The following is a 230,686-nucleotide window of genomic DNA, read 5'->3' on the forward strand; positions in this document are numbered from 1 at the left end:
ATGCTGGTGATCCTCAACGCCCGCAAACGGGATGCGGAGGCCCAGATGGCCTCCGCCTGACAAGACAGTTGCTACAGTACGCCCACGCCGCCCATGGATGCCTTTCAGAAATCCATCGTGGCCGACAACAACACCGTTCTCGGTGCCCCCAGCGCCAGGCTGGAAAGCAACGGCATGCCCCAATACGCCTTGTTGGTCACGTTGTTCACGCTCGCTCTCAGGGCAAGCGGTCGTCCGGCCACGGTGGTGCTGTAGCGCGCACCCACATCGAACAAAGTGCGCCCAGGTACCGACAGGCTATTGTCTGCGCTGATGTACTGCTTCGACATGGCGGTGGCATTGCCGGTCAGGGTAAAGCCCTCCAGTGCAGGCACATCCCATTCCACGCCCAGCTTGGCCTGCCGCTGCGCAACCGCCGTGGCCATGCGGCCTTCATTCACGCCACCGGCCGTGCGGGTCAGCTTGGGCTGCACATAGGCCATGCCACCCAGCAGGCGCACGCCATCCAGCGGTGAGCCGAAGAAACCCCATTCCACGCCGCGGTTCCGTTGTTCACCACCGAACGAGAAGACATTCGTGACCGGGTCGGTGTAGCTGCTCGGGCGCTTGATCTCGTACACGCTGAAGGTGTGCGTGAAGCTGCCAAGGTCCAGTTTCAGGCCGAGCTCCTTCTGCTTGGTGCGGAAAGGCGCGAACACATCGCCGGCGTTGGCAGCAGTCATCGGCGCGGTGGCGCCCTGGCTGAGGCCTTCGATGTAGTTGGTGTAGATCGAAAGCTTATCGGTGGCCTTCACCAGCAACGCGGCGGCAGGGGTGGTGGCGCTCTCGTCATAGCGTGAGGTGCGCGCACCGCTGGCCACGTTGAAGGTCTCGCTGACCACCTGCTGGCGACGCACGCCCAGCGTCAGTTGCGCGCGGTCATCGGCGAAGGACAAGGTGTCGGCGAAGCCGAGGCTGTCCAGCCGCAGCTCGGTGTGCGAGATATGCGGCGCCACGAACGGCGCGGCCGGGCCCCACACCGGGTTGTACAGGTTGGTGGTCCAGTCCCAGCCCGGCACGCTGCGGCGGCCGTAGTCGTTCTGGGTGTGCTGGTAATGGGTCACGTTGGCAGCCCACTGGTGGCCGACGCTGCCGGTACGGAAGCTGCCGCGCAGGCCAGCATCACCGGACTGCTTCTTGATGTCGAACGCCAGCTGGCCGATCACGGTAGTGAAGTCACCGGCTGGGTTGAGGATCTGCGCGCTGATCGATCCGTTGTAGCGGTAGTCGGTCTTGCTGGTGCCGTAGGCCAGGTAGGCCATCAGGTTGTCGATGATATCCAGCTCGCCACGCAGCATCGCGCCCTTGTCCTGGCTGTCCACGTAGGCCCAGTCCGGGTTGATCAGTGTGTCGCCTCGCGGCGGGCGGGGAATGGCGACGCCCGGTGCCAGGCCGACACCACGGGCCGGGCCGTCGACGCGGTCGTCGGCGCTGTACAGATCGGCCGACAGGCGGGCGCGCTCGCCGCGCCAATCCAGCGCCAGCGAGCCCAGCTGCACCTTCTTGCTCTGCTTGCCCACTGCACCGTCGCCATCACGGTAAGCGCCGTTGAAGCGGATGCCGAACTGCTTGTCGGCGCCCAGACGGCGGCCCACATCCACATGGGTGCCGAACTGCGCATCGGAGGCGAAGTTGGCGCTGATCCGCAGCAATGGCTGGTCATCCGCACGCTTGGGCACCAGGTTGACGCTGCCACCGACCGAGCCGCCCGGCGGCATGCCGTTGAGCAGGGCGGACGGGCCCTTCAACACCTCGATGCGCTCGAACATTTCCGGTGAGGTGCGGTAGTACGGCGCGATGCCGCTGAGGCCGTTGAAGGTGGTGTCGCTGCTGCTGGAGGCGAAGCCGCGGATGGCGTAGTTCTCGCTCCAGGAACCGGTGACGCCGTTACTGAACACCGTGGGGTCGGTGGCGGCGATGACGTCGGTGAGGTCCTTGGCTTGGCGGTCGCGGATGAAGGCTTCGGTGTAGCTGACCGTACTGAACGGCGTATCCATGAAGTCCTTGTCGCCGAGCAGGCCGACGCGGCTGCCAGAGGCCACCTGTCCGCCGGCATAGTCGCCGGTCACCCGGCGCTGTTCCTGCACCTGCACCGAAGGCAGGGTGGACGGCGTCGACTCGGCCAGCGCGGCGAACGAGGCCAGCAGGCCCAGTGCCAGGGCCGACACCCGGTAGCGCTGGGCCATGCCCGGCGGATGCATCAGAACGCGGGTTGCGTCTGCCGCTGCGCGCCGCAGCGGGGAGGGAAGGTGGTACACGGTCATGCCAGATTCCTGTGAATCGCAGGTGCGAACGCGCCTGGCGCGCTGCAGATGGCAAGCACGGGGGTGGGCGCAGCGCAGGGTTGTCGGCTGGGTGGGAACCTGGCGGGAAGTGAGCCATGGGCTCGATTGCGGACGGCGGCGGGGTTGCGAACCAGACGCATTCCGAATTAGTTGAGTAAGTTAAACTAAATTACATGAAGCGGACAAGAGGGTCCCTTTGCTGGCACCCTCGCTACGGTATGAGCATGCAACCTGAGATCCCGGCGCCGGCCCGTGGCCGCCCGCCTACCATCACCCCCGATCGGCTGGCCGACATCGGCATCACGCTGGGCCTGCCGAACCTGACCATGGCCAATGTGGCCGCCGAGCTGGCGGTGACCCAGGCCGCGCTCTACAAGCGCGTGGCCAATCTGGAGGCCTTGAAGCGGCTGGTTGCCGATACGGTGTTCCAGCGCTGGCAGATTCCGCGTGCGTCTGCCGATGCGCCGGGTGGGTTGCAGGCCTACCTGCTGGGGTTCGTGGAATCACTGTGCGAGGTGGTGAAAGCGCACCCGGGGTTGCCGCCTTACCTGCTGCGCCGTTCGGTGGCGACCACGCCGATGCTGGAGAAGATCGCCTCGCACCAGGCGCATGTGGCCGAGGTGTTCGGCCTGCCGCTGGACAAGGCGCGCTGGTTGCTGGCCACGATAGCGTTCTACTGCATTGCCGGTGCGGATACGGTGTACGGGCTGGTGGATGACGAAACCGAAGTGTTGACCGGCCGCCGCGTGCAGGACGAGGAAGTGATCGCCGAATTCAAGCAGGGTATGCGTGCGCTGGTGATAGGTTCGCTGGAGGTATTGGAGCTTCGGTAGATCCACTCCATGCGTGGATGCCGTCGCACGGTTGGCCAAGGCAGCATCCAGGCATGGCGTGGATCTACAATGCGGCCATGCCTGCCACGCCCACTCTCGATGATCTGCGCCGCCATGCGGTGGCGCGCACGCTGTTCAAACCCACCACGCTGATGACCGCGATCCGGCGCCTGGGCTTCGTGCAGGCCGACCCGATCCGCGCGCCGGCACGTGCGCAGGACCTGACCCTGCGCCACCGGGTGAAGGACTATCGCGCCGGTGATCTGGAGCGCCGTTATACGCGCCTGCCGGTGGAAGAAGATTGCCTGGTGAACTACGGCTTCCTGCCACGCGAGCATTTGGCGCTGATGCACCCGCGCGTGTCCAAGCGCGAGTGGGACGCCGAGACCCATCGCCGCGCGGCCGACGTGCTGGCCTTCGTGCGCGAGCGCGGCAGCGTGCACCCGCGGGAGGTGGATCAGGCGTTCGCGCATGGGCGGGTGACCAACTACTGGGGCGGCACCAGCAATGCCAGCACGCACCTGCTGGATGGCATGCATTACCGTGGCCTGCTGCGCGTGCAGCGGCGCGACAGCGGCACCCGCATCTACGCCGTGGCCGACCACGCCGAGGCAGATGCCAGCGAGCAGGCGCAGATTGAACGCGCCGCCGCCCTGATCGATCTGGTGGTGCGCAAGTACGCGCCACTGCCGTCGGCCAGCCTGACCTATCTGGTGCGCCTACTGGGCTATGGCGCACCGCATCTGGCCGAGCAGACCCGGCAGGCGTTGATGCTGGCCAAGCACCAGCTGGCCAGCTGCACGCTGGACGGCACCACCTGGTACTGGCCGGCGGACGAGAACCCGCGCTCGCACCGGCATGCGCCGGACGAACAGGTGCGCCTGCTGGCGCCGTTCGACCCGGTGGTGTGGGACCGCCGCCGCTTCGAGCTGCTTTGGGGCTGGGTGTACAAGTTCGAGGCCTACACGCCTGCGCCGAAGCGCCAATACGGCTACTACGCGTTGCCGATGCTGTGGCACGACCAGGTGGTGGGCTGGGCCAATCTCAGCGTGCGCGACGGTGAACTGGCGTCCAGCGTGGGCTATGCCGGCAAGTCGCTGGCTCGCGACCGCGTGTTTCGTTCCGCGCTTGAAGACGAACTGCAGCGCATGGCGGCTTTTCTGTAGAGCCGAGCGACGCATTGATGCCTGTCGGTCTAGGTAGTCGCCAACCTTGGTTGGCGTCGCTTTCACCGGTGCCCACCAAGGTGGGCATCTACCGATCCCGCCGCCCATGCGCCACCATCGCCACCACCACAACACCTGCGGCCACGCTGGTGTGCCCGGACAACGCGGCCAGACCGAAACCCACTCCCAGCCCGCGCATGGCGAACACGGCACTGAACACCAGCAGCGCCCAGCCGACCGCGCGCAGTTTCTCGGTCGCCTGCGCGCTCAACACACGGCGCAGCACATCGCGCTGATGGCGCTCCATCGCCAGCGCCAGACAACCGAACGCGGCCAGTGACAGCACGAACAGAATGACGTGGATCATGCGCTGGCCTCGGAAACCGCATTGCGTGACGCTGCAGACGGCCGTGTGCGCTTCACCTTCGGTGCATGCCGCCAGGTGCGCCAGGCCAGCAGCGTGTGCAGGGCGGCCAATGCCAGCAGGGTCAGGTCGGTCCCGGCAAAGGCCCAATCGCCTGCGGCCAGCGTGCGCCACAACGGATGTGCCGTAGTCATCGCCGTCAGCACCGGCAGCAGTGCAAGCAGCAACGCCGCCAGCAGGAACTGTTCGATCCACGCTCGCTTGGGTGTCCGCAGCGTGGCGTGCACGAACATGGCCGCCCAAGCCAGGAAGAACACATGCACCTCCCACGCCGCGCGACCGTCCATGGCAGTGGGCAACAGGCGGTTCGCCCACAGATAGGCCGCCATCGCCACCGACAGGCCGGCGACGGTGGCGATGTTGAGACGCTCGACCAGGCGGAAGCCGAAGTAGGGGCGCTGCGGATCGGGCAGCTGCGCACGGCGCTTGACCGTCCATAGCACCAGCCCGGTGCCGACCATGGCGGTGCCGGCCAGGCTGACGATGAAGTACAGCCAGCGCAGGGCGGCATCGGCGAAGCGGCCCAGGTGCAGACCATACAGCACGCCCTGTGTATCGGCGGCGACGCCCGAGTGCTCCTTGACCTGCAGCAACTGCCCGCCGCTGCCGTCGAACAGCAGATAGTTCGGTGTGGTGGAAACACGGCTGGACTGCGCACGCACCACGGCCACGAGTGCGTTCTGGTCGCCGGGGTTCTGCACCTGCACGCTGCCCACCGATCCGGTTCCCCAGCGCTGCTCGGCCTGTTGCACCAGTGCGCCGACGTCGGTGAGCGGGGCAGGCTGGCCAGCGGCTTTCTGCGGTGGCAGGAACAGGCGCATCTCGCTGACCACCTCGGCCTGCTGGCGCTTGTCAGGCAGTTTGGCCAGGCCCCACGGCATGTACAGCACCGCCAGCATCACCAGTCCGCTCCAGGTGATCATGAAGTGGAACGGCAGGCCGAGCACCGAGAGTGCCGCGTGACCATCCAGCCACGAGCGCTGGCCCTTGCCCCAGCGGAAGGTGAAGAAGTCAGCGAAGATCTTCTTGTGGGTGATCACGCCGCTGACGATGGCCACCAGCATGAACATCGCGCACAGGCCGACGATCCAGCGACCCCACATCGCAGGCATGTAATGCAGGTTGAAATGGAAGGCATAGAAGAAGTCGCCGCCGCCGGTGTCGCGTGCCTGCAGCGGCGCGCCGGTGTTGGCATCGAACAGGCCCGAGTCGAAGCCATGCCGGCCACGCCCACCCGGGCTGGCCCACATCGCCGACACCCATGGCATGCGCGTGCTCGGCAGGCCGAGGTTGATCTGGCTGGCCGCTGGCGTGTCGGCCATGATCGTGGCGACGGTGCGCTGCGTGACGATAGCGGCATCCGGCAATATAGACGGCGTGGCGATTTCCGGGCGGGTATAGCGCGAGAGCTCGTCGCGGAAGTAGCTGGCGGTGCCGGTGAGGAACATCGCGTACAGGATCCAGCCGGCCAGCAGCCCGACCCAGATATGCAGGTCGGACATGGTCTGGCGGATGCCGCGTGGCTTCGGGGTGCGATCGACCTTGCTCATGCAGTGCCTCCGTTGCCGACCGTCTGTGCAACCAGCCACAGTGGCAACGCGGCGACGATCAGGCCCAGCCATGCGCGCCAGGCCGAGCGCACCGCGAACACCCAGACTACGGCGCCCGCATACAACAGGAAGCTGGCCAGCATGCCGGTGAACACGGCCTGGCGGCCATCGATGGGCAGCGCCAGTGCGGCGATGCTGCACAGCGCGGCCAGCACATAGCCGCCGAACAACGCGGCGAGGATGCGTGAGACCAGCGGCAGCCAGGCCAGCACGACGGTGGTACGGAAAACGCTCACATCACTTCTCCGGGGCGCCACGCGCGATGGCGTGGCGCCCGTGCATCAGGCATCAGAAATCGACGGTGGCCGACAGCACGGCGGTGCGCGGCGTGCCCAGCCCGGAGCCGAGGCTGCCTGCCCAGTACGCCTTGTTGGTGAGGTTCTGCACGGTGGCGCGCAGCACCAACGGGTGACCGGCGGCCTGCAGTGCATAGCGGGCACCGAGGTCGAACACGGTGCGGCCGGCCACCCATTGGCTGTTGTCGGCATTGATGTAGCCCTTGGACAGGCTGACTGCATTGCCGGTGAGGGTGAGGCCCGGCACGGCCTGCACATCCCACTCCAGGCCCAGCTTGCCCTGCCACTGCGGGGTGGCGGTGGCCAGGCGACCCTGGTTGATGCCGCCCTGGGTACGGGTCTGCTTCGGCTGCAGCCAGCCGATTCCGCCCAGCACACGCAGCTGTCCGGTGGCCTGGCCGAACACGGTCCATTCCACGCCACGGTTGCGCTGCTGGCCGCCGAACGAGAACACGTTGGTGGCCGGGTCGGTGTAGGAGCCGGGCTTCTCGATCTCGTACACGCTCAGCGCACTGGCCAGGCGACCGAAGTCGAACTTGGCGCCGACCTCGCGCTGGCGGGTCTTGTACGGTGGGAACACTTCGCCGGCGTTGGCTGCGCTGACCGGGGCGGTGCTGCCCTGGCTGAGCCCTTCGATGTAGTTGGCGTACAGCGACAGGCGATCACTGGCCTTGAACAGCAGCGCGCCGGCCGGAGTGTTGGCGCTGGTGTCGTAGCGCGACGTGCGCTTGCCAGTGCTGCCGTCGATGGTATCGCTGAGCACGGTCTGACGGCGGATGCCAAGGGTCAGCTGCACGCGGTCATCGATGAAGGACAGCGTGTCGGCGATACCGAAACTGGTGGTGCGGACTTCGCCGGTCTTCGGCAGCGACGCATTGCTGAAGCTGCGGTCGATGGCCGGACCCCACTGCGGATTGTAGATATTGGTCACCCAGTCCCGGGCCAGCAGGTTGCGTTGGAAGCCGAACTTGTAATCGTGGTGGTACCAGGCGGCGCTGATGGCCAGTGCATGATCGACCGGGCCGGTGCGGAAGCTTGCCGACAGCCCTGCTTCGGCGGTGTCCTTGCTGTAGATGAAACGCTGGTGGGCGAAGTTGTTGCGGAAGTCGCCGGCGGCATTGGTGATCAGCGTGGTGCCGCTGGCGACGGAATCGAAATCGGTATGGCCGTGGCCGTAGCTGGCGTGCGCCTGCAGGTGATCATTGATGTCGAACGACCAGCGCAGCGCGGCGGCCTGGTCCTTGACGGTGCTGAAGGTCCAGCCCGGTGCGAACAGCGTGCTGGCCTTCGGCGGGCGCGGCACGGCCAGGCCAGGTGCCAGCGAGACACCACGGTTGAGACCATCCACGTGGTCGCGGCTGCTGAACAGGTCCAGCGATACCTGCGAGCGCTCGCCGCGCCAGTCCAGGCCGAGCGATGCCAGCTGCGCCTTGTGCTGCTGGTGGTCGGTGGCGGTGTCGCCATCGCGGTGCACGGCATTGAGGCGCATGCCGAACTGCTTGTCCGCGCCGAAGCGGCGGCCGATATCCAGATGGCCACCGAACTGTGCGTCGCTGCCGTAGCTGGCGGTGAAGCGGGTCAACGGCGTGTCGCCGGCACGCTTCGGTACAAGGTTGACGCTGCCGCCGACCGAGCCGCCCGGCGGCATGCCGTTGAGCAGCGCGGACGGACCCTTCAGCACCTCGATGTTCTCGGCCAGTTCCGGGGTGACCCGGTAGTAGGGAATCAGCCCGTACAGGCCGCCGAAGCCGATGTCCGAGGAGGCCACGCCGAAGCCACGGATGTTGAAGTAATCGGTGATGCCGCCACTGGAACCGCTGTTGTAGACGCTCGGGTCGGTCAGCGCGATGACCCGTACCAGATCCGGTGCCTGGATGTTCTCGATGAATTCGGCGGTGTAGCGGGTGGTGTTGAACGGTGTGTCCATGAAATCGAGGTCGCCGAGCAGGCCGACACGGCTGCCGCGCGTCACCTGACCACCGGCGTAGGCATCGGTAGGCGCGGTCTTGTCGGCGCGTACGTTCACCGTGGGCAGCTGGCGGGCGCCATCGGGCGCGTCGTTGGCGTGGGCGGCAGTGGCGATCAGCAGCGCAGGCAGCATTGCCGCGCGCGCGGCCAGGGACAGCGCGGTACGGCGCGGGAGGGGCAGGGTTCGGGCGGGGAGGGACATGGCGGTTCTCGTCGTGGTGGGTCGTGCGATCGGCCAGCACGGCGCCGTCGATGACCTGCACGGGCAGGACGACGCGGGCTGTGGAGTGGCTGGCAGAGGGCACGGCGCTGCCGCTGGGGCAGTGCTGCACGCGAGGTGCGTGGGCGATCTGTGGCTGGGTGGAGCGAAGCGCGGAGCGCGGGTGCTGCGGGGTGGATCAGATATCGTCGGCGAGGTCGTCGAGGTCCTGCAGGCCACCGCCGCGGGCCAGCACGCGCTCGTAGTTGCGGCGGCGGCGCTGGTCGGTGTCGGTGGTGGTCTCGCCACGTTTCCAGTAGCCGGCAACGGCGACGTCGGTGCGTGCCAGGCCGACCGCTTCGATGAAGTGGCGGCGCAGGGCGCGCATTTCCTCGCGTTCGCCGGCCGCCCAGACGGTGTTGTTGGCGTCCGGGTGCAGTCTGCGTGCCTGCTGCAGCAAGGGCGCATCACCGGTGGCCAGGCGCTGCACGCAGACACCATCGATGCGGGGCAGCTCGTCTACCGGGAAGGGATCATTCGAGGCGATCCAGGCCTGCGCATGCAGACCGGCCGGCCATTGCTGCAGCAACGCAGACAGGGCTGGGATGGCGCTCTGATCAGCGAACAGGAGAGCGCTGGCACCTTCACGCTGCGGCACCTGCAGATGCGGGCGCGGCCCGGTCAGATCGAAGGCATCACCGGGGCGCAGCGCACGTACCCAGGCCAGCATCGGTCCTGGTGCTTCGTGCAGCACCACATCCAGCGTGAATCGGCGCGTGTGCGCGTCGACGCAGCGCACGGTGTAGATCCGTGACACATCGCCGAAGGCGGCGCCGAGCTGGATGCGCACGGCAGTGTTTGCGCGCTGCCACGGCGCGAGGGCTGCCAGCTCCGGCAACTGGACCACGAGGCGCAGCAGGCTGGCGCATGGCTGTGCAACCGCGACCACCTGGACCTGCAGCGCCTGCAGGCCGCGATCATGGTCGGCACTGCGTAGCGGTCCGGCCGGGGGGATTGAAGTGGGAGACGCGGACATCGACAACGATCCTGGGCACTGCGAATGCGAATTAGTTACATCATAGTAAACTAAATTGATCAAGTCGCAACCCAGGCCTGTCCAGCGGCCACGGGATGCGTTGACCATCGCGTCGCCGCGGACCACCATGGCAGCCCTTGCCCGCGCATCGCGCAGGAGCCGTTACCGCATGGCTGCACCGAAAAAGACCGCCACCCGTGGGCGACCGCCCACCATCACCCGCGACCGCATCGCCGACGCCGGCATTGCAATGACGCTGCCGGGGCTGAGCTTCGTGGGCGTGGCGGCGGCGCTCGGGGTGAGCCACATCGCGCTGTACAAGCATGTGGCGAATCTGGCGGCGCTGCGCGAGCTGGTGGCCGAGGCGATCTTCGAGCGTTGGCAGGCGCCGGCGCTGGATGCCGCTGGCCGGCGCAGCATCGAGGAGGACCTGCGCGCATTCCAGCGCTCACTGCGGGCGCTGGTGGATGCCAATCCGGGCCTGGCGCCATTCCTGGTCAGCCACGGCGCGAAGACGCCGGAGATGCTGGCCCGCATCCAGCGCCACCATGCCGAGTTCAGTCGTGCACATGGCCTGCCGCTGGAGCAGGCAGCGTGGTTGCTGTCGACCGTGGCGTATCACGCCGTGGCGTTGGCCGACACCGTGTACTCGCGGAATGCGGTGGTCGATACGTCGCGGCGGCCACTGGATAGGAAGGCACAGCAGGCCGAGTTCGACCGCAGCATGGAGGCATTGATCATCGGTGCGTTGGCGATGTGCGGACGCACGGCAGCCTCTGGGTAACCCCTCAATCCTGGTTGGCACCGTTGCCCCGGTAGTCGCCAACCTTGGTTGGCGCCGCGATACATCGTTGCCCACCAAGGTGGGCATTTACCGGTCAAGCGGCATCTTTGCGCTCCGCATCGTTCATCCCCGGGCTGACGCGGCGGCCGATGTCCTTCAAGCGCGCCAGCTGATCCACCATCGACGGTGCATCGTCCAGGCTGCCGACGAACGTCCACAGGTAGGTCATCACCGCGTACACATGACCCGGCGTCACACCGTCGGTGGTGGCGAGTCGGCCGATGGTCACCGCGAACAACACCGCCGCCGCCGCGCCAACCACCACGAAGGCCCCAGCTTCGCGATCAGATAGCAGGATACGCAGCCGCGACAGCGTGGTGTAGTGGCGACGCAGCACCGAGGGGCTGACCCGGTCAACCAGTCGGATTTCATGTTCCAGCCGGTTGTTCAGGCGCCCATGCAGCTGCTCGTTGCGGCGTGCGAACGACGGCATCAGCAACACTGCGCCAAGCAGTGCGATCAGGCTCGCGGCGCCCACCAGCGGTTCGATCACCAGCAGCATCACCGCCGCACCGAACATCGATACCAGCGCGGTGGCGATGATCGGCACGTGCTTCTCGAAGAAGTCGACGAACTCGCGGGCCAGCACCACGCGTGCGGCCGAGGTGGAGGTGGCGTGGCCCAGCCTGCGCTGTGCCTGCACCACATTCACCGCCAGGTCGGCATAGATGCGGGTGAAGGTACGGGTATCGACCGCACGGCGGGCGGCACCGACCAGCCAGAACAACAGCACGACGCCGGCGTACGAGATGGCGTGGCCGATGTCGCCGCGGATGATCGCGTCCACCGCGAAGCCGGCAAACAGCGGATACGCCAGCAGCAGCGCGTTCTCCAGCGCCACCAGCGAGAACGTGCCGGTGAGCTGCCACGGGTAGGTGCGCAGGATGGCCTTGAGGGTGGCGGCCGCGTTCTGCTGGCCGATGCTACCGGCGGCGGCCGCCGGATCGTGAGGGTGTTTCATGGGGATGCCTGGGCAAGGTGGAGACAGGGCAGGGGGCTGGATACCTGCCGCCTCCCTGGTCACGCCCAGTATCGGCAGCCCTTTGGAGCGGGCATGGAGGGACGATGGAGATTGCGTGGAGAAATCGGCGCCGTTCAGTGATGCGAATGCCCACCAAGGTGGGCCGCTACCAGAGCAGCGTCTGCCGCAACGTTGCGCCCTCAACGACGTGCATGCACCGGCCAGCGGATCTCGAACGAACTGCCGCCACGTTCGGTGGCCCGGCACTGCGCGGTTCCGTGATGGGCCACGGCAATCGCACGTACTACCGCCAGGCCAAGCCCGGAGCCACCGCTCTGCCGGGAACGCGAGACATCGGTGCGCTGGAAGGCCTCGAAGATGCTGTCGCGCAGCTCGTCCGGCACGCCGGGGCCGCCGTCCTCCACCGCTACGGTGCAATGGCCTTCGGCCAGGGTGACGGCCACCCGCAGCGGACACGGAATGGCATGCCGCCGCGCGTTCTCCAGCAGTGCCAGCACGGCCTGGCGGATGCGTGCGGGATCGCAGTCGGCCAGTGACGGGCGCGCATCCAGGGTTACCGAGAAGCCACTTTCGGTCAGCGCTTCGGACATCGCTTCCACCACTGCCGCCACCTGTACGCTGACATCGCTGCGCTGCAGACGAAGATCCAGATGACCACTCTCGGCCAGGCTGACCACGCGCAGGTCCTCGATGATCCGGGTCAGGCCTTCCAGCTGGGTGAGCATGCTGTTGAACTGTTCCGGGCCCGGCTCGAATACCCCTTCGGCAATGCCCTGCAGGCGGCCGCGCAGGATGGTCATCGGCGTGCGCAGTTCGTGCGCGATCGCGGCGTTCCAGAACACCCGGTTCTCGGACATCCGGCTGAGCCGCTCGGCCATGGAGTTGAAATCGCTGACCAGCGTGGCCGCTTCGGTCATCGAGGTGTCGCCGCCGCGTGCACGTGCCTCCAGATCACCGCTGGCGACCCGGCGCAGGCTTTCGGCCACCGAGTTCAATGGCGTAATGATGCGGCGGGTCAGGCGCGAGGCGACCAGCGTGGCGAAGATGACGACAACGGAGGCGGTCAAGCCGATCCACAGCCACTCCAGCCCCGATGGCATGATGGTTTCCGGCTCGTCGTACCAACGCGGATAGAACACTTCCATCAGGTAGTAGAACAGGTAGAAGCCGCTGATCGACAGCACCGTCGAGCACAGCGAGGCGACCGTGATGGACAGCGTGATCTGGCGGCCGATGCTCTTGCCTTTGGGGTTCATCATTCAGTCCAGGAAACGGTAGCCAACGCCACGGATGGTGGCCGGAATGCCGATGACGCCGACGTCTTCCAGCTTGCGGCGCAGTTTGCTGACGTGGCTGTCCACCGTCCGTTCCTGCGCATCGCCCTCGGGCAGGCAGTTGTGCAGCAGATCCAGCCGGCTGTGCACCTGGCGCGGTGCGCGCGCCATGTGTACCAGCAGGCGGAACTCGGTGAGCGTGAAGGTCAGTGCGTGCAGTTGCTCATCTGTGCGCACGGTCACCTCATGGCTGCGCAGGTCGATCTCGAACGGTCCCTGGCGGATCACCCCGCTGGGCGCATCGCTGGGTTCTCTGGCACTCCGCCGCAGCACCGCCTGGATACGGGCGACGATCTCGGCCGGATTGAATGGCTTGGCTACATAGTCGTCGGCGCCGACGCGCAGGCCGGTCAACTTGTCCACGTCCTGGTCGAGTGCGGTGAGCATGATCACCGGCGTATTGCCACGCCTGCGCAGTTCGCTCAGCACCTGCCATCCATCCATTCTCGGCATCTGCACATCCAGCAGCACCAGATCCGGGCGTAGCTGGCGATGACTGGCCAGGGCTGCCTCGCCATCGACCGCGCGGACGCTGCGCAGGCCGGAACGCGCCAGGTACGCACCAAGGATGTCGGCGATCTCGCCTTCGTCTTCGGCAATCAGGACCAGGGGCGCCTGGCGCATGCGGGTATCGGGTTTCATTGCGTGATGCGGCTTTGGAAAGTGAGCAGGTGAGGGCGATGTCAGTGGAGAGGTCATCGTCGGCGTTCCATGGCCTGTGCTTCCTCGTTGGCGGCCCAGGCCAGCGTGGCCAGCACCAGCGTGCGACGCAGCGACGGCGCCAGCGGCCGCCCTTCGCGCAGATCCCGCGCAGCCAGGGCGGATACCGCTGCCGACAAACGGGCCCAGCGTGATGCCATGTCGGCCGCATCCACCCGTGCCTGCAGGCGGGTTGCCATGCGCAGGATGGCGCGCAGGCGGAGCGTCATCTGGGTGGCGACCAGCAGGGTGGCGAGGGCGAGCAGCAGATGCAGCGTGGCACCGGCGGCGGTTGGCTTCGGCTCCGACCAGATTGCCAGGCCGATCAGCGCCAGCGAAGCGGGCGATCCGAGGCGGCTCGCGTGGCCTGGCCCATCGCTGCGGAACCACAGCAGGGCGGTAGCACCGAAGCCTGCCAGCAGGGGCGCTAGCACATGGGGACTGGCCAGCATCCAGGCCGTGGTCGATGCCAGCACCAGGGCGAGCAGCCACAGCGAAGGTGCGCACCAGGCCAGGTAGGCGCGGCGCACATCGATCGACGGCAGGTCTGGATGGGGACGGAGCACGGTGGGCAGGCAGTCGGCAAGTTGCCGAGGCTAGCCGCCATTGATGGAGACTCGGTCGAGATTGTGTCGAGATTGCGTGGACACGGATCGCCTGGTTCAGCCGGCGGCGGCGTGCCTGAACGGCTGCCGGATCTCCATGCAATCTCCACAGTGGCTCCAAGAAACGTCCACCCCTGGCTTGCAGACTGCGGCCTCAGCGGTCGCACTGGGTGGCCGCCCGCAGCCGGGCGTTTCGATGAACAACCGCAGGATCTGGACCATCGCCGCAGCCGTGGCTCTCATTGCGGGTGCCGCAGGCTGGTGGGCCTTCGCAGACAGCGATGATGCCGCGTTGATCACCGCGCCGGCAAGAGTGGCGGATCTGGAAAAGACCGTGCAGGCGGTGGGCCGGGTCAACCCGAAGGAGCTGGTGGCGGTGGGCGCGCAGGTGTCCGGCCAGGTCAAGCGCCTGCATGTGGTGCTGGGCCAGCGCGTACAGGCCGGCGACCTGATTGCCGAGGTCGACTCGCAGCCGCAGCGCATCGCCCTGCGCAGCGCTGAAGCGGCCACCAACACGTTGCGTGCCCAGCATGCGGCCAGCCAGGCCCGTTACGCCCAGTCCAGCCGTGTCTACGAGCGGCAGTCGCAGCTGGTGGCGTCACGCCTGGTGTCACAGGAAGGTTTCGAGGCCGCGCGGGTGGCACGTGATACGGCGCGCTCGGAGATGGCCGCGCTGCAGGCGCAGATCGACCAGGCCGTGACCCAGGTCGAAACCGCACGTATCAACCTCGGCTATTCCCGCATCGTCTCGCCCAGCGACGGGTACATCGTCGCTATCGTGACCAAGGCCGGGCAGACGTTGAACTCGATGCAGACCACGCCGACCATCGTGATGCTGGCGCAGATGGATACGATGACCGTGCGCGCCGAGATCGCGGAGGCCGATGTGGAGCTGGTCGCGCCCGGCCAGCCGCTGTGGTTTTCGACACTGGGCCCGAGTGGCCGCCGCTACGAATCCCATCTGCAGCAGCTGGAGCCTGCGCCGTCGACGATTGCCGATATGGCCGGCAGCAGTGCGGGTGGCTCGGCGCAGACGCCCAAGGCGGTGTACTACGCCGGCCTGTTCGATGTGGCCAATCCGGGCCTGAAGCTGAAACCGTCGATGACGGTGAAGGTCACCCTGCAACTGGCACGCGCTGCCAACGCACTGCAGGTGCCGTTGACCGCATTGACCGAATCCGAAGGCAAGGACAGCAACCGCGGCACGGTGCAGGTGGTCGATGCAAAGGGCCGCGTCACCGAGCGTGAGGTCAGCACGGGTTTGCGCACCGCGACGGCGGTGCAGATCCTGTCCGGGCTGAAGGCAGGCGAGAACGTGGTGGTCGGCCAGGCGCCAAGCGGCGCTGAGCCGGAAGCTGCCAGCCTGTTGGGGATCTGAGCATGGCCGATGCTCTGCTGGAACTGCATGGCGTATCGCGCGCCTATCGCTCGGCCGCCGGTGAAGTGGTGGTGCTGAAGGATGTCTCGCTGCGTATCGACGCCGGTGAGTTCATCGCCATCATCGGCCCGTCCGGTTCGGGAAAATCAACGTTGATGAACATCCTCGGCTGCCTGGACCGGCCAACCGAAGGCAGCTATCGCGTGAACGGCGAGGCCACCGAGCAGATGGCGCCGGATGCGATGGCCCGGCTGCGCCGCGAGCACTTCGGCTTCATCTTCCAGCGCTACAACCTGATGGAGAACCTGAGCGCCACCGAGAACGTGGCATTGCCGGCGGTCTATGCGGGCGTGGATGCAGAGACGCGTACCGCGCGTGCCCGCGGGCTGCTGGAAACGCTGGGCCTGGGCGAACGCACCGCAAACCGACCGAGCCAGCTGTCCGGCGGCCAGCAGCAGCGCGTGTCGATCGCGCGTTCGCTGATGAACGGCGGCGCCATCGTACTGGCCGACGAGCCGACCGGCGCGCTCGATCACGCCAGTGGCCAGCAGGTGATGGCCGAACTGAAGCGCCTGCATGGACAAGGCCATACGGTGATCCTGGTGACCCATGACGCTGCAATTGCCGCGCATGCCGGCCGGGTGATCGAGATTGCCGACGGACGTGTGGTCGCCGATCGTGGTGACAGGGCGCCGGTGTTGACGCCCGCTGCGTCCATCGCCGAACGCGGTCCGTCCCTGACTGCCGAGCGCCGGGCGCGCCTGGACGCGGTACGCGAGGCCGCCCGGATGGCGGTGCGTTCGATGCTGGCCCATCGACTGCGGACCTTGTTGACGATGCTCGGCATCATCATCGGCGTGGCCGCCGTGGTGACCGTGGTCGCGCTAGGCAAGGGCGCGCAGGCGCAGGTGGAATCACAGATCAATGAACTGGGCGCCAGCACACTGGAGATATTCCCCGGCGCCGATTTCGGTGACCCGCGCTCGGCGGAGATCGAAACGCTGGTGGTGGGGGATGCCGACCATCTGGCCGCGCTCAGCTACGTGGACAGCGTCAGCCCCAATCTGACGGGTTCGGTGGCAGCACTGCAGGGCAGCCGTCGTGCCAACACCCAGGTGCAGGGCGTGGGCGCGGACTTGCCGCGCGTGCGCGGGCTGCAGCTGAAGGCTGGGCGCTTCTTCACCGATGCTGAAGTAGATGCGCATCGTGCCGTGGGCGTGGTCGATCAGAAGGCGGCCAAGGCGCTGTTCACCGGCAACCCGATCGGCAGTACGGTGCTGTTGGGCGGCATGCCGGTGGAGGTGATCGGTGTGGTCGGCGCCAGCGCCTTTGCCGGCGGTGCGACGCCCACGGTCTACGTGCCGTATACCTCGGCGGCCTCGCGGCTGCTGGGCAGCCAACGGCTGGAGAGCATCACCGTGCGGGTGCGCGACAACGTGCCGACCACCGCCGCCGAAGCCTCGCTGGCTGCCGAACTGCAACGGTTGCATGGGCGGCGGGATTTCTTCATCTACAACGCCGATCAGATTCGCAAGGCGGTGATGAAGTCCAGCCAGACCATGGCGGCCCTGGTCTCCGCCATTGCCGCGGTGGCGCTGGTGGTGGGTGGAGTTGGGGTGATGAACATCATGCTGGTGTCGGTTAAGGAGCGCGTGCGCGAGATCGGCGTGCGTCTGGCAGTGGGTGCGCGGCAGGGTGACATCCTGCGCCAGTTCCTGATCGAAGCGGTGCTGATCTGCCTGCTCGGTGGTGTGCTGGGCGTACTGTTCGCGTTCGGTGCGGGAGCGCTGTCCAGCCTGCTGTCGCTGGGCGTGCCGTTCCTGTTCACGCCGGGGCCGGTGCTGGCTGCATTGGCGTGTTCGTCGGCGATCGGGCTTGGCTTCGGCTACTTCCCGGCACGCAGCGCCGCGCAGCTGGACCCGATCCAGGCACTGGCGGCGGAGTAGGGCCGCACCCGCTGCAGGACATTGTAGAGCCGAGCCTACGCTCGGCTGTTCTCCGGCCAGACCAGGATGAACCCTGCGCTGCGCGCAGCAAGCCGAGCGTGGGCAGGAGCATTCCCGGCAGCAGAGTGGGTGTGTCAGCGCGGCGGAAAGGCAATGACGATGTCGTTCAGCGGCAACTGGTTGTCGCGCGGCACGGTCACGCCGGGTTTCCAGGCGTCACCTTGGCCGAACAGTTGTGCCTCGCTTTCAGGGCCGAAATCGTCGAAGGACTGGAAGACATAGGGAATGCCTTCGGACCCTTCGAACGTGGGCTTGTTGGAAAGCTGGAAATGCAGGTGTGGCGCAGCGGAATTGCCCGACTGTCCCAGCTGCGCCAGCACCTGTCCCCGTTGGATGCGTTGCCCGGGTCTGACCTTGACGCTGCCTGCGCGCAGGTGGGCGTAGCTGGCGAAGACATCCGGCGCGATTTCCACCACCACGTAGTTGCCGAACAAGCCGTCGGCGGTCAGTGACGATGGCTCCGGTTGTGCGGTCAGTGGGGCATGCTCCGGCTGTCCGTCGCGGGTGGCGCGGACGATGCCATCGGCCACGGCCAGCACCGGTGCCGCATAGCCCACCCAGTCCGAGTGGCGGGTGTGCTGCAGATCCTTTGTACCGGGCCGCAACGCGCGGCCTTGTGCGTTCACGCCGACCAGATCGAGGGCGAAGCGCTGTGGAATGGTCAGCTCACCATTGACCGCAACCAGGCTGCCCCAATGGTGCGACTGCGCCGCGCCCGGTCCTTCATGCGCGAGCCAGCGGCCACCCTGCAGCGGCGGTCCCACGGCCAGCACTGGCGCAGGATTGACCTGCACGCTGGCGCCATCCAGCAGCACGTTGCCGTGGTGCTCGGTGCCCAGCAGCATGTGGTGACGGAGGGTGTGTGGAACGGGCGCGCCGGGTGGCAATGACAGCCACAGGAAAACCACCAGCCGCTTGCCGGGCGCAATGCTGAGGGCCACATCCTCGGCCGGCATCGGCCGAACCCAGCCGCGCAGGGCGGGGCCGTCCAGCGTCAGCAGCGATGTTGCAGCGTTGTCGGCGAACACCTGCAGCGACTGCGGCTGCAGCGCGCCGGTATCGCCGTAGAAATTGGTGATGTGCAGTTCATAGGCCAGATGGCGCAGGCCGTCGCTGCCGATGAAGGGCGCTGGCGCGAAGGGCACCCTCGCTTCGACCGGTGCAGGGGCTGGCGCCGCCAGTGCGAGCGAAGGAAGCAGCAACAGCAGTAGCAGGACGAAGCGGATGCTGCGGGTCATGCGGGTTCCCCCAGGGGGCCGTTGGTGCCCGCTGACGAGCATAGCGCTACACCGGGGCCACAGACGTACGGGCAGGTTCGGCAAGCCGGCAGCTGCGGCCGATATCAGGCCGACGGCCGGGGATGCCTGCGCACACGTGCCCGCTCGCGGTACAGCCGGCTGTCGGCGCGCTGCAGGGTGTCGGCCACCGTCTCGCCAGGTGCATGGTGGGTCGCGCCCAGCGAGAAGGGCGTGGGTGACTGCCCGGCGTGCTCCGCATACCACTGTTCCAGTGCGGTCAGCCTCCCCGGTTCCGGGCCGGTCAGCACCACCATGAACTCGTCGCCCCCCATCCGTACCACGTTCTCCGCCGCACCCAGCGGAGAGCGCAGGAAGGCGGCGAACTCCACCAGCACCGTGTCACCTCGCGCATGGCCCTGGCTGTCGTTGATCTGCTTGAAATGATCAAGATCGAACATCAGGCAGGCCCATGGCCGCTCGCCCAGTTCGTCCAGGCGGGGCAGGAAGCGGCGGTTGTAGCTCTGGGTGAGCGGGTCCTTGAAGGACATTTCACGCAACTGCTGTTCCTGCATCCGCAATGCGGTGACGTCCTGTGCATGGCCGAGCACGTAGGGTGGATTGGCTTCGCTGTCGAGCACGTTGTGGTAGGCCCAATAGTGCCGGGTTCCATCGGCAGCGATCAGTTCGATGACGCCGGCATCGGTGTGGTTGACCGTGATGCGCTCGAGATAGGCCTTGAAGGCGGCGCGCTTCTCCGGCGGCATCAGGTCACACAGGCTGCGCCCGATCATCTGGCCTTCGTCGAAACCCAACGACTGCACTGCCGCCGGGTTCACCGACGTCAGCGTGCCATCCAGCGTATGCGTACAGATCAAACCCAGGCTGTAGTGGAACAGACGCCGGTAGCGGGTTTCGCTAGCTTCCAGCGCATCCAGTGCGGCGCGCTCCTCGGTGATGTCCTGGATGGCGCCGACCAGCCGAGGGTGACCATCAACCTGCTGCCGGCCACCGACGACCCTCGTCCAGATGGCGCGTCCATCGGCGGTCGTCATCGGCAATTGAACCTCCCACGACGTGCCTTCCTCGATGCAGCGCTGTACCGCTGTGCGGATGATGCTGCGGCTGTCCTCGCGGTAGAACGAAAGCGCGGTGTCGAGCGTGGGCTCGAAGTTGCTGCGCACGCCATGGATCTGTTTGGTTTCGCGCGTCCAGCGCACTTCGTTATTGACCAGGTCCATCTCCCAGCCGCCTACCCGCGCTGCGCGGTTGGTGCGTTCCAGGAAATCCTCACTGCGTTTCAACTCGCGGTGCAGAGCCTTGGCCTGGCCGACCTGGGCCATCAAGGTGCTGCGCTGTTCCAGTACCTGGGTGGTGACCCGCGCCAGATGCACCATCAGTTCGCGCTGTGAGGGCGACAGTACGCCCGGCATCGGATCGAGCAGGCACAGTGTTCCAATGCGAGCGCCGTGCGCCGAGCCCAGCGAGATGCCGGCGTAGTGGCGGATGCGTGGGCCGCCGGTCACCAGCGGGTTGGTGGAGAATCGCGGATCCTGGCGCGCGTCCGGAACTTCGAACAGCTCATCCTGCTGGATCGCATGCGTGCAGAAAGAAATCTCGCGTGCGGTCTCACTGACACCTTCCAGCCCGATGTTGGCCTTGAACCACTGGCGCTCGTCGGCTACCACCGAGATCAGTGCCATGGTCATGCCGGTGGCGGCACGCGCGGCGGCGACGATCGCATCGAAAACCGGCTCTGGCGGAGTGTCGAGCAGATGCAGACGGTCGAGTTCAAGCAGTCGTTCGGCTTCGTCCATGGCGCGTTTCAGGGCTGGGGTGGCGAGGGCGGCTTCGGCGGCTGTCAGGCACTACGCTAGTGCGTAGCGCGTTATGTATCGCCAGCGTCGGGTGATGCCGATGTGACGCGCCTCGGTCAGCGTTTGCGAAGCGCGCGCGAGGGGCGTACCGAAACGTGACGGTGGTCGCGAACGTGCCAGCGCCAGGGAAAGTCCACCGCACGTGTGATACCGATGCGGGGCCCGACGACCGGGTCGAGCGGCGGTGCGGTGCCGTCGCTGGCAATGATGATCCCTTGGTTCCCGGTCACCAGATCCGCGCCATCGAAGCCGCGGTCCAGTCCGAAAGCCTGCGAGAGCTTGCCGGGGCCGCTGGCCAGATCGTGATCACGCCTGGCCGCCGGGCGCAGTTCGTGCATCCGCTCCAGCCCCGCCAATGGCTCGGCGGCGCGCAGCAGGACGGCGACACCTTCGCCGATTTCACCGCAGACAACGTTGCTGCCCCAGTGCATGCCGTAGGTGAAGTAGACATAGAGATGGCCGGCCTCACCAAACATGCTGGCCGTGCGTGGGGTCTGCCCACGATAGGAGTGCGCGGCTGGATCCACACTGCCGGCATAGGCCTCGACCTCGACGATGCGCGCCGCGCGGCCATCGTCGCGGACCAGCAGCTTGTTGAGCAGCTCAGGGGCAACGTCGGTGGACGGGCGCTGGTAGAAGCGGCGGGGAAGGATCTTCCAGTGATCGGGCAACCAGTCCAGCACGGCGGTGGCAAGCTCTGCAGGAGGAGTCTGCAGTGTGGCGGCGATCAGGTGAAGCCGTTGCGGACGCTGCGTCAATCCTGCCGGGGAGATGCTGCCAACGCCGCACTACGGGCGGCATGAACCTCCGGTGTCTGCGGCTTGATGAACAGAGCTACCAGCTCCGGGTACTCGCGCTTCACGGCGGTCTCGATACGGGTGATGCAGGCCTCGATCTGCGGCGTACGGCGGTCATCCTCGAACTCTGCACTGAGCATGGCCACGACCTGCTCTGGTCCCATCTGCATGGTGGTCACGCCGTTGGCACGGCGCAGGTCCGGATCGGCTTCGGCCACGGCCATGATCCGCTCCGCGACCGCGGGATGGGCAGGCTCACCTACCAGCAGCCCTTTGGTTTCGCGTGCGAGTAGGAAGGCCGTAGCCGCCAGCACGCCAGCAATACACAGGGACGCCACACCATCGAGAACGGGCAGGTCCAGCAACTGGGCGGCGACCAGACCGATCAGCGCAAAGCCAAGGCCGAGCAGCGCGGCGCTGTCCTCCAGCAGCACGGTGAATGTGGAAGGATCCTTGCTGCGGCGGAAGGCTTCGAAGTACCCGAGCGTGCCCTTGGTCCGGCGGAACTCACGCAGCGCCACCCACCACGATGCACCTTCGAACAGCATGGAAATGCCGAGAACGCTGTAGCTCAGCGCATGGTTGGTGGCGGGTTCCGGTCGGCGGATATGCTGGATGCCCTCGTAGGCGGAGACGCCAGCGCCGGCAGCGAACACCAGCAGGGCAACGATGAAGCTCCAGAAGTACAGTTCGCGCCCGTAGCCGAACGGGTGCACCGGGTCCGGCGACTTGCTGGCGCGATGCAGGCCATAGAGCAGCAGCAGCTCATTGGCGGTGTCGACCAGCGAATGCACACCCTCGCTGAGCATGGCCGAGCTGCCGGAGATGCCCGCAGCGATGAACTTGGCTACAGCGATAGCCAGGTTGCCGGCCAGGGCGGCGTAGATGACAAGACGGGAACCGGTGGGGGCGGACATCGCGCAGGCGGTAACGGGCGGTGCGGATCATCTTCCGCGCCCACCCGTGCCCACGGTGTGCAGGGCTGGCGCGTCAGCGTCCTGTGGGGTGGAGATACAGCCGCGTGCCGTCCGATTTCAGCGCGCCCGACCAGCGGCCGCCACCTGATGTGTGAAAGCGGCCGAACACAGTATTGCTGGTGTCGGTCAGCAGCAGCTCATCGCCGGACAGCACCCATCGATTGGCCGGGAAGAAGCCATCCCGACAGCCAGCCGGAACATAGGCGCTGTAGCCGCCGAACCATTCACTGTTCCGCAGTTCGATGGTACAGGTGCTGCCGTTTTCCTGGCCCAGGGTCCAGCGGCCGAACAGGTCGTCGTCGCGGACGTCGCGATTGCGATGGCGGCGGTTCTCTCGCCACCACTGGTCGCTATCGTCGTGGGAACTGAACGAGACCTCTGTCTGCGAGCGTTGCCGACGAGGTGAGGGATCGTGTGAGGATCGGCGGTACGCCTCAATCCCCCATCACCCGCCCGATGGCGTCGGCCAACAGGGTGCGAACCCGTGCCGCAGGCAAGTCCGGATCGCGCACGGCACGCATCGCCAGTCCTTCCACCAGAAGCCGCAGCAGCAGGGTTCGGCTGGCAATCCGCTCTTCGTCCACGACGCGGCCCAGGCTGACGTCGCGCTGCCGCAACCACGCGTGGATGGCAGCGCTGGTCTGCCTGTCATGGGTACGCAGTACCTCGGCCAGCATCGGGTCGCGATGCGCCTCGGCATTGATCTCCGCATACAGTGCCACGCTGGCGATGGCGTTGCCGTGGATCGGCAGCACTTCGCCGCGTGCCCATTGCTGGTAGCACTCCAGCAGGCCGTCCACCAGGTCCGATGCTGCCGGCATCTCGCTGATCGAGGCCTGGTCGTGGCGCAGCTGGCGCTCGATCAGCGCCAGGATCAAGGCCCGCTTGTTGGCGAAGTAGCGGTACATCAGCCCTTGGCTGATCTCAGCTTCGGCGGCGATGTCGCCGATCGAGCCGGCATGGAATCCGCGGGTGATGAAGCACTTCTGGGCGGCATCGAGGATGCGCCGGCGCTGGGCTTCGGCATGGGCGACAGCAGGGTCGTTGGCGGATACGGCTACGGCGGCTTTCGGCGTCATTGCGAGAGGTAGGAGCGTCCAGGGGCGGGATAGTACGTCATAAAAGGTGTGAATGAACGGTCATTCATTTGTAATTGCCGCCTTCCAGACTGCGCCGGCCTCCTCCTTCCGCGAATGAGTCCGATGCGCTACCTCCCGCTGCACCGTCCGTTGCTCACCCTCGCCATCGCCGCCGCGCTGCCGGTGCTGGCCCATGCAGAAGACAATCCCAGCGCCGATGCTGCCGCCTCCGCCGAGGTCGCGCGTACTGTCGCCCTCGACCAGGTGATGGTGACCGCGCAGAAACGCGCCACCAACCTGCAGGAGACGCCGATCTCGGTGTCGGTGGTCGATGCTGAAACGCTGAAGGACCGCAGCGCGATTTCGCTGGGCAGCCTGTCTGATGGTTCCATTCCTTCGCTGCGGGTCACGCCGTTTGCCACCCGCAGTTCGGCGCTGAACATCGGTATCCGTGGCATTGGCGCCTCCGGTGACGCAAACCAGCCGGCCCGCGACGCCGGCGTCGGTATCTATGTCGATGGAGTGTTCATGGGCCGTGCGCAGGGCCTGGGCAGCATGCTCTACGACGTGGAGCGCATCGAAGTGCTGAAGGGGCCGCAGGGCACGCTGTTCGGCCGCAACACCGAAGGCGGCGCAGTGAGCATCGTGACCAAGCAACCGACCGGCGAATTCGGCGGCAGCGTCAGTGCCGGTGTGTCCAACTTCAGCGGCTACAACAGCGCGCTGCACCTGGACCTGCCCAAGGTGGGCGATGTCAGCTTCAAGGTCGATGCAGTGCAGGCCAGGCGTGGCGGCACCACCGACAATCCGATGCGTGGCGAGCGTGACTTCAACAGCTACGACAAGCGTGGCGCGCGCTTGAGTGCGCTGTGGCAGCCGAGTGATGACTTCTCGCTGCTGTACGCGTTCGATCGTTCCTACGATGCCACCACGCCGTACCACACCCAGGTGCTGGTGCCGGGCGCCTACCTGAGCCCACTGCAGAAGGCCGGCGCCAGCCAGGATCGCCGCGACAGCGCCATCCTCGGCGGCCCGCAGGAAGACAACATCGGGCGGACCAGTGGCCATCTGTTGAACCTGTCGTGGACGCTGAACGACAACCTGGAACTGAAGTCGATCAGTTCATACCGCGAACTCACCCAGGGCCAGTTCGACATGGGCCTGGTCGATGCAATCTCGGCCTATGGTGGCGCAGGCACACCCTTCGGGCGTTACAGCCTGGCGCAGGTCTACCAGCACCAGTACAGCCAGGAGTTCCAGCTGATCGGCAATACCTCGCAGGTGCAGTTCCTCGGCGGTGCGTTCTACTACCACGAGACCGCCGGTGACAATGCGCAGACCCCGAACATGCTGGTCTGGGGCCCAGGCGGCAACAGCTACACGGTGAATGCGGCGACCAACCCGTTGGATCTCTCGCGGGTACGCATCGACCGCGCCAGCAAAGCGTGGACCGACAGTCTGGGTGTGTTCGGCCAAGCCACGTGGACCCCGGAGGCGCTGCAGCGCCTGCACCTGACCGCCGGTGGCCGCTATACCCGCGATGACAAGAAGGGCAGCCTGTACATCGTCAATGGTGCGGCGACCAACCTCGCGTTCAAGGACCGCTGGAGCCGCTTCGACCCGATGGTCAACATCGCCTACGACATTGGCGGGCACGCGATGCTTTATGCCAAGTACAGCACGGGATTCAAGGCCGGCGGTGCCAACTCGCGCTCGACCAACTACAGCGCGTTCGGTCCTGAAGAAGTGACGGCCTATGAGCTGGGCTTCAAATCGCAGTTCTGGGACAACCGCGCCCGCCTGAACCTCGCCGTGTTCGATTCGACCATCGCCCACAAGCAGATGGACTTCTCGCTGCCGTTCGACCCGAACAGTGGCGAGACCCGCACTACCATGGTCACCACCAATGCATTGAGCGATGGCAAATCGCGCGGCGCGGAGCTGGAGTTCAATGTGATGCCGGTGGACAACCTGACGCTCGGCCTCAACTACGCCTATACGAAGATCGACGCGCAGACCGCGACGGACCCATTCGGTGCGGGGGTGCAGGTAACGGTCCAGCCGCTGCTGGCGCCGAAGAACGCCGGCAGCCTGTCTGCCGACTACCTGGTGCCGTTCGCCAATTTCTCGGCACTGAAGTTCCATGTGGACGGCAACTGGTCCGATGGCTACTACACCAGCGAGTACGACCAGATGCTCACCGACAGCTCGTTCGTGGTGAACGCTCGGGTGGCGCTGGTGGATGTACCGGTCAACAGCACCGGCACCACGATGTCGTTCTCGCTGTGGGCGCGCAATCTTCTGGATGAACAGCATCTGTTCTACAAGATCAACAGCGCAGCGCTGGGCCAGAGCGGCATCTTCAACGACCCGCGCACCTTCGGCCTGGATGTGGCCGTCAACTTCTGATTCGACTGGAGATTCCAATGAAGATCGCTCGTACCGAACTTGCTCTGGCCCTGATGCTGGCTCTTCCGATGGCTGCCGCAGCGGTTGCCGCTGATACGCCGCAGGCCGTCGCTGCCAAACAGGTAGCTACCGCCAACACAAAGCCCGCCGCCGCCGATGCGCAGCGGGTGATCCCGCTGCAGGGTGCCTGGAATGTGCGTACCTTCGCTGGCCTGCAGGGCAGCAAAGGGCCGATTCCAGCCGATGCCTTCGTGCGCACCGCCGACCTTGGCCGCCTGACCGATGCCGACCGTGATGCCCTCGCCGCCGCCGGTGTGAAGCTCGACATCGATCTGCGCACCGCCGATGAGGAAGCACAGTCACCGGATCTGCTGGCCCGCGACGATCGCTTCGACTATCAGCGCATTTCGCTGATGGGCACGGAGAAGATGGACCTGCAGAAGATGATGACCAGCTTCCCGGATACGCTGGGCGAGGCCTATGTGCAGTGGTTGGGCCATAGCCAGCCGCAGTTCAAGCAGGTGTTCCAGCGTATCGCCGCGCAGCAGGATGGCGCGGTGCTGTTCCATTGCACCGCAGGCAAGGACCGCACCGGTATCATCGCCGGCCTGCTGCTGGACCTGGCGGGCGTGCCCAAGGCCGAGATCGTGCACAACTATGCGATCTCGGCGCACTACCTGGAAGGGCAGCCGAAGGACAGCGCGATGAACGCGCAGATCATGGCGTTGATCAAGCAGAATCCGGAGATCGGTCGCAGGATGGCCGGCATGTCCGGTACCGCGCCGGACAACATGGTGCAGTTCCTGGCGGCACTGCACAGCCAGTATGGTGGAGCAGAGGGTTACCTGAAGTCGATCGGGGTCAGCGAACAGGAGATCCAGCAGTTGAAGGTACGGCTGGGGCAGGCAGGCTGAAAACTGCATGCCCAAGGCAGGTGCCGGACAGTGCCGGCACCTGCAGTGCGTCATCACGGCTGCAGCGGCGCAACCAGAATGGCGGCGTCGAGCACCGGGAACGTCTGCGGTGCCTGGCCGGACGATGCAACCAGACGGATCTCCAGCGTGGTCGTTCCACCATCGGCTGCATTGAGTGCCTGCAGGGCCCCCAGTTTCTGAGGCAGCGGCACCGCGAACGTGGTGGGATGGCTGTGATCCATCCCGGCCATGGTGGGCCCGAAGAACGATACGGTGCCGGCGTAGTACGGGCTGTCGGCATCCACGGACGAGGTACCGGCCGGTGCGTTGATCAGCACGTCGAACTCGCGGGTGTTGTTCAGGCCGCGTGGTCGCTCCAGAGTCACTTCCGCAATCAACTGTCGTGGGCCCGATGCGGCCAGGTGCGCGCGCACCGCCTCATTGGGGACAGCCACGCGGACAGTGCCATCGGAACGTGTGCCGCGCACCAGCCGCACCGCACCGGCAGCTGCGGGCAGTGCGGCCGCCGTCAGCAGGTCGTTGCGGCCCCCATAGACGTAGTCGTAGTCGAAGGCCGTGGTGGAGAAGAAGGCGCTGGCAGGACGCTCGCCAACGGGCTTGCCCTGTGAATTGACGAAGAACCGGAACGGTTCGTTCATGAACTGACGCCGCTGGTCGACGTTGATGGGCATGATCGGCTTGCCGCGGGATTGCTGCAGCTGGTTCCACACGTCCCACAGGCGGTCCATGTTGGCGTGGTGCAGGTAGAAGATCGGATCGAGCGGCGACAGGAAGTTGGTCATGTTGCCATAGGGGCCGGGATCGACCGCGCCGACGCCACCGATGCAGTTGTGCACCTTGTTGTGCGGGAAGCCTTCGAGTACCGAGAATTTCGTGGCGCCGTCGGGTTGCACCACGTGTGAGGCCGTACGCGAGCTGGTGAAGCTGCGACTCACATCATCGTTGTAGAACTCGACCGGCGAAAGCCCCGCGTGAATGGTATCGGGAGACACGGCCGAAGCGGTCTTTGCATCGAAGCCGGGATTCTCGCGCCAGAGATAACGGGCGCCGCAGGTGATCGCATAGGCCGCATTGCCCGAGATACCGGTCTTCTCCGCGGCGCTGTAGCCGGTCACATCGTTCCAAACATCGTCCGCAGTGAGATAGCCACGGAGCTTGAGCTGATCGCGTTGGCCTGCATCCAGCGTTTCCCAGTAACGCTGCAGGGCTGGCCGCATGAACCGGGTGAAGACCGCCAGGTTGCGTGTATACGGCGCATAGGCGCTGTCAGTGGGTGTCAGCACGCCGTCGAACATCGCCGGGGGAATCCGTGGCAGCTCGGTCCAGTCCCAGTAGGGCATGGCGAACTGCGGATCGCCGCTGAGCGTGCGGATGGTCTGCTCGAAGTAGCCGACATAGCCACGGTGCCAGACGTAGAACCACCAGTTGCCGTGCGGGCAGTCCATCAGGTGCACGAAGGCGTTGCGGAACCAGTTGCGTGGATCATCCGCCGGCAATGCCAGCATGGCCTTGATGCCGCGTGCGTAGCTGGCCAGCATGCGCTGGCCTTCGGGGCTGGTGACGTTGTAGCGGTGGTAGCGTGCCTGCGCGGCCTTGTCGGCCGGTGCGGCGCCGCTGGCCCAGGCACCGGACGCGACCAGTGACGCCAATGAAGCGCTGGCGGTGGTGGCAAGAAAATCACGACGTGTGTAGCGCATAGCCTTCCCCCTGGTGATTGGTTGAACCGCATTGGGTTACAAATCACTGGCAGGACCGGCGGCAGCGTGGCGGCCGGTCCGACGGGGACATCCAGCCCCGCCGCTTCCACCGGCAGGTGCAACGATGGCCGGGGTGGAAGCGGCGGTAGTATAGGCATGGCAAACAGAGCTGATCTGCGAAGCAGGCCACAGTCGCAGGCGCGTACACATCTGCCCGGCTGAAGCTGTTCACCGTCGTCGTCGCTGCGTTGTCGATCAGCCAGGCATGGCCTGGCTCTACTGATCGGGCTTCACTCTTACCACCCGTTTCCGGTACTCGTACACGTTGTCACCGCGGATGCGCTTCTCCTCGGTGCCGGTGACCCGGCCCACCTGCTGGTCCGAGCCGGTCACCGGCTGGGCTTCGATCTCGGTTTCGTGTTCGAAGGAATGCGATTTGTCGGTGTTGCGGTAATAGCGGTACAGCGCCCAGTACAGCGCGGTTGCGCCGGCCGGGCCAGCCGCCAACAGCCAGAGACCACTGTCATCACTCATGTCGATGCCACCAGGAAGGCAATTGCGAGGGCTTCAATGACGGTGCCGGTGGCCAGTGCCGCCAACAGCATCTTCCACTGTTGCACGGGCACGCTGCCCATGGTTTCGCCGGTGCGGCCGTTCACTGCGATGTAGTGCAGCATGCCGCCGTTCTTGCCGGGCTGGTGGTACGAATACAGCCACACCGGCAGGTACATCGACACCCAGCGGGTGCCATGCACCTCCAGCTGCTCCTGCTCCCAGCGTACGCCGCGGTTGTAGCGCTTCACCGAGCCCTCCACCTGCGCGCGCGCGATCGACAGCAGCTGATCTTCCAGGCGTGGGCGTAGCTTCTCCACGTCCAGGTTGCGCTTCTCCGAGGTGAAGCCGGCCAGGTACGAGGCGTTCCACTTGACCGCGTTCTTGGTATCGAACGGCAGGATGGTGTTGATGATGTTGTTGGTGTTGGCGCGGGTGTCCAGGTTGCCGCGTTCGGCCGAGGATTCCAGCGGCAGGTCATCGACGGTGAAATCCACCTGGCGCTCGACCTGGTAGACGTCGGCGTCGTAGAGGGTGCGCTTGTTCTTCTCGCTGCCGACCGTGTATTCGCGGGTCTTGATCTCGCCCTTGCCGGTCACGGCAGCGCTGACATTGCTGTCGACGATCATGTACGGAAGGAACACGCCCACCACGTTCTCCGGGGTGAACTGATCCTTGAACGCCTTCAGCGCGAACATCCGGCGCTTGTCGACGAACTGGCGGATGCGTGCGACCGCATCGTCCTTCTTGATGTGGAAGGGCAGGACGGCATCGGGCACCGCGCCGTTGGCGATCTGCTCGTTGACACCGAACACATGGCGGCACCAGTGGCAGCGCGCCGTCATCGTACTCTCGGTGTTGACCGTGACTTCAGCGCCGCAGCCGGTGCACTTGAACGTCATCAACGCCGAGGTGTCGGCATCGATGTCACGGGCGCCTGAGGCGATGACGGTACCGCGCAGCTGGTCGATGGCTTCGCCCAGCCCGAATTCCTCCTCGACCCGCGCGCCATGCCATTCGTGACGGCAGTAGAGGCAGACCAGGATATCGGTACCGGCCTTGGGCCGGATGTCGGTGGCGCCGCACCTGGGGCAGCGGTTGAGGCCGTCCTTCAGCTCGCTGGCCGAGGTGTCGATGGCCACAGGATCGGGTGCTTCCACTTCATCACGGATCGCCTGCGGCAGTTTCGAGGTGTCCAGCGGGAAGCTGCCGGGCAGGGGAGGGACGTCCTGCGGCGAACCCGGCCCATCCAACGCCGCCGCCGGCAAGGGCGGCGGCGTCGAGGGCGCGGATCCGGGCAGCGGCGGTGGGCCGTTTCGGGGATCGGACATGGTGGTTGTACGTCCTGCCGGTTACAGGCCCAGTGCCTTGGCCTTGAGCGCGTCGTAGTCGCTCTGGGTGATCAGGCCCAGGTCGAGCATTTCCTTGGCCTTCTTCAGCTTGGCCACCGGATCATCGGCAGCCGGCGCGGTCGGCTGCTGCATGCCACCGACACCAAACATGCCCGAAGCCATGCCGACACCGACCAGGCCTGCCGCGCCGCCGTTCTCGCCGGCCGACTGGATGCCCTGGGCAACGCTGGCCTGCAGGTTGGAATTGCCGCGCGAACCGGACAGCGCATCGGCGCGCTGCACGGTCTTCAGCAGCTCGCGGGTGTTGGCGTCGTACTCGATGGAGACGATGGCGGTCTTGACGATGGCCAGGCCGCGATCGGACTTCCACTGGTAACCCTGCTCAACTGCCGCCGACAGGCTTTGCGCGAAGCCCAGCGAATCCTGCTGCAGCTTGGTGATGCGGTTGCCCTTGCTCGGATCGTTCGTGTACAGGCTGAAGGCGGGAGCCAGCGAACCGACCACTTCATTGAACAGCTGGCTGGCGGCGGCGTTGTCCAGATCGGTGAAGTCGAACACCTGGCCCGGCTGCAGATAGCTGGCGGGCACGAAGTTCTTCACGAACAGGATCGGATCGACGATCTTCAGCGTGTACGAGCCACGCGTGACCGCACCCACCTGGGTGTTGAGGAAGCCGTCGTCCCAGTAGATTTCCGACTGGGTGCCGAAGCGGTTGTCCGGCAGTTCCTTCAGCGACACGAAGTAAGCCGCCTGCTGCGAGCCCGGCTGGCCGCCGAACTTGAAGCGCTCCCAGCTCTGCTTGATGAAGGTGCTGACCAGGCCGTCGCCGGCGAAGATCGACTGCGAGTTCAGATCGTCCGAGCGCCATTCGTAGCCACCGGGCTCGGCGACGAAGGCGGTGATCGCGCCGTCCTGGAACAGCAGCAGGCCGTAGCCTTCCGGCACCACGATCTTCGAGCCGTTGCTGATGATGTTGGACGAGCCGCTGGTGTTGGAGCCGCGGCCGGCATTGGTGCCCTGCGGCACCGCCGCGAACAGGGCCGCCGTGGACGGCAGGCCCGCCGGCACGGTGTAGAAGTCCTTCCACTGGTCGGCCAGCACACCGCCTACCGCACCCTTGACCGCCTGTATAAGACCCATGTCCAACTCCCTGTGATTCGAGGACAGGCACCATGCCTGCCGAGCTGGACTGAATATAGCAGCGGGCAGGGACTGCTGTGGTGCCGGAAGATGATTCCAGTTCAGGCTCCGCTGGTGGCCTGTGGGCCGCCCCGGATCGCCTGGAGTACCGCGGCCATGTCCAGCCCTCCCAGCCCCATCCGCTGCGCCCGCGCGAACAGTGCATCGCTGGCGTCGATCAGGGGCGCCTGCATGCCCGCCTCGTGCGCGGCACCGGCCACCAGGCCGCTGTTTTTCAGAACATCGGTGATCGAGGCCTGGACCGCGAAGTCCTCGCGGATCATCTTGTCCAGCTTGATCCTCGATACCTCGCTGGCCATCGGCCCGGCGTTGAGTACTTCGGCGAAGCGCTCCAGGGCAATGCCGTGGACCTTGGCGAAGTGGACGGCCTCGCCCAGTGCGGTGACCAGCGTGATCAGATACAGGTTCACTGCCAGCTTCATGCGTAACGCCGCTGGCACCTGACCGCACGCGACGCACTGCCGGCCGAGGGGCGCAAGCAGGTGCGAGGCTTCTGCCACGTCAGCGGCGTCGCCGGCCAGCATGATGACCAGTTGCGCGGCTTCCGCCTGCACCCGCGAGCCGGAGACCGGCGCTTCCACGTAGCGCCCGCCTGCCGCGCGGATCTGTTCGCCCAACGCTTGGGAATAGGCTGCCGAGCTGGTGCCCATGTTGATCACCAGGCGGCCTTTGACGCGGGCAGGAAAGGTCGGCGTGTTCCGATCCAGCACGCTGTCGATGGCCTCGTCGTTGGCCAGCATGAGCAGGATCGTCCCGCACGCGTCGAACACGTCCTGCCGTTGCGTGATGGGCTGCACGCCGGCGGTGCGTGCAGCCTCGTGGTTTCGGCCGGAGCGGGACCAGCCCAGCACGGCGTGCCCGGCCCGCGCGAGGTGGCCCGCCATCGGCGTGCCCATCACGCCCAGGCCGATGAATCCCAATGGCATGGGAGGCTCCCGATCATGGCAAGGCGTCGATCATGCCGCAGATCGGCAAAGGGCGCGCAGGCCGTGCAGGTCGACATTCCCCCGCGTTGCATTGCTGGCAAAGATAATCACCGATATTCACGTGATTATCATCACGATTTTCTCGAAACTCGCTTTCGATAATCCCGGGGCCGAATGCGCGTATCTTCGTTTGAGGCGCCGGGATCCGTCCGACGTCCGCATCGTCGACCTACCGACGGCAACCTCCTGGGGGCATGGGGGCGGACAGTGTGCAGGTTCACCTGCGTGTGCTGCGGCTGGCGCGAGGCGCGGCGGGGGCGTCGCAGCATCACGCAATGAAGCCGCACGGTACCCATTGCGCGATCACCCGCTGCAACGGCAGCGGGTTGCCATTCGAAAGGGGAGTTTCAATGCACAGGCAAGTCAGTGAGATGTTGCAGCGCGCCTATCGACCCCACCGGTCCTTGCCAGACCTGTTGGGCGCGTTCGTGAAGGAGTTCTCGCAACACCATGCATTGCGTGGCGGCAGCGTCCATCTGCGCGGTTCCAGTGCTGGCCATACGGACGTGACTGCGGTGGCGGTAACGGACGACAACACCGCTGCCCGCCAGCGCTTGCCGATCCGCTATGGCAGCGAGGTACTGGGTGAGCTGCATCTGGAAGGTGAAGAGGGCCGGCTGGACGGTAGTGCCCTGGCGCTGGGTGAACAGTTTGCCCAGCGCTGTGCACACCTGATCAAGCGCTACGAGGCCAAGGCCTGGGCCGAACAGGCGCTGAGCCGACCGCTGCTGCTGGTCGGCGCCGGTGAGGCGCTGAAGCAGATGGACGAGTTCGTCGAACGCGCGGCGGCCAGTCCGCTGCCGGTACTGCTGCGTGGCGAGTTCGGTACCGAGAAAATGGAACTGGCCGCCGCCCTGCACAGTGGTGGCCGATACCGGCAAGGCCCGTTTGTCGAGGTGAACTGTGTCCATCCACAGGGCGAAGCCTGCGACTGGTTCGCGCGCGCGCAGGGCGGAACGCTGTACTTCCATGAAGTCGACGAACTGCCGGTGTCGCTGCAGGGCCAGCTGTCACATCGCATGCGTGGGCTGCCCGCCGCGCATGCCGATGCGCAGGCGACCGGTCCGACACGGGTGATCGCCTCGACCAGCGCGGACCTTGAACAACGGGTGAGGGAGAAGCAGTTCTCGCGCGCCCTGCTGGCCGGACTGGAGTTCCTGACCGTGGATATTCCGCCGCTGCGCGAACGGGTGGAGGACATCGCCGCGCTGGCGGCACGTTCGCTGGAGCTGCACGGGTTCAATCCCCATGTGCTGGGTGACGATGTGCTGGAAGCTTTGTGTGCGCATGACTGGCCCGGCAACCTGCTGGAGATGGAGCGGGTGGTGGTGCGGTTGGCGGTGATGACCGGTGGCCGCTGCATCCGTCGCGACGATCTGGCACGCCACGCGCCGGATCTGGCAGCGGGCAATGTCGCCATCGATGCCGGGCGCGCGCCGCAACTACCGCCCGGGGTTGAGGAAGCTGCCGCTCCCGAGCCTGGGCAGCAGGACGCGCCGAGGGCTGCGCATGAAGGCCTGCACGATGGCCTGAAGCGTGCCCTGGCCTATCTGAAGGACCACGCTGCCGAGCCGCTCACACTGGGTGACCTCGCCCGCCAGGCCCATGTCAGCCAGTCTCACCTGGGATTCCTGTTTCGCAGCGAGCTGGGTACGACGTTCAAGCTGCTTCTGCAGCAACTGCGCATCGAGCATGCCAAGCAGCTGCTGCGGGATGGGCAACGCCTGCGCATTACCGATGTCGCACTGCAGGTTGGCTTCGGTGACCTGAGCCACTTCGAAAAGAGCTTCCGACGCGCGGTGGGGGTCAGCCCGCGCAGCTACCGTCGAACGCCGGATCAGTAAAGCAAACGCCCCGGTGCAGGCGCGGGCCTGCCCGGGGTGCTGGGATGGCAGATCAGGCGTTACCGTGCGTTTGCTTCAGCAGCGCGCTGCACGGCCTGCTCGGCGGCTTCGTCCGCGCGGCGTGCCGCTTCGGCGGCGGCCTCGACCGCGCGTTGCGAAACCTCCATCGCGGCGCGGATGCCTTCTTCACTGGCAGCCATCGCGGCGTCCGCCAGCTCCTGGGCGATTTCCATCGGGGTTTTGCCCGCCGGATGGGCGGGAGTAGGCTTACCGGGAAGCGGGGTCGGGAAGGTCATCGTCGGTGCTCCTGCTGGGGATGAGGGGAGAACACCGTCGCTGCGTTCCCCCAGGATGTGGCGCAATGCCGCCTGGGCATCGGCCAGGATCTTCTGCGCTTGTTGTCGGGCCGCCATGCGTCCGGCAGCAACGGCCGTGCCTGCCGCCGAAGCGAGGGCCTCCGTCGCTGCCTGCACGCCATCGCCACCCGGCGCCGGAAGCGGGTTCACACCGTATCCGCCTGATAGCCAACCTGTGCTTCATCGCCCAGGTAGCGGCGGGTTCGGCGGTAGTCCTGCAGGGTGATCACATTGTCCTCCACCTGCACCAGCGCCTGCGCCCTGGAGCCATCGATCGCGAACTGCACGCTGGCACCATCCTGGCCGAGCTGGCCACGGGAGACCGGATGCTCGTTGAGGAACTCCTGCGCATCGCGCAACTGCCAACGCGCGGCCTCGCGCAGCCGGCTGTCGTCCAGCAGCAAGTCGGGATCGTTGTCGAAGCATGCGGCCATCTGCTGGGCGGCCAGCGAGATGCGGGCGTAGCCGATCTGCCGGTTCGCGGCCAGGCTTGCGGCGATTGCCTCGCGCACCTGCTCCGGCGACGGCAGCTGTGGCAGCTGCGGCCCGTCCAGGAAGCCGAACAGGATCGGCAGCACCTGCTGCAACGCCCGGGTGGCACGCGTCAGCCGATGCTCGCGGCCGCCGCCACCTGCGCTCACCCGCTGGTAGAAGCGGAAGTAGTCGGCAAACTCGATGGGCCTGCGCGCGTGCAGCAGCGCGAAGCTGGCGGCGTCGGCCAGGTCTTCGCGCCCTGCGGCGGACATTCCCACCTCACCGGCTAGCTGGTGGAGCGCCACCGATTCACGAAAATCCAGTTGCTGCAGCAGCGGAGCGTCGGCTGCGCCAATCGAGGCCAGGAACGCACGCGAGGCGCCGAGTTCGGTATTGGTCAGCAGCCGATGTCTTGCCAGTACTCCCTGTGCCTCGCTATGCGACAGGCGCGTCTCATCGCCAAACTCGATGTCGCGCAGGGCACCGAGTTCACTGGTACCCAGACTGAGCAGCTTGATCGGGCCGATCTGCAACCCGATGCGCGGCAACCATGTCATGCGCGAACCGTGCAGACCCTGCTGCACCCCATCGAGCATCGTACCCTCGTCGGAGAAGGCGTAACGGTGCTCATGCGATTCCATGGCCCACTTCAGCCAGTGCTCGCCGCCGTCGATGAACTGAAGGACATGCCTGCAGGATTGACTGATCTGGTTGGCCTGGGGGATGGAACGACCGGCAATGAAAACGCTCATGCGTGGCTCTCCTGGCGGCCTCACTGGGCCGGAAAATCCTTGAGGACGGTCGCAGCGGCACTGCCGACCCGGGTGAAGTCGTCGGTGGCCCCCTGCATCATGGTCTGCGCCTGCGTGAGCACCCTCGCATACTTTTCGTCCCCCGTCGCCAGGTACTGGGCCATTGCCACGCCGGCTGCGGTGGTCGCGATGGTTGAGACATTGCGCAGGGCGTCGGCGGCATCCTGCACGGCGATCGCCGCAGACTGGGCCACAGACTGGTAGGCCTTGCCGGCGCCACTGGTCTTCACCACGGTCGCGGACATGGTGGCCGTCTGCACCTGGTTGATCACATCGATGACCTGGGCGTTGACGTTGCTCGGGTCCATACGGGCTCCTTGGTGGGCGGGTGCGGCCGCAGGCGGCCTGTGTGGTGTCAGGCCCCGGCGTCAGTGTTGCCTGTGGCCGGGGAAGAGGGGGAGTCTGGCGCGGAATCCTGGGCGGGACCTGCGGCCGGATCCGGACCGGACGAGGGGTCGGGCGCAGGACCGGGCGCGGGCGCTGCCGCATTGCCTGCGAGCGTTTCGAGTGCATGCAGGCTGCTGGTAGCGGCCGCAGCGTCGGCAGTGGCACCGTGTGTCTGTGCCTGCAGGACGCTGATGGCGGTCTTTCCTTCTGCGGTGGCCGCGGCGATCACTGCCGCAGGCGAAGGGGGCGCCGGCACCGGGCCGGGCAGGGGGATGACCTGCGGCGGTGGCGGCGGGGGAGATTCCGGAGCGGGCGGTGGCACCGGCCAGGGGGCATTGATCATCTTCGCGCAGGTCGCGGTGACCGCTGCGTTGCTGACCATGCCCGCACCCTGCTGGCGCGCGACGGCGTTGTGCATGGCGGTGCCCAACGTCTCCAGCATCACCATGTCCAGCATGCTGAAGGACTGCGCCGGCCCCTGGGCCACCAGCAGGGTCGAGGCGGCGCTGACGCTGTCGACGATCTGGCTGTTGACGGTGTTCTCACTGCTCATGACGGAACGGCTCCCTTCTGGATGATCAGGGCCAGGACCTGGGCCAGGCTTGCCCCGGCGGTCACCTGGCCGCGTTGCTGGTTGGCCACCGCGTTCTGCATTGCCAGGCCAAGACTGTCGGCCATCGCCAGGTACGTGGCGGACATCGCGAACGAGGGGGCGAGGGCGATCGCCATCCCGGAGCCAGTGCTGGTTGCAGCCAGCAGGTAGCCGGTGGCAGGCGATCCGGCCATCGATCAGGGGCCCGACGTGACGCCGCCCTGAGCGGGGGCGCGGCGGTTGGCGTCACGCCGGGCCGACACGTCAGCGCAGACCCAGGATTTCGCGGGTGGCCACGCCGTTGGAGGCGGTGTCGATCGCATACAGCGTGGACACCCCCTGGGTGGTCGACGCCTGCATGGTCACGTAGGACTGCTGCTGGTTGTTGGTGGCGTTGTGCGCCGCGTTGGACAGTGCCTGGCTGGTGGCCACGAACAGGTTGCCCATTGCGATGGCCGGCGCATCACCAAGCACCTTGGTGTTGACCTGCGAGACCGAATCGGTGATCTGGCTGTTGACGGCGGTGGGAAATGCCATGGTGGAAGCTCCTAGGGTGGACAGCACTACAGGAACGGAGATTGCCGGCACTCAATGGAATCAGCCGAGAATCTTCCGGGTGGCGGCGCCGGTGGCGCCGGTATCGACGGCGTAGAGCAGCGCGACGCCCATCGTGGTTGCGGCCTGTGCCGTGACATACATCTGCTGCTGGGCGAGCGTCGCGTTGTGGGCGGCATTGGCCAGCGCCTGCGCGGTGGCCTGGTACAGCGTGCCCATTGCCGTGGCAGGCGCCACGCCCAGCACCTGCAGGTTGGCCTGGCTGACCGAGTCGGTGATCTGGTCGTTGACGGCCGTGGGAAATGCCATGGCTCAGCTCCTTGCCTTCCGGCGCATTACGCGCCGAGGATCTGCTTGGTGGCCACGCCGGTGGTGGCAGTATCGATCGCGTACAGGGTGGCCACGCCCATGGTGGTGGCTGCCTGCGCCGTCACATAGGACTGCTGTTGGGCGTTGGTGGCGTTGTGGGCGGCGTTGGCCAGCGCCTGCGCGGTGGCCTGGTAGAGGTTGCCCATGGCCACGGCGGGGCCGTCGCCCAGCACTTTGGTATTGACCTGGGTGACTGAATCGGTGATCTGGTCGTTTACAGCGGTTGGGAATGCCATGTCTATCTCCTTGAGGTTGGCGGGTCAGCTACGGAACGACAGATCAGGAACCCAGGCCGCGGACGCGGGTGCTGAGGATTTCCTTGCTCGCTACCGCCGTGGTGGCGGTATCGATCGAGTACAGCGTGGCCACACCCATGGTGGTGGCCGACTGCGCGGTCACGTAGGACTGCTGCTGTGCGTTGGTGGCGTTGTGCGCGGCGTTGGCCAGTGCCTGGGCGGTGGCCTGGTACAGATTGCCCACCGCCACGGCGGGCGCGTCGCCCAGCACCTTGGTGTTGGCCTGGGTGACCGAATCGGTGATCTGGTCGTTTACCGCGGTTGGAAATGCCATGTCCTGCTCCTGCGAAAAGGTGGAAGTGCGTGGTATCCAGTGTCACGGTGCGTTGCCTGCAGCGGCCTGGGCTTCACCGTGGGGCCAGAGTAGGAAATGGCGTCGCCGCCGGATTGGCGGAATCGACGGAGAATGCGGGCGGATCACCGTGAAGGTGCGGCGGGAATACGGCGGAATCGATGATCAACGCCGTCATCGCTAGCGCTGGCGCGTTGCCCGGGAGGACACACAGGGCAACGCACGCGGCTGCCGCGATTCGGCGGCGACGGGCAGCGGCCACGTCGTCGCCGAATCGGGCGGGTCAGAGCATGTACGGGATCTTGAACGCCAGGGTGAAGTCCGGCGCATCCGGGGTCAGGCCGATGCCAAGCAGAGTCACCAGGGTGGTGTGCTGGTTCAGCGCATAGGTCACGCCCAGATTCAGTGACGCTGCGTTGGCGTCACTGCCGATCACCTTCATCCACTTGCCGCCCTCGAATCGGGTGGAGGCACGGGCGCTGATGCGGTCACTGAAGGACAGGCTGAGACTGGTGCGCTCGTTGAACGCGAACGCCACGCCCGCGCCGAAGTACACCGAGCCACCCAGCTTCACGTCGCCGGGATTGACCGTGTCCGGATTGCTGTCGATGTCGTTGAACCCGCGCGGAATCGAGTGCACGTAGCCGATGTTGGCGAACAGGATCGCTGGATCGGCGGTCTTGACCATCGACAGGCCGACATTGGCCTGCCACACGCCATTGCCGGTGGGCTGCTCGCGTGGCACGGCGAAACGGATGTAGTCATCGTCGTCGCGCTCGATCACCTTCCAGTCCAGGCCGTAGGGCGCGCGCCCGGTCGGCGCGGTCACGCCGGCAGTGAGCACGGTTTCCGGGCGCCAGCCGCGCTCGCCGAACAGGCGGTAGTTCGCACTCAGACCGACATCACCCAGGCCGTTGCCGTTGGTTTCCTCCTGCGCGATGGCCGCTGCTGCGCCACCGGCACCGCCCTTCTGGTAGACGGTGCGCCGCGCCAGGTAAGGCACATCCAGGTTCAGCGTCAGGTTGGGGCTGACGCCCCAGCGAGCCGCAACGTTGTAGGTCAACGAATCGGATTCGACGTTCTCGATGGCGATGTTGCCGAGGAAGATCGCGTCCAATGCAAGGAAGCCGTTCAGGGTGAGCTGCTTGCGGTCGTAGCGGGCGTAGGTAAGGCTGTTCTCGATGGTGAAGCGCCGCGAGAACAGCGCGGATTGCTGCTGCTTGACGTCATCCACGCTGCGCCTCGACTCCTGCTTGGCCTGCTGCGCCTCGGCGGCGGTGCTGGCGTAGCCTTCGCTGCTGGGTGGAACGGCTGCGGCGGCTGCCGCGGCCAGCGGCGCGGCGGGCGTCGCTGTGGCTGGGCCCACCCGGCCACTCAATCGTGCCTGCATCGCCTGCACCTGCATATCCAGTTCGCGCAGCCGCCGCACTTCCTGTGCGTAGTTGGCCTTCAGCTGTTCCAACTGGTTGGCCAGCGCCTGCACGTCGGCGCCGTCGTCCCCTGTGGGCGGTGCGGCGAGCGCGGTGCCCGCCAGCGCCGCCAGCGCCAGCGGGGTGATCCTCAGAAGGGTGTGCATGTTCGTGTCCTGCGTTGTGAAGCGCTTCCCCCAATGCCGCGCCGCGCTACTGGCCCGGCCCCATGCCGCGGTTCAACGCAATCGCCTGGGCCACGTTCTGGCTCAACGGCAGGTTGCCGCCCACGGTGTTGCGAACCAGCTCCAGCCGCAGTTGGTTGCTGGCGATCTGGCCATCACCGGCCAGGGCAATGCCCTGGCCGACGCTGCCATTGCGGATCCACTGTTGCACCAGGCCCTGGCCATCCACCTGCAGGAGCAGGCGGGCCTGGTTGCCATCGAGCACCGCGGTCGCGGTTGCGCCGGACTGCTGCGCGCTGACCGAACGCGCACCCTCGCTCGCTGCAGAAGGCACCTCGCCATCACGCACGCTCAGCGTGGTGACATTGCGAGCGACGTTGCCATCGCCGGCCACCTGTACGCTCTGCACCAGGCCGCTGGCGTTGGCCAGGCCGCTGCTGTCGATGCTGCGGCCGCGGGTGTCCGGCAGTGGCGCATCAGCAGCGGTCACATGCACGCTGGGCTGGAAGCTCAGCTTCGGCGCACCGCCGCCGCGGAAGTCCATGGCCAGGGTCAATGCGCCCTGCAGGGTGGCGCCGTTGCCGGCCTGCCACTGCGAAACCATGGTCACCCCGAACCAGGCCACGTTGTTGCCGCCCACGGTGTAGCGGCCTCGCATCAGGCTCAGTTCCGGGTCCGGAATTTCCTTCAGGCCGCGACCGGGCGTGCCCTCTGCCGCCTGCAGGGACAGGGCAGGGAAGGCCAGCAGCAGGGCCATCATCAGCGGTTGACGGAACATGGTCGAACCTCCTTCAGAACAGGTCGGCATGGCTGAAGCCGAAGTCGACCAGTTCGGCATCGGTGATGGGCCCCTGCCGCGCATACAGCGCGCGCGCACTGGGCCGTTCGCTGGGTTGCAGCAGGGCGGTGTTGCGGTCGAAGTCGCTGCCGATCACCACGAACACTGCGCGTGATGGCCAGGCCGCAAGGAATTCAGGCAGCGCCAGGCTGCGGTTGCCAAGGATCGGGTCGGCCACCTCGACGATGCCGTTGCGGACCTGCTTGAGCACCACGAAATGGCGGAAGCCGCGCACGTCCATCAGCACCAGGCCGGGGACGCGCAAGGTGCGCAGACGGGATTCGTCGATACGGTAGCCGCGGCCGCGCATGCCCAGCGATTCCACGTAGCGCTTGATGTCGAGCAGCGAAAAACCGCGCTCGGCCACCAGTGCGGGATCGGAGACCCCCATCATCCCCTCGATCACCGTCGCCTCGTCGGTATCCAGGTGGTAGGCGTGGCGCAGGATGGTGGCCAGTGCGGCAGCCCCGCAGCTGTAATCGGTGTGCTGGCGCACCACGTTGCGGTAGCGCCGCTCCTGCATGCTCTCCACCTTCTGCTGCAGCAACGCGCCATTGGGCAGTACGCCGCTGAAGCGCACCTCGCCCGCCCACGCGGAGGCCGTACCCAGCAGCAACAGCATCGCCAGCAGGCGCATCGAGAGGCGGCAACGGATCATCACGTTCTCCGGCAGCAGGGGGGAGCCCCTGTCCCAAGGGGGAGGAGGAACAGGGGCTCCCGGGAACCCGGCCATTGGCGGACGGCCGGGGTGTTGCGCTTACTCGCCGCTGCCACCACCGCCGCCGGTGCTGGGCTGGGCGACAGCCAGGGCCAGGCTGTTGGCCTGCAGGTTGCCGGTGCCCGCCGCCACGTTCACGCCGATGTTGCCGGAGGCGCCAGAGAAGGCACTGCCGGACAACGCCGAGGTGTTGGTCGCGTTGACGTTCACCCAGCGCGTGGTGCTGACCGTGCCGCTGAGGCTGGCGTACAGATCGGCCACGCCCAGTTCGACGAACTGGCTGGTACCGCTCTCACGCGTATCGAAGCCCAGGCCGCCCACCCCCGGCCGGTTGGGGTTCATCGTGGCGTTCTGGATCTCGTTGTCCAGGTCGATGTGGCCGGTGCTGTTGCCACCCGGGTGCGGCAGCTCGCCATTCCACGTATCCAGGTAGTAGTTGGCCATCTGGTAGGCGTTGCCGGTGCCGCGGTAGGTGCCCGCGCCATAGGCCAGGGTCAGGCCGCTGACGCCGCCACGCATGCCGACCTGCACGGTGTCCGTGTAGGACTGCACGAAGCCGGCGTTGCTGACCGTGTTGCCGGTGGAGACCTGGTTGGAGCTGATGCTCGACTGCGCCACAGCGGTGGTCGCCACCGAGGCCGCGAGCGCGTTCTTCTGCTCGTTGTTGTTGCCCGAGGCGATGTTCACGCCGATGTTGCCCGAAGCACCACCGAAGGCGTTGCCGCCGAGGCCCGCGGCGTTGGTGACGCCGGAGTTCATGGTGGCGTTGCCGAAACCGGCCTGGTTCACGAACACTTCGGCATCGGCCATGCCGAAGCTGAAGGATGCATCGGCCGCGGACAGCGACGCGGCGTTGTCCTGGGCGTTGTTGTCGCCGGACACCACGTTGAAGCCGAGGTTGCCCGAAGCGCCGGCACCGACACTGTCGCCGATGGAGGCACTATTGGTGACCAGGCTGTTGCTGGTGGCGTTGTTGCTGATCGACTGCCGGTTGTCGATCACCGCGATGGCGGCGGAGTCTAGATCGATGTCGCCGGTGATGTTCGGGTCACCGGAGAAGTTGATGTCGGTGCTCAGGCGCAGGTCCTTCTCCAGGTTCACGTCGACGCCGTGGTTGTTCTTTTCCTTGCGTTCGTCGGCCTGGATGTTGCTGTGCTTCTGCACATTGACGTTGACGGTGCGGTTGCGTACGTCGTTGTCGGTATGGTTGTGGGTGTCGTTGCGGGTTTCGCTGACGGTGTGGTTGTGGTTGATGTTCGCATTGGCGTTCTGGTTGTCCCAGCCATTGGCCGCAGCGGCGGTCGAGGCAGTGGCAATCGCCATGGCGAGCATGGTCTGTTTGACGGTCGCTTTCATGGTGCCCTCTCTCTCATCAGGTGGTGCATCGGTTGGGTGGTTGTCACGGGCGGTCCTGCACGACCAGGCCAAGCACGTTGGCTGTCTCGTTGCCGCTGCCCGCGATCTGATTGAGTTGCAGGACCCCGTCGAATCCCCGCAGTGCGGTGCTGGCTACACCGGCGCTGCGGGTCCCCGTCGCAACGCCGCGACCGGCGTCGTCCCGCCCCCCTGCCAACGCGGAACCTTCGGCGGCCAGGGCCGTGTCGTCGGATTCGCGTATGCCCTGTCGAGCCAACGTCGCGCTGACGACGTTGAGCGTCGTGTTGGCGATGCCGCTGGCCTGGTTGATCGAAGCGATGCCGCTGGCACCGGCCAACGCGTTGCCGCCGATGAGCGCGGACGCCTCCATCGGCGCCGACAGCACCCGGTTGCCGCGCTGCAGCTGCTGGGCGCTGATGGCTACGTCGGCGAGTCCGCCGTGGGCAATGCCGCGCAGATTGGCCTGCAGGTTGAGGTCGCCGGCGGCCTGGTTCACGGCGATGGCACCGCTGGCGCTGGCCAGTGCGTTGCCGTCGATGCGGGCGACGTCGAGGTAGGCGAGCATGCCGCTGTAGTCATCGGCCAGTGCGCCCAGCGGCGTCGCGCCGAGCAACAGCAGCAGCCAGCGCAGGCGTTTCATTTTCCACCTGCCGGGGCAGTGCCCTGCAGCGGGAACTGGGCCAGTGCGCCGCGCACGGTATCGGCGATACCGCGGGTACTGCTGCCGACCGCGCCCAGCGGGCCGCTCATGGCACCGCCCAGGCTGCTGCCGACCATGCCATCGCCGCCTCGCCCCAGGGTGCCGCCCAGGGCCTGTTGGGTCACGCGCTCTACCGTTGTGCCGCCAGGCGCCGCGACCATGACCGTGTGGCCTGCACCCATCCCGGCATAGTCGTCGTCGCTGAGTTCGTCCATGCCAGGCGAGGAGCCACCGCTGCCGAGCGCTGCGGCAATCTCGCGCTGCGGCTTCGGGTCGGCAATCAACGCCATCCCCGGTGGCGCCATGCGATAGGCCGGACGTGCCGATACGTCGCGCAACAGGACGATTTCGCCCGGTTGCGGCTTCACCCCTTGGCGGGCGCCCGATGCTGCCGCAACTCCCGGCAGCAGCAACAGCAGGACGGCAACTGAAGGGGCGAGTCTGCGAAGAACTGGGGTGACACCGTCCATGCCGATCTCCCGCGATGGGTGCGGCGGAACCACGCATCAACCGTGCCAACTGCAGAACGCCCACCAGGCAACACGGGGTGGACCCGGTGCCAGGCTTCGCTGCTGCCAGGGTGTTACAGGCACGTCGAAGAAATGCTGCGATTGCGCCGTGCCAAGCGCCGCAGGGCAAGGCGCCCGGTGGACTGTCGCATTGTTGTTACAGGTGTCGGTGCGGACTGCAACGGTACGGCTTCAGCCGAGCATTCCTTGACGCGGCGCTCATTGCGCTGCCGTTTAGCGAAGCGCTAGGATCCGCCTAACAAAGGCCGCCGCGGTGGCCGTAGAGGTCTCGGCGGAGGGTGGCACGCCGGTGATTGGCTGACAGTCCGCCGACGGTGTCCGGATGCTGGGGGAAGCATGGCAGCGGTCCCGGAAGCTTCTACATCACGTTGCGTGCTGTGGTTTGGTGAGCCGTCGGCCAGCGAGCGCAGTGCGCTGGCTGCGGCAGGCTGGTATGTGCGCAGCATCCATCCTGATCCGGCCATGGCGATCGGCCTGCGCGGACGCGATCGTCTGCTCGCCGTGCTTGATCTACGGCACCTGGATGCAGCCGCGCTGCAACTGCTGCTGCCCTGGATCGAGCAACATCAGCACCTGCCCTGGCTGGCGGTAATGCCGCCGAGTCCAGGTGCCGTTCCGCCCGCGTGGTTGCCGTTGCTGCAGCGCTGCCTGGCACGTTTTACGTTGCCGTTCGGGTTGCAGGACATGGTCAGCGCAATGCGCCAGCAGTTCGATGCTGACGACCCGCCGCCGGATGAAGCGTGCAATGGCAGCACGCCACGTGCACTGATCGGCGAGAGCCCGGCACTGCACGCGGTGCGTACCGTCCTGCACAAGTTCGCACCGGTGGAGTTGCCGGTGCTGGTCACCGGCGAGACCGGCACCGGCAAGGAGCTGGCAGCGCATGCACTGCACGCGCTGTCAGGTCGCGCCGGCAAGCGGTTCATTGCGGTCAACTGCGGTGCGATCCCGGCCAACCTGGTGCAATCGGAACTGTTCGGGCACGAGCGCGGTTCCTTCACCGGTGCCGACAAGCGCCAGATTGGCGTGTTCGAGTCGGCCCATGGTGGCACCGTCTTCCTCGATGAGGTGGGCGACCTGCCCGCCGAAGCACAGACCAGCCTGCTGCGGGTGCTGCAGGAGGGCACCTTCGAGCGTGTCGGCAGCAGCCAGCCCCTGCGCGCCGATGTGCGGGTGCTTGCCGCGACCCATGTCGAGCTGGAGCAGGCGGTGGCGCAGGGGCGGTTCCGCAGTGATCTTTACTACCGGCTCAACGTGTTGCGGCTGCCGATGCCGCCGCTGCGCGAGCGCGGAGGCGACGTGCAGCTGTTGGCCGAGCACTTCCTGCGCTGCTTCCGCCTGCGCCATGCGGTGCGCGCACGTGGCTTCGCCCCGGCAGCGTTGCAGGCCCTGCGGCGCTTCGACTGGCCCGGCAACGTACGCGAACTGCTCAATCGCGTGCAGCGGGCGGCGATCATGGCCGAGGGCGAGCTGATCAGCGAGCGCGATCTGGAACTGGGCGCACCGGCCCCGAGCTTGCCGGGTGCAATGCTGCACGACGCACGCGGCCAGGCCGAGCGCGATGTGCTGCTGCAGACCCTGCGCCAGACCGGCTACAACGTCTCCGAGTGCGCGCGGCAGATGCAGATCTCGCGGGTCACGGTGTATCGGCTGTGCCGCAAGCACCGGCTGGAACTGCCTGCGCAGCGCTGAGCCGGTCGATTGACGTGGCGAGGGTGGCAGCACAGGCTGGGCACCCGGAACCCGCTTCGCAGGCGTGCGTGTGAAATGAATCAGAGCCCCGAACTACTGCGACGCCTGCTGCGTGCCAAGGATCGGATGGACCGCGCCAGCCACGAAGAGTGGTCGGTCGCGCGCCTGGCCGAGGTCAGTGCGGTATCGCCGGCGCACTTCGCGCGCTCGTTCAAGCAGGCCTTCGGGCTGCCGCCACACCGCTACCTGCTCAGCCGCCGGATCGAACGGGCGGTGGCCCTGCTGCGCGACACCAATCTGCCGGTGACCGAGATCGCCGCCCGGACCGGCTGGTCCAGCCTGGGTACGTTCGGCCGCATCTTCCGTGACATCACCGGCGATAGTCCGGGCAATGTGCGGGAGCGCGAGCGCGCCGGCCAATCGATACCCGCCACTGTGCCGGAATGCCACGCACGTGCCGCGCAGCGCCCGGACCTGAACATCGCGGTGCTGGAAAAGCGCCGTCGTGCCGAAGTTGCCGGCGAAGGGCCCGCGTGAGCGACCTCCCGCGATGCGCCTGCGGGAGTGCCCTCGCAGAGCATCAGGCTGGCACTGTGCCGGCCATCAGCAGGTCCGCCTTTGCCGCTGGCGTCTCCTCTGCCGGGTCCTCCAACCAGGAGACATCAGTATCCAGCAGGCAGCTGGCGAACAGGCAGAAGCGGTAGGCGTCGGCGAAATTGGATCCGAGCCCGAATGAAATCCTGACCGCACCGCAATCTCCCTTCTCGAGGATTTTCTCGTCGAAGGTCTTGCAGTCGAGGATCTTCCCGGTCTTGTCCAGCTCGCAGTGTTCGGCGCCTGCCGTCGCGTAGGTCGCCTGCTGCACGGCACCGAGGTTGCAGAAACAGCCGTTGCGCAGGGTTATGCCGAAACGCTCTGCGGCGCGCTTGATGCGTGCGTGCGGCATGATCGAGCCATAGCAGTCGAAGAAGTTCAGCATTAGTGTTGCGCCCTTGAGCGCGGGAGGCGGCCCATAGATCCGGCACAGCGGCAGGTCACCCTTGATGCGGTGGCGAAGTGATGACAATCGCGCGTCTGTCCACGCCGCCAGGGCGCTTGAGCGCTGGGCCAGCGCTTCTACGCCGCCCATCTCGGCGATGAACTCGAAGCCTCTGGCGATCGCCGGGAAGGCCGCATAGTTGGGCGTGCCCACTTCGAAACGCTGGCCGGCGTCGCGGTAGAGCAGGCGGTCAGTGGGCGACCACGGTCCCGAGTAGTAGCAGACGCCTCCGCCCGCGAAGGAGGGTGGCTTTAGCATGCCGAGGGCGGCCCGCCGGGCAAGCAGGCAACCTGCGCCGGTGGGGTAGCCGAAGATCTTGTAGAAGGACGCTACGACAAAGTCGGGACGATGGATCGTGCAGTCCAGCCGTGATTGCGGAACCCAGGCAGCCGCATCACACAGCACCCACGCGCCCTGCTGCTGGGCCTTCCCGATCCACGCCAGATCGTGGCGGACGCCGGTCGCATTGGACTGCGCCGGGAATGCCAGCAGGTGCGGCGCACCGCGCTGGAGCCGTTGCAACGCACGCTCCATCAGCCCGTCATGCAGCAGCAGGTCATCGTCCAGGGGGATGTACTTCACCATCGCCCCCTTCGAGGTGGCGTACTCGCGCAAGCCATGCACCGATGTGTGGTTGTCCTTGGTCAGCAGTAGCTGCGAACCCTGCTGGAAGGGGAATGATTCGGCCACCAGCCGGATCGCACTGCTGGCATTGGCGGTAAAGATGATCTCGTACTCCTCCGACGTGCATCCGAAGAAGGCGTAGATCTCATCGCAGGCCTTCTGGTAGGCAGCATGGGACGCCTTCGATCCACTGTGCGGATTACCGAGAATGGTCTTCTTGAGCGCCTGGTAGTCCTGCTCAAGCAGGCTGTCAGGTGGCAGCGTTCCGCCCACATGATCCAGGTAGGTCACTTGTTGCTCATCTAGCCGCGCGTACTCCTGCTGGCGCATTGCCTCGACCTGGTGCTCGGGATAAGCGGGATGGTCGGCGAGGAACTGCACCTTGGCATCGTGGAAGGCCGCCGCGGCCTGCGCGCAGGATGGAGCTTGCGAGCCCGTGGGGCACGGCGACGTCGTCAGGCGCGAGAGGTTGCGGAACTCGAGCAAGGGCCGGAAATCAACGGGCGGAATGACCGTTGGCAGGGCCACGCCCGTCGGATCCACCCTACCGCGTATCAGCCAGGCCTCCACCCGATAGCACTGGTCGGGGACCTGTACATGGATCGCCTCCATCATCGCATCGAGGTAGCGTTCCCGGCTGGGGGTATCGCACTGATTGAACTCCTCCAGCAGGATGCACGCGTTGAAGAGGAACTCGCGGGCATCAGCTTCGCCAAGCGAGAAGGCGAGCGGGCGCAGAGCGGCGCATTCGCCGTCGCTGCGGTCCAGCCCCTCGATCGCGAAGGCGCGCGTGATGGGGGACGGATCGGTCAGGCTCAGGGCCGCATCCATCAGTCGCGATGGCATGCCGAAGTGCCTCTGCGACTGCTGGCGTGCAAGTTCAAACAACTGGTTGTAGTGGAACGCCGTAGCGTAGACCCTGCCTCCTGGGCGAAGTACGCGCCTGAACTCGCGGGCAACCCGGGCCTTGTCGGGAGGGAACATCAAGCCGAAACCACACACGATGATGTCGAAGCTGTTGTCCGCGAAGGGCAGCTCGGCCATGTCGACGTCGGAAAGCAGTGGGACGTCATGTTGAAGTTCGGCGCTCAATACGTTCCGGGCCACGTCCACCGCGATCGCCGACAGGTCCGTGGCGACCAGGTTGAGGCCCAGCGGCTTGGCCAGGTTCTGGTACAGGTTGGCCGTTATTACCCCTGTTCCGCAGGCGACCTCCAGGATGTCGGTGGCACCCGGTGCGGCACGGATGTCCGCAGCGATCTCCTGCGCCAGCAGTTTTCCGTAAGGACGGAATATTCGTGGGCTCAGCACGCGCTCATAGAATTCCATGAAGGTGCTGAGCGACCAGTTTCGTTCGGATACCACCTTGCATTGGTGCGGCGAGACATCCTGCATGGCGCGCTCCAGGGAGGTGCAGACGTGCAGCGGGGTGGGGAGTCGCGGCCCTTATCGCACGTCTGCTGAAACGCTTTGAGTGATTGATATCACATAATGCGCACTTAATAATTCTGGAAAATGAGAACTATCACGAATTCCCGCATTCATGGGGACGGTCGCCGGCCAATACCGCAGTTTTGGAGAAGCGCCGCCGGCAACGGGTTGCTAACGTGGATCCCACCTGAGGGAGGTCCCATGACAAACACTGTGAACACGGTCGGCCTGTATGTGCGCGACCAGGACGAAGCGCTTGCGTTCTACGTCGACACGCTTGGCTTTGAGGTGCACACCGACGTACGCAATGGCAGCTATCGCTGGCTTACCATACGCAGCCCCGGCCAGGACGGTTTCCAGCTGGGTCTGTTCGTGCCGGGTCCGCCTACCCATGACGCGGCCACGGCTCTGGCGCTGCAGCAGCTGGTGGCCAAGGGCGCGATGCCGCCGCTGGTGCTGGCGGTTGAGGACTGCCGGGCACGCCATGTGGAATGGCAGGCGAAGGGTGTCGAGTTCACCCAGGAGCCTATTGAACGCTATGGTGCGGTGGATGCGGGATTCCGTGATCCATCCGGCAATGGCTGGAAAATGATCGAAGCGCACTCCGAGGCGAGGCGCCAGCAATGAATCGCGGCCACTGGGCACGGCCTGTGCACCGCTGGACATCGATCGTTTTCACGCTGGCGGTGATCGCCAATTTCGTGGCGCGCGCGATGGGGCAGGGCGAGCCACCGGCGTGGATTACCTATGCGCCGCTGCCACCCTTGTTCCTGCAGCTGTTGACCGGCCTGTATCTGTTTGCCCTGCATTACGCAGGCAAGCGCCGCAGCGCCTCGCTGGGCGCTGCGGGCTGAGAACGGATCAGGCGACTGCGTCGACCGCGTGGGCGGCAAGCAGGGCGGGCAGGTCTTCCATGCGCTGGAAGATCACCTGCGCACCCGCGGCACGCAGGGCCTCCGGCGTACTGTGGTGCGGACCGCCTTCGCTGAAGCCGAACACGGTGGCGCCGGCGGCCACACCGGCCGTTGCACCGGTAACGGTGTCCTCGATCACCGCGCAGCGTTTCGGGTCCACGCCCAGCGCAGCGGCGGCGGCCAGATAGACATCCGGATGGGGTTTGGTGTGCGGCATGTCCTGGCCGCTGAACACGTGGGCACCGAAGGCGTCGAGGATGCCAACCTTGCCCAGTTGCAGCTTCACCTTGTGCAGGTCCGCACCGGACGCACAGGCAATCCTTCCGCCGGTGGCGACGGCGATCGCACGCACCGCCTCGGGTGCACCCTGGATTGCAACCAGGTCGCGTTCCAGTGCCCGGTTGCGCTGCTGGCGGAATGCTTCCAGCCATTCTTCGGTGAACGGCTTGCCGGTGCGTTCTTCGATCAGTCCGGCCAGGTGGGCCACGGACTGGCCCAGGAACACCTCACCGGCCTGCGCCGGGGTCAGCGGCCAGCCGCGCTCGGTCAGCATCTCCGAGAGCACGCGGGCTACCAGCGGCTCGGAATCAACCAGTACGCCATCGCAGTCGAACAGCACGGCATCGAAGGGGAAACGGGACATCTACAACTCCTGGGGCAATGCAGCGGGGCAATCACCCGTCATTTTCCCACAGCCGCGCAAGCGGGGCACCCGTGGCCATGCCGAGCACCCCGCGTCCTTCCAACAGGATGATCAGCCCAGATCACAGCCCGTCGGCTGCGGCCAGGTGGTGGCCGGCAGCATGTTCTTGAGCGAAGCCGGCGCATTGATTGCCACGTAGCTGGCGCCGAGCAGCTCTTCCAGGTCGGCGATGGTCACCAGATAGTTGTCCAGGCTGCCGAGGTTGGCCTCATTGGGGATGATCCAGCTGATCGCCTTGGCGGTACCGGTGTTCGGGTCACGGGTGATGACGGTCTTCCAGAAGAACTCCGGCGTGGGAATACCGTGGCTGGCCAGGAAGTAGTCATTGGAGGCATCGCCATAGACCACGCCGCCATAGACATCCACCGGCGCGATGTCGCGGTAGCATTCGGCCACGTTCTCGGCCTTCACCCAGATGCCCTGGTTGAAGCTGGACACCTGCGGGACGATGTTGGTCATGTAGTTGGCGCGTCGGATGTAGGTCGCGTCGTAGTCCATGTGGTTGGAGGTCACCAGATGGCCGCGGTCATAGCCGCTGCGGATGCTGGCATACGACGCAGTGCTGTTCTGGCCGAGGCAACCGGCCGGCAGGTCCGGGTCCTTGTAGAAACTGGAAGGGCGCGCGGCGGAGCCGGTGTCGGCGGTGAGCGTGTACTCGTAGCGGGTTGCGCTGTGGATGCTGCAGTCGTAGGTCAGCACGAAGCCGCCCTTGTTGAGAGTAACGACCTGGGCCTGGGCAGCGCCGGCGAAGGCGCTGAGGATGAACACGAAGAAGAAGCTTGCAAGGCGCATTGCGGTTCTCCAGCAGAAGTTCAGGGCGCAGCCGTCCGCCACGACCGTGCCGGGGCGAGGTCATGTGAGGACACTGCGGAGTCGGGTAGTGCGGAATGCGTGGGGCGTAACCGCGATGACAGGGCCGCAGAGGCCGTGCGGTGTCGTAAGCGTCACAAGCTGTCGCCTTTCGGTCAACGACGAAAGGGCGAAGCTGTGACCGCGCGCATGCACCGGACCTGTGTCAGATTTCGTGGCACGTGGATGAAACGCGCGCGTGCTAGGGCATTTCAGCGGTGCAGCGCCGCACTGCTGCTCATGGCATCACCCATACCAGTGCGTATCGAAGGGCGTCATCGCCGTGCCATCAAAAACTGTGCACCACGTCAAATTTTAAGGTAGTGTCGATTCCGCTACCGGGGGGTAGCGGGGTGCACGGCGTCGGGGACTACGCGTCGCACCTGCAATTGAAGCACCAGACATCACAGCGCCGGCGCTGACGCCGGCGTGCATCTCGGGCTTTCAATGGAAGGGGTATTCGATGCGCAATGCATGGATCAAACGAAACAAGTGGATCGCACTAGGCCTGGTCGCAGGTGCGGCATTGGCTGCGGCGGCGGTGAGTGTAGGCGGCATGGCCCCGTCCACGCCGTCAAAGACGGGCAACCCCTCGCTGGATGCGCGCGCCGGTGGTCCTGCTGCGCCCGCTGCCGCCGGGCCAGGAAGCGGACTGGGCGAGCTCTCGCACCGCTACATCGTGGTGTACCGCGAAGAGCCATTGGCCACCTACAAGGGTGACATCCAGGGTCTTCCCGCACCGGAACGCAAACGTCCCTCCGCCAGTGCCGCGCGCGCAGCGGCAGCCACCGGCAGCGTTGCCACCGACCGTATCGCGGTGCAGGGTGCCCGCTCACGTGACTACGTACGGTTTCTGGCTGACCGCCAGAGCCAGCACGAAGCGCGCATCAACTCGGCACTCGGTCGCAGCGTGAAGGTGGAGCGCCGCATGCAGCACGCGATCAATGCATCGGTGCTGCAGATGAATCCGCAGGAAGCCGAGCGCGTACGTGCATTGCCGGACGTGCAGTTGGTGGAAGAGTACCGCGAGTATGAGCAGGACACCGACGTCGGACCGGGCCTGATCGGCGCGTCGGCACTGTGGAGCGCCTCACCCACGCCATTCCGTGGCGAGGGCATCGTCATCGGCGTCATCGATTCGGGTATCAATTTCGGTAGTCCTGCGTTCACTGCCCGCGCCGAAGACGGCTACGAGCACATCAACCCGCTGGGCGCGGGCAATTACCTGGGCACCTGTGCGCCTGGTGGCGCCGATGAGGGCCGCTGCAACAGCAAGCTGATCGGCGGCTACGACTTTGTCTGCGCCGCACCGGGTAACCAGTGCGGCGTGGCCGATGTCCGCGAGGAACCCGGTTTCGGCGATACCAATGGTCATGGCAGCCACACCGCATCGACTGCGGCTGGCAATCCGCACATGGCGTCGTACCGCGGCAACCAGATCCATATTTCCGGTGTTGCGCCGCGCGCCAACATCATCGCCTACGACACCTGCTACACCGAGATCTCCACAGGCCGCGGCCTGTGCCCGAATACGTCGACACTGGCGGCGGTGAACCAGGCGCTGGCCGATGGCGTGGTCGATGTCATCAACTACTCCATTGCCGGCGGCACTGCACCGTGGGGTGAAGCGGTGTCGCTGGCGTTCCTCAACGCGTCGGACGCAGGCATCTACGTCGCGACCTCGGCCGGCAACTCCGGTCCGGGCCCGAACACGATGGGCCATCTGGAACCGTGGACCGGCAGCACGGCCGCCGCCACCCATGGCCGTGGTGACATCGAACTGTATGCGGCGGTCAGTGGCCCGGGCAGCGTACCGCCCGCACTGGGCGTCATTCTGCTGACCGAAGGTTCGGGTGGCGTACCGTTCAGTACGCCGATTGCAGCGACCACGCCGCTACGCGTCAGTGCCGGCATCGACAGCGCCAACGATGGTTGTACGGCCTTCCCGGCCAGCACCTTCCAGGGTGCGATTGCGGTGATCCGTCGCGGCTCGTGCAACTTCAGCGACAAGGTCAACAATGCCGCCGCCGCGGGTGCGATCGCGGTACTGATCGGCAACAACCAGCCGACGCCGATCCTGCCGAACGTTGCCGGGGCCTCGATTCCGGCCTTCGCCATCGATCAGGCCGACGCCGACGCGCTGCGGACCTTTGCCAGCAGCGTCGGCAACACCGCCACCGCTGGCATCGCCTATCCGGCGACCAAGGTCAGCAACACGCCGGACGTACTGGGCGATTTCAGCTCGCGTGGTCCCGCCGGCATCTTCGATCTGGTGAAGCCAGACGTCACTGCGCCGGGCGTGCGCGTGCTCGCCGTGGTCGCTGGCAATGAAGTGACCGGTTCGGAAAATGCCGTTGGCCTGATGGACGGAACCTCGATGGCCTCGCCGCACCATGCCGGCGCCGCTGCCCTGTTGCGCCAGGCCCGTCCGGGCTGGACCGTGCAGGAAGTACGTTCGGCATTGATGATGACCGCACGCCAGGAAGTGCTGAAGGAGGACGGCGTGACACCGGCCGATGCGTTTGCGATGGGTGCCGGTCGTATCCAGGTCGACCAGGCGCTGCGCGCGGGGTTAGTGCTGAATGAAACCAAGGCCAACTTCTTCGCTGCCGATCCAGGCAACGGTGGCAACGTGGCTTCGCTCAACATCGCCAGCATGGGCAAGCGCACCTGCACCGACAGTTGCACCTTCACCCGCGTGTTCCGCAACGTGCTGCCGACCCGGCAGACCTGGACGGCGAAGGTGCAGGGCTTGACCGCCGTTGTCTCGCCGTCGGTCTTCACCCTTGCGCCGGGCGAGAGCAAGGCGGTGCGGGTGATCGTTACCACCGGATCGGTACCCAACGATGGCAGCTGGCGCTTCGCCAGGCTGACTCTGGCACCGCAGGGCGGCGATACCAGTCAGCCGCTGCTGCGCTTGCCGATTGCGGTTTCGGTACCGCCGCCGCAGATCGCAGCCACGCCGCCGTCGAACACGCTGAGCCTGCCGGCCGGTGGCAACGGCCTGTTGAACCTGCAGATCGCCAACACGGGAGGCTCGCCGCTGGAATGGCAGATCGACAACACCGGGTTGGGTACGCGCACCCTGGTCGCACAGGCACCGAACAATGCCAATGGCCGCCGCTCCACGCGTTTCACCGACGCTGCCACGGTCGGCGCACGCGCGCAGCTGTCTGCAGATGACTTCACCCTCGGCGAGGCAACCGGCATCAGGCGCATCGTCGCCGATGGTTTCGTCAACGGTGGCAGCCTGGCCACTTCGACCAACATCAACTGGTCGATCTACCGCGATGTCGCCGGCAATCCGGAAGGCAATCCGGAATCCAGCCCGCAACTGGCGGTGTGGTCATACACCTCATCGGCAACCGGTGTTGGTGTAAGCACGTCCGGCTTTGCCAGCATCAACCTGGACCTGGCGGCAGCGGGACAGAACGTGAACCTGGCGGCAGGGCGCTACTGGTTGGTGGTTTCGGTGCGTGCGCCGCTGGCAACCAGCTGGTTCTGGTTCAATGCCACCAGCGGCGACAACGTCTACCGAAGCGCGATCATCAACCCTGATGGCAGCGGTGCGTGGTCGGCCACCAGTGGTGCACCTGGCCTGGCGTTCGGCCTCGGCGGCAGCAATTCCTGCGGTGCCACCTGGATCGGCGCACCGACCCGTGCCCTGGGCCGCATCGTGGCCGGTGGCAACCAGGCCACGCAGGTATCGATCAGCGCCGCCGGGCTTGCACCCGGCAGCTACTCCGGCTTCGTCTGCGTGGGCAGCAACGACCCGATCACGCCGAAGACCGCCGTACGCGTGGCGTTGACCGTGACGCCGTAGGGCGACGCGGGCACCCGGACCGGCCCTGCGCAGGGGCCGGCCCGGATCCAACTGTTTCCGGCGCTGGCCGGGAACCTTCCTTGATGGACCTTGGGGGTACCGTGAAGACGATGCACAAGCACATCCTTGCCGTGGCGCTGGCCATGGCAACCGCGCCGGCGTGGGCCGGCGATACCTGCCAGCTGGACGATGGTTTCGGCGGCGTGTCCAACGGCGGCGCCAGTGCCGGCGGTGCCGCCTCGATGGCCTGCGGCAATGGTGCCGATGCCAGCGGCGATCTCTCGGCCGCTGTGGGTACCGGTGCCAGTGCCAGCGGCACCGGAAGCACCGCCATCGGCGCTGCCAGCAGTGCCTCGGGCAACCAGAGCGCTGCAGTGGGCGTAGGCGCATCGGCCACGGGTGCCAACAGCAGTGCGATCGGCGACAGTTCGACCGCCAGCGGCGACTTCAGCAGCGCCAGCGGCTCGGGCAGCTCCGCCACCGGCTCGTTCGCCACGGCATCGGGTGCCGGCAGCAATGCCACCGGCGAGAACAGCACGGCCGTGGGCAGCCTGTCCGAAGCCAGCGGCGCCAACAGCAGCGCCGTTGGCAACGGCGCGGTGGCCACCGCCAACGACAGCGTCGCACTCGGTAATGGATCAGTGGCTGACCGTGCCAATTCCGTATCCGTTGGCAGTGCCGGCAACGAACGCCAGTTGACCAACGTTGCTGCCGCCACCCAGGGCACCGATGCGGTCAACCTCAACCAGATGAACACCGCCAACGCCAGTACGCTGTCGTCGGCCAACAGCTATGCCGATGCCCGCGCCACCGCCACGGTCAATTCGGTCAACGCGTATACCGATGCGAGCAGCGCGGCAACGCTCTCTTCAGCCAATGGCTACGCAGATACGAAGGCTGCAGCTGCGGTGACCACCTCCAAGGCCTACACGGACGCCAGCAGCGCCAGCACGCTTTCATCGGCCAACACCTACACCGATACCAAGTCCGCGCAGGCGGTAACCACTGCCAATGCCTACACCGATCAGCGCCTGGCCCAGTTCTCGCTGGACAACAACGGCCTGCGGCAGGAGATGGAGCGTCGCCTGCGCCACCAGGACCAGCGCATCGACCGCATGGGTGCGATGAGTTCGGCGATGTTGAACATGGCCATCAACGCCGCTGGTTCGCAGAGTCCGCGCGGCCGCATCGCCGTCGGCGCCGGCTTCCAGGGCGGTGAGCAGGCGCTGTCGGTCGGTTACGGCAAGCGCATCGGCGAGCGCGCCTCGTTCTCCCTGGGCGGTGCCTTCAGCAACGGCGAGAAGTCGGCCGGCATGGGCTTCGGCGTGGATCTGTAAGCGCACGGTCGGGCAGGGGGCAGGTATCGCCCCCTGTTCAGCCTGCAACCGCGCGCAACATGCCGCGAACGTCATGTTGCGTCGCAAGGTGCCAGTCACCATTCGCACTGGTACGGTCCGACCCGTTGCACCACCAACGACGGGGACAGACGACGATGCGCAAGATATTGCTGCTGTTGATCCTGCTGACAGGGCTGGCGCCCACCGCCTGGGCGGCCACGGTCAAGACTACCCACCGCACCATTCCCAGCTGGGATGGAACGCCTCTCGGGGCCTTCGTCATCGAACCGCAGGACGCGGGCAGCGGCCGCTATCCGCTGCTGGTGATGCCCAGCAGCTGGGCAGTTCCGAGCGTGGAATATGTGGGCGTGGCCCAGTCATTGGCGCGACGTGGCTACGTGGTCATCAGCTACAGTTCGCGCGGCTTCTGGGAATCGGGCGGCGCCATCGACATTGCCGGACCGGCCACGGTCGAAGATGTCAGCGCCCTGATCGACTGGGCGCTGGACAACACCCAGGCTGATCCGGCGCGGATCGGCGTCTCCGGCATCTCCTACGGCGCCGGCACCAGCCTGCTGGCGGCGGCGCGCGACCCGCGGATCAAGGCGGTAGCGGCCCTGAGCGGTTGGGCTGACCTGCAGGCGTCGCTGTACAGCAACGACACCCCCAGCGCACAGGGCATCGCCCTGCTGGTGGCGGCCGGGCTGGCCACGGGGCGCCCAGGTGCGGAGCTGGCCACCATCAACCGCAGCGTGCTGCTCGGCAACTACCAGGGTGCGGTGGATTCGCTGTTGCCGGTTGCGGCGCAGCGCAGCCCCGGCGCCAGCATCGACGAGATCAACGCAAACCAGCCAGCCATTTTCCTGGCCAACGCGTTCAACGACAGCCTGTTCCCGCCGGGCCAGCTGGTGGATTTCTTCAATCGCCTGAAGGGGCCCAAGCAGCTGCAGCTGCGCCACGGCGACCACGCACTCAACGAGGCCTTCGGTGCGCTGGGAATTCCCAATGAGGTCTATGACCAGGTGGGGGCGTGGTTCGATCACTACCTGAAAGGCACGCCCAATGGGATCGAGCGCCAGGCGGCGGTGCAACTGAAGTCGCAGAAGGGCAGCTGGAGCCGCTATCCGGACTGGCAGGCCACCAACAGTGGCGCCGTCAGCTACGGACTGACCGCACCGGGCGGGCTGCTGCTGCCCACCGGTGGCCTGGCAGAGAACGGGCGTACCACGGGCTGGAACTATCGCATCGGCAGTGGCCTGCTGACGGCCGCCAACTCCGGCATCGTGATGGCGTCTGGCGCGCTGCAGATGATCAATCTGCCACCGGGGGCCTACGTGCCGTTCGTCGGACGCAATGCCGCCGGTGTCTGGCAGGGGCCGATCTACTGGAGCGCGCAGCGCCTGGATGGTGCCCCCGAAGTGCGCGTAACCGTCACCCCCAGCCGCGCCAACACCACGCTGTATGCGTACCTGTACGCGGAAGATGTGCTGGGCAATGGCCAGCTGATCAGCCACAAGCCCTACACGCTACGCGGTGCCACGCCGGGCCAGCCGAAGACGCTCGACCTGCGCCTGGAGGCGAGCAGCTGGAACATTCCGGCCGGCAGCCGCCTGACCCTGGTGGTCGATACGGTGGATCTGCGCTATGCGGGCATCAGCCAGCTCGGTGGTGCGGTGACCTTCAGTTCGCCGGCCAATGCACCTTCGGTACTGAAGGTGCCGTTGCATTGATGGGGTGCCGCGCCCGTTGCGGCGGGCTCGGCATAGCAGGCCGGAAAGCTGCCAGACTGCAGATTGATCCAGGGCAGGGTTGAATCGATGACGATCACGGGGCTGCTGATGGGTGCGCTGCTTGCCGCTCCGGGCGCGCAGGATGCACCGACCGACTGGTCGGCCACACTGATGAAGGATCTGGATGCCGCCGACGCGGCCATGCGCGGCAGTCATCCAGGCATGGTTGACCGGCAGAATCCCGGTTTCGTTGCACAGCTGGACGATGCGTTGGCGCTTGCACGCTCACGTACGGGCCGTGTCGGCAGTTTCGCCGGGTACTGGTGGGCGATGAAGGGCTATGCGGCGGCGTTCAATGATGGCCATGTCAGCCTCAATGCACTTGCCGGTGCGCCCGAGCTGCCGACACGTTGGCCCGGCTTCCTGACCGGCTTCGACGGCGACAGGCAGGTGGTCATGACCGTGGAGGGTGGCCCGGGCCATCCGCCACTGGGCGCGCGATTGCTGTCGTGTGATGGCATTGATGCACAGACACTGGCTGCACGCCGGGTGGGTGACTTCAGCGGGCGCTGGAATCTGCAGGCCAGCCGCATCCTGACCGGCGGCGAAGTGATGCTGGACCAGGGCAATCCGTTCGTGACTACGCTGCACTCCTGCATTTTCGGAGCGGGTGGGCATGAGAAGGCCTATGCGCTGCAGTGGAAGCCGCTTGACCTGGAAACCCGCAAGCAGCGCCTGGCCGACACCCGCCGCAGTTTCCGCCCGGCCAATGATTGGCACACGATGCCCGATGGCGGCTACTGGATCACTACCAGCAGCTTCAACGCCGACCCGACCGAGCAGAACTTCAGGGAACTGACCGGCCTGCTTGAGCAGCTTTCGCTGAAAACCGAAGCGCTTCAGCAGGCGCCGCTGGTGGTGCTCGACGTACGTGGCAACAGTGGCGGTGCTTCGCAATGGAGCATTGAACTGTCACGATTGATCTGGGGGCGTACCGCCGTGGATGTGCTGCCTGACCACAGCTGGGTCGAATGGCGGACGTCCGATGCCAACATCGCCCAGCTCCGCGGGTTCCTGCAGAAGTTGAAGCAGGCGCCCGACGCATCGCCCGAGCTGCTGCGCATGCTGGAAACCGTGACGGCGGGAATGACGCAGGCGGCTGAGAGAGGGGAGGCGCTGTGGCATGACCCTTCCAGCATCCCGGCGGGTGAGGCATCGAAGCCGGTCCGTGCCGGATCAACGCGCAGCGGCAGGGTGGTGGTGCTGGCCGACGCCTCCTGTGGCTCGGCCTGCCTGGATGCACTGGACCTGTGGAAGCAGCTGGGTGCAGAGCAGGTAGGCGTGGAGACCTCGGCCGACAGCCTTTACATGGATGTACGGCCGGAACGGTTGCCCAGCGGGCTGGCCAGGATCTCGGTGCCGATGAAGGTTTTTCGGGGACGGGTGCGTGGTTCGAATCAACCGCATGTTCCCCATCGCCGGTATGAGGGCGACATGAGAGACACTGCGGCACTGGAAGCATGGATATCGGGCAAATGATCCGGGCCTGGCGACTCGGCAATCAATTGCACCAGAGCGTTAAACCTTTTCATCGGCATCTGCATCCAAGTCGCGATGAGCACAGCGCCCGCTGCGCCACGCTTTGGGAAGGAGCCTTTCAATGCATGCAATTCCCCGCGCAGCATTCCGATGCATGGTGATGATCCTGCTGGGGCCGCTCACGGCCAGCGCTGCGGTCACCGAGATCCCCTTCGAGCTGGGCAAAGACCATCGGATCTACGTCGAAGGCGCAATCAACGGTTCGCGCCCGCTTCGCCTCCTCGTCGATACCGGCGCATCGGCGCTGGCGGTTGCCAGGCACGTTCAACAGGATGCAAAGCTGGTCATTGACGACCAGAGCGAGAATACCGGCTCCGACGGAGTGACTTTTCTCGACTACAGCACGCATAACTCCGTCCAGATCGGCGCCATGCGGCGACCGATGGGGGCCGTAGTGATCGACTACCAGGGGAGACCCTTCGATGCGGTGCTGGGCTGGACCTTCTTCCTGGGAAGGGTTCTGGAGATCGACTACGACCGCAGCGTGCTGCGCGTGCATGACGATCTACCCGAACTCGTCGGGTATGTCAGGGCCAACGTGCGCTGGATCGACAATACCCCGGCCATCCAGGTCGCGCTCAGCAACGGCAGTCGTACCTTCATGCCCTGGCTTGCACTGGACACGGGCAGCAATGGCAGCATCGATCTGGCCTATGCATTCGGTGCTACCCATGATCTGCAGGCGGCGTTCCCGGAGCGGTTGGGAACATCACAGTTCAGCGGCAGCGCGGGCCGCAAGATCAGGGCGGTGGACGTGCGCGTGCCTGTGGCGACCATTTCAAGCCTGCAGCTGAAAGATGCCAAGGCCTCGATCACCCTTGATGACGATGGCTCCGGCGGTGAAGGAATCCTTGGCAGTGAGGCGCTGCAGCAGTTCAATCTCCTGCTCGATACCCGCACCGGCAGCGTCTACCTTCGGCTCAATCAGGGCACTGCGGCGCGGACTGCAGAGTAATCGGGCAACCGGTCCGATCAGCGCCGGACGTCGAACTGCTCGCTTTCCAGCAGCGCCCAGACCTCGGCCTCGCGCACGGGACTGAAGTCCCCGGGAATGGAGTGCTTCAATGCGCCTGCGGCCAGACCGAAACGGACGGTGTTCTCTGCATCAAACCCGGACACCAGGCCATGCAGGATGCCGGCCGCAAATGCATCGCCGCCACCAATCCGGTCAACGATGCCGGGCAGTGGTCGCGAGGGTGCCTGTGCGCGGGTGCCGTCGCGCCCGAGCAGCAGCGCACCCAGTACGTGATGATCGGCGCTGACCACCTCGCGCTGGGTACAGGCCAGCCACTGCAGTTGCGGGAAGCTGGCGAAGGCGGCAGCTGCGGCGGCTTCAACGCGGGCAACTACATCGTCCTGGGCAAAGCGCAGCCCAAGCACCAGTTCGATATCGCGATGATCGGCAAAGATGATATCCGCTTCGGCGAACAGCTCCCGCAGGATGGCGGCAGCGTTGCCACCCCAGCGCTGCCAGAGCGAAGGGCGGTAGTTGCCGTCGAAAGACACACGCACGCCTGCCTTGCGTGCGGCCCGTGCAGCGCTCAATACGGATTCTGCAACATTGGCGCCCAGGGCCGGACTGACGCCGGAAAGGTGCAGCCACTGCGTATCACGCAGCAGCGTCGGCCAGTCATGGTCGGCAAGGGTACCGTTGGCGAATGCCGAACCCGCCCGGTCATAGACCACCTCACTGGCGCGCTGCAGTGCGCCGGTGGCCAGGAAATACAGGCCCATGCGGTCGTGGTCGACTTCGCGCACACCTGCCACGCCCACGCCATGCCGTCGCAGCTCGGCCACCGCATGCCGGCCCAGCGCGTTGCCGGGTACCGCACTGACCATCTGCACATCGTGGCCGAGACAGGCCAGTGAGACAGCTACATTGGCCTCGGCGCCCCCCACGTGGACCTGCAGCTGCGGTGTCTGCAGCAGCAGTTCACGACCGGGTGCGCCCAGGCGCAGCAGCAATTCACCGAAACAAACGACGCGGCTCATCGGTTCTCTCTCACTCGGTAGGGGTGCAGCCCAGCATGCGCAGATCGATGGCATCGGCCATGCGCCGGTAGCCCTCGTCATTGGGGTGCAGGTGGTCGCGGGTGATGTCGGCCGGCAGTGATTCGGGCGACTTCGTATCGCGCAGTGCGGCATCGAAATCGATGATGCCATCGAACCCGGTCTTCCCGCCGCGTGCCCACTGGTTGATCGCGTTCCGGGTCGCTGCGGAGACCGGCTCATAGCGCTCGGAGCCGCCGAATGGCGTCAACGTACCCAACCAGGCGCGGATGCCATGTGCCTGCAATCGCGTCGCCGCCTGCTGGTAACCCAGCAGCATGTCTGCCGCAGTGCGGCCCGGCACCGGCTGCGCACCGCCGCCATGGCGGATATCGTTGATGCCTTCGAACAGGATTACCTGGTCGGCGTCGGCCACCGCGATCACATCGCGGTCCAAACGTGACAGGGCGCTGTGGCTGCGGCCATGGTCGAGCAGTTTGTTGCCGCTGATGCCTTGGTTGAGCACCACGAAGCGGTCCGGGCAGGCCTGCTGCAGGCGCTGCGCCAGGCGCTCCGGCCACTGGTTGAAGGTGCCACGGCGGGCGGTGGCACCTTCCGTGATGGAATCACCTAGTGCCACGATCACCTGGGGACGATCAGCGCGCTGCACCATCACTGCCGAGAACACGTTCTGCTGGTAGCTCAGCCGCACGCTGTCAGCAACCGATGTCTGCCTGCCGTCCGCTACCCGCACTTCGGTGCGGCGCACGGCGGGATGGGTAGGCTGCGGGAAGTAGGCCGTCACGCTGATCTCCTGCAGCGGCGCCACCGGCATCGGTACCGGGTCGCTCAGCAGCGCGGCACCCACCGGCACCTCGATGACCGCGCGGCCATCCACCGTTACCGGCAGAGGAGCGGACTTGCCGTTCTTCACTCCTACGCGCAGGTCCTCGACCCGTAACGGCGCAGTGCCGAGTTCGTTGCTGATGCGCAGCCGCAACGCGTCGCCACGGCTGCCGATCCGCATGTCCTGGCGCACGGTCTGCGCGGCGAACTGTACCGGTGCCTCGGGCATTCCGTCCTTGCGGTCGGGTGCCGGTGACGCGGTCCATGCGGTGACCCAGACCGGCGCCGCCCATGCGGCGGGGGCGGTCATGGCGGAACAGAGTGTCAATGAAAGTAGAAGTGTCCAGCGCTGCATGGGCAGGAGTCCGGTCAGGTATCAGGAGAAGTAGGTGCCGCCGTTGACGTCCAGGTTCGCGCCGGTGATGAAGGCCGCCGCATCCGAGGCCAGGTAGACCGCCGCATCCGCCGCTTCTTCCGGCAGGCCCTGCCGGCGCAGCGGAGTGGCGCCCGCCACCGCAGTGCGCACTTCCGGCTTGGTGAACTGGTCATGGAAGCGGGTGGCGATCATGCCGCAGCACAGCGCGTTCACGCGGATGCCCTTCGGACCCAGCTCCTTGGCCATGGCGCGAGTGAACGTCATCACCGCCGCCTTGGCGGTGGCATAGATCGACGCGCCAGGGCCACCACCATCACGGCCGGCCTGCGAGGCGAAATTGACGATGGCCGCGCCTTCGCGCATGTGCGGCACCACCGCGTGCGTGGTCAGGTAGGTCGAGGTCAGGTTCAGGTCCATCACGGTGTGGAAGAACGCCGGGTCGATCTCGGCCAGCGGTCGACGCTGCACCATGCCACCGGCCACGTTCACCAGCAGGTCAATGCGCTCGCCGAACGCGGCCTGTGCCGAAGCGACCAGGCCGGCCACGGCAGCGGCATCGGTGACGTCGGCGCGATGGGCGATAGCCTGGCCGCCGGCCGCCTCGATGATCGCCAGCGTCTCCAGTGCACTGGCTTCGTCATTGGCGTAATTGAGGCAGACACGGGCGCCTGCAGCGGCCAGCTTGATCGAGACGGCGCGGCCGATATCGCGGCCACCGCCGGTGACAATGGCCACCTTGTCCTGGAACGACATGCGGAAAACTCCTTGGTTTGCGGGGGAATGGATGTACTTGGAAGAGAAGGAGACCCAGGCTCAGCCGCCGCGACGGTCGAGCTTGTGGATCGGCCCGGTCCACCACCACAGTGCAGCCAGCGACAGCGGCACCAGCGCGGCGACGAGGATGAAGATCGGGGCATAGGAGTGGCGGGTCAGCACCGGTACCAGCCAGGTGGTGATCAAGGTGCCGGCGACCGCCGCCAGGCCACCCAGGCCGGCCAGCGTGCCAACCGAGCGACCGTCGAACAGATCGCCGGGCAGGGTCTGGATGTTGCCGATGGCCACCTGGAATCCGAACAGCACCGCAGCGATCGCCAGCACGGCCAGCAGTGGCTGGTTGGCCAGCACCGCGCCCAGCAGGGCGGGGGCCATGATCACGCAGCCCACCGTGATGGCCAGCTTGCGTGCACGGTCCACGCTGTGCCCGGCGCGGATCATGCGACCCGACAGCCAGCCGCCGCTGAGGCTGCCCAGCATTGCGCCGACAAACGGCACCCAGGCGAACAGGCCGATCTGCTTGATGTCGAAGCCGAAGGTTTCAGCCAGGTAGATCGGCAGCCAGGACACGAACAACCACCAGATAGGGTCCAGCAGGAACCGACAGGCGAGCATGCCCCAGCTCTGGCGATGGGCCAGCAGCTCGCGCACGCTGGCCTTCGGCGCCGCCTCTGTCTGTTGCCCGGCCTGGTCTTCCATGATCAAGCGGCGTTCGGCATCGCTCACCCACGGATGCTTGTCTGGCCCGGCTCGGTACACGAACAGCCACGGCAGCAACCACAGGAAGCCGATCGCACCAACCAGCACGAAGGTGCCGCGCCAACCCAGCCACAGGTACAGGCCGGCGATGGCCGGTGCGGAGACGATCGCGCCGATCGACGCACCTGCGTTGAACACGCCTTGCGCCAACGCGCGTTCGCGCGCCGGGAACCACTCGGCATTGGCCTTCACCGCGCCGGGCCACGCGCCTGCCTCGCTGATGCCGAGCATTGCCCTCACCAGGCTGAAGGACAGCATCGAATGGGTGATCGAGTGCAGAGCGATGGAGATCGACCACACGCTGATCGACAGGGCGAAACCCAGCCGAGTGCCGATCATGTCGAACAGGCGCCCGAACAGGAACTGGCCGGCGGCGTAGAACAGCATGAACACCGTTACCAGCAGGGCATAGTCGTCCTTGGTCGCGCCTACTTCCTTGGCGATTTCCGGCCACATCACCGCCAGCGCGTTGCGGTCGATGTAGTTGATGACCGTAGCCACGGCGATCAGGCCAACGATCAGCCAGCGTACGGCCGACCGCACCGGCACCTTGCGCAGATTGGCCACCACCGCAGGGCCGTTCATTTTCCATCACCCTTGCTGCGGTCGATGCGCGCGTGGCTGCCGCTCCAGCGGTAGGCATGGCCGTCCACGGTCACGCTGTGCTCGCCCTTGGCGCTGCTGTCGTCGGCCACGCCCAGCGCGATGCGTGCACCGCTGGCCAGGCGCAGCTCGATCACTTCTGCGTCGCTGCCACGGGTGCGCACCACCTCGCGGATGCGGCTGTCGGCACCGTGCACGTACTCGGCGGTGCCGTTGTACTCGCCGTGGGGTTCCAGCACGCTGAAGAAAGTCACATCCTTCTGTCCTTCCACGCGCTGCAGCAGTGCAGGTTCACGGCGCAGGTTGAATTCGGGATCGTTGGCGCCGCTTTCCACCAGCAGTGCCTGCGACGGTGCGCTGCTGCCGAAACGATAGGTGTAGAAGCGACCATCCAGCAGCCAAGCCAGCGAGCGCGGTTCGCTGCCAGGCTTGCTGCGGGCATCCAGCCACAGGTGCTGGTAACCGTTGTCCGCACCCAGCACCGGGCGCTGTGCGGGGAAATGTTCGGCCTCGAAGCCGGTGCTGACGATATGCCCGTTGAAGTGCAGCGGCAGGTCGTAGCGCGCGGTCTTGTCACCGTGTACCTGCATCAGGTCCAGCACCACCGGAAGGGCAAGGTCCGGGTGGCGCAGCAGTGCCTGGGTACGGGTGAAGACCACGCCAGGGTAGGCGTCGCGCATCATTGCCGAGGCTATCTGGGTATCGGCATCGGCCTGGAAGAAACGCACCTGCGGCGCATGTTCCTCGCCGCGCTTCCAGTCGCCCTTGAAGTGGCTCTGCTCGTCCACCACCAGGGTGTTGTGGGCCACGGTCTGCTTGGCCCAGCTGCGGTTCTCGGCCAGGTAGATGCCGCCGCGCTTGGCTTCCACGTTGAGGAAGCGGGCGGCGCCGTAGTCGGTCACCACCGGGTTGCCTTTGTCGTAGAACAGCCAGTTGAGCTTGTCGAAGTGGCCATGGCCCATGCCCTGCATGGTGTCCTTCTGCACCAGCGCCTGGCCGCGTTCGCCGTTCATGCGCAGGATCGCCAGGCCGCCGCGATCGCCGTCGGGCCCGTCGCGCAGCAGCATCGGTCGATAATCGAAGGGCTTGGCCTTGTTGGCGGCCAGTGCCTGCGCCACTTGCAGGCCTTCGGGCGACAGCAGCAGGCGCTTCTGCTGCTGTGCCACCGACAGCAGGCGATCGTCGCCGGTGCGTGCATAGGCGATGCCGATGCCAGCCACCAGCTCCTCGGTATCGATGCCTTTGTCGAGGATGGCGTCGTTGATCGGGAAGAACAGGCCGCCGTAGCTGGTCTGCACCAACACGTCCACTGCCTTCAGCAGTACGCCATCGCGACGCTGGAAGATCTTCCGCTGCGGCTCGTTGCGCTCGATGGCGTTGGCGAACAGCAGGAACGGCGCCAACGCATAGCGCTGGTAGTAGGGGCCTTCCTCGTAATAGCCATCGGGCGAGAACAGTAGGTCGATCTGGCGCAGGAAGCCAAACTGGTCGTTCTTCTGGCTGCCACGCAGGGATTTCTCCACCAGCTCCGGGTCGCGCAGCACGTAGCCGGTCATGCCGGTCGCAGCCACCGCCCAGGTCGCATGGTTGTGGATCTGGTCGTAGTTCTTCGGCTCGCTCACCAGGAACTCCGCCATCGGTCGCAACACCTTCGATTCGATGGTGTTGCGATCCTCGGTGGACAATGCATCACGGATCGCGTCGTAACCCTGGATGGCGTTGACCAGCCACACCGAATCGTTCAGTACCTGCCAGAACACGCGGCCGGGAATCTGCCCGCGGCCTTCCGGGTGCGGCCCAAGCGTGGGGTAGAGCTTCGCGTACTGCAGCAGCATGTCGCGCGCGTAATCAACATAGGCCTTGTCGCCGGTCAGCCGGTACAGCGTGCCGGCCGCAAGCAGCGCCTGGTAGTTGCGCTTGTGCTGTTCATGGGTGCGGCCACCGCCTTTGTCCCTGGGCACCGGCACGTCGATACCGGCTTTCATCATCTGCTGCAGAGTCTTCTGCGAGCGTGCCTGTTCCTTGGCAAACCACGGGTAACGGCTGCCTTCGCTGGCCATCTGCTGCCATTGCGCGGCAGTCACCAGCACTGGTGAGGCATCGGCCTGGCGCGCTGATGCCGAAGGTGCCGCCAGCAGCGGCGCAGCGGGAAGCAGGGCGAACGGAACGGTCAAGGCCAGGACCAGGGAAACGGACAACGGTTGCAACCTCATCGATCAACTCCGGTGCTGGTGCGTGACAGGGCAACCTCGCCCACCTTGGGATACCAGTCCACCCCGGTTGCTGTGCGCGCCGTCATCGCCAGGCCGGGATCGGCGCCGGCAGTGGGCAGGGCGGGCGCGGGTACCCATAAATCGTTGGCGGACTGCTGCAGGGTGATCGTGCGGCCTTCGACACCGCCGGGAAACACCGGGCTGGCCTGCGGTGACTGCAGGTTGCCGCTGAAGCTGATGCCGGCCAGCGAACTGGCGGCGTTGGGCGGGTTCCTGCTGGTGCGGTTGACGATCAGGTTGCCGGTGAAGCGGCTGTTGCTGGCGGCGACCACGATGCCCTTGGCGTCATCATGGCCGACGCCGAAACTGATCTTCGCCACATCCACGAAGGTGTTGCGGCTGATCGCGGCGTTGACCACCGGCGCATAACCGGACAGCGGCGGATCGGCCTGCGCATCCATCACCGCCAGCGCGGAACGGTTGCTGGAACCGGCCAGCCGTTCGAAGTAGTTGTTGCTGACGGTCTGGTCGGCATTGATGATGCGCACGCCGCCGGTGCCGGCCTTGTCGTCGCCCAGGAACACGTTGTCGATCACGCGGTTGCCGTTGCCATGGCGTAGCGTGAGCGCGCCGGCCGAGCGGTAGAACACGTTGCCACGATAGGTGTTGCCCCCCGACTTGTTGCTGATGATTTCAGTCTCGCCGTCGCAGCCTTCGAACCAGTTGTTCTCCACCGTGCTGTTGGAATCGCTCAACGAGGTATCGCTGGTGCCGACGCGGATCGTTTCGCCACCGTTGACGCCCAGCGCCGGGCGCGGCCCGAACCAGTTGTGATCGATACGGTGCTGGTTGTCCAGGCCCTGGGTGGCATCGCGCACCACCACCACGGTGGGGCCGGCATTGGTCTTGCCGCGCAGCTGGCTGTGGTCGAGGCGGTTGTGGCTGCCATAGAAGGAAATCCAGTAGTCCTGGTCGCTGGCATCGGGGTTGGTGTAGTCGTCGATCACCAGGCCGGTGACGCGGCTGTTGCTGGCGACCGCCTTGCTGGATTCGCGGAACGCCACCACCGCGTCGCCGGGTGCGTAGCCGTTGCGGAACACCAGATTGGACACCTGCAGGTAGCTACCCGCCAGGCGCAGGTCCGAGCGTCCGCTGAGGACGACCTTGCCGGCCGTCTGCGCGCGCAACACGATCGGTGCTGCGTCCGTTCCTTGGCCTTTCAGCAGGAGGCGGGCGTCGGTCCAGGTGCCATCCGCCAGCACGATTTCATCCCCTGGCTGCAGGGATGCCGAAGCCGTCGCAAATTCGGCCATGTCGTGAACCAGCCAGCTTGCCGCAGACGCTGTCTGAGTGGTCAGGCAAAGTGCCAGGCCAGTGGTCAGGCACTTTGCGATGAAATAACTGGATCCTGGCTGGTGAGTCGAGCGAATGCGCATGAAATCCTTCCAGAGGCGGCCTTGCCGTCGTTTCAGGGTGGGCTTGCATACCACTTCGGGGTCCTTTGTAAGCCGGATTTGGCGCAAAGTCATGCTGCACAAGCACATTAAATGGCGGCCAAGTGGTATGAAACAAAGGCATTTGAATAATTGCATACCAGTTGGTTGACATTTTCATGTCGCCATGCCGAAGCTGCATCCCACGCCTGCCGTGCAGGCGATCCTTTGGGAGGAGGAAACCATGCGGCGACCCGCCGGAGCAGTGCACAGCATCTCGTTGTCCCCCACACCGCTGATCGTGGCGCTGCTCGCCGCATTGGCGGGCATACCCACTGCCCAGGCGCAGTCTGGCAAGGACGCGGCGGGGCAGGATCCCACCACGCTGGACCAGGTGCAGGTCACCGGCATCCGCGAGTCCATGCAGAGTTCGATCAACAAGAAGCGCGACGATACGGTCATTGCCGATGTGCTCTCCGCCGACGACATCGGCGACCTGCCGGCGCCGTCGCTGGCTGATGCCATCGAGACCCTGACCGGTGCCGCCTCGACCCGCGACAAGACCGGTGCCTCGGAGATCTCGATCCGTGGCCTGGGCGCCTTCCTCAGCAGCACCAACTTCAACGGTCGCGAGATCACCAACGGCAGTGGCGACCGCTCGGTCAACTTCAACATGTTCCCGGCCGAGCTGATCAACACGGTGGCCATCTACAAGACCCAGCGCGCCGACATCATCGAAGGTGGCGTGGCCGGCACCATCGGCCTGGAAACGGTACGGCCATTGGAGTACGGCAAGCGCTCGGCGCAGATCGATATGCGTGGCAGCTGGGCCGAGTATGACAAGAAGTACCGCGACGACGACGGCATCGGCTACCGCGGCACCGCCAGCTACATCGACCAGTTCGAGTTCGGCAATGGGCAGAAGCTGGGTATATCGCTGGGCTTCCAGCGCCTGGAAGGTTCCGATCCGGAAGAGAGCATCACCAGCGGTTCCACCTGGTATGCCTGCGATGGCATGCAGAACGTGGCCAATGCCAACTGTGGCGAAGTCAGTGCGCAGGCCATCGCCAACGGCGCGCCGTATTACCTGGTGCCGAGCAGCCGCATCTATCGCCTCAAGCAGGAGCGCAACGATCGGCAGAGCGAGTTTGCCGCACTGCAGTGGCGGCCCAATGACGTGGTCGAATTGAATGTCGACTTCGAACACACCCAGCGCAACTGGTACGAGAACCGCAGCGACCTGAGCCTGTCCAATGCGCGCCGCGGCATCACCCAGCGCGAGGTGGACGACGAGGGTATCGTGAGACACCTGCATGGCAGCACTTCGATCGATTCCACCTCCAATCGCTATTGGCGCGGAGAGGAATACACCGGCGGCGGCCTGAATCTGATCCTGCGGCCAAGCGCGGCGTGGGAACTGTCCACCGATCTTTCCTACTCGCACACCAATCGTCTCGACAGCGAGCGCATGACCCGGCTGCGCGCGAACCAGCGCGACGTCAACAACGCTATCGTGCCCGGCATCAGCAGTGGCGCCACCGGGTACGTGGACTACGACTGGGACTGGCATGGCGAAGTGCCCAGTGTTGCCCTGGCGCCGAACTTCGACCCCAACAACTGGGACGCCTACACCGGCGCGGCGCGCGTCACCTCCAGCGCAACGGAGAACGACCACAAGATCAAGGCCGGCCGCTTCGATGCCAGCTTCATGCCGGAATCGGGCTTCTTCACCCGCATCAAGGGCGGCGTGCGCGCCAGCCAGGCCGACTACCGCCTGCGAGACAACACCCTGGTGACCGACTACGACCAGCGCGTGGCGGCCGACAAGGCGAAGATCATCGCCGCCAGCCAGGCCTGCCGCGCGCCGTTCCCGCAGGATGACTTCATGGATGCCGCCAGCGGCAACACGATTTCGTCCTGGGCCTACTTCGATCCGAACTGCCTGTACCAGTCGTTCCGTGGCAGCCTGGACAGCGGCCTCGATCCGGGCTTCCAGGATCCGAACAATGTCGATATCACCGAGAAGACCCGCGCGCTCTACCTGATGGGCGAGTTCAGCAGCTCGTTGTTCGGGCTGCCGGTGACCGGCAACCTGGGCCTGCGCTGGGTGAAGACCGATGTGCGTTCCGAAGGGGTACGTACCGGCCTGCGCATTGAAGACAACGGAGACGGTACGATCCGTCTGCAGCCCACCGGCGACTACAGCACCCAGGTGTTCAAGGCGGGCAACGATAAGCTGCTGCCCAGCCTGAACGCGGCTTTCGAACTGCGGCCGGACCTGTTGCTGCGGGTCGGCGCCTACCGCGCGATGTCGCGGCCGGATATCGCCGCGCTGGGCGCAGGGCGCACCATCAACGTCAGCAGCGATGCCACCTACGGCAATCTGGCCGATGCGCTGGACGACATCAGCGCCAGTGGCAACCCGGCTGCACAACCCCTGATGTCCTGGAACGGGGACCTGTCGCTGGAGTGGTACCCGAACCCGGACACCCTGCTGGCCGGTGCGGTGTACTGGAAAAAGTTCAACGGCGGCACCGCCACGGCGCTGGTGCCGGAGACCTACACCATCGATGGACAGAGCGTGACCGTGCCGGTGCGGCAGCAGGTGACCACCGACGAAGACAGCACGCTGACCGGCTTCGAGCTGAGCGCTACCCATCGACTGTCGTACCTGCCCAAGCCTTTCGACGGGCTGGGCTTCAAGGTCAGCTACAACTACGCCGATGCCGACTACCAGACCCAGGATTCGCGGCTGGGCGAGCAGCTGGCCAGTGATGGCACGATCATTCCGGCCATCGTGCCACCGGCGGGTCTGAGCGGTTTCTCGCGGCACGTGCTGTCCGGTTCGATCTACTGGGACGTTGGGCGCTTCAACATCCAGGCCATCGGCAAGTTCCGCTCGCACTATTACCAGGACTTCACTGGCAATACCGCTCAGCAGAACCGCTACTACGACGACAACACCAGCGTCGACCTGCGCCTGCGCTACCGGGTAAACAAGCAGTTGTCGCTGTCGCTGGAACTGATGAACCTGACCAACGAGCCGCGCGTGGCCTACCAGCCGCTTTATGGGAACTTCCGCGAAGTGGTGACCTACGGGCGGCGTGCGTATTTCGGTGTACGATACAAGTTCTGAACAGGGCGGCGCGGCCAGTGGTCGCGCCGTCGCTCCAACCGGACCCTTGCCGGCCGCGGTGGCAGGGCAGGGACCCGGAAGGAATCGCCAAGGGTCAGCCGCATGTCCGCCAACCGCCTTTACCAGACCATCGCCGCCAAGCTACGCAAGCTGATCGAGGACGGCGAATTTCCGCCGGGCTCGCGCCTGCCGGGCGAACGTGAGCTGGCCGAACGGTTCGGCGTCAGCCGGGTGACCATCCGCGAGGCCGAGATCGCACTGGAAGCACAGGGTTGGATCGCCATCCGCATCGGCTCCGGCGTGCATGTGAAGCCGCGGCCGACGCAGGTCCCGGGTGGGTTGCCGGATGTCAGTGCCTTCGACCTCACCGCTGCCCGCGCGGTATTCGAGGCCGAGGCTGCCGCGCTGGCCGCCAGCAACCTGGATGATGCCGGTATCGCCGAACTGCAGGTGTTGGCCGAAGCGCTGTGCCGTCGCGACCTGAGTGACGAGGAAGCCGGCGAGTACGATCGCCGTTTCCATCTGACCATTGCGCGCCTGTCAGGCAATCCGGTGGTGGAGTACTTCGTGCAGCAGATCTGGCGCATGCGCAGTGAGCTGCCGCGGGTGACCGAGGTCTATTCGCGGGTCTGCCATGACGATGGCGCCAGCCGAGCCGACGAGCACATGGCCATCTTCGAAGCGCTGCGCGCCCGTGATCCGGTGGCGGCACGCAATGCGATGCGCCATCACTTCCAGCGCCTGTTCGAAGCGATGCTGCAGGCCACCGAGAGCCAGGCGCTGGAAGAGATCCGCCGCCGCACGCAGCAGGATCGCGAGCGGTTCATGGCGACGACGCGGATTTGATTCCGGGAAAGATCCTGGCCCGCCCCCACCACGCCCGTTGCCCCAGAACGGGGCTGCCACAACATTTGCTGGCCAATTGATGTCGCCGGGAGTGCCAATAGCGGTAGCTAGGAGCCAGCTCGTGCGCGCTTCCGCTTGAAATCCAGCGGCCTTTCATGACTCTTTTGAGCAGTCCCTATCAGATACTCGACGTATTTTAAGTACTCCGCACAATCTTCAGGACTCATCTGGAGTATGTAAGTAGGGCGTTTGCCAACTCCGCCGCGAGAAGTGCCCACCGCGCACGCGTGCCAGCGTGCGCGATCGTCCCGCTTCATCCAGACGCGATCGTGTAGATCGTCGACGACGCAGAACGTAGGCTTCATTCTAAATTCGCCCATACGAGCAGCAAATCGGTTCGCGACGCCTTGGGTTACTTTGATTGGCCCTCCGTCGGATCTGCCCGGATTTCCTTTGTAGATGAAATTAGTCTTCTTGTTCTTACCGATCACCTGCAGCAGATCATCGGCATACTTCACCTCAGCCGCAGCCCGTTCGTCTGCTGTCTCGGGCGTATCACTCCAAGGTGCTTCGCGCTTGAACAGGAATGGATCAAGGATTGTGATCTCGACAGCGTCTAGTAACCAGCTTTTCAGGAAGTCGTCAGCTACGGCTCGGCCTTGCGCCACCGCCTTCGATGATGGCCCTCCTGCAACGATGAGCTGAGAGAAATCCCCCATTGGCGGCCCATCTCTGAATCGGCAAACTGCCGTTTCACTCGAACGTATCGACTCGATGCTCCTAAGAATGGACGCAGTTTCTTTGGAAACATGCTGTTCCAATCTCTGCTGCTGTTCTTCGAAAATGTCCAGCATTCTGTGTTCCAGACGGTATTCCCACAGTCGTTCCTCACGCAGGCTCCAAAGCAGCCGTTCATCGGAAACGATGCTTCGCACAAAGCAATACAGATCCTGTTCTTCCCCGGGCCATGGGCGCCCCGCTAGTTCGAGGTAGTCTCCGATGCGGCGAGCAATGTGCTCGGCCAACCTATCGCGCATATTCATCCTTGAGTTGCCCTTCGGAAAGTCGGTTTACACAAATGTATACGAATTCCACAATAGAATTGGCAGTCAAATGTCGTTGTTACGCTTGGCCGACGATGCGCCGTTGCCAGTAGCCTGGGGCTCGAACATCGATCACCAAGGCTTGACGCCCACATCATGCAGCCCCCGCAGCTTCTTCTTATTGATCTTGCCCACGCTGGTGCGCTCGATCGAATCCACGAAACTGACCCGCTCCGGAATCGCATAACGTGAGATATCCCCGGCGCGGCTACGGGCTGCGATCAGTTCGATGATCTCTGTCTCGCTTACTTCACTGCCCGGCTGCCTGACCACCAGCGGCAACGGCCGCTCGCCCCATTTCGTGTCGGCGATACCGATCACCGCGACCTCGCTGACCGCCGGATGCAGCGCGATGATGTCCTCCAGCGCAAGCGATGAGATCCACTCGCCACCGGTCTTGATCACATCCTTGATGCGGTCGGTCACGCGCAGGTAGCCGCCGCTGTCGATGTTGCCGATGTCCCCGGTGTGCAGGTAGCCGCCTGCCCACAATGCCGCCGATGCATCCGGATTGTGCAGGTAGCCCTGGGTGAGCCAGGGCGCCCGCACCACGACCTCGCCGGTGGCGATGCCATCGTGGGCGACATCGTTCATGTCCGGATCGACAATGCGCAGGTCCACCAGCGGCACCGGAATGCCGGCCTTGGTTCGCAGCGACAGAACCTCATCCATATCAATCACGGCATCCGCATCGATCTGCGCCAGGGTCAGCAGCGGGCAGGTCTCGGACATGCCGTAGCCACCGAAGATGTCGATGCCGCGTGCCAGTGCCCGCTGCGCCAATGCCCGCGGCAGGGCCGCGCCGCCGATGATCACCTTCCAGTTGCCCAGGTCCGTCTCCGCCGCGAGCGGGTGTTCCAGCAGCATGTGCAGGATGGTTGGTACGCAGTGCGAGAAGGTCACTTTCTCGCGGGCAATCAATGCCAGCAGGTTGGCTGGCAGATAACGGCCGGGGTAGACCTGCTTGATGCCCAGCAGTGTCGCCACATACGGCAGGCCCCAAGCGTGCACGTGGAACATGGGGGTGATCGGCATGTAGACATCGCCGCGGTGCAGGCGTCCCTGGTTGGCCGCGCTGCCCAGCGCCGCCATCCCCGTCAGCGAGTGCAGGACCAGCTGCCGATGGCTGAAGTAGACACCTTTTGGCAGGCCGGTGGTGCCGGTCGTGTAGAACACCGTTGCGCGGGTGTTTTCGTCGAAGTCCGGGAAATGGGTGGTCGCAGTGGCAGCCCGCAGACCGGCCTCGTACTCGGTCACGAAACCGTCTGGCAACGGGCCGCCGGCATCGTCCAGCAGGATGCGCGTGCGCAGGTCCGGCAATTGTCCGTCGATGCCTTCCAGTATCGCCAGGAACTCACGGTTGGCGAGGATAACCCGTGCACCGCTGTGGTTCAGCGTATAGGCGATCTGCTCGGGCGCCAGGCGCACGTTCACCATCATCAGCACCGCGCCGATCATCGGCACGGCGAAGTACGCTTCCAGGTAGCGGTTGCTGTCCCAGTCCATCACCGCAACTGTATCGCCGTGCTTCACCCCCAGCGAAGTCAGCAATCCGGCCAACTGGCCGATGCGCGCCTGCAGGGTGCGGTAGTCGAAGCGGACCGAATCGCCATAGACGATCTCCTGGTCAGGATTCACCGCAAGCGGCGTGTGCAGCAGTTGCTTGATCAGCAGCGGATAGGCAGAGGCATCGGGAGCGAATGGCATGGGGTGACCTCGTGGGCGGCCTGTCAGTGGCCGGTCTTCATTCGTCCACACTAGCAATCCCGCCTGAGCGCGCCAGCGTACCTAGGTACCCCTGTCCAACGGCAGACGATTTGCTACTCTCGCCTTGCCATGCCGACCCTGCTCATCGCCGATGACCATCCCTTGTTCCGCGCGGCACTGCATCGCGCGGCCGAAGAGGCGGTCGCCGATCTGCAGATCAGCGAGGCCGACTCGCTGGACAGCGTGCTCGAGGTCCTGGAACACCAGCAGATCGACCTGATGCTGCTGGACCTGCACATGCCCGGCAACCATGGGCTTGCCGGCCTTGCGACCATCCGTGCATTGCAGCCGGGACTGGCGATCATCATCGTCTCGGCCAACGAAGAGCCGCAGGTGATCCGCCGCGCAGTTGACCTGGGCGCGGCCGGCTACCTGCCCAAAAGTTCCGGACTGAACGAGCTGCAGTCCGCGCTGCGGTCGGTACTGGAGGGCGAACGCTGGATTCCTGCACTGCTGCGTGAGCCAGTGGCGCGGGTGGCGCCCTTCAGCAAGGATGCCGACCTGGCCGCGCGCCTGGCCAGCCTGTCCGCACATCAGTACAAGGTGCTGAGCCTGGTGGCCGAAGGACTGCTCAACAAGCAGATCGCCGACCGGTTGGGTGTACAGCTGCGCACCGTCAAGGCGCACATGACGCGTATCATGGAGCGACTGGGAGTCCGCAACCGTGCACAGGCGATCCGCGTGCTGCACGAAATGGGACTGGCCGATCCGTCCCGGCAGATTGAAGGTACCCAGGACACCTGATCTCTCAGGATGTTGCTGTGCCAGGTGCTGCCAGCAGATGGTTGATCGCCCAGCGCAGCGCCAGTGGCTTGAAGGGCTTGTTCAACAGTGAAAGTCCTGCCGCACGCACCGCCTCGCGCGTGTCGCTGCCGGTATCGGCGCTGAGAATGACCGTTGGCCGCTGCCCATGCTCGGCTTGCAGCCGCTGCCAGAGCGCCACGCCGGTATCGCCATCATCCAGGTGGTAGTCGAACAGCCACAACGCGGCCGCATGCGCTGACGCGCCGACCTCGCTGGCGGCACGCACCGCGACCACTTCGCAGCCCCAGGCCAGCAGCATCTGCCGCATCGCCTCCAGCGCGTCCGCGTCGTTGTCGACCACCAGCACGCGGATGCCCTTGACGGTGCTGGTACCCGCTGCGGCGGGCTCCGTGGGCGGGGCAGCCGGCGGTGCTGCCCGCACCACGCTGATCGAAAACGTCGAGCCGTGATCGAGCACGCTGCGCAACTGCAGCGGCGCATGGAGCAGCTCGGCGATGCGCTGCGCGATGGTCAGGCCCAGTCCCAGCCCCTGGCCGTTGCTGCGGTCGCCGCGATGGAATTCCTCGAACACGATCGCCTGCTGCTCGGGCGCGATGCCGGGGCCACTGTCATGCACGCCAACCAACAGTGCATGGCCATGGCGGCGCACGCCCAGCAGCACGCCACCATGGCGCGTGTAACGGATGGCATTGGCCAGGAAATTCTGCAGCACCCGGCGCAGCAGCAGCGGATCGGTGTGGACCCAGGCACGGGTCCGCAGGTAGCGGAACTGCAGCCCGCGCGCCGCCGCCAGCACCGCGAACTCCTGCGCGAGCGGATCGAGCACGGTCGACAGCGCGAACGCGCGTGGATCGGCCACCAGACCACCGGCTTCCAGCCGGGAGATATCCAGAAGTCCGGATAGCAGGTCATCGGTGGAATCCAGCGCACCGCGGATCTGGCGCAGGAAGCTGTCGAGGAACTCCGATTCGATGTGCTGCGACATCGCATCGGTCAGCAGCTGCGCCGCATGCAGTGGCTGGATAAGGTCGTGACCGACCGCAGTCAGGAAGCGGGTCTTGGCAACGTTCGCGCGCTCGGCTTCGTGCACCGCCTGTTCCAGCCGTGCGGTGCGGTCCTGCACGCGGCGCTCCAGGGTTTCGTTGCTGCGCTTGAGTGCTTCCTCGGCCCGGCGGAACGCAGTGACGTCGGTGAAGGTGGCCACGTAACCGCCGCCCGGCATTGGATTGCCACGGATCTCGACGATGGTGTTGTCGGGGAAAATCCGTTCGGACAGATGCGGCGTGCCGCGCTGCATGTGTGCCACGCGGCGCTGCAAGGCCTTGTCGCGGGAGTCACCGGGGCCTTCGCCGATCTTCAGTTCGTCCAGCGCCCAAGCCGTAAGGTTGACCACTGGCTGTCCTACTTGTAGCAGCTCGGGCGGAAACTTGAACAACGCAGCGTACTGACTGTTCCAAGCCACCAACTGCAGCTGCGCGTCGACCACGCTGATGCCCTGGCTCATGTTCTCCAGCGCCGCCTCCAGCAGGCGCTGGTTGAAGCGCAGCACCTGTGTGGCTTCGCCGACTGCACGGGTCACCGCATCCAGTGGCGCTGCACCGCCGTCGCGAGCGGCCTCCACCAGCAGCCTCGCCATGCCCGCACCGACCACAGCGGTCAGTTCGCGTTCGATGGTGATGACCCGGTCGTCATCCAGCAGCTGTCCGGCATGCCCGTCCATCAGTTGCCGGGCCCGCTCCTGGCCGAGGAAGCGTCCGGCCGTCTTGCGCAGCGAGGCGGCTGCCACCGCATCCCGTCGTCGCGGCAACGAAGGGCGCACCGCGCGCGACACCAGCGCAACCGTCAGCAGGTTCACCGCCAGGCTGGCGCCCATGCTGATGGCGATATGGCCCGGCTGCATGCGCAGCGAGACCACGGCCAGCCAATGCAGTCCGTCGCGGGCGGCCGACGCCGGCGCGGCGGGGATCAGCATCGGCAACAGCACCAGCCACAACCAGGCCAGCGAACCCAGCACGATGCCGGCAATGATGGCCGGGGAGGGCGTGCGTGGGCGATACACCGCAAGCAGCACCGCCGGTGCCAGCTGCGAGAGAGCGGTGAATGACATCAGGCCGAAATCGCTGAGTGCCTCGGTGTCGCTCATCGCGCGGCTGTACAGCCACGACATCAGGAACACGGCAAGGATGCCGGCACGGCGGAAGGCGAGCACGCGCGGACGCAGGTCAGCTGCCGCCGCGCCGCCGGCGATGCCGTCCAGCAGCCTCGAACCGAAGCCATGGTTGCCGAGCATGATCGACAGGGTCAGCCCGGACAGGATCATCATGCCGGTGGCGGCGCTCAGGCTGCCCAGGTAGGCCAGCAAGGCCAGCAGGTGGTGTCCACCGGCCTGCGGCAGCGCCAGCACGTACAGGTCGGGCGACACCGATGCGGGCAGCTGCGCGGCACCGGCCAGCGCCATCGGCACCGACGGCAGCCCGATCAGCAACAGGTAGACCGGGAACATCCAGCGCGCCGTCTTCAGGTCCGAGGTCTGGCGCAGCTCGACCACGCCGACATGGAACTGGTGAGGCAGGGTGAACGCGGAGATCGCTCCCAACGCGACCATGGTGAGGTAGTCCGGCATGATGGCCGGTGGTGGAAGCTGTGCCATCTTTTCCAGCAGTGGCGTGCCCGCCTGGCGCACCGACAGCGCCGCGTAGAGGCCAATGGCCAGCAGCGCCACCAGCTTTAATAGCGACTCCAGCCCCAGCGCGACCACGATGCCACGATTGGGTTCGGTGGCCGACGCCTTGCGTGCGCCGAACAGCAGCGTGAACGCGGCCATGGTCAACGCGAACCAGAACGACATGTCCAGCTGCGTGCCAGCAGGCGCGAAGCGATCACCGAGCAGGGCGCCCAGGCCCTGGCTGACAGCCTTCAGCTGCAGGGCGATGTAGGGAATGATGCCGAACAGCGCGACCAGAGTGATGGTGAACCCGAGTCCCCGATCCGCACGCAGCCGCGCGACCACCAGGTCGGCGATGGTGGCGCTGTTATGCTGCTTGGCCAGCCTCCCCAGGCGGAGCAGGAACGGCAGGCCGAAGGCAAATATCAGCGCCATGCCCGCCAGGGTCGGAGGAATCGGGAAGCCCCATTGCAGGCCCTGTGACGCCGCGCCGTAATAGGTCCACGCGGTGCAGTGCACTGCCAGCGACAGCGCATAGATGAGCGGCCACACCTTCGAAAGCCGATGCCCCCGGCGCTCGCCCCAGAGGGCCACGCCAAACAGCAGTACGGTCCACGCAATACAGGCGAACAGGACGACGGAGGGCGTCAACATCGCTCCAGTGTAGGCAGAGGACCGGGCAGGGTGGTGCTAGGGGGCGAGCACGATCAGTGACAGATGCTCAGCGACCAGTGCCAGCTCGCCATCGGCAACGCGTTCGACAGCCTTGCGCTGGGTAAGCAACCATTGCCCGGGCTGCCGTGCCTCCAGTGCCACCAGCTGCGAGCGCACCCGCACCTCGGAGCCGCTGGGCACTGGCGCCAGGAAGCGGACCTTGTTCAAGCCGTAGTTGAGCACGTGGGCGATGCCGGAAAAGCCGGCCAGGGCTGCAACATCGTCTTCCACGGTGAGCGAAAGCAGCAGGAAGCCATGCGCGATGGTCTGCCCGCCGGGCAGCTCGGCCTGTGCCCGCAGCGGATCGACGTGGATCCAGTTGTGGTCACCGGTGGCGTCGGCGAAAGTGTCGATGCGCGATTGCGTGATGGGTGTGCCGGCGCCCAGGCGCTCGCTGGCTGCCCATTGCCGCAGCGCCCGCAAGGCAGTGGGTAGCGCGTCGATCGGAGCGCCGGCACTCACCGCAGACGCTCCAGCAGCGCCAGGATCGCGTCTCGCGCCTCGGGTTCGGACAGCATCGGCGCATGACCGACATCCGGCACTTCGACCAGGCGGGCGCTTTCCGAGGTCGCGGCCATCTGCCGCGCGACATCGGCCGGCAGGATGTCCGACAGCGCACCCCGGACTACCAGTACCGGCACCCGTGCGGTCAGCCCGCGAACCGCACGCCACAGCACCGGCCGCAGCAACCAGAGCAGCCACGGCCGCGTGGTACGGATCACCGCCGGGTCATAGTCCAGCTCCAGCAGGCCATCGCTGCGTGGGCGGAAGGTGCGCACCGCCATTGCCCGCCAGTCATCACTGCTGAAACGCGGGAAGGCGGCCTTGCCGATCGACGCTACGTACGCCGTGGCCTGCTCCAGATCCATCGGCGGCACCGGCTTGCCTGCGTATTTGCCAATCCGTGCCAGCGCCTCGCGCGGCACCTTGGGGCCGGCATCGTTGAGCACTGCACCAGCGATCCGCTCGGGCGCGCGCGAGGCGAGGGTGATGGTGACCAGCACGCCGAGTGAGGTGCCGATGAACACTGCCTTGTCGATGTTCTGCGCGCGCAGCAGCGCGACCATGTCGTCGGCATAGGTGCGCGGGTTGTAGCTGGACGGATCATGCGCACGCTCCGAACCGGCGCGACCGCGGAGATCGACTGCGATCACCCGCCAGCCCACGGCGGCAAGCGAACCGGCAAGCACGTCGAAGTCGGCGCCATTGCGTGTCAGGCCGGGAATGCACACCACCGTGCCGCGGGGCGCCTGCCCTGCATCGGGTGCATGGTCACGCGCGTGCAGGCGCAGGCCATCGTCGCTGTTCCAATACAGATCTACGTAAGACTGCATCATGCAGGGGCTTCCTGGAAATCGAATCGGATGCTCTAGAAATCGTAACGGACGCTGAGGCTATATTGGCGCGGCGGACCGTAGAAACCAATCAGCGTGCCCACTGCTGGAATGTTGTAGCCAGTGGTGCGGTATTCCTTGTCGGCCAGGTTGGTGCCCTGCAGCGAGAAGGTCCACGCATCATCCAGCCGCCAGATCACGCCGGCATTGACCAGCCCGTAGCCCTGCTGGCGGATCACCGGGCTCAGGTCGGTGGTCGGCCAGACTTCGCTCTGGTAGCTGTAGCTCACCCGTGCCGACAGGTTGCTGCCCTTGGCCAGCTCGGTGCGGTACTCCACGTTGAACGCGCCCGAGAACTCCGGCGCATTGGTGAACTTCATCTGCTTGGCCACATTCATGCCACGGTCCATGTACTCGTCGTACTTGGTGTCCAGCCAGGCGAGGTTGCCGGAGATCAGCCAGTGCTGGCTGGGCAGGTACTGGTACTCGACCTCCAGGCCCTTGACGGTACCCGCGCCGGCATTGGTGAAATCGCCGAAGAAGGAATCGTCGATGCCATCACCATTGGTATCCAGGCCGGTGAACACCGACAGCTGGATGTCCTTGTACTTGTTGTAGAAGGCCGAAAGATTCAGGAACAGGCGCTGGTCAAGGAAGGCCATCTTGCTGCCAACCTCGTAGCTGTCCACGGTCTCGTCGTCGAAGGGCTCAGCTGAGCGCGGCACCGCCACGGCGTTGGCACGGATGTTGTAGCCGCCGGACTTGAAGCCACGCGTGGCCAGACCGTAGACCATGATGTCCGGGGTGATCTGGTAGTCCAGCGAGACCTTGGGCGAGACGTTCTTGAAGTTGGTCTTCTTGTCGAAGTCCGCGGTCACCGCCACCGGCCGGCTGAAGCCGGGATCGGCGTAGAGGCGGTTCAGCACGATCGCGCGCTTGTCCTCGTCGGTGTAGCGAGCGCCCACATCCAGTTTCAGCTTGCTGGTCAGGTCGAAGGTCCAGTCCGCATACAGCGCGATGCTGTCGGTCAGCACCTTGCCCTGGTTGTCGGCGAACTGCGCGCTGAAGTAGTTGTTCTGGATCTGCCCACCGGCTTCGCCGCTGAACTGGTACAGGCCGACCACACCGCGCACGCGGCCGCCGGCATCGTAGTTCAGCTGCACCTCGTTGCTGACCTGGTTGTCGCTGTAGGTGCCGCCGACGTCGGCCAGCTTGACCGGGGTGGTGTCGAAGTCGATGTTGGCCTCGCTGTCCGATTCGCGCTTGGCCACCACGTACTTCACGGCGATGTCTTCGTTGGGACGCCAGTTGACCGTGGCCGAGGCACCCTTGGTTTCCACACTGTTGAGGTTGCGCATGCCCGAGCGGATATCGTAGCGGCTGTCCATCGGCGGGTAGGCGCGCAGGAACGGGTTGGGCGCCAGCATCTTCGAACCGCGCATGCCGGACTGGTCATCGATCCAGTCCAGCGCGAACTGCACGTCGAAATCATCGCCCGCATACGCGCCCAGGTTCAGGCGCGCCGCATTGATCTGCTTGTCGCTGACCGGCTGGCCATTGAAGGTGTTCTCGCCGAAGCCATCGTTGTTCATGCTGGCAACTGCCACGCGGGCACGCAGGCCGCTGTCGGCACCGCCGATCGGGCCACCGATGGCCGCCTTGGCATCGAGCTGGCTGTAGTTTCCCACGGTGATCTGGGCGAACCCTTCGGTCTGGGTCGGCAGGCCGCGCGAGATGTACTTGATCGCACCGCCGATGGTGTTCTTGCCGTACAGCGTGCCCTGCGGGCCGCGCAGCACCTCGATGCGCGAGACGTCGAACACATCCAGCAGCGCACCCTGCGGACGTGCGATGTAGACATCGTCCAGATAGATGCCGACGCCCGGATCCGCGCCCCAGGTGGGATCGGACTGGCCGACGCCACGGATGTAGGCGGTAACCGTGCTGCTGGCGCCGCGTGCCGCGTAGATGGTCAGGTTGGGCACCTGTGCATCGAGGTCGCTGAGATCCTGGACGTTCATCCTGTCCAGCGCTTCGGAGGTAAACGCGGTGACCGCCACCGGTACTTCCTGCAGGGTTTCCTCGCGCTTGCGTGCGGTGACCTTGATGCTGTCCAGATTGGTGGGTGAAGCCGTCCTGCCTGCCGCTGGCGCCGGCTGTGGCGCCTCCTGTGCCAGTACCGGCCCGGTGGCCAGCAGCGCACCGATCATCAGACTCAGACCATTCCGATTCATCCGTTCCTCCCCCAGGGCATGTCCATTGCGGATGGCCCTCTGCCACCCCTGCAGCCAAGGCTAGCGGTGTCACCGGACGCCGGCGAGTGGACCTAGGTCCAGTCGGCAGCGGCACCGGGATGCGGATACTGGGCGCGCCCCCACCTGCAAGCGCTACCGGTACTCCTTCATCCACGAACCACGCATGAGGATCTGGCCATGAAATCCGGAATCGATTCAATCAAGGCACTCGCACTGCTGCTGTGCAGCTGGCTGGCAACGGCGGGCAGTGCCTATGCCGCAGGCCCCGCCGGGCATTGGGACATCGGCCTGTATGGCAATCTGTTCGGCGCCCGCGAGTACCAGGTGTGGGTGCCGGCCGGCTACGACGAAACCCGGCCACTGCCGCTGCTGCTGGTGCTTCATGGCTGCGTGACCGGGCCGAACCTGATGGGCGAGGCGTCCGGCTTCAATGACGTTGCCGACAGCGAGGGGTTCATCGTGGTCTACCCCCGGCAGAACGTCACCTCCAACCCGGCACGCTGCTGGAACTGGCAATTGCCGATCAACCAGGCGCGCGACAGCGGTGAGGCCTCGATCCTGGCTGGCATTGTGGACAAGGTGAAGTCCGGTTACAGCATCGATCCACATCGGGTCTACGTCACCGGCATTTCCGCGGGCGGTGCGATGACCTCGATCATGCTGGCCTGCTACTCGGATGTGTTCGCCGCCGGTGCCATCCATTCCGGCGGCATGTTCAAGGGCGCGACCACGATTTCCGGTAGCGCCTACGCGTTGCTGGCCGGCAGCATCTACTCGCCGGACAGCAATGGGGGGCTGGCCTGGCAGTGTTCGGGCTCGCCATCGCCGCGTCCGATCCCGGTGCTGGTGTTCCATGGCAGCGCCGATCTCACTGTCAATCCGGTGAACGGGCAGCAGGCCGTGCGCCAGTTCCTGCAGACCAATGACCTGGCCGACGATGGCCTGGACAACGATTCGGTGAAGTACCTGCCGACCAGCACCTACCAGGGGCAGGTGCCGGGTGGGCGCGCTTACACCGTGGATACCTATGCCTATGGTGGCAGGACGCTGGTGCAGCACTACGTGGTGCAGGGCATGGGGCATGCCTGGAGCGGCAGCCAGTCCGGCCTGCCGTTCACCGACCCGAAGGGACCGGATGCCACGCTGATCACGTGGTTGTTCCTGAAGGACTACCAGCGCTGAAGGGAAGGGCAGTCCTCGCCGGTGCGGGAGCAATGCGCTCCCGCATCCGTCAACGTGGCTCCTGTGGCCGCTGATCGTCGGCGTCCGATGCCTGCTGCCGAGTGCCTCGTTCCGCCAGGAAGCGTTTGGGGGGCGCGCCCACGGTTTTGCGGAACATGGTCACGAACGCCCCGGCACTGTCGTAGCCCAGGTCATCGGCGATGGCCTGCACCGTCCGGCCCTTGGCCAGCAGCGGCAGCGCGACCACCACATGCAGCTGCCGGCGCCAGCGTCTCACGCTCAGGCCGGTTTCGCCGGAGAACAGGCGCGACATGTTGCGCTCGCTCATGCCGATCCGGCTCGCCCAGACCTCAAGCGTTGCTCGTTCGGCTGGCGTGTCCAGCATCGCATTGGCCAGCCGGCGCAACCTTGCATCGGATGGCATGGGTAGATGGAGCCACTCCGGCGGCGCAGCAATCAGCTCATCCAGGAACACGCCCATCAGGCGGTCCTGCGCGCTGCCGGACGCATACTGCTGGGGAAGGTTGGACGCGCGCTCCAGCAGGGCCTGCATGAACGGAGTGATCGCCATCGCAGCGCATTGCGTTGGCAGTTCCGGAGCCGCCCCGGGTTCCACGAACACCACGAAGCCGTGCGGCCGTCCACTGCTGCTGGCGCGATGGGACAACCCACCGGGGATCCAGATCGCGCCCTGTGGCGGAACCACCCACAGGCCAGCCGCGGTCTCCAGCATGATCAAGCCACGCGTGGCGACCAGCAGCTGCGCCTTCCGATGCGCATGGAAGGGCATCTGCCAGGCATCTGGAATGGGGTCCAGCCCAAGCACCATCACCGGAAGATCGACACGGTCCGGATAGTCGGGCCCAACCTCGCTCAGCCCCGCAATCGAAATCTCCACGCTGGTACCTACGCCCCAAAGCCACGCCGGGCAGCACGGTGGCGCTTACTCGTCATCGCGTGCCGATCCCGGTTCGCGCCTGTGCCAGACACAGATCAGCCCCATCAGGACATGGATGATGGGTGGATCCGTCCTTCCTGCTTCGGCAGCCAGTGCTTTCTCGCTCACGTTGGCATCCTCTCTGTTCGAGGATCGGTAGCGTAGGCGGCAAGCCGAAGGGCGTCATTCGACAGTTCCGCCAGGTGATTCACCAATCCGGCCATATCTTCAGCCGGGCCAGGCAATCACCACGTGGGCGCGAGCTACAACGCCGGAACCGTGATCCTCTGCAGGTCGAGCTTGGCCCGCAGGGCGTAGTGCTTGCGGGTAACCGGTACCACGCAGGTCAGGCGCGGGTCGACATAATCCTTGAACAGCGGCGGCCGCGGCGAAGACAGATAGAACGCGCGATCCTGCTTGACCGCTGCCGGCAGCAGAACCTCGCTGAGATCGCTGTCGGTGGCATCGGTCACGAGGCAGGGTGCATGCCGGAAGCCGAGCTTGCGCAGCAGGTACAAGCGATGGGAACCGTTGGTCAGGATGATACGGCTGCCAAAGCGCGTCGCACTGATCAGGTTGTCGCTGAAACCGAGATAGATGACGACGGCGTGGCTGGCTGCGCCGAATGGTTCATAGTTGGCGATGCCAGCCGGATCGAGGGTCGCCACGTCGAGGAAGCGCAGGTCGTTCGAGGTGGACGCGAAGGTGTAGCTGCCATCGGACTGGGTGAACCGCACTTCCGGATGTGCATGGCTGCCGCTGCGAGCGACAAGCTGCATGATCTCCTGCGCGGTGGGTGAGGCAGTCACTGCAGCCGCCAGCTGGTCGATGTGGCGAAGATTGATGCATTCCTGGAAGATCACCAGTCGATCGATCTCGACCATCTGCCAACGGCGCGGCAGGACACTCGTCATCCGATGCATCGAGGGTTGTCGCAGCGCCTGCTCAGCCAGCGGCAGCATTTCTTCCGGCAGCGCATGGATACCGATCGCGTCTGCCGCATCGCCTTCCTCCCGCTGCAGCCGCAGCACCTCGGCGCGGGCCGTCCGCCAATCCTCCACGAGCGCGGCCTCGTCGAAACTTGCCGGTGGGCAGCGCTCCCTGACGAAGCGGATGAACTTCGGCAGAGGAAACACTCCCTTCAACAGAAGCGTGGGATCCAGGCTGTCGTCACTGATCTCGGTGTTCATCCCTCTTGCCTCTCATGGGTCGTATCGACAACGGGCAGGTGGCGTCGTTCATCACGCCAAAATAATATGTTATATCGTAACATTTGAGTGCCTTGGCGGCAATCGCTGTGCAATGTGCGGCGATGGTGGCTTGGCTGCTCCGTATCCAATGCAACGCGATCCAATGCAATGCGTGGATACATCCACTGACTAGAGGAGATGTTCATGAACGAGCTGATTGAGCTGGGTGTAGTGGCAGGACAGCAGAACCCTGAAGAACAGGGCGTGGGTGGCGAACTGATCGAGCTCGGCTCGGTGGTTTCGGAAACGAAGGCGCACAACCACGGCACGTTGTGGGATGGCGTGTTCCCGACCACGTCGCCCTGATCTTCCGCACAACGTCGCATCTGCGGTGCATGCCCTGCATGCACCGCTTCTCCGGTTCCGACGCAGGAGCGCATGATGGAGCAGGCTGCCGCCCCTTACTTCCTGTCAAAGCACGCCCACGTCTGCGTCACCGGCGATGCCATGGTGATCCTGGATCAGGCCACGGGCAGGTATCTTTCCCTTGAAAGACGCGGCGCCGCAGGCCTTGGCAACCTCATTCTCGATTGGCCGCTGCGGTCCGATGGCGCAAGCATTCCCACGCTACTGCAGGCCCTGATCGACCGCCGTTTGATCACAGCAGACCCGCTGCAGGGCAAATCCGCCGCCAGCCCTGCCATTACGCTGCCACGGCATTGGGTGCGCGAGGGCGCGCCTCGTGGCCGTCCACCGATCATGGCGCGGGACCTGCGTCGTTTCATTGTCTCGTGTGCCTATGCCGCCTGCAGCAGAACATTCCTTCCTTTCAGTGCCACGGTGTCTGCCGCGAGCCGTCGAACGGATCACGACCACGACACGCACGTGAGCATCGAAGAACTGGCGTCGCGGGTTCGGGTGTTCGACTGGCTTCGACCCTTGGCCTTCAGGAAGACCGATGAGTGCTTTCTCTACTGCCTGGCGATGCGCGAGTTCCTGTCGAAGTACGGCATCGTTCCGCGCTGGGTGTTCGCGGTCAGAACCCAGCCGTTCGCCGCGCATTGCTGGCTGCAGCATGGCGATCAGGTGCTGACCGACATTCCCTTCAACCTGCGCCGGATGGTTCCCATCCTGGTGCTGTAACGAAACCTGCCATGTACCGATACATCGCCGTGCTCTGGAACACCCACTCGGAATCCGCGACGGCGCAGGCGGAACGAATCGTGGAGAGGATCGGCGCCAGGCTGCCCGGCATTGCCTGCGTGATGAATGGCAATGGCGCAGCGATCCATGCGCAGAGTGACAACCACGGCTATTTCGAATGCCGTCGTGCGAACTCCCTGGTAGTACTCGGCAAGCTGTTCCACAAGGATTTCGGCGCAGGCACCGTGCCTGGTTGCGTGAGCCTGGATGCCGAGACAGCGGACGACGCCTGCAGCAGCCAGGGGCGCAGCATCGTCGAACGGTGCTGGGGCCGCTACGTGGCGCTGGGCTTCCAGCAGGAAACTTCGAGCTGGTTCGTCCTGCGCGATCCCACTGCGGAGATCCCGTGCTACATGACCACAGTGGGCCAGCTGACGGTGGTCTTCTCCAACATGGAAGACTGCCTGTTGCTGGGCTTGCGCGATTTCAACGTCGACTGGTCGTTCCTGTCCTATTCGCTGCTGTATCCGTTTCGTGATGGCCTGCAGACCGGCTTTGAGGAAGTCACTGCCGTCGAAGCCGGTGAGGCGATTTCGATCCGGAACGGCGAACCGGTGGGCCGGCAGTGCCAGTGGGACGTGGTGCGGATGGCCCGCGATGAACCGATCGAGGACATTGAGGAGGCCGTGCAACTGGCCCGTTCGACGCTGCTGGGCTGTATCGGCGCGCTGGCCAGCCAGCACCGGCGCATCCAGCTGCAGCTGTCGGGCGGACTGGACTCCTCGATCATCCTGGCCGGTCTGCTGCACGCGCCCTCGGCGCCCGAGGTGACCTGCATCCATCATTACGATGACGGCATCGGTGCCGATGAACGGCTGTTCGCACGCATGGCCGTGGCAGGGGTCCGTGAATCGTCGGGCAGGAACTGCGAATTCATCGAGTACCGGCGGCAGCCACACTGCGCGTTGGAAGAGATCATGGCCTTCCCGCGCACGGCCCGGCCGGCGCATTGCTCCGGCTATCTGCTCCATCGCCGTGACGTGGACTTCGACGGCAACACCGTGCAGTTCACCGGCGTCGGCGGCGACGCGGTGTTCCTGCGCTTCAAGGGCAACGCCGCTGCGATCGACTACGCCTGGCGACGTGGCATCGACCGGACGTTCTTTCGCGTGGCGTTCGAAACCGCGCAGTCCGGCGATTCTCTGTACGGTGTACTGAAGGACGCGGCCGTGCATGGCCTGCTGAAGCGGCCGGGCAGCATCAATGGCCGTTGGGGCAAGCCCTGCCCATGGGTGCGGGTGGACCGCGCCGAACAGGATGGCATGCAGCCGGCCTGGTTGCGGCATGCGCAGGCGCAGGGCCATCTCGTATCACCCTACAAGCTGGCCCATATCGGCCGGATGGTATTCCCGACCAGCGTCCTTGATCCGTTCGAAGGCGCCGGCCACTGGCATGGTGTATCGCCGATCAGTGCGCAGCCGCTTGTTGAACTGTTCGCGCGCATCCCGCTGCACCTGCTCATCGCGGACGCAGAAGACCGCACCATCGCGCGGCGTGCAATGAAGGGACTGTTGCCGGATGCGCTGCTGTCGCGGAAGGTAAAATCCTATCTGGATGATCACTCCGTGGCGGTCACCCAGGGGCACCAGCGGTTCATCAGGAATCTGCTGGTTGACGGCATGCTGGCCAAGCGCGGCTATCTCGACAGCGCGCTGGCCGATACGGGTATCCAGCAGGTCAGTCCGGATCACTCGTCGCAGGTGCTGGGCATCTTCGGCCCTCAGATCAACATCGAGGCGTGGCTGCGGCGCTGGTCCGGCCACGCAGGCGAGCCGGTTGCCGGAGCCGCCTAGGCGCTCCGGCTCATCTCTTCCAGATAGAGATTCTCAAGATCGTTCGCGGTGATCGCGCTGGCATCCAGCGTCCTGCGCAGGCGCCCGGCCTGCATCAGGCCAATCGTGGTCGCGACTTCACGGGCGCGGAACAGATCGTGGGTGGCCATCAGGATCGCCGTGCCGCTATCGCGCTGCCGCACGATCAGCTCATGGAACTCGGCTGACGCCGCAGGATCCAGGCCCGAGGTGGGTTCATCGAGAAGCAGCGCCCTGGCTTCCTTGACGATGGCCAGTGCGATGCCGACCTTCTGCCGCATGCCCTTGGAATAGAGACCCACGCGTCGCCCGAATGCGTCGGTCGCCAGGCCGGCGGACCTGAGTGCGTCCTTCAGTCGCGCAGGCGAGCGTTCCTCGACACCGGCCAGGCGGGCGAAATAGTCCAGATTCTCGTAGCCGGTCAGCTCGTCGTACAGCGCCACGGTCTCGGGGATGTACAGCAGCCGTCGGCGTACCTCCTGCGGCCGCTGCTGCGCACTGAGACCGTCCACTTCGGCCGCACCGGAGGTGGGTTTCAGAAAGCCAAGGAACAGCTTGATGGTCGTCGACTTGCCGGCGCCGTTGGCGCCCAGCAGGCAGAAGATCTCGCCGGGCCGCACCTCGAAGCTGACATCATCCAGCGCCCGATGTGCACCGTGTTCCATGACCAGGCTTTTTGCAGACAGCATGTGGACGTCTCCTCAGGGCGTTGCCAGCCGGCTGCGCAGTGCTCCGGCCGCAAGCAGGACAAGCAGGGTGGCGATGATCAAGGCAGCAAGATCGGCCAGGACACCGGACCGGACGACGCCCACGTGCTCGCGGTATTGGAAGCGGGGCAGTGCGTCGTACTCTTCAAGGGTCTGCGGCGCGTCACGGTCCAGATAGGCCTTGTGCAACAGCCTTCGTGCCTGCCAGAAGGTGTGGACCTGATGCTGGAAGTCGAGCGCGCGGTCGGCATCCGAGCCTGCGATTCGGTCAAGCGCGTCCTGCGTTGCCACGGCCGGCAGCAGCAGCCGCAGCCGGTCCAGAAGCTGGCGATGTGCGGCCTCGGCCTGCGCATGCGAGACCATCAAACGGGCCAGTTCCCGGTCGGCCGCAACGCGGTCGGCATAGGCCTGGCGCACTGTATCGGGGATGAGGGATGACGAAGAAGCCAGTGGCACCGAGTTCGCATGCTCACGTTGCTGGCGCTTGGCGATATCGGACTGCATCGCTTTCACTTCGGTGGCGAACTGCATCTGTGACGGCGGCGGCGCGATCAGGTTCACCGTGGCCAGGGTCAGCGACGGTGCCATGACCACGATCAGCAGCCACAGCGCGCCAGCGGCGATGGCCGCCTCGGTGGTGCGCCGGGCAAGGCAACCGATCAGCAGTGCAAGGGCCAGCCAGAACGCGCCGTAGAGGAGGACGGTCAGCGCCAGCACGGCCAGGCCCGCAGGACTGTGCGCGCCGGCCCCGATCGCCACCGCGAGGATGATGGCCAGTGCGGGCAGCAGCACCGCCAGGCCACGGGCCAGCAACTTGACCACCAGAAGCCGTGTTGCTGACACCGGCTGCGACAGCACCAGCGCAGCGATGCCACGCTCGCGCTCGCGGGACCACAGATCATGGGTGACGACGAGAATGACCAGCGGCAGCAGGAAGACGATCACGAACGCCAGGTCGAACCGTCCCGCAGCCCGTGCTGCCGGATTGCCGATGTCGGCCCAGACGTGCTTGAGCAGCTGGGTCGGATCGCCCAGCGCGACCACATCGGCGGTGTACGGATAGGCGTCTGCCTGGCCGATCGACAGCGCTGCCATGGCGCCGGGCGGAAGCACCGGCTGGGCGCGGGGCAGCACCGAGGGCGCCTTGCCGACGAATGCCCGGCTGCGCTCCTTCGTCTGTTGCTCTTCCTGCTTGATCAGGGCGATGGCCGCCTCACGCTGGTCCACCCATGCGCGGCCGTTCCACGCGGCGTAGGCACCCAGCCCGAGCAGCAGGACAAGCAGCACCGGCAGCGCTCGATCACGCAGCAATCGGCGGATCTCGTAGCGTGCAATCGACGCAACGCTCATGGCGATCTCCCCAGCCGCCGCGCCGAGAGGGCGACCACCGCGCAACCCAGCAGCAGCCAGGCCAGCAGAATGGCGAGATTCACGCCTTGCGCGGCAGCGATGCCAGCCAGGGTCTGCTGTGGTGGCCGGTACTGCACCGACCGGGTGATGCCGGCGATGTCGGCCACGTGCTTCCCGCCCTGTGGTGCCTTGTGCAGCTTTACTTCCTGGTTGAGTGCCTGGATCAACCGATAGCGGTAGTCCTCCACGCCGCGCAGGAATGCCAGATGCGCCGGGAAATCCGTGCCGGCGATGGCGCGCGACCAGGACTGCAGCGCCAGTGTCGGCGAGGCAAGGCCAAACAGGCGCTGGATGGCGTCCTGCTGCTGGTAGGTGGCATGCAGGCGATCGAAATGGCGATTGTAGACGCGCGTCGAGTTGGCCTCGGCAAACTCAAGCGCCACGCCGCGGAAGTTCAGCGGCAGGTCGTCAACGCTGTCGACGCGGTAGCGTGCCATCAACGCGGCGCGCAGGGCATCAAGGCGTTTGTCGGCCGGGTCATGGCCATCCACGCCGTTCTCCGCTTCCTCGGTCACGCCGGCCCTGAACGACGGTGCCGAAGGAGTCGGGTACAGAGACTCGGCGACCGCAGGCGCCACCCTCGGCAGCAGCAGTGTGGACACCACCCAGAAGCCCAGCAGCACGACCAGTGACGTTCGTGCCGAGCCGGCAAGTGCCGACACCCCCACGGTTAGTGCACAGAACACCAGCAGATAGAGCAGGTAGGCGGTAGCCAGTGCGAGCAGGGCGGCAAGATCCGTGGCGCCGCCGTACTGGATGGACAGCCCCGGAAGACTGATCAGCAGCATGGCCATCACCAGCAGCAGCGAGGCGGCCGCCAGGGCAATCAAGCGTCCAGAGATCAGCACGCCGGCCGAGGCGCCGGTACCGAGTTCCTGGCGCAGCGTCTCGCGGGCCACATCGCCGGACAGTGTGGCGAAGCCGGCCAGGATGATCAGCAGCGGCGCCACGACCTGCAGCGCCCACGCCGCAGAGAAACCCTCGAAGCGGCTGAGTGCGGTGCCGCCATCCACGGCGCGGTGCCTGGCCGGGTTCTGTGCGTGGCCCTCGATGAACACCGAGGTTCCCAGGTAATCCGTCAGCCCCGGGTCCAGTGCAGCCAGGGGCCGCACCGGGGCAGCAATGGCACGCCCCACATGTGCTGCGCTATGCGGGTCGATCGTGCCCTGGCTGTCCCAGAGCCGCGCCTCTTCCTCGCTCATTGCCTGGCGCTCCTGCGCCTGCAGGGTAAGGCGTGCAGCACTGCTGAGCACCGACGCACCTGCAATGGACAAGAGGGCGAGGGCGAGCCACAGCACGCGCCGCTCTCGCCACATCAGCGTGAGCTGGGTTGCCGCGACAGCGAACGCCTGCTGGATGGCGACTACGGACCGCGACTGGGCAGGGGAGTCGGCGCGCATGCGGGGGCCTACCAGCGGTGCGTCAGCGTCATGGACAGGAAGCGGCCCAGCGCTGTCGCATTGGTGGGGTCGTAGCCGGTATTGATGCTGTTGACGACGAACGGCGGATCCCGGTCGAACAGGTTCTGCACGTTGAACGCAAGCGAGGTGCCACGCTGCGGGTCCGCCGATGCACCGAAGTGGTAGGCGAGGTTCAGATCGACCGTCGTCCAGGAGCTGACGTGGGGCCGGGCGACATTGGCGGGGTCGCGGTAACTGTCCACGTAGTTCACGAAGATCCCCGCCGCGGCCTGCTGCCGGCTCAGCACGACACCGCCACGCATCTTCAGGTCCACCGGGTAGTACACCGAATTCACCGCATCCACCTCGGGTGACGTACTGGTCACACGACGCTTTGATTCGATGATGTACTGCCCGGCCAGGCTCGTCGCGATGTGGATCTGGCCGGCGTCGAACCCATAGGATCCGCTGAAGTCGACACCACGCTGCCGGGTAAAGGCGTTGTTGCGGAAGCGGTTGTCGAGGATCACCTGGCTGTTGGTTTCGTCCATGCCTGGCGGCAACGCGTACGGCCCCACGCGCGAGACGAACAGGCCCAGGCCAGACACGCCCAGCTGGCGTGCCTGCTGGATCTGCTGTTGCGTGGGATTGGTGGTCAGGATGTCTGCATAAGGTGCGGTTGACTGCTGGAACAGCGACGGGAAGCTGCCGCCGAAACCACTGCCGATGCGGTCAGCGTATTCAATGTGGTAGTAGTTCGCGTCGATCTTGAGGCCGGGCACGGACGGCGGCGCGAACGAGAAGCCGCCGGTCCAGGTCTTGGCACGCTCAGACCCCAGATCCGGATTGCCGTTGGACAGCATCATCAGGATCGTATTGCCAGCGGGCGCGCCTGGGTTGGGCACGTTCGCCACCACCACGGTGTTGTTCAGCTGCATGTCCTGGTACACCGGCGCCCGGTAGGAACGGCCATAGCTGGTGCGGAACGAAAGCCCCTGGGTCGTCTCCCACAGCAGGCCGAACTTGGGATTCAGCGTGGAACCGAAATCGCTGTAGTCGTCGTAGCGTGCTGCCGCGGTCAGGGACAGGCTGCGCACGCCCGGCAGATCCTTCAGCAGCGGAACGTTGAGCTCGGCAAAGGCGGACCTCACGGTGCGCTGCAGGTCGAGTGGCTTTTCCAGGCCGCGGTGATCGATCAGTTCATAGCCGTCGCGGCGGTAACCCGCGCCGAATGCCGCGCGGACCCCACCGGCGGGCAGGGTGAACAGCTCGCCGTCGGCGACCAGGTCCAGGTAGCGCGATTCGGAGTTGGTATTGGTGGGCGGTGCGGTACTGGCCGAGCTGCCGGTGATGGTCGTGCGCTGGTAGGACACATCGCTCCTGCCGAACCCCGAATCCAGGCGCGCCTGCCACCCGCGCGGAAGATCCAGCGTGAGTCCGGCGAACAGGTCGAACTGCCGCGTGTGCGGGAACAACCGGGTTTCGTCGGCGGTGCCGGAAATGGTGGTATCCATCTCGCGCTTGGCGAACGAGCCGGTCATGTTCAGGGTCAGCACATCGCTGAGCTGCTGCACACCGTCCACATACAGGCTGTGGCGCTTGGATCCCGGGTAGAGGTCGTACGGCTTGACCCGCACGTTCTTCGAGAAATCCTTGTCGACTGCCGGCAGGTTGCTCTGCTTCAGGAACTCGTAGCTGGCCAGCACATGGCCGCCATCCCATGACCAGCCTGCCGACTGCGATGCCTGGTACTCTTCCATGCCGCCGGCGGTGACGGCGCCATAGCGCACAGCAGTTTCGTACCCGGTGAAGTCGCGGCGCAGGACGATGTTGACCACGCCGCCGACCGCATCGGTGCCATAGATGGCCGAGGCACCATCGGTGAGGATCTCAACGCGTTCCACCGCGCTCAACGGTATCAGCGAGACATCCACGTACTGGTAGCGGTTCGACGAGGTCACGCGATGGCCGTTGATCAGGGTCAACGTGGTGCCGGTTCCCAGGCCGCGCAGGTTGATGGCGGTGCCCTGGCCGAAGTTGTTGCCGGTATCGCGGTCGACGCCAAGGTTGGCGACGTTGGCACCATTGGCGCCACCGCCGAAGTTCTGCGGCAGTTTCTCGAACAGCTGCTGCACGGTAGCCACGCCGGTGCGGTCGATGGCCTCCTTGTCGATCACGATGATCGGGGATGCGCCGCCGCCAATGGCATCGCGGATGTTGCTGCCGACCACCAGCACCTGGTCCAGGGTCGCAGTCGGTGCCTTGGGCGCTGCGCCTGCCGCTTTCGAACCGCGGTCATTGCCGGAGTTCTGGGCCAGTGCGGGCAGGCTGGCCAGCAGTGCAGCGGCAATGCTGAGGGCCATGAGTGCGCGTGGCGCGGCAGCGGATACGTTCGTCATTCCCCGATCCATCGATCCCATCCGAAAGTGGCCTGCGACGTGGCTACGCCGCTCCGAATAGATATGTTATAGCATATCATTCAAGGGTTGAATCCACGCCGGAACAAGGCCGATGAAGAAGACTGCTGTTCCGCCACCCGTCGCTGAGATCCTGGGCGCGTACTGGAAGGCTGACTGCAGGCTGCTGCTGCTCATCGCCGGCAGTGTCCTGCTGTCCAGCCTGGCCAGCGTTGCTGCGCCGTACCTTTTCTCGCGCCTGATCGACCGGTTGCCCATCGACGGGGCCAGCGCCCTGGCGGGGGGATTCCTGCTCTACGCCATCATCCTGGGCGCGGCCAGCGCCCTGCAGAACACGGTGCAGTACCTGTCGTTCCTCAGCGGCGAGAACCTCGGCTTCATCACCAGTACCCGCTACTTCGCCCGTCTGCTGAAGAAGACCAACAGCTTCTTCCTGGACTACAACGCCGCCGAGCTGCAAGTAGCAGGGGAGAAAGGCCGTGGCGCGCTGAAGATCGTGGTGCAGCTTGGGTTGGTGGCCTTCATTCCCAGTGCGCTGCAGATTGTGCTGACCCTGATCACGCTGGGCGCGCTGATCAACCTGCAGGTGGTGCTGATCGTGCTGGTCTACGGCACGGTGGCTGTCACCGTTTCCGCGATTGCTACCCGGCGTGCCCGCATCCATCGCGAAGCGGCGGTCGAGGCCGGGCAGCAGAACGCGCGCTTCGTCGGCAATGCCATGAATGCCATGGAGACGCTGCGCCAGTTCGGCGGCAGCGCCTGGATGGTGCAGCGCTTCGAGCAGAAGGCCCAGGAGGTGCGCGACAGCTGGCGCGCCTATGTACTGCAGCGGATCGGCTTCATTGCGCTGCTGGGCATCGGCCTGGCGGTCGAGTTCATCGTTACCTTCCACCTGTTGCTGCCGCGCTACCAGAGCGGCGGCCTGAGCGTCGGCGACATCGTCCTGTTCAACCTGCTGCTGCTCCAGCTCAACATGCCGTTCGAGATGATCGCCCGTTCGATCGATGACGTCGCGCGCTCGTGGAGCATGCTGGCCCCGCTTTCCACCCTCTGGGCAGCGCCCGAGGAGCGACAGGCAGCCGATGCCCAGCGCTTTGCGGGTGAAAGCGGCGGGCTGGCGTTCGAGCGGGTCAGCTACCGCTATGGCAACGGTCGCGGGGTAAGCGATGTCTCCTTCGAGGCCGGACGTGGCGGCATCAATTTCCTGATCGGGCCAACCGGGGCAGGGAAGTCGACGCTGTTCAAGCTTGCCCTGAATTCGATCGATCCCCAGCGTGGCCGGATCCTGGTCGATGGTGTTGACCTGTCCCGGATCGACCGTGCGGCGTGGCATGCCGCCGTCGCGGTGGTTCCGCAGGATGTCATCCTGCTCAACGAAAGCCTGGCCGACAACATCCTGCTGGGGCGCGCGCGTGACGATGATCGGCTGCGGCATGCCGCACGCAAGGCGTCGATCCTGCCGCTGATCGAGGCACTGCCCGAGGGCCTTGAAACCACGGTGGGCGAGCGCGGCCTGAAGTTGTCCGGCGGTGAACGCCAACGCATCGCGATAGCCCGTGCACTGTATGGCGAGCCGGCAATCCTGTTCCTGGACGAGGCAAGCTCTGCGCTGGATGAAGCCACCGAGCGCGAGATCATGGGGCATATCCGCGCACTGGCGAATGACGTAACCGTAGTGGCCATCACCCATCGACGCGGCATCGTGAGCAAGACTGACCGGGTGATTGATCTCGAGGGTGATCGCTGAGCGGTTTGGTCATGGCGACCGAACCCTGCCCGACTAGAGCAGCAACAGCGCCCCGATCAGCGCAGGCGGCATCACCAGCGCGCCGACGCGCAGGAAGTCGAGCGCGCTGACATGCTCGCCCTCGCGGCGCAGCGCCACCAGCCACAGCATCGTGGCCAACGAGCCGGTCACCGACAGGTTGGGGCCCAGGTCCACGCCGACCAGCAATGCGGCGCGGGTCTGTGCCGGCAGATCGGCCATCTGGCCCAGCGAGCCTGCGGCCAGGCCGACCGGCAGATTGTTGGCCACGTTGCTCAGCAATGCCGCCGCGCCACCGGCCAGCCAGCTGGCCCGGTGTGGCGATGCCTGCGCCACGGCCTGCAGCGCGCTGGCCGCCGTCTGGATGACACCGGTCTGGGCCACCGCTTCCACCAGCACGAACAGGCCGGCCACCAGCGGCAGTACGCCCCATGACACATGGCGCAGCAGCGGCAACGGACTGCGCCGCTGGCGCATCGCCACCACCGCCACGCTCAGTGTGCCTGCGCAGAACGTGGCCAGGCCGAGCGGGCCATTCAGCGCGGAGGTCACCAGCAGCACGGTGCCGGTGAACAGCACGCCCAGTGCGCTGAGCCGGCCGCCTTCGGTCAGCGGGCGATATTCCGGGGCTGCCACCAGTGGCTGCGCGATCTCGCGCCGATGCACCCAGCGCAGCACCAGGTAGGTGGCACCGATGGCGGCCAGCGACGGCAGCGCGAACTGTGCCAGCCATTGCGTCAGCGGGGGCATGTGCTGGCCGTACACCACCAGGTTGGCCGGGTTGGAAATGGGCAGCACGAAGCTGGCCGCGTTGGCGATGAACGCACAGACGAACAGATAGGGCAGGGGGTTGGCGCGGGCGGCCTTGCAGGCGGCGTAGACCGCCGGGGTCAGCACCACCGCCGTGGCATCGTTGGAAAGGAACACGGTCACCAGCGTGCCGACCAGGAACACCAGGTCGAACAGGCGTCGTCCCGAGCCACCCGCATGGCGGACCGCGTACAACGCCAGCCAGTCGAACAGCCCTTCGCGGCGGGCCAGCTCGGCCAGCACCATCATGCCGGCCAGGAACAGATAGACATCGCGCCCCTCGGCCACCGCGTGCAAGGTCGTGCCGAACGACACCGCTCCCAGCAGTGGAAGCAGAAGCGCAGCCCCCAGTGCCCACACGTACTCCGGAATGCGGAATGGCCGGAACAGCAGGCCTACGGTGGCAACGGCCACGGCCACCCAGATGAGGAAAGAGGAGTAGGAAGCGAGCATCGGGCGGGGTATCTCAACGGCGCCGACGCGTACCTCGCAGGAACGCGCCCGCTGCAATCACGGCAGTTCGGGGAAGGCCGCATCATACTCCGTGAGGTGCACCCGAGCTGTAGAGCCGAGCCCATGCTCGGCTGCTTGCCGCGTGGCCCCGGCACCCACGCTCCGCGAACGTTTTCTTCGGGCGCTCTTCACCGTCGCTCCGCTTAGAGTGAAGGCCACTCATGGCGCCAAGCGTGGAATCAACGATGTCCGAGTACCGGGACTGGATCTTCAATGCCAACGGCCGAACCCTGGTGGCCCGGGTGGAGCTGGATGGCGACGGCGGCGGCACCATCAACCGCTACCAGTTGACTCCGGGTCCCGCGCAGTCCGGGCTGTGCATCAAGGTGGCCTCGCAGGCCGAAGCCGCAAAGAAGCTCGAAACCGAGGTGGCGAAGCTGCTAGGGCCGCAGTGGTGAAGAGGCCGTAGCTGGGAGCTGAAGCTGCAGCGTTGCTTCGGCCACCCGCAATCTCAGTCCGTGCGACGGCCAATCGTATTCTTCCGGCCATGCATTCGCCTTCCGACCCTGCAGATTTCATGACGGCCCCCCGGCCCTCCGGCTGGGTGCAAAGCGGTGACCGCTGGGATCTGTGGTGGAACGGCCGCTCCGTGGCCATCATCGTGCCGCATGCCGTGTTGGGTTTCCGCCTGCTCCTGGACGTGCGGAAATCACCCCAGCCCAAGGTGGTGGCCGCCGCGAATGCTCGGCAGGCCAAGCGCTACGCCGAGCGCTGGTGCGCCGCCCGGCTCTGCCCGCAGTTGCGGTTGCGCGATGCGGTGGCGCGGCTGGTAGATGCCGTTACTCCACTTCCAATGACGTCCACGCGGCAGCAGCGGCAGCAGGCGCGGCGCCTGGCCGAGGCTGGGTCGCACGAGATGGGCCGGATCAAGGAGGCGCTGGCGTCGAGGCCCTCAGTGATGCTGACCAAGGCCGAGGTGCCGGGGCGGGGTGGAGCCTGGCCGATACCAGGCCAGGCTCCGTCAACCCGACGCCCGGATGGGAGGGTGTTCCCGGCCGGGGCTACGCCAAGAGCTCCTCGCGCACGATCTTCGCCCCTGCGCTGAGCGCCTGCAGCTTGCCCCGTGCCACCTCGCGCGCCAGTGGTGCCATGCCACAGTTGGTACTCGGGTAGAGCTTGTCGGCATCCACGAACTGCAGCGCCTTGCGCAGGGTGTTGGCCACTTCCTCAGCCGTCTCCACCTTGCTGGAGGCCACGTCGATGGCGCCGACCATCACCTTCTTGCCGCGCACCAGCTCGATCAGATCGATCGGTACGTGCGAGTTGTGGCATTCCAGCGAGATGATGTCGAGGTTGGAGGTCTGCAGCTTCGGGAAAGACTCCTCGTACTGGCGCCATTCCGATCCCAGGGTCTGCTTCCAGTCGGTGTTGGCCTTGATGCCGTAGCCATAACAGATGTGCACGGCGGTCTCGCACTTCAGCCCTTCGATCGCACGTTCCAGCGCGGCCACGCCCCAGTCGTTCACTTCGTCGAAGAACACGTTGAAGGCGGGCTCGTCGAACTGGATGATGTCGACGCCAGCGGCTTCCAGCTCCTTCGCTTCCTCGTTGAGGATCTTCGCGAATTCCCAGGCCAGCTTCTCGCGGCTCTTGTAGTGCGCGTCGTACAGGGTGTCGATCATGGTCATCGGGCCGGGCAGGGCCCACTTGATCGGTTGCGTGGTCTGCCGGCGCAGGAACTTCGCATCCTCCACGAACACCGGCTTCGGGCGGCTCACGGCGCCGACTACGGTTGGTACGCTGGCGTCGTAACGGTTGCGGATGCGCACGGTTTCGCGTTTCTCGAAATCGACGCCGTTCAGGTGCTCGATGAAGGTCGTGACGAAGTGCTGGCGGGTCTGCTCACCGTCGCTGACGATATCGATGCCGGCGTGCTGCTGCTCCTGCAGGGACAGGCACAGGGCATCCTGCTTGCCTTCGGTCAGGCCTTCGTCCTGCAGCTTCCAGGGCGACCAGAGCTTTTCGGGCTCTGCCAACCAGGAGGGCTTGGGCAGGCTGCCGGCGGTGGAGGTGGGGAGCAGTTTCTTCGTCGACATTGCGTCTTGTGTCCTGAGGGGCGAATGGGAAATCGATGGATCAGCGGGCAGCCCACTGCTCAAGCACGGCGCGGTACGGCTTGATGAAGTGTTCTTCGGTGAACTTGCCCTGTTTGACCGCCAGCTGGCTGCGCTCTTCGCGGTCGTAGACGATGCGGGTGGACGAATAGTCCTGGTGCTTCAGGCTGGGCTGGTAGACCTTGCCGGCCACGGAATTTGCGTTGTAGATCTCCGGGCGATAGATCTTCTGGAACGCCTCCATCGTGCTGACGGTGCCGATCAGTTCCAGGTTCGAGTAATCGCCCAGCAGGTCGCCCTGGAAGTAGAACGCCAGCGGCGCGACGCTGCCCGGCGGCATGAAGTAGCGCACCTGCAGGCCCATCTTGTCGAAGTACTGGTCGGTGGGGGAGAACTCGCCCTGGCGGTACTCCACGCCCAGGATCGGATGGTGGTTCTCGGTACGATGGTAGGTCTTGCTGCTGGAGACGCTGATGCAGATCACCGGCCCCTTGCTGAAGTTGGCACGGTAGGCCTCCGATTCCAGGAAGTGCTGGAACAGCTTGCCGTGCAGGTCGCCGAAGCCTTCCGGAATGCCGAAGGTGGCCTTGCCCTCATTGCTGGCCGGCAGCACCACGCTGAAATCGTAGTCACGCACATAGGACGAGAAGTTGTTGCCGACGATGCCCTCGGTGCGAGCGCCGGTACGCGTGTCGACAATGGTCGGGCGCAGCACTTCGATCAGCGGGAACGGATCGCTGCCATCACCGCCATCGATGTGCATCTCCACCGAGATGATGTCCAGCTCAACAGCGTAACGGTCTGCACTCGGGTTGTCCCAGTGCGCCAGATCGTTGAAGCGGTTGTTGATCATGCTGATCGTGTTGCGCAGGTTTTCCCGGCGGGACTCGCCGCGAGCCAGGTTGGCGAAGTTGGTGGTGATGCGCGTGCCGTCAGCGGGCTGGTAGTCCTCGTTGAAGGGGATGCGCGTGATGCTGAAGGTGAAGTTCTCGGTCGTCATGGGCGGCGTTCCGGGTTGCGGGGGTGACATCCGAATGCGGGTCGCTGGCATTCGGCATTCAAAGGACTGCAGCGGCCTCGGCATTGGCAGGCGCTGCGCGATGGGACAGGGCAAGCAGGGGCATCGCCCGCTGCACCGCCAGCCGTGCGCGCTGGATCAGGGCGTCGTTGTGCACGCGGCCATCAGCGAAATCACGGTCGGTGGCGTACACGCCCAGGGGCAGGGTGCGGGCCTGGAAGAAGCTGAAGAGCGGCCGCAGCTGGTGGTCGATCACCAGTGCGTGGCGCTCGCTGCCGCCGGTGGCGGCCAGCAGGATGGGGGTGTCGACCAGCGCATCCTGGTGGATGAAGTCGAAGAAGTGCTTGAACAGGCCGGTGTACGAGCCGCGGTAGACCGGCGTGGCAACCACCAGTACGTCTGCCTGTTCAACGGCCACCAGCTGCCGCTCGACACCCTCGGGCAGCTGCGAGCGCCATAGCGCACCGGCCAGCTGCGGCGCCAGTTCGCCCAGCTCGATCAGGTGCGGCTCGCAGGCAACGTCCTCGCCGATCAGGTCCAGCAGGTGCTCAGCCAGGGTCGCAGCCCTGGAGGGGCGCTGCAGCCCGCCGGAAACGGCGACGATACGGAGGGGGCGGGTCATCTGTTCGCTTTCAGCAGGGGAGGGAGCTCCTTCGGGCGATCTGCGGGGGCGCAGTCCTGCAGGCCGGCGAGGTGACCGGGCTGGCAGGCAACCGAAGGCATGACCCGATCCTAGTCACGCCCTTCCATGACGTAAAATGGTATTACTTCACCAATCCATGAGCGGTATTCATCGTCATGCTGGAACGGATCCACCTCAGCATCGTGCAGCAGGTCGAGCAGCAGGGCTCGCTCACCGCCGCGGCCGGTGTACTCAACCTGACCCAGTCGGCGCTCAGCCACAGCATGAAGAAGCTGGAGCAGCAGCTGGGCACCGATGTCTGGCTGCGCGAAGGCCGCAGCCTGCGCCTGACCCAGGCCGGGCAATACCTGCTGGCGGTGGCCAATCGGGTGCTGCCGCAGCTGGACCTGGCCGAGGAGCGGCTGGGCCAGTTCGCCCAGGGCGAGCGCGGTGCACTGCGCATCGGCATGGAATGCCATCCCTGCTACCAGTGGTTGCTGAAGATCGTCTCGCCGTACCTGGCCGCGTGGCCGGACGTGGATGTGGACGTCAAGCAGAAGTTCCAGTTCGGCGGCATCGGCGCGCTGTTCGGCTACGAGATCGACCTGCTGGTCACGCCGGACCCGCTGCTGAAGCCGGGGCTGAAGTTCGTGCCGGTGTTCGACTACGAGCAGGTTCTGGTGGTGGCCAGGAACCACGCCCTGGCCAAGGTGGATCACGTAAAACCACGCCAGCTTGGCCAGGAAGTGCTGATCAGCTACCCGGTGCCGTTCGAGCGCCTGGACATCTACAACCAGTTCCTGCTGCCGGCGGGCATCACACCGCGGCGCCACAAGACCATCGAAACCACCGACATCATGATGCAGATGGTGGCCAGCGGTCGCGGCGTGGCTGCCATGCCGCGCTGGCTGGTGGAGGAGTATGCCGCGCGCATGGACGTGGTGCCGGTGCGCCTGGGTGCGAAAGGCATCCCCAAGCAGATCTACCTGGGCGCGCGTGAGGCCGATACGGGTATCGACTACCTGCAGGCCTTCGTCGAACTGGCGCGTAACAGCACGCCGGTTGCCAGCAACGCGCGCGGGGGCGGTTGATGTCTGCACGCACGCCTGACCGGGCGGAGGCCTTCATCAACGCGTTTTCGCTGGAAGTGAGCGCGAAGACCATGCCGGCACTGCGCGCCGAGGCGGCCCGCATCGCCCCCGGAACGACGATCTCGATCCCCTATCTGGCGAGCGAGGACGACGATGCCCGGCTGGCGGCGGCACGCACGGTGCGCGAGCTTGGCTTCGAGCCGATGCCACATCTCTCTGCCCGCCGCATCGGGTCGCGTGCAGCGCTTGAGCGGTTCATGGAGCGTGCCGCCAGCGAAGCCGGGGTAGCGAAGTGCCTGCTGATCGCGGGTGATCTTTCCACGCCCGCCGGGCCGTATGCCGACAGTACTTCGATCATCGAAACCGGTCTTCTTGAGCGTTGCGGCATCAAGGTTGTTGCCATGGGCGGGCATCCGGAAGGGCATCCGGTGATGAACGCCGAGGATCGGTGGCGCGTGCTGGAACGCAAGTGCCAGGCCATCGAGGCGCGGGGCATGGCGCCGCTGATCATCTCCCAGTTCGGCTTCGATGCCGGTGTCGTTCTGGCCTGGCTGGATGCGCTGCGTGCCCGCGGCATCACCGCTCCGGTGCTGGTCGGCGTGCCGGGGCCGGCGAGTATCGCGCGGCTGCTGCGCTACGCCGCGATGTGCGGCGTGGGGGCCAGCGCATCGATGCTGGCCCGGTACGGCATCTCGATCGGCCGGCTGCTGGGAACGGCAGGACCAGAGGTTTTCGTTGATAGGCTGGTAAATGGGTTGGAGAACACCCATGGCCAGGTCAGCCCGCATCTGTTCCCTTTTGGTGGCATTGTGCCGTCGCTGGAGTGGATTGAGCAGTACCGGCGGCGTGCCTCTGTCACCGGCCGCTGATGCCGTGCACATGGTTCCGCAACCAGTTTCCCTGTGTTCGTCGTCCAGTACGGGGCCTTGGTCACATGGCCTGCTGAGCATCCACGTGTTCAACTAGGCTTGCAGCAACTGACCGCAAGGACGAGGCTCCCATGGTTCGCTGGCTGTTCCTGGCGCTTGCCGCGCTGCCGTTCGCTGCTGGAGCGGTGGTCATCCGTCACGATGTGGACGATGCCCGATACCGGATCGATGGAACCGAGTTTCCTGCCCTGGCCGACATGCCGGGCGAAGGGCAGGGCGTTCTGATCGCGTCGCAGTGGGTGCTGACGGCAGCGCATGCCGCACCGATGGAGGGGATGGGGCAGACCATCGCCATCAATGGCAAGGACTACAGCGTGGAGCGCGTGGTCGTGCATCCCGGCTACAGGAGAATGCCCGACGCATTGGGCAAGGAGGCGCTGGCGACAGGGAGCCCGGCGAAGATACACGCGTTCCTGGCCACATCGGATGACATTGCACTGATCCGGCTCGCAGCGCCCGTGAACGATGTGCAGCCCGTCGTGCTGTATCGCAGCAGTGCCGAGGTCGCGCAGGTCGCCGCTTTGATCGGAAAGGGCGCCACCGGCAACGGTGCGATGGGACTGGTACCGGGCGGACCGCACCGCACCACGCTGCGTCGGGCATACAACGCGATTACCGGTGGCAATGATCGTTATCTCTGGTATCGGTTCGATGCCCCGCCGCAAGGTCTGCCACTTGAAGGCGTGTTGGGCAGCGGCGATAGCGGCGGTCCACTGGTGATCGAGGATCACGGCGTCTGGCAACTGGTTGGCCTGGGCTCCTGGATCACCGCTGCTCCCGAGCATGCCCTTGAAGCCGGCTTCTATGGCCAGGTGGTGCACAACGTCCGGGTATCGCGTTATGTGGATTGGATCGAGAGCACCCTCGGTGCGCCCGGTTACCGCCCAGCAACCCCCAATGACTGACAGCTGCCGCTGGCTGCAGGGCGCGTGAGTGCGAATAGTGAGCGCCATGGCGATGACGCCGCACCGCCACTTACCAAGGGGACTGGCCGTGAACATGCTGCAGCAACTCGCCTCGCAGACGCCGACCTGGGTCTGGCTGCTTCGTTTCGTGGCGACTGGACGCGGCGGGCAATGGGCTGGAGGCCGCAGGCTGAGCTTGATCTGGCCGTGACGCGTCTCGTCAAGCGCCAAGCCCCAGGACATTGGTGCATGGACGAGGGGGATGAACCGTTCACTCCGAGGGCCTACCTGGCAGGCACCACTTGGCGGATACTCAGGATGATCAACCAGAGGGCCGACGCTTGAGCGCCTCGATGCTTCCCAGAATCATCGGCTTCGATGTGCCACAACTACGTGAGCATGTGGACTTGTCCGCGGACGAAGCAATTACCGCTCTGCTGGATCTGGAGCCCGGTGCGCGATGGACGGAGCTGTTCGTCATGAAGTGCGAAGCCCTGGCATCTCAACTCTCACTGGCCGAAGTCCGTGTCGAGGGCTCGAAGATCTTCTTCTATGGGTCAATCAGCGACGCCCGCGGACTGGCAAGCGCAGTCATGTCCATTATGCACGTACTGAACGACCAGTTGATGCGAGAAGGAAATGATGTGGCTAGTCGACAGGGCGATGCCTGAGGTTGCCATTTCGATTGGACGGCTCGGTTACGGACAGAAGCATCCAGCATCCAGTGGCGATTTCTGCCGCGCCGGGATTACCGCGCAGGCTTGAACGCTTGGCGAGCCGTTCCTGCAGATCCTCGAGCCATGCTGAGCGTGTTCCATGAGGGTTCCTGACATAGATATCACACGCCAGCCGAATGACCGGGGCAACCTCGTGCCGGAAATTGACTGCGGGTAGCGCGCCCAGGTTGAACGCGGTTTCCCAGTGGGTGAGTTCACGGTCTACGTCGACGTAGTGCCTGCTTCTTGTGCGTTCCATTGCTGTTCTCCTTCAGGGAGATCACTGTACACCCCTTCGCAGGCCAGGCCTGTTCATGGCGCTCGTTCATCCGGGAGGGATCTGCGCACGTCGAGATAACGGATGGATGGGCACTGTCAACCGCAGCAGGGTGACAATGAGCATGACAAGTCAAGTTCCGGGCATGAGAAACCGAGTGATCCCGGCCGTGACATCCGTCACTAAGGCATAGGAAGAGGTCGCGCTCGGCGCGGCTACTTCCGCATTCATTGGGGAATGGCATGTCCTCCCGGTCCCAGGCTGTGAGTCTGATGACGAAGATCATGTTCCAGTGCCGTCCAGAGAAAACGACGACCATGGCGTGTTGCCGATTCTGTTGTGCGCCCAGCCATGGCGGAATGGAGTGTGCACGGTGCTTGACTGAGAAGCTTGGTGCAGCCATCGGGAATCGAGGGGTAGCGTTCAGTTGGTTGGAATCGTTCAGGGCTGTCCAGGAAGAAGAGATGCACGTTTTTCTATGTGCGAGGAAAGTCGACGGGTCAGCGTGGTAGGCGTCGCATTCGGAGCTGACATTGCCTGAGCGTATGCTTGAGGCTTCCAAGGGCACGGATCTACTGTGCTCCTCCAAAGCCGCGCACACTTGCCTGGACCCTGAGTTCTCAGTGATCCATGCAGAGGAATCCGGGAATCGCAATGGCCAGACTGGATCAAGCTCGACCGCCAGGGGTGCGCTGGCTGTTCTTTCGCCTTCGCAGCGGGCAGTCGATCAGTCCCGCAAGGCTGATGTCCGTCTGGTGCGAAGCTGCTGAATCGAACGAGTGCGCTGTACGCCGCGAGACCATTGACGGTGCTGGCTACGTGTATGCCCTTTATGCACCGAACGGTCTGCGCTCACCCCGCGGGGTTGAGCTGCGCATGAGGGCGCTTCTGGAGCAGGCAGGTTACGCCTTTACGATGGGTTCGCTGGCTGGAAGGCATCCGGGCGACGGGTAGATCATTGGCGCCGGCATTGCTCGAGCCAGTGGTGCCATATCTCCATTTCATCCATCAGCCCTGTAGCCCCGCAAGCCGGGCACATCAGTGTCGTGCCTGTCGGGCCCGCTCTGAGCCCGGCGCTCTCGGTCATTGAGGACCGCAGCCCACAGTTCTTGCATGTTGATCGCACCTGCTCGAGGTGGACGATTGCATCATTGCGCGCGAGAAGAAGTTGGATCGTGTGGATCCTGAAGGCATTGGGAGGATGCATGTGCCGAGCCGTCTGGGGGCTGGACTTGGGGGCGAAGCATTTCGCGCCTGGGAAGAGCCGTGAGACAGGAGTGTGGCACCTGCAGGTTAACGGTTGATCAAACCACGTCCGGCGACCTGCATTGCCAGGCATGCCACTCGGATTGCCATCACATGGATGCATTGGAGCTTTGGCGGCGACGGGGTGTTCATGCGGGGTGTTCATTTTCCGCTCTGAAAGCGACCTGTGAACAACAGGGGTGGGCGCATGCTGCTCATGCGGTGAATCCATCGCGATGGAGTAGACCATGAATGACTTTAAACGTGACGCCTCGAACTCGAACAAGCCCGCGGTTGCCGAACCGGACGCTGGGAAGCAGAAGCAGCAGGCACAGCAACTTCAGGACAAGGAGTCCAAGGACCGCCATGCCAACAAGGATGGATCGCACAAGCCGAACAAGTAATCTCGGCTGCAGGTAGTTGGAGGAGGGCGGCGCAGGCCTGCGTTGCCCCCTTTCTGTGGAAGGAGTAACGGGTGTGAGCAGGTTGAATGACAGAAGCACGGACGCGGAGGCCCTGATGGTACGCATTGCCTATCAGCTCCGAAGTCCCTCGGAGACCACATTGCTGCCTTGCAAGAGATGCCGCAGGCCGAGCCCTGGAGGCTACCTTTGTGCGAACTGTCTGTGTGACGATCTTGCGAGGGCTATCGAGAATCAGGGCGCAGCCAGCAGGTGGCTGTCTTCGGCGAAGATTGCCATGCAGGATGAGGAAACGGTTCTGCGCTACGCACGGAAGGTTTCTACGAGGTAGTTGTTGCCGCCCGCAGCGCTTTGCCAGCGTCGCAGGCGGCCTCGAACAGCTGGCATCGCCGCCTGGAGATGAGCAGGTACATCAGGCGGCAACTGTATTTCGAGGCGAACGTTCATCCTGGCGCCGCCGCCAGGTCAAGCGCGATGCGGTAGTGATGACCGTCGTCGCGGAGCAGCACGCTGAGATCCGGTTGCAGCGCGCCATCCACATGCAGCGTCGGCCGGCCCTGCGCACTGCGGGTCACCACGAATTCATAGAAGCTGCGGCCAAAGCGGTAGCTCAATTCGAATGACGGCCAGTGATCGGGCAGACACGGTTCAAGCGACAGACGATCACCCTCGCGACGTATGCCGAGCAGGGATTCGACCAACAGGCGATACATCCAGCCGGCCGACCCGGTATACCATGTCCAGCCGCCTCGCCCGACGTGCGGAGGCACGGCGTATACATCCGCCGCCAGCACATAGGGTTCGACGCGGTAGGTCTGGATCGCCTCCGGGTCCAGCGTGTGACTGAGCGGGTTGATCATGCCGGTCAGCTCCCAGGCACGTACCGCATCGCCCTGCTGTGCGAATGCCATCGCCGCCCACACGGCCGCGTGGGTGTACTGGCCGCCATTCTCGCGCACGCCCGGCACGTATCCACGAATGTAGCCGGGGTCCTCCGGGGTCTGGTCGAAGGGCGGATCGAGCAGCTGGATCAGCTTGGCGTCCTTTCGCACCAGGTGCGTGTACAGCGAATCCAGCGCCTGCGAGGCGCGCTCGGGCGCGGCGACGCCTGACAGCACCGACCAGCTCTGCGAGATCGAATCGATGCGGCACTCTTCGTTCTGTGACGAGCCCAGCGGGGTCCCGTTGTCGAACCAGGCGCGGCGATACCACGCCCCGTCCCAGGCATGGTGCTCGAGGTTCCGTCGCAGGCGTTCGGCCTGCTCCTGGCACCACTGCGCACGGGCTGCATCGCCGCGGGCATTGGCCAGCATGATGAAGCGACGAAGCGTGTCATGCAGGAAGAATCCCAGCCACACACTTTCTCCGCGCTGCTGGTCGCCAACGCGGTTCATGCCGTCGTTCCAATCACCGGTTCCCATCAACGGAAGGCCGCGCTCGCCGAGCAACCGGCAACCACGCTCGAGCGCAACGATGCAGTGGTCGTACAGTGTGCCGCGCTGCGTCGAGGGTGTGGGCATGTCGTAATACCCTTCCTCTTCCGCGGTCACCGCACGCCCCTCGATGAAACCGACCACTTCGTCCAGCACGCTGGAGTCGCCGGTGACTTCCAGATAGCGGCACGCGCCCTGGGGCAACCAGAGATAATCGTCCGAGCAGCGGGTGCGCACGCCGCGCCCTTGCGGTGGGTGCCACCAGTGCATCACATCACCTTCGGTGAACTGGTGTGCAGCGCATAGCAGCAGGTGATCGCGGGTCAGGTCCGGGCGGGCGTGTACCAGGGCGAGCGCGTCCTGCAGCTGGTCGCGGAAGCCGAATGCTCCGCCTGACTGATAGTAGCCACTGCGCGCCAGGTAGCGGCAACCCAGTGTCTGGTAGACCAGCCAGCCATTGGCCAATGCGTCCAACGCCGGGTCCGGTGTACGCACCTGCACCGTGGCCAGCACATTGCGCCAGTGGATGCGTACCGCGTCCAGCGCGTCGATGGCTTCCTGAGCCCCCTGGCGGCTTCGTGCCAGCGCCAGCGCTTCCTCGCGGTCGCGCCCCGCGCCAAGGCGGAATGTTGTTTCACTGCGATCGCCCGGGGCCAGCTCCAGCGGTACCTGGATCGCCGCGCAGGGATCCAGGCCCGCACCCAGGCGTCCATCCAGGCGTTCGCGCCGCAGCGCCGCAGGTGCTTGCAGGCTGCCGTTGCGGCCGATGAACTCCAGGCGATCACAGGTCCAGCCGCAGCCGTCTGCATCGGTGTCGAAGAAGGCCATCCGGCCGCCGAAATCGGTGTTGTAGGCATTGCGCGCCAGCAGCGCCCCGCTCTGGTGGTCGCGCTCGGTCGCCACGTGCATGCGCGACTTCGCCCGCAGGTCACCCATCACCCATTCGACGTAGCCGATGGCCGACAGCCGCCGTGTACTGCCCGACAGGTTGTGCAAGCGCAGGACCGAGAACTTCAGCGGCGCGGTGACGTCGACAAATACCCACAGCTCGCTGGCGATGCCGTCCTCGACATGCTCGTAGACCGTGTAGCCGAATCCGTGCCGTGTCCGGTACGCCCCGCTGCCCCTTCGCGGCAGCGGCATCGGCGACCAGACATGACCGGTCTCCTCGTCGCGCAGGTAGAACGCCTCGCCGCCCGTGTCCGACACCGGATCATTGAGCCAGGGCGTCATGCGGAATTCGTGTGCATTCTCGAACCACGTATAACCCGGCGCACTCTCGCTGACGACCGTGCCCAGGCGGGCGTTTGCGATCACGTTTGCCCAGGGCGCTGGCGTCGGCGTCCCTTCCCGCAGCACTACGACGTACTCGCGACCGTCCTCGCTGAAGCTGCCGGTACCGTTGTCGAACTGGCCGGTGCCGCGATGGGGAAGGAAAGGCCACGGGTCGTCCATCTCTTCATCGTGCCCGGCGCCCGGGGGCAAACCGACGTCGGGGCCCGAGTCGGCGACGATGGGCAACCCGGGAGCCGACTCCATCGAGAGCGCAAGTTCCTCCTGCACTGCCTGCGGCAACAGGGGCGGGATCCTTCGCGGGGGCAGCGGTTGTCGGCCGACCTGCGCGGCAAGGGTGCCGTCCTCGTCGCTGATCACCGCCCGCGCCACCGCCTGCAACAGGATGCGGTCCTCGTGGGTCATGTTCTGCACCGGCCGCACGAAAATGCCGCCGGGGCGATCAAGCAGGCCTGTCTCCGAACTGGCGGCCACCATGCCCAGGATCTGGTCCTGCAGTTCCTGCCGATAGCCGGCCTTGCTGTCGTTCCAGATGACCAGGTCGGTGTTGAGTCCCTTCTGGCGCCAATAGGCGTGAGCCTGCACCAGTTGCCTGACCAGTTCCACATTGTCCGCATCGGTGACCTTGAGAAGCACGATGGGCAGGTCGCCCGAGATGGCATGGCTCCACAGCCCGGATTGTCCGCGCTGGTTCTGCAGGAGGACGCCGGCACCCGCGCGCAGCAGGGGGCCTGCATACAGCACGTGGCTGGCAAGGCGCTCGTACAGCGCCGCCTCGGCCTGGCTGGCGTTGATCTGCCGACGCACCACCTGGCTGTGCGTCCAGGCCAGATCGAAGACGCGGTCCGCCAGACGGCGGTCACGGTATTTGTCCACCAGCACCTCGCAACCGGGGCGGTCAGCGCCGACGCCATACACCATGTCCAGCTGCACGGTCTGCTCTGGCTCAAGCACCACGCGGACGCGGATGGACACGATCGGGTCGAGCACCGAGCCATCGGTGCCGGAAAGCTCGGCATCGGAAGTCAATGCCTGCGGCGTCCGCGGTGTGTTGCCACGGCCCAGGAATTGTGCGCGGTCGGTTTCGTATGAGATAGACACCACCTCCGCGTCATGCACCGCGACCAGATGGAACATCCACGGCGGCACCTCGTCGTGCGAACGGGGCCGACGCGTGCACAGCACCGCCTGCTTGGCCGCCAGGATTTCGCTCTGCACGAAGAGGTTGCTGAAGGCCGGATGCGCATCGTCGGCCGCCGCAGGTGCCAGCACCACTTCGGCATAGGTGGTGATCTCCACCGTGCGCGGGCGACGGCTGCGGTTGGTCAGGCGCAGGCGCCTGAGCTCGATGTCGTCCTCGGCGGAGATGGCGACCTGCAGGTGGCTCTCGCAGCCGCGGCGCGAACCACGGAATTCCGCCTTGGCGTCCGAGAAGATCGCCTCGTAATTGTCCACCGCCACGCAGGTCGGCTGGTACGCGGCAGACCAGAACTCGCCGCTGTCGACGTCACGCAGGTAGCAGAACGACCCCCAGGCATCGGTGGTGCCGTCCTCGCGCCAGCGGGTAAGCGACAGGTCGCCGTGGCGGCTGTAGCCGCCGCCGGCGTGGGTCAGCATGCCGTGGTAGCGTCCATTGGACAGCAGTTGCACTTCCGGGCGCGGGCCACCCGGGTCCCGCAGCACGCGCAGCGACGTCTCGTGCTCGGCCAGGGTGGAGTGCTCGCCCAGCGCTTCCACTTCGTGCGGATGGAAGACGCCGATGCGCGGGATACGCTCCTGCAGCAACAGCAGGGTGGCCTGGAACTCGGCGTCGGCAAGGAAGCGGCGCTGCATCGGCTGGTCGCGCAACAGGTAATCCAGCGACAGCAGGCCCATGCCCTGGTGGTGGGCCATGAACGAACGCAACAGCACGTGATCCTGCCCGGGTGGCAGGCGGGCAGGGGTGTAGTCGATCGCCTCGTACATGCCGAAGCGCCCGGCGAACCCCAATCCTTCCAGCACCTGAAGGTTCTGGCACGCAGCTTCCGGCGCCACCATCAGCGCCATCATGCTGGCATAGGGCGCGATGACACGGTCCTGGCCCAGACCGCGCTTCAGCCCCAACCCCGGCACGCCAAACGCCCGGTACTGGTAGTTCAGGCGCGCATCGACAGCGTTGTAGCCGGACTCGGACACGCCCCACGGCAGGTTCAGGGTGCGGCCGTAGACGATCTGGGCCTCGACCGCATGCCGCGCGGTCTGGTCCAGCAGCGTGTCCGGATAGCTGGGCATCACCAGCTGCGGCATGAGGTACTCGAACATCGAGCCGCTCCATGACAGAAGCGTCGGCATGCCGTTGACCTCGGTGAGCATCCGGCCGAGCGCAAACCAGCTCTCCTGCGCCAACTGGCCTTGGGCGATGGCGACGAAGGCGCACAGTCGTGCTTCGGATGCCAGCAGGTCGTAAAAGCTGTTGTCGAGGCGATGGTCGTCGACGTTGTAACCGATCGAGAGCAGGTTGCGGGTGCGGTAGAACAGGAACCCGTATTCCATCATCGAGAACTGCCCGGCACGGTGCGCCAGGGCATGCATCTGCTGGATGCGCGCGCGTGCGTCCGCGCCGGCCTTGCCGGACAGGGCAGCCAGCTGGCGCAGGCTGGGCACCGGCGCTTCGTCGTCTGCAATTACATCGGCAGGGAGATCGGCAAGCGACGCGTGGGCGGCATGGCATTCGGCGGCGAGCAGGGCCGGCCAATGCAGTTCGCCTTCCTCGGGCGATGGCGGTGCCGGCCACAGTGCCAGCACGATGTCTGCCAAGCCGGCCAGCTCCTGCAAGCGGGCGAGAGTCTCCGCCGTTCCGACGGGGCGGTCGATGCGCGTTGACGCCAGACGCTGGCGAAGGTGGTTGAGCGCCCCGACCAGTGGTGCATCGCCGGGGCGATGACGCTGCCGTTCCTCTTCCAGCACGCCGATCGTATCGGCCAGGCCGTCGAACGTGTGCGGTGCAAGCACTGGCGCGTCCACCAGCGCGATCAGGCCCTGGCGCAGTGTCAGCAGATGGCCGGCCAGGTTGCCGCTGTCCACGGTGGAGACATAGCGCGGCGGCAGCGGCGCCAGGGTTTCGGTGTCGTACCAGTTCAGGAAGTGACCGCGATGGCGCGGCAACTGGTCCAGCGTATCGAAGGTGAGGGCGGTACGTTCAGCAACCGCGTCCATCTGCAGATAGCCTAAATCCCACGCCGACAGATTTGCCAGCAGCGACAGGCCGATGTTGGTCGGCGAGGTGCGCCGCGCCACCACCAGCGACGGATGCTCCTGGATGTTGTCCGGCGGCAGCCAATGATCCTGCTCGCGCACCCAGGCCTGGAAGAATGACCAGGTGCGCCGCGCCAGCTGGCCCAGGAACGCCCGCTGCGTAACGGAAAGCTCCGCCACGCTCGCGGCCGGCGGCCGGCCCAGCCATGCCATCAACGCCGGCGCGAAGGTCCACGCCAACAGCAAGGGCAGGGCGAGCGGCAGCGCCTGCGGACGCACGCTGGCCACCACAGCCACCAGTGCGAGTGCCAGCAGAGAGGCCGGTGCCATCACCCGCCATTCCGCGCCGCGGTCACTACCAAGCCGGCGCTCGACTTCGCTGGAGGGGTTCCACTGCAGCAGATGGCGGCGTGTGACCGCCATGCGCCAGAGCGTGCGCAGCACCGCGTCACCAGCCAGCAATGCTTCGAAGGGCAGGCATGCTACCTGGGTGGACGCGCGCAGCAACGACTGCAGCGTACCGCGCCCGACCTTGATGTAATGCGCCTCCAGCGGCGTGTCGTCGGGCACGCTCAGGGCATCGCGCAGCATTCCTATCAGCGGTGGCGCGAACCACAGCGCCAGCACCCACGCCGTCCATGCGGCGGGGTCTGCGGAATACAGCCAACCCACCAACAGCAAAGCCAGGGCAGCGATCGGCACCAGGCTGCGGCGCAGATTGTCCAGCAGCTTGCCGCGTGACAGCAGACTGAGCCGGTTGCGTTCCCATCCCAGGCCCGGACGCGGGGTCCACGGCATCAACCAGGGCAGCAACTGCCAGTCGCCGCGTATCCAGCGTGCACGGCGCTTGGCGTCGGCGGCGTAGCGCTCGGGATAGTCCTCGTACAGTCGCACATCGCTGACCAGACCGGCGCGCGCATAGCAGCCTTCCAGCAGATCGTGGCTGAGGATGCGGTTTTCGGGCAGGCGCCCCTCCAGTGCATGCTCGAAGGCGTCGACGTCATAGATGCCCTTGCCCACGAACGAGCCTTCGTCGAACAGGTCCTGGTAGACGTCCGATACCATGCGCGTATACGGATCGATGCCGGGCTCGCTGCCGAACATCCGGGCAAAACGCGAGGTGCGGCGCCGGCCCAGGCTGGTGCCGACGCTGGGCTGCAGGATGCCGTAACCCTCCACCACGCGTTGCAGCGTCGAATCGAAGCGCGGGCGGTTGAGCGGGTGCGCCAGGGTGGCGACAAACGCGCGTGCCGCATCCCGCGGGAGTTGCGTGTCCGAATCCAGCGTGATGACGTAGCGGACACCGATCAGCGCAGCCGCGTCACCGACGATGCGCATGAACGCGGCTGCATCGCCTTGGCGGAGCAGGGCATTGAGCGCGGCCAGCTTGCCGCGCTTCCGCTCGTGGCCCATCCACACGCCTTCACCCGGGTTCCATTGCCTGGGACGGTGCAGCAGGTAGAAGCGATCGCCGCGCTCGGGCGCGTAACGCCCGTTCAATTCCTCGATCCGCGCAACGGCGTGTGCAAGCAGGGTGTCGTCCATCGGCGTCGTGGCTGCCGATGCGTCGAGAAAGTCCGTCAGCAGCACGAAGCGCAGCTGAGGATCGCGGTTGGCCAGGAAGCGGACCTCCAGCGCTTCGACCAGTATGTCGATACCCTCGATGCTGGACAGCATCGAGGGAACCGCGACCACGGTGGCGCAGGCGGCGGGAATGCCCTCGCCGAAGTCGAGCCTGGGCAGCGGCCTGGGTGCGACCAGCACCGTCGCGGTCCAGTTCACCAGCACGATGCCCAGCTCACTGAACACCAGCAGCCCAAGCAGCGCGGCCAACCAGAGGGGGGCCGAACCACTGCCGGTTGCCAACAGGCCAGCGGTGGCCAGCACCGCCAGCAGGGCGATCGGCAGCAGGTATAGTGCAAGCGGCACGCGATGCGCCAGTTGCCGTGCCTTGCGGTGGCGCGGTGCTGCCTCGGCCACCGCTTCAATAGTCGCGTGCAGGCCTTCGCCGACAAGCCAGTAGCCAACGTGCGTGCGTTGCCCATCCGGCGGCGTAGCCGCCCGTGCCAGGTCCAGCGCGATGGTTGCAACGCGCTCCTCTGCCATGCGGCTCCCGCGGGCGATCTTCTCCACCACGTGGCGATAGGCGTCGCGGGTGGCGAAATCCATCTGGGCATAGACGCCCATCGGGTCTTCCAGCAGCCGACGCTCCACCACACTCATGTCTTCAACAAAGGTGCGCCAATCCATGGTGGAGAGAAAGCGCAGGCTGCCGATGCTGTTGCCGATGGATACCTGATCGGCCGCCTGCTGCTGCCCTTCAGCGGCGACCAGCTCGTCGACGCGCTGCCCGGCCGCCGCCGCCCACTGTTCCAGCCAGGCGATGGGCATGGCCCACGCGCCGCCGCGCCCCTGCAGCGAGCGCGTCAGCTCGGCGATGAACGCGCCGGTCAGGGGCGGCGCGGACCGTGCCATGTCGGCAACCACCAACACCACATCCGTAGGGGTGTCGGAGGCCGCGAGATTGAGATTGTCAGCCCATTGTGCAGCCAGGCTTCGGTCCGTGCCATCGCGCATCACCCGGGCGGCCATACGCCGCAGATTCTCAAGCAGCGCCAGCCGCAGCATGATGGGTACGGCCCACAGTTCGCCCAGGCTCAGCGGCGCGAGCGACTGGTACGAGGCGATGAACCGGCCCAGCGTGTCGGCGTCAATGCGGCCGTCGCCGTGCGCGATGGCCTGCATCGACAGTTCGTACACACGCGGCAATCCAGCCGAGGGGCCGGAGGCAAGTGACGGCAACTGCCGGCTGTAGCCGCGTGGCAGGTGGCGCCGTGCGGTCTGGATCTGTTCTTCGATCAGGTAGTAGTTGTCGAGCAGCCATTCCCCGGCCGGGGTGACCGGCCGCTGCTCACGCACCACGCTGCTGAGCAGCGTGTTGGCGTCTTCCAGCACACGCTCGTTGGCCTGCAGGCGATCGAGCAGGCGCTCCGCGCCAGGTCGCATCCGTACCCGATGCTGGCGCGCAAGCGCGCGGCCGTACACCTCCATCTGTTCAACGCTGTACAGCGCCGCACGCAGGGGGCCCTCGGTGGCCTCGATGGCCGGTGCTGAAGCCTGGCGCTCACGCCAACGCCAACGCACGCGACGACGCAGGCGCAGCCAGCGGCCAAACAGACGGCGAAGGTGGGTCATGGTTTACCGAGGGGAGGGAGGGCGCGTCCTGCATAGTTGCATTGCAGGTGCCGTGGTAGCCGTGAAGGCTGGGCTGTCGGCCCGTGAGGCCGGAGTTGAGCCCCGAGGACGGAACTCCCTCACCACATTCACCTCGCAGCAGCGAAAATGCATCCCTCGGTTCGCTTTGAGGCGCACCGCTCACTGCCTGCAGGAACGTAACGATGTCCAACAACCCTTTCGGTGAATCCTCATGCGCTGCCGCAGCCAGCGGTTGCGTGGAGGTGCGCGGCGCGCGCGAGCACAACCTCAAGAATGTCGATGTCTCCATTCCGCGCAATGCACTGGTGGTGTTCTCCGGGGTGTCGGGTTCGGGCAAGTCGTCGTTGGCCTTCGGTACGGTCTTTGCTGAGGCGCAGCGGCGTTACTTCGAGTCCGTAGCGCCATACGCGCGGCGCCTGATCGACCAGGCGGGCGTGCCCGATGTGGATGCCATCGACGGGCTGCCGCCTGCGGTTGCCCTGCAGCAGCAGCGCGGCGCCAGCAATGCACGGTCCTCGGTGGGCAGCGTGACCACGCTGTCCAGCCTGGTGCGCATGATGTACTCGCGCGCTGGGGCGTACCCGGCCAACCAGCCCATGCTGTACGCCGAGGACTTCTCGCCCAATACACCGCAGGGCGCCTGCAGCACCTGCCACGGCCTGGGACATGTGTACGAGGTGACCGAAGCGCTGATGGTTCCGGACCCGTCGCTGAGCATCCGTGAACGCGCCATCGCCTCGTGGCCGCCGGCATGGCATGGCCAGAACCTGCGCGACATCCTGGTCACGCTGGGCTACGACATCGATGTGCCGTGGAAGAAGCTTCCGAAGAAGGACCGCGACTGGATCCTGTTCACCGAGGAAACGCCAACCGTGCCGGTCTATGCCGGCTTCACGCCCGCAGAGACCCGTGCCGCACTGAAGCGCAAGCTGGAACCCAGCTACATGGGCACCTATACCGGTGCGCGCCGCTACGTGCTGCACACCTTTGCCAACACCCAGAGTGCGCTGATGCGCAAGCGTGTTTCGCGCTACATGGAAGGCAAGCTGTGCCCGACCTGCCACGGAAAACGCCTGAAGCCGGAAGCACTCTCGGTCACCTTCGCCGGCGTGGATATCGGCGAGTTCATGCGGCTTCCGCTGGATCAACTGGCGGATCTGCTCGGGCCCATCGCACAAGGTGATTTCGGCGCGCACACCAAGGGCACTCGCACCAGCAGGAGCGCGACACCACGTGATCGCGCCCGGAGGGCCGCGAGTGGCCAAGCGACCCACGAGGGCGCCCCCGACGTCCGGCTGACCTCGGCCTTGTCCGAAGAGAAGCGACTGGCCGCACAGCGGCTGGCAGGCGGTGTGATGGCGCGGGTACGCCAGCTGCGTGACCTGGGCCTGGGGTATCTCTCGCTGGATCGCGCCACGCCAACCCTGTCCGCTGGCGAACTGCAGCGCCTGCGGCTGGCCACCCAGCTCAGTTCCTTGCTGTTTGGTGTGCTGTACGTGCTCGATGAGCCCTCGGCTGGCCTGCACCCCGCCGACAGCCAAGCGCTGTACGACGCGCTGGAGCGGCTGCTCGACGGCGGAAACTCGGTGTTCGTTGTTGAACATGACCTGGAGTTGATGCGCCGCGCGCAGTGGCTGGTGGATGTTGGGCCAGAGGCGGGCGAGCACGGTGGCCAGGTCCTCTACAGTGGCGAGCCCGACGGCCTGCGCAAGGTTCAGGAGTCGCGCACGGCCCTGTATCTGTTCGATCAGGTGCCTGCGCCTGCCAGCCGACAGCGCAGCGCCAACAGCTGGCTGGAACTGAAGGGTATCCATCGCCACAACCTGCAGGGCGTGGACGCGCAGATACCACTGGGGCTGCTGACGGCCGTGACCGGCATTTCCGGGTCGGGCAAGTCCAGCCTGATGGCGCAGGCGCTGCCCGAGCTGTTGCTGCTGCACCTCGGGCATGAGCCCGCGGACGATAGTGCCGATAGCACACCCACCAACGGGCCAACCGTAATTGAAACGACGCGGGGCACATTGGCGGGCGATGTAGACGCCATCCAGCGGGTAGTGCAGGTGGACCAGAAGCCCATCGGCCGCACGCCACGCTCCAACCTCGCCACCTATACCGGGCTGTTCGACCACGTGCGCAAGCTGTTCGCCGCGACACCCACCGCGCGCCGCCGCCGATTCGATGCGGGCCGCTTCTCGTTCAACGTGGCCAAGGGCCGGTGCGAGACCTGCGAGGGCGAGGGTTTCGTCAGCGTCGAACTGCTGTTCATGCCCAGCGTCTATGCACCGTGCCCTACCTGCCACGGCGCGCGATACAACGAGGCCACGCTGGAGGTGCAGTGGAATGACCGCAACATCGCCGAGGTCCTGCAGATGACGGTCGACCAGGCGCATGCATTCTTCAGCGAGGAAGATGCCATTGCCCGGCCGCTGCACTTGCTGCAGGAGATCGGTCTGGGCTACCTGAGGCTGGGCCAGCCGGCCACCGAACTTTCAGGCGGTGAGGCACAGCGCATCAAACTGGCAACCGAGCTGCAGCGCAGCCAGCGCGGCCGCACGCTGTACGTGCTGGATGAGCCCACCACCGGCCTGCATGCATCGGACGCGGACAGGCTGCTGGTGCAGCTGCAGCGGCTGGTGGACGCGGGCAATACGGTGGTGATGATTGAGCACGACATGCGCGCGGTCGCACAGGCGGACTGGGTGATTGATGTAGGCCCCGGAGCTGGCGGGGCAGGGGGCACCATCGTGGCGATAGGAACGCCGCAACAGGTGGCGCGCGCCAAAGGCAGCAGGACGGCGCCGTTCCTGGCGCGGGAGCTGGCTTCTCTATAGAGCCGAGCCATGCTCGGCTATCGATTTCCCGCGCCGGACGGCCAGCCGGTCAACCGATGACTGAAGGCATCGAGTATCGAGATGCAACTGCTTCCGCGGGAATCAGAGTGACGTTATAGGCATGCATATATATCCTCCATGCATTGGTCATATGCACTCCCGCGCTTCTTCCAGGATGGCCCGGAGGGTAGATTCCCCTGACAATCTGTCACGGAGTGACCCATGCAGACTCGTACGCGCCTTCGCACTCTGGTGCCCAGCTTCCCCTCCACACTGCTCTGGATAGCGGTTTCCCTCTGCGCCACGACCGCCATGGCCAACGAGCCACTGCAGATCGATTCGCAAGGCAGCTTCCTCGCTGGGGGCACGACCAAGAAGGAGTCTGGCACGTTCGATCCGTTGAAGCCCTCCAATCCGGATGGCCAGAGCTATCACGGCGATCACGTCTATGCCTTCTACCAGAAGCCGGTGAACGCGCGCACGTTGCCCATCGTGATGTGGCACGGTGCGGGCCAGTCTTCGAAGAGCTGGGAGACGACGGCCGATGGGCGTGAGGGCTTCCAGAACCTGTTCCTGCGTCGTCGTTTCGCTACCTACCTGATCGATCAGCCACGGCGCGGCAAGGCCGGCCGAAGCATGGTCGAGGCGACGCTGAAGCCCGTGGCAGACGATCAGATGTGGTTCAACCAGTTCCGGATCGGCCTCTGGCCGAACTACTTCGCTGGCAGCCAGTTTCCGAAAGGGGAGGCCGCGCTTGACCAGTTCTTCCGCTCGGTCACGCCCAACACCGGCCCCTTCGACCTCGGCGTAGTCTCGGACGGGGTAGCCGCCGTGCTGCAGAAGACAGGGCCTGCGATCCTGTTTACCCATTCGCAGGCGGGTGGTCCTGGCTGGATGACGGCCATAAAAAGCCCCAACGTCCGCGCAATCGTCGCGTTCGAGCCTGGCAGCAGCTTCGTGTTCGCAAAGAACGATGCGCCGGCACCCATTCCCAGCGCGTTCGATACCGTCGCCCCGGCGCTGGTTTCGCCCGCGGAATTCAAGGCGCTGACCCGGATCCCGATTCTGGTGCTGTATGGCGACAACATCCCTGACAGGCCCGTTGACCTGCCGGCGCAGGACAGTTGGCGGGCCCGGTTGGAAATGGCCCGCACCTGGCGTGATGCCGTCAATCGGCAGGGCGGTGATGTCACCCTGATCCATCTGCCGGAGATGGGAATCCGTGGCAACAGCCACTTCTTGTTCTCGGACCTCAACAACGTCCAGATCGCCGATCTGGTGAGTGAGTTCCTGCAGAAGAAGCACCTGGATCGTTGATCCGGACCGTCCCGTGCATCATTCATATCATGCATGCATGAGTGATATCCGGCTGATGCTCTGTTTCCATGAGTGCACGGGCGTTAGGTTTACTCCTGCCCCCCCCCCAATGTCGGCCCGCAACTCGCGCCGGCGGGGTTCCGTACAAACCCGGAGCACTTGAATGAAGCACATCGTGCGCGCCACGCTGTTGGCGATGTCTCTTGGATTGGCAGCAGGCAACGCGTCCGCTGCCGACTACACGCTCAACCCGTTCAAACTGGCCTACGAAGGTGCGATCACGCGCAATGTGCCCAGTGAGGTCAACATTCACTCGGTGTCCTATCCGCTGAATGGAATCGAGATCGCGGCAAACTTCTACACGCCCGCCAATTTTGATGCCTCGCGGAAGTACCCGACCATCGTGGTTGCCCACCCCAATGGCGGGGTCAAAGAGCAGGTCGCCGGCCTGTACGCGCAACGCCTGGCCCAGCAGGGCTACATCGCCATTACCGCCGATGCGGCCTATCAGGGGGCAAGTGGTGGCCAGCCGCGCAGCGTGGACATGCCTTCCCACCGCATCGAAGACATCCACGGCATGGCGGATTTCATCAGTCGATTCCCCTGGGTAGACACCTCGCGCCTGGGCTTGCTCGGTATCTGTGGTGGCGGCGGCTACTCGCTGGCGGCCGCGCAGACCGACAAGCGCTTCAAGGCCGTCGCCACGATCAGCATGTTCAACTCTGGCCGAGTTCGCCGCAACGGTTATGCCGACTCGCAGCTGGACACCGTCCAGCAGCGCCTGCAGCAGGCTTCGCAGGCGCGCGCACAGCAAGCCGCCGGCGGCGAAGTGCTGTACTCCGGCGATGCCAACCTCAGCGACGAGCAGATCGCCAAGCTCCCCTTCGATCTGTATCGGCAGGGCTATGAGTACTACTGGAAGACCCATGCCCATCCCAATTCCACCTTCCGCTACACGACCAGCAGCCTGCTGGACCTGATGCGCTGGGATGCCACCAACCAGATCGAGCTGATCAACCAACCGCTGCTGATGATTGCTGGCAGCAAGGCGGACAGCCTTTACATGACCCAGGATGCCTTCGCCAAAGCAACCGGTACCATCGACAAGCAGTTGGTGCTGCTGGAGGGGGCCACGCACATCGAGACCTACTGGGTGCCGAAGTACGTGGATGCTGCCGTCGCCTCGCTCACCACGTTCTACGCCCGGACGCTTGCACCATGACCACGCCTCGTAAATCACCGGCGCAGACGGCGCTGCTGGGCGCTGCATTTAGCGTGGTGGCACCGTTCGCCGGCGCCGGCGAAATGCCCATGCAGCAGATCACCAGGTCGGGAACACAATCGTCCGTTGCCGGTCCAGCAGAGACCTTCGTTGGCAACGTGCGCGTGGATCCGCTGTTCCCAGCGGACAAGGACGTGCAGGTCTCATCCGCATACCTCAGCTTCGAGCCGGGCGCGCGTTCGGCCTGGCACACCCATCCCGCCGGGCAGCGATTGGTGGTTACCTCCGGCGTTGGGCTGACCCAGGAATGGGGCAAGCCGGTGCAGCAGATACACGCCGGGGATGTGGTGGTGTGTCCGGCCGGGGTCAAGCATTGGCACGGCGCCGCGCCGCACAGCGCGATGACCCATCTCGCGGTAACCGGTGTGGCAGAGGGAAAATCGGTGGCCTGGCTGGAGCAGGTGAGTGATGACCAGTACCGCCAAGCGTCAGCAGGCATCGAGGCGCCTGTTGCCGGGCCGCTTTCGCCCAGGCAGCAGGCGATCCCGCTGATTGCGGCCGCCGCAGCCAGCAGTGACATGCCCCAGCTCAACACCGCGTTGGTCCGGGGACTTGATGCCGGCCTGACCGTGAGCGAGGCAAAGGAAGTGCTCGTGCAGCTGTATGCCTACGCGGGGTTCCCCAAGAGCCTCAATGCCTTGGGCGAGCTGATGAGCGTGGTGCGCGAACGTGAGGCGAAGGGTATCGCTACCGCAGCTGGGCAGCCGCCGAGCGGAAACATCCCGGTGGGTGATGCACTGCGCGCCGTGGGTACCGCAAACCAGACGCGGATCTCCGGTGCCCCGGTGGCTGGACCGGTCATGGACTTCGCGCCCATCATCAACCAGTTCCTGCAGACACACCTGTTCGGCGACATCTTCGAGCGCGACAACCTGGACTGGCAGAGCCGTGAACTTGCAACGGTTGGCGCGCTGGCGGCCTTGCCTGGCGTGGAGGCGCAGTTGCGCTCACACATGGCAGCCAGCCAGCGCGTGGGGCTCAGCCGCGCACAGTTGCAGCACCTGGCCCAGTTGCTGGCACATAGCGGATATGCGGCCGCATCTGACCGCGCAGTGCAGGCACTGGAACAGACCCCGGCACCTTCGCCATGACCGTGCCGCCGTTCAATCCCGATAGCGCAACGCATCACGCAGCACGGTGAACGCAGGCGATGACTGCCTGCGGCTGGGGTAATACAGGTGGTAGCCGGGGAAGGAGGGGCACCAGTCCTGCAGCACGTGGACCAGGGTGCCTGCCTGCACATGGGGCCGCACCAGATCCTCGGGCATGTACGCCAGCCCCAGGCCTTCCAGCGCAGCGCCCAGCCGCAGGGCGATGTTGTTGAACACCAACTGCCCTTCCACGCGTACTTTCAGCTCCTGGCCTTTCTTCTCGAACTCCCACGCGAAAATGCCACCGTGGGTCGGCAGGCGGATGGTGATGCAGTTGTGCCGGGTCAGGTCGTGCGGTGATTTCGGCTTCGGATGGCGCTGGAAATAGGCGGGCGATCCGACCACGGCCATGCGCAGGTCGGGCCCAACACGCACGGCAATCATGTCCTTGGCCACCTGCTCACCCATGCGGATACCGGCGTCGAAGCCCTCGGCCACGATGTCGGTCAGCCCGTAGTCGACAATCACCTCGATGTTCAGGTCAGGATTGGCCGGCAGCAGCTTGCCCAGTACCGGCTGCATCACGGTCAGCGCAGCGTGTTCACCTGCGGTGATGCGAAGGCGGCCGGCCGGTTTGTCGCGGTACGCGTTGAGCTGGGCAAGCTCACTATCGATCTCCTCGAAGCGCGGTGCAATCACCCGCAGCAACTGCTCTCCGGCCTCGGTCGGCGAAACGCTGCGGGTGGTCCGCGCAAGCAAGCGTACGCCCAGGCGTTCTTCCAGCTGGCGCATCGATCGGCTGAGGGCGGGTTGGGACATACCCAGCTGGGCAGCAGCCCGGGTAAAACTGCGTTCCCGCGCCACCAGCGCGAACATGGCCAGCTGATCGTAGTTCTCGACGCTCATTGATGCGCACCGGATATAAGCGATATCCGATTATGCCTCTGCACGAATGTGTTTTGGGGGCGTAGATTGGCGCCATGACGATTCCAACCCCCAATCCTGGTCGCCGGGCAGTCGTCGCTGCCTTGGCATCACTCCCGCTGGGATGTTCGGCCGCAGCGCCGCAGGAAGGCACGGCAGCTGGTCGATCAGGCGCACGGACAGTGGTTGCCTGCTTCTCACGTTCGGGCAACACCCGGGTGGTTGCCGGGCTCATTCATCGCAGCATGCCCAGCGACCTGTTCCAGGTAGAGCCTGCCATCGACTACCCGGCGGACTATCTTGAAACGGTAGCCAAGGCGCGACAGGAGCGCGACGACGGGGTAGAGCCAGCACTGCGCACCCGCATTGCCGACATTGATTGCTACGACACCGTGTACCTGGGCTTTCCAATCTGGGGCGAGACCGCGCCGCCGATCATTCGATCGCTGTTGTCGCAGCACGACATGAGTGGCAAGACCATCGTGCCGTTCATCACCCATGGCGGCTACGGCGTGGGCAGCAGCCTGCGCGTGCTCGCCCACCATGCGCCCAACGCACGCATCCTGGAGGCATTCGTGATGCAGGCCGACCAGGAGCGCAGAACCATGGAGAGCGTCAACGCCTGGTTGGCCACTCCGCACACTGCCCGATGAGGATTCAACCATGAGGTTCCGTACCCTTGGACAAGGCCTTGAAGTTTCCGCCCTCGGCCTGGGCTGCATGGGCATGAGTTCGGCATATGGCCCGGCCGCCGACAAGCAGGAAATGATCGCGCTGATCCGCACAGCGGTGGAGCGCGGCATCACCCACTTCGACACCGCCGAAGCCTACGGCCCCTTTGCCAACGAAGAACTGGTGGGCGCGGCACTGGCGCCCGTTCGAGACCAGGTGGTGATCGCCACCAAGTTCGGTTTCGACATCGACCCGGTCACCGGTGCCCGCGGGGCAGGCACCAACAGCCAGCCTGCACACATCCGGGCAGCTGTCGAAGCCAGCCTGAAGCGGCTGCGCACCGAGCGCATCGACCTGCTGTACCAGCACCGTGTTGACCCGGCGGTACCCATCGAAGAGGTTGCCGATACCGTGAAGGCGCTCATTGCAGAGGGCAAGGTCGCGCATTTCGGCCTGTCCGAAGCGGGTGCGCAGACAATCCGCAGGGCGCATGCAGTGCAGCCGCTGACGGCTGTGCAGAGCGAGTACTCACTGTTCTGGCGCGAGCCCGAAGCAGAGCTGCTTCCCCTGCTTGAGGAGCTGGGCATTGGCTTCGTACCCTTCAGCCCGCTGGGTGCTGGCTTCCTGACTGGAAAGATCGACGAGCACACGCAGTTCGATGCAACGGATTTCCGCAATGCGGTGCCGCGCTTCTCCGCCGAATCACGCCGGGCCAACATGGCGTTGGTGGAGGTGGTGAAGGCGATGGCTGCAGGGAAGGGGGTGACGCCGGCGCAGGTCGCCCTGGCCTGGCTGCTTGCCCAGCACCCGTGGATCTCGCCGATCCCGGGTACGACCAAGCTTCATCGGTTGGATGAAAATCTGGGTGCAGTGGATCTGGTGCTGGATCATGCGGATCTGGCGCATATCGATGTGCAAATGGCCAAGATCAGCATCAGCGGCGCGCGCTTGCCGGAAGCAGCGTTGAAGATGACCGGCAAGTGAGCAATGGCTGCCCGGTTGGCGGGCTCGGCGAATGTTCGCTTCTGGCTAAGAGCGGATACTAAGCAGACCCAGCTCCTTCAGGGTGCAGGACTCTGAGCGGAATGACGCCTGGCGGCGGGCATTGCCGCAATCGCGCGCGGCAAGGGCGGGTTAGGGGGAGTTTCAATTGCAAATGACTCTCACTACACTTGTGGTATCCCATCTCCTCCGCCGCCAATGGCGGCCAGAACTCCGGCTCCCAACGTGAATTCCCCGCCCTACCTGTGCAGACCGCAGGCATTCGCCCTGAGGGTGATGTGTCCACGCTAGGCCGGGGCACGGGCAGCAATGTGGAACGGGCCCCCTCCACGGAGGCGGGCATTCCGGAAGACGCCTCGCCAACGGGCGGTAATCTCCTTGCGAAAGCCTATGCCCGTTGGCGCGGGCCGATTCTGCGCAGCCTTGCGCGTGTCAGGGGTGGGGACCGTGAGGACGCCCTGCACGACGGTGCAGTCAAATGGCTGGCGGCAAACCCTGCACTGGCGTCGTGCGACCAGCAAGGTGCCTATTTCCGGCGGACGGTGATGAACACCGTGGCCGATGAATATCGTGAGCACACCGCGGGCCGCCGTCTCCAGACCCTGCCGCTGGCAGATGCCGAGAATGCGGTCCAGGCCATCGCCAGCGATGAATCACAGTGCCCATTGCAGCTCAGCGCCCAGCGGCAGCGCCTGGAGCGCCTGCGAGAAGCGCTGGCCGAGCTGCCAGAGCGTCAACGCGAGGCCTTCGTGCTCTGCCGCTTCGATGGACTGACCCAAGAGGACGTTGCCGCTCGCATGCAGATCTCCCGCCGCATGGTGGTCAAGCACCTGTCGCGAGCGGTTGCCTACTGCGAAGTGCGGGTACGCTATGCGTCTCTGGCACAGATGCAGGAACTGCATCAAGCCAGCGGGACAGGCGAGGCGTTGGCGCCTGCCATCGATGCTGACTTTCCCTGCCGATGACCGATCTCCCTTCTGCCGCAGGTTCCGACCCGTTTGCCCTGCATGAGGCGGCCGCCGCGTGGCTGGTGCGGCGGCAGGATGCGGACTGGCAACCGAAGGATGAGGCGGCCCTGCAGCACTGGCTGGCCGAGAGCGAAGCGCACCGACAGGCATTTGCCGACGTGGCCAGAACCTGGCACGACCTCGGCCAGCTGCCGCGCCCCGTGCTGGCCTCGGACGCGCATGCGGTGATCGCCCCAGCAGTACCTGCCATTCAACGGCGGGGCAGGGTGGTGCGGCGCGTACGGTCATGGCGCCTGCCACGCGTTGCGGCGGCTGCAGCCGTGGCAATGCTGGCCTTGGGATACGTCGGCTACGCCTGGTATACCGCGCCCAGCTACGTACAGGACGTGGCCACCAGTGCGGGCGAGATACGTGATCTGCAATTGCCGGACGGCTCACGGATTTCGCTCAATGCACGCAGCACGCTGGCCGTGCATTTCTATCGATCCCGTCGTGAAGTGGTGCTCAGCCAGGGCGAGGCGTTCTTCGAGGTCGCCCCGGCGGCCGACCGTCCCTTCACTGTGGATGCCCAGCGCAGCCGGGTGACGGTGGTCGGCACGGCCTTCAATGTGCGCAATGGGCCGGGCGAAGTCGTGGTCAAGGTGCTGCATGGGCACGTGCGGGTACAGCCGGATCGCGCCGAAGGCGCCTCGCCGGTCAGCCTGCACGCCGAACAGGGCCTGGCCGTTACCACGCTCACCGCTGCTTATCGCCCCATCGCCGCAAGTGCAGATAGCATTGGCGGTTGGCGCAACGGGCGCCTGGTGTTCCGGCGCACCCCGCTGGACGAAGTGGCGCAGGAGGTCGGGCAGTATCTGGGCCATCCTGTCACGCTGGGCCAGCCAGGGCTGAAGTTCCTGCCGGTCTCCGGCTACGCAGCCACCGATGCCCCGGCCACCTTCCTGGAAGCACTGCCGGATCTGTTGCCCGTGCAGGTAACCCGCAATGCCCAAGGCGGCTATCGCATCGACGAACGGCCTGTTACCCGCTGACGCCGGAACGAAAATTTCTTCCGGCGCGGGTTCCCACCCCACCGCCATTTTCCGTTTACCCCCAGTGAGGCCAGTAGCGGCCAAGCATGATGGAGCGGTAATGGGGTACATGAAGATCAAGCGCGCACTTGTTGCTGGCGCGTTCTCCACGGGGGTGCACGCCAAGCGGCTGCCTTTGCTGGCACTGTGCATTTCCAGCGCGCTGGCGGCGCCGGCCATCGCACAGGCGCAGCCGGCTGCGCGCATGCAGTTCAATATCCCGGCGCAACCGCTGGATGCCGCACTGCGCCGCTTTTCCGAGCAGTCCCGGCAGCAGGTGCTGTTCAGCGAATCGGCGGTGGCGGGCCGTCGCGCTCCGGCCTTGACCGGCAGCTACACGCCGCAGGAAGCACTGGCGCGCTTGCTGGAGGGGAGCGGGGTGCGTGTCAATGCCACGCGTCCGGGCGTGTTCACGCTGGCGCAGGAAGCGGTATCGCCTGCGCGCAGCAAGGAGGCCCAGACCACCCTGCAGACGGTGAACGTGACCGCCAATGCACCAAGTGATGGCGCTTACACGGCACGTGAGCTGAGCCTGGGCAAGCTGGGGCAGAGCATCCGCCAGACCCCGCAGTCGGTCAGCGTGATCACACGCCAGCAGCTGGACGACCGCAACCTCACCACGCTGGACGAGGCGCTGGCCCAGACCACGGGTGTGACCAAGACCGCCCGCAACTTCGGCAACCACAAGTTCTCGATCCGCAGCTTCACCGTAGACGACAGCAACTATCTGGTCGATGGCGTGGCCGGCATCGTCTATGCCCCCGTGGGCTGGCTGCCGATCGACACCGCGGTGCTCGAGCGCGTTGAAGTCCTGCGCGGTGCCGGTGGCATGATGCTGGGTGCGGCCGATCCCAGCGGGGCGATCAACATGGTGCGCAAGCGCCCGCGTGACCAGGCCCATCTGGATCTGGCGGCAACCGTGGGCTCGTGGGACAACTACCGTGTCGAGGTTGATGGCGGTGGCCCGCTCAATGCTACCGGCAGCGTGCGCGGCCGACTGGTCGCCGCCTATCAGGACCGCGACTACTTCCAGCGGGGCACCTCATCGAAAACGCCGGTGGCCTATGGGGTGATCGATGCCGATCTGGGCACGGATACCACGCTGACTTTCGGCCTGCGCCATCAGGCCAGTGACACCGACGGCTACTGGCTGTTCGGCCTGCCGCGCTACACCGATGGCGGTGCGCTGGACATCAAGCGTTCCACCTCGCTCATCCAGGACTGGAACCGGCAGGAGGGCTCCGTCGACGAAGCCTTTGCAGAGGCGGAGCACCGCTTCAACGAACGCTGGAAGGCACGCCTGTCGGTGAACCGTACCGAGTCGGATCTGGACCAGCGTGTCGCGGTTCCGCTGGGCGGGGTGGATCGCGCCACCGGCATCGGTTCACGCTTCTATGACATCTATTTCAACCGCTCGCGCGTGCGCAGTGATGGCATCGACCTGCACACCACCGGCAGTTTCGACGCCTTCGGCCGCAGCCATCAGGTGCTGCTGGGCGCGATGTGGTCGCGCCAGCGTACCCGCCAGAGCTCGGCGGACCTGGCCATCGACGTGCCGATTGATGTCTACGCACCCGACCACAGCGCCATTGCGCAGCCGCTGCAGCCCGCGTGGGACTGGTCAGAAAACGCCCGCGCCCAGCAGAGCGGCGTGTACAGCAACCTGCGCCTGCAGCTGGCAGAACCGCTGCACCTCACGCTGGGTGGCCGGCTGAGCTGGGTGAAGTACCAGTCCAGCGATGGCTTCACCGGCGCCAAGAGCCGCGACTACGAACAGAAGCACGAATTCACCCCGTACGCCGGCCTCGTCTACGACCTGGGCCCGCAATGGTCGGTCTATGCCAGCTACGCCGACACCTTCCAGCCGCAGAGCTCGTACGTCACCGCGTCCGGCTCGGTGCTGGATCCGGCCATCGGCGCCAACTACGAGCTGGGCGTGAAGGGTGAATTGAACGATGGCCGCCTGAATGTCTCCGCCGCGGTGTTCTCCATCCGCAAGACCGGCAACGCCGTGGTGGACGAATCCGACCCGGGCAGCTGCCGTGGCTCGCTGGCGTCGTCCGATTGCTACCGCAATGGCGGCAAGCTGCGCAGCAAGGGCTTTGAATTGGAAGCCAGCGGCGAACTGGCGCCGGGCTGGCAGATGATGGCGGGCTATACCCACGTCACCAGCCGCGACGATGAGGGCGCGACCATCAGCGCCGAGACGCCCCGCCACCTGTTGCGCCTGTCAACGTCCTATCAGCTGCCGGGCAAATGGAACGCGTTCTCCGTAGGCGGTGGTGTATCGGCACAGAGCAGCTATTCCTATCCGGCCTACGACGACCCGGACTGGCGCATGGGCGCAGCGGGACGTGCCGTGTGGGACCTGCGGGCCGGCTATCGGATCAATCCGCGCTGGAGCGTGGGCGTCAACGTGGCCAACCTGTTCGACACCCGCTACTACGCGATGATCAGCCAGATCCGCCGCGGCAACTTCTTTGGCGAACCTCGCAATGTGATGCTGACGCTGCGCGGCTCGCTGTGATCTTCCGCAGCCGGCGGGGCAACGGCCTGCCCGCCACGGGGCAGGCATGAAAGCGGGCTTCCGGCAGAGCATGTCGTGGCTGCACACCTGGTGCGGCCTAACCTGTGGCTGGCTGCTGTGCGCGATCTTCCTGACCGGCACGCTCAGCGTGTTCCGTGAGCCGATCACGCGATGGATGGAGGCCGGCCCCGTGCCGGTCTCCTCGCCGGCGGTGGACACGGGAATGCAGGCGGTACGTGCGCAGCACTGGCTGGCCGCCAACGCCGCCGATGCCCGGGCATGGCAGATCCGTTGGCCTGCGCAGCACGGCTGGCCGCTGGAGCTGTCATGGGAGGATGGCGACGGGACCGGGCACGAGCGCTGGCTGGATGCCGGCGCCGGCATGCCGCGACCTGCACCTCGTCTTCGGGAAACCGAAGGCGGGCGCCACTTCATGTCCTTCCACTACACCCTGCACGGCGGCATGGCCGGCTACTGGCTGGTGGGCTGGATCACGGCCTGCATGCTGCTGGCGCTGGTGTCCGGCGTGGTGGTGCATAAACGCATCTTCAAGGATTTCTTCACCTTTCGCCCGGGCAAGGGACAACGCAGCTGGCTGGATGCGCACAACCTGAGCGCCGTGCTGACCCTGCCGTTCCTGCTCATGATCGGCTACACCGGGCTGACCTTCTTCTACAGCAGCTATCTTCCGTGGCCGGTGCATGCGGCCTATGGCGATGCCGATGACGCCTATGCGCGCTACGAAGCCGAGCTGTCGCCTGCGCAGCCGGCTCCGCCAGGCATCCTGGTATCCACCGCGCAACTGCCAGACCTGCAGCACCTCCTGGCACGCGCGCAGGCCATCAGCGGGCAGCCGCCGGCATTGATCGTGATCCAGGCGCCCGGCACCGTGCACAGCGTTGTGGAGGTGATCGGTCGCAAGCCCGTGGGGGGTGCGGACAGGCATCTGCTGACCGAGGCCAGCCGGGCGGCGTTCGATGCTGCCAGCGGCACGCTGCTGCAACAGCATGGGGCACGCCCGCATGCGATTGGCGCGGTGCAGGTGCATGAGACGATCGAAGCACTGCACAAGGCCGATTTCGGCGGCTGGCCGATGAAGTGGCTGTACTTCATCAGCGGCCTGCTGGGCACGGCGATGATCGCCATCGGCACGCTGCTGTTCTCGATCAAGCGGCGCAAGCGCAGCGAGCATGAGTTCGGCGCGGCCACGGCGGGCATCTACCGCTGCGCGGAAGCCTTCAACGTGGCATCGCTGGCTGGGGTGGCACTGGCAAGCATCGTCTACCTGTACGGCAATCGGTTGCTGCCGCTGGAAATGAGCGGTCGCAGTGCGTGGGAAATACGCATTTTCCTTTTGACCTGCGCTGCCTCGGTGGTGCATGCGCTTTGGCGCCTACCGCGCCTGGCCTGGATTGAGCAGTTGTGGCTGGCTGCAGCACTGTGCCTCGCTCTGCCGCTGGTGAATCTGGCAACCACCGGGCAGGGGCTGCTGATGTATCTGCAGCGCGGCGCATGGCAGCAGGCCGGCGTGGAGCTGGTCGCACTGGCATTCGGGTTGATGCTGGGAAGAATGGCCCTGATGCTGCAGCGCCGCTGGCCCCGGGCGCCGGAGGCGGCGCGTACGGCCAAGCCTCCGGCCGGGCGGGAAGCGGCCTATCGCTGGCAGGTGGCGAGCCGTGTGCTGGCCGCCTCGCTGGGCGGCTACGTGTTCACCGCCGTTACCGCCATGGCACTGACGTTGTTGTTGCCCGCCCTGGTGGGGGTAAGGACGTCCGTTTCGGTCCTGGCCAGTTCACTGATGGGGTTCGTGCTGTTGATTGCCGTTGCTGTGGGCGTCTTCAGTACCCGCAGGGTTGGGAGGGTGTGGCTGAGTCTGGTGGCGGGGAGCGCCCTGATGGGGTTGTTGGTGGCTGTGCTGCGAACGGGGTGAGGGCGACCCCAAAAGGGCAGGCGCCTGCGGATGCTAGTGCGAACGATTTGCATTTGGTATTATTTAACGCGAAATTAACGCCGCCGCAGCTGCCGCCTAGGGCGCACTTCCTACCGTAGGCCCTTCAATGTCCAAGATCACACTTACCTCCCGAGTGCCCATGCGCACCCTGTTGTCCACTTCCGTTGCCCTGATGCTGGCATTGCCGCTGGTTGGGCGCGCTGAAGATTCATCACCACAGACACCCGATGGCAGCGCCACCACACTGGATGCGGTGCGCGTCAACGCCTATCGCACCACCACCCACACCTCCGGCGCCACCAAGACCGACACGCCAGTTGCGGAAATGGCCAAGTCGGTCTCGGTCATTGCCCGCGAAGAGCTCGATGCCCGTGGTGTGCAGAACCTCAACGAGGCGATGCGCTACGTGGCCGGTGTTGTCCTGGAGAGCGGCGGCATCGACAACCGTGTCGACGACTTCCGCATCCGTGGTTTCGATGCCGGCAGCTGGAGCAACAACGTCACCATCGATGGCATGCGTGCGCCACAGGGCGGTCAGTGGAACCGGACCATGGTGGACAGCTGGAACCTGGACCGTGTCGAGGTGCTGAAGGGGCCGTCGGCCGTCATGTATGGCCAGGTGGCTCCGGGCGGCATGGTCAACCAGGTCAGCAAGACCCCGACACCTGACCAGCAGCAGGTGTTGCAGTTGGGTCTGGATGGAAACGGCCAGTACAGCAGCGCGTTCGACCTGGGCATGGCATCGGACGACAAGCGCCACCTCGGGCGCCTGGTGGGCTTGTATCGCGACGGTGACACGCAGATCAAGCACACCCAGCAGCAGCACTGGTTCCTGGCCCCCAGCTACACCTTCCAGATGGCCGAGCGCACGCGACTGACGGTACTGGGTCTCTACCAGCGTGATGACGGCGGCTCGACCTACCAGTTCCTGCCGATGGACGGCACGCTCAAGGCCACCCCCTATGGGCGCATGAAGAACACGACCTTCATTGGCGAGCCGAACTGGAACACCTACGACCGAACCATCTGGACGGCCGGCTGGCTGTTCGAACATGCCTTCAATGAGAACTGGACCCTGAGCCAGGGTGCCCGCCGCACCAACGTGGAGTCGACCTTCCGCACCGTGGTGACCAATGGTGGCCTGAACCCGGATGGCCGCACGCAGAAGCGCCGTGCCACCTGGGGCGAGGGAGACTCTCAGGGCGACACCATCGACACCCGCGTTACCGGCAAGTTCCAGACCGGCTCGGCTGAACACACGCTGCTGGTGGGCGTGGACTGGCAGAAGGCCGATTGGGATGCGGCACGCGGGGCGATGCGTGATCCGGCGCCGATCGACATTTTCAATCCGGTCTACACCGGCTATGTTCCGGTGACCAACAGCATCAGTTACTCGGGAGGCGTCAACCGCCAGACGGGTGCCTACCTGCAGGATCAGATCGCGCTGGACAAGTGGCGCTTCACCGTGGGTGGCCGTTACGACTGGACCAAGGACGACACCTGGACGCAGTCGTACACCGTGGCCACGGATCGCTATGGCGCACGCGCGCCGAGCCGCATCAAGAACGAGTCCTTCAGCGGCAACGCTGGCATCCTGTTCGTGGCTGACAACGGCCTGACGCCGTATCTGAGCTATGCCGAGTCGTTCCAGCCGGCAGGCAGCACAGCTACACAGTCCTTCGACCGGACCCCGTTCGACCCAATCACTGGCAAGCAATGGGAAGTGGGCGTGAAGTATCAGCCGTCTGGATTCGATGGCCTGATCACGCTTTCAGCCTACGATCTGCGCCAGCAGAACATCCTCACCAACGACCCTGATCCCAGCCACAACACCTGTGGCACGACTGGGTCCAGCCAGTGCCAGGTCCAGGATGGCGAAGGCCGCGTACGTGGCGTCGAGCTGGAAGGCCGCATCACCCCCCTCGATGGCTTCAGCGTGATCGGTGCCGCATCGTGGATGGACTCGGAAGTCACCAAGAGCAACAACGGCTATCAGGGCAAGCAGTTGGCGATGGTTCCGGACTGGACCGCTGCGCTGTGGGGTGACTACACCTTCCAGGGCGGGGCACTCGCAGGCCTCAGCCTTGCCGCAGGCGTCCGCTACAACGGCGAAAGCTACGGTGACAGCGCCAACGTCTACCTGATTCCGTCCTACACGATGTGGGATGCAGCCATCCGTTATGACGTCGGTGCGATCGGGAGCGTGGGCACGCAGTTCGCACTCAACGTCAGCAACCTGACCGACAAGCGATTCGTGACCACGTGCAGCGGTGTCTCCTCGTGCTTCTTCGGCACGGGACGCACCGTCACGGCTACTGCTCGGTTCACCTGGTAACCCTTCCACCCCGTGACCGGCCAGCCAGGTCACGGGGCTTCCAAATGAGAGTTCCAGAAAATGTCGGTAGTGATGGCGGTGCTGGCTTCAGCCGCGGGTTTGGTTGGGGCATGGCTGTTCTATCTGGCGTCGCCGAAACAGCAGTGGCGGCACGCCGGGCCCTGGCCTGCGCGTGGGAAATGGATTCCCGGCAGCACCTTGTCGCTGGTCTCGCTGGCCTTGTTCCTGTCTTTGATGGGAAGCGCTGCGGCCTTCTTCACCTGGTTGACGATTCTGATGCTGGTCTGGTCGGCGGCGCCCTTCCTGGGCGTCTGGCGCGCTCGACAGCGTGGAGGTGGCCATGGCCAGCCCTGACAAGCTGCAGAGCCGACACTGGTTCGGAAAGACGTGTGCCGGTGTATTCCTGGGCTTCGGGCTCTCCCTGGCCTTGTCCGGCCTGTTCGCGTGGTTTGGGCCCGGCGGCATTGATGGCGGGGGTGGCAAGGCCCAGTTCAACATGTGGCTGGTCGTGCTGCTGTGGGCCCCGATCCTGTCATTTGTTTTCCTTTTTCGTAGCAGCGCAAGCGCCTGGCTGTGGCTGGGTGCTGCCAACGCAGTCGCCTTTGGCGGGCTCTGGTTGGCGCGCAGCCACCTAGGCTGACTGGACCTCACATGAAGATCCGCAACGACATCATCAAGGTCTACAAGGACGTGCACATCTGGGTTGGCATCTTTGCTGGCCTGATGCTGTTCATCGCCTTCTATGCGGGCTCGATCACCATGTTCGAGAAGCCGCTGGAGCGATGGGCGACACCGCCGTCTGCGCTGTCTGCGCCGGTCCCGATGGAACGTGCACCTGACCTGCTGGCCGCAGTACTCAAAGCGCATCCCGAGGCGGCAAAGAACTACAGCGTGATGGTGCAGACGTCGCCTGAAGCGCCTGCACGCCTGATCTGGCGAGTACGTGGCGACAAGCCACGGCAGTTCACTGAGTTTGGCGCAAGCTTTGACGAGAAGGGCCACCTCCAGGTGGAGCAGTTGCGCAAGGCACCGGTGGCGCAGCTTGTTGATACCTTGCATCAGTTCGTCGGTCTGCCGTTCCCCGATGCGATTTCGCGCCCCATCATGGGCACCATTGCGCTGATGTATACCGTGGCCCTGATCTCCGGCGTCATCGTGCTGTTGCCGACGCTGGTGAAAGACTTCTTCGCCGTGAGGGTAGGTAAGAACATCAAGCGTATGTGGCTGGATGTGCACAATGCGCTGGGCATCGTCAGCCTGCCGTTCCACCTGATCATGGCCGTGACCTGCGTGGTATTCGCTTTCCACGATCAGATCTACGACATCCAGGACAAGGTGGTTTATCCCAACGGCATCCAATGGGGCGAAGAGCACGATGCCGGGCCTGCCCCGGGTGCTCAGCCGTTGTCCGCTCCGGCACTACTGGAAAAGGTAAAGGCACAGCTGCCGGGCTTTGAGGTCTACAGCCTGGGCTTCCAGCAGAAGGGTAGTGAGGTCGAGGGGCGTGTCAGCGGTCTGGATATCCGTTACGGGACCCGTGCCCGCACCTACATGAGCACCCATCTCGATCCCTACACTGGCGTGGTGGACACCCATGACCTGCCAGGACACATGGGTGGCTGGGATACCGCCGTCAATGCCTTCTTCATGCTTCACTTCGGCAGCTTTGGCGGGAACCCGGTGCGCTGGATGTACCTGTTGCTTGGGCTTGGCGGTGCGATCGTGTTCTACACCGGCAACCTGCTGTGGATCGAGTCACGACGCAAGAAGCAGCGCGATGCCAGCCTTCCCGAACAGAAGCGATCCACCCGGGTGCTGGGATCGCTGACCATCGGTGTGTCCCTGGGCTGTGTCATCGGCATCTCGGCAACACTGGCAGCTACCAAGTGGCTTCCTGACCTGGTTGCCAATGTGCCGGCATGGCACGAAGGCATCTACTATGCGGTCTTCCTGATGGCAGTCGGTTGGGCGTTCCTGCGAGGGGCTGCGCGCTCGGCATATGAGTTGCTGTACGTTGGCGCCATGGTGACGGCACTGATCCCGCTCGGCAGTCTTGCAGCATTGGCCGGCGTGCCCGGCACCTGGAACCATTCAAGTGCTGGGGGGGCCGTGGATGCGACCGCAATCGTTGCTGCCCTCATTCTCTGGCAGCTGGCGAGGCGTTCCAGGAAGCGCGCGAAGGTGGGCCACAGGGACAGCGTTTGGGCCATCGATGGAAATGCGACCACAAGGGCAGGGCGCATCCAAGCGGCCGGGAAGTAGATCCGTGTTGCCCGCCGATGGCCGGCCACATTGAAAGGGCAGCGGTGAACAGAGTTGGCAGCATAAATGGCCGTAGCATCGCCGAAGTCCTGCAGATGACGGTCGACCAGGCGGATGCGTTCTTCATGGAAGAAGACGCCATTGCCCGCCCGCTGCACTTGCTGCAGCAGATCAGCCTGGGCTACCCGATGCTGGGCCAGCCGGCCACGGAACTTTCTGGGTGATTGACGTCGGGCCTGGCGCAGGCGGTGCGGGGCACCACGAAACCGTGCAATGGCGAATTCTCTGGTGACTCTCCAGCCAAAGGTGTCCACTTTGATGCTGCAGTGCACACAGAAAAACACGGTCCAGCTAGTCCCATCCGGCTATAGGTCGCCAACGCAACTCGACGCACACTTCGCCACGTAAAGGCCGACGGGAGGGCGTGATATGAGTCTGCATGTGGGGAAACTGCGCGGGCTGGCAGTGCTTCTGTTCCTGCTGAATCCCTTGCTCGCGGGCGCGCTGCCGGCAGCGCCGCCCGCACCGGCACCCGAGGTGGTTCCGCTGTGGCCGCAGGGCCACTGGCAGCAACGCGCACGTGGCCCAGAACGGATCGGTATCGAGGGCAGCGCAAAGGGCGCGGTCTCGGGCATCAGTAACGCGCGCATGGAGATCTACCGACCGCTGAAACCGAACGGGACAGCCGTGGTGATCTTCGGAGGTGGTGGTTACTTCCGCATCCAGATCGGCAGCGCTGCCAAGCCGACGGCGCAGTGGCTGCAATCGCTGGGTGTCACTGCCGCCGTGGTCTACTACCGTCTGCCTGCCGATGGGTGGGCACCGGTCTCGCCCTTCCAGGATGGCCAGCGCGCCATGCGATTGCTGCGCGCGCAGGCGGCAAGCCTGGGGGTCGATCCGGAGCGCATCGGCGCATTGGGCTTTTCCGCCGGCGGCAATCTTGCCGGAATTGTTGCCACGCGCTTCGATGCCCCGTTGTATCCGCCGGTGGATGCAGCCGACCAGCTGTCAGCGCGCCCGGACTTCCTTGCCATGATCTATCCGGTCGTTTCAATGCGCGCGCCGCTGGACCACACCCGGTCCAAGCGGGAACTGGCGAGCCAGGACGACGCACAGCAGGCCTATTCGGTCGAACAGCACGTCCGCAAGGACATGCCGCCGGTGTTCCTGGCCCAGGCCGTGGATGATCGCACCGTGGATGTCGGCCACAGCGTGGCCATGTACCAGGCCACGCATGCGGCAGGTATTCCGGTGGAGCTGCACCTGTTCGAAGCCGGTGGTCACAGCTGGGGGTTGGGCAAGCCCGGGACATTGGTCGCGCAGTGGCCGCGCCTTTTCGCCAACTGGGCACGCAGCCACGGCTACCTCGGGCCGCCGCCTGCGCGGCTGCCGCCGCACGATGCCAACGCGATACCCACGGCTGCAGCTCAGCCACCGCGCTCGCTGGACGATGGCGGCGCGGGCGACTGAGCCGCGCACTGTATTTCATTCGGGAGAACTGCATGAATTCACTGAAGCATGCCGCGCTTGGCGCGGCTGCCGGCGGCTGCCTGTTGCTGGCTTCACCCTCTGTGCTGGCTGCGGCCGGCGATACCGAAGCCGGATTGCGTGCACAGGTGCAGCAGCAGGCCAAGCAGTTGCGTGAACAGGCAACCCTGCTGGAGCAATTGAGTGCACGCCTGGCTGCACTGGAACGTGGATCGCACAGTACGGGCGCGGCACCTGGCAGAGGTACGGGCGTCGATGTGCAGGTGGCTGCGGCAATCGCTGACACCCGGCAGGACGACATGGCCATTCTGCAGGCGCAGGTGGCACAGCTCGCCGCAACCGGTGGCGGGGGCGATGGCAATGTGCGTTGGCGCAAGGGAGGCCCTGAGTTCCGCAGCAGCGATGGCCAGTTCACCTTCCACCCCCGTGGGCGGGTGATGGTCGACTTCAGCAGTACCCACGGTTCCGGATTTGACGCACGCAATATCAACGGCACTGATCTGGCCAGCGGCCGTCTCGGCGCCGAAGGCCGGATGGGACCGCTGGGTTACAAGATCGATGCGGACTTTGCGGGCAACGATGTCTCGCTGAAGGACACCTATCTGTCCTGGGACACGCGGCTGGGTGGCCTGCCAACGGAAATCTACGTGGGCAACAAGCTCAAGGACCGTGGGATCGATGGTGGCACCAGCGGCGTCAATACGCCTTTCATGCAGCGCAATGCGGTGGCGTCTGTGGGTGCCCAGCAGAGCGGGTATTACGGGCTGGGCGTCACCACCAAGGTGATCGGTGATGGCTGGCACGCCAGTGTGGCGGTGACCGGCGACGATATCGGCAATGACAGCACGGCCAGCGACACCCTTGCGTATCTGCTGCGCGCACACTGGAACCCACTGCGTGGCCAGGCAGGCTTCGTGCATCTGGGAGGCTGGTACTGGTACGAGGATCTCGCCCAGGACGTGGGCAGCATCAACAAGACCTCCCCGATCGCGCTGGGCTGGAACGGCAATGTGCGCGTGTCGGCCAGCTCCATCGCCAATGTCACCGTCAACCACGCCTGGGGGCTTGAGATGGGTGGAGTGTACGGCTCGGTGTGGGCCTTCGCCGAACACACCACCCGCACCATCGAGTCACGCACGGTCGACTCGGTCGACCAGCAGGCGACATCGGTCTACGCCGGCTGGCTGATCACCGGCGAGCGCCCCGGATTCAGCAGCCGCTCCGGGGTATGGGGCACCACGCGGGTATTGCGCCCGGTGCAGGAGGGGGGCGCCGGCGCTTTCGAGCTGGCGGCGCGTTACGACCGCTACGACTTTCTGGATGCGGCCCGGGGCGGCGAGGGCACGGCATGGACGCTAGGGGTGAACTGGTACCTCAACAACTGGTCACGCCTGATGCTGAACTATGTTCACTGGAAGACCGACAACAAGGTCGGCAACGCGCAGCGGCCGGATTCCGGCAACACCGTCGGCGTGCGAGCGCAGGTTTCGTTCTGATCTGGCTGACGATCTGCAAATATCGGTACCGATTTTTCGATGATGCGGCTCGATCGCGGGATGGAAGGACAGTCATTTGCGTGCGTCCAAAGGGACAGAAGGCGACGGATGGTGTGGCCAAGCAGACGACCTCCGCCTAGAACTTCATCCTCACGCCACCATTCACCACAAACCCTTCCAGCGGCGCCCATGCATCCACGGTCCACTGGCCATCGTCGGCGCGGCGAGGCCGCAACATCGGGTTGTAGCCGCTCTGGCGGACGTTGAGGATGTTTTCCAGGTTGAGGAACAGGCTGACTCTTCCCAGCACAATCTCCCCCAGTGCACCCACTTCCAGATACGGCCGGCTGCGTCGACGCCAGGGATTTTCGTCAAGCGCCTGGATGCCGGTGTAGTAGGCTTCCAGGCCCACGCGACCACGGTCATGCTGCTCCCACATGGCAACCAGTCCTGCGCTGTGCCGGGGCGTGAGGGAGACCGGGCGGCGGCCAGCGCCCTCCGCGCCGGGCTCTCGCGCGTCGGTGTAGACATAGCTGCCGGTCACCGTGATGTCCTGCCAGCGGTAGCGCAACAGCAGTTCACTGCCACGGGTGCGGGTGACACCCGCCACATTGATCAGCTGCACACGTTCACCCGGGGCGGTTACAGACTCCACCAGGCGCACCGCATGGTCGATGTCGGATGCGAACACGCTGAGGTTCAGCTCCCAGGGGCCATGCACGTAGCCTGCATCGATGGACCCCGTGGTAGCGATCTCCGCACGAAGGCCACTCAGCGGCTCCAGGCGTGACAGGCCAGCGGCCTCGATCTGTTCGACGAAGGGCGTAGGAGCATAGAAGCCTCTGCCGATCGACGCGCGCAGGGTCCAGTCGTCAGGGCGGAACAATAGTGACACGCGGGGGCTGAAATGCCCCCCATAGGTGCTGTGGTCATCCCAGCGCGCACTGCCGGAAAGCGTAAGGTCATCGCGCAGCGCCTGCTCGGCCTGCACGAACAGGGCGGGCACGGTGTAGCGGTAATCAAACTGCGCGTATCGGGCGGAACGGAACCGGTCCTGCTGCGCGGCAATGCCCGCCAGCCAGCTGGTGGCGCCTACGCCGGACGCATAGCTGACTTCCGCAAAGCCGGTCTGATGGGTGTCGTTGTCCTGCTCAGGGCCATACCCGTGGTCGTGATCGGTGGACATGGCCGATGCGCGCACCTGCAGGCGGTCGCTCTCGCGCACCGGAACATCGACCACCGCGCCGGCATCAATGCGCTCCGTGCGCTGCGTGAGAGCGAAGGGCTGCCCGTCGGGCGCCCGTTGACCGGGCAGGGTCCCGCCCAGCCGACTCTCGCGCATTGCGCCTGCCGTCAGCAGCGCACGCGCACCATTTTCCGATTCCCAGAACAGCCGTGGCCTGACCGTGGCACGCTCGTAGCCGGGGATGTCAGCCCAGCCGTCTCCGTCCAGGTCGTGGCGGTCTTGGCGATGGTAGCCACCCACCACCGACAGGCCCCAGTGCGCGGCCAGCGGCCCGGCTGCGTAGCCGGTCACGTCCTGGCCGCCGCGGCTGGTGGCATTGAGCAGCATCTCGGCCTCGGCAGTCTCCTTGGGCCGGCGCGATATCAGGTTCACCACGCCACCCAACGCAGCCGGGCCGTACAACGCCGACGCGCTGCCCTTGATGATCTCGACACTACCAAGGTCGGTCGGGGGTATCTGCAGCAGGCCGATGGACGATGACTGACCGCCGTACAGCGGCAGACCATCGGCCAGCAGCTGGGTATATCGACCGCGCAGGCCCTGGATGCGGATGTTCGATGCGCCCATGCCCGGCGAGGTGTTCTGCACCCGCACGCCCGCCGTCTCGGCCACAAGCATGGAGACGTTGCCCGGCGACATCAGCAGCTTCTCCTCGATCTCCTCCTGCGATACGACGTCTACCCGGATCGGTTCGTCGGAAACGCGACGCCCTGACCGGGTTGATTGCACCACCACCGCATCCAGCTCCACAGCCTCATCGTGGTGGTCGTCGTGCGCGGCGGGTGGTTCATGCGCACTGGCCGAGGCAGCGGCGGACAGCAGAGCGGCGCTCAACGCCAGGGCAAGCGGATGGGGAAACAGGGTCATGGGTCGTCAGGGCGGCGGGGCCACGCGGTGGCGAAGTAGCCCGGCGTTGTAAACCTTGATCCAGCTACAAGGTCAAGGGCCAGGCTGCGGCTGAAGGGCTTCCAGCACCCTGCAATCGGCCACGCGGCCGCCCGGGCAATTGCCGATCATTCGCTTCAGTTCGCCCTGCAGCGCCTGCAGGTCATGGATCCGGCGCGTGATATCCGCGATGTGCGCTTTCACCACGTCGTCCACCGAACTGCATTCGTGTTCGCGCTGCTCACCAAAGGCGATCAGCTCGCGGATCTGCTCGATGGAGAAGCCAAGCTCGCGGGCGCGGCGCACGAATGACAGACGCCGCTGGTCCTGGGCGCTGTAATAGCGGTAGTTGCCGTCCGACCGCAGCGGTGGTTGAAGCAGGCCGATCTTTTCGTAATAGCGGATGGTTTCGGCCTTGGTGCCGGTCTGGCGGGCCAGTTGGCCGATGGTGAGGTGGGCGGACACGGGCTTGACCTTGTAGTGGCTACAGGGTTGATAACGACTATCCCAACCTTTTTCAAGCCCGGCCACAGCCTGGCGGGAGTCATCCATGGACCACTGCTGCGGCCACAAGCGCCGGGAACTGGAAGCGTTGGCCCTCCACAGTGCGCAGCGGCGCGTACTGGTGGCGGTACTCATCATCAGCCTGGCGATGTTCTTCATCGAGTTCGGCGCGGGCATCGTGGCGCGCTCCAGCGCCCTGCAGGCCGATGCAGTGGACATGCTGGGCGATGCGATCGTATACGGCCTGAGCCTGTGGGCAGTGAAGCGGGGAGCGCGCTGGGAGGCCGGCGCAGCACTCGCCAAGGGGCTGCTGATCCTGGGCTTCTTCGTGTTCATCGTGGTGGAGGTGGTCGGCAAGCTGGCCCACGGCGTTCCGCCTTCCAGTGGCTTGATGCTGGGGTTCGGAGCCATCGCGCTGTTGGCCAATCTGGTGTGCCTGGCACTGCTGTGGCGGTTCCGCACGCTCAACATCAACATGAAAAGCACCTTCGAGTGCTCCCGCAATGATGTCGCCGCCAACCTCGGTGTACTGGTGGCTGCCGGTGGCGTTGCGCTGACCGGACGCGGCTGGCCGGATATCGCGGCGGGCGTGGTCATCGCGCTGCTGTTCCTGAAGTCCGCGATTGGCGTCATCAACGAAGCGTGGCCCGCGTGGCGTGCGGCTGCGAAAGCGTGAGGTGATGGAAAGGGCTCCGGCGAGATGCCGGAGCCCCAGGGGACTCACTTTTCCTGCAGGAACGTCAGCAGGTCCTGGTTGACTCGATCCTTGTGGGTGTCGGTCAGGCCATGCGGCGCACCCGGGTACACGATCAGCCTGGCGCCCTTGATCAGCTTCGCCGACTGGCGGCCGGAGATGTCGATCGGCACGATCTGGTCGTCATCACCGTGGATGACCAGGGTGGGCACATCGAACTTCTTCAGGTCGGCGCGGAAATCGGTGGCCGAGAACGCGGCGATGGAGTCGTAGGTGTTCTTGTGGCCACCCTGCATGCCCTGCGCCCACCATGCATCGATCAGACCCTGCGATACCTTCGCGCCTGGGCGGTTGAAGCCGTAGAACGGGCCGGACGGGATGTCCTTGTACAGCTGTGCGCGGTTGTCCATCTGCGCCTTGCGGATGCCATCGAACACTTCGATCGGCAGGCCGTTCGGGTTGTCGGCGGTCTTCAGCATGAGCGGCGGCACCGAGCTGATCAGCACCGCCTTCTTCACCCGGCCGGAGCCATGGCGGCCGATGTAGCGCGCCACTTCGCCGCCGCCAGTGGAGAAGCCCACCAGAGTGACATCGTGCAGGTCCAGCGTGTTGATCACCGTGGCCAGGTCATCTGCGTAGTGATCCATGTCGTTGCCTTCCCACGGCTGGCTGGAACGGCCGTGGCCACGACGGTCATGGGCAATGACGCGGTAGCCGTGGTTGGCCAGGAAGATCATCTGCGATTCCCAGCTGTCCGAGTTCAGCGGCCAGCCGTGGCTGAAGGTGACGACCGGGCCGTCCTTCGGGCCCCAGTCCTTGTAGTAGAGCTGCACGCCATCGGCGGTGGTGATGTAGCTGGCGGTGCGCGCGATGCTGGTGACTGCTGCCGGCTTGGCCGGTTCGGCGGCTTGGGCGGACAGGCCGGCCTGGACCGGGAGGGCGAGGGCGGCAATGGCCAGGGTGCGGGCGAAAGTGTTCATGCAGGGCGTCTCATGGTTGGGTGGTGAGACGTACTTTGCGACCTAAATCGGGCGTCTGGATGATGAAATGTACGCATTTCTTGATAGATCGTCCTGCATGGATGTGTGCACGCGAAACGCCGCCCATTGCCTGTTGACAAGGTAGAACGATCGTTCTACCTTGGCATCGTGAACACAATCACCACCGATACCCAACAGAAGATCCTGGCCACGGCCGAGGCGCTGATCTACCAGAACGGGATCCACGCCACCGGCATGGACCTGCTGGTGAAGACCTCGGGTGTGGCACGCAAAAGCATCTACCGCCACTTCGAAAACAAGGGCCAGGTAGCCGCAGCTGCACTGAACGCGCGCGATGTTCGTTGGCTTCAGTGGTTCCAGCAGGAGTGCGACAAGGCCGACAGCCCGGAAGCGCGCATCCTCGGCATGTTCACCGTGCTCAAGGGCTGGTTCGAGTCCGAGGGCTATCGCGGCTGCGCCTTCATCAATACCGCGGGCGAGGTGGGCGACCCCGACGATCCGATTCGCCACATCGCAAAGCATCACAAGCAGAAGCTGCTGGATTACACACTGGAACTCACCACGCAGCTGGATATCGAGCAGCCGGACGCACTGGCGCGGCAGCTGCTGGTTCTCATGGAAGGTGCCATCACCGTCTCGCGCGTGATGGGCGACTACAACGCCGCAGACACTGCCAGGGATGTTGCAAAGGTGTTGTTGGAGCAGGCCAGGCGCTGACGCCTGAGTGATCAAAATCCGTCGAAGCACCCCGTTCATCCACTTGATTGGAGGCCCCGCCGTGTCCACTGAAGCACCCCGTCCGCCGTTGCCGCCGTTCACCCGTGAATCGGCCATCGAGAAAGTTCGCCTTGCCGAGGATGGCTGGAACTCCCGAGATGCCGACAAGGTCGCGCTGGCCTATTCGCTCGATACCCGCTGGCGCAACCGTGCCGAGTTCACCCACGGCCGCGAGGAAGCGCGGCAGTTCCTGGCCCGCAAATGGAAGAAGGAACTCGACTACCGTTTGATCAAGGAACTCTGGGCCTTCAGCGGCAACCGTATTGCCGTGCGCTACGCTTATGAGTGGCGCGACGACTCCGGCAACTGGTTCCGCTCCTATGGAAACGAGAACTGGGAATTCGGAGCGGATGGCCTGATGGAGCATCGGTTCTCGAGCATCAACGACATGCCGATCAAAGAAGGCGAGCGCAAGTTCCATTGGCCGCTCGGGCGTCGCCCGGATGATCACCCAGGGCTTTCCGATCTGGGCATGTGAGCGGCCGCAGCGGCGCTGTCAAAAGTGCGCCTCGGCTTCGATGAGGCCAGCGCCCCTGTAGAGTCAAGCCGTGCTCGACTACGGCATGCCACATCGCACCCCATCAGGCACCTCGCCAGCGAGCATCTGCAGCACCCGATCCATCAGAACAGGCTCCGGCACACCAGCCAGCACCTGTTCCAGATAATCCAATGGCTCCAACTGCCATTGGAGGATTGCCCGCATCTGCAGAACTGCGGGCGCCCGCTGCTTCGCATCCAGTGATGCCTGCAACAGCACATGCGGCGAGCGCCTCTCCAGCCACAGCACTGGTATGCCTCGGCAATGAACCTGGAACTCGGCATCTCGATGCCGTTCCACGAACTGGAATCCCTGTGGTGGCCGAGACTCCACGAACTGCATCGCCTGGCGGCGCAGTTGTGAGAATCGATCTTCGTTGATGCTTTGGAATCCGATGGGAGATGGCAGTGGGGGCACCAGCCACCGCGTCTGTGCCGCAACCACCGCCACGAGGCACAGCGCAGTGGCCGCCCAGCAGTACCGCGCCACTCAGTCGTCCGGCCGTACTCGTGTGCTGGCGTGCGCCGTAAGTCCCAGCCCAGCCATGATCAGCCCCTCCATGACGCGCGGGCCAACGTATTGCTCCAACTCGCCGTTCTCGCGGGCACGCTGTGCGGCCAGCAGGATTTCCAGCACCACCCGAAGGCCGGCCAAGGAGCAATCGGTGTCCGCCAGGGCAATGCGCCGCCCGGGCATCTGATGGCGCTCCGGCCAGGGCTGGCCATCGGAGGCAGCGCCGGAGCCGATGCTGTGCAGCAGGGCGATGAGCGTATTGGGATCAAGCACAGGGCCGTTGGCGGGCACGTCTTGGATCGGGTGTGGGGCAGGGGAGTAGGGCTGGGTCATGGCTGGGCTCCTTGCGTGCATGCAGAAGCCGCCACCGATAAAGGTGGCGGACGGTGCGGGGCTCGAAATCCGGTGTGCAATCTTCCCGGCGGGCACAAGGCCCCCACGCACCGCCCGCCATAGCCGGCCGACGGATTGCCAGCCGGCACCACAGGGCGTGGTGCCGGCTGACAAGCGCATACTTCTCTTGCACAACCGAGGATTTCGAGGCCTCGGCCACCCGTTTTCGGTGGCATGAACAGGAATACGCCTGGCTATGCGCGATGCCAATGCAGTAAGGCCGATGCCGTCACTACTTTCAACATTTTCAGAATCGTTGCATGCGGCACGAGGGGGCAGCCGCCTTGCGCTGCAATGCTTTCGGCGCTATCGGTGGCGCAGGCCTGCGGACTGTCGGCATCCGCCCGGCGAGGTCATGAGCGAGGCGGATGCGACAGGATTGAAAGGCTGCCAGACGTCAGTAGCTCTTCATCGCGGCTTTGGTTCGCTCCAGCCAAGCGGCATTGTGGCTGCGCGCGTGGCGTGACCAGTGTTGGGCATCGTCGATGATGCTGGCGAACAGGCTGCGGGCCTGCTCGCGGTCGGCGGGCTGCGGTTGTGTCATCAGCCATTCGGCATACAGGCAGCGGGCGGCCGCATCGTTTCCGCATTCGACGGCGCGCTCGAACGCGGCGCGGGTGCCAGTTGCTTGGGCGGCGGCCAGTGTCTGTGCATAGAGCAGGGTCTGTTCCGGCTTGCGGCGCACATCTGGATGACGGGCGAACAGGCCGTCCAGCGTCTCAACTGCAAGCGCGGCGTGCCCGGACTCGAGGCGGGCGCGCGCCAGACCGGTAAGGATGTAGGGGTCGTCACCCAGTGGCGAGCTGGCCGCCTGCTCAAGCAGGGTCCTGGCTTCCTCCGCTTGGCCTGCATCCAGCAGCGTCATGCCGAGGCGAACCCGGTTCTGCACGGTGGGCGTTCGCGACAGCTCAGCGCGTGCGTTACGCAGGTCCTGGCCCGGGTCCATGAGCTGCTTGGCGGAGCGGATTGCCTGCCGTGCGCCGCGCGAGTTGCGGGCTTCCGGGAAGTAGATCGCAAGGAAGTAGACGACGCTGCCGAGTAGCGGGAACGAGAACAGCAGGATCAGCCAGTAGAGGCTCTGGCCCGAGCGAATGGCGTGCACCGCGAAGTAGATGGCCGCCAGTACGTGGAGTCCGATTCCGATATAGGGCATGTGTGCCGCCTCGTCCTTGTGGGGGTTGGCACTATAGTGGGGGAGGGGTGGGGCGCCAAATGGGGCGGTGCTGATCGGGCGTGACGCGTCACGATAATGGGGCGGGCTCTGCGGGGCAGAGCGCTGCATGTCACCACGGGGTAAGGGATTGAAGAGAAGTGTTCATGCTCATGGCTCACGGCTGACGCGGAGGATTTGTGGTGGAGAAGATGTAACGGGCGAATTTCCATTGCCCATCCTTGCCACGGTGCAGCAGGAAGATTTCCTGATTGGCTTCCGCCCCCGCCGGTCCATCCTTGGCCAGTACCTTTACCGTTCCGTTGGAACGCGTGCGGGCGAATGCCCAGTCGCGCGATAGCGGCTGGATTTCATCAATGGTGAAGTCGATGCTCAACCGGATGGTCTTGAAGATCTGCTGATAGGCAGATCGAATTGCTTCGGCTCCCGCGACCGGCAGACTGTGCTGCGGCATGAAGACCGCATTGTCCGAGTAGAGACGCATTACCGCGTCGACGTCAGAGCTGTTGAGCGCCTGCTCATAGCGCTCAAGCTGGCGGGTGATTGCCGTGGTGTCCGGGCTTGGCATGGCAGTTTTGCCAGAGGCCAGAGCTGCGAAAGGAGACAGAGCCAGTAGAACGGCGAGTGAGGCGAAATAGGTACGCATGGGATTTCTCGATTATCTGTGAGAGGTCAAAGCTGTACGACGAACTTGCCGACGGCCGCATTGCTTTCCATCAGTCGATGGGCCTGCCGGACGTCGTCGAAATCAAAGGTCCTGGTACGCGACGATGGGATCCGGCCGGCGGCGATCTCCTGCGCAATCCAGCGAAGCGGGGATTCGCTCAGCGGCAATGCTGCGGTTCCAAGCAGTCCACTCGGGAAGAAGTTCAGATGGACCGCGCCAGGAAGGTCCTGCATCAGGTGGAACGACTCGAGTACCGGTGCACCACCCAGAAGGCCGATGACCGATGCTCCGCCAAAGGGGCGAAGCGCTTTGACCGAGTCTCGCAGCGTCGCTGCGCCGACAACCTCCAGCACGGCGTCCACGCCGACCGGGATCGACCGTCGAACCAGGGCCGCGATCTCTCCGGTATCGACGATGACCTCGTCAGCACCCGCGTCCTTCAGCCGCGCTTCGTTGCTCACCGTGCGCGTGGTGGCAATGACATTCAGTCCACGTGCCTTGGCGTAAGCAACGCTGGCCATGCCGACTGCCGACGTGGCACCTCGCACCAGCAAGGTCTGCCCGCTCTGGATCCGGAGGCTGCGATCCAGCGCACCCCAGGCTGTCAGATAGGACTCGGGCAGTGCCGCCAGCTCGTCCCAGGCAAGGTCGATACCGTCAAGTGAGATGAGATTCTGCGCAAGCACGCTCACCTGTTCGGCATAGCTGCCTGGGCGGCTGAACTGCAGTCCGCCCATGGCCGTTGCGACCCGCTGTCCCGTGCGGAAGGTGCCGCTCGGATCCCGGATGACTTCACCCACGGCCTCGATACCGGGTACAACGGGGCTATCGATCGGGCCCATCTTGCCTTGGCGTCGATAGACCTCGGCACGATTCAACCCGAATGCGCGGACCCTGACGAGCACCTCATCGTTGTTGCTCTCGGGTGCGCCAATGTCGCGCAGCTGCAGAACCTCTGGGCCGCCGGCCTGTTCAATCACATATGCCTTCATGACGGATTCCTCAGGAGCGCGGCTGATTGGTGGCGAACAGGTAGCGATGGATCTTCCACTCGCCGGCCTCCAGGCGGAACACGAACAACTCGTTGTTGCCCTCAGTCACCTCGACGCCGGCGGCCAGGATTCGGGTGCGGCCGGCCGAGCTCGTGCGCACCCACGCCCACTCGCCAACCTGAACGACTTCGTGGATGTCGAAGGTCACATTGAGCTTGATGGTGGCGAATACCTGCTCATAGCCCGCACGTACGGCCTCACGCCCCTCTAGGGCAGGCGCGTTCTGCGGCATGAAGACCGGTTCGGCGCTATAGAGACTCAGAATGGTGTCGGTGTCTCTGCCATTCAGGGCGGTTTCGTAGGACTTGAGAACTGCTGCAATAGACATGGGATGTTCCAGTTGGCTCACCGGGGATCGGTGGCGTGGAGCAACTTTGCGGGTTTCAAAAATGAGATAGAATCCTCATATTTGAGATCGCTCCTGCCATAAATGAGAGGCTAGATCGTGGACTTGAACGCCGTGCAGATGTTTGTCGCAGTGGTGCAGGCCGGAAGCATTTCGGCTGCAGCCGAGCGACTCCAGCTGCCTCTGCCTACCGTGAGTAGGCGGGTTCGGGAGCTTGAGCGCGAGTTGAACGTTCAGCTGTTGGAGCGGTCGGCTCGAGGCACCCGCCTGACCGACGCCGGCGCACGCTTGTACGAGCACGCGGTGCGCGGGATTGAACTGCTCGCCGAGGCACAGCAATCCGTGGTCAGTGACCAGGCGCGCCTGAAGGGACGCCTGAGGTTGTCACTTCCACCTGCGTTCGAGCCTTGGTGGGAGCTGCTGTCGCGGTTCCAGCTGCAATACCCGGACATTCAATTGCAGGTGCACACCACCGAAAGGCGCATCGATCTGATTGAAGACGGAATCGATGTTGCGCTCCGTGTCGGCACCATTACCCATGAAGCCATGGTGGCGAGACGGGTTCTGGAATATCGCCATTTGCTGGTTGCGTCTCCAGCACTGATAGAGCGTCTTGGGGTTCCGGGATCGATCGACGATCTTCATCAATTCCCGTGCGCCACTTGGGTCTTGGGTGCAAATGCACGGGGTCGTTGGCTAATCGGGGGGCACGACGTTGAGCCTCGCAGTGTCCTCGCCACGAACGACTATGCACATCTGCGCAGCCGCGCTCTGGCCGGAGACGTCGTGACCGAGCTGCCCCCCTTCCTGGCGGCAGATGCAATTCGCACGGGTGACCTCGTGGAACTGTTGCCTCAGTGTCCATTGCCCCAGCAGCAGATTCACCTGCTGTATCCCTCGCATCGGCATCCTTCGTCAATCATCAGAACCTATTTGGACTTCTGCCAGGCCGAGATCTCATTGCTCAGCAAGGACTGGCTGCAGCAAGGAGAGGTACGTGCCTGATCTATCCCATGTGAGTAGGGGTTGCAGCGACTACCTGTCTAACGGCCAAAGGTGGGCGGGCACACTAGTAGCTCTGAGGGCACGACTTGAGGCCGATCCGTTCGTCGTGTCCGCTATTGGCCAGAAGCGGACATCAGCGGGGCAGGAGGCAAGGAAGATTTATCGGGGTAGAACCCGGTGAATGGCTCCACTGCCGGGAGCAGTGAATCAGCAACCTAAAAGGGCACATCAAGCGCAAACCGGAGCTTATCTTGATACCTAGCCTGTTTCTTTAGGAGCGCAGTCACCGATTCAGATAGCTCGGAATCCTGATTCAACAGAGGGAGCTGCCGACTCAGTAAGACACTTCAAGTACTGGGGCAGGGCGCTCGCCCGAACAAAGTGCACCAAGGCGGACAGCTCTCTTCGATTGACCATATAGCGGGAAAGATGCGTGATCCCGTCTATTTCGGTCACAGTCGGCGAATTCCCCTTGTAGAAGACATCAACCAAGGGAGCATCCACGATGGACAGCAAGGTGAAGTGATACAGCCGCTTCTTGTTCTTTGCCCTGTTCGGCAAAGACTCCATATCCTTCTTGCAGCTTGCGAGCACGGCCGAGACCACCTCCAAGTCTTTATTTGTAACAGTCCTGTAGGCAATGAGATCGAGCTCTCGAGCACGCCCATCCACACCGTCTGCGTAACCCGGCGAGCTTCTGATTAACGTGACGCGTCACGGGCAACGATCTCGCGGCGAAAGGACCCAGCCCCCATCAGCATCCATCTGTCTGTATGGCTTTCCAGCAAAGCACTGCACAGCACTGGCCGGGAGGTCGCCACACCGAGAGCCGGGAAGGTTCTCCCACCCACCTTCAATTCGACGGAAGAACATCCCATTGATACAGCGCAGACCCTGCGCTTTCTGGGGTGGCTGTGCCTGCAGGCGTTCGGGAGGCGTCGATGGCATCGAACTGACAGCTGTCGACCGCTCAGGCCTCGCCGTCGAAGACTGCTCAGTGGCCTCGATAGATCGCCGCACACCTTCAAAACGCTCACTCCAGGCACTATTAGTCCGGCCAAGCGTAAGCACGCCGATGGTTGTAAGGCTCACCAGAGTCAAAAATCCGGTGATCAGCCACGGGAAATTCCAGCGCCTTCGCTCAATCGGCGGAAGGTACTCAGGCCGTTCGCGCTCCATACGCCCCCCAATCACGTCCAGACTGCAGGGGCAGCGCCCCTACGGAAGCGCCTTACACGCGCTGGCGCGGTCTCGGCCCACGACTCATGTAGACCACATTGGATGCCTCGGCGTCGGGGCCGGGATCACGTACGCCGCACCGTCGCTCTCGGCGAATTCTGAGAGCTTCGGCTAGGTAGATGACGCTGGATTTCGCCGTGGTCGAAGCTTTCCGCGAAGCTGAGGTCCGGGGAGCCGCCTCAGCCATCATCAGCCGCCATTTCCGTGCGATGTTGCAGGTCAGGGACCACCAGGTCATGTCGCAAGGCTCCAACTGGTGACCCTCAGGGGTGAACATGTGCCCAGCTTGGAATCCAAAACCGGCCCAAGGGCCGGTCAGTTCGATGCGATCATGGGGATCGATCTTGCTCATGCCGCAATCTCATCCTTGTCGGGAGAGCCAACAGGGAGGCAAGAGCCAAGCCAGAGTCGGAGCCATTGCCAAGCGGAGCCCACGAACCGGATCACGCCCGATACAGCATTTCGCATAATGTATATTATGTTCAAAGCAGAACTGCCGCCCAGCAGGCGGGAGCCTCCCCGGCCCTGAGATCCCGGACCTCAGCCCTGGACAGCCTTCCCACTCACTCTCCGCAGCGCCGATAGTCAAACGGAATCCGCAGCAGCTTCCCATCCTCGCCCGGTCCAGAGATGCTCGCCTGCAATGACTCGCCATCCCGCCGGTACTCGATGCGATTTGGGAAGTCATGCTGCGGATTCTCAAAGACCACCCAGTCCTCACCATGCCCGGCAATAACGAATGTCGTCGGCGCCACGCCATTGGGTTGCACGTGCAGGCCAGCCGCTTTGCCTGCAGACACCAGACGCATGTACTCGAATGATTCCATGTCGCCGTGGTTCAGCGTGCGCGACATGCCAAGCAAGGCGCCACCGGCCTCGGGCAGCCAGACCTCATCAAGCCTGCGCTCCTCGGAGCCGCCACACCAATGCCCGGCCAGCCAGTCGAACTCGGCCGGCGCCGCCACGACCGCGCCACTTCCCAACGCCAATCCTGCGCCCAGCACCACCATCTTCGACTTCAACATGCCCTGGCCTCCTGGATGTGTTGGCCGCAGCTTAGCGGCGTGGCACCTGGGGCGCTTGTAAAAACGCGCAGGATGGCGTCCGATGCCGCATGGACTACTGCGAACACCCGGCCCCCGACGACCTCCGCCGTCACGTCCAGTGCATCTGGTGGCTGCAGGACGACGCTCCCGGAAATGACGTGCAGGTCATCTATCCCGATGGCCGGTGCGAGTTGCTGGCCGAACTTGGCGTGCCGCTGCAGCTGCATGGCGCAGATGGCCGGATCCGTTCCGATCTGCCGTTCTGTTTCGCGGCACAGCAGTCAGGGCCTATCCGTTTGCAGGCCGCTGGTGCGGTGTTCTGTGTTGGTGTGCGGCTGCAGCCGGCCGCGAGCGCCCTGGTTGCCGGCACCTGCTTGCCTGGACTTCGCGACCAGGCGCCAGATCTGTACACACTTGATGCCTCCCTCGCCGAGATCTTCAGTGCCGCCGCACGCGCCAGCGCGGCGACCAATACACCCGCGCCTCTCTGGCAGCTCCTGCGGGATCGGTGTGCCAGCTTCCCCCTGGACGAGCGCGTCGAACAAGCGGTTGCGGAGCTGGATGCGACGGAGGGCGATCTGCGCATCGCCGAGTTGGCACGGCAGCTTGGTATGTCCCTGCGCGGCCTGCAATCCCGTTTCCTGGTCGCCGTGGGCATGACACCAAAGGAATACGCCCGTGTGCGCCGCCTGCAGGCGTTGCTGCGCACATTGGATGGAGAAACCATGACCATCGCTTCCGCCGCTGCGCGCCACGGTTACAGCGATCAGGCCCATGCCACGCATGATCTGGTGCGCTGGACGGGTGTCACGCCCGCCCGCCTGGTCCACGCGCTGCGGGGCGATCGCGGTAGCGACGATGCGCTGCGGCTGGCCGCCGCCTTCGTGCACGGAACCAGTGGCGGCCGCTCACTGTGAGCCCCCTGCTCCACGTCGTCCTACAGACACCTGTGCATCACATATACATCGACCAGGCCCAGCTACCGATGTCGGAACGCCGCCGGCAGCATAAGATCCCGGCCTGGAAGCGGCCGGCAAATGGCGGTCTTGAAGATCGCCCACATGGCACCGAAGTCATCCGCGATGGCGGCTCGGATCTCCATGCGACTCCTGCAGATCTGGCGTGAGAATCAAGGAGGACACCAGCAGAACCGCGCTGCGGTCGTGCCTGCTTCACGCGCCACCGCCATCAGTTCCGCAATAGTTGAGCAAATTCCGGCCTCTAGAGCAGTACATGCCCCCTACTCCCGCACGCACTCCACACCGGTTCCGCCGATGGCGCGTCGCTGGCTACAGCCTGCTGGGCGTGTACGTACTCTACCTGCTGGCCGGCAACATCTTCCTCAACAGCCCGCTGTTCGACCAGGTCACCAACCGCAAGCCGCATAAGTTCGTGATGACCACCGGCCCGGCCATCACGCTGCTGCCCGGCCACGTCATTGCCTGGAACGTGCACATGCGCGGTCACGTGAATCACACCGTCTACGTGCTGCACGCCGAGCGCGCCAGCGCCCGCTTGGCCGTGCTGCCCCTGTTCCGCCGCGAAGTGAGGGTTCCCCGATTGCAGGCCACAGGCGTGTCTGCCGAGATCAGTCGCGTCGAGGACGCCATTCCGTCGCCCCCACGCAGCGACCAGGGCTGGACCCTGCGCTTCGACGCCATCCACAGCGACAGCATCCGCAGTGCCCGTCTCGGCAAGCTGCTGATCATCGGCAAGGGCCAGGGCACGGTTGGCTTCCTCAAGCAGCTGCGCGGCGGCCCGTCCGAACTGTTCGATTCCGAGGTCTCGTTCAGCAAAGCAGACACCAGCTATGACGGCGTGCAGCTGTTGGGCAACATGGATCTGAGCGCGCGCTTCAGCTATCCGCGCCACTATCGCGACCAGGCGCCCGGCCTTGCAAAGTTGAAGTTGCTGCATGCACAACTTGATGTGGACGCGCGCAGCCAGGGCCTGCGCATGGATACGGACGCGCAGACGCCCCGCATCTCCAGCTCGCCGGTTCCCGGTCGCCTGCAACTGGCGGTCCACCTGTTGGACGGCCAGCTGCAACCTGGTGACCACGCGCTCTGGCAGGTTCCGCTCTACCTCGGCGACGGCGCGCCGGATCGTGGCGTGCTGGCCCTGCAGCTCAATGTGACCAATGACATGCGCCTGCAGGCACGCCTGCCGCCACGCCCGGATTCGGCCGCTGGCATCGATGCCGACCTGCACATCACCGGGCGCGAGATTCCATTCCAGCACCCTGCCCAGCTGCTGGAACGCAGCTCCGGCACTGTGCGCGGCGAATGGACCTTCACCTCGCTCAACTGGATCCCTGCCCTGTTCGTACGCAAACCGTGGCTGCAGCTGGATGGCGGCGGCACGCTGAAGGCGGATCTACGCCTGCGCAATGGTGAACTGATCGAAGGCAGCACCGTGGATATTCCCTCGGCCGCAGCCGTGGCCGAAGTGGCCGGCGTGCGTCTGGCCGGCACGGCCAGCGCGCATGGCGAGCTGAAGGCCGGGACACCCACTCAGGCACAGCTGGCGATCCGGCTGCCGCGCTTCACCGCGCGCCCCAGCGATGCCAGGAACGTGCGGCTGTTCGATGGGCGCGACCTGGCCGTGGACCTTACCGGCGACGGCCGCCTGCAGGAACTGCGCAAGGGCGTTCGCGCGCGGCTGCGCTTCAGCGAAGCGACCATCCCGGACCTGGCCGCCTACAACCGTTACCTTGGCTCTCAACAGGTGCGGCTGCTGCGCGGCACCGGCAGCCTCAGCGGTGACGCCACGCTCGACACCGACGGCCGCGTTGGCCACGGCACCGCGCGCCTGCAGGGCCGCAATGCCAGCGCGAAGGTTGCGGGCCTGGACATGGGCGGCGACCTCGACGTAAATGCCACGCTTCGACGCGGCGACTTCAACCAGCGCCACTTCGATCTGTCCGGAACCACGGTGGAACTGCGCAATGTGCAGGTGGCGGGCAGCGAGCGCACTACGGCGTGGAAAGGACGCGCCGCCTTCAAACGCGGGCGCATCGATGCTCAATCGCCGTTCCAGGTGGATGCCACCACCGACCTGACCTTGAGTGACGCACGGCCACTGCTGGCACTGTTTGCCGAACGCACCGACTACCCGCGCTGGACCCTGTCCCTGCTGGATTCCGGGCAGGTCGATGCGCGGGCCACGCTGCGCTGGCGCCCGGGTCATCTGGTGATCGACGGCCTGCAGGCCGAGAACGATCGTCTTTCGGTGCGCGCGCGGCTGGATCTGCTGGAACAGCGCAAGCGTGGCGATCTCTACCTGCGCTGGGGACTGCTCGGTGCCGGCATCGAGCTGGATGGCGACCATCGCCAGTGGCATCTGGCCAAGGCACGCGAGTGGTTCGATCAGCGGCCTTCACTGTTGCCGACGAGCCAGGGAACAGGCGCCGCCAGTTCTTCGGACTGAAGGTGCCCGTACCGCATCCATCTGCCGCGCTTGTGCGTATGCGTCGGCATACCTATTCAGGAGATGCATGCAATGAAGAGGAGCACGCAAGGTGCTGGCCTGCTGGGTTGGATCGCGATCACGCTTGCCGCCGCTGCGCTGGGCGCTTGGGCCTCGACGTCAGCCGCCAGCTTCTATGCCAGCCTCGTACTTCCCTCCTGGGCGCCGCCGGCCCGTGTGTTCGGTCCGGTATGGACCCTGCTCTACGCAATGATGGCGACTGCAGCGTGGCTGGTCTGGCGTGAACGCGGCTGGCGCGGGGCCTGGCCAGCACTGTCGCTCTATCTGTTGCAGCTGGCCATCAATGCACTGTGGAGCTGGCTGTTCTTCGGCTGGAAGCTGGGCGCCCTCGCTTTCATCGATATTCTTGTACTGCTGGTACTTGTTTGCGCCACCATCTTTGCATTCGCGCGCATCCATCGCGGTGCCGCGGTGATGCTGCTGCCTTACCTGGCTTGGATATCGTTCGCCGCTGCGCTGAACTTTTCGGTCTGGCAGGCTAATCCGGTGGCACTGTGAGTGTTCTGATTTCCGCAGGCCTGCGGAAATCAGGCCATCGGGTCGCCTTCGCCAGCAGCGATCCGGTTGATCTGAGCGCACTCCACCGTCGCGGGCGGGTTGCCCATGCCGGCCAGCGCGATCATCGCCTGGCCCAGTGCAAGATTGCTGGTCACCAGCCCAGGGGTAATCACCCCGGCCAGTTTCATCAGCGGTGCACCACCCCAGTACAACGGTTTCAGCAGGGCATGCCGGGTACCGGTGCCCGCCACCGGGCGGACGCCACCAGGGCGCAGCATGACTGTCCGGAGCGGTAACGCACGCAATGCCTGCTCGGTTTCGCCCTTGATCCGCAGCGGCATGATCCGGCTTTGCGGGTCCGCGCCTGCGCCAGATACATACAGGAAGCAACCGCGGGGGTTCGCAGCGGCCCAGGCGCGCGCGACGGCGAGCGTGGTATCCAGGGTCACCCGCCGGTACTCAGCCTCGGCAGTGCCCACAGGTGGCGCGCCTGCGCAGTACAGGCAGGCGTCGTAGCCAACCAGATCATCGCGCTGCTCATTGATGCGCAGGAAGTCCGGCACCACCAGCTCGTCACCGGCGACGGCAAGGCTGCCTTGATGCCGTACCAGAGCGGTCAGGCTGGCAACCCTTGGCGAAGTCTGGCAGGCCTTGGCCACGCCCTGCCCCACCAGCCCGGCGACACCGGTCAGCAACACGCGCATTCCCTTCATCGCGCTCATCACAGCACCCCGTTAGAGCTTCACGAAACGCTGGATCTTCCGCGCCAGCCAGCCGCTGAACACCAGCGGTGCGTCCAGTGCAGATACGCAGATGCAGGGCACGCCCGGCGCGGTCACCGGCTGGTGCTCCACGTCCTCATCCAGATCCGCCACGTCGCCCGGCGCAAACAAGCCCAGGGCATCGTTGTAGGAGCCACGCAGGATCTGGGTCAGCTCACTGCGGCCATGGCTGTGCATGGGAAGGCATTTGCCGGGCGCGATCTTCAGCATGATCAGTGAAGGCATCTGTTCGGCGCGGATGCAATGCACCCCCGGCGCCATCCAGCGCCAGCGCAGGCCACTGAGCGAGGTGCCGAAGTAAGGATGCAGCGATGCCGGCAGATGATCGGGATCCGCTTCCGGCCGCTCTGGCGGTACTGGACGCGCCGGCGCTGCAACACTGATCGGCGACTCCGTAGTCAGGCGCCGCAACATCGCCTCGCGCATTACATCCCGACGCGCATCACCGTCGCCTTGCGGCGGCTGTGTCTGCTCCAGCAGCGCCGAACCGATCGCCTCGGCATCGCGCAGCCGCTGGCGGCACTGCGGGCACTGCTCCAGGTGCGTGCCGGCAACAATGCTCAGCGGCGCCGGCAACGCGCCCGCGGCATAGCTCATCAGGGTGGATTCGTGAAGGTGGTGGTGCGGATTCACAGCGCGCCTCCCACCTTGGATTGCAGTTGCAGGAACGCGCGCCGCAGATGCGATTTGACCGTGCCCAGCGGCATACCCAGCGCTTCTGCGATCTCGCCGTGGCTCTTGGCCTCGAAATAGGACATGCGGACCAGTCGCGCCTGCACCGCAGGCAGCTCGTTGATGCGCTGGCGCAGCCGGGCCTGGTCGGCGAACTGCTCGGCGCTGCTGCGCTCGACCACGTCTGCCGTCGCTGCGTACTCCACCGCAGCCTGCACCTGCATCCAGCTGCGCTCATGCCGTACCCGGTCGATGTGCAGGTTTCGCGCGATACGGTACAGCCAGGTACTCAACGCTGCCTGCGCAGGGTCGTAGTCGGCTGCGCGCAACCACAGCCTTAGCAGACACTCCTGCGCGAGCTCCTCGGCCACTGCCCCGGGCGCACCCAGACCTCGCAGATAGACACACAGGCGCGGCATGAAATGATCGTAGATGCGCATGAAGCAATCGCGGTCGCGCAGCCGCGCCACACCGTCCATGTCACCGGCCCAGTTCGTCGGCTCGCTGCTCGGCTGCTGGGAACTGGACACAATGCGTACGTTATCGAAGTTGAAGGCAGGGCTGGCGGCGTCAGGGTACATCTGCGTTCGCGGCGGGCAGGTGAAGGTCTGTTGTCTCTACGGCTGGGGGCAGCGTTTGGATGCAGCCAGCGCTGCGCATCCAGCCGCGCCTCTGCACCGTAAGCCTTGAGCCCCCCTTCCGGTTGTCCCTCATGCGCACCATCTGGCTGTTGCTCTGCCTGCCCTGCACCGCACTGGCCAGCCCTTGGCTGCGCATCGAAGGTGTTGCCACCACGCCGCAAGGGGCTGCCGCCTATCGGGAGCTGCACTGGCAGCGCTCCGCCCAGGACGGCTCCGAGCGCTGGGTGCTGTACCAATGTCCGGATGGACGCCCCTTCGCACGCAAGCACCTGCCCGCCACCTTGCAGGCACAGGCGCGCGGCTACACCCTGGAGGACAGGCGCAGCGGCCAGGCGGCGGAGGTAGTGGCCGACGGCGGAACAGTCGTGGTCGGCTGGAAGGAAGCGGCCGCCTCCGCTCGGCGCCAGCGTCGCCTCAGCCTGCCGGCAGATGCTGTGATCGACGCCGGATTCGATGCGGCAGTGCGCCTGCATTGGCCTGCCTTGATGCGTGGTGAACGCGTCTCGCTGCCTTTTCTGGTGCCGGCGCGGCAACGCTTCTACCCGGTACAGGTGGTGCGCAGCGGATCGCTACGCTGGCAAGGTATCGATGCCCAGTCCATCGAGGTCAGCCTGGACACCTGGTATGGCGGCATCGCACCCCGCCTGTCGCTTGTCTATGCGAGCGCAGACCGGCGGCTGCTGGAATTTCGTGGTACCAGCAATCTTCGCGATGCGCGGGGCGGCTACCCACAGGTGGTGGTGCGGTTTGCATCAGCGCCGCGTGAAAGCGCTGCGGCTGAGTGGCAACGGGCCTGGACGCAACCGCTCGTTGCCGACTGCGCCGTGACGCCCAGGTGAATCGGCAACGATCTGCACGGCAGTGCATCCATTCTGTGTTCTGGTGCGTAGAGGAAGACACGACTCCAGCCGAGATCCGTCATGGCTTCTGTAGCGCCCCTTCCCCGCCGACGCCACCGTCTCCTGCGTACATTGAAGCGCTGGATCGACACCAGCAGCGGTGCAGATGCCGGCGCGGGCCAGCCGGGCCGCATTGATTGGTTGCGCGCTGTGCCATTCGCATTGATGCACGCAGCCTGCCTGGCGGTGATCTGGGTCGGCATCTCGTGGATCGCGGTGATCGTGGCCGTTGCACTCTACGCAGTGCGGATGTTCGCGATCACCGCGTTCTACCACCGCTACTTCTCGCACCGCACCTTCCAGGCGTCGCGACCAGTGCAGTTCGCGTTTGCGGTGATCGGTGCCGCCAGCGTGCAGCGCGGGCCGCTGTGGTGGGCCGCCCATCACCGCCACCACCATCGCCATGCCGACCAACCCCTGGACCCGCACTCACCCCGCGAAGGGGGTTTCTGGCGCAGCCACATGGGCTGGTTCCTGACCCGTGAAGCCTTCGCCACCGATCTTTCGCGGGTGCCCGATCTCGCCCGCTTCCCGGAACTTCGCTGGCTGGACCGTTTCGATACCGCGGTGCCGGTGCTGCTGGCCGCCGGCCTCTATGCACTGGGTGCCGCGCTTGAACGCTGGGTACCCGCACTGCACACCTCCGGACCGCAGCTGCTGGTATGGGGCTTCTTCATCTCCACCGTGGTGCTGTTCCATGCCACGGTCACCATCAATTCACTGGCGCACCGGTTCGGGCGCCGCCGCTTCGAAACCCGCGACGACAGCCGCAACAATCTCTGGCTGGCACTGCTCACCTTCGGCGAAGGCTGGCACAACAATCACCACTTCTTCCCAGGCACGGTCCGCCAGGGCTTCCGCTGGTGGGAGATCGACCTGACCTGGTACGGGCTGCGTGCGATGTCCGCGGTCGGCCTGGTCAAAGGACTCAAGCCGATTCCCGAATGGGTACTGGCCAAGGCGAGGTACTGACATGCGCATCGCGATCATCGGCTCCGGCATTGCAGGCCTGGCCAGTGCCTGGTGGCTGCACGGCGAACATGAAGTCACGCTGTTTGAAGCCAATGACTACCTGGGCGGCCATACCCACACCCATGACGTGCAGGTGGGCGGCCGGCGCATGGCCGTGGATACCGGCTTCATCGTGTTCAACCCGCTGCACTATCCGCTGCTGACCGCCTTGTTCGATGAGGTGGGCGTGGCCTCGCAACCAACCACGATGAGTTTTTCAATGCACAGCGAGCGCAGCGGCGTGGAATACAACGCCACCTCGCTGGACGGCCTGTTCTGCCAGCGCCGCAACCTGCTGTCGCCACGCTTCTGGGGCATGCTGGCCGACCTGCGCCGCTTCTACCGCGACGCGCCGCTACTGTTGGCGGAAGACCAGGGTCCCACGCTCGGCCAGTACCTGCGCAGCCAGTGCTATGGGGAGGCCTTCATCGAAGAACACCTGCTGCCGATGGCCTCGGCACTGTGGTCTTCGCCAACCGCTACCGTGATGGACTTCCCGGCCCGCTATCTGGCCCAGTTCATGGCCAATCACCAGATGCTGCAGATGACCGGGCGTTCGCCATGGCGGGTGGTCAAAGGCGGCTCGGCGCGCTATGTCGAAGCCTTGCGCGCCCGTTGGCAGGTGCGCGAACGACTGGAGTGCCCGGTGCATTCGGTCGAGCGCACGCCCTGGGGCGCGCGGGTGCACAGTGCGGCCGGCGTGGAAGGCTTCGACGAGGTGATCCTGGCCTGCCATAGCGACCAGGCACTGGCGCTGCTGGGTGACGCCGATGCCATCGAGCGCGAGGTGCTTGGTGCCATCCGCTACCAACCCAACGAAGCCGTGCTGCACACCGATGCATCGCTGCTGCCACGCGATCGCAAGGCCTGGGCCGCCTGGAACGCGCACGTGCCGCGCGACCCCGCGGCGCCGTGCACGGTCAGTTACTGCATGAACCTGCTGCAGGGCCTGCCCGGTGACACTCCGCTGGTAGTGACCCTCAACCGCAGCGAGGCGATCGAACCGGCCAAGGTGCTGCGTACGCTGCGTTACGCGCACCCGGTGCATGACCATGCCGCAGTACGCGCGCAGCAGCGCTGGGGCGAACTACAGGGCCGGCGCCATACATGGTTCGCCGGCGCCTATTGGGGCTGGGGCTTCCATGAGGACGGCATCCGCAGTGCCCACCGCGTGGTCGACGCACTGCGTGCCTGCGAGCCGCATCGATTGGCACCGGCGTTCGGCGAGGTCGCCGCGTGAGCGCCAGCGCACTCTATTTCGGGCAGGTGGTGCATCGGCGCCACCACCCGCATCCGCATGCCTTCCGCTATCCGGTCGCACAGCTGCTGCTGGATCTTGATGAGCTGGAGACCGTGTTCGCACGACGCTGGCTGTGGTCGGTCAACCGGCGCAACCTGGCCGAGTTCCGCCGCAGCGACTACTTCGGTGATCCCGCGCAACCACTCGCCGATGCCGTGCGCGACCACGCCGCCAACACCCTCGGCCACCGCCCCTGCGGGCCCGTGCGCCTGCTGACCCATCTGCGCTTTGCCGGCCACGTTTTCAACCCGGTCAGCTTCTACTACTGCTACCAGGCTGACGGCAGCACGCTGGACTGCATTGTCGCCGACATCACCAATACCCCGTGGAAGGAACGCCACGCATACGTGCTGCCGGCATCGACCGCGCTCCATGAGGGCGCGTCACTACGCTGGCAGTTCGACAAATGCTTCCACGTCTCGCCATTCATGGCGATGGATTGCCGCTATGACTGGCGGTTCAACGCGCCCGGCGAGGACCTGCGCGTGCACATGCAGGTGTGGCGTGACGGCGTGCGACAGTTCGATGCCACTCAGTCCATGCAGCGGCGCCCGCTGGACGGACGCGGCCTTGCGCGCGTCCTCGCCTGTTATCCGCTGATGACCACCCAGGTGGTGGCCGCCATCCATTGGCATGCGCTGCGCCTGTGGCTGAAGCGTAACCCGGTCCACGACCACCCCTCCCTTGCCGAGAAACCACGATGAACGAGATGAATCCCTCGGTAGCCCTGCCACAGCCGGGCACGCTCGACGTTTTCCTGCGCAGGCGCCTGCTGGCGCAGCTGGCGCCCCTGCGCGACGGCCGTCTGTGCGTGCGCGATGCGCTGGGTGAGGTCTGGCTGGGTGAAGCCCGCGGCGACCTGCAGGTCACGGTCACCATCGACGATCCGGCGTTCTATCGAAAAGTGGCTGCACAGGGCAGCGTCGGCGCTGGCGAGAGCTACATCCACGGCGACTGGCACTGCGATGATCTGGTGGCACTGGTGCGGCTGCTGGTACGCAACCGCGATCTGCTCGACAGCATGGAGCACGGCCCGGCCCGCGTGGGCGGCTGGCTGCTGCGCGGCTGGAACCGCCTGCGCCGCAACAGCCGTGAAGGCAGTCGCCGCAACATCGCGGCGCACTACGACCTCGGCAACGACTTCTTCGCGCTGTTCCTGTCGCGGGACATGATGTATTCCTCTGCCCTGTTCGCAGATGACAGTGAATCGCTGGAGACGGCGTCGCGACGCAAACTGGACCGCATCTGCCAGCATCTGCAACTCAAGCCCGGCGACCACGTAGTCGAGATCGGCACCGGCTGGGGCGGTTTCGCCGTGCATGCGGCCCAGCACTATGGCTGTCACGTCACCACCACCACCATTTCCGCCGAGCAGCACGCACTGGCCACGGAACGTGTAAAGGCTGCCGGCCTGCAGGGGCGCGTCACCCTGTTGATGCAGGACTATCGGGACCTGCAGGGCCGCTACGACAAGCTGGTGTCGATCGAGATGATCGAAGCCATTGGTGCCGAGTACCTGGATACCTACATGGTCACGCTGCAGCGCCTGCTGAAGCCGGACGGCGTGGCACTGCTGCAGGCCATCACCATCGAGGACCAGCGCTACGAACAGGCGCGGCGCAGTGTTGATTACATCAAGCGCTACGTATTCCCGGGCAGCTTCATTCCCTCGATCAACGCGATCATCGCGGCCAAGACCCGGGTAAGCGACCTGCAGCTGATCGCACAGCAGGATTTCGGCCATTCCTACGCGCTGACCCTGCGTGCATGGCGTCATCGCTTCCTCGCCCAGCTGCCTGCGGTGCATGCGCAGGGCTTCGACGCGCGCTTCTGCCGTCTGTGGGAGTTCTATCTGGCGTACTGCGAGGGGGGCTTCCTGGAGCGTTCGATCGGCGTGTCGCATCTGTTGCTGGCGCGTCCGGGCCATCGGCCTATGGCGGCGGCGAGCGATGGCCACTGAAATGCGCCGATTCTGGGCCAACCTCATCGGCAACCAGCTGGTCTGGCTGTGCGCGGTGACCGGTGCCGGGCGCGGCTGGCAGTGGCCAGCGCTGTTGGCGGCCAGCCTCTACGTGGCCTGCCAGTTGCTGACATCCCCCAGGCCGATCGTGGACCTTCGCCTGTTGCTGGTTGCGCTGGCCTGCGCCTGGCTGGTGGATGCCAGCGCAGCGGCCAGCGGCATGGTGCGCTATGCGGCGGCATCGCACGGCTGCGCACCGCCGCCGTGGATCATGGCGCTGTGGGCCGCGTTCGCGATGACGCTGACCACCTCGATGCGCTTCCTGCTGCGGCACCCCGCACTGCCGATCCTGTTCGGCCTGCTGCTCGCGCCACTGGCCTATCTCTCGGCCTCCCGGGGTTTCGAGGCGGTGCAGTTCCGGGCGCCCGCCTGGCAGGGGCTGCTGGTGCTCGGCATGGGCTGGAGCATTACTCTGTCGCTCCTGTGTGCCGCGGCCCGGCGCTGGTCCCGGCCTTCAGATCATCCACCAATTGCCGGAGCATCGTCATGATCAATCCAGGGTGGGTGCTGCTGTACGCAGTAGTGGTGATGAGCTGGGGCTGGGCCTGGCAGCGTCGCCACACCAACATCGGCGTGGTTGATGTGCTCTGGGCCAAAGGCGTGGGTACATCGGCGCTGCTGCTGGCACTGCTGGGCGATGGCGCGTTGATGCCCCGGCTCGCGCTGGGGCTGCTGGGTGGGCTGTGGGGCAGCCGCCTGGCCTTGCATCTCTGGCACCGGGTCCGTCACGAACAAGAGGACGGCCGCTACCGTTATCTACGGGAACACTGGCACGGCCACCAGGGAAAGATCTTCGGCTTCTTCATGGCGCAGGCGCTGCTGATCGTTCTGTTTGCCCTGCCCTTCGTCGCGGTGGCGGCCAATCCGCGGCCGGGGCTGTCGCTGTGGGTGGTTGCCGCCGCGGGCGTCTGGCTGATCAGCGTCGGCGGCGAGGCGCTGGCCGACCGGCAGCTGGCCCGGTTCCGGGCCGACCCGGCGAACAAGGGCTTGACCTGCCGCCAAGGACTCTGGCGTTACTCGCGCCACCCCAACTACTTCTTCGAATGGCTGCACTGGTTCAGCTACGTGCTGCTGGCGGCGGGCTCACCACTGTGGTGGCTGGCGTGGTCCGGCCCGCTGCTGATGTATGTATTCCTGCGCTATCTGAGCGGCATTCCGTTCACCGAGAAGCAGGCTCTGCGTAGCCGCGGCGAAGACTACCGCGAGTACCAGCGCAGCACGTCGATGTTCTTTCCCTGGTTCCCCCGTTCTTCCAAGGAGCATTCCGCATGAGCGCAATCCCGTCACTGAATCCGGCCGAAGATGCGGAAACCGGGCTGATCGCCTGGGCCGAACGCGGACTGGTGCCCGATGCGGCGCTGCGTGCGGGCATCCGCCGCTTGTGCGCGCAACGCCTGCATGAGGAAAGCGAGGGCGGCATCGAAGGCCAATCGGCACGCTTCAGCCGGCGCATCGCCGAGCTGGCCGACAGCCCACTCGCGCTGCATACCGAAGTGGCCAACCGTCAGCACTACGAAGTTCCCGCGGCCTTCTTCCAGGCCTGCCTGGGCAAGCGCCTGAAGTACAGCAGCTGCTACTACCCCACTGGCCGCGAAACGCTGGACCAGGCCGAAGACGCCATGCTGGCGCTGTACGGCCAACGCGCCGGCCTGGCCAACGGCCAGCAGATCCTTGAACTCGGCTGCGGCTGGGGCTCACTGACGCTGTGGATGGCCGAACGCTTTCCGCAGGCGCATATCACCGCCGTCTCCAACTCGCACAGCCAGCGCAGGCACATCATGGCGCAGTGCCAGGCACGCGGCCTGGGCAACGTCGAGGTGCTGACCTGCGACGTCAACGAGCTTGAACTGCCAACGGCACAGTTCGACCGCTGCGTGTCGGTGGAGATGTTCGAACACGTACGCAACTATGAGCGGTTGCTGGCAGGCATCGCACGGTGGCTGAAACCGGAGGGCGCGCTGTTCGTGCACATTTTCGCCCACCGCACGCTGATGTATCCGTTCGAGACCAGCGGCGGCGATAACTGGATGGGCCGCCACTTCTTCACGGGTGGGCTGATGCCCGCCGCCGACACCCTGCTGCATTTCCAGCGCGACCTGCAGCTGGAACAGCGCTGGCTGCTGGATGGCAGCCACTACCAGCGCACCGCTGATCATTGGCTGGCCAACCAGGACGCCGCCCGCGAAGAGGTCATGCCTGTACTGGTCGCCACTTACGGCCAGGCCGCAGCAAAGATCTGGTGGCAGCGCTGGCGGATGTTCTGGATGGCCTGTGCCGAGCTGTTCGGCTACGACAACGGCCAGCAGTGGCTGGTGGCCCATTACCTGTTCCGCCCACGCTGAGGTGTGACATGCGCATTTTCCCGCTGCTTCCTCTGCTCGCAGCCGGCCTGTTCAGTGCAGGCTGCAGCTCCAGCGACACCCGGCCCCTGCCGCGGCCACCATCGGTGGATGTGCCGCGATTCATGGGCGACTGGTATGTGATCGCACACATTCCATCGCGCCCGGAACGCGAGGCCTTCGATGCGGTGGAAAGTTACGCGCTACGGCCGGATGGACGCATCCAGACTACCTTCACCTATCGCAAGGGCAGCTTCGATGCCCCACAGAAGTCGATGCATCCGATCGGCCGGGTGGAGAAAGAAGGAAACGGTGCGATCTGGGGCATGCAGTTCATCTGGCCGATCCAGGCCGAATACATCATCGCCTGGCTCGATGATGGCTACCGCCAGACCATTGTGGCCCGCAGCAAGCGCGACTACGTCTGGTACATGGCGCGTACGCCACAGGTCTCGGAAAGCGACTACCGGCAGGCGGTGCAGCGCATTGCAGCGATGGGTTACGACACTGCCAGGTTGAGGCGGGTGCCGCAGTCGGTCCGCTGATCCGGTGTCGATGAGTTCCATCCACTACATCAATGACGTTCGCGGAACCGATGCGCGCAGCACATCGATTCTTAGGAATAATCGCAAAAATCCCGGAAATCCGATGCCCGGCGTGACAGTGACGCCAAAATGATGACCACGCCCATGGGGCGCTGATCACCTCCCTGCGCATGAATGGACATCCTGCACCGCGCCGGCTGCGCTTGGCGCTTCTGGACGACCATGAGGTCGTCCGTCGCGGCATCGCCCTGCACCTCAACCGCGACCGCCGCTTCAGCATCGTCGCCAGCCACTCCCTCAGCGAAGACCTCATCACCACCCTGCATATGCTGCACGTCGATGTGGCGATCATCGACCTGAGCCTGGCCCCCGGCGACCGCGCTAGCGCCGAGCTGATCCCCCTGCTGCGCGATACCTTCCCCAGCATTCCGCTGCTCGTTTTCGCCACGCTCTCACCCGCGACCAACCTCAGCCACCTGATCAAGGCCGGCGTCAGCGGCATCGTCGGCAAGGCCGAACCACTGCCGATGCTGTCAGAGGCAATTGTGCGCGTGCATCAGGGGCTCGGCCGCCTGCCACCTGACTTCATCCTGCCTGCCGACTGCAGCGAACTCAGCCGCAATGAACGCGAGGTACTGGAACTGCTGCTCACCGGGCTCACCGTGTCCGAGATCGCGCTGCGCCGGCACCGGAGCGTCAAGACCGTCAGCACCCAGAAGGTTGCCGCGCTGCGCAAGCTTGGCCTGCGCAACGACGCCGAGATCTACGCCATGCGCCCACACGCGAGTCCGCCATGAGCAGGCCGGACCGCTCGCACCTGCGCACCTCCTTGGCCCTGCTGCTGGTTCTTCTGCTGCTGCCGGCGGCATCTGCGGAAGATGTCCGATCACAACGCTGGGGGCCGGGCAGCGAGGTACGGGTTGCAACGGCCCCTTCCCTTCGCCCGGTACCCGCCCCACTTGCAGAAACAACGCCCTTGCCCACGCTCGCCCACGGCTATGCAGCCCTGGTGGCGCGGCATGCCCAACTGCGTTTCCGCGACCTGCCCCACCCCACCACTACAGAATCTGTGGCTGCCGTGTGTCGCCGCGATGCCGATCTGGTGCTGGTGGTGGGTGGCGCCGCACATCTGCAGCTGCCCTGCCCGGATCTGATTGCCTCCGCCCCCTTTCGTGGCGGCAGGACGGTGCTTGCCGGGCGTTCCGGCCAATGGCTGCCACGCAGCCTGGCGGAGCTGGATGGACGGACCCTGGCCGTGGTTGAGGGCGGCCCCTACGCCGGCTGGCTGGGCGCGCATCATCCACAGATTCGCCTGCATTCCCTTTCCAATCGGCACGCGACACTTGAAGCGGTCATTGCCGGCACAGCGGATGCGGCGATCGGCATGGATACGACGCTGCGGCCAATGATCCGCCGCTACTTCAGCGGCGATCTGCTGCTGCAGCCGATCAGCAGCGATTTCTCCACCGACCTGCACCTGCTCGCTCGTCGGGAGGACAGGCACCTGCTTGAGCGCATCGACCGGGGCCTGCGCGACATCACGCTGGAAGAACACGCTGGCCTGCTGCATCTCTGGGCGCAGCAGACGCTGCCAGCATCGGTGGAGCAAGCGCTGGACCGGGTGCGGTCGCCGCCGCCGGCCTGGCTGTTGGCATTGATCGCCGCGCTGGCCGGTCTCCCGCTTCTCTGGAATCCGCTACGGCACCGCTTCCGCCGCAGCGAACGCGACCGTGCACGCGCGTTCGGCATGATCAGCCATGAGGTACGCAATGCCGCGCAGACGCTGTTGAGCTCGATCACCCCGCTGCACCAGGCGCATTCTGCGGAGGGCCGCCGCGAACTACTCGCGGCGATGGCTGCCGCAGGACGCTCACTGCGCGGGCTACTGGATCGCTCGCTGGATTTTTCGCGCCTCGCCAGTGGTGGCTTCGCGCCGCAGCCAAAAGCCTGCGACGTCGCACTGCTGTGCAACCAGTCGCTGGATGCGATCCGCCCGCCCGCACGCAGGAAAGGCCTGGAGCTCAGGCTGGACTGCGATGCAGCGCCGGCGCCGCTGATCCTGCTGGATCCCGATGCACTGCGCCAGATTGTCGACAACCTGCTCTGCAATGCACTGAAGTTCACCGATGTCGGCGGCATCGACCTGCGCGTGCAGCTGCGACCACCAACGCGACCGCATGAGCTGCTGCTGGATGTAATCGACAGCGGCATTGGTATCTCTGCTGCGCAGGCAACATCCCTGTTCCACCCATTCCAGCAGGGCGAGGACGGGCTGCAGCGCGGCGGCAGCGGGCTGGGGTTGGTGATCGCACGTGAACTGGCCCGCTCGATGGGCGGCGATCTGACTGTCCACAGCGTCCACGGACGCGGCAGCCGCTTCACCCTGCGCCTGCCGGTGCGGATCGCCAGGGACCGCCCGCCGACTACAAGCGTGGCCGCTAGTGAGCAGCCGCTCGCCGGCCTGGATCTGCTGCTGGTCGAAGACCATGGCCTCAACCGCCGCCTCATGGCCGCCCAGCTGCGGCGCCTGGGCGCGGATGTGCATGCGCTTGCCGATGCCAGCGGTGCGATGGAAGAACAGGCGCGACGGCCGCGCGGCACGGTGCTGCTCGACATCGAGCTCCACGACATGGATGGCTATGCGCTCGCGCGCCGGCTGCGTGCGCAGGCGCACACGCCCTTGCTGCTGATCGCGCTGTCGGCACGCACGGGCCATCGCCATGCAGCGCGTTGTCGCTCAGCAGGATTCGACGCGGTGCTGACCAAGCCGCTGCAGATCGCCAAGCTGCTGCAGGTACTGGCGTTGCCAGCGCTGGGGAGCCACGTTGCACCTGCCAGCACGGCTCACATCGACTCCGTCTATGTGGCCGACATCAGCATGGAACTGACTGCCATCGAGCGCGCCGTTACCGGCGCCGCTCCGGATGCGCTGCGCCATCACGCGCATCGCCTGCAGGGTACGCTGCAGATCTGCGGCGCAACCACGCAAGCCGGCATCGCGGCCGACCTGTGGGAGCTGGGGCGTAAGGCCGCGCCTGACTGGGTCAAGGCGCGGCGACTGCTGCAGGGATTGCAGCAGTGGCACGGCTCCCGCAGGGCGGAAGCCGCACCATCGGCCTGATCAGGCCGCCAGGCGCTCGACCTGGCGACGGGTCAGGTCGTTGAAGCGACCCAGCGACATCAGATGCTGGTGGATCAACGCCAGCCAGCCGCTGCGGTGCCATTCGACCACAGTGGCTTCCGGCAGTGCGACGAATTTCTCGACATCGACCACCTGGAAGCCGTTGAGGTTGAACTCGCGACCGTCCGGAGTACGCACGGTGGCGTTGCGTTCGACCAGCAGGCCGTTCTCGATCAGCGCCTTGGAGAAGGCCTGGGTCTGTTCGTGCTCGCGGGTGAACTGGCCGCAGAACTCCAGCGCCTGCTGCACCATCTCGGTGGCCTTGCCATCGACGAACAGCGGCTGGCCTTCGTCACCACCCTTGACCACGCGGGGGTTCTCTTCATCGATGCCCAGCAGGAAATCGTTGTCCGCGCCGGTGTCGATGAAGATGAAAGGGTGGCGACGCAGGTAAGCCGGGATGTAGGCCTCGTCTTCCCACAGGCCGTCCTTGATGAACAGGTTCTCTTCCGACACGCCGACGGCCGCCATCGGCACCGCGGTCGGGCCGGCGAACAGGATCGGGAAGTGATGCAGGGCCAGCGAGAACTCGCCAAGCACCAGCGGAATGGCGTTGTTGCCAGCGGCAAACTCGAGCCTGCCCGGCAGGATGCGCAGGTCGGCGTGCACATCGGCCTGCAGCGGCACCGGACGGGTGTAGAACAGGGGGGTACCGGCGGGCGCCGCTTCGGTGGTGGTGTCGCTGGTGGTGGTCATCTTGGGAACCGTTCGATCATGCGCGCCTGCCATCCCGGGCGCGCCAGCGGGAACAACCTGAATCCCGCATTATCAACAAGCTCGATGACAACGGCCACCCCACCGGCGGCCTATTTCAACTGCAGCGGGTAGCGTTGCCAGAGAACGTGGACCAGAAAGCCGGCCAGCTCGGTGTCGCGGGCGCTGACCGCAGCGCGGATCTTGTCCAGCAACACCATGTCGCTGCAGGCGCGCACATCGGCGTGGTTGGCCTGCCCTGCCCGGCGCGCCCGGTAGCGCGCGGCCCGCTGTGCGTCGCTCATTGCGTACCCGAACTTGGGCGGACGGCCGCGTTTGCGCGGCAGGGTCAGCTCCAGGGTTCCGGGGTCTTTGTCATCACGCATGAGAGGGGTGCGGGCGGCGGCGAGCAACGGGGGGTGCGCAATTTATCGTGAGGCATCACTTTAATCCAGCTTTTTCTGCAGTTTTGTTGCAATGCAGTGCAAATACTCGCGTGCTGATGCGGATTCATCCACGCCAGCGTGGATACGGAACGCCATCAACCCCCACAAAAAAAGGGAGCCCGCTTACGGGCTCCCCTCACCTTTCCTCACGCAGCGCGTACCGGCTCGTAGCCGTGCAGGTGCGCCTCGCTGCTCGCCCGACCCTGGCTGAGCGAACGCAGCGAAGTGGTGTAGCCCACCAGCTGCGCCAGCGGCGCAAAGCCGCTGACTTCGGCGCGACCCTCCTGGTCTTCGATGCGGGCAATACGGCCATGGCGACGGTTGAGGTCGCCCACCACATCTCCCACCGACGCCGACGGCGAATGCACTGTCACTGCCATCACCGGCTCCAGCAGTTGCGTGCCACCTTCGGCCAGCGCCGCCTTGATCGCCTCGGCACCGGCGCGATGGAACGCCATTTCCGAAGAGTCCTTGGCGTGGGTCTGGCCATCGACAAGACTGACCTCGATACCGACCACCGGATGACCCTGAGGGCCTTCCGACAGCGCAGCACGCACGCCCTTCTCCACGGCACTGATGAAGCTGCGGGGCACCACGCCACCAACGATGCGATCGTTGAACACCACCTGGCCGTCTTCGCGCGGCGACACATCCAGCACCACGTGCGCGAACTGGCCCTGGCCGCCGGTCTGCTTGACCAGCCGGCCCACAACCCCGGCCATCGCACGCATCGGCGTCTCCTGGTAGGCCACACGCGGCGCACCTACGCCTACGTCTACCTTCCATTCGCTGCGCAGGCGCTCGACCATCACCTCCAGGTGCAGCTCGCCCATGCCCCAGACCAGGGTCTCCGCCGTGTCGCGATCGGTTTCGACACGGAACGACGGATCTTCCTGGGCCAGGCTGGCCAGGCCCTGCGCCATCCGGATCAGGTCGGCCGCGCGTGCCGGTTCCAGCCGCCAGGCCAGCACCGGTGCCTGTGCCTGGATGCTTTCCAGGCGCAGCGGCTGCGCGCGGTCGCTCAGCGTTTCGCCGCTGACCGCATCCTTCCAGCCCAGCACCGCGACGATGTCACCGGCCACGGCCTGTTCAATGTCGTGGGTCTGGTCGGCCTGCACCCGCACCAGGCGGCTGACACGCCGCCCCTGCGGATGCTGCGAACTGGCCACCGCATCGCCGACCTTCAAGGTGCCCGAGTACAGCCGCACGAAGCTCAGCGCGCCGTGCTGCTGGTGGGTGATCTTGAACAGCAGGCCGGCCAGTGGACCGTCCGGATCCGGCGGCAGCACCACGTCGCCGTCTTCGCTCTCGGCGGTCACGGCAGGACGATCCAGCGGCGACGGCAGGTAATCGACCACCGCATCCAGCAGGGTTTCGATGCCCTTGTCCTTGAACGCGGCACCCGCCAGCACCGGCACGCCTGCACCGGCCAGCGTCGCCCGTCGGATCGCCGCACGCAGCAGTTCCGCATCGATCGCGCGACCTTCCAGCCAGGCATCAGCCAGCAGTTCGTCGTGGTCGGCCACGGCCTCAACCAGCGCGTCGCGCTGCGGCTGCCACAGGGTGCGCGCCGCGTCGTCCCACGGGGTCACCGTGGTTACGGCACCATCCTGCCAGTGCAGCACACGCTCATCGACCAGGTCGACCCAGCCGTTGAAATCGCTTTCGCTGCCCAGTGGCATACCGAGCGCCCACGGCCGCGCCTGCAGCTTGTCCTGCAGCTGCTCCAGCACACGCTCGAACGAAGCGCCTACGCGGTCCATCTTGTTGACGAATGCGATCAGCGGCACACGATGGCGACGCGCCTGGCGCCACACCGTCTCTGACTGCGGCTGCACGCCGTCCACGGCCGAGAACACGGCCACGGCACCGTCGAGCACGCGCAGCGAACGCTCGACTTCAATGGCGAAGTCGATGTGGCCGGGAGTGTCGATCAGGGTCAGCCGATGCGGCGGCAGGTCGCGCGGCGCCCACTGCGCCTGCACGGCGGCCGCGCCGATGGTGATGCCACGCTCGCGCTCGATCGCCGAGAAATCGGTGGTCGCATTGCCGTCGTGCACTTCGCCGACGCGATGGATTTCGCCGCTTTTCCACAGCAGGCGTTCGGTCAGCGTGGTCTTGCCGGCGTCGATGTGGGCAATGATGCCAAGGTTGCGACGGCGGGAAAGGACTTGGGTGTTCATGAGAAAGGTTCCTGCAAAGCCAACTTCGAGGGCCGCGCACCCCGGTTGGCGACAGGGCGCGCGGCTAGCGTTCGGTCTCGGCGATCTGGTGCATGGCACGTTCTCCTTGCGGTACAGCGGGTGATGGGTGAAACGAAAAGAGCGCCCCGGAGGGCGCTCTGTCGAAGGTCCAGCGATGGCCGTCTCAACGGCCTCGTGGGGCTCCAGGCAGACACGCCCGTTCCGCGCTTGCGCGGGTCAGGGTGAAAAACTTCAGGAGCGGCATCCGGTTCATGGGGCGCATTCTAGACCTGCCAATCTGGCGCGCAAGTGAATATTGAGCACATAAATGGAACGATGAGACCGACAATGAAAGGGGGCAGATCCCTTTGCCACGGCAAAGGGCTCTGACCCCTACCCTGCCTTACTTGCACTCATGCACCTTGCGGGCCTCAGCCACGGTCGCAGCCTGGTCGTCCCCCATCGAGATCCATCCCTTCAACGACATCGCCGGATCCACCTGCGCCTGGCGCGGGCCGCCATGGACCACCACCTCGGTCCAGCTGCCGACCGGCGCCAGCTCCGACAATCTTGCAGCTTGGTCGTCTTCGGTGCTGAACATATCGCCTGGCTCCGCAGGCTTGGCCTTGTTCACGGTCTCGGTCTTGCGCGCCCGGATCCGCAGCGCGCCATCGGCCATGCGCTGGGTAGTGACGTCATGGCGTTCCACCCCATAGGCCCAGCTGCTCTCACCTGCGCGACGGGTCTCGCTACCGTCGTCTGCCACCACTACGGAATCACCTGCCGCTTCGGCCACGGTCGCAAGCGAACCCAGGCCGGACATCATTGCCTGATAGGCAATCATCTGCCGCTGTTCGGTGGCCAGCGCAACGTCACCTGCCTTGCCGGCAGGAATCTGCAGGTACACCGCCTCCCTGCACAGCATCAGCACCTGCTGGTCATCCCAGCTGATGAGCACTTCATCATTGGCGAAATAGCGGGTCGTCACCGGAACCACCGGAGCGCTCCCGCCGGTGGAATACCGGCTCTCGATCCGCGAGGCCTGCTCGGCGGCCTTCATCAGGGAGACCGAGGATGCGGACGCGGTGCTGACGGCGCATACGGAGGCGACCATTGCCGAGAGCAGCACGCCATGTGAAACAGTACGGATCATTGCATCAGTCCTTTGAAGAGAACGAACCGCACATGATACGTCGCCTGGCAAAGCAGTTTGATGCTCAGGTCACCACGACCAACGGCACTCCGCGCCGCGGATGCTCCAGCACCACCACATCCTGCTGATAAACCCGCTGCAGGTTGTCTTCGGTGAGCACCTGCAACGGCGTGCCATCGGCCGCTACCCTGCCCTGCTCCAGCAGCACGATGCGGTCAGCATAGCCGGCGGCAAGATTCAGATCGTGCAGCACCACGATTACGCACGCTCCGCCCTCGGCGCAGGCGCGCACGCTGCGCAGGGTGCGCTCCTGGTGGCGCAGGTCCAGCGCTGCAGTCGGCTCATCGAGCAGCAGCAACGGCGTGTCCTGTGCCAGCACGCGCGCGAACGTGGTCCGTGCCGATTCACCGCCCGACAGCTGCTGCACCTCACGCAGGCGCAGCGCCTGCAGTTCCGCGGCATCGATCGCGGCTTCCACCTGCGCATCATCCACTACAGAGTCGGGCGGGTGCGGCAAGCGCCCCATCGCTACCACCTCCTCCACGCTGAAGGCAAAGCGCACGCCATGCTCCTGCGGCATCACCGCACGCTCGCGCGCCAGTGGCCCGGCCTTGTAACCGGCCAACGGCTTGCCGAGCAGGCTTACTTCGCCAGCGTCGGCACGCAGGTCACCGGCCGCCACAGCCAGCAATGTGGACTTGCCCGCGCCATTCGGGCCGACCAGCGCGGTCACCGTACCCGGTTCGAACGCCAGCGAGATGCCGTGCAGGATCTCGCGCTGCTGGCGACGCACCACCACCTCGTGCAGTTTCAACAACACGCTCATGGCGCGGCCTTGCGGCGCTGCTGCAGCACCAGCCAGAGGAAGAACGGTGCACCCAGTGCAGCCGAGAACAGGCCCAGAGGAATCTCCGCCGGCGGATCCAGCGTGCGAGCCGCGGTGTCGGCCACCACGATCAGCAGCGCACCGAGCAGGCCGGACAACGGCAGCAACCAGCGATGACCAGGGCCGACCAGCAGGCGCGCCACGTGCGGCACCACCAGGCCAACGAAACTGATCGAACCGGCAAACGCCACCGCAGCCCCCACCAGCAGCGCACTGAACGCCACCAGGCGACGCCGCGTGCGGGTGACATCCAGCCCGAGGTGCTGCGCCTGGCGCTCACCCAGCGCCAGCATGTCCAGCGGCGTGGCCAATCGCTGCAGCGCGAACACACCGATGGCGAACAACGGCACCACGGCCGCCACATCGGCCCAGTTGGCGCGCGCCAGCGAGCCCATCTGCCAGAACACCAGCGACTGCAGCTCGCTTTCGCTGGCGATGTACGTGAGGAAACCGATCAGTGCCGAGCAGAACGCGGCCATCGCGATACCGACCAGCAGCAGCGTGGCGTTGCCCGTGCCCTTGCCGGGCCGGGCCAATGCGTAGGTCAGGCCGATTGCCAGTGCGCCGCCAGCGAACGCGGCCACCGGCACCAGCCAGCCGGCCGCACCGGCAGCGCCGAGTACGATGGCGGCCACCGCACCCAGCGCAGCGCCCTGGCTGACACCGACAATGCCAGGGTCGGCCAGCGGGTTGCCGAACAGGCCCTGCAGGCTGGCACCGGCCATCGCCAGCGACGCGCCGACCATTGCGCCCAACAGGGCACGCGGAATACGCAACTGCCAGACCACGGCGAGGTCGCGGCTGCTGACCGCCTGCGGATCGAGCAGGCCCAGCTTCACCGCCAGCGCCTGCATCACTTCCAGCGGCGGCAACCGCAGCGGGCCCACGGCGAACGAGGCCAGCACCGCTCCCAGCAGTGCCAGCAACGCCACCAGCAACATCGTCCGCCCGCGACGGCGGCGCCGATCCGCCGGACTCATGCCTTCGGCAACGCCGCCAGCGCCTTGGCCAGCGCCAGCGCGCCAGCACCGGAACCGACACTGGTGTACTTCAGCTGCACATCCGGCATCACCCAGACCCGATTGGCCTGCCCGGCCGGGGTCTGCTTCAGCGTCGGGTACGCCTTCCACAGGCCCTCGGCACCACCGAACAGCTGCAGGTCATGCTCGGTCACCAGGATCACCTCCGGTGCCGCCGCGACCACGCCTTCATTGCTCAGCTGCGAGTAGTTCTTCACCCCTGCCTCGGTGCCGATGTTGATGCCGCCAGCCAGTGCGATCAGCTGCGCCGATGCGCTGTCGGCACCCGCAACAGTCGGCGAGCCTCCGGCGCCGGTGGCCGATACATGGATCAGTCGTGGCGCATGGCCCAGGCCCTTGCCAATCGCTGCAGCCTCATCGAGCTGGCGCTGCACCTGCGTGGCAAGTGCCTGCCCTGCTTCGGCCAGCCCTAGTGCGGCGGCGACCTTGCGCACCTTGTCCGGCGCCGGCTGCAGATCGTCGATGACCACCGCCGGTTCGCCCACCTCACGCAGCTTCTTCGCCAGCTCGGTGTGCCGGCGCAGGCTGTTGCCGAGGAACAGCGAGCCCTGCAGGCTCAGCACGCCCTCCACGCCAGTGGTGCGGTTGAACAGGAACTGGTGCGGGGCAGTCAGGCCAGCCTGGGTGGTGGTATTGGTCGGCGCGGCGAACACCTGCTTGTCCAGTCCCAGCGCCTCGATCACCGCGATCACGTCGTCACCACCGGCGATGATGCGGCTGGTATCGGCCACCTCGACGTCGGCGCCGTCATCGGAATGCACCTTGGCCGGCAGCACAGCCTTCTGGTCGCGCACGACCGGCATATCGGTGCCGGCCACGCGCTGCCAGCCAGCCGGCAACGCAACTTCGCCAGGCGCGGTTGCGGCGGCGGGCTCAACCGGCTTGCCGCTGTCCGAGGGCGTAGATGAACCGCCACAGGCAGCCAGTGCCAGCGAGACAGCCAACGGAAGCGCACAGAGGCGCAGACGGGACGCGATGTTCATGCTCGTTCTCCTTGCTGGCAGGGCGACGCGCACGCCGCCCTGCCGTGTGACTTACTGCTTCGGGGTGATGCGGGTGATGCGGTCACCCTTCGGGTCTTCGGCGCCGCGCGACTTGTTCACCGCGAACACGTTGCCCTTTCCATCGGCACGGACGTGGTTCGGCAGCGTACCGCCGTCGAGGTTGGCGACCACCTTGCCGTCACCGTTCACCACGGTGACCGTGCCAGCGCCACGGTTGCTGACGTAGGCCAGGCCGGAGGCATCATCGAAGGCGACGTTCAGCGCACCGGCGCCCACCGGCACGTCATGCAGCACCTTGCCGGCGGCCACATCGACGATCAGCAGGTTGTCAGTGCCCTGCGAGGCCACGTACAGGCGGTTGCGCGCTGCGTCGAAGGCCACGCCCGAGGCGCTGATCGAATTGCCCAGGTCGATGACCTTCTCGACCTTGCCGCTGGCCACGTCGATCACTGCCGCTTCCGGGGTGCCGATGCTGACGGTGAACAGCTTGCCGCCCTTCTCGTCCAGCACCAGGCTCATCGGGGTGAACTTGCCTTCGTCCACGCCGGACTCCAGCGTCACCGCCGGCAGCTCCTTGAGGGTCTTGGCGTCGAACACCGACAGGTGGTCCTCACCCGTGGCCGAGGCAAACACCTTGCCGTGGGTGCCATCAACCACCACGTCGCGCGCATGCGGCACGGCATCGACCGGGAACTGGTGGACCAGCGACAGGTCCTTCTGGCGGTAGACCGCGATGGAGTTCTGGCGGGTGTTGGTGACCCAGACATTGCCGTTGGTGTCATCCACGCCGACACCGTAGACCGCGTAGACCGCGCCATTGGTGCTGCCCGGCACCTGCGCCGGGGTGATCGCCTTGGTCACCTTCAGCGACTTCGGGTCCAGCTTCAGCAGCTGCGACTGGGTCACCGGCGGGCGGCCCACGGCCGAGGTCACAAACACCGCGTTGCTGGCGGCGCTGTAGGCGGACTGGTACAGGCCCGGCACCAGCTTGTTGGACTGGGTGGCGAACTGCGCCTGGCCGGACAGCGGCAACTGCGGCGAGACGCGCAGCTTCAGCACGGTGGCTGCAGCCGGCTGGCTGGCGCGCACCACCACAGGATGGGTGCCCGGCACCGCATCGGCCGGAATGCTCAGCTGGGTCTTGAAGTTGCCATCAGCATCGACCACCAGCGGCTGCGTGTTCAGCACGCTGTCGCCACGCAGCAGGCTGACTTTCTGGCCCGGCACGAAACCGCGACCCACCACGTCGGCAGTGCTGCCGGGAACCACGTTCTCACCGCGCGAGACAACCTCGCCCTTGAAGGTGGCGTTGGCCGGCTGATCGAACACCGGCTGTGCGGTGGCGGTCACGGCCAGCAACAGGCCAGCGGCGAGAGAGGTAAGACGGAAAGACGGACGGAACGACATGGAAGGCTCCTTGCACACGTAGGCCGCGCCACGTGACGCGGGATTCATCGGTTGCCTGGGCCGCTGCACATCGGCAGCCTCGCCTGGGTAGTGGGGTCGCATGCCTTGGCATGCGAAGGGATTCATTCGGCGGCGTTGTCACCACCGTTGGGCGCGCCGTCATCGGCGCTGCGGTCGGTCACGCCATACAGCTCGTGCAGCGCAGCGTGGAACGACGCGGGCAGCATCGGACCATGGCCGAGGCCGGGGAACTCGCGGTACTGCACGCGCATGCCCGGCACCTTGCCCAAGCGCTCGGACAGCTGCATGGCAGCATCCGGGGTGGCCCCGCCGATACGGCGCAGGTGCGCGACCACGCGCGGATTGTTCATGTCGCGCTTGCCGCGATCGCCGACGCGCTCGGCACCGCCCAGCATCAGCCAGAGCTTCGCCGGCTGGCCATGCGCGTTCTGCACGAACTGCTGTTCCGGATCACCCAGTGCCGCACCCTGGCTCCACCATAGCGACGGACTGGCCGCCAGGTAGGACTGGAAGGAGGCGGGACGGGTGTACAGCGCATTGAGCACGAACAACCCGCCAAGTGAGTGGCCCCACAGCGCTTGCTGCTGCGCGTCGATGCGTGCGCGACGCTCGACTTCGGGCTTGATGCGGCGCTCGATCACATCGAGGAACGCCGCAGCGCCACCGCCGACCGCCTGGGTTGTGCCGCTCTCATCGTCTGCACGGTCGATCCATGCGGTGTAGTCGCGGGTGCGCGCCTTGGAATCGATGCGTAGGTCGTTGTCGTAGCCGATCAGTACCAGTACCGGTGGCGTCTTGCGCGCGGCCAGCTCGGCCAGCAGCGGCTGGTCCAGCACCATCGCCACCGCATTGCCGTCCAGCGCGTACAGCACCGGCAACGGCGTCCTGCCGGCCTTGGCCGGAATCGCCAGATTCACCCGCCAACGGCGCTGCTGGTCGGGGCTGTCCACCACGAAATGTTCGAAGCGATAGCTGGCCGCCGGCTCGTCGAGCACGGTGTGGCCGATCTTCTGCAGCGGATTGCGCTGCTGGGCGTGGGCGTACGGGGTGGCCAGGAGCAGACCCATCATCAAGGCGGCCAGTCCGCGGGCCAGCGGACCACGGCGCGAAGGCAGGACGAAATGCTTCATCAGCGGCGGCAGAAGCGGCCCAGGGCCGCCGGTTCACAAGGGACCGCAGTCTACCTTAAACGCGAATGATTATCACATCGATCGAACGTCACGCTGTGTATCACGCGCGCGATGACCCGGTTGCGCTGGGCACGGCATTTCCCCTATTTTGCTGGTCACCGGGGCATTGGATCGCCCCGCTTACAGCGCGGCCACGGAGGGCGGCCAGTCTGCCGTCGATCCGGTCGCGCTCATCCGCGCCATGACCGCCATGGGATTGGATCCCATGATCGTGAGACTCTCTTGAAGCACACCACCCTGATCGCACTCTCCCTCGGCCTGCTCGCACCGCTGGCCGCCCATGCCGCGCAGGATCTGCCGACGCTCTACCAGGCCTATGAAGAGGCCGGCTATTCGACGCTGAGCATGGAAGAACTCAACCAGACGGTGACCTTCACCGCCGTCGCGCTGGGCGTTTCCAGCAACCTGCAGGGCGAGCCGCTGATCGAGGCCGGCGATGACCAGGGTAATGTCCTGGCCCGGCTGACCACCGACGATGCGCAGCAGGCCGCCAAGCTCAGCGCACTGGAAGAAGGCGCCACCTTCACCGCCAGCTGCACGCTGCAGTTCAGCTCCGGCTCGGACTATCTGTCGTTCGGCGACTGCGCCGTCAAGTAAGGACGAAGCCGGCGAACGCCGGCTTCTTCTCTTTGTCTCTGTAGAGTCGAGCCGTGCTCGACTCATGCCATGTCAGGGGCCCGCAGGTACCGGACCATATGCATTCTCCTGCGGCGTACCCGGCAGCAGCGCGAACACGAAGATCACCAGGCCGCCGAACGGAATGAAGGCCAGCAGGTACATCCAGCCCGACTGGTTGCAGTCATGCAGGCGGCGCACGGTGACCGCGATGACCGGCAGCAGGGTAGCCAACCAGAACACGACAAACAGGATGATCGACGCGATACCCAGGCCATCCGACTGCATCACCAATCCGGCGATGAGCGGCACCATCAGCACGGCTGAGACGATCAACAGGAACAGCTGGAACATCCAGTACTCGCGACGGTTGGCCCGACCATCGAACTGGGCGTAACGCTTCAACGGCAGAATCATTTCCTGCACGGCATCAATCCTTGAAAAAGTGGCCGCGCAGTGTGCCAAATGCAGGCGCGCAGAACAATGTGGCGTCGAGCCGGCTCAGCGGCCCTTCGCGGCCCGCGCCGCTTCGCGCTCGGCACGCAGCCGGTCCAGCTTTTCCTTCAGCTTGATTTCCAGGCCACGCGGAACCGGGTTGTAGTACACCCGCTCGCCCATCGCATCCGGGAAGCCGGTCTGGTCCAGTGCGATGCCGCCTTCGGCATCGTGGTCATACTGGTACTCGGCGCCATAGCCCAGCTCCTTCATCAGCTTGGTCGGCGCGTTGCGCAGGTGCAGCGGCACTTCTTCGGTGCCGCTCTCGCGCACATCGGCCTTGGCCTGGTTGAAGGCGGCATAGCCAGCATTCGACTTGGCGGTGCTGGCCAGATAGAGCACCAGCTGGGCAAACGCCAGCTCGCCTTCCGGGCTGCCCAGGCGCTCGTAGATGTCCCAGGCTTCCAGCGCCATGCTCTGCGCGCGCGGATCAGCCAGACCGATATCCTCGATCGCCATGCGGGTCAGCCGGCGCGCCAGGTAAGACGGATCGCAGCCGCCATCAAGCATGCGGGTCAGCCAGTACAACGCGGCATCAGGGTTGGAGCTGCGCACGGACTTGTGCAGCGCCGATATCTGGTCGTAGAACTGCTCGCCACCCTTGTCGAAGCGGCGGGTGCGATCGGCCAGCACCTGGGTCAGCGTCTGCGGGGTAATGCGGCCACCCTCCCCACCCGCCAGTTCGGCGGCGATCTCCAGCAGGGTCAGCGCACGACGCACATCACCATCGGCGGCGGTCGCGATTTCCAGCAGAAGCTCGGGGGCGACTTCGATGCCCTCCTCGCCCAGGCCGCGTTCGCGATCACCCAGCGCACGTTCCAGCGCCTCGACAATGTCGGTGGGCGAAACCCCCTCCAGCACATGCACGCGGCAGCGCGACAGCAGCGCCGAGTTCAGCTCGAACGACGGATTTTCGGTGGTGGCACCGACGAACAGGATCGTGCCGCGCTCGATGTGCGGCAGGAACGCATCCTGCTGCGCCTTGTTGAAGCGATGCACCTCGTCCACGAACAGCACCGTGCGGCGACCTTCAGCGAAACGCTGCGCGGCCTCGGCCAGCACCTGGCGCACTTCCGGCAGGCCGGACAGCACGGCGGAGATGGCGCGGAATTCGGCGTCAGAATATTCGGCCAGCAGCAGTGCCAGCGTGGTCTTGCCGCAGCCCGGCGGCCCCCACAGGATCATCGAATGCACGCGACCGGATTCGACCGCGCGGCGCAGCGCGCTGTCCGGCGCCAGCAGGCGCTTCTGCCCGACCATCTCGTCGAGGGTGCGCGGGCGCATGCGCTCGGCCAGCGGGCGCATGTGTTCCCGATCGACACTCAGCAGATCGGGGCCGGGGAAGGAGGTTGAACGATGTCTTGCCACGCGGTCATTGTACCGCGAGAGCTTGCCAACCAAGGTTGGCACCCAGCAGCGCCAGGCCACAGGAATCGGTAGTGCCGGCCGCTGGCCGGCAGATCAAAAACGTGTCAACCAAGGTTGACACCCACCAAGGCGGTGCCGGTTGACACCCACCAGGGCGGTGCCGGTTGACACTTCAAGGCGGTGCCGGTTGGCACCCCGGTAGCGCCGGGCCATGCCCGGCGTCCCCGATCAGTTACCGATGACGTCGGTGCCCTTCGGCGGGGTGAAGCTGAAGGTGCCGGCAGCGAAGCCCGGGTTGCGCTTCCAGCCACTGAAGGTGATCACGGTGCGCTGGCCGACGGCGTCGGTGATTTCCATCCTGGCCAGACCCTGGGCGTTGAAGCCCAGCGCGGCGTACTGGAAGCTGGCTTCGGTATCGCGCTTCGGCGACAGCGACAACCACTGCAGGCCGTCACGCTGCGCGGCTTCCTCGCTGAGGTCGTACTGCTGCTCCAGCAGCGCCGGGTTGATCAGCGCGGTCAGCGGGCTGTTCTGTTCTTCCTTGCCCTGCTCGCGCACGGTGGCCTGCTCCAGGTCAGGCTCGTACATCCAGACCTTCCTGCCGTCGGCCACGATCAGCTGTTCGAGCGGGCGCACGTATTCCCAGCGGAACAGGCGCGGCGCCGACAGCGCCACGCGGCCGCTGGTCGATTCCTTGACCTTGCCGCGGCTGTCGAACACCTGCTGGCTGAACTGGCCATCCAGGCCCTTCAGGCCGCTGGTGAAGGTCTTCAGGTCATCGCGGGCACCAGCCCAGGCGCTGCCGGCGGCGGCGCAGGCCACGGTCAGGGTGGTGGTGGCAAGGAAACGGCGGAAGCGGAAGTTCATGCGGGAATCCTGTGGGCGCGGGCGCCAGGAAAGGTGGTTGCCAGTGTGCCCGGGCAAAGATGAATGGGCGATCAGGGCGACATTATGCCGCCCTGAACATCCCTCGGCGATTCAGCCGCCAGTCGTCGGCAGCTTGCCGTACAGCACCTGGCCCCGGAAGCCGCGCCGCACTTCGCGATACAGCGCGCGGAACGCCGGATAGTCCTGCGGCTGGCACAACGCCTCCGGGCCACGCACCGCGTTCTGCTGCAGGCGGTGGTGCACGATCACGTCCTGGCCCTCGCGGCTCCAGTCCACCCGGTACTCGCCGGCAGCGTTGGCAAAACGCTGGCTGGCCGGGATGGCGATGATCGGTGCCGTGGCCGGGAACTGCAGGCGATAGGTTTCCTCGCGCAGGCTGGCGTTGCAGTAGAACGGCGTCTCGTTGGCCGGCGCCGAGGCGGTGGCGTACAGCCCGCGCACCGACTCACCACCCGGCGGATCCGGCACAGCCATGCCGCCGGCCACGCTGAAGTCGGCGTAGTCCTCTGCCTGGAATGCCATGCGGTAGCCGAACGGCCGGGTCAGGTCGACCGGCACACCCTGGATCTGTAGCTGCCCTCGCCCGTCGAAACCGGACGCGGCCATGATCTGCTCTTCAGCGCGTGCACGGTTCTGCGCGTTGAGCTGGGAGAACTGGGCGCGCATTCCGATCTCGGCGTTCTCGCCGAGCTTGGGAATCGTCTCGCCGCGCAGGTTGCCGTTGGCGTCGAAGGTGAAACGCACTTCCATCGAAGTGGCATTACGCTGCGGCGTATTGGCCGGGGTACGCGCCAGGCTCGCATCGCGGGTACGCATCACCGGCGCCCCCAGGTCGCCTTCCGGCAATTGACCGAAGCGCGCCCAGGCGGTGGTCGAGTCCAGGTACAGATCGAACTCGGGGATGTAGGTGATGGCGTGGTTGAAGCGGCCCAGTACCGGGATCTTCGGCAGCGTCGGCCCACCACCGGCACCGATCAGCACCGGCGAACTGGCGATTCCCTTGGCGGCCAGCAGTGCCTCCAGGATCGTCACATGGTCCTTGCAGTCACCGTAGTGATTGTCCAGGATGCTCTGCGCGCTGTTCGGCTCCAGGCCGCCGTTGCCCAGATACACCGCCACATAGCGGATGTTCTGCGCGACCCAGCGGTACAGCGCGTCGGCCTGCTCGCGGCGATCGCTGATGCCGGTGGTGATCTGGTCGGCCAGCGCCTGCAGCTCCGGCGTGACCTGCGCCGCCGGACCAGCCTTGAGCTGGTAGGCACGGCCCATCTGCGACCAGTCACGATAGGTGCTGGCCATGATGTTCGGGCCGAACTCCCAGCCCGCCGCCGACCAGTTCTGTGCCGGCATGGCTTGGCGGCGCTGGTAGCGCCAGCGCCACTGTGCCTGGCCGTTCTTCACCGTCGGGCGATCGCTGCCCTGCACGCCGCGGCTGTCGACGAACATCGGCAGGTTGGCCGGCGCACTGAGGGCGACCTCGGCGTCCTCGTACTCGGTGAAGACATTGAAGGTCTCCCACAGGCCGAAGTAGCCCGGGAAGTATGGCGTGGCCTGGGTACGGCGCACCTGGTAGTACAACCGCGTACCGGGGGCCAGGTTCGGGAACACGATCACCCGCACCTTGCGGTCGGCGTACATCGCCGCCGAGGCACTGGAATAGCTTTCCTGGGTATAGATGCGGTCGGCGGGCACGTCGCGGCGCTGGCCGTCTGCGGTGATGGTGTAGGCGCCGAGCACGTCCAGCGTCTCCATCTTCTCGCTGTAGCTCAGCCGCACCTGGCTGAACTGCTCGACGGAGGCCTTGGTCTTGAGCAGGACCTCGTAGGTTTCGGTCTGCACATTGCCCGCATCCGGCCGCACCTGGTAGTCGGCGCGGTAACGGACAATGCTGAAATTATTGCTGGCTTCGGTATCGCCGCTGGTGGAAGGCGGCGCCGTGGCGGGCGCGGAGGTGGCGGTGTCTGCCAGTGCCGGGCCGGCAGCCATCAGGGCTGCCAGCGCCAGTGCCAGCGCGCTTGGTACGGGTTGAAGCATGCGTCGGTTCCTTGGACGTCGTGGGGATACGTCGGGTCTTACTTCGGCGGCGGCGGTGCCAGCACCGTGCGGTCGCCATTGTGCTCGGGCGAACTGACCACGCCGGCCGCTTCCATGGCCTCGATCAGCCTCGCTGCACGGTTGTAGCCGATCTTCAACCGGCGCTGCACACCGGAAATCGATGCTCGACGGGTCTCGGTGACCACGCGCAGCGCCTCGTCATACAACGGGTCGGACTCGTCGCCGGAAGAACTGTTCTCGGGCAGGCCGGTAGCGCCGACGACCACGCCGTCACCCATCGTCTGCACTTCGTCCAGCACGCCGTCGACATAGTCGGCCGGGCCCATCGCCTTGAGGTGTTCGACCACGCGATGTACTTCCTCGTCGGAGACGAAGGCGCCATGCACGCGCTCGGGCATGGCGGTACCCGGCGGCAGGTACAGCATGTCGCCGTGGCCCAGCAGGGTTTCCGCGCCGGACTGGTCGAGGATGGTGCGCGAGTCGATCTTGGAACTGACCTGGAACGCGATACGGGTCGGGATGTTGGCCTTGATCAGGCCGGTGATCACGTCCACCGACGGGCGCTGCGTGGCCAGGATCAGGTGGATGCCGGCCGCACGCGCCTTCTGTGCCAAGCGCGCGATCAGCTCTTCCACCTTCTTGCCGACGATCATCATCATGTCGGCGAATTCGTCGATGAAGATGACGACGAACGGCAGCGTCTCCAACGGTCGCGGCGCCTCGCCCAGCTCCGGGTTCGGCTTGAACAGCGGGTCCATCAGCGGCTGGCCGGCGTCCTGGGCTTCCTTCACCTTCTTGTTGAAGCCGGCTAGATTGCGCACGCCCACCGCGCTCATCAGCTTGTAGCGGCGCTCCATCTCGGCCACGCACCAGCGCAGGCCGTTGGCGGCCTCCTTCATGTCGGTGACCACCGGCGCCAGCAGGTGCGGGATGCCCTGGTAGACGCTCAGTTCGAGCATCTTCGGGTCGATCATCAGCATCCGCAGGTCTTTCGGCGAGGCCTTGAACAGCAGGCTCAGCACCATCGCGTTGACCGCCACCGACTTGCCCGAACCGGTGGTACCGGCCACCAGCAGGTGCGGCATGCGCGCCAGATCGGCCACGGTCGAGCGGCCGGCGATGTCCTTGCCGAGCGCCAGGGTCAGCACGCTGGCCGACTTGTCGTATTCCTTCGAGCGCAGCAGCTCGGACAGGTAGATCATCTCGCGGGTGACGTTGGGAATTTCCAGGCCGATCACCGACTTGCCCGGAATCACGTCGACTACGCGCACCGACTTCACCGACAGGCCGCGCGCGATGTCCTTGTCCAGCGAACTGATCTGGCTGACCTTGATGCCCGGCGCGGGCTCGATCTCGAAGCGGGTGATGACCGGGCCGGGGTTGGCGCCAACCACCTGGGCGTCGATGCGGAAATCCTTCAGCTTGAACTCGATCTGCCGCGACAGCGCGTCCAGGGTTTCCTTGTCGTAGCCCACCGGCTGCGGTTTGGGGTCGTCCAGCAGGGCGAGCGGCGGCAGGTCCGAGCCGTCGCCGTTGACGCCACGGAACATCGGGATCTGCGTGTCGCGCTTGGCCCGGTCACTCTTCTCGATCACTGGTTCCGGGCGTGGCTCGATCTTCACCGGCTCGCGTTTGGCACGCACTTCAGCGTCAGCCTTGCGCACTTCCTGGCGCTCCTCGCGCATCACCCGGGTCTGCTGCCATTCGGTGACTTCTTCCTTCTTGCGCTCCAGCAATGGCGCCAGCGACATCACGCCGCGGCCGATCTTCTCCATCACCACGAACCAGGACAGCCCGGTGGCCAGGGTGATCGAGGCCAGCAGCAGCACCAGCACGAACAGGTTCGCACCCAGTGCGCCGAAGCCCACCGTGAGCGAGTTGCCGACCAGTTTGCCGAGGATGCCGCCAGCATGGGCCACGTCGCCACTGAACAGGCGCACGTGCAGGAAGCCGGTGCCGGCAATCAGGAAGCCGACCAGCCCGACCAGGCGCAGTGCCGGATCCAGGTCGTTCTCGCCCTTGCTCTCGCGCTTGAGCCCAAACATGGCGATCCACGCCAGCGCGCCCAGCACCACCGGCAGCAGGAACGCGATGTAGCCGAACAGCTGCAGCAGCACGTCGGCGATCCATGCACCGGCGCGGCCGCCGAGGTTGTGTACCGGCGCGACCACGCTGCCGGTATGCGACCAGCCCGGATCAGTGGCTGAATACGTGAAAAGACTGGCCGCCAGGTACAGCAGCGCCGGCGCGATGGCGATCAGGCCAAGGTCGCGCCAGAGACGCTGGCGGCGTGGATTGTCGGTCGTCGCCGCCGCGGCCGTGCGACGTGACGCCTTGCTGTCGTCGGACTTGGAGCGTTCGGGGACCTGCTTCGCCACCTTAGACCATACCTTTGGAATGCGCTGTTAGTGATTGATAATAAATGAGACGGCGTCAGTTTTCAGTTATGCGACATCGGACAGGGCATTTGACCGCCAGAACCACCGCTGGATGACGGCGTTCTGTTCATCGGCTTGAATCGCCCTGCCCCAGCCGCCACTCTATGACCAGCCACGGATGCTGCGCAAATATCGCCAGCGCCTTGTCCCATCTACCTTTTCGCGAGTTTACATGAGCACCAGCCTGCCCTCCCGTCACCAGCGCCTCGTCATCCTCGGTTCCGGCCCGGCCGGCTGGACCGCCGCCGTCTACGCCGCCCGCGCCAACCTGAAGCCGGTCGTCATCACCGGCCTGCAGCAGGGCGGCCAGCTGATGACCACCACCGAGGTGGACAACTGGCCGGGTGACGCCCACGGCCTTATGGGCCCGGACCTGATGGCGCGCATGCAGGCCCATGCCGAGCGCTTCGAGACCGAGGTCATCTTCGACCACATCCACACCGCCGATGTGTCGCAGCGCCCGTTCAAGCTGATCGGCGACAGCCACGAGTACACCTGCGACGCCCTGATCATCGCTACCGGCGCCACCGCCAAGTACCTGGGCATCCCGACAGAAGACGAGTTCAAGGGACGCGGCGTCTCCGCCTGTGCCACCTGCGACGGCTTCTTCTACCGCGACCAGGACGTGGTCGTGGTCGGCGGCGGCAACACCGCCGTGGAAGAGGCGCTGTACCTGTCCAACATCGCCCGCAAGGTGTACCTGGTCCACCGCCGCGACACCCTGAAGGCGGAGAAGATCATGCAGGACAAGCTGTTCGCCAAGGTGGCCGCCGGCAAGATCGAGACCGTCTGGCACCACCAGGTAGAGGAGGTGCTGGGCAACGAGGCCGGCGTGACCGGCGTGCGCGTGAAGTCCACTCTGGACGGCACCACCCGCGACATCGACGCCCACGGCTTCTTCGTGGCCATCGGCCACCACCCGAACACCCAGCTGTTCGACGGCCAGCTGGCGATGAACAACGGCTATCTGGAAATCCGTTCGGGCCTGGGCGGCAACGCTACCCAGACCTCGGTGGAGGGCGTGTTTGCCGCCGGTGACGTGGCCGACCAGCACTACCGCCAGGCGATCACCTCGGCCGGCTTCGGCTGCATGGCTGCACTGGACGCCGAGCGCTTCCTGGATGCCGAGGGCAAGGCCAGCTGAAACGCTGACCACGCTCTGTAGCGTCGAGCCATGCTCGACTCAAACAAAAGGCCGACGCGAAAGCGCCGGCCTTTTCGCTTTCAGTGACCAACCAACCCTGCCGCCGTAACGCTCAACCCACCCGGTCGCCGTATGCACTGCACCCTGTGCCTGACCGGCGGCGATTTCACCCCATCGGCATCGACCACCTGTGTGTTCCAGAACAAGGGGGCGCTGCCAGCGTTCTCGCACTTCATGATGATCTGACTGGGCTTCTCGTCCGGTGCAGCGATGTGGACCTTGCCGTCGGTACAGGTCCATCCGGGCGGACAGCCCACATTGGTGGTGACCAGATCAATCGGATATCGGGGGTGGCCCTCAAACACCACATCGACGCGCCGCGAACTGCCCGCGGACAGCTCGATGGACTGGATGGGCTCCACCTTCAACGGCACGCAACCCTCGCCTTCACGGAACAGCCGATAGCCCTTCTCGACACCCTTATTGAGGCGGTGCGAAATGCCGGGTCCAGCAAGGCTGCGGCATCGGTTGGGTTTGTGTGGAAGGCAACTTCGACAACCACGGATGGCATCTGCGCGAAACCGTTCTCACCGTGGCCGGCACCTGCACCAGCCGCAGCCACAGGAAAGTCTGCATACTCCTCCCGTGCCGTAATGAGTTCGCGCATGCAGCAGAGCACCATGTCGGCAAGCCTTTGATCACCCGGCTTGCGTGACGCGCGCTCCCCGAGCCGCACCCGAGGCATCCGCTTTCGTGTGAATGCTGAGCAACCCCGCTGCACCAAGATGATTCGCATAGTAGGGCCGGGCACGAATATCATCGGAAACCTCCCTGTCTGTCGCCGTGCTGTTGGCAAAGTGATTCCAGATATCCGGCCGATCCGGCAGCAGATCGCGGAGATGGTACCTGGATGACATTTCGCTCCAGGCCCTCCCGGACTCTGGATGCAGGTCGCCCTGATTGCGACGCGCCCGGTGGACCAACTGTCCTCCGCGCTCTTCCATCAACTGCTGCAGCTCTTCGGCATAACCAGGGGTGATCAGATCCTCCTGGACGCCATTCATGGCGGGGCGCTGGAACTCCCACTCCAACCCAGGATGTACACGAACCAGACCGTGACTTGCAGAGACCAGTACCGAGTTCACCATCGAAGCATCCGATGACTGAGATCGTGCCGAAGTCATGATTGGAAAGTGCTCCCAGTAGGGCTTTCCTTCGTACAGGACCTCCGACTGGACCTCGCCCACACCGGACTTCATTGCATAAGTCTCAAGCGAGCTCCGGATGTACTGCTCGATTTCCTCAAGCGAGTGATCATCCTCAGCAGGCAACATGCCGGGGCCGAAGCGAATGATCAGGCGCTGGCGCTCCAGATCTACGGAAGCATTTACGACCACATGAGGTGACCGCGACGTTCGGACCTGGTGTGCGTCAAGTATCCGCTGCGCCTCTCGAGTCAGCAGCAGATCCAGCGCCGGATCACTCTCGATCATCGCCTGTGCTGGCCGGGCAATCGCTGCCGGCCCAGCGCCCAGGCCAGCAATGATCAGCGCAAATGCAGAACAACGGAGAGCATGCATGCATTCCATGTGTCGAATCCTTCGATGTGGGTATGCGCCAGATGGGCGCGAAGATGGAATGTCCCATCCAACTCCCAGCTACATCGTTGAACCGACTCGCGATTTCGACCAATTCGGATAATCCTCAAGTCGAGAGCGGCAACACTTTTCGCACTCCACCTGCCCTATCCTTCCCCCATGCCCTCCCCCCGCTTCCTCGACTCCCTGCAGTCCATTGCCACCACCGACTGGGATGCCCTGCACGACGGCCGCAACCCCTTCGTCAGCCACGCCTTCCTGTCAGGCCTGGAACAGCACGGCTGCCTGCGCGAGGACTGGGGCTGGCAGCCCCGGCATTTCACGCTGTGGGAGGGCGACACTCTGGTCGGCGCCATTCCGGGCTACCTGAAGACCAACTCCCACGGCGAGTTCGTGTTCGACCACGCCTGGGCCAACGCCTATGCCCGCCACGGCCGCGACTACTACCCCAAGTGGCTGGGGGCGGTGCCTTACTCGCCGGTCACCGGCCCGCGGCTGCTGGCCCGTCACGATCCGGAGCGCGCCACGTTGCTGTCGGCATTGCGCGAGGCACTGCCGACGCTGGGCGTGTCCTCGGCCCACATCAACTTCCACACCGCAGTGGACGAGGCGCTGTTCGGCGATGACTGGCTGCTGCGCGAGGACGTGCAGTTCCAATGGCAGAACCCGGGTGACTGGGCGACGTTCGAGCAGTTCCTCGGTGCGATGGACCACAAGCACCGCAAGAACATCCGTCAGGAACGGGCCAAGGTCACGCGCCAGGGCATCACCTTCCGCGTGGTGCACGGCGATGAAGCGAGTCGCGCCGATCTGCAGGCGATGTACCGCTTCTATCTGCAGACCTTCCTCGAGTACGGCAATGCCCCCGCGCTGACCGAGGCCTTCCTGCGCCACCTGGCCATTTCTTTGGGTCAGGGGCTGGTGCTGTTCCTGGCAGAACAGGACGGCGAGCCGATTGCCGGTGCGCTATGCCTGCGGGGTGGAGACACGCTGTATGGCCGTTACTGGGGTGGCGCCACCCTGCCCGGCCTGCACTTCGAAGCCTGCTACTACCAGGGCATCGAATACTGCCTGCGCGAAGGGCTGAGCCGTTTCGAGCCGGGCGCACAGGGCGAGCACAAGCTGGCGCGGGGCTTCCTGCCGACGCTGGTGCGCAGCCGGCACTGGATGGCCGATGCGGATTTCGCAGAAGCACTGCAGGACTGGTGCCGGCAGGAGCGGCGGGATGTGCGGCGCTACCAGCAGGAGCTGCAGGGGCACGGGCCGTTCCGCGCAGGAACGTAGAGTCGCGCTTGCTCGACCTGGGCTCCGCCAAAAAGCGTGCCAACCAAGGTGGGCACCTACCAGGGCAATAGCGAGAGCTGCGCGCATCCATCTGGCACCTGCCAGAGCGGTGGCGAGGGCGCTGTACTCAGGTGCACTGCCAGAAGTGCCCACTCACCCGGCACTTCGCACACCAGAACGTATAGAGCATGCCGCCGCTGCCCCACAGCAGCGCGCCCTCACCCGTGGTTGGCAGCGTTGAATCCAGCTGCATGACGAACGGCATCTCTTCGCCGCAATCGATGCACGCCGGGTACCACGCACTCTGCACCCAGCTTGGCGCGCCGCCCACGCGCGACAGGTTCTGCCGATGGTTGGACTGGCCCCAGTCCTGCTGCCGCCAACGCTCGCTGCCCAGGGCCGCAAGGCCCACCTCCGCCTGCATCAGGTCGCCGCTGTCGGTGGGGGTGTTCGGCACCTCGCGGTACTGGCTGGGGTGGCAGCCGGGCTGGCCTGCGGCATCGTGGCGATAGAAGCGCACGGGCGGCTCCTCCCATCCACAACAATCCAGGCACAAGCCTAGCGTGACCTCACCGGACGCGCCTGGCTGCAGCGCAGCAGCATCGGTCTGCAGCAGCCGCTGCAGCGGCGCGTGACAACCACCGCACAGCGCTTCCAGCGGTCCTCCCATGTGCCCGGCGTGATGCACCTGGCCACCATTCCAGGTTGGATGCAGGCGCCAGATGCGCTTGCGCCAGCTCGGCTCGTCCGCCTGCTGCGCGCGATGCTGCTCGCGGCCGAAGCGGATGTGCAGCGGCCGCTCCCCATGCAGGCGCCGCGGCTGCGGTCCGTCGGCGATGCCGGCCCAGTGCGCCCAGACCTCGGCATCCAACCGCCCCCAGTCGACCACGTAGCCGCGAGCAATGGCGTAGGTCTCAGGCTGGGCGGCGAGCAGCAGCGCCCGGGCCCGCGCCATTTCGCGATCGTCATCGGCTTCAGCCAGGATCTGCGCCCACTGCGCGGCAGTGGCAGAGGGCAGGCCCCGCCATACCTGCGAAGCCAGCTGCAGCTCATCCTCACTAACGATCGCCAGCAATGCCTCCCAGTCGTCCTGCAGCAGCTGCGGCGCCTGATAGCTGGCGAACTCCATAACGCTGGCCAGCAGCTCGCCGCGCTCGCCATCACGATAGCGACGCCATGCTTCGGCCACGACTGCGGGCACCGCATCATCCGGTAGCAGGTCCAGCGCCATGTCGAGGAAGGCTGAGCTCGGCGAGCGTCGCGCCAGTGCCTGCAGCATCAACGCACCGAGCTGGCGCGGCTGCTCAGTGGCCAGCATCAGCAGCATGCCCTGGCTGTCGTTGCGCGTGCGCGGGGTGTCGTGCACATCGAGGATGGCGGTGATCGCGTCGCTCATGCGTGGGCTCCTTGCCGTTGGACGCTGATGGTGCCAGACATCAGCGATCACCACGACGAATACAATGGCGGCATGACCCGCCAGCTACCCTGGCGCCTGGCCGATGCGCCGGACGCCCCCTTCCCTCCGGCCGAGACCGCACTGCGCCAGCCCGACGGCCTGCTGGCGGTGGGCGGCGACCTGCACCCGATGCGCCTGCTCAATGCCTATGCCGGCGGCATCTTCCCGTGGTTCAGCGAGGGCGAGCCGATCCTGTGGTGGTCACCGGACCCGCGCATGGTATTCCGTACCGATGGCGTGCATCTGTCCAGCCGCTTCCGCCGCCAGTTGCGCAGCAGCACGTGGGAGATCACCGCCGACACCGCCTTCAGCCGGGTGATGCACGCCTGCGCCGCAGCGCCACGCCCCGGCCAGGACGGCACCTGGATCAGTCCGGCGATGGTCGAGGCTTACAGCCAACTGCACGACCTCGGCTTCGCCCATTCCTTCGAGGTCTGGGACCGGCAGACGCTGGTCGGCGGCATCTACGGCGTCGCGATCGGCGCCATGTTTTTTGGCGAGAGCATGTTCAGTGGCGCCAGTGGCGGCTCCAAGATCGCCCTGGCCGCATTGGCGACCACCCTGCGCGGCTGGGGCTGGCAACTGATTGATGCCCAGGTGGAAAATCCGCACCTGCTGCGGATGGGTGCCGAACACCTGCCGCGCGCAGAATTCCTCGATCACGTGCGCCAGGCCGTCCATCTGGATGGCCGTGAAGGCCCCTGGACCCAGGCGGTGAGACGTTTGCCGGCACGGCGTTTGGCCGGGGGTTAACACAAACTTTGCAAGCTGGGCCCATCACGCGTAAAATACCGCGCCTTAGGCCCAGCGTGGCCGTTTTCTGAACCGCACAGGACTACATGTCGAAAGACGATTCCATCGAGTTCGAGGGCACCGTCAGCGAGACGCTGCCGAACACCACTTTCCGCGTTCGTCTGGAAAATGGGCACGAAATCATCGCCCACATCTCCGGCCGCATGCGCAAGAACTACATCCGCATCCTCACCGGTGACCGGGTCAAGGTTGAAATGACCCCGTATGACCTGACCAAGGGTCGTATCACCTACCGCATGAAGTAAGCGGTCGGCGCTTGGCGCCACTCCGACAGGGCCGGCCTTGCTGCTGGCCCTTTGTCGTGCGCGTAACAAAGTGGCGATTCTCGAGATCACTCACTTTTCGGCCTTGTCTGAGATCCAGCGCTGCACAGGCGATCCAGGCTCAATGCGTTCTTCACAGATGGCGTTGCGTGCATGACCTGCCTGATCGCCCTGGATCCACAGTCCGTCACCAGCCGCTGCTATGCCAGCAAGGGCCCGGACGGCACTTGGTTCGGCCAGCCTTGCCTGTTCTGCACCAGCATGGATGCCACGCATCCGCTGTACCTGGCCGTACAGCGCGAGATCCCGCACATGGGCAGCACCCTGAAGCAGTGCATGCACATCCCGCACGAGGCAGTCGCCTTCGTCATCGAGGACGGCGGCGACCAGGGTCGCCAGCAGGGGTTCCGCTCGATCGCCGCCTGAGTCGCCAAAGGTCATCGTGACCGACCACACCGTGGCGTAGGTCAGCCCTGCTTGCGGCAGATTCGCAAAGGTGCCGGCGGCGGCATCGTGGGATCCGATCCAGTCCGGATCGCCACCCCATGCTCCCCCATGAACATTCGCTCGCTGCTCATCCCCCTGACCCTGTCCGCCGCCACCCTGCTGGCGTCGCCTGCACATGCAGCCGACACCCCGCCAGCCCAATGCACACCACTGTCTGGCGAGCAGCAGATCGTTCGTGCCGGCGCAGACAAGAACATCCTGTTCCGCTCCGGCGCAGACCACTATGTCGTGCATTTCCGCAACAGCTGCACCTCGGCCGTGCTGGCCCGCCGCCTGAGCTTCAAGACCGACGGCAAGGAGGCTGGGGAATTGTGCAGCGATGGACGCAGCGAACTGGATACCGGCCGCGGCAGCTGCGAAGTGTCGCGCATCGAGCCGATCGACGCCGAGCGGTTCAAGCGCGAAGCACGCCACCGCAGCCGCTGACGCCGGACATGACAAGGGCGGTCGAAGCCGCCCTTGTCGCGATGCATGTCAACGCGCTGCGGCAACCAGCGGCAACACCGTCGGCTGCTCGCGCTGCCGCGCCAGCCAGAGATCGTAGTTGGATTGCAGCCCCATCCAGAAAGCCGCGGTACTCACCCCTGCCATCTCCAGGCGGATGGCCAGGTCAGGACTGATGCCTGCTTTGCCATTAAGTACCCTCGAAAGCGCTACGCGCGACATTGCCAATCGTTCGGCCGCCTCGGTCACGGAGAGATCCATCGGATCAAAGACCATTGCCTTGATCGTCTGCCCTGGATGTGGATGGTGATGAATCATGCGCGGCCTCAGTGATAGCCCAGGTAATCCAGCAACTCCACGTCGCCACCGGTGAAACGGAAGGTAATTCGCCAGTTTCCATTGACCCAAACGGACCAATGCCCTTTCAGGCTGCCTCGCAGCTTATGCAGGCGCAAACCAGGCATGGCGAGATCCCCAGGGCCCGATGCCACATCCAGGATCGACAGGATCATCAGCACCTTGCTGCTGTGGCTGTGCCGGATTCCACTGCTGCTACCTGAGCGGTAGAGCCGCTCGAGGCCCTTGTGGCGGAAATCGATGATCATTACCGTATCCTGTATCGTTTCGCGATACAAGAGGGGCGGCACTCCATCGCGATCACGAAACAGCATTGGCACTTCCATTCCCACCTGCAAGGCCGCAGGCGACAAGCCCGCCGAAAACAACAAGGGCGGCCGAAGCCGCCCTTGTTGTTTCAGGTCTATCGCGCCAAGCCTGGCGTCAGCTCACTCCACCGTCACCGGCAACAACCGCTCCGGCTCGGCCTGCGTCTCGACCACCAACTCGTCGTCGCGGACGTCGATGCTGACCCTGCCGCCATTGACCAGCTTGCCGAACAACAGCTCGTCGGCCAGCGGACGCTTGATCTTGTCCTGGATCACGCGGGCCATCGGGCGAGCACCCATCAGCGGGTCGAAACCGTGGTGGGCCAGCCAGTCGCGCGCGGTCGGGGTGGCTGACAGGCTGACGTGCTTGTCCTGCAACAGCATCTCCAGCTCGATCAGGAACTTGTCGACCACTCTCAGGATGTGCTCGAAGCCCAGCGCCTGGAACTGCACTACCGCATCGAGGCGGTTGCGGAATTCCGGGGTGAAGCTGCGGCGGATGGTTTCCATCGCGTCGGTGGCATGGTCCTGCTTGGTGAAGCCGATCGAGCGCCGCGAGGCCTGCGCCGCACCGGCATTGGTGGTCATCACCAGCACCACGTTCTTGAAGTTGGCCTCGCGACCGTTGGTATCGGTCAGCACGCCGCGGTCCATCACCTGCAACAGGATGTTGAAGATGTCCGGATGCGCCTTCTCGATCTCGTCCAGCAACAGCACGCAGTGCGGGGTCTTGACGATCTTCTCGGTCAGCAGGCCGCCCTGGTCGAAGCCGACGTAGCCCGGAGGCGCGCCGATCAGGCGGCTGATCGAGTGCGGCTCCATGTACTCGGACATGTCGAAACGGACCAGCTCGATGCCCAGCTGCAGCGCCAGCTGCTTGGTCACCTCGGTCTTGCCCACGCCGGTGGGGCCGGCGAACAGGAAGTTGCCGATCGGCTTTTCCGGATTGCCCAGCCCGGAACGGGCCAGTTTGATCGCCGAAGCCAGCGTATCGATGGCCGGATCCTGCCCGAAGATCACCATCTTCAGGTTGCGCTCCAGGTGCTGCAGCACATCCTTGTCGGTGGCGCTGACCTGCTTGGCCGGGATACGCGCCATCTTGGCGACGATGGCCTCCACTTCCTCGACGTCGATCAGCTCCTTGCGCTGGCCTTCCGGCAGCAGGCGCTGGCGGGCACCGGCCTCGTCGATCACGTCGATGGCCTTGTCCGGCAGCAGGCGGTCGCCGATGTGCTTGACCGACAGGTCCACCGCCGCCTGCAGCGCCTCGTCGGAATAGGTCACGCCGTGGTGCAGTTCGTACTTGGACTTGAGGCCCTGCAGGATCTCGTAGGTCTCGCCGACGGTCGGCTCGACGATGTCGATCTTCTGGAAGCGGCGCGCCAGCGCCCGGTCCTTCTCGAAGATGCCGCGGTACTCCTGGAAGGTGGTCGAGCCGATGCAGCGCAGCTCACCTGAAGCCAGTGCCGGCTTGATCAGGTTGGAGGCATCCATGGTGCCGCCCGAGGCCGAGCCGGCACCGATGATGGTGTGGATCTCGTCGATGAACAGCACCGCGTTGGGCACCTTCTTCAGCGCGGTCAGCACGCTCTTCAGGCGCTTCTCGAAATCACCGCGGTACTTGGTCCCGGCCACCAGCGCACCGAGGTCGAGCGAGTAGATCACCGCGTCCGACAGTACCTCCGGCACCGAACCTTCGATGATGCGGCGTGCCAGCCCCTCGGCGATGGCGGTCTTGCCCACGCCGGCCTCACCCACGTACAGCGGGTTGTTCTTGCGACGGCGGCACAGCACCTGGATGGTGCGTTCGATCTCATCGGCACGACCGACCAGCGGGTCGATGCGACCGGCGCGGGCCTGTTCGTTGAGGTTGCTGGCGAACTCGGTCAGGGCATCGCCCTTCGGCTCGCCCTCCCCGCCTTCGATGCGGCTTTCGCCCTCCGAGGAAGAGGACGGCTGCTCGCCCTCCTCGCCCAGCTTGGCGATGCCGTGGGACAAATAATTGACCACATCCAGCCGGGTAACGTCCTGCTGGTTGAGGTAATAGACGGCGTGGGAGTCCTTTTCGCCGAAGATGGCGACCAGCACGTTCGCGCCGGTGACCTCCTTCTTGCCCGAAGACTGCACGTGGTACACGGCCCGCTGCAGCACGCGCTGGAAGCCCAGGGTCGGCTGGGTATCGCGGCCGTCATCTTCGGCCAGGCGGGACACGGAGGCCTCGATGGCCTGCTCCAGCTCCTGGCGCAGGCGTTCGGCGTCGGCACCACAGGCCTTCAGCACGGCCTGGGCGGACGGGTTGTCGAGCAGTGCCAACAGCAGGTGTTCGACCGTCATGAACTCATGCCGGGCCTCACGGGCGCGCTTGTAGCACTGGCCGATGGTGTGTTCGAGGTCTTTGCTGAACATGGATTACTCCGGCGGCAGATAGGGACAATATGCGGCCTGACTACGCGATTTCCATCACCCTAGCGGATTGCTGCGTTCAGATGGCGTTAGCAGTACGGATCGCTTGATCTTCATTCACTCCAGGACAGCCCACCCAGCATGAGCGAACCCTACCTGAGCCGCTGGCGATTGCGGCGTGATGGCGCGGCCATCCAGACGCCCCATGCCCAGCTCTGGCCGGTACTGACCACCGCCGGCGAGCCAGCGATGCTCAAGGTCAGCAGCGAAGCCGAGGAGCAGAACAGCCATCGCCTGCTGCGCTGGTGGAACGGCGACGGCGCCGCCCGGCTGCTGGCCCACGAGGGCCCGGCAATCCTGATCGAGCGCGCCCGCGGCAACTCGCTGCGGCAACGCTCGATCGACGGCGACGATGACGCCTGCACCACCATCCTGTGCCAGGTCCTGCAACGGCTGCACCGGCCACGGAGCGCACCGCCAGCGGAACTGGTCTGCCTGCGTACATGGTTCGCGGACCTGTTGCAGCCAAGGGCGATGCTGCCACCACTGCTGGAACAGTGCAGATCACTGGCGGCGGCATTGTTGCAGGAGGAGCAGGAGATCCGGCCACTGCACGGCGACCTGCACCACGACAACGTGCTCGATTTCGGTGCGCGCGGTTGGTTGGCGATCGATCCGAAGCGATTGATCGGCGACCGTGCGTTCGATTACACGACGTTGTTCAGCAATCCGGACCTGTGCGGGCCGGGCATCCACGTTGCGACACAGCCAGAGCGGTTTGCGGCGCGGCTGGAACAGGTCACCGCGCTGACAGGGATCGAGCGGCGCAGGCTGCTGCGCTGGATCGCATCCAGCGCAGGGCTGTCAGCGGTGTGGTTCCGCGATGACGGCGATCCCGCCGATATCGACGAAGCGGTGGCGCAGATGGCGTTGCAGGCGCTGGCGGAGGGGTGACCTCCGCGCCTGGTAGGTGCCCACCTTGGTGGGCACACTCCATCCGGGATCATTGCGCCGGGACGAACAGCAGCCGAGCATGGGCCCGGCTCTACAGGTTTCTGCTTTGGCAGGTACCCACCTTGGTGGGCACACCGGGTCCGGAATCGATGTGCCCGGACGAAAATCGGCAGCCGGTCAGGCCTTTTCCATCGTGCACAGCAGCGGGTGCTGGTTCATGCGCGAGTACTCGTTGACCTGGGCGACCTTGGTCTCGGCCACTTCGCGGGTGAACACCCCGCACACGCCGCGGCCGCGGGTATGGACGTGCAGCATCACCTGCGTGGCCTTGTCCAGGTCCATGGTGAAGAACTGCTGCAGCACGTCCACCACGAAATCCATCGGGGTGTAGTCGTCATTGAGCAGCATCACCTGGTAGAACGGCGGCGGCGCCACTTCCGGGCGCGCGGGTTCCACGGCAACGCCGTGCTCGTGATGGGAATCGGGGGAAGACTCGCGGGGCATCTGCTCATTATAGAGGCTCGAGCGGGCCTGCGTCGGCCCGCCGCAGATTGGACGGCACGCACGGCCGCCGTCACAATTGCATCCTCTCTCAATACTGCTTCACAGGATCTTCATGAAAAGGACCCTTCTCCCCGCCCTGCTGATCGCCCTGGCTGCCGCCGGCTCTGCCGCCGCCGCGCCGGAGGGCGACAAGGCCGTGGCCCGCAACCTGGACAAGCTGGGTTACACCTATGAGGTCGACGAAGACGGCGACTACCGCATGGTGTTCGACGTCGAAGGCGATCGTACCCAGATGGTCTACGTGCGTTCGTCGGTGGAGGACTTCGGCACCCACAACATCCGCGAGATCTGGTCGCCGGCCTACAGCGCCAAGACCAAGCAGTTCCCGGTGGCCGTGGCCAACCGTCTGCTGGAAGACTCGCAGGACGCCAAGATGGGTGGCTGGGTGAAGCAGGACACCACCGCCATGTTCGTGGTCAAGATCGACGCCGATGCCACTGCCGACCAGCTCAGCGACGCCATCGATGCGGCCATCCGCACCGCCGATGCGATGGAGCTGGAACTGACCAAGAAGGACGAGTTCTGAGTTGAACGCTACGCCGGACCCGCGCTGGGCACCGCACGCCACCGTCGCCACCGTGGTGGTCGACGGCGGCCGCGTGCTGCTGGTTGAAGAAACCATCGACGGCCGCGCGGTGCTGAACCAGCCGGCCGGCCACCTCGAGCCGGGCGAAAGCCTGGCCGAGGCGGCACTGCGCGAGACCCGCGAGGAAACCGGCTGGACCGTACAGCTGACCCACTTCATCGGCTGCTACCAGTGGACCGCAGGCGACGGCACCACCTTCCTGCGCTTCTGCTATGCGGCGCGCCCGGTCTCGCACGACCCGGCGCAGCCACTGGACACCGGCATCGACCGCGCGCTGTGGCTGAGCCCGGGCGAGCTGCAGGCCGCCGGCGAGCGCCTGCGCAGCCCGCTGGTCTGGCAGGTGGTGGCCGACTACCTGGGCGGCCAGCGCCATCCGCTTTCGTTGGTCAGGGAGGTCGCATGAGCACTCCGCGCGTAATGGTCGGCGTCTCCGGTGGCGTCGATTCCTCGGTGGCTGCCTGGCGGCTGGTGCAGCAGGGTGAGGCGGTGGCCGGCCTGTTCATGCAGAACTGGGCCGACGACGGCAGCGGCGATTGCCGCGCCGAGGACGACCGCCGTGATGCGGTGGCCGTCTGCGGCCTGCTCGGCATCCCATTTCACTTCCGCGATTTCTCCAACGAGTACTGGCAGGGCGTGTTCGAGCACTTCCTGGCCGAGTATGCCGCCGGTCGCACCCCGAACCCGGACGTGCTGTGCAACCGCGAGGTGAAATTCAAGCACTTCCTGGATGCCGCCCGCGAGCTGGGCGCCGAGCGCATCGCCACTGGCCACTACGCGCGGGTGACCCAGCGCGGCCACCAGTGGCTGCTGCTGCGTGGCGCCGACCGCTCCAAGGACCAGAGCTACTTCCTGCACCAGCTGGGCCAGGAACAGCTGGCGGCCACCCTGTTCCCGATTGGCGACCTGGAAAAGACCGACCTGCGCCGGATCGCACGTGACGTCAGCCTGCCGACCCACGCCAAGAAGGACTCCACCGGCATCTGCTTCATCGGCGAGCGCGACTTCCGCGAGTTCCTCGGGCGCTACCTGCCGGCCAAGCCCGGGCAGATCCTGGACCCGGCCGACGGCAGTGTGATCGCCGAGCACCCAGGCGTCTTCTATTTCACCCTGGGCCAGCGCGAGGGCCTGAACATCGGCGGCGTGCGTGGCCGCCCTGCGGCGCCGTGGTACGTGGTTGGCAAGGATGTTGCCAGCAACGTGCTGTACGTCGACCAGGACCGCGACAGCAAGTGGATGCTGTCCAACCGCCTGCGCTCGGAGGCCGCGCACTGGATTGCCGGCGCACCGCCGGCACGGCGCTTCGAGTGCACCGCGCAGACCCGCTACCGCCAGCCCGACGAGCCGTGTACGGTCGAGGTGCTGGACGATGGCAGCGTGCTGGTCACCTTCGCCCGCCCGCAGCGCGCCGTCACCCCTGGCCAGTCGCTGGTGCTGTATGACGGCGACGTGTGCCTGGGTGGCGCAGTGATCGCCGCCACCGATGCGCCGCTTGAGCAGCGCCTGCGCACCACCCCTTCTCCTTTTGAGGTAATCGCTGCATGAGTTTCACTGTCGACGACCGCGTTCTGGCTTTGGCCGGCATTGCCCAGGCCCTGCAGCAGGTACGCCGTATCGCCGATACCGGCCATTCCGACGCCGCCGCTGTTCGCACCGCCGTGGAGAGCGTGTTCCGCGTCGATGCGTCCTCGCCGCAGGAGGTGTTCGGTGACCGTCATGCGCTGAAGGCCGGCCTGCGCCTGCTGCACAACTACTTCCGCAGCCAGGGCCAGGACCCGATCCTGCCCAAGCTGGCCTTGTCGGTGCTGCAGCTGGAGCGCCGCTTCGTGCAGGAAGGCGAGACCGTGAACAAGGTCGCTTCGGGGATCGAGCGCGCCCAGCGCCAGGCCGCCGAACTGGGCGACAGCGCGCATCCGGACGTGCTGGCCAACCTGGGCGGCCTGTACGCCGACACCATCAGCCACCTCAAGCCGCGGGTGATGGTCCAGGGCAATCCGCACTACCTGGGCCAGGCCGGCGTGGTCGCCGAGATCCGCGCCCTGCTGCTGGCCGCCGTGCGCTCTGCGGTGCTCTGGCGCCAGCTGGGCGGCAGCTACTGGGACTTCCTGTTCAGCCGCAAGGCGATGATCGAGGCTGTGGACCGACAGCTGGCGTGAGGGTGTGGGGTCGGATCCCTTTCCGGCTCGGCAAGGGCCCTGACCCCGAACACCCCGGCAGCGCCGGAAAACCGGCGCATTCAGAATGCACTTCGAGGCATATCGACGTTAAAGAGAAAGGGGGTACGGCCGATACATCCTCCGTGCACCTCCCGAGAACGTCCATGTACTCACGCATTTTCATCCGTCTGGCCGCCCCCCTGGCTCTGACCCTGCTGCTCCCCTTCGCCATCGGTTTCGAATGGCCGGCCGCCCTGCGCTGGGCGATCCTGACCACGATGACGCTGAGCTGGCTCGGCTTTGCGTGGTGGACCACCCGCGCCCAGGCGCACCGTTCCCCGGAACACGCCCGTGTCCTGCGTGAGCAGGACCAGCTGCTGACCGAGCTGCGCAACTTCGTCGGCAACGAGATCGACGGTTCGCGTGGCGAAGTGGAGCGCGCCCGTGACCTGATCCGCCAGGCCGTCTCCAGCCTCGGCGGCAGCTTCGATGCGATGAACCGCAAGTCGCGCCAGCAGAGCCAGGCCCTGTCGCGCATCGTCGACCGCGCCGGTGACGAAGGCAATGCCGGTCTGGACGTTGCCCGTTTTGCCCAGCACGCCAGCAACCGCATGGAACAGCTGGTGGAAGCGCTGGAACAGGTAAGCGGCCAGAGCAGTACCACCGTGCAGCACATCGATCAGATGGCGCAGCACCTGGATGGCATCTTCGCGCTGCTGGAAGACGTCAAGTCGATTGCCGACCAGACCAACCTCCTTGCGCTCAACGCCGCCATCGAAGCCGCGCGTGCCGGTGAAGCCGGTCGTGGTTTCGCCGTGGTGGCCGACGAAGTACGCAACCTGTCCGAGCGCTCGACCACCTTCAACGAGCAGATCCGCAAGCTGGCGCACAGCTCCAAGGACGCCATCGCCAAGGTGCGCGAGACGGTCTCGCACATGGCCTCGCGTGACATGGACCGTTCCCGTGAAGCCCGCCAGGAGGCGGCGGCGATGCTCGATAACGTTGCGCAGATCAATGCGTCGCTGGGCGATGGCATGCGCGAAGTGTCCGATTGCGCCCGTTCGATCGATGGCAGTGTGGCTGAAGCCGTGCGCGCCCTGCAGTTCGAAGACATCGCTACCCAGGCGCTGGGCGGCGTGCACACCCACCTGGACCGCCTGACCGCGATCAACCGCGAAGCGGTGGCCCTGCAGGAACTGCTGCACCGCAATGGCGGCGTGTTCGACGAAGAGATCGCCACCGCCCTGCAGCGCACCGGCAGCCGCCTGCGTGAACTGCGCAGCGAATGGGAACGCCCGCCGCACAAGCCGGTCGCCCAGCAGAGCATGGGCGCTGGCACCGTCGAGCTGTTCTGATCCTGATGTCCGCTGCCGCTGCCGGCAGCCCGCAAGGCCCCGGTTCCTCCGGGGCCTTTGCCTGTAATCCGCCGTTGGATGCATCCTGTACGCGCACCATGACCGCTATCCGCGCCCTGCCCTCCCTTGCCAACAACGACCGCCCGCGCAACGCGAGCGTGCGTGAGCAGCTGCAACAGCTGGAAGAGGTGGCCCGCGAGGAGATCCGCGAACTGCAGCAGCTGGCGGATGCGCGGCCGGGCCCGTCACGGGCGGATGAGGAGCTGCTGGGACTGGCGTGGGACCTGGGGTTGGATGGGGAAGCCTTGAGGTAGATCCACGCCATGCGTGGATGGGCGCCGCCATATCTGAATCCCCGAGCTTACCTACCGCCTTTTAGGATTTGTTGCATGGCCTGGGAAGAGGGAGCAGGACACACTGCCCACTCCCCCTGTTTCTCCGGCATCCACATGGCGTTCAATCTGGAAGAAGCCCGCGAGGCTTTTGAGCAATTCCTGATGTTGATGGACGGCCAAATACAATGGCTGGTCGCGCAGGCTCAAATGCAAGGCATTGAACTGGATAGCAGCCCCGAAAGTCTCGATAGGCTGGAACGCCTCCATGACTTGATGGCAGCCACGCTGTCTGAGGATGAGCGGGACTCTCTGAGGGTCGTGTTCGCCCGATATCTAGGGGAGACCGTCAGACTGGTACACGGTGGGAAGTGGACCCTGCCACTTGATGACCCAAAGGACATCAACTTCAACAGGCCCGTCATCATGGGGCACTCGCGCCACCCTCTGTGTGAATTCAGCCCCATCCATGCAATACGCGCCTACTCGCTTCGCCGCCGCCCGGGGCTGATCAGAAGCATCGTAGCCAGCAGCGTCAACCCGCAGATCCTGGACCTAAGCGATCTGGCGGAAGAGGATTGAGCCAAGTCGATCCGGCAGGGCATGTGACCTGTGGCTCGTACTCGAACCCGCAGTGCTAGCGCCGGCCATCCCCATGGCATGATGCGCCGGTCCCGTTCATGGAAGACCGATGGCCATCGCCCTGATCGCATTGCTGCTGATCGAAGTCCTGCTGCTTGTGCTGTGGGCGCCGTTCTTCTTCCGCACCGGCATCGTACTGTTCAATCAGCGCATCGCCGCTACGCCGGCAGAGCTGGCGCAGCTTTCGCTGGCCGGGTTAGAGCATGATCTGCCGGCCGATACCTGGCTTCGCCTGGTGTTCCGCGCGCTGCCGGACGGCAGTATCGCCTTTCGAGAGAGCTTCGCGCCGAGCTTTGGCGGCCGCTACTTTCCGCTGATGCGCGGGCGGGTGATGATCGACGCACGACGCAGGGAAGTGCGGGTGGTCGGGCGGTGCAGCTGGTTCGCGCTGGGCCTGACAGTGATGCTGGTGCCGATCATCCTCGTCCGCCCGGCTGCGTCGCCGATGCTGGTGGCCCTGCTGCTGTTCTACATCGGCTATTTCATCCAGCGCCGACGCTATGCACACGTCGTCGAAGCAGTACGCGCACGAATTCGTTCCGAATTTCCGCAGCGAATGGTTACAAAACTGCAGTAGGTCCACGCTGCGCGTGGATGTCGCTGGGAGAGCCGCGCAGTTTCGGATTCATTGCATGGACCTGGGCCGAACCGCTCTTCATCGTGCAGGTGCGATTTCCATTTGGATCAGACTGTATCCCGATGACCAGCACCGCCCTCTGCCTTTCACTTGCCCTGCAACTCCCGGTTGCCGCAGACCCGCTTGCCCTGGATCCCGATTCCCTGCTTGCGCTTCATCAAGCTCTCCAGTCATTCGGCGATTTTCAGCAGCCGTACTCCGCGCCTATGGACGTGAACGATCCTGATGCAGGTGCGACCGACGCAACCGTCGAGGTCTCCGCCGGCTGCCTGCAGGGTGGCCCACAGGTCATCATCCTGGACGCTGATATCGACGAGGCGCCGGAGCGGTATCTGGTGCTGGACAAGGCTTGGCATGACCTTCCTGCGGGCACGTTGCTGCTTGTCTCCGGAGGCTCGGTGACCATCATTCCAACCCACGAGGGCAGCCCGGAACTTGCACGGGCGGAGACACTACTCGCCTTCCTGGACTACCTGCCAATCAGCACGGATTGGAATGCGCTGGCCGTACCAAACACCGCGTTGCCTGTGACGGAGTTGAACTCTGACGAGTTCCTTCAGGGCTTCATTCCGAGCTCCAAGGTTGAAGCAGTTCCCGAAGCCACCCTGGCGGCATGGGAAGGCGTGCTACCCAACCTGCTGCTGGCACTGTGGCGACGCGATGGCCTCGCACGCTATCGCAACGACAAGCTGGCAATGGTCGATCCCGGGCGGTACGCAGGGCTTGTCGCAGCGCACCTGCGTGGAAATCCTCTGGAGGCAGTAGATACCTTTCACGCTTACGCCGTGACAGCCTTCGGCCAGATCTTGATCTGCGGGGAGACTACCGCGATACAGGTCAGCGTCGATGCGCACAGCGGAGACGTTTCAGCAGTCTCGGATGCACCAGGCCCCAGCGACGCAGCTGAACGCGACTGGGATCTGGAGTACCTGCTGACGTTTCTGGATGGCCCCTATCTTGATGTCACCGACGAAGATGAGCAGCCCCTGTATGAACATGCACGTGAACGTCTGGGGCCATTGGCTCCGCATGAGATCTACAGCTTTTCGCCTGCGGTTTCCGAAGGAGGTTGGAACGCTGCGCACCTGGTGAAGGCGGATCGTCTCGCCGAGCTGGAAGCTCTTGCCGGGATAACACCCAGAAAGCCGCCGACCCAACCGGATGGCGACAACCGGTAGCTCCACGCCATGCGTGGATGAGCGCGAGCGCAGGCATCAGTGCCGACCAACGGTCGGCACCCACCAGAGCCGGCGCCGTCAGTAGGTCCACGCTGTGCGTGGATGAGCGCGAGCACCGACAGTCGTGTCGACCAAGGTCGACACCTACCAGAGCGGTGCGTCGGCGTGCGGCGATCCCGCCGGGCATGGCCCGGCGCTACCCTCAGCGTGCCAGCACGACCTCGCTGGCGGCATCGGTGCGGCCTGGCGCGAGGTGCTGCTGGCGCAACCACTGCGCCAGATCGCGCGGGCTGAGCGGGCGCGAGTACAGGTAGCCTTGGATCTCGTCGCAGCCCTGGCGGCGCAGCATGTCTTCTTCCTGGTGTGTTTCCACGCCTTCGGCCACTACCTTCATGCCCAACGCGTGGCCCAGGTGCACGATGGCCTGGGTCACTTCGGCCGTACCCGAATCATGCAGCATGCCCTGCACGAAACTGCGGTCGATCTTCAGGCGCCCCACCGGGAAACGGTTGAGGTAGTTCAGATTGGAGAAGCCGGTACCAAAGTCATCCACTGCCAGTGGCACGCCGTGCCGTTCCAGCACGTCGAAGCAGTGGCGCAGAATGTCGGTGTCACGGATCAACGCCGACTCGGTCAGCTCGAGCTCCAGCCGCTGCGGCGGCCAGCCGTGGGCGTGGCAGATCTCGATCACCCGCTCAGCAAAACCGCGATCACGCAGCTGCACTGCCGACACATTGACTGCGATGCGGTCAAAACACAGGCCAGCCCGGTCCCAGGCGATTGCCTGCCGGCAGGCTTCGTTCAGCACCCAGTCGCCGATGCGCACGATCTCGCCGCACTTCTCTGCAATCGGAATGAATTCGGCCGGGCTGCAGTAGCCGATGCCGGGCCTATGCCAGCGCAACAGTGCCTCGATCGCCGGCGGTTCGCCATGATGGGCATGCAGCAGCGGCTGGTAGGCCAGGCTGAACTCTTCGCGTTCGATCGCGCCATGCAACGCGTGCTCAAGCTCGAGCCGACGCTGGATACGCGCCAGCGCGTCCTGGCTGTAGTACTGGTAGGTATTCCGCCCTGCTTCCTTGGCCGCATACATCGCAGCATCAGCCGCGCGCAGCAGCGAATCGAAATCGGTCTGTGCCTCACCGAGCATGGCGATACCGACGCTGGCACCCACTTTCAGCGTGGTCTCGCCACGGCGAAGCGGCTCGGCCAGCGAAGCGATCAACTTGCGTGCCACGTGTCCGGCGTCTTCCGGCTCGGCCAGGTCGCGCAGCACCACGATGAACTCGTCGCCACTGAAGCGGCCGAACAGATCGTTGTTGCGCAGATTCTGGTGAAGCCGCGTGGCCGCCGCCTTCAGCAGTGCATCGCCGGTAGCGTGGCCAAAGCTGTCGTTGATGGTCTTGAAGCCGTCCAGATCGATGAACAGCATAGCCAGCGAGGTGCCGCGGTCGCGCGCTTCCTCGATGGCTTCAGCGGTCTGCTCGCCCAGCAGCACGCGATTGGGCAGGCCGGTCAGCAGATCGTAGTGGGCCAGCAGCTCGATGCGCTCGTTGGCTTCGCGCTCGCGGGTGATGTCACGGAACAGGACCACGAAGCGCGGCGGCAGGCCATCGCGGCGATCCAGCTCGATCAGCACCTGCACCCACACGCGCAAACCGGACTGGCGGTAGAAGCACAGATCCAGCTGTTCGGGGAGACCGCCGCCGGCAATCCGGACCAGTGCAGTCTCGAAGGCGCTGCGCGAATCTTCGGTGTACAGCGCCAGTGCCTGGTCCAGCGTGATCGGTTCCTTGCGCAGTCCGTGGATGCGGTAGCACTCCTCGGTCCACTGCATGTGCCGGGTCTGCACCTCGATCTCGCAACCACCGATGCGGCCCAGTGCGGAGACACGGTTGAGCAGTTCGGTACGCCAGCGGATCAGCGCGTCGGTCTGGTGCTGCTCGGTGATGTTCTGCACCTGGCCCAGCAGGCGCTTGGGCTGGCCATCGGTGTCCAGCAGCGGCTGCATCCACAGCCGCAGGTGCTGCGAGGGCTCGTTGCCCCGGGTCAGTTCCAGCTCGATGTTGGCTGCGCGGCCATCGCGCCATACACGCCGCCAGGCAGCACGCAGCGCACCGCGCGAGCGTGGATGCAGCTGTTTCAACCAGCGCCGCTGGCCGGGCACGCTGCCCTGCTCCAGTGCCAGCAGTGAACGCAGCTCCGGCGACCACCAGAACGCGCCGCTGCTGGGGTCGAACGACCAGCTGCCCATGCTGGCGATGCGCTGGGCCTCGCTCAGGTGCAGCTGCTGCTCCTGCAGCAGGCCTTCCAGCTGCTTCTGCTGCTCGATATCGGTATGGGTGCCGACCATCCGCAGTGGCTGGCCGTCGGCGGTGCGCGCGACCACACGACCGCGATCAAGTACCCAGCGCCATTGGCCATCGGCCTGGCGGAACCGGAACTGGGCGCTGTACTGCTCGCTCAGGCCGCGCAGGTGCTGGTCCAGCGCGACACGTACCTGGCCGATGTCTTCGCTGTGTACGCGGGTCAGTATTTCAGTGGCGGTTTCATCACTCAGCGCCGGCGTGCGGACTACGCGGTCGCTGGGAATGTCCCAGTCCCACAAGCTGTGGCCGGCACTGTCCAAGGCCAGTTCCCAGCGCCCGCCACCATCGACCGGCACCGGCTCCGGAATGCTCAGCGTGAAGGCCAGCAGGTTGCCTGCGCCATCGTGCACGGCGCGCAGGTGGCCATCGTAGTGACCACGCGGGCCGCCAGGCAGCGTGCAGGCCACGATGCCGCCATCGGCCGCCAACAGGCGCAGATCTTCCAGCATCGGTGCGTACGCAGCCACGGTCGCCGGCAGGCCATGCTCGCGCGCAGCCGGATTGGCCGCCAGCGGGCGGCCCGTGCGGTCGACAATGACCAGCGCCGACGCAAGCGGGTGCTGCAGCAGGCTGGCGATGATCCCTTGGTCCACGCGATCTTGCTCCGGATGACACGCCCGTCAGCGGGGCACGCAGTGGTTAACGGCGCCTGCGCCGGATAATTGAGTGGCCAGGGCACACCTGCGCGGTAAGATGACCGGCGCCCCTTTTCACCCACCCCGTCCATGCCCGCAGAACCGACCGGCAACGCCCCTGTTCCCGACCCGAGGATGGCGCAGGCGTTGAGCCGTGACCGCCGGCGGGTGGTTCTGAGCTACCTGGCGATGGCGCTGGCATGGATGATCGCCACCGACAGCGCGGTACAGGCACTGGTGCCCGACCCGCACCAGGCAGCATTGTGGCAAGGGCTGAAGGGTTCGTTCTTCGCCCTGGCCAGCGCTGGCCTGCTGTACCTGCTGCTGCGCCCGCTGGCCGAGCACGTGCTGCATACCCACGCCCGCCAGCAGGCTTCCGAACTGCGCCTGCGGCAGATGTTCGAAGGCAACCCCGGCCCGATCCTGGTCTACGACCTGGATACGCTGGCGATCCTCGATGCCAACCCGGCCGCCAGCAGCGCCTTCGGCTGGGAACGTGATGAACTGCTGGAGCAGACCATCGATGCGCTGTGGCCACCGGGCCAGGACCAGGCGCTGCAGACCAAGCTGGAGGCGATCCGCGAGGCGCCCGAGGAGCTGTGCATCCTGCGTACGCAGCTGCAGCTGCGCGACGGCAGCCTGCGGCAGATGGAACTGCGCTCGAACGCGATCAGCTACGACGGACACAATGCCCGCCTGTTGATCGCCATCGATCGCACCGCCGAGGACCTGGCGCAGCTGCGCCGCGACCAGGCGCTGGCACGGGTCGAGGAAGCGCATGAGCTGGCCCGCATCGGTGCCTGGGAGCTGGACCCGTCCAGCGGACAGGGCCGCTATTCCAACCAGGTCTATCGCCTGCTCGGCCGACGCCCGCCCGAAGCCCGTCGCTGGCACCGTTTCGATGAACTGCTGGTGCCGGCCGACCCGGCCACCGCGTCACAGACCGAGCAGCTGCTGGCCGAGCTGTGCTCAGGCGAGCCGGTACAGGTGGACGTGCTGCTGCCACTGCTGGCGATGGACGGTCATGCACTGATGGTGCACCTGCGCGCCGCCAGTGGCACCGATGAAGCCGGCCGCAACCGTGTGCTCGGCACCCTGCAGGACGTAACCGAGCGCGAACAGTCACGCCGCCTGCTGCGTGAGCGCGAAGAGCAGTTCCGCGAGCTGGTGCGGGTACTGCCCGATGGCGTGGTGATCCTTTCCGACGAGCATGTGCTGTATGCCAATGCCTGGGCAGCAGGCCTGTTCGGTTATGGCAGCCACACCCTGCTCGGCGAGCCGCTGTCGGCGCTGGTTGCCGCCACCGATCTGGTGCGCGTGCGCGCCCAGCTGCGTGCCGGCCAGCCTCACCTGGGCCCTGGCCACAGCAGCGTGGTGGCAATGCAGCGCGCGGACGGCCGCCGCTTCCATGCCGGATTGGCGGTGGGCGAAGTGCGCTATGGCGGCCGCGACTGCAAGCTGCTGATCGTGCGCGACCTGAGCGATTCGGAGCGCACCCGCGCCGCGCTGGAAACCAGCAACCGCGAGCTGCAGGCGATGGCCGGGCGCCTGTTCTCCCTGCAGGAGGATGAGCGCCGTGCGATCTCGCGCGACCTGCACGATGACATCGGCCAGGCCATCACCGCGATCAAGCTGTCCGCCCATGCTGCGCAGGACGAGCATGATCCGCAGCGCCGCGCCGAGGACCTGGCGCAGATCGTCAGCCTCGCCGACACCACCGTGTCCAAGCTGCGCGACATTTCCACCCTGCTGCGGCCGCCACAGCTGGACGCACTGGGCCTGGAGGCCGCGCTGAGCTGGCAGGCACGGGTGCTGTTCCGCTCCTCGCCAGTGGAATTGCTGGCCGAGATCGAGCCCCTGCCACAGCGTCCCGACAACAGCATCGAGCAGGCCTGCTTCCGCATCGCCCAGGAAAGCCTGACCAATGCCCTGCGCCATGCCCGCGCCAGCCAGGTGCTGCTGCAATTACGCGACGTCGGCCAGCGTAGCCTGCACCTGCAGATCCGCGATGATGGCGAGGGTTTCGACCCGGACGGTCCGCGCGGGCTCGGCCTGATCGTGATGCGCGAACGCGCACAGAGCGTCGGCGGGCATGTGCGGATCGAGTCCGCGCACGGTGAAGGCACCCTGATCGACGTCCACCTCCCCTACCAGGCGGCCAGCACGGCCGCCATCGAGTCACCGGAATACTGAGCCTATGTGGAATCCCAACCAGCCGCCGGTCAGCATCGATGATGCCCCCGACCGCCTCGGCGCCGGCAACCCCGAACTGCAGGTGATGGTCGCCGAAGCGGCCTCCGGCGGTACCCCGCTGATGTTGATGCACGTGGACATCGACCACTTCGCATCGGTCAACGAGAACATGAGCGCCGAGGTGGGTGACCAGGCGCTGGTGCTGGTGGCACAACGGCTGCAGTCCTACCTGCGCGGTCGCGGCAAGCTGTGGCGCCACGGCAGCGACGAGTTCCTGATCGCCGTTCCGCGCACCGCCGAGGTGCCGCTGCCAGAGGACTTCGCCGAGGAAATCCGCCAACAGATGGAGCTTCCGCTGTCGGTACTGCCGTACACGCTGTTCATGACCGGCAAGCTGGGGGTGAGCCTGTGCCCGGAACATGCCAGCAGCACCTCGCGCCTGCTCGACCACGCCGAGGACGCCCTGTACCAGGCTGCCCGCGAAGGGGGCAACGCCGTGCGCATCCACGCCGTGGACACGCCGCCGAGCGCGCACAGTGAAAGCATCATCGCGCGGCAGATCGTCGATGCCATTCCCAACGGCGAGCTGAAGCTGCGCTACCAGCCACTGGTCAGTGCCCGCGACGGCCACGTGGTGGGCATGGAAGCGCTGCTGCGCTGGCAGTCGCCGACGCTGGGCATGCTGGTGCCGGAACGCTTCATGCGCACCGCTGAGCGGCTGGGCATCATCGTGCAGATCGGCACCTGGGTACTGGAGGGTGCGCTGAAGCAGGCGCGTCTGTGGCGCGACCAGGGCTTCGACGACTTCACCATCGCGGTGAACGTATCGACCCTGCAGCTGCTGCGGCCCAACTTCTTTGCCGAAGTGATGGGGGTGATCCAGGCCTCGGGCGTGCCGGCGCAGATGCTGACGCTGGAAATCAACGAGAGCGCACTGACCAACAACGTCAACTTCGTCCACGAGACGCTGGCCAACCTGCGCAACGAAGGCATCAGCCTGAGCCTGGACAACTTCGGCACCGGCGACTCCAGCCTGAGCGCGCTGGTGCGCTACCCGGTGGACAAGCTGAAGATCGATCGCAGCTTCATCAAGAGCGCGCCGGCCGGCAACCGCGAGGCTGCCATCGCCCGCGCGATCATCGCGATGGGTCACCAGCTGGGCATGACGGTGATTGCCAACGGCGTGGAGTCGCAGGCGCAGCTGGGCTTCCTGCGGCGCAACGATTGCGATGTGTTCCAGGGCTATCTGTTCGGCGAGCCGATGTCGGCCGATGCCGCCGGGATGACCCTGCGCCGTCGCTACCTGCGCCCGGAAGCGTTCGCTGAAACGCGGCCGGACCGCACGCTGTTGCTGCTGGACGACGAAGAAAACGTGCTGCGCTCGCTGGTGCGCCTGTTCCGCCGCGATGGCTACCGCATTCTGGCGGCCGGCAACGTGCGCGATGCCTTCGACCTGCTGGCGATCAACGACGTGCAGGTGATCCTGTCCGACCAGCGCATGAGCGACATGAGTGGAACCGAGTTCCTCGGCCGGGTGAAGATGCTGTACCCGGACACGATCCGCCTGGTGCTGTCCGGCTACACCGATCTGAACACCGTGACCGATGCGATCAACCGCGGCGCGATCTACCGGTTCCTGACCAAGCCGTGGAACGACGACGAGCTGCGCAAGCACATCCACCAGGCGTTCCGCACCTACGAGGAGCAGCGCCGCAGCAATGCCGGGCCGGTGCCGGCCGAACCGGCCGATGGTGGCGAGGACCGCCCGTTGCGGTAACGATCCCCTCTGGTAGAGCCGGCCGCTGGCCGGCTGCTCTGGATGTCGGGTTCAATGAGGTTGCCGGCCAGCGGCCGGCACTACCATAAGCGGTCAGCGCGGCTGCTTGATCGGCAGCACCACGCGGAAACGCGAACCCACGCCCGGGGTACTGTCCAGGTCGATGCGTCCGTGGTGCTTGTTGATGATGCTGTAGGAAATCGACAGGCCCAGTCCGGTACCGCTGCCCACGGGTTTGGTGGTGAAGAACGGATCGAAGATGCGCTGGCGCAGTTCCGGCGAGATGCCGCCACCAGTGTCCTCGAACTCGACCCACACGTGATCGCCATCGACGCCGGTGCGCACGGTGATGGTGCCGCGCTCGGCAATGGCATGGCCTGCGTTGAGCAGCAGGTTCATGTAGACCTGGTTCAACTCCGAAGGCAGGCATTCCACCAGCGGCAGCTGGCCGAACTCGCGCACCAGGTGCACCTTGTACTTGAGTTCGTTCCAGATGATGTTGATGGTCGATTCCAGGCCGGAATGCAGGTCGACCAGCTTCCACGATTCATCGCGGCCGGAGTACGAGAAGTCCTTCAGGTCGCGCACGATGCGGGTAACCCGCTCGATGCCCTCGCGTGATTCGGCCATCAGCTGCGGCAGGTCGCGGCTGATGAAATCGATGTCCAGGCGGTCACGGATATCGTCGATTTCGGGGATCAGCGCCTTCGGGTCCGGCGCACGCAATGCGCGCTCATAGGCCTCGATGACGGTGAACAGGCTGCGCAGGTACTCCTGCAGGCTGCCCAGGTTGGAGTGCACGTAACCGATCGGGTTGTTGATCTCGTGTGCAACGCCAGCGGCGAGCTGGCCGATCGAGGCCATCTTCTCCGACTGAAGCAGTTTTTCCTGGGTGCCGTTCAGGCGCAGATAGGCCTGGCGCAGCTCGGCATGCCGCTGCTGCAGCTCGCGCTCGTAGTCTTCCTGCCCTTCAATGTGGCGGAACAGGGCCAGGAAATGCCCCTGGCCGACCGGGCCGTGATAGTAGAGGTGGGCAATGACCACGCCCTCGCCCAGCGGCAGGCTGCCATTCCAATGGCCGTGCTGGCGCGCCTGCTCCAGCGCATCGGGCGGCAGCAGTTCGCGCAGGCGCTGCGGCGGCGGCAAGGCGCCATCCTCACCACTGGCGAGCAGGTTCTGGGCGGCCGGGTTGGCCAGGGCCACCTGCCCGTCTTCGGTGAACAGCAACAGGCCTTCGCGCAGGCGCTCAAGCAATGCCTGCAGCACCGGCTGCGGCGGAAGGGGGGCGGTAACCAGGGCGTTGGCAGCGGACACGGCGACTCTGCACGTTCGAACAGGCGCCCAATATACGCGGTCATGCAGCGGGCTTCAGCCCGCCGGAATGGGTTGTGCGACCGCCGTCGCGTCAGGCGACGGCGAGTGGGCGGCGCGCAGTGACCGTATGCGACTGGCCCTTGGCATCGTAGGCCGAGGCGTCCTCGGTGCGGCCCAGCTGGCGCAGTGCCCAGTTGACCTCGCGGCGTCGCCGCGACAGTAGTACGCCGTTGGCGCGGTTGCGCTCGGCCAGTTCCTGCAGCTGTTCACCCTCGCCGACCGGCGGCGCGCCTTCCAGCGCACGCAGCGCTTCCAGCTTGGCACCGGTAGCCCGGATCAGGGCGTGCACGTCGTGCTCGACCAGGGCCTGGCGTTCAACGTCCAGGGCCTGGGCCAGGCGCTGCAGCGGCTCGCTCATCGCCGCGGTCATCCGTGCAGCTGCTGGTCCAGCTCGAGCATGCGCGAAGCAATCGCGTCCGGATTGATCTTGTAGGTGCCGTTCTGCAGCGATTCGCGCACGGCCGCCACGCGCTGGGCGTCGATCGCCGGTGCGGTGGTCAGCTCACGCTCGATGGCCTGCAGATTGGTGGCCTCGCCGGTCAGGCGCAGGCTATCGGCCGCCTCGACCGGACGGGTCGGCGCATCGCTGCTGACGCCGGGCTTGTTGGCCGGGGTCGTCACGCTGCGCAGTGCCTGGGGGACCTGCAGGTTGCCGTCGATTTTCTGGCTCATGGGGTGTCCTGGAGTTGCCGTACACAAGGGATAACGGCCGCAGGGCCGTGATCTTTAGGGATATTCTGCAGTAATTCAACGCGCCACGATTACGTCACCTGCGGCATCGACCGTGCCCTGCACGATCCGCCGCGAGGACAGGTTCTCTACCGAAACCCGTTCGTTCTCACCGGCATCACCCATCGCGCGGCCGGCAATGCGGACCTCGACCGAGCCACGACGCGAAACCAGGGCCACATTGTCTCCACGCTTGATGAGACGCTGCACCACCAGATCGTTGTTCGACAGCAAGGCCCCGGCCTGCAACGGACGACGGGCAATGCGGCCGATCGCCGCATTGGGATCGGCCAGCACCGCACCGGCAATCCGGGCGGCATCACGCTGGGCAGTGGTGATATCGGCGGCAGTGAGGGTTTCTCCAGTGCCGATTCCACGGTTGAGCACCAGCACGGTCTGGTTGCGCCGCACCTTTACTGGCACGAACAGGCGCCAGCCACCGGCATCGGGGCAGCTGACCTCGACCGTGGTGTTGGCGGTCGGCTGCACCTGCAGCGCACTACCGCATTTGGGCAGGCGCAATGCATCGGCCACCTGGGCCTCACCCTCGCTGCCGGCCGCCAGCGTCGACAACGCTGCCGCGCGGATGCTGGCCACCGGCTGCCAGTCGGCAGCGGCCGCCAACGGCGGGGCCAGCGCCAGCGCGATGGCCAATAGAGATGTGAGCCGGCGCATGGCGCCTCCTTATCGGTAAGACCTGGCCCAGGCGCGTGCAAGGGGTGTGCCAGAGCGGCGGGGCGTATTGATCGGGACCGGGATGGGAATGGGGCCGGATGGGTAGAGTCGACTGTTGGTCGACTTTCGCGCGAAGCGCGGGGTTCCCCGCGATCGGATCAAAGAGCAGTCGACCAACAGTCGACTCTACAAAAACGGTGCGGAGCGCGCGGTCGGCAGAGCGCCCTCAAGTTCTGCAGCCACCACGCCGATACAGCAGCCATGTCCCATGACCTGCTCAACCGGATCGACCAGCGGACCCGACTGGCCGGCCACAATCGCCTGGCGCTGCTGCTGTTCCGCCTCGGCGGACGTCAGCTTTTTGGCGTCAATGTCTTCAAGGTGCAGGAAGTCCTGCGCCGTCCGGAATTGTTCCAGGTGCCCGGCCTGCCCGGCCAGTTCGCTGGCGTGGCCGACGTGCGCGGCCGCTCGGTGCCGGTGCTGGACCTGGGCCTGGCGATCGGCCACCCCGAGCGCGAGCCGGATGCCGATACCGCGCCCGGCTACCTGGTCGTCACCGAATTCAACCGCTCGATCCAGGGCTTTCTGGTCAGCGGCGTGGAGCGCATCGTCAACATCGCGGTGGAAGACATCCACCCGCCGCCGGAACTGGGCGCCGAATCCAGCTACCTGACCGCAGTGACCCGCTTCCAGGGCGAGCTGATCCAGGTGATCGACGTCGAAAGCGTGCTGGCCGACATCGCCCAGGTGCGTGGCGAAGCCGTGCTCGACCCGGCGATGGCGATGCCGTCCGATGGCCCACAGTTGCAGGTACTGGTGGTGGACGACTCGCGCGTGGCCCGCCAGCAGATCCGCAGCGTACTGGACCAGCTGGGGGTGGGCGCCACCCTGCTCTCCGATGGCAAGCAGGCGCTCGACCACCTGCTGCAGATCCACGCCTCGGGCGAGAACCCTGCCGAGCGCTACGCCATGGTCATCTCGGACATCGAGATGCCGGCCATGGACGGCTACACGCTCACGACGGAAATCCGGCGCCACCCGGGCCTGGCCGGCCTGTACGTGCTGCTGCACACCTCGCTGTCGGGCGTATTCAACAATGCGATGGTCGAGCGCGTCGGCGCCAATGCCTTCGTCGCCAAGTACTCGCCGCACGAGCTCGCCGACTTCGTGCTGGATCGCCTGCGCAAGGTGGCGCTGGCGGCGTAGGACCGCCTCGATACGGTAGTGCCGGCCGCTGGCCGGCAACCCGTTGTGTCTGAGGTTGCCGGCCAGCGGCCGGCACTACCCCTCAGGTTTTGGCACACCGCTTGCAGCTTCCCGGGCAACGTTCCCGTGGGAGTGCACCGTGCGCAACCTGATTACCGACTACCTGGGCGTCCACGCCCAGGCCATGCCGTTGCGCGAACAGCGGATGAAGCTGATCGCCAGCAACCTCGGCAATGCCGACACTCCCGGCTACAAGGCCCAGGACCTGGACTTCGATGCCGCCCTGCGCCATGCCCAGGGGCAGGATGCCAACGGCCTGATGACCACCACCAACGAGCAGCACTACGAGATCAGTAGTGGCCTGAACCCGTTCCAGATCGCGCGCGAAGGCGTGCAGCCCAGCCTGGACGGCAACACCGTCGATCCCGATGCCGAGCGTGCCGCCTATGGCCGTGCCGCACTCGAATACCGCGCTTCGCTCAGCTTCGTCGAGAGCAAGGTGCGTTCCATGCTGACCGCGATCACGGGGCAATAAGCGATGAGCAACCTGCCGATCTTCGACATCGCCGGCTCCGCGCTGCAGGCGCAGTCGGTGCGCATGAGCACCATCGCCTCCAACCTCTCCAACGCCGACACCGTGGCCGGTTCCGCCGACGCCGTGTACAAGCCGCTGGAGCCGATCTTCCAGGCCGTGACCAGCAAGAACGATCCGAACATCACGTCGGTGAAGGTCAAGGAAATCACCCAGAGCGAGGCGGCGCCGATCAAGCGCTATGAGCCGGGCCATCCGCTGGCCGACGGCGATGGCTACATCTACCAGCCCGACGTCGATCCGGTGGCACAGATGGTCAACCTGATCTCGACCTCGCGCAATTACCAGGCCGGCGTGGAGATGTTGACCACCGCCAAGGAACTGGCCCTGGCCACCCTGACCATGGGCCGCTGAGGCCCGCAGCACCGGATACCGCCATGACCACCGCCGTCAACAACCAGACCAACCAGGACGTCTACTCCGCGCTCGGCCTGAATGCCCCCAACAGCAACGCCACGAAAAAGAAGAACACGCTGGACCAGGCCGATTTCCTGCGCCTGATGACCGAGCAGCTGCAGCACCAGGATCCGCTGAAGCCGATGGACAACACGCAGATGGTCGCGCAGATGGCGCAGATGTCGACCGTACAGGGCATCACCGATCTGAACAAGACGGTCAAGGGCTTCCAGGAATCGATGGCCAGCGACCAGGTGCTGCGTGGCGCCGCGTTGGTCGGCCACCAGGTGCTGGTGCCTTCGGAAAAACTGGTGCTGGAAAAGGAAGGCACGGTGGAAGGCACCGTTGCAGCACCGGCGGCCGGCATCGTCACCGTGGACATCACCGACGCCAATGGCGCCAAGGTCACTTCGCTGAGCGTGGAAGCCAAGGCCGCCGGCGAAACCGCCTTCAAGTGGGATGGCAAGGATGCCAACGGCAAGCGCATGGAGCCGGGCAAATATTCCATCGTCGCCAACCACGTCGACACCGCCGGCAAGAGCACCAAGCTGTCCACCTTCGTGCAGGCACCGGTGGAGAGCGTGACCGTCGGGTCCGACGGCCTGTACCTGAACCTCAAGGGCCTGGGCACGGCCCCGATCGACTACGTGCTCCGCGTCAGCTGAGCCACACACCCCGCACTTACCAGGAGCATCCCATGGGCTTCAATGTCTCGCTGTCCGGCATCAATGCCGCCAATTCCGACCTGAGCGTCACCGCCAACAACGTCGCCAACGTCAACACCACCGGCTTCAAGGAATCGCGCGCGGAATTCGCCGACCTGTTCTCGGCCACCGGCTACGGCCTGTCGAAGAACGCGGTCGGCTCCGGTGTGCGCGTCTCCAACGTCGCCCAGCAGTTCAAGCAGGGCCACAACGAACAGACCGGGCGCAGCCTGGACATGGCCATTTCCGGTGAGGGCTTCTTCACCATGAACATGAACGGCACCCGCGTGTACTCGCGCGCCGGCAACTTCCAGACCGATCCGTCCGGCTATGTGATCAACCCGCAGGGCGCACGCCTGCAGGTGTTTGCGCCGAACGCCGATGGCACCAACTTCGACGCCGGCCGCATGGTCGATCTGCAGCTGCTGACCACCGACAGCGCACCGAAGCAGACCAGCGAAGTCAAAGTCGGCTTCACCCTGCCGGCCAACGCCAAGCAGCCGACGGTCACCACCTTCGACCCGACCGATTCCAACAGCTACAACCACTCCAGCGGTGGCATCACCGTGTACGACTCGCTGGGCGTGAGCCACATCCAGGTGTCCTACTTCGTGAAGGGCGCCAACCCGAACGAATGGACGGTGCGCAACTACGTCGATGGCCAGCCGGCTGGCGCGCCGACCCCGGTCACCTTCGACAACAGCGGCAAGCTGACCGCACCGGCCAACGGCAAGGTCAGCCTGGGCACCTTCACCCCGACCACCGGTGCAGGCGTGCTGAACATGACGCTGGATGTGAGCGGCTCGACCCAGTACGGCGAGAAGTTCGCGCTGCGCAACACCCAGCAGGACGGCTACGCCGCCGGCAAGCTCAACGAAATCACCGTGTCGGAAACCGGCGTGGTCTACGCCCGTTACTCCAACGGTGCCGACAAGCCGCTGGGCCAGGTCGCGCTGACCACCTTCAACAATCCGCAGGGACTGGAATCGAAGGGCAACAACCTGTGGGTGGATACCTTCAGCTCGGGCACGCCGCGCACCGGCATGCCGGACACCTCCAACCTCGGCAAGATCCAGGCCGGCTCGCTGGAAGCGTCCACCGTCGACCTCACCGAGCAGCTGGTCAACATGATCACCGCGCAGCGCAACTTCCAGGCCAACGCGCAGATGATCACCACCCAGGACCAGATCACCCAGACCGTCATCAACATCCGTTGATGACGCGCTGACCCTGCCACGGAACTCCCCGCATGGATAAAGCCCTTTACGTGGCGATGACCGGTGCCCGCGCCTCCCTGCAGGCGCAGGGTACGCTCAGCCACAATCTCGCCAACTCGGATACCCCTGGCTTCAAGGAAGCGCTGGCCAATACCGAAGCCTTCCCGATCCGTGGCCCGGGCTTTGCCTCGCGGGTGGATGCGCTGCATGTCGACGCCGGGTTCAACCGTACGCCCGGCTCGCAGCACATCACCGGCAAGCCGCTGGATCTGTCCCTGCAGACCGGAACCTGGCTGGCCGTGCAGTCCAGCGATGGCAGCGAAGCGTACACGCGCGGCGCGGCGCTGTCGGTGACACCCAACGGGCAGCTGGTGACCTCCAGCGGCCGCCCGGTGCTGGACGACAACAACAATCCGATCGCCATACCGCCCTACCAGGCGATGGAGATCGGTGCCGACGGCACGATCTCGATCATTCCGCAGGGCGAAGGCCCGCAGACCATGGCGCAGATCGGTCGCATCAAAGTGGTGCAGGCACCGGATGAGCGCCTCGAGCGCGGCCTGGATGGCCTGTTCCGCAACACCGACCCGCTGCAGCCGTTCGCCCCGGCACAGGGCACGGCGGTGCACAGCGGCCAGCTGGAAGGCAGCAACGTCGATGCTGCCGGTGCACTGGTGCAGATGATCCAGCTGCAGCGCCAGTACGAAATGCAGGTGCAGGTGATCAAGCACGGCGACGAAAACGCACGCAGCGCCAACAGCCTGCTGCGCCTGGGCAGCTGACGGGATTCCGGCGCCGGTTGATGCCGGCGCTGGCACACCGCTTGCACACCCGATACCAAGGGCCGCACCACGCGGCCGGCTTCACCAGACAGGACAGCGAAGATGAACCAGGCATTGTGGATCGCAAAAACCGGACTGGATGCGCAGCAGATGCGCATGTCGGTGGTTTCCAACAACCTCGCCAACACCAACACCACCGGCTTCAAGCAGGACCGTGCCAGCTTCGAAGATCTGCTGTACCAGCAGGTGCGCCAGCCCGGCGGTTCCTCCTCGGCGCAGACCCAGCTGCCGACCGGCCTGCAGCTCGGCACCGGCGTGCGCGTGGTCGCCACCGCCAAGAACTTCGAACAGGGTGGCCAACAGCAGACCGGCCGCGCCCTGGACGTGATGGTCAACGGCCGCGGATTCTTCGAAGTACAGATGCCCGATGGCAGCTCGGCCTACACCCGTGATGGCTCGTTCAAGATCAACCAGGACAGCGAGCTGGTGACCAACAGCGGCTATCCGGTGCAGCCGGGCATCCAGATTCCCGAAGGCGCGCAGTCGGTCACCATCGGTACCGACGGCACCATCAGCGTGAAGATGGCCGACGGTGCCGCTTCGGTGGAAGTGGGCGCGCTGACCCTGACCGACTTCGTCAATCCGGCTGGCCTGCAGGCCCGCGGCGAGAACCTGTTCCTGGAGACCACCGCTTCTGGTCCGGCACAGAACGGCAATCCCGGCCTCAATGGCCTGGGCACCGTGGTGCAGGGTGCGCTGGAAGGCAGCAACGTCAATGTGGTGGAAGAGCTGGTGTCGATGATCGAAACCCAGCGCGCCTACGAAATGAACGCCAAGGCGATCTCCACCACCGATTCGATGCTCGGCTACCTCAACAACAAGCTCTGACCGGCCCAACCGGGAAACCGCCATGTCGCCTCTTTCCAACTTCGCCCGTACCGCCCTCGCCTGCGCCGTGGCCGCCCTGCTCGGTGGCTGCGTGATCGCGGGTGACGTGCGCCCCTACCCGACGATGGCGCCGATCCAGCCGATCATGCCGCCGCAGGCCCAGCCGACTGCTGGCGCGATCTACGCCGCTGGCCCGACCCTGCAGCTGTACTCGGACCGTCGCGCACGCGACGTAGGTGACCTGCTGACGATCAGCCTGCTGGAAAACACCACCGCGCAGACCAGTGCCAACACCGCCACCAACAAGGAATCGAACCTGAGCCTGGGCACACCGTCCATCTTCGGCGCACCGGTCACCCTGGGCGGCAAGGACATTCTGAGCGCCTCGGCCAAGGGTGCACGTGACTTCACCGGCAAGGGCAACAGCGCGCAGAGCAACCGCCTGCAGGGCAACGTCACGGTCACCGTGATCCAGCGCCTGCCCAACGGCAACCTGGTGGTGCAGGGACAGAAGAACCTGCGCCTGAACCAGGGCGATGAACTGGTGCAGGTGCAGGGCATCGTCCGTCCCGGCGACATCAGCCAGGACAACACCATTCCTTCCAGCCGCGTGGCCGAAGCCCGCATCGTCTACGGCGGTCGCGGCCCGGTTGCGCAGTCCAACGCGATGGGCTGGCTGAGCCGCTTCTTCAACTCCGGCCTGACGCCGTTCTGAGTATGGCCATGAATTCCTTCTTCTCTTCTTCCTGGCAGCGCCGCGCGGCGTCTATCGTCGCGCTGATGCTGCTGATCGTGGCAGCCCCCGCCAGTGCCGAGCGCATCAAGGACCTGGCCCAGGTCGGCGGCGTGCGCGGCAATGCGCTGGTCGGCTACGGCCTTGTGGTCGGCCTGGATGGCAGCGGCGACCGCACCAGCCAGGCGCCCTTCACCGTGCAGAGCCTGAAGAACCTGCTCGGCGAGCTGGGTGTCAACGTGCCGGCCAACGTCAACCCGCAGCTGAAGAACGTGGCCGCCGTGGCGATCCATGCCGAACTGCCGCCGTTCGCCAAGCCGGGCCAGCCGATCGACATCACCGTGTCCTCGATCGGCAACGCGGTGTCGCTGCGCGGCGGCTCGCTGCTGATGGCGCCGTTGCGCGGCGCCGATGGCCAGATCTACGCCATCGCCCAGGGCAACCTGATCGTCGGCGGCTTCGGCGCACAGGGCAAGGACGGCTCCCGCGTCTCGGTGAACGTGCCGAGCGTCGGCCGCATTCCCAATGGCGCCACCGTTGAACGCGCCCTGCCCGATCCGCTGGCCAATGGCGGCGACATCACCCTGAACCTGCACAACAACGATTTCACTACGGTCTCGCGCATGGTCGCCGCGCTCAACAACGCGTTCGGCGAAGGCGCGGCACGCGCAGTCGATGGCGTGACCGTCGCGGTCACCGCACCGACTGACCCGGGCGCGCGCATCGGCCTGCTGGCCCGCATCGAGAACCTGGAACTGACGCCGGGCAGCGCCCCCGCCAAGGTGGTGGTCAATTCGCGTACCGGCACCGTGGTCATCGGCCAGCAGGTGAAGGTCGGCCCGGCAGCGATCTCGCACGGTTCGCTGACGGTGACGATCCAGGAGAACACCAACGTCAGCCAGCCCAATGCGTTGTCCGGCGGCCGCACCGTGGCCACCCCGCAGTCGACCATCACCGCCACCAACGACGGCAGCCGCATGTTCAAGTTCAGCGGCGGCACCACCCTGGACGAGATCGTGCATGCGGTGAACGCGGTCGGTGCGGCACCGGGCGATCTCATCGCGATCCTGGAAGCCCTGAAGCAGGCCGGCGCATTGAGTGCCGAGCTCGAGGTGATCTGATATGCGCATCACTCCCGCATTCGATCTGCACCCGGCGCAACACAACGATCCGGCCAAGATCGACAAGGTCGCGCGCCAGCTGGAAGGCCAGTTCGCGCAGATGCTGGTCAAGAGCATGCGTGACGCCAGCTTTGGCGATTCGCTGTTCCCCGGCGAAAACAAGATGTTCCGCGACATGTATGACCAGAAGATCGCCGAGGCGATGACCCGCGGCAAGGGCCTGGGCCTGTCGGGCATGATCAGCCGGCAGCTGTCCGGGCAGGCCGCCGACGGCCCGGCACTGGATACTCGCGTGGATGCGGCCAAGGCCAGTCGTGCCTACCAGCTCAATGCACCGGCCAAGCCAGCACCGTCGCTGCCGCTGGAAGACGGCGGGCAGGCCGTACGCCTGCTGCAGCAGATGGCTGCCGGTGCCCAGCACGGCGCCCAGGCCGCGGTTGCGCCGATGGAACAGGCGCTGGACCTGATCGCTGGCCGTGAAAGCAGCAGCATGCACCGCTCGTTGGGCACCGATGATCCGTATATCGGCAGCCTGCAGGGCGATGACTGGGCGGCCAGCAACGACCAGTGGGCGGCCACCGCCAGCAACCGCGGCACCGCGATCAGCCCAGCCGATGCGATGGCCACACGTACCGCCGTGGCCCAGCTCGGCGAGCACACGCCGGAGGGCTTCGTCGCCAGCATCTGGCAGCACGCGCAGAGCGCGGCCAAGGAACTGGGCGTGGATGCCCGCGCCCTGGTGGCCCAGGCCGCACTGGAAACCGGCTGGGGCAAGCGCCACATCAAGCATGCCGACGGCAGCACCTCGCACAATCTGTTCGGCATCAAGGCCAACGGCTGGAACGGCCAGCGCGCCGTGGCCGGCACCCACGAATATGTCGATGGCGTGCGCCGCAACGAGACCGCCAGCTTCCGTGCCTACAGCTCGCCGGCCGAGAGCTTCGCCGACTATGTGCGCCTCCTGAAAACCAGCCCGCGCTACCAGCAGGCCCTGCAGGCCGGCACCGATGTGCAGGGCTTCGCCCGCGGGCTGCAGCGCGCCGGCTATGCCACCGATCCGCGTTACGCGGCCAAGATCGCCGCGATCGCCGGCGGCCCGACCATCGAGCGCGCGGTAAGCGCCGTGGCTGATGCCGGCACGCGCCTTGGCCAGACCTTCGCCAGCACCGCAACCGCGGCGCTGGGTATCACTCGTCGTTGAGGAACCCCATGTCCAGCGTACTTTCCACCGGTACCGGTGCCCTGCTCGCCTTCCAGCGTGCGTTGGCGACCACCAGCCACAACGTGGCCAACCTCAACACGCCCGGCTACAGCCGGCAGAAGGTCAACTTCGCCACCGCCGATCCGCAGAACTACGGTTACGGCACGGTCGGCAACGGCACCCGCATCACCGACATCCGCCGCACGGCCGACCAGCTGGCGATATCGCGCCTGCTCGACAGCAGTGGCGAACTGGCGCGCCTGAAGCAGCTCTCGGGCATGGCCGACCGGGTCAATGCGCTGTTCTCCGATCCGGCCACCAACGTCTCCGGTGTGTGGTCGAACTTCTTCGACTCGGTCAGCGGCCTGTCCTCCAATGCCGCCGGTACCGCAGACCGCCAGAACATGCTTGATGGCGGCAAGGCCCTGGCGAACCGTTTCGTGCAGCTCAACACGCACCTCAACAACCTCAACGGCGAGGTCAACAACGGCCTGCTGGCCGGTGCCACCGAGGTCAATCGCCTGGCGCAGGAGATCGCACAGATCAATGGTGCCATCGGCACCAACATCGCCAACGCCGCCCCCGACCTGCTCGACCGCCGCGACCAGCTGATCACCCAGCTGATTGGTTACACCGGCGGCACGGCGGTGATCCAGGACGGCGGCATCATGAATGTCTACACCGCCGGCGGCAACGCGCTGGTGGTGGGCACCACGGCGACCAAGGTCACTACCGTGGCCGACCCGTACCAGCCGGAGCGGCTGCAGCTGGCGCTGGAAACCCAGGGCAATACGATCCGGCTCGACCCGAAGGCGGTCGGTGGCCAGATCGGCGGCCTGCTGGAGTTCCGCGACACCGTGCTGACCCCGGCCCAGGCTGAACTGGGCAAGCTGGCCGTGGGCCTGGCCGAGAGCTTCAACCAGGCCCACCACCAGGGCGTGGACCTGTACGGCAAGCTCGGCGGTGATTTCTTCAACATCGGCAACCCGCGCGTCACCGCCAACAACGGCAATACCGGCACCGGCAGCCTCACCGCCACCTATGGCGACCTGGGCAAGCTGGACGCACAGAACGTGGTGCTGCAGTTCGATGGCAGCAACTGGAAGGCCAGCCGTGCCGACACCGGCGCCAATGTTCCGCTGACCGGCACCGGCACCGCCGCCGATCCGCTGGTGATCAACGGCGTCAAAATGGTTGTCGGCGGCACTCCGGCTGCCAATGACCGCTTCCTGCTGCAGCCGACCGCCGGCGTGGCCGGCAGCATGGAAATCGCGATCACCGATCCTTCGCGCATCGCTGCCGCTGCGGCAGTCAAGGGCGCAGCAGCCACCGCCAACAACGGCACAGGCAAGCTGAGCGGCGTCACCGTCACCGATTCGAACAACGCCAACCTGCGCAATCCGGCGGCGATCGTGTTCACCTCGGCCACCACCTACACCATCGATGGCGGCCCGCCACAGACCTACACCCCAGGCCAGACCATCAGTGCCAACGGCTGGAGCTTCGTACTGGACGGCGCACCCAAGGTCGGCGACACCTTCAACATCACCCCGACCCCGGCCGGATCGTCGGACAACAGCAACGCCTCCAAGCTGGCCAAGGTGGAGAGCGCCAAGGCGTTCAACGCCGGCACGGTGACGCTGAACGGCGCGCTGGGTGGCCTGACCACCCAGGTCGGTGCCGCGGCCCGTTCGGCCGAGTACTCGCTGGATGCCCAGCTGGTGATCAATGACAAGGCGCAGGAGGCCCGCGACGAGGTATCCGGCGTCAATCTGGATGAAGAAGCGGCCGACATGTTGCGCCTGCAGCAGGCCTACCAGGCCGCCTCGCAGCTGATCTCCACCGCCGACAGCATGTTCCAGACCATCCTGGGAGCCGTCCGCCGATGAGCAGCCGCATCTCCACCAGCATGATGTTCAACCAGTCTGTGTCGCTGATGATGGCCAAGCAGGCCAAGCTCAGCCACCTGGAGCAGCAGATCGCCACCGGCAGCAAGATCGTCAGCGCCAAGGACGATCCGGTCGGCGCCGGTGCTGCCGTTGGCCTGGACCGCAGCCTGGCCGCACTGGACAGGATGAAGCTCAATGCCGGCAACGTGCAGAACCGCCTGGGCGTGCAGGAAAACACCCTGGCGCAGGTCAACGATCTGATGGGCCGGGTCAACGACCTGACCATCCAGGCCAGCAACCCCGCCTTGAGCGCGGCCGACAAAAAGACGCTGATCACCGAACTGAACCAGATCCGCGACGGCCTGCTGTCGCTGGCCAACGCCGACGACGGTACCGGTCGCTACGTGTTCGGCGGCACCAATGACGGCGACCCGCCATTCGCCAAGATCAATGGCAAGGTGGTTTACCGTGGTGACCAGACCCAGCGCCAGGTCGAAGTCGGCCCGGATACCTATGTGCGTGATTCCCTGCCCGGCAGCGAGATCTTCATGCGCATCCCAACCGGTGATGGCTTCGTCGACGGCGGTGCCGCGGCGGGCAATACCGGCAATGGCGTGCTGACCAACATCACCCGCGACGGCAGCGACAGCTGGAACGGCCAGAGTTTCAGCGTCCGCTTCACCGCTGCCAACCAGTACGAAGTGCTGGATGGCGCCGGCAACGTGACCGGTACCGGCACCTACAAGGCCGGTGACAATCTCGAAGTAAACGGGGTGCGCCTGCAGATCACCGGTGCCCCCGCTGCGGGCGACAGCTTCAATGTGAAGCCTGCGACCAGCCGCGACATCTTTGACACCATGGACAAACTGATCGCCGCGCTGGATGCCGATACCGGTACCACGGCGAAGATGAGCGCACAGCAGAACGAGCTGCAGAATGCGCTGCGCGACGTGGCACGCGCGTCGGAACGGATGATCGACTCACGTGCAGCCGGCGGCGCGCAGCTGAAGGCGCTGGACAATGCCGCCGACATGCGTGAAGCCAACGGCGTGACCCTGAAGACCACGCTGTCGCAGATGCGCGACCTGGATTATGCCGATGCGCTGGGCCAGTACCAGTTGCAGAGCACGGCACTGCAGGCTGCGCAGACGATCTTCTCGCAGATGCAGTCGATGTCGTTGTTCAACAAGATCCGCTGACGCATCTCCTGCGTCACCCCTGAAAGGCCGCGATGCCCTGCATCGCGGCCTTTTTCGTTTCTGCGGCCATGGCCCGCTGCGCTCATCGGGCATGGCCCGGCGCTACCGAATGGCTGGCTCTGGTCGCGCCGGGCCATGCCAGGCGGATTTTCCGTGATTACCTATCAAGCCCGCCGCTGCCCCGCCGATACCTTCATCAGCGCTGGCTGGGCATGCCCAACCGCCTCCTCCAGGGCTCGAAAAGCCCGGAAAAACGGCCTCCGGCAACGAAATCCGGCCTCAACGGAATTCACGGCTAAAGGTTGTTGACAAAGCGCCGTTATTCATTTGGCAACAGCGAAGCACACAGCCACACAAAAAAACAGGCGGCGCTTCGTTTCATTCACCAACGGGTTCCATATAAGAGGAGACGACCCCATGGCACAGGTAATCAACACCAATACGATGTCGCTCAACGCTCAGCGCAACCTGAGCACCAGCGGCAACTCGCTGGCCACCACCATCCAGCGCCTCTCGTCCGGTCTGCGCATCAACAGCGCGAAGGACGACGCCGCCGGCCTGGCCATCAGCGAGCGCTTCAGCACCCAGATCCGCGGCCTGGACGTGGCCATCCGCAACGCCAACGACGGCATCTCGCTGGCCCAGGTCGCCGAAGGCTCGCTGAGCGAAGTCGGCAACAACCTGCAGCGCATCCGCGAACTGGCCGTGCAGGCCTCCAATGCCACCAATTCCAGCAGCGACCGCAAGGCCCTGCAGGCCGAAGTGACCCAGCTGATCTCGGAAGTGGACCGCGTCGCCAAGCAGAGCGACTTCAACGGTACCA

At 65.5% G+C, this 230,686-nt stretch carries 202 protein-coding genes and 2 pseudogenes (1 of these 204 cut by a window edge); 100 read left to right on the plus strand and 104 right to left on the minus strand.

The features are described 5' to 3' along the window. Nucleotides 1-104: 104 nt before the first annotated feature. A complete protein-coding gene (locus V9K93_RS08895) occupies nt 105-2,303 on the minus strand; it encodes a TonB-dependent receptor (protein ID WP_337302406.1) in 2,199 nt (732 codons plus the stop codon). Nucleotides 2,304-2,542: 239 nt separating this feature from the next. On the opposite strand from V9K93_RS08895, the gene V9K93_RS08900 reads away from it, so the two are divergent. Both V9K93_RS08900 and V9K93_RS08905 read left to right on the plus strand, forming a co-directional pair. Beyond that, complete coding sequence (locus V9K93_RS08900) at nt 2,543-3,157, plus strand: TetR/AcrR family transcriptional regulator (protein ID WP_046986479.1); 615 nt, start codon at nt 2,543-2,545, stop codon at nt 3,155-3,157. A gap of 53 nt (nt 3,158-3,210) precedes the next feature. Continuing rightward, nucleotides 3,211-4,323 carry a DNA glycosylase AlkZ-like family protein gene (locus tag V9K93_RS08905; RefSeq protein WP_226053478.1) on the plus strand — a complete coding sequence of 371 codons (1,113 nt, stop codon included), beginning with the start codon at nt 3,211-3,213 and terminating at the stop codon, nt 4,321-4,323. A gap of 88 nt (nt 4,324-4,411) precedes the next feature. On the opposite strand, the gene V9K93_RS08910 is transcribed toward V9K93_RS08905, so the two are convergent. The 5 genes from V9K93_RS08910 to V9K93_RS08930 form a co-directional block, all read right to left on the minus strand. Continuing rightward, nucleotides 4,412-4,690 (minus strand): DUF3325 domain-containing protein, encoded by a 279-nt coding sequence (locus V9K93_RS08910; RefSeq protein WP_046986480.1) that lies wholly within the window; start codon nt 4,688-4,690, stop codon nt 4,412-4,414. Further along, nucleotides 4,687-6,297: a PepSY-associated TM helix domain-containing protein gene (locus V9K93_RS08915; RefSeq protein ID WP_046986481.1), complete on the minus strand. Its 1,611-nt coding sequence runs from the start codon at nt 6,295-6,297 to the stop codon at nt 4,687-4,689. Before V9K93_RS08915 ends, V9K93_RS08910 begins: the two co-directional genes overlap by 4 nt. Further along, a complete protein-coding gene (locus tag V9K93_RS08920; protein ID WP_136637963.1) occupies nt 6,294-6,593 on the minus strand; it encodes a DUF3649 domain-containing protein in 300 nt (99 codons plus the stop codon). The genes V9K93_RS08915 and V9K93_RS08920 overlap by 4 nt, the downstream gene beginning before the upstream one ends. A 52-nt stretch (nt 6,594-6,645) precedes the next feature. Beyond that, nucleotides 6,646-8,823, minus strand: coding sequence for a TonB-dependent receptor (locus V9K93_RS08925; RefSeq protein WP_337302407.1), 2,178 nt, complete (start codon nt 8,821-8,823; stop codon nt 6,646-6,648). A 196-nt stretch (nt 8,824-9,019) separates the two neighbouring features. Beyond that, nucleotides 9,020-9,856: a siderophore-interacting protein gene (locus tag V9K93_RS08930; RefSeq protein ID WP_295377149.1), complete on the minus strand. Its 837-nt coding sequence runs from the start codon at nt 9,854-9,856 to the stop codon at nt 9,020-9,022. A 169-nt stretch (nt 9,857-10,025) separates the two neighbouring features. On the opposite strand from V9K93_RS08930, the gene V9K93_RS08935 reads away from it, so the two are divergent. Continuing rightward, the gene (locus V9K93_RS08935; RefSeq protein WP_253078041.1) at nt 10,026-10,640 is read left to right on the plus strand and encodes a TetR/AcrR family transcriptional regulator; all 615 of its coding nucleotides are present in this window, start codon (nt 10,026-10,028) and stop codon (nt 10,638-10,640) included. Nucleotides 10,641-10,734: 94 nt separating this feature from the next. Here V9K93_RS08935 and V9K93_RS08940 read toward each other — a convergent pair whose 3' ends face one another. The 4 genes from V9K93_RS08940 to V9K93_RS08955 form a co-directional block, all read right to left on the minus strand. Continuing rightward, nucleotides 10,735-11,661 (minus strand): ABC transporter six-transmembrane domain-containing protein, encoded by a 927-nt coding sequence (locus V9K93_RS08940; protein ID WP_046983356.1) that lies wholly within the window; start codon nt 11,659-11,661, stop codon nt 10,735-10,737. Nucleotides 11,662-11,861: 200 nt separating this feature from the next. Continuing rightward, the gene (locus V9K93_RS08945) at nt 11,862-12,938 is read right to left on the minus strand and encodes an ATP-binding protein (RefSeq protein WP_337302408.1); all 1,077 of its coding nucleotides are present in this window, start codon (nt 12,936-12,938) and stop codon (nt 11,862-11,864) included. Between the two features lie 3 nt (nt 12,939-12,941). Next, complete coding sequence (locus tag V9K93_RS08950) at nt 12,942-13,658, minus strand: response regulator (RefSeq protein WP_208043489.1); 717 nt, start codon at nt 13,656-13,658, stop codon at nt 12,942-12,944. A 53-nt stretch (nt 13,659-13,711) separates the two neighbouring features. Further along, entirely contained in the window at nt 13,712-14,281 is a 570-nt protein-coding gene (locus tag V9K93_RS08955) for a hypothetical protein (protein WP_337302409.1), read from the minus strand. A 235-nt stretch (nt 14,282-14,516) separates the two neighbouring features. Between V9K93_RS08955 and V9K93_RS08960 the strand changes: the two genes are divergently transcribed. Further along, nucleotides 14,517-15,698: an efflux RND transporter periplasmic adaptor subunit gene (locus V9K93_RS08960; protein WP_046983354.1), complete on the plus strand. Its 1,182-nt coding sequence runs from the start codon at nt 14,517-14,519 to the stop codon at nt 15,696-15,698. Between the two features lie 2 nt (nt 15,699-15,700). After that, nucleotides 15,701-17,644: a MacB family efflux pump subunit gene (locus V9K93_RS08965; RefSeq protein ID WP_337302410.1), complete on the plus strand. Its 1,944-nt coding sequence runs from the start codon at nt 15,701-15,703 to the stop codon at nt 17,642-17,644. 134 nt (nt 17,645-17,778) lie between these two features. Here the strand turns inward: V9K93_RS08965 and V9K93_RS08970 are convergent, their stop codons facing one another. The 6 genes from V9K93_RS08970 to V9K93_RS08995 form a co-directional block, all read right to left on the minus strand. After that, the gene (locus tag V9K93_RS08970; RefSeq protein ID WP_136637972.1) at nt 17,779-18,942 is read right to left on the minus strand and encodes a M23 family metallopeptidase; all 1,164 of its coding nucleotides are present in this window, start codon (nt 18,940-18,942) and stop codon (nt 17,779-17,781) included. A 104-nt stretch (nt 18,943-19,046) separates the two neighbouring features. Continuing rightward, nucleotides 19,047-20,756 carry a sensor domain-containing diguanylate cyclase gene (locus V9K93_RS08975; RefSeq protein ID WP_046983351.1) on the minus strand — a complete coding sequence of 570 codons (1,710 nt, stop codon included), beginning with the start codon at nt 20,754-20,756 and terminating at the stop codon, nt 19,047-19,049. A 116-nt stretch (nt 20,757-20,872) separates the two neighbouring features. Further along, nucleotides 20,873-21,499, minus strand: a complete 627-nt coding sequence (locus V9K93_RS08980; RefSeq protein ID WP_136638063.1) for a DNA-3-methyladenine glycosylase — start codon at nt 21,497-21,499, stop codon at nt 20,873-20,875. A 71-nt stretch (nt 21,500-21,570) separates the two neighbouring features. Beyond that, complete coding sequence (locus V9K93_RS08985; RefSeq protein ID WP_337302411.1) at nt 21,571-22,530, minus strand: cation diffusion facilitator family transporter; 960 nt, start codon at nt 22,528-22,530, stop codon at nt 21,571-21,573. A 73-nt stretch (nt 22,531-22,603) separates the two neighbouring features. Beyond that, entirely contained in the window at nt 22,604-23,029 is a 426-nt protein-coding gene (locus V9K93_RS08990; protein WP_136638064.1) for an AprI/Inh family metalloprotease inhibitor, read from the minus strand. Beyond that, entirely contained in the window at nt 23,025-23,669 is a 645-nt protein-coding gene (locus V9K93_RS08995) for a TetR/AcrR family transcriptional regulator (RefSeq protein WP_046983349.1), read from the minus strand. Before V9K93_RS08995 ends, V9K93_RS08990 begins: the two co-directional genes overlap by 5 nt. Nucleotides 23,670-23,792: 123 nt before the next feature. Here V9K93_RS08995 and V9K93_RS09000 point away from each other — a divergent pair, with 123 nt between their 5' ends. Both V9K93_RS09000 and V9K93_RS09005 read left to right on the plus strand, forming a co-directional pair. Further along, nucleotides 23,793-26,078, plus strand: a complete 2,286-nt coding sequence (locus V9K93_RS09000) for a TonB-dependent receptor (protein WP_337302412.1) — start codon at nt 23,793-23,795, stop codon at nt 26,076-26,078. A gap of 17 nt (nt 26,079-26,095) precedes the next feature. Beyond that, nucleotides 26,096-26,992, plus strand: a complete 897-nt coding sequence (locus V9K93_RS09005) for a tyrosine-protein phosphatase (RefSeq protein WP_295377186.1) — start codon at nt 26,096-26,098, stop codon at nt 26,990-26,992. A gap of 53 nt (nt 26,993-27,045) precedes the next feature. Here V9K93_RS09005 and V9K93_RS09010 read toward each other — a convergent pair whose 3' ends face one another. The 5 genes from V9K93_RS09010 to V9K93_RS09030 all read right to left on the minus strand — a co-directional run bounded on the left by V9K93_RS09010 (nt 27,046) and on the right by V9K93_RS09030 (nt 32,740). Next, nucleotides 27,046-28,710 (minus strand): tyrosinase family protein, encoded by a 1,665-nt coding sequence (locus V9K93_RS09010; protein ID WP_337302413.1) that lies wholly within the window; start codon nt 28,708-28,710, stop codon nt 27,046-27,048. A 276-nt stretch (nt 28,711-28,986) separates the two neighbouring features. Then, nucleotides 28,987-29,244 (minus strand): hypothetical protein, encoded by a 258-nt coding sequence (locus tag V9K93_RS09015; protein ID WP_046983345.1) that lies wholly within the window; start codon nt 29,242-29,244, stop codon nt 28,987-28,989. Beyond that, entirely contained in the window at nt 29,241-30,593 is a 1,353-nt protein-coding gene (locus V9K93_RS09020) for a TFIIB-type zinc ribbon-containing protein (protein WP_337302414.1), read from the minus strand. Before V9K93_RS09020 ends, V9K93_RS09015 begins: the two co-directional genes overlap by 4 nt. Before the next feature lie 21 nt (nt 30,594-30,614). Beyond that, nucleotides 30,615-31,754 carry an SPFH domain-containing protein gene (locus V9K93_RS09025; RefSeq protein WP_337302415.1) on the minus strand — a complete coding sequence of 380 codons (1,140 nt, stop codon included), beginning with the start codon at nt 31,752-31,754 and terminating at the stop codon, nt 30,615-30,617. 101 nt (nt 31,755-31,855) lie between these two features. Further along, a complete protein-coding gene (locus V9K93_RS09030; RefSeq protein ID WP_136637977.1) occupies nt 31,856-32,740 on the minus strand; it encodes an NAD(P)-dependent oxidoreductase in 885 nt (294 codons plus the stop codon). A gap of 410 nt (nt 32,741-33,150) precedes the next feature. On the opposite strand from V9K93_RS09030, the gene V9K93_RS09035 reads away from it, so the two are divergent. After that, nucleotides 33,151-34,644, plus strand: a complete 1,494-nt coding sequence (locus V9K93_RS09035) for a helix-turn-helix domain-containing protein (protein ID WP_046983342.1) — start codon at nt 33,151-33,153, stop codon at nt 34,642-34,644. A gap of 59 nt (nt 34,645-34,703) precedes the next feature. On the opposite strand, the gene V9K93_RS09040 is transcribed toward V9K93_RS09035, so the two are convergent. The 15 genes from V9K93_RS09040 to V9K93_RS09110 all read right to left on the minus strand — a co-directional run bounded on the left by V9K93_RS09040 (nt 34,704) and on the right by V9K93_RS09110 (nt 44,474). Continuing rightward, nucleotides 34,704-35,117, minus strand: coding sequence for a hypothetical protein (locus tag V9K93_RS09040; protein ID WP_337302416.1), 414 nt, complete (start codon nt 35,115-35,117; stop codon nt 34,704-34,706). A 29-nt stretch (nt 35,118-35,146) separates the two neighbouring features. Next, entirely contained in the window at nt 35,147-36,226 is a 1,080-nt protein-coding gene (locus tag V9K93_RS09045; protein ID WP_295377208.1) for a hypothetical protein, read from the minus strand. 20 nt (nt 36,227-36,246) lie between these two features. Beyond that, a complete protein-coding gene (locus tag V9K93_RS09050) occupies nt 36,247-36,594 on the minus strand; it encodes a hypothetical protein (RefSeq protein ID WP_014037265.1) in 348 nt (115 codons plus the stop codon). A 47-nt stretch (nt 36,595-36,641) separates the two neighbouring features. After that, nucleotides 36,642-37,226, minus strand: coding sequence for a RebB family R body protein (locus tag V9K93_RS09055; protein ID WP_337302417.1), 585 nt, complete (start codon nt 37,224-37,226; stop codon nt 36,642-36,644). Further along, nucleotides 37,223-37,459: a RebB family R body protein gene (locus V9K93_RS09060; protein ID WP_046985584.1), complete on the minus strand. Its 237-nt coding sequence runs from the start codon at nt 37,457-37,459 to the stop codon at nt 37,223-37,225. Before V9K93_RS09060 ends, V9K93_RS09055 begins: the two co-directional genes overlap by 4 nt. A 70-nt stretch (nt 37,460-37,529) precedes the next feature. Then, a complete protein-coding gene (locus tag V9K93_RS09065; protein WP_005416651.1) occupies nt 37,530-37,802 on the minus strand; it encodes a RebB family R body protein in 273 nt (90 codons plus the stop codon). A gap of 60 nt (nt 37,803-37,862) precedes the next feature. Next, nucleotides 37,863-38,129 carry a RebB family R body protein gene (locus tag V9K93_RS09070; protein ID WP_006446865.1) on the minus strand — a complete coding sequence of 89 codons (267 nt, stop codon included), beginning with the start codon at nt 38,127-38,129 and terminating at the stop codon, nt 37,863-37,865. Between the two features lie 26 nt (nt 38,130-38,155). After that, entirely contained in the window at nt 38,156-38,425 is a 270-nt protein-coding gene (locus V9K93_RS09075) for a RebB family R body protein (RefSeq protein ID WP_046985582.1), read from the minus strand. 43 nt (nt 38,426-38,468) lie between these two features. Continuing rightward, nucleotides 38,469-38,759, minus strand: coding sequence for a RebB family R body protein (locus V9K93_RS09080; protein ID WP_005416648.1), 291 nt, complete (start codon nt 38,757-38,759; stop codon nt 38,469-38,471). 301 nt (nt 38,760-39,060) lie between these two features. Beyond that, nucleotides 39,061-40,353 carry a transporter gene (locus V9K93_RS09085; RefSeq protein WP_046985581.1) on the minus strand — a complete coding sequence of 431 codons (1,293 nt, stop codon included), beginning with the start codon at nt 40,351-40,353 and terminating at the stop codon, nt 39,061-39,063. A gap of 46 nt (nt 40,354-40,399) precedes the next feature. Further along, on the minus strand, nt 40,400-41,149 hold the full coding sequence (locus tag V9K93_RS09090) for a hypothetical protein (protein ID WP_136637982.1): 750 nt from the start codon (nt 41,147-41,149) through the stop codon (nt 40,400-40,402). 13 nt (nt 41,150-41,162) lie between these two features. After that, the gene (locus V9K93_RS09095; RefSeq protein WP_046985579.1) at nt 41,163-41,867 is read right to left on the minus strand and encodes a C39 family peptidase; all 705 of its coding nucleotides are present in this window, start codon (nt 41,865-41,867) and stop codon (nt 41,163-41,165) included. Nucleotides 41,868-41,966: 99 nt separating this feature from the next. After that, on the minus strand, nt 41,967-43,283 hold the full coding sequence (locus tag V9K93_RS09100; RefSeq protein WP_012511147.1) for a FapB/FapC family functional amyloid domain-containing protein: 1,317 nt from the start codon (nt 43,281-43,283) through the stop codon (nt 41,967-41,969). 43 nt (nt 43,284-43,326) lie between these two features. Continuing rightward, a complete protein-coding gene (locus V9K93_RS09105) occupies nt 43,327-43,944 on the minus strand; it encodes a FapB/FapC family functional amyloid domain-containing protein (protein ID WP_046985578.1) in 618 nt (205 codons plus the stop codon). Further along, the gene (locus V9K93_RS09110) at nt 43,941-44,474 is read right to left on the minus strand and encodes a FapA family amyloid fibril periplasmic chaperone (protein ID WP_308517361.1); all 534 of its coding nucleotides are present in this window, start codon (nt 44,472-44,474) and stop codon (nt 43,941-43,943) included. Before V9K93_RS09110 ends, V9K93_RS09105 begins: the two co-directional genes overlap by 4 nt. Nucleotides 44,475-44,870: 396 nt before the next feature. On the opposite strand from V9K93_RS09110, the gene V9K93_RS09115 reads away from it, so the two are divergent. Next, nucleotides 44,871-46,226 (plus strand): sigma-54 interaction domain-containing protein, encoded by a 1,356-nt coding sequence (locus V9K93_RS09115; RefSeq protein WP_136637986.1) that lies wholly within the window; start codon nt 44,871-44,873, stop codon nt 46,224-46,226. A 75-nt stretch (nt 46,227-46,301) separates the two neighbouring features. Beyond that, nucleotides 46,302-46,763 (plus strand): helix-turn-helix domain-containing protein, encoded by a 462-nt coding sequence (locus tag V9K93_RS09120; protein WP_046985575.1) that lies wholly within the window; start codon nt 46,302-46,304, stop codon nt 46,761-46,763. A gap of 43 nt (nt 46,764-46,806) precedes the next feature. On the opposite strand, the gene V9K93_RS09125 is transcribed toward V9K93_RS09120, so the two are convergent. Next, nucleotides 46,807-49,284 carry an aminotransferase class V-fold PLP-dependent enzyme gene (locus tag V9K93_RS09125; RefSeq protein WP_295380650.1) on the minus strand — a complete coding sequence of 826 codons (2,478 nt, stop codon included), beginning with the start codon at nt 49,282-49,284 and terminating at the stop codon, nt 46,807-46,809. A gap of 237 nt (nt 49,285-49,521) precedes the next feature. Between V9K93_RS09125 and V9K93_RS09130 the strand changes: the two genes are divergently transcribed. Together V9K93_RS09130 and V9K93_RS09135 are read left to right on the plus strand one after the other, a co-directional pair. Then, the gene (locus V9K93_RS09130) at nt 49,522-49,947 is read left to right on the plus strand and encodes a VOC family protein (RefSeq protein WP_046985573.1); all 426 of its coding nucleotides are present in this window, start codon (nt 49,522-49,524) and stop codon (nt 49,945-49,947) included. Next, nucleotides 49,944-50,174 carry a hypothetical protein gene (locus tag V9K93_RS09135; RefSeq protein ID WP_046985572.1) on the plus strand — a complete coding sequence of 77 codons (231 nt, stop codon included), beginning with the start codon at nt 49,944-49,946 and terminating at the stop codon, nt 50,172-50,174. The genes V9K93_RS09130 and V9K93_RS09135 overlap by 4 nt, the downstream gene beginning before the upstream one ends. A gap of 7 nt (nt 50,175-50,181) precedes the next feature. On the opposite strand, the gene V9K93_RS09140 is transcribed toward V9K93_RS09135, so the two are convergent. Together V9K93_RS09140 and V9K93_RS09145 are read right to left on the minus strand one after the other, a co-directional pair. Then, nucleotides 50,182-50,877, minus strand: a complete 696-nt coding sequence (locus V9K93_RS09140) for an HAD family hydrolase (protein ID WP_046985571.1) — start codon at nt 50,875-50,877, stop codon at nt 50,182-50,184. 111 nt (nt 50,878-50,988) lie between these two features. Then, complete coding sequence (locus V9K93_RS09145; protein WP_136637995.1) at nt 50,989-51,729, minus strand: DNA/RNA non-specific endonuclease; 741 nt, start codon at nt 51,727-51,729, stop codon at nt 50,989-50,991. Between the two features lie 520 nt (nt 51,730-52,249). Here V9K93_RS09145 and V9K93_RS09150 point away from each other — a divergent pair. From V9K93_RS09150 to V9K93_RS09170, 6 genes and pseudogenes are all read left to right on the plus strand, one after another. Next, nucleotides 52,250-55,609: a S8 family serine peptidase gene (locus V9K93_RS09150; RefSeq protein ID WP_337302418.1), complete on the plus strand. Its 3,360-nt coding sequence runs from the start codon at nt 52,250-52,252 to the stop codon at nt 55,607-55,609. Between the two features lie 242 nt (nt 55,610-55,851). After that, a pseudogene (locus tag V9K93_RS20800) lies at nt 55,852-56,277 on the plus strand (YadA-like family protein); the annotation flags it as partial. Nucleotides 56,278-56,706: 429 nt separating this feature from the next. Then, nucleotides 56,707-56,946 (plus strand): annotated as a pseudogene (locus tag V9K93_RS20805) (YadA-like family protein); the annotation flags it as partial. A gap of 155 nt (nt 56,947-57,101) precedes the next feature. After that, a complete protein-coding gene (locus tag V9K93_RS09160) occupies nt 57,102-58,676 on the plus strand; it encodes a S15 peptidase family protein (protein WP_136637997.1) in 1,575 nt (524 codons plus the stop codon). 87 nt (nt 58,677-58,763) lie between these two features. Continuing rightward, a complete protein-coding gene (locus tag V9K93_RS09165) occupies nt 58,764-60,215 on the plus strand; it encodes a S41 family peptidase (protein ID WP_337302419.1) in 1,452 nt (483 codons plus the stop codon). Nucleotides 60,216-60,369: 154 nt separating this feature from the next. Beyond that, nucleotides 60,370-61,230: a retropepsin-like aspartic protease gene (locus V9K93_RS09170; RefSeq protein WP_238378251.1), complete on the plus strand. Its 861-nt coding sequence runs from the start codon at nt 60,370-60,372 to the stop codon at nt 61,228-61,230. 17 nt (nt 61,231-61,247) lie between these two features. Here the strand turns inward: V9K93_RS09170 and V9K93_RS09175 are convergent, their stop codons facing one another. The 6 genes from V9K93_RS09175 to V9K93_RS09200 are packed head-to-tail and all read right to left on the minus strand — an operon-like array spanning nt 61,248 to nt 69,148. Continuing rightward, nucleotides 61,248-62,267, minus strand: coding sequence for a sugar kinase (locus tag V9K93_RS09175; RefSeq protein WP_337302420.1), 1,020 nt, complete (start codon nt 62,265-62,267; stop codon nt 61,248-61,250). Nucleotides 62,268-62,277: 10 nt separating this feature from the next. Next, nucleotides 62,278-63,465 carry a GDSL-type esterase/lipase family protein gene (locus V9K93_RS09180; protein WP_295380666.1) on the minus strand — a complete coding sequence of 396 codons (1,188 nt, stop codon included), beginning with the start codon at nt 63,463-63,465 and terminating at the stop codon, nt 62,278-62,280. 21 nt (nt 63,466-63,486) lie between these two features. After that, nucleotides 63,487-64,239: an SDR family NAD(P)-dependent oxidoreductase gene (locus V9K93_RS09185; protein WP_136638001.1), complete on the minus strand. Its 753-nt coding sequence runs from the start codon at nt 64,237-64,239 to the stop codon at nt 63,487-63,489. 60 nt (nt 64,240-64,299) lie between these two features. Continuing rightward, nucleotides 64,300-65,604 carry an MFS transporter gene (locus tag V9K93_RS09190; protein ID WP_295380669.1) on the minus strand — a complete coding sequence of 435 codons (1,305 nt, stop codon included), beginning with the start codon at nt 65,602-65,604 and terminating at the stop codon, nt 64,300-64,302. Further along, the gene (locus V9K93_RS09195) at nt 65,601-67,835 is read right to left on the minus strand and encodes an oligoalginate lyase (protein WP_295380670.1); all 2,235 of its coding nucleotides are present in this window, start codon (nt 67,833-67,835) and stop codon (nt 65,601-65,603) included. Before V9K93_RS09195 ends, V9K93_RS09190 begins: the two co-directional genes overlap by 4 nt. Beyond that, complete coding sequence (locus tag V9K93_RS09200; RefSeq protein WP_337302421.1) at nt 67,832-69,148, minus strand: polysaccharide lyase 6 family protein; 1,317 nt, start codon at nt 69,146-69,148, stop codon at nt 67,832-67,834. Before V9K93_RS09200 ends, V9K93_RS09195 begins: the two co-directional genes overlap by 4 nt. Before the next feature lie 364 nt (nt 69,149-69,512). On the opposite strand from V9K93_RS09200, the gene V9K93_RS09205 reads away from it, so the two are divergent. Together V9K93_RS09205 and V9K93_RS09210 are read left to right on the plus strand one after the other, a co-directional pair. Further along, nucleotides 69,513-72,404 (plus strand): TonB-dependent receptor, encoded by a 2,892-nt coding sequence (locus V9K93_RS09205; protein ID WP_337302422.1) that lies wholly within the window; start codon nt 69,513-69,515, stop codon nt 72,402-72,404. 102 nt (nt 72,405-72,506) lie between these two features. Further along, nucleotides 72,507-73,250, plus strand: coding sequence for a FadR/GntR family transcriptional regulator (locus V9K93_RS09210; protein ID WP_046985559.1), 744 nt, complete (start codon nt 72,507-72,509; stop codon nt 73,248-73,250). 107 nt (nt 73,251-73,357) lie between these two features. Here V9K93_RS09210 and V9K93_RS09215 read toward each other — a convergent pair whose 3' ends face one another. After that, nucleotides 73,358-74,293: a hypothetical protein gene (locus V9K93_RS09215; protein ID WP_295380907.1), complete on the minus strand. Its 936-nt coding sequence runs from the start codon at nt 74,291-74,293 to the stop codon at nt 73,358-73,360. A 132-nt stretch (nt 74,294-74,425) separates the two neighbouring features. Beyond that, entirely contained in the window at nt 74,426-76,060 is a 1,635-nt protein-coding gene (locus tag V9K93_RS09220; RefSeq protein ID WP_295380905.1) for a fatty acid--CoA ligase, read from the minus strand. A gap of 129 nt (nt 76,061-76,189) precedes the next feature. On the opposite strand from V9K93_RS09220, the gene V9K93_RS09225 reads away from it, so the two are divergent. Then, entirely contained in the window at nt 76,190-76,864 is a 675-nt protein-coding gene (locus tag V9K93_RS09225) for a response regulator transcription factor (protein ID WP_046985556.1), read from the plus strand. 4 nt (nt 76,865-76,868) lie between these two features. Here the strand turns inward: V9K93_RS09225 and V9K93_RS09230 are convergent, their stop codons facing one another. The 4 genes from V9K93_RS09230 to V9K93_RS09245 are packed head-to-tail and all read right to left on the minus strand — an operon-like array spanning nt 76,869 to nt 83,832. Then, nucleotides 76,869-80,204, minus strand: a complete 3,336-nt coding sequence (locus tag V9K93_RS09230) for a hybrid sensor histidine kinase/response regulator (RefSeq protein WP_337302423.1) — start codon at nt 80,202-80,204, stop codon at nt 76,869-76,871. Between the two features lie 36 nt (nt 80,205-80,240). Beyond that, nucleotides 80,241-80,726: a MaoC family dehydratase gene (locus V9K93_RS09235; RefSeq protein WP_337302424.1), complete on the minus strand. Its 486-nt coding sequence runs from the start codon at nt 80,724-80,726 to the stop codon at nt 80,241-80,243. Then, nucleotides 80,723-81,601, minus strand: coding sequence for an alpha/beta fold hydrolase (locus tag V9K93_RS09240; protein ID WP_046985553.1), 879 nt, complete (start codon nt 81,599-81,601; stop codon nt 80,723-80,725). Before V9K93_RS09240 ends, V9K93_RS09235 begins: the two co-directional genes overlap by 4 nt. Before the next feature lie 32 nt (nt 81,602-81,633). Further along, the gene (locus V9K93_RS09245; RefSeq protein WP_295380897.1) at nt 81,634-83,832 is read right to left on the minus strand and encodes a TonB-dependent receptor; all 2,199 of its coding nucleotides are present in this window, start codon (nt 83,830-83,832) and stop codon (nt 81,634-81,636) included. A gap of 198 nt (nt 83,833-84,030) precedes the next feature. Between V9K93_RS09245 and V9K93_RS09250 the strand changes: the two genes are divergently transcribed. Beyond that, nucleotides 84,031-85,035 (plus strand): extracellular catalytic domain type 1 short-chain-length polyhydroxyalkanoate depolymerase, encoded by a 1,005-nt coding sequence (locus tag V9K93_RS09250; protein WP_337302425.1) that lies wholly within the window; start codon nt 84,031-84,033, stop codon nt 85,033-85,035. 49 nt (nt 85,036-85,084) lie between these two features. Here the strand turns inward: V9K93_RS09250 and V9K93_RS09255 are convergent, their stop codons facing one another. Then, nucleotides 85,085-85,933, minus strand: a complete 849-nt coding sequence (locus V9K93_RS09255) for an AraC family transcriptional regulator (RefSeq protein ID WP_046985550.1) — start codon at nt 85,931-85,933, stop codon at nt 85,085-85,087. A gap of 302 nt (nt 85,934-86,235) precedes the next feature. After that, entirely contained in the window at nt 86,236-87,162 is a 927-nt protein-coding gene (locus tag V9K93_RS09260; RefSeq protein WP_337302426.1) for a hypothetical protein, read from the minus strand. A gap of 204 nt (nt 87,163-87,366) precedes the next feature. Here V9K93_RS09260 and V9K93_RS09265 point away from each other — a divergent pair, with 204 nt between their 5' ends. The 3 genes from V9K93_RS09265 to V9K93_RS09275 all read left to right on the plus strand — a co-directional run bounded on the left by V9K93_RS09265 (nt 87,367) and on the right by V9K93_RS09275 (nt 90,158). Next, nucleotides 87,367-87,528: a hypothetical protein gene (locus V9K93_RS09265; RefSeq protein ID WP_169050313.1), complete on the plus strand. Its 162-nt coding sequence runs from the start codon at nt 87,367-87,369 to the stop codon at nt 87,526-87,528. A 75-nt stretch (nt 87,529-87,603) separates the two neighbouring features. Then, nucleotides 87,604-88,305 (plus strand): lasso peptide biosynthesis B2 protein, encoded by a 702-nt coding sequence (locus V9K93_RS09270; RefSeq protein ID WP_253077992.1) that lies wholly within the window; start codon nt 87,604-87,606, stop codon nt 88,303-88,305. 11 nt (nt 88,306-88,316) lie between these two features. Then, nucleotides 88,317-90,158 (plus strand): asparagine synthase-related protein, encoded by a 1,842-nt coding sequence (locus V9K93_RS09275; protein WP_337302427.1) that lies wholly within the window; start codon nt 88,317-88,319, stop codon nt 90,156-90,158. Here V9K93_RS09275 and V9K93_RS09280 read toward each other — a convergent pair. From V9K93_RS09280 to V9K93_RS09295, 4 genes are read right to left on the minus strand one after another with little or no spacing between them, the layout of a single operon-like run. Beyond that, nucleotides 90,155-90,865 carry an ABC transporter ATP-binding protein gene (locus V9K93_RS09280; RefSeq protein WP_046985546.1) on the minus strand — a complete coding sequence of 237 codons (711 nt, stop codon included), beginning with the start codon at nt 90,863-90,865 and terminating at the stop codon, nt 90,155-90,157. The genes V9K93_RS09275 and V9K93_RS09280 overlap by 4 nt on opposite strands. A gap of 12 nt (nt 90,866-90,877) precedes the next feature. After that, entirely contained in the window at nt 90,878-92,233 is a 1,356-nt protein-coding gene (locus V9K93_RS09285) for an ABC transporter permease subunit (RefSeq protein WP_337302428.1), read from the minus strand. Continuing rightward, on the minus strand, nt 92,230-93,693 hold the full coding sequence (locus tag V9K93_RS09290) for a DUF3526 domain-containing protein (protein WP_337302429.1): 1,464 nt from the start codon (nt 93,691-93,693) through the stop codon (nt 92,230-92,232). Before V9K93_RS09290 ends, V9K93_RS09285 begins: the two co-directional genes overlap by 4 nt. A gap of 8 nt (nt 93,694-93,701) precedes the next feature. Then, nucleotides 93,702-96,092 carry a TonB-dependent receptor plug domain-containing protein gene (locus tag V9K93_RS09295; protein WP_337302430.1) on the minus strand — a complete coding sequence of 797 codons (2,391 nt, stop codon included), beginning with the start codon at nt 96,090-96,092 and terminating at the stop codon, nt 93,702-93,704. A 112-nt stretch (nt 96,093-96,204) separates the two neighbouring features. Between V9K93_RS09295 and V9K93_RS09300 the strand changes: the two genes are divergently transcribed. Continuing rightward, nucleotides 96,205-97,857: an ABC transporter ATP-binding protein gene (locus V9K93_RS09300; RefSeq protein WP_337302431.1), complete on the plus strand. Its 1,653-nt coding sequence runs from the start codon at nt 96,205-96,207 to the stop codon at nt 97,855-97,857. A gap of 33 nt (nt 97,858-97,890) precedes the next feature. Here V9K93_RS09300 and V9K93_RS09305 read toward each other — a convergent pair whose 3' ends face one another. Then, a complete protein-coding gene (locus tag V9K93_RS09305; RefSeq protein ID WP_295380884.1) occupies nt 97,891-99,138 on the minus strand; it encodes an arsenic transporter in 1,248 nt (415 codons plus the stop codon). 245 nt (nt 99,139-99,383) lie between these two features. On the opposite strand from V9K93_RS09305, the gene V9K93_RS09310 reads away from it, so the two are divergent. After that, nucleotides 99,384-99,596 (plus strand): hypothetical protein, encoded by a 213-nt coding sequence (locus V9K93_RS09310; RefSeq protein WP_046985540.1) that lies wholly within the window; start codon nt 99,384-99,386, stop codon nt 99,594-99,596. Between the two features lie 89 nt (nt 99,597-99,685). Next, a complete protein-coding gene (locus V9K93_RS09315) occupies nt 99,686-100,243 on the plus strand; it encodes a hypothetical protein (protein WP_248298403.1) in 558 nt (185 codons plus the stop codon). Here the strand turns inward: V9K93_RS09315 and V9K93_RS09320 are convergent. From V9K93_RS09320 to msuE, 3 genes are read right to left on the minus strand one after another with little or no spacing between them, the layout of a single operon-like run. Beyond that, complete coding sequence (locus tag V9K93_RS09320) at nt 100,200-101,234, minus strand: methionine synthase (protein ID WP_337302432.1); 1,035 nt, start codon at nt 101,232-101,234, stop codon at nt 100,200-100,202. The two genes, V9K93_RS09315 and V9K93_RS09320, sit on opposite strands and share 44 nt — an antisense overlap. A 40-nt stretch (nt 101,235-101,274) precedes the next feature. Further along, nucleotides 101,275-102,252 carry a DUF1852 domain-containing protein gene (locus V9K93_RS09325; RefSeq protein ID WP_337302433.1) on the minus strand — a complete coding sequence of 326 codons (978 nt, stop codon included), beginning with the start codon at nt 102,250-102,252 and terminating at the stop codon, nt 101,275-101,277. 58 nt (nt 102,253-102,310) lie between these two features. Next, entirely contained in the window at nt 102,311-102,892 is a 582-nt protein-coding gene (gene msuE / locus V9K93_RS09330) for an FMN reductase (protein ID WP_046985537.1), read from the minus strand. A 176-nt stretch (nt 102,893-103,068) separates the two neighbouring features. Here msuE and V9K93_RS09335 point away from each other — a divergent pair, with 176 nt between their 5' ends. The 5 genes from V9K93_RS09335 (at nt 103,069) to V9K93_RS09360 (ending at nt 108,459) form a co-directional block, all read left to right on the plus strand. Next, nucleotides 103,069-103,983, plus strand: a complete 915-nt coding sequence (locus V9K93_RS09335) for a LysR family transcriptional regulator (protein WP_046985536.1) — start codon at nt 103,069-103,071, stop codon at nt 103,981-103,983. Next, nucleotides 103,983-104,852 (plus strand): methylenetetrahydrofolate reductase, encoded by an 870-nt coding sequence (locus tag V9K93_RS09340; RefSeq protein ID WP_136638024.1) that lies wholly within the window; start codon nt 103,983-103,985, stop codon nt 104,850-104,852. The genes V9K93_RS09335 and V9K93_RS09340 overlap by 1 nt, the downstream gene beginning before the upstream one ends. A gap of 131 nt (nt 104,853-104,983) precedes the next feature. Beyond that, on the plus strand, nt 104,984-105,817 hold the full coding sequence (locus V9K93_RS09345; protein ID WP_337302434.1) for a S1 family peptidase: 834 nt from the start codon (nt 104,984-104,986) through the stop codon (nt 105,815-105,817). A gap of 341 nt (nt 105,818-106,158) precedes the next feature. Continuing rightward, nucleotides 106,159-106,488, plus strand: a complete 330-nt coding sequence (locus V9K93_RS09350; protein ID WP_337302435.1) for a hypothetical protein — start codon at nt 106,159-106,161, stop codon at nt 106,486-106,488. A 1,815-nt stretch (nt 106,489-108,303) separates the two neighbouring features. Further along, a complete protein-coding gene (locus tag V9K93_RS09360) occupies nt 108,304-108,459 on the plus strand; it encodes a hypothetical protein (RefSeq protein ID WP_337302436.1) in 156 nt (51 codons plus the stop codon). A gap of 461 nt (nt 108,460-108,920) precedes the next feature. Here V9K93_RS09360 and V9K93_RS09365 read toward each other — a convergent pair whose 3' ends face one another. Continuing rightward, nucleotides 108,921-117,632 (minus strand): glycoside hydrolase family 94 protein, encoded by an 8,712-nt coding sequence (locus V9K93_RS09365; RefSeq protein ID WP_337302437.1) that lies wholly within the window; start codon nt 117,630-117,632, stop codon nt 108,921-108,923. A gap of 203 nt (nt 117,633-117,835) precedes the next feature. Here V9K93_RS09365 and V9K93_RS09370 point away from each other — a divergent pair, with 203 nt between their 5' ends. The 4 genes from V9K93_RS09370 (at nt 117,836) to V9K93_RS09385 (ending at nt 124,174) form a co-directional block, all read left to right on the plus strand. Continuing rightward, entirely contained in the window at nt 117,836-120,484 is a 2,649-nt protein-coding gene (locus V9K93_RS09370; RefSeq protein WP_337302438.1) for an excinuclease ABC subunit UvrA, read from the plus strand. A gap of 222 nt (nt 120,485-120,706) precedes the next feature. Continuing rightward, nucleotides 120,707-121,801, plus strand: coding sequence for an alpha/beta hydrolase (locus V9K93_RS09375; RefSeq protein WP_337302439.1), 1,095 nt, complete (start codon nt 120,707-120,709; stop codon nt 121,799-121,801). 163 nt (nt 121,802-121,964) lie between these two features. Then, entirely contained in the window at nt 121,965-123,023 is a 1,059-nt protein-coding gene (locus V9K93_RS09380) for an alpha/beta hydrolase (RefSeq protein ID WP_088479178.1), read from the plus strand. Continuing rightward, nucleotides 123,020-124,174 (plus strand): (R)-mandelonitrile lyase, encoded by a 1,155-nt coding sequence (locus V9K93_RS09385; protein WP_337302440.1) that lies wholly within the window; start codon nt 123,020-123,022, stop codon nt 124,172-124,174. The genes V9K93_RS09380 and V9K93_RS09385 overlap by 4 nt, the downstream gene beginning before the upstream one ends. Before the next feature lie 12 nt (nt 124,175-124,186). On the opposite strand, the gene V9K93_RS09390 is transcribed toward V9K93_RS09385, so the two are convergent. Next, complete coding sequence (locus V9K93_RS09390; RefSeq protein WP_025877180.1) at nt 124,187-125,080, minus strand: LysR family transcriptional regulator; 894 nt, start codon at nt 125,078-125,080, stop codon at nt 124,187-124,189. A 74-nt stretch (nt 125,081-125,154) separates the two neighbouring features. Between V9K93_RS09390 and V9K93_RS09395 the strand changes: the two genes are divergently transcribed. The 13 genes from V9K93_RS09395 to V9K93_RS09455 all read left to right on the plus strand — a co-directional run bounded on the left by V9K93_RS09395 (nt 125,155) and on the right by V9K93_RS09455 (nt 140,869). Next, a complete protein-coding gene (locus V9K93_RS09395) occupies nt 125,155-125,751 on the plus strand; it encodes a flavodoxin (protein ID WP_337302441.1) in 597 nt (198 codons plus the stop codon). A gap of 10 nt (nt 125,752-125,761) precedes the next feature. Continuing rightward, nucleotides 125,762-126,754, plus strand: coding sequence for an aldo/keto reductase (locus V9K93_RS09400; protein ID WP_337302442.1), 993 nt, complete (start codon nt 125,762-125,764; stop codon nt 126,752-126,754). A 188-nt stretch (nt 126,755-126,942) separates the two neighbouring features. Further along, the gene (locus V9K93_RS09405; protein WP_337302443.1) at nt 126,943-127,737 is read left to right on the plus strand and encodes an RNA polymerase sigma factor; all 795 of its coding nucleotides are present in this window, start codon (nt 126,943-126,945) and stop codon (nt 127,735-127,737) included. Next, on the plus strand, nt 127,734-128,771 hold the full coding sequence (locus V9K93_RS09410; RefSeq protein WP_337302444.1) for a FecR family protein: 1,038 nt from the start codon (nt 127,734-127,736) through the stop codon (nt 128,769-128,771). Before V9K93_RS09405 ends, V9K93_RS09410 begins: the two co-directional genes overlap by 4 nt. A gap of 109 nt (nt 128,772-128,880) precedes the next feature. Next, nucleotides 128,881-131,337, plus strand: coding sequence for a TonB-dependent siderophore receptor (locus V9K93_RS09415; protein ID WP_337302445.1), 2,457 nt, complete (start codon nt 128,881-128,883; stop codon nt 131,335-131,337). A 46-nt stretch (nt 131,338-131,383) separates the two neighbouring features. Further along, nucleotides 131,384-133,267: a PepSY-associated TM helix domain-containing protein gene (locus V9K93_RS09420; RefSeq protein WP_337302446.1), complete on the plus strand. Its 1,884-nt coding sequence runs from the start codon at nt 131,384-131,386 to the stop codon at nt 133,265-133,267. 160 nt (nt 133,268-133,427) lie between these two features. After that, nucleotides 133,428-135,623 carry a TonB-dependent siderophore receptor gene (locus tag V9K93_RS09425; RefSeq protein ID WP_337302447.1) on the plus strand — a complete coding sequence of 732 codons (2,196 nt, stop codon included), beginning with the start codon at nt 133,428-133,430 and terminating at the stop codon, nt 135,621-135,623. 60 nt (nt 135,624-135,683) lie between these two features. Beyond that, the gene (locus V9K93_RS09430; RefSeq protein WP_337302448.1) at nt 135,684-135,977 is read left to right on the plus strand and encodes a hypothetical protein; all 294 of its coding nucleotides are present in this window, start codon (nt 135,684-135,686) and stop codon (nt 135,975-135,977) included. After that, nucleotides 135,964-136,263 carry a hypothetical protein gene (locus tag V9K93_RS09435; protein WP_337302449.1) on the plus strand — a complete coding sequence of 100 codons (300 nt, stop codon included), beginning with the start codon at nt 135,964-135,966 and terminating at the stop codon, nt 136,261-136,263. The genes V9K93_RS09430 and V9K93_RS09435 overlap by 14 nt, the downstream gene beginning before the upstream one ends. Before the next feature lie 11 nt (nt 136,264-136,274). After that, nucleotides 136,275-137,885: a PepSY-associated TM helix domain-containing protein gene (locus V9K93_RS09440; RefSeq protein ID WP_337302450.1), complete on the plus strand. Its 1,611-nt coding sequence runs from the start codon at nt 136,275-136,277 to the stop codon at nt 137,883-137,885. A 44-nt stretch (nt 137,886-137,929) separates the two neighbouring features. Beyond that, nucleotides 137,930-138,109 (plus strand): hypothetical protein, encoded by a 180-nt coding sequence (locus V9K93_RS09445; RefSeq protein ID WP_337302628.1) that lies wholly within the window; start codon nt 137,930-137,932, stop codon nt 138,107-138,109. A gap of 205 nt (nt 138,110-138,314) precedes the next feature. Beyond that, nucleotides 138,315-139,355 carry an alpha/beta hydrolase gene (locus tag V9K93_RS09450; protein WP_337302451.1) on the plus strand — a complete coding sequence of 347 codons (1,041 nt, stop codon included), beginning with the start codon at nt 138,315-138,317 and terminating at the stop codon, nt 139,353-139,355. Between the two features lie 32 nt (nt 139,356-139,387). Beyond that, a complete protein-coding gene (locus V9K93_RS09455) occupies nt 139,388-140,869 on the plus strand; it encodes a porin (RefSeq protein WP_337302452.1) in 1,482 nt (493 codons plus the stop codon). Nucleotides 140,870-141,005: 136 nt separating this feature from the next. On the opposite strand, the gene V9K93_RS09460 is transcribed toward V9K93_RS09455, so the two are convergent. Continuing rightward, on the minus strand, nt 141,006-142,982 hold the full coding sequence (locus tag V9K93_RS09460; protein ID WP_337302453.1) for a TonB-dependent receptor plug domain-containing protein: 1,977 nt from the start codon (nt 142,980-142,982) through the stop codon (nt 141,006-141,008). A gap of 72 nt (nt 142,983-143,054) precedes the next feature. Continuing rightward, a complete protein-coding gene (locus tag V9K93_RS09465) occupies nt 143,055-143,552 on the minus strand; it encodes a MerR family transcriptional regulator (RefSeq protein ID WP_295380848.1) in 498 nt (165 codons plus the stop codon). Here V9K93_RS09465 and V9K93_RS09470 point away from each other — a divergent pair. Beyond that, a complete protein-coding gene (locus V9K93_RS09470) occupies nt 143,551-144,180 on the plus strand; it encodes a cation efflux transmembrane domain-containing protein (protein ID WP_337302454.1) in 630 nt (209 codons plus the stop codon). The two genes, V9K93_RS09465 and V9K93_RS09470, sit on opposite strands and share 2 nt — an antisense overlap. Before the next feature lie 44 nt (nt 144,181-144,224). On the opposite strand, the gene V9K93_RS09475 is transcribed toward V9K93_RS09470, so the two are convergent. After that, complete coding sequence (locus V9K93_RS09475; protein WP_295380845.1) at nt 144,225-145,178, minus strand: alpha/beta fold hydrolase; 954 nt, start codon at nt 145,176-145,178, stop codon at nt 144,225-144,227. 168 nt (nt 145,179-145,346) lie between these two features. Here V9K93_RS09475 and V9K93_RS09480 point away from each other — a divergent pair, with 168 nt between their 5' ends. Together V9K93_RS09480 and V9K93_RS09485 are read left to right on the plus strand one after the other, a co-directional pair. Then, nucleotides 145,347-145,916, plus strand: a complete 570-nt coding sequence (locus V9K93_RS09480) for a TetR/AcrR family transcriptional regulator (RefSeq protein ID WP_337302625.1) — start codon at nt 145,347-145,349, stop codon at nt 145,914-145,916. Nucleotides 145,917-145,977: 61 nt separating this feature from the next. Then, nucleotides 145,978-146,454, plus strand: a complete 477-nt coding sequence (locus V9K93_RS09485; RefSeq protein WP_337302455.1) for a nuclear transport factor 2 family protein — start codon at nt 145,978-145,980, stop codon at nt 146,452-146,454. Between the two features lie 78 nt (nt 146,455-146,532). On the opposite strand, the gene V9K93_RS09490 is transcribed toward V9K93_RS09485, so the two are convergent. From V9K93_RS09490 to V9K93_RS09515, 6 genes are all read right to left on the minus strand, one after another. Beyond that, nucleotides 146,533-146,763 carry a hypothetical protein gene (locus V9K93_RS09490; protein ID WP_248298407.1) on the minus strand — a complete coding sequence of 77 codons (231 nt, stop codon included), beginning with the start codon at nt 146,761-146,763 and terminating at the stop codon, nt 146,533-146,535. A gap of 240 nt (nt 146,764-147,003) precedes the next feature. Beyond that, nucleotides 147,004-147,360 carry a hypothetical protein gene (locus V9K93_RS09495; RefSeq protein ID WP_136638050.1) on the minus strand — a complete coding sequence of 119 codons (357 nt, stop codon included), beginning with the start codon at nt 147,358-147,360 and terminating at the stop codon, nt 147,004-147,006. 457 nt (nt 147,361-147,817) lie between these two features. Next, nucleotides 147,818-148,573, minus strand: coding sequence for a tetratricopeptide repeat protein (locus tag V9K93_RS09500; RefSeq protein WP_337302456.1), 756 nt, complete (start codon nt 148,571-148,573; stop codon nt 147,818-147,820). Between the two features lie 175 nt (nt 148,574-148,748). Beyond that, nucleotides 148,749-149,237 (minus strand): YybH family protein, encoded by a 489-nt coding sequence (locus tag V9K93_RS09505; protein ID WP_136639022.1) that lies wholly within the window; start codon nt 149,235-149,237, stop codon nt 148,749-148,751. 26 nt (nt 149,238-149,263) lie between these two features. Beyond that, nucleotides 149,264-150,250 (minus strand): zinc-binding dehydrogenase, encoded by a 987-nt coding sequence (locus tag V9K93_RS09510; RefSeq protein WP_136639021.1) that lies wholly within the window; start codon nt 150,248-150,250, stop codon nt 149,264-149,266. A 10-nt stretch (nt 150,251-150,260) separates the two neighbouring features. Then, on the minus strand, nt 150,261-150,638 hold the full coding sequence (locus V9K93_RS09515) for a YybH family protein (protein WP_136639020.1): 378 nt from the start codon (nt 150,636-150,638) through the stop codon (nt 150,261-150,263). A 132-nt stretch (nt 150,639-150,770) separates the two neighbouring features. Here V9K93_RS09515 and V9K93_RS09520 point away from each other — a divergent pair, with 132 nt between their 5' ends. Continuing rightward, nucleotides 150,771-151,661, plus strand: a complete 891-nt coding sequence (locus V9K93_RS09520) for a LysR family transcriptional regulator (protein ID WP_248298485.1) — start codon at nt 150,771-150,773, stop codon at nt 151,659-151,661. Between the two features lie 291 nt (nt 151,662-151,952). On the opposite strand, the gene V9K93_RS09525 is transcribed toward V9K93_RS09520, so the two are convergent. From V9K93_RS09525 to V9K93_RS09535, 3 genes are all read right to left on the minus strand, one after another. Beyond that, the gene (locus tag V9K93_RS09525; RefSeq protein WP_337302457.1) at nt 151,953-152,333 is read right to left on the minus strand and encodes a hypothetical protein; all 381 of its coding nucleotides are present in this window, start codon (nt 152,331-152,333) and stop codon (nt 151,953-151,955) included. A 559-nt stretch (nt 152,334-152,892) separates the two neighbouring features. Next, nucleotides 152,893-153,252, minus strand: coding sequence for a DUF3653 domain-containing protein (locus tag V9K93_RS09530; RefSeq protein WP_337302458.1), 360 nt, complete (start codon nt 153,250-153,252; stop codon nt 152,893-152,895). A 211-nt stretch (nt 153,253-153,463) separates the two neighbouring features. Beyond that, on the minus strand, nt 153,464-153,925 hold the full coding sequence (locus tag V9K93_RS09535; protein WP_337302459.1) for a DUF6265 family protein: 462 nt from the start codon (nt 153,923-153,925) through the stop codon (nt 153,464-153,466). 89 nt (nt 153,926-154,014) lie between these two features. Here V9K93_RS09535 and V9K93_RS09540 point away from each other — a divergent pair, with 89 nt between their 5' ends. The 3 genes from V9K93_RS09540 to V9K93_RS09550 all read left to right on the plus strand — a co-directional run bounded on the left by V9K93_RS09540 (nt 154,015) and on the right by V9K93_RS09550 (nt 157,933). Further along, on the plus strand, nt 154,015-154,863 hold the full coding sequence (locus V9K93_RS09540; protein WP_337302460.1) for a helix-turn-helix domain-containing protein: 849 nt from the start codon (nt 154,015-154,017) through the stop codon (nt 154,861-154,863). Nucleotides 154,864-155,179: 316 nt separating this feature from the next. Continuing rightward, nucleotides 155,180-157,375: an AsmA family protein gene (locus tag V9K93_RS09545; protein WP_337302461.1), complete on the plus strand. Its 2,196-nt coding sequence runs from the start codon at nt 155,180-155,182 to the stop codon at nt 157,373-157,375. A 72-nt stretch (nt 157,376-157,447) separates the two neighbouring features. Continuing rightward, nucleotides 157,448-157,933 carry a TspO/MBR family protein gene (locus V9K93_RS09550; RefSeq protein ID WP_337302462.1) on the plus strand — a complete coding sequence of 162 codons (486 nt, stop codon included), beginning with the start codon at nt 157,448-157,450 and terminating at the stop codon, nt 157,931-157,933. A 29-nt stretch (nt 157,934-157,962) separates the two neighbouring features. On the opposite strand, the gene V9K93_RS09555 is transcribed toward V9K93_RS09550, so the two are convergent. From V9K93_RS09555 to V9K93_RS09565, 3 genes are read right to left on the minus strand one after another with little or no spacing between them, the layout of a single operon-like run. Beyond that, nucleotides 157,963-158,646 carry a Rossmann-fold NAD(P)-binding domain-containing protein gene (locus tag V9K93_RS09555; RefSeq protein WP_046982940.1) on the minus strand — a complete coding sequence of 228 codons (684 nt, stop codon included), beginning with the start codon at nt 158,644-158,646 and terminating at the stop codon, nt 157,963-157,965. 21 nt (nt 158,647-158,667) lie between these two features. Beyond that, on the minus strand, nt 158,668-159,348 hold the full coding sequence (locus V9K93_RS09560) for a ChrR family anti-sigma-E factor (protein ID WP_046982939.1): 681 nt from the start codon (nt 159,346-159,348) through the stop codon (nt 158,668-158,670). Further along, entirely contained in the window at nt 159,345-159,968 is a 624-nt protein-coding gene (locus V9K93_RS09565) for a sigma-70 family RNA polymerase sigma factor (RefSeq protein ID WP_337302463.1), read from the minus strand. Before V9K93_RS09565 ends, V9K93_RS09560 begins: the two co-directional genes overlap by 4 nt. A 131-nt stretch (nt 159,969-160,099) precedes the next feature. On the opposite strand from V9K93_RS09565, the gene V9K93_RS09570 reads away from it, so the two are divergent. The 11 genes from V9K93_RS09570 (at nt 160,100) to V9K93_RS09620 (ending at nt 171,263) form a co-directional block, all read left to right on the plus strand. Next, entirely contained in the window at nt 160,100-160,867 is a 768-nt protein-coding gene (locus V9K93_RS09570; protein ID WP_046982937.1) for a hypothetical protein, read from the plus strand. Nucleotides 160,868-160,948: 81 nt separating this feature from the next. Then, on the plus strand, nt 160,949-161,899 hold the full coding sequence (locus V9K93_RS09575) for an acyl-CoA desaturase (protein ID WP_046982936.1): 951 nt from the start codon (nt 160,949-160,951) through the stop codon (nt 161,897-161,899). Between the two features lies 1 nt (nt 161,900). Further along, nucleotides 161,901-163,178 carry an NAD(P)/FAD-dependent oxidoreductase gene (locus V9K93_RS09580; protein ID WP_337302464.1) on the plus strand — a complete coding sequence of 426 codons (1,278 nt, stop codon included), beginning with the start codon at nt 161,901-161,903 and terminating at the stop codon, nt 163,176-163,178. Then, nucleotides 163,175-163,942, plus strand: coding sequence for a DUF1365 domain-containing protein (locus tag V9K93_RS09585; protein WP_337302465.1), 768 nt, complete (start codon nt 163,175-163,177; stop codon nt 163,940-163,942). The genes V9K93_RS09580 and V9K93_RS09585 overlap by 4 nt, the downstream gene beginning before the upstream one ends. Then, on the plus strand, nt 163,939-165,198 hold the full coding sequence (locus V9K93_RS09590; protein WP_337302466.1) for a class I SAM-dependent methyltransferase: 1,260 nt from the start codon (nt 163,939-163,941) through the stop codon (nt 165,196-165,198). The genes V9K93_RS09585 and V9K93_RS09590 overlap by 4 nt, the downstream gene beginning before the upstream one ends. A gap of 1 nt (nt 165,199) precedes the next feature. Further along, nucleotides 165,200-165,748: a DUF2878 domain-containing protein gene (locus V9K93_RS09595; RefSeq protein ID WP_337302467.1), complete on the plus strand. Its 549-nt coding sequence runs from the start codon at nt 165,200-165,202 to the stop codon at nt 165,746-165,748. Then, the gene (locus tag V9K93_RS09600; protein ID WP_295380800.1) at nt 165,745-166,530 is read left to right on the plus strand and encodes a DUF1295 domain-containing protein; all 786 of its coding nucleotides are present in this window, start codon (nt 165,745-165,747) and stop codon (nt 166,528-166,530) included. The genes V9K93_RS09595 and V9K93_RS09600 overlap by 4 nt, the downstream gene beginning before the upstream one ends. Beyond that, on the plus strand, nt 166,527-167,600 hold the full coding sequence (locus V9K93_RS09605; RefSeq protein ID WP_337302468.1) for an SAM-dependent methyltransferase: 1,074 nt from the start codon (nt 166,527-166,529) through the stop codon (nt 167,598-167,600). Before V9K93_RS09600 ends, V9K93_RS09605 begins: the two co-directional genes overlap by 4 nt. Before the next feature lie 8 nt (nt 167,601-167,608). Continuing rightward, nucleotides 167,609-168,142, plus strand: a complete 534-nt coding sequence (locus tag V9K93_RS09610; protein ID WP_337302469.1) for a lipocalin family protein — start codon at nt 167,609-167,611, stop codon at nt 168,140-168,142. Between the two features lie 170 nt (nt 168,143-168,312). Continuing rightward, a complete protein-coding gene (locus V9K93_RS09615) occupies nt 168,313-168,939 on the plus strand; it encodes a LuxR C-terminal-related transcriptional regulator (protein ID WP_337302470.1) in 627 nt (208 codons plus the stop codon). Then, nucleotides 168,936-171,263 carry an ATP-binding protein gene (locus tag V9K93_RS09620; RefSeq protein WP_337302471.1) on the plus strand — a complete coding sequence of 776 codons (2,328 nt, stop codon included), beginning with the start codon at nt 168,936-168,938 and terminating at the stop codon, nt 171,261-171,263. The genes V9K93_RS09615 and V9K93_RS09620 overlap by 4 nt, the downstream gene beginning before the upstream one ends. On the opposite strand, the gene V9K93_RS09625 is transcribed toward V9K93_RS09620, so the two are convergent. The 9 genes from V9K93_RS09625 to V9K93_RS09665 all read right to left on the minus strand — a co-directional run bounded on the left by V9K93_RS09625 (nt 171,264) and on the right by V9K93_RS09665 (nt 181,286). Then, nucleotides 171,264-172,019, minus strand: coding sequence for a SapC family protein (locus V9K93_RS09625; protein ID WP_046982972.1), 756 nt, complete (start codon nt 172,017-172,019; stop codon nt 171,264-171,266). Nucleotides 172,020-172,129: 110 nt separating this feature from the next. After that, nucleotides 172,130-172,402 carry a hypothetical protein gene (locus V9K93_RS09630; RefSeq protein ID WP_006366874.1) on the minus strand — a complete coding sequence of 91 codons (273 nt, stop codon included), beginning with the start codon at nt 172,400-172,402 and terminating at the stop codon, nt 172,130-172,132. A 206-nt stretch (nt 172,403-172,608) separates the two neighbouring features. Further along, entirely contained in the window at nt 172,609-174,645 is a 2,037-nt protein-coding gene (fusA, locus tag V9K93_RS09635) for an elongation factor G (RefSeq protein WP_253078840.1), read from the minus strand. Nucleotides 174,646-175,048: 403 nt separating this feature from the next. Continuing rightward, nucleotides 175,049-175,798 carry a hypothetical protein gene (locus tag V9K93_RS09640; protein WP_337302472.1) on the minus strand — a complete coding sequence of 250 codons (750 nt, stop codon included), beginning with the start codon at nt 175,796-175,798 and terminating at the stop codon, nt 175,049-175,051. Between the two features lie 64 nt (nt 175,799-175,862). Then, nucleotides 175,863-176,624 (minus strand): heme ABC transporter ATP-binding protein, encoded by a 762-nt coding sequence (locus tag V9K93_RS09645; RefSeq protein ID WP_253078842.1) that lies wholly within the window; start codon nt 176,622-176,624, stop codon nt 175,863-175,865. Next, on the minus strand, nt 176,621-177,664 hold the full coding sequence (locus V9K93_RS09650) for a FecCD family ABC transporter permease (protein ID WP_014037165.1): 1,044 nt from the start codon (nt 177,662-177,664) through the stop codon (nt 176,621-176,623). The genes V9K93_RS09645 and V9K93_RS09650 overlap by 4 nt, the downstream gene beginning before the upstream one ends. Continuing rightward, nucleotides 177,661-178,707, minus strand: a complete 1,047-nt coding sequence (locus tag V9K93_RS09655; protein WP_337302473.1) for a heme/hemin ABC transporter substrate-binding protein — start codon at nt 178,705-178,707, stop codon at nt 177,661-177,663. Before V9K93_RS09655 ends, V9K93_RS09650 begins: the two co-directional genes overlap by 4 nt. Nucleotides 178,708-178,758: 51 nt before the next feature. Continuing rightward, nucleotides 178,759-180,135, minus strand: a complete 1,377-nt coding sequence (locus V9K93_RS09660; RefSeq protein WP_337302474.1) for a YncE family protein — start codon at nt 180,133-180,135, stop codon at nt 178,759-178,761. A 122-nt stretch (nt 180,136-180,257) separates the two neighbouring features. Further along, nucleotides 180,258-181,286, minus strand: a complete 1,029-nt coding sequence (locus tag V9K93_RS09665) for an alpha/beta hydrolase (protein ID WP_337302475.1) — start codon at nt 181,284-181,286, stop codon at nt 180,258-180,260. 282 nt (nt 181,287-181,568) lie between these two features. Here V9K93_RS09665 and V9K93_RS09670 point away from each other — a divergent pair, with 282 nt between their 5' ends. Continuing rightward, complete coding sequence (locus V9K93_RS09670; RefSeq protein ID WP_046982921.1) at nt 181,569-181,943, plus strand: hypothetical protein; 375 nt, start codon at nt 181,569-181,571, stop codon at nt 181,941-181,943. Between the two features lie 72 nt (nt 181,944-182,015). On the opposite strand, the gene V9K93_RS09675 is transcribed toward V9K93_RS09670, so the two are convergent. From V9K93_RS09675 to V9K93_RS09695, 5 genes are all read right to left on the minus strand, one after another. Then, complete coding sequence (locus V9K93_RS09675) at nt 182,016-182,387, minus strand: DUF805 domain-containing protein (protein ID WP_046982920.1); 372 nt, start codon at nt 182,385-182,387, stop codon at nt 182,016-182,018. A gap of 75 nt (nt 182,388-182,462) precedes the next feature. Then, entirely contained in the window at nt 182,463-183,761 is a 1,299-nt protein-coding gene (locus V9K93_RS09680) for a replication-associated recombination protein A (RefSeq protein WP_223276803.1), read from the minus strand. A gap of 291 nt (nt 183,762-184,052) precedes the next feature. Further along, entirely contained in the window at nt 184,053-184,691 is a 639-nt protein-coding gene (gene lolA, locus V9K93_RS09685; protein WP_337302476.1) for an outer membrane lipoprotein periplasmic chaperone LolA, read from the minus strand. A 111-nt stretch (nt 184,692-184,802) separates the two neighbouring features. Then, on the minus strand, nt 184,803-186,746 hold the full coding sequence (locus tag V9K93_RS09690) for a DUF3857 domain-containing protein (RefSeq protein WP_337302477.1): 1,944 nt from the start codon (nt 186,744-186,746) through the stop codon (nt 184,803-184,805). A 38-nt stretch (nt 186,747-186,784) separates the two neighbouring features. Further along, nucleotides 186,785-189,145 carry a DNA translocase FtsK gene (locus V9K93_RS09695; protein WP_046982916.1) on the minus strand — a complete coding sequence of 787 codons (2,361 nt, stop codon included), beginning with the start codon at nt 189,143-189,145 and terminating at the stop codon, nt 186,785-186,787. 232 nt (nt 189,146-189,377) lie between these two features. Here V9K93_RS09695 and trxB point away from each other — a divergent pair, with 232 nt between their 5' ends. Next, the gene (trxB, locus tag V9K93_RS09700) at nt 189,378-190,349 is read left to right on the plus strand and encodes a thioredoxin-disulfide reductase (protein WP_046982915.1); all 972 of its coding nucleotides are present in this window, start codon (nt 189,378-189,380) and stop codon (nt 190,347-190,349) included. Between the two features lie 80 nt (nt 190,350-190,429). Here trxB and V9K93_RS09705 read toward each other — a convergent pair whose 3' ends face one another. Together V9K93_RS09705 and V9K93_RS09710 are read right to left on the minus strand one after the other, a co-directional pair. Continuing rightward, nucleotides 190,430-190,783: a hypothetical protein gene (locus V9K93_RS09705; RefSeq protein WP_337302478.1), complete on the minus strand. Its 354-nt coding sequence runs from the start codon at nt 190,781-190,783 to the stop codon at nt 190,430-190,432. A 264-nt stretch (nt 190,784-191,047) separates the two neighbouring features. Further along, nucleotides 191,048-191,938 carry a hypothetical protein gene (locus V9K93_RS09710; RefSeq protein ID WP_337302479.1) on the minus strand — a complete coding sequence of 297 codons (891 nt, stop codon included), beginning with the start codon at nt 191,936-191,938 and terminating at the stop codon, nt 191,048-191,050. 168 nt (nt 191,939-192,106) lie between these two features. Between V9K93_RS09710 and V9K93_RS09715 the strand changes: the two genes are divergently transcribed. After that, on the plus strand, nt 192,107-193,231 hold the full coding sequence (locus V9K93_RS09715) for a GNAT family N-acetyltransferase (RefSeq protein ID WP_136639000.1): 1,125 nt from the start codon (nt 192,107-192,109) through the stop codon (nt 193,229-193,231). A gap of 127 nt (nt 193,232-193,358) precedes the next feature. Here the strand turns inward: V9K93_RS09715 and V9K93_RS09720 are convergent, their stop codons facing one another. Next, complete coding sequence (locus V9K93_RS09720; RefSeq protein ID WP_337302480.1) at nt 193,359-194,627, minus strand: hypothetical protein; 1,269 nt, start codon at nt 194,625-194,627, stop codon at nt 193,359-193,361. A gap of 72 nt (nt 194,628-194,699) precedes the next feature. Here V9K93_RS09720 and aat point away from each other — a divergent pair, with 72 nt between their 5' ends. The 4 genes from aat (at nt 194,700) to V9K93_RS09740 (ending at nt 196,696) form a co-directional block, all read left to right on the plus strand. Then, nucleotides 194,700-195,440 carry a leucyl/phenylalanyl-tRNA--protein transferase gene (gene aat / locus V9K93_RS09725; RefSeq protein ID WP_337302626.1) on the plus strand — a complete coding sequence of 247 codons (741 nt, stop codon included), beginning with the start codon at nt 194,700-194,702 and terminating at the stop codon, nt 195,438-195,440. An 86-nt stretch (nt 195,441-195,526) separates the two neighbouring features. Then, entirely contained in the window at nt 195,527-195,745 is a 219-nt protein-coding gene (gene infA / locus V9K93_RS09730; protein ID WP_005409596.1) for a translation initiation factor IF-1, read from the plus strand. Nucleotides 195,746-195,916: 171 nt separating this feature from the next. Beyond that, nucleotides 195,917-196,189, plus strand: coding sequence for a hypothetical protein (locus V9K93_RS09735; RefSeq protein ID WP_337302481.1), 273 nt, complete (start codon nt 195,917-195,919; stop codon nt 196,187-196,189). A gap of 129 nt (nt 196,190-196,318) precedes the next feature. Further along, a complete protein-coding gene (locus tag V9K93_RS09740) occupies nt 196,319-196,696 on the plus strand; it encodes a hypothetical protein (protein ID WP_046982970.1) in 378 nt (125 codons plus the stop codon). A 48-nt stretch (nt 196,697-196,744) separates the two neighbouring features. Here V9K93_RS09740 and V9K93_RS09745 read toward each other — a convergent pair whose 3' ends face one another. From V9K93_RS09745 to clpA, 3 genes are all read right to left on the minus strand, one after another. Continuing rightward, on the minus strand, nt 196,745-197,032 hold the full coding sequence (locus V9K93_RS09745) for a HigA family addiction module antitoxin (RefSeq protein ID WP_046982912.1): 288 nt from the start codon (nt 197,030-197,032) through the stop codon (nt 196,745-196,747). 8 nt (nt 197,033-197,040) lie between these two features. Continuing rightward, the gene (locus V9K93_RS09750) at nt 197,041-197,319 is read right to left on the minus strand and encodes a type II toxin-antitoxin system RelE/ParE family toxin (protein ID WP_337302482.1); all 279 of its coding nucleotides are present in this window, start codon (nt 197,317-197,319) and stop codon (nt 197,041-197,043) included. Between the two features lie 180 nt (nt 197,320-197,499). Continuing rightward, entirely contained in the window at nt 197,500-199,785 is a 2,286-nt protein-coding gene (clpA, locus tag V9K93_RS09755; RefSeq protein WP_046982911.1) for an ATP-dependent Clp protease ATP-binding subunit ClpA, read from the minus strand. A gap of 138 nt (nt 199,786-199,923) precedes the next feature. Here clpA and V9K93_RS09760 point away from each other — a divergent pair, with 138 nt between their 5' ends. Next, entirely contained in the window at nt 199,924-200,736 is an 813-nt protein-coding gene (locus tag V9K93_RS09760) for an APH(6) family putative aminoglycoside O-phosphotransferase (RefSeq protein ID WP_337302483.1), read from the plus strand. Between the two features lie 177 nt (nt 200,737-200,913). Here V9K93_RS09760 and clpS read toward each other — a convergent pair whose 3' ends face one another. Then, complete coding sequence (gene clpS / locus V9K93_RS09765) at nt 200,914-201,240, minus strand: ATP-dependent Clp protease adapter ClpS (RefSeq protein ID WP_006366596.1); 327 nt, start codon at nt 201,238-201,240, stop codon at nt 200,914-200,916. A 112-nt stretch (nt 201,241-201,352) separates the two neighbouring features. Between clpS and V9K93_RS09770 the strand changes: the two genes are divergently transcribed. The 9 genes from V9K93_RS09770 to V9K93_RS09810 all read left to right on the plus strand — a co-directional run bounded on the left by V9K93_RS09770 (nt 201,353) and on the right by V9K93_RS09810 (nt 208,183). Beyond that, nucleotides 201,353-201,826 (plus strand): hypothetical protein, encoded by a 474-nt coding sequence (locus V9K93_RS09770; RefSeq protein WP_136638996.1) that lies wholly within the window; start codon nt 201,353-201,355, stop codon nt 201,824-201,826. Nucleotide 201,827: 1 nt separating this feature from the next. Next, complete coding sequence (locus V9K93_RS09775) at nt 201,828-202,289, plus strand: NUDIX hydrolase (protein WP_046982908.1); 462 nt, start codon at nt 201,828-201,830, stop codon at nt 202,287-202,289. Then, entirely contained in the window at nt 202,286-203,428 is a 1,143-nt protein-coding gene (gene mnmA / locus V9K93_RS09780) for a tRNA 2-thiouridine(34) synthase MnmA (RefSeq protein ID WP_337302484.1), read from the plus strand. The genes V9K93_RS09775 and mnmA overlap by 4 nt, the downstream gene beginning before the upstream one ends. After that, the gene (gene hflD, locus V9K93_RS09785; protein ID WP_046982906.1) at nt 203,425-204,039 is read left to right on the plus strand and encodes a high frequency lysogenization protein HflD; all 615 of its coding nucleotides are present in this window, start codon (nt 203,425-203,427) and stop codon (nt 204,037-204,039) included. The genes mnmA and hflD overlap by 4 nt, the downstream gene beginning before the upstream one ends. Before the next feature lie 164 nt (nt 204,040-204,203). Further along, on the plus strand, nt 204,204-205,394 hold the full coding sequence (locus tag V9K93_RS09790; RefSeq protein WP_121503221.1) for a methyl-accepting chemotaxis protein: 1,191 nt from the start codon (nt 204,204-204,206) through the stop codon (nt 205,392-205,394). A gap of 98 nt (nt 205,395-205,492) precedes the next feature. Continuing rightward, nucleotides 205,493-205,708 carry a hypothetical protein gene (locus V9K93_RS09795; RefSeq protein WP_308518074.1) on the plus strand — a complete coding sequence of 72 codons (216 nt, stop codon included), beginning with the start codon at nt 205,493-205,495 and terminating at the stop codon, nt 205,706-205,708. 75 nt (nt 205,709-205,783) lie between these two features. Next, nucleotides 205,784-206,308, plus strand: coding sequence for a hypothetical protein (locus tag V9K93_RS09800; RefSeq protein ID WP_337302485.1), 525 nt, complete (start codon nt 205,784-205,786; stop codon nt 206,306-206,308). Between the two features lie 109 nt (nt 206,309-206,417). After that, nucleotides 206,418-206,945, plus strand: coding sequence for a hypothetical protein (locus V9K93_RS09805; RefSeq protein WP_308518072.1), 528 nt, complete (start codon nt 206,418-206,420; stop codon nt 206,943-206,945). Between the two features lie 122 nt (nt 206,946-207,067). Then, a complete protein-coding gene (locus tag V9K93_RS09810; protein ID WP_308518071.1) occupies nt 207,068-208,183 on the plus strand; it encodes a GAD-like domain-containing protein in 1,116 nt (371 codons plus the stop codon). Between the two features lie 202 nt (nt 208,184-208,385). Here V9K93_RS09810 and V9K93_RS09815 read toward each other — a convergent pair whose 3' ends face one another. Then, entirely contained in the window at nt 208,386-211,145 is a 2,760-nt protein-coding gene (locus V9K93_RS09815) for a bifunctional diguanylate cyclase/phosphodiesterase (RefSeq protein WP_253078858.1), read from the minus strand. Between the two features lie 132 nt (nt 211,146-211,277). Here V9K93_RS09815 and V9K93_RS09820 point away from each other — a divergent pair, with 132 nt between their 5' ends. Together V9K93_RS09820 and V9K93_RS09825 are read left to right on the plus strand one after the other, a co-directional pair. Further along, complete coding sequence (locus tag V9K93_RS09820; RefSeq protein ID WP_337302486.1) at nt 211,278-213,380, plus strand: sensor histidine kinase; 2,103 nt, start codon at nt 211,278-211,280, stop codon at nt 213,378-213,380. Between the two features lie 4 nt (nt 213,381-213,384). Then, on the plus strand, nt 213,385-215,157 hold the full coding sequence (locus V9K93_RS09825) for an EAL domain-containing protein (protein WP_136638993.1): 1,773 nt from the start codon (nt 213,385-213,387) through the stop codon (nt 215,155-215,157). A gap of 93 nt (nt 215,158-215,250) precedes the next feature. Here the strand turns inward: V9K93_RS09825 and V9K93_RS09830 are convergent, their stop codons facing one another. The 4 genes from V9K93_RS09830 to flgA form a co-directional block, all read right to left on the minus strand. Continuing rightward, nucleotides 215,251-216,471, minus strand: coding sequence for an ATP-binding protein (locus V9K93_RS09830; RefSeq protein ID WP_046982899.1), 1,221 nt, complete (start codon nt 216,469-216,471; stop codon nt 215,251-215,253). Nucleotides 216,472-216,562: 91 nt separating this feature from the next. Next, nucleotides 216,563-216,901, minus strand: coding sequence for a flagellar protein FlgN (locus V9K93_RS09835; RefSeq protein WP_006366325.1), 339 nt, complete (start codon nt 216,899-216,901; stop codon nt 216,563-216,565). Further along, nucleotides 216,898-217,203 (minus strand): flagellar biosynthesis anti-sigma factor FlgM, encoded by a 306-nt coding sequence (gene flgM, locus V9K93_RS09840; RefSeq protein WP_006366323.1) that lies wholly within the window; start codon nt 217,201-217,203, stop codon nt 216,898-216,900. Before flgM ends, V9K93_RS09835 begins: the two co-directional genes overlap by 4 nt. Nucleotides 217,204-217,278: 75 nt before the next feature. Further along, nucleotides 217,279-217,935 carry a flagellar basal body P-ring formation chaperone FlgA gene (gene flgA / locus V9K93_RS09845; protein WP_337302487.1) on the minus strand — a complete coding sequence of 219 codons (657 nt, stop codon included), beginning with the start codon at nt 217,933-217,935 and terminating at the stop codon, nt 217,279-217,281. Between the two features lie 261 nt (nt 217,936-218,196). On the opposite strand from flgA, the gene V9K93_RS09850 reads away from it, so the two are divergent. The 13 genes from V9K93_RS09850 to V9K93_RS09910 all read left to right on the plus strand — a co-directional run. Next, on the plus strand, nt 218,197-219,141 hold the full coding sequence (locus tag V9K93_RS09850) for a chemotaxis protein (protein WP_136638991.1): 945 nt from the start codon (nt 218,197-218,199) through the stop codon (nt 219,139-219,141). A gap of 139 nt (nt 219,142-219,280) precedes the next feature. Continuing rightward, entirely contained in the window at nt 219,281-219,676 is a 396-nt protein-coding gene (gene flgB / locus V9K93_RS09855; protein WP_006366156.1) for a flagellar basal body rod protein FlgB, read from the plus strand. 3 nt (nt 219,677-219,679) lie between these two features. Further along, on the plus strand, nt 219,680-220,087 hold the full coding sequence (gene flgC / locus V9K93_RS09860; RefSeq protein ID WP_010485892.1) for a flagellar basal body rod protein FlgC: 408 nt from the start codon (nt 219,680-219,682) through the stop codon (nt 220,085-220,087). A gap of 23 nt (nt 220,088-220,110) precedes the next feature. Next, complete coding sequence (locus tag V9K93_RS09865; RefSeq protein WP_006366154.1) at nt 220,111-220,794, plus strand: flagellar hook assembly protein FlgD; 684 nt, start codon at nt 220,111-220,113, stop codon at nt 220,792-220,794. 32 nt (nt 220,795-220,826) lie between these two features. Continuing rightward, nucleotides 220,827-222,050 carry a flagellar hook protein FlgE gene (flgE, locus tag V9K93_RS09870; RefSeq protein ID WP_006366152.1) on the plus strand — a complete coding sequence of 408 codons (1,224 nt, stop codon included), beginning with the start codon at nt 220,827-220,829 and terminating at the stop codon, nt 222,048-222,050. A gap of 32 nt (nt 222,051-222,082) precedes the next feature. Continuing rightward, nucleotides 222,083-222,832, plus strand: a complete 750-nt coding sequence (locus tag V9K93_RS09875; RefSeq protein ID WP_136638990.1) for a flagellar basal body rod protein FlgF — start codon at nt 222,083-222,085, stop codon at nt 222,830-222,832. Nucleotides 222,833-222,934: 102 nt separating this feature from the next. Continuing rightward, entirely contained in the window at nt 222,935-223,720 is a 786-nt protein-coding gene (flgG, locus tag V9K93_RS09880) for a flagellar basal-body rod protein FlgG (RefSeq protein ID WP_005409571.1), read from the plus strand. A 22-nt stretch (nt 223,721-223,742) separates the two neighbouring features. Continuing rightward, on the plus strand, nt 223,743-224,435 hold the full coding sequence (gene flgH / locus V9K93_RS09885; RefSeq protein ID WP_012510987.1) for a flagellar basal body L-ring protein FlgH: 693 nt from the start codon (nt 223,743-223,745) through the stop codon (nt 224,433-224,435). Nucleotides 224,436-224,437: 2 nt separating this feature from the next. Continuing rightward, a complete protein-coding gene (locus V9K93_RS09890; RefSeq protein WP_478475454.1) occupies nt 224,438-225,574 on the plus strand; it encodes a flagellar basal body P-ring protein FlgI in 1,137 nt (378 codons plus the stop codon). A 1-nt stretch (nt 225,575) separates the two neighbouring features. After that, on the plus strand, nt 225,576-226,775 hold the full coding sequence (gene flgJ / locus V9K93_RS09895) for a flagellar assembly peptidoglycan hydrolase FlgJ (RefSeq protein WP_337302489.1): 1,200 nt from the start codon (nt 225,576-225,578) through the stop codon (nt 226,773-226,775). Nucleotides 226,776-226,783: 8 nt separating this feature from the next. Beyond that, nucleotides 226,784-228,664 (plus strand): flagellar hook-associated protein FlgK, encoded by a 1,881-nt coding sequence (gene flgK, locus V9K93_RS09900; RefSeq protein ID WP_337302490.1) that lies wholly within the window; start codon nt 226,784-226,786, stop codon nt 228,662-228,664. After that, complete coding sequence (gene flgL / locus V9K93_RS09905; protein ID WP_337302491.1) at nt 228,661-229,863, plus strand: flagellar hook-associated protein FlgL; 1,203 nt, start codon at nt 228,661-228,663, stop codon at nt 229,861-229,863. The genes flgK and flgL overlap by 4 nt, the downstream gene beginning before the upstream one ends. 417 nt (nt 229,864-230,280) lie before the next feature. Beyond that, on the plus strand, nt 230,281-230,686 hold the 5' portion of the coding sequence (locus V9K93_RS09910) for a flagellin (protein WP_337302492.1). The gene runs 821 nt beyond the window's last position; the window shows 406 of its 1,227 coding nt (coding positions 1-406); the start codon lies at nt 230,281-230,283; its stop codon lies beyond the right edge, outside the window.

The sequence above is a fragment of the Stenotrophomonas sp. CCNWLW162 genome, assembly GCF_037203745.1.
GTDB lineage: Bacteria > Pseudomonadota > Gammaproteobacteria > Xanthomonadales > Xanthomonadaceae > Stenotrophomonas > Stenotrophomonas maltophilia_AQ.

Coding starts and splice junctions, on each gene's coding strand:
- V9K93_RS08895 (WP_337302406.1), bottom strand. CDS start 2,303: ATGACCGTGTACCACCTTCCCTCCCCGCTGCGGCGCGCAGCGGCAGAC.
- V9K93_RS08900 (WP_046986479.1), top strand. CDS start 2,543: ATGAGCATGCAACCTGAGATCCCGGCGCCGGCCCGTGGCCGCCCGCCT.
- V9K93_RS08905 (WP_226053478.1), top strand. CDS start 3,211: ATGGCGTGGATCTACAATGCGGCCATGCCTGCCACGCCCACTCTCGAT.
- V9K93_RS08910 (WP_046986480.1), bottom strand. CDS start 4,690: ATGATCCACGTCATTCTGTTCGTGCTGTCACTGGCCGCGTTCGGTTGT.
- V9K93_RS08915 (WP_046986481.1), bottom strand. CDS start 6,297: ATGAGCAAGGTCGATCGCACCCCGAAGCCACGCGGCATCCGCCAGACC.
- V9K93_RS08925 (WP_337302407.1), bottom strand. CDS start 8,823: ATGTCCCTCCCCGCCCGAACCCTGCCCCTCCCGCGCCGTACCGCGCTG.
- V9K93_RS08930 (WP_295377149.1), bottom strand. CDS start 9,856: ATGTCCGCGTCTCCCACTTCAATCCCCCCGGCCGGACCGCTACGCAGT.
- V9K93_RS08935 (WP_253078041.1), top strand. CDS start 10,026: ATGGCTGCACCGAAAAAGACCGCCACCCGTGGGCGACCGCCCACCATC.
- V9K93_RS08940 (WP_046983356.1), bottom strand. CDS start 11,661: ATGAAACACCCTCACGATCCGGCGGCCGCCGCCGGTAGCATCGGCCAG.
- V9K93_RS08945 (WP_337302408.1), bottom strand. CDS start 12,938: ATGAACCCCAAAGGCAAGAGCATCGGCCGCCAGATCACGCTGTCCATC.
- V9K93_RS08950 (WP_208043489.1), bottom strand. CDS start 13,658: ATGAAACCCGATACCCGCATGCGCCAGGCGCCCCTGGTCCTGATTGCC.
- V9K93_RS08960 (WP_046983354.1), top strand. CDS start 14,517: ATGAACAACCGCAGGATCTGGACCATCGCCGCAGCCGTGGCTCTCATT.
- V9K93_RS08965 (WP_337302410.1), top strand. CDS start 15,701: ATGGCCGATGCTCTGCTGGAACTGCATGGCGTATCGCGCGCCTATCGC.
- V9K93_RS08970 (WP_136637972.1), bottom strand. CDS start 18,942: ATGACCCGCAGCATCCGCTTCGTCCTGCTACTGCTGTTGCTGCTTCCT.
- V9K93_RS08975 (WP_046983351.1), bottom strand. CDS start 20,756: ATGGACGAAGCCGAACGACTGCTTGAACTCGACCGTCTGCATCTGCTC.
- V9K93_RS08985 (WP_337302411.1), bottom strand. CDS start 22,530: ATGTCCGCCCCCACCGGTTCCCGTCTTGTCATCTACGCCGCCCTGGCC.
- V9K93_RS08995 (WP_046983349.1), bottom strand. CDS start 23,669: ATGACGCCGAAAGCCGCCGTAGCCGTATCCGCCAACGACCCTGCTGTC.
- V9K93_RS09000 (WP_337302412.1), top strand. CDS start 23,793: ATGCGCTACCTCCCGCTGCACCGTCCGTTGCTCACCCTCGCCATCGCC.
- V9K93_RS09005 (WP_295377186.1), top strand. CDS start 26,096: ATGAAGATCGCTCGTACCGAACTTGCTCTGGCCCTGATGCTGGCTCTT.
- V9K93_RS09010 (WP_337302413.1), bottom strand. CDS start 28,710: ATGCGCTACACACGTCGTGATTTTCTTGCCACCACCGCCAGCGCTTCA.
- V9K93_RS09015 (WP_046983345.1), bottom strand. CDS start 29,244: ATGAGTGATGACAGTGGTCTCTGGCTGTTGGCGGCTGGCCCGGCCGGC.
- V9K93_RS09020 (WP_337302414.1), bottom strand. CDS start 30,593: ATGTCCGATCCCCGAAACGGCCCACCGCCGCTGCCCGGATCCGCGCCC.
- V9K93_RS09025 (WP_337302415.1), bottom strand. CDS start 31,754: ATGGGTCTTATACAGGCGGTCAAGGGTGCGGTAGGCGGTGTGCTGGCC.
- V9K93_RS09030 (WP_136637977.1), bottom strand. CDS start 32,740: ATGCCATTGGGATTCATCGGCCTGGGCGTGATGGGCACGCCGATGGCG.
- V9K93_RS09035 (WP_046983342.1), top strand. CDS start 33,151: ATGCACAGGCAAGTCAGTGAGATGTTGCAGCGCGCCTATCGACCCCAC.
- V9K93_RS09045 (WP_295377208.1), bottom strand. CDS start 36,226: ATGAGCGTTTTCATTGCCGGTCGTTCCATCCCCCAGGCCAACCAGATC.
- V9K93_RS09050 (WP_014037265.1), bottom strand. CDS start 36,594: ATGGACCCGAGCAACGTCAACGCCCAGGTCATCGATGTGATCAACCAG.
- V9K93_RS09055 (WP_337302417.1), bottom strand. CDS start 37,226: ATGAGCAGTGAGAACACCGTCAACAGCCAGATCGTCGACAGCGTCAGC.
- V9K93_RS09060 (WP_046985584.1), bottom strand. CDS start 37,459: ATGGCCGGATCGCCTGCCACCGGCTACCTGCTGGCTGCAACCAGCACT.
- V9K93_RS09065 (WP_005416651.1), bottom strand. CDS start 37,802: ATGGCATTTCCCACCGCCGTCAACAGCCAGATCACCGATTCGGTCTCG.
- V9K93_RS09070 (WP_006446865.1), bottom strand. CDS start 38,129: ATGGCATTTCCCACGGCCGTCAACGACCAGATCACCGACTCGGTCAGC.
- V9K93_RS09075 (WP_046985582.1), bottom strand. CDS start 38,425: ATGGCATTCCCAACCGCTGTAAACGACCAGATCACCGATTCAGTCACC.
- V9K93_RS09080 (WP_005416648.1), bottom strand. CDS start 38,759: ATGGCATTTCCAACCGCGGTAAACGACCAGATCACCGATTCGGTCACC.
- V9K93_RS09085 (WP_046985581.1), bottom strand. CDS start 40,353: ATGCACACCCTTCTGAGGATCACCCCGCTGGCGCTGGCGGCGCTGGCG.
- V9K93_RS09090 (WP_136637982.1), bottom strand. CDS start 41,149: ATGTTCCGTCAACCGCTGATGATGGCCCTGCTGCTGGCCTTCCCTGCC.
- V9K93_RS09095 (WP_046985579.1), bottom strand. CDS start 41,867: ATGATCCGTTGCCGCCTCTCGATGCGCCTGCTGGCGATGCTGTTGCTG.
- V9K93_RS09100 (WP_012511147.1), bottom strand. CDS start 43,283: ATGAAAGCGACCGTCAAACAGACCATGCTCGCCATGGCGATTGCCACT.
- V9K93_RS09105 (WP_046985578.1), bottom strand. CDS start 43,944: ATGAAACGCCTGCGCTGGCTGCTGCTGTTGCTCGGCGCGACGCCGCTG.
- V9K93_RS09110 (WP_308517361.1), bottom strand. CDS start 44,474: ATGGACGGTGTCACCCCAGTTCTTCGCAGACTCGCCCCTTCAGTTGCC.
- V9K93_RS09115 (WP_136637986.1), top strand. CDS start 44,871: ATGGCAGCGGTCCCGGAAGCTTCTACATCACGTTGCGTGCTGTGGTTT.
- V9K93_RS09120 (WP_046985575.1), top strand. CDS start 46,302: ATGAATCAGAGCCCCGAACTACTGCGACGCCTGCTGCGTGCCAAGGAT.
- V9K93_RS09125 (WP_295380650.1), bottom strand. CDS start 49,284: ATGCAGGATGTCTCGCCGCACCAATGCAAGGTGGTATCCGAACGAAAC.
- V9K93_RS09130 (WP_046985573.1), top strand. CDS start 49,522: ATGACAAACACTGTGAACACGGTCGGCCTGTATGTGCGCGACCAGGAC.
- V9K93_RS09135 (WP_046985572.1), top strand. CDS start 49,944: ATGAATCGCGGCCACTGGGCACGGCCTGTGCACCGCTGGACATCGATC.
- V9K93_RS09140 (WP_046985571.1), bottom strand. CDS start 50,877: ATGTCCCGTTTCCCCTTCGATGCCGTGCTGTTCGACTGCGATGGCGTA.
- V9K93_RS09145 (WP_136637995.1), bottom strand. CDS start 51,729: ATGCGCCTTGCAAGCTTCTTCTTCGTGTTCATCCTCAGCGCCTTCGCC.
- V9K93_RS09150 (WP_337302418.1), top strand. CDS start 52,250: ATGCGCAATGCATGGATCAAACGAAACAAGTGGATCGCACTAGGCCTG.
- V9K93_RS09160 (WP_136637997.1), top strand. CDS start 57,102: ATGCGCAAGATATTGCTGCTGTTGATCCTGCTGACAGGGCTGGCGCCC.
- V9K93_RS09165 (WP_337302419.1), top strand. CDS start 58,764: ATGACGATCACGGGGCTGCTGATGGGTGCGCTGCTTGCCGCTCCGGGC.
- V9K93_RS09170 (WP_238378251.1), top strand. CDS start 60,370: ATGGTGATGATCCTGCTGGGGCCGCTCACGGCCAGCGCTGCGGTCACC.
- V9K93_RS09175 (WP_337302420.1), bottom strand. CDS start 62,267: ATGAGCCGCGTCGTTTGTTTCGGTGAATTGCTGCTGCGCCTGGGCGCA.
- V9K93_RS09180 (WP_295380666.1), bottom strand. CDS start 63,465: ATGCAGCGCTGGACACTTCTACTTTCATTGACACTCTGTTCCGCCATG.
- V9K93_RS09185 (WP_136638001.1), bottom strand. CDS start 64,239: ATGTCGTTCCAGGACAAGGTGGCCATTGTCACCGGCGGTGGCCGCGAT.
- V9K93_RS09190 (WP_295380669.1), bottom strand. CDS start 65,604: ATGAACGGCCCTGCGGTGGTGGCCAATCTGCGCAAGGTGCCGGTGCGG.
- V9K93_RS09195 (WP_295380670.1), bottom strand. CDS start 67,835: ATGAGGTTGCAACCGTTGTCCGTTTCCCTGGTCCTGGCCTTGACCGTT.
- V9K93_RS09200 (WP_337302421.1), bottom strand. CDS start 69,148: ATGGCCGAATTTGCGACGGCTTCGGCATCCCTGCAGCCAGGGGATGAA.
- V9K93_RS09205 (WP_337302422.1), top strand. CDS start 69,513: ATGCGGCGACCCGCCGGAGCAGTGCACAGCATCTCGTTGTCCCCCACA.
- V9K93_RS09210 (WP_046985559.1), top strand. CDS start 72,507: ATGTCCGCCAACCGCCTTTACCAGACCATCGCCGCCAAGCTACGCAAG.
- V9K93_RS09215 (WP_295380907.1), bottom strand. CDS start 74,293: ATGAATATGCGCGATAGGTTGGCCGAGCACATTGCTCGCCGCATCGGA.
- V9K93_RS09220 (WP_295380905.1), bottom strand. CDS start 76,060: ATGCCATTCGCTCCCGATGCCTCTGCCTATCCGCTGCTGATCAAGCAA.
- V9K93_RS09225 (WP_046985556.1), top strand. CDS start 76,190: ATGCCGACCCTGCTCATCGCCGATGACCATCCCTTGTTCCGCGCGGCA.
- V9K93_RS09230 (WP_337302423.1), bottom strand. CDS start 80,204: ATGTTGACGCCCTCCGTCGTCCTGTTCGCCTGTATTGCGTGGACCGTA.
- V9K93_RS09240 (WP_046985553.1), bottom strand. CDS start 81,601: ATGATGCAGTCTTACGTAGATCTGTATTGGAACAGCGACGATGGCCTG.
- V9K93_RS09245 (WP_295380897.1), bottom strand. CDS start 83,832: ATGAATCGGAATGGTCTGAGTCTGATGATCGGTGCGCTGCTGGCCACC.
- V9K93_RS09250 (WP_337302425.1), top strand. CDS start 84,031: ATGAAATCCGGAATCGATTCAATCAAGGCACTCGCACTGCTGCTGTGC.
- V9K93_RS09260 (WP_337302426.1), bottom strand. CDS start 87,162: ATGAACACCGAGATCAGTGACGACAGCCTGGATCCCACGCTTCTGTTG.
- V9K93_RS09265 (WP_169050313.1), top strand. CDS start 87,367: ATGAACGAGCTGATTGAGCTGGGTGTAGTGGCAGGACAGCAGAACCCT.
- V9K93_RS09270 (WP_253077992.1), top strand. CDS start 87,604: ATGGAGCAGGCTGCCGCCCCTTACTTCCTGTCAAAGCACGCCCACGTC.
- V9K93_RS09275 (WP_337302427.1), top strand. CDS start 88,317: ATGTACCGATACATCGCCGTGCTCTGGAACACCCACTCGGAATCCGCG.
- V9K93_RS09280 (WP_046985546.1), bottom strand. CDS start 90,865: ATGCTGTCTGCAAAAAGCCTGGTCATGGAACACGGTGCACATCGGGCG.
- V9K93_RS09285 (WP_337302428.1), bottom strand. CDS start 92,233: ATGAGCGTTGCGTCGATTGCACGCTACGAGATCCGCCGATTGCTGCGT.
- V9K93_RS09290 (WP_337302429.1), bottom strand. CDS start 93,693: ATGCGCGCCGACTCCCCTGCCCAGTCGCGGTCCGTAGTCGCCATCCAG.
- V9K93_RS09295 (WP_337302430.1), bottom strand. CDS start 96,092: ATGACGAACGTATCCGCTGCCGCGCCACGCGCACTCATGGCCCTCAGC.
- V9K93_RS09300 (WP_337302431.1), top strand. CDS start 96,205: ATGAAGAAGACTGCTGTTCCGCCACCCGTCGCTGAGATCCTGGGCGCG.
- V9K93_RS09305 (WP_295380884.1), bottom strand. CDS start 99,138: ATGCTCGCTTCCTACTCCTCTTTCCTCATCTGGGTGGCCGTGGCCGTT.
- V9K93_RS09310 (WP_046985540.1), top strand. CDS start 99,384: ATGTCCGAGTACCGGGACTGGATCTTCAATGCCAACGGCCGAACCCTG.
- V9K93_RS09315 (WP_248298403.1), top strand. CDS start 99,686: ATGCATTCGCCTTCCGACCCTGCAGATTTCATGACGGCCCCCCGGCCC.
- V9K93_RS09320 (WP_337302432.1), bottom strand. CDS start 101,234: ATGTCGACGAAGAAACTGCTCCCCACCTCCACCGCCGGCAGCCTGCCC.
- V9K93_RS09325 (WP_337302433.1), bottom strand. CDS start 102,252: ATGACGACCGAGAACTTCACCTTCAGCATCACGCGCATCCCCTTCAAC.
- msuE (WP_046985537.1), bottom strand. CDS start 102,892: ATGACCCGCCCCCTCCGTATCGTCGCCGTTTCCGGCGGGCTGCAGCGC.
- V9K93_RS09335 (WP_046985536.1), top strand. CDS start 103,069: ATGCTGGAACGGATCCACCTCAGCATCGTGCAGCAGGTCGAGCAGCAG.
- V9K93_RS09340 (WP_136638024.1), top strand. CDS start 103,983: ATGTCTGCACGCACGCCTGACCGGGCGGAGGCCTTCATCAACGCGTTT.
- V9K93_RS09345 (WP_337302434.1), top strand. CDS start 104,984: ATGGTTCGCTGGCTGTTCCTGGCGCTTGCCGCGCTGCCGTTCGCTGCT.
- V9K93_RS09360 (WP_337302436.1), top strand. CDS start 108,304: ATGAATGACTTTAAACGTGACGCCTCGAACTCGAACAAGCCCGCGGTT.
- V9K93_RS09365 (WP_337302437.1), bottom strand. CDS start 117,632: ATGACCCACCTTCGCCGTCTGTTTGGCCGCTGGCTGCGCCTGCGTCGT.
- V9K93_RS09370 (WP_337302438.1), top strand. CDS start 117,836: ATGTCCAACAACCCTTTCGGTGAATCCTCATGCGCTGCCGCAGCCAGC.
- V9K93_RS09375 (WP_337302439.1), top strand. CDS start 120,707: ATGCAGACTCGTACGCGCCTTCGCACTCTGGTGCCCAGCTTCCCCTCC.
- V9K93_RS09380 (WP_088479178.1), top strand. CDS start 121,965: ATGAAGCACATCGTGCGCGCCACGCTGTTGGCGATGTCTCTTGGATTG.
- V9K93_RS09385 (WP_337302440.1), top strand. CDS start 123,020: ATGACCACGCCTCGTAAATCACCGGCGCAGACGGCGCTGCTGGGCGCT.
- V9K93_RS09390 (WP_025877180.1), bottom strand. CDS start 125,080: ATGAGCGTCGAGAACTACGATCAGCTGGCCATGTTCGCGCTGGTGGCG.
- V9K93_RS09395 (WP_337302441.1), top strand. CDS start 125,155: ATGACGATTCCAACCCCCAATCCTGGTCGCCGGGCAGTCGTCGCTGCC.
- V9K93_RS09400 (WP_337302442.1), top strand. CDS start 125,762: ATGAGGTTCCGTACCCTTGGACAAGGCCTTGAAGTTTCCGCCCTCGGC.
- V9K93_RS09410 (WP_337302444.1), top strand. CDS start 127,734: ATGACCGATCTCCCTTCTGCCGCAGGTTCCGACCCGTTTGCCCTGCAT.
- V9K93_RS09415 (WP_337302445.1), top strand. CDS start 128,881: ATGAAGATCAAGCGCGCACTTGTTGCTGGCGCGTTCTCCACGGGGGTG.
- V9K93_RS09420 (WP_337302446.1), top strand. CDS start 131,384: ATGAAAGCGGGCTTCCGGCAGAGCATGTCGTGGCTGCACACCTGGTGC.
- V9K93_RS09425 (WP_337302447.1), top strand. CDS start 133,428: ATGCGCACCCTGTTGTCCACTTCCGTTGCCCTGATGCTGGCATTGCCG.
- V9K93_RS09430 (WP_337302448.1), top strand. CDS start 135,684: ATGTCGGTAGTGATGGCGGTGCTGGCTTCAGCCGCGGGTTTGGTTGGG.
- V9K93_RS09435 (WP_337302449.1), top strand. CDS start 135,964: ATGGCCAGCCCTGACAAGCTGCAGAGCCGACACTGGTTCGGAAAGACG.
- V9K93_RS09440 (WP_337302450.1), top strand. CDS start 136,275: ATGAAGATCCGCAACGACATCATCAAGGTCTACAAGGACGTGCACATC.
- V9K93_RS09450 (WP_337302451.1), top strand. CDS start 138,315: ATGAGTCTGCATGTGGGGAAACTGCGCGGGCTGGCAGTGCTTCTGTTC.
- V9K93_RS09455 (WP_337302452.1), top strand. CDS start 139,388: ATGAATTCACTGAAGCATGCCGCGCTTGGCGCGGCTGCCGGCGGCTGC.
- V9K93_RS09460 (WP_337302453.1), bottom strand. CDS start 142,982: ATGACCCTGTTTCCCCATCCGCTTGCCCTGGCGTTGAGCGCCGCTCTG.
- V9K93_RS09470 (WP_337302454.1), top strand. CDS start 143,551: ATGGACCACTGCTGCGGCCACAAGCGCCGGGAACTGGAAGCGTTGGCC.
- V9K93_RS09465 (WP_295380848.1), bottom strand. CDS start 143,552: ATGGATGACTCCCGCCAGGCTGTGGCCGGGCTTGAAAAAGGTTGGGAT.
- V9K93_RS09475 (WP_295380845.1), bottom strand. CDS start 145,178: ATGAACACTTTCGCCCGCACCCTGGCCATTGCCGCCCTCGCCCTCCCG.
- V9K93_RS09495 (WP_136638050.1), bottom strand. CDS start 147,360: ATGACCCAGCCCTACTCCCCTGCCCCACACCCGATCCAAGACGTGCCC.
- V9K93_RS09500 (WP_337302456.1), bottom strand. CDS start 148,573: ATGCCCTATATCGGAATCGGACTCCACGTACTGGCGGCCATCTACTTC.
- V9K93_RS09505 (WP_136639022.1), bottom strand. CDS start 149,237: ATGCGTACCTATTTCGCCTCACTCGCCGTTCTACTGGCTCTGTCTCCT.
- V9K93_RS09510 (WP_136639021.1), bottom strand. CDS start 150,250: ATGAAGGCATATGTGATTGAACAGGCCGGCGGCCCAGAGGTTCTGCAG.
- V9K93_RS09515 (WP_136639020.1), bottom strand. CDS start 150,638: ATGTCTATTGCAGCAGTTCTCAAGTCCTACGAAACCGCCCTGAATGGC.
- V9K93_RS09530 (WP_337302458.1), bottom strand. CDS start 153,252: ATGAGCAAGATCGATCCCCATGATCGCATCGAACTGACCGGCCCTTGG.
- V9K93_RS09535 (WP_337302459.1), bottom strand. CDS start 153,925: ATGTTGAAGTCGAAGATGGTGGTGCTGGGCGCAGGATTGGCGTTGGGA.
- V9K93_RS09540 (WP_337302460.1), top strand. CDS start 154,015: ATGGACTACTGCGAACACCCGGCCCCCGACGACCTCCGCCGTCACGTC.
- V9K93_RS09545 (WP_337302461.1), top strand. CDS start 155,180: ATGCCCCCTACTCCCGCACGCACTCCACACCGGTTCCGCCGATGGCGC.
- V9K93_RS09550 (WP_337302462.1), top strand. CDS start 157,448: ATGAAGAGGAGCACGCAAGGTGCTGGCCTGCTGGGTTGGATCGCGATC.
- V9K93_RS09555 (WP_046982940.1), bottom strand. CDS start 158,646: ATGAAGGGAATGCGCGTGTTGCTGACCGGTGTCGCCGGGCTGGTGGGG.
- V9K93_RS09565 (WP_337302463.1), bottom strand. CDS start 159,968: ATGTACCCTGACGCCGCCAGCCCTGCCTTCAACTTCGATAACGTACGC.
- V9K93_RS09570 (WP_046982937.1), top strand. CDS start 160,100: ATGCGCACCATCTGGCTGTTGCTCTGCCTGCCCTGCACCGCACTGGCC.
- V9K93_RS09575 (WP_046982936.1), top strand. CDS start 160,949: ATGGCTTCTGTAGCGCCCCTTCCCCGCCGACGCCACCGTCTCCTGCGT.
- V9K93_RS09580 (WP_337302464.1), top strand. CDS start 161,901: ATGCGCATCGCGATCATCGGCTCCGGCATTGCAGGCCTGGCCAGTGCC.
- V9K93_RS09590 (WP_337302466.1), top strand. CDS start 163,939: ATGAACGAGATGAATCCCTCGGTAGCCCTGCCACAGCCGGGCACGCTC.
- V9K93_RS09595 (WP_337302467.1), top strand. CDS start 165,200: ATGCGCCGATTCTGGGCCAACCTCATCGGCAACCAGCTGGTCTGGCTG.
- V9K93_RS09600 (WP_295380800.1), top strand. CDS start 165,745: ATGATCAATCCAGGGTGGGTGCTGCTGTACGCAGTAGTGGTGATGAGC.
- V9K93_RS09605 (WP_337302468.1), top strand. CDS start 166,527: ATGAGCGCAATCCCGTCACTGAATCCGGCCGAAGATGCGGAAACCGGG.
- V9K93_RS09610 (WP_337302469.1), top strand. CDS start 167,609: ATGCGCATTTTCCCGCTGCTTCCTCTGCTCGCAGCCGGCCTGTTCAGT.
- V9K93_RS09615 (WP_337302470.1), top strand. CDS start 168,313: ATGAATGGACATCCTGCACCGCGCCGGCTGCGCTTGGCGCTTCTGGAC.
- V9K93_RS09620 (WP_337302471.1), top strand. CDS start 168,936: ATGAGCAGGCCGGACCGCTCGCACCTGCGCACCTCCTTGGCCCTGCTG.
- V9K93_RS09625 (WP_046982972.1), bottom strand. CDS start 172,019: ATGACCACCACCAGCGACACCACCACCGAAGCGGCGCCCGCCGGTACC.
- V9K93_RS09630 (WP_006366874.1), bottom strand. CDS start 172,402: ATGCGTGATGACAAAGACCCCGGAACCCTGGAGCTGACCCTGCCGCGC.
- fusA (WP_253078840.1), bottom strand. CDS start 174,645: ATGAACACCCAAGTCCTTTCCCGCCGTCGCAACCTTGGCATCATTGCC.
- V9K93_RS09640 (WP_337302472.1), bottom strand. CDS start 175,798: ATGATCCGTACTGTTTCACATGGCGTGCTGCTCTCGGCAATGGTCGCC.
- V9K93_RS09645 (WP_253078842.1), bottom strand. CDS start 176,624: ATGAGCGTGTTGTTGAAACTGCACGAGGTGGTGGTGCGTCGCCAGCAG.
- V9K93_RS09650 (WP_014037165.1), bottom strand. CDS start 177,664: ATGAGTCCGGCGGATCGGCGCCGCCGTCGCGGGCGGACGATGTTGCTG.
- V9K93_RS09655 (WP_337302473.1), bottom strand. CDS start 178,707: ATGAACATCGCGTCCCGTCTGCGCCTCTGTGCGCTTCCGTTGGCTGTC.
- V9K93_RS09660 (WP_337302474.1), bottom strand. CDS start 180,135: ATGTCGTTCCGTCCGTCTTTCCGTCTTACCTCTCTCGCCGCTGGCCTG.
- V9K93_RS09665 (WP_337302475.1), bottom strand. CDS start 181,286: ATGAAGCATTTCGTCCTGCCTTCGCGCCGTGGTCCGCTGGCCCGCGGA.
- V9K93_RS09680 (WP_223276803.1), bottom strand. CDS start 183,761: ATGCGCCCGCTGGCCGAGCGCATGCGCCCGCGCACCCTCGACGAGATG.
- lolA (WP_337302476.1), bottom strand. CDS start 184,691: ATGAACTTCCGCTTCCGCCGTTTCCTTGCCACCACCACCCTGACCGTG.
- V9K93_RS09690 (WP_337302477.1), bottom strand. CDS start 186,746: ATGCTTCAACCCGTACCAAGCGCGCTGGCACTGGCGCTGGCAGCCCTG.
- trxB (WP_046982915.1), top strand. CDS start 189,378: ATGAGCACCAGCCTGCCCTCCCGTCACCAGCGCCTCGTCATCCTCGGT.
- V9K93_RS09710 (WP_337302479.1), bottom strand. CDS start 191,938: ATGGAATGCATGCATGCTCTCCGTTGTTCTGCATTTGCGCTGATCATT.
- V9K93_RS09715 (WP_136639000.1), top strand. CDS start 192,107: ATGCCCTCCCCCCGCTTCCTCGACTCCCTGCAGTCCATTGCCACCACC.
- V9K93_RS09720 (WP_337302480.1), bottom strand. CDS start 194,627: ATGAGCGACGCGATCACCGCCATCCTCGATGTGCACGACACCCCGCGC.
- aat (WP_337302626.1), top strand. CDS start 194,700: ATGACCCGCCAGCTACCCTGGCGCCTGGCCGATGCGCCGGACGCCCCC.
- infA (WP_005409596.1), top strand. CDS start 195,527: ATGTCGAAAGACGATTCCATCGAGTTCGAGGGCACCGTCAGCGAGACG.
- V9K93_RS09735 (WP_337302481.1), top strand. CDS start 195,917: ATGACCTGCCTGATCGCCCTGGATCCACAGTCCGTCACCAGCCGCTGC.
- V9K93_RS09740 (WP_046982970.1), top strand. CDS start 196,319: ATGAACATTCGCTCGCTGCTCATCCCCCTGACCCTGTCCGCCGCCACC.
- V9K93_RS09745 (WP_046982912.1), bottom strand. CDS start 197,032: ATGATTCATCACCATCCACATCCAGGGCAGACGATCAAGGCAATGGTC.
- V9K93_RS09750 (WP_337302482.1), bottom strand. CDS start 197,319: ATGATCATCGATTTCCGCCACAAGGGCCTCGAGCGGCTCTACCGCTCA.
- clpA (WP_046982911.1), bottom strand. CDS start 199,785: ATGTTCAGCAAAGACCTCGAACACACCATCGGCCAGTGCTACAAGCGC.
- V9K93_RS09760 (WP_337302483.1), top strand. CDS start 199,924: ATGAGCGAACCCTACCTGAGCCGCTGGCGATTGCGGCGTGATGGCGCG.
- clpS (WP_006366596.1), bottom strand. CDS start 201,240: ATGCCCCGCGAGTCTTCCCCCGATTCCCATCACGAGCACGGCGTTGCC.
- V9K93_RS09770 (WP_136638996.1), top strand. CDS start 201,353: ATGAAAAGGACCCTTCTCCCCGCCCTGCTGATCGCCCTGGCTGCCGCC.
- mnmA (WP_337302484.1), top strand. CDS start 202,286: ATGAGCACTCCGCGCGTAATGGTCGGCGTCTCCGGTGGCGTCGATTCC.
- hflD (WP_046982906.1), top strand. CDS start 203,425: ATGAGTTTCACTGTCGACGACCGCGTTCTGGCTTTGGCCGGCATTGCC.
- V9K93_RS09790 (WP_121503221.1), top strand. CDS start 204,204: ATGTACTCACGCATTTTCATCCGTCTGGCCGCCCCCCTGGCTCTGACC.
- V9K93_RS09795 (WP_308518074.1), top strand. CDS start 205,493: ATGACCGCTATCCGCGCCCTGCCCTCCCTTGCCAACAACGACCGCCCG.
- V9K93_RS09800 (WP_337302485.1), top strand. CDS start 205,784: ATGGCCTGGGAAGAGGGAGCAGGACACACTGCCCACTCCCCCTGTTTC.
- V9K93_RS09805 (WP_308518072.1), top strand. CDS start 206,418: ATGGCCATCGCCCTGATCGCATTGCTGCTGATCGAAGTCCTGCTGCTT.
- V9K93_RS09810 (WP_308518071.1), top strand. CDS start 207,068: ATGACCAGCACCGCCCTCTGCCTTTCACTTGCCCTGCAACTCCCGGTT.
- V9K93_RS09820 (WP_337302486.1), top strand. CDS start 211,278: ATGCCCGCAGAACCGACCGGCAACGCCCCTGTTCCCGACCCGAGGATG.
- V9K93_RS09825 (WP_136638993.1), top strand. CDS start 213,385: ATGTGGAATCCCAACCAGCCGCCGGTCAGCATCGATGATGCCCCCGAC.
- V9K93_RS09835 (WP_006366325.1), bottom strand. CDS start 216,901: ATGACCGCGGCGATGAGCGAGCCGCTGCAGCGCCTGGCCCAGGCCCTG.
- flgM (WP_006366323.1), bottom strand. CDS start 217,203: ATGAGCCAGAAAATCGACGGCAACCTGCAGGTCCCCCAGGCACTGCGC.
- flgA (WP_337302487.1), bottom strand. CDS start 217,935: ATGCGCCGGCTCACATCTCTATTGGCCATCGCGCTGGCGCTGGCCCCG.
- V9K93_RS09850 (WP_136638991.1), top strand. CDS start 218,197: ATGTCCCATGACCTGCTCAACCGGATCGACCAGCGGACCCGACTGGCC.
- flgC (WP_010485892.1), top strand. CDS start 219,680: ATGAGCAACCTGCCGATCTTCGACATCGCCGGCTCCGCGCTGCAGGCG.
- V9K93_RS09865 (WP_006366154.1), top strand. CDS start 220,111: ATGACCACCGCCGTCAACAACCAGACCAACCAGGACGTCTACTCCGCG.
- flgE (WP_006366152.1), top strand. CDS start 220,827: ATGGGCTTCAATGTCTCGCTGTCCGGCATCAATGCCGCCAATTCCGAC.
- V9K93_RS09875 (WP_136638990.1), top strand. CDS start 222,083: ATGGATAAAGCCCTTTACGTGGCGATGACCGGTGCCCGCGCCTCCCTG.
- flgG (WP_005409571.1), top strand. CDS start 222,935: ATGAACCAGGCATTGTGGATCGCAAAAACCGGACTGGATGCGCAGCAG.
- flgH (WP_012510987.1), top strand. CDS start 223,743: ATGTCGCCTCTTTCCAACTTCGCCCGTACCGCCCTCGCCTGCGCCGTG.
- V9K93_RS09890 (WP_478475454.1), top strand. CDS start 224,438: ATGGCCATGAATTCCTTCTTCTCTTCTTCCTGGCAGCGCCGCGCGGCG.
- flgJ (WP_337302489.1), top strand. CDS start 225,576: ATGCGCATCACTCCCGCATTCGATCTGCACCCGGCGCAACACAACGAT.
- flgK (WP_337302490.1), top strand. CDS start 226,784: ATGTCCAGCGTACTTTCCACCGGTACCGGTGCCCTGCTCGCCTTCCAG.
- flgL (WP_337302491.1), top strand. CDS start 228,661: ATGAGCAGCCGCATCTCCACCAGCATGATGTTCAACCAGTCTGTGTCG.